The following is a 180237-nucleotide window of genomic DNA, read 5'->3' as shown; positions in this document are numbered from 1 at the left end:
ACCTCGCCCGTGCAGGGATCAAAGACATCGCTGAACCGGCCCGACGTGCCGTCGATCCTTTGGCCGTCTACGTAGTGTGAAAGCTCGCGCACCATTTGAATTACTCCTTGTGAATGGCTGATGTCGTGAAGTGTGGCTTGGTTGGGTTGCCTCTTCATGTCGTCAGCTGTCACTGCCGACGACATATTTGTCCGCAATGGCAAGTGCTGCATCGATCATGTCCAGTCCCTTGCGCGCATCTGCATCCGAGATGTTGCAAGGGGGCACCACGTGAATTCGATTGAAGTTGACGAACGGCAACATTCCCTTAGCCTTCAAAAACGCAGAAACCTCGTTCATGGCAGGGCTTGAACCGCCATAGGGTGCCATCGGCGCACGGGTAGCTGGGTCGCTAACCAGGTCGAGGGCCCACATGACGCCTTTACCGCGCACATCGCCGAGGCTGGGATGGGAGCGAGCCATTTCATGCAGTCGTGGTCCGATGACCTCTTGTCCCAGGCGGCGCGCATTGTCTATGAGGCCCTCGTCCTCCATGACGTTGATCGCAGCAACTGCGGAGGCGGCAGCGAGGGGGTGGCCCGAGTAGGTCAGGCCACCTGGATAGGTGCGCGAGCCGAAGTGGGATGCGATTTCGTCGCTGATGGCAACGCCACCTAGGGGAACATATCCGGAGTTAACGCCCTTGGCAAAAGTCAGCAGGTCGGGCGTGACTCCCATGTCGCCAATGGCAAACCAGGATCCAGCCCTGCCGAAACCGGTCATGACTTCGTCGGCAATCATCTTGATCCCAAACTTTGTGCAGATTTCACGCACGCCTTGCATGTAACCCGCGGGCGGCACCATGACGCCAGCCGTCCCCGGAATTGATTCCAGAACAACGGCCGCGATTGTCGTGGGTCCCTCAAAGGCGATTGTGCGTTCAAGGTGTTCAAGTGCGCGCTGGCATTCCTGCTCTTCTGTCTCTGAGTGGAACGCTGACCGGTACAGGAAGGGTCCCCAGAAGTGGACTGTCCCGGTATTTCCGTAGTCGTTGGCCCAACGGCGGGGGTCGCCGGTCATGTTGACCGCAGTGGTGGTTCCCCCGTGGTACGACCGATAGGTGGTTAGGACCTTGTAACGACCTGTGACGAGGCGTGCCATCCGCACTGCATGCTCGTTGGCATCCGCGCCGCCATTAGTAAAGAAGACCTTGTTGAGGTCGCCGGGTGTCCGTTCCGAGATGAGGCGGGCTGCTTCGCTTCGCACATCGACTGCGTACTGTGGCGCCACCGTGCAAAGCTTCCCTGCCTGCTCCTGAATGGCCCTGACGACACGGGGGTGCTGATGGCCGACGTTCATATTGACGAGTTGACTGGAAAAATCCAAGTACCTGTTGCCGTCACCATCCCAGACATAGCTTCCCTCAGCCCTTGCAATAACCATTGGGCGCAACGCATCCTGCGCCGACCAAGAATGAAAGACATGCTCTCGGTCTAGACGATAGGCGCGGTCCGACGCTGTTTCGGTCCTCGCACTGGTGTCGATCATGCTCATTTGTTCCCGTCTCTTCACGCTAGTCCTCGCTCGGCGTCCTCCGCTTGCTGGCTAGTCCAGAATCGCCGAGCTGAGAAACAGAACGAAGCGACAAGTTGTCTGTTTCAGGCGCATTTCCCGACACTATGTCTCGATACCGTGACCGACCGTTCCAAGGTGTACTTGTCCATGGGGCGGCTATCGCCATACCATCGGCACGATAGCGGCCACGTCCCAGGTTCCTGCGCTCTGTAGCCTGCGTTCCACTATGTTTGGCTGCCGAAACGTTGCACTATGCCTACATCCGTCGAGGAGCAATATGTTGCCCACTGTGAGGCAAGTGCTAGCCACTCAGGTCCTGGCCTCCGCCGAACCGGAGATTCTCGCTGCTGCACACCAACTCGACCGGCCAGTTCGTTGGATACACCCAGCAGAAGTGTCCGATATCGCCCACCTGTTACGTGGAGACGAACTAGTGATGACAACAGGCTCATTTCTTCCCGTGGACGATCAGGGCCTTGGCGCCTACGCGGAATCATTGGCTGCCGCCGGAGCCGCGGGACTTCTCCTTGAACTTGGAAGAAAATGGCAAGAAGTTCCTGAGGCCCTCACTAACGCTTGCGCCAGGGTCGAGCTACTCCTCGTGGCGCTTCACCGGGAAATACGTTTCGCCGAAGTCACTGAGCAGATCGGGGGCCTCATCCTTGAAGCACAGATTGAAGACCTGCGGGCCATTGACCACGTCCACGAGACTTTTACCCGGCTGGATTTAGAGGCATCGGGACCGGATGACATTCTCGCCGCTGTTGCATTGTCAGCCGGTTTCCCAGTGGTTTTGGAAACAACGCGGCACCAGGTTATCGGGTTCGACAGCGCTGGGCGGAACACCTCAGACATCCTCAAGGACTGGACACGGCGGTCAAGGACGGCAGTGTTATTTGGACGTACGGGATACGACCGTCGCAAGGGGTGGCTGATGACTGTTGTTGGGTCACGCGGCGACGACTGGGGTCGGCTTGTGCTCATGACCGACGCATTGCCCAGCCGCCGTGACTACGTTCTCCTGGAACGTGCAGCAGGAGCCTTGGTTCTTCACCAGATGCGGACGCGGGCCCGAGACAGTATCGAACGCAATACGCATACGAACCTGCTCGCTGATCTTCGCTCCGGTCGCCTGTCACCGGAGCTCGCACTGCGGTGTGAAGCAGCTCAATTTCCCGTTCAGTCTCGGCAGTTCTTTGCAATAGGGATCAGGGGACGAATCCCCTTCGACGGGTCCAGGCAGTGGCATCCCTCGGACGTCGCGATGCTCCTGACATCATCAGCGCGAGCACTAGGACTCTCAATGATTGTCGGGCTCGATACGGATCATGTTCTCGGCCTGGTCAGTACACAGGGGGACACCTCGGTAGACGGAGTGTTAAGAAGGCTCACACAGGAGTTGGGAAAGTCCGGCGGATTCGTTGTGGCCTGCGGCGAAGTGGTGGAAAGCTTTGAACAAATATTCCGAACGTTGATCGATGCGAGGAACATTCTGGCCGCCACCACAGACGAGGATCCGAGACCCTGGGTGACCCTTGCGGACGTACATCTACGTGGTCTCATCCATCTACTACGCGACGACGAACGGCTAAACCTGTTCGTCCGGCGCGAACTGGGGCCGCTCGTTTCTTACGATGCCAAGCACGGCACCGAGTTACTCGAACTCCTCGCTGTTGTGCTCCAGACACCAGGCGGGAAGACGGCTGCCGCCAAGCGGCTCCTTCTATCGCGAACGGTTTTGTACGATCGCCTGGCTAAAATCGAAACAGTTTTGGGAGTGAATCTCGATGACCCCCATATCCACGCTTCCCTTCACGTAGCCGTTATGGCCTACAGCCTCTTTGATGACGAGGCCTCGGGTAGGACACTCGGGACCTGAACCAGGCCCGCGGAACTGCTGGAATCCGGCGGCTTCGGACCCAAACTGGGGTAGACCGCTCTCTTACTCGCGGGTTGTGCGATTTGACAATACTCAAGCCAATATCGCTGCACCACGCACTGTACTTGATCTGCGTCACGCTGGAAGACTGAATTTGTGAAGAGCGCAATATCCACGGATAAGAGGATTGGCCTGCCTCTACGCAGGCGGGAAGAGCTAGGCCTCGCTAGTTTCCAGCCCAGTTTTTCCCCCTTCGGGAACGATAATTTTCAGGAGTACTAATGTCCGTAACAATTCCTTCAGATCTGCTGACCACGCCGGAGTGGCAGGAACGGCTTGATTCTCTGGCCAAGAAGCATTCCGTGCCGGGGGTGCAGGTTGGTTTGATTGCGCTCGATTCAGCGGGTGATGTGGATCTGCGTGTTTTGACGACCGGGGTGACCAGTCTTGCCACTGGTGTTGAGGTCACGCCGGAGACGATTTTCCAGTACGGATCGATCACGAAGATCTGGACCACGACTCTGATCATGCAGTTGGTTGACGAGGGGAAACTGACTCTCGATACCTTGGTGGTTGATGTTCTTCCTGACTTCAATATTGCCAACTCTGAGTATTCGGGCCTGATTACTGTGCGCCACTTGTTGACGCACACCAGTGGGATCGATGGTGATCTCTTCACTGACACGGGGTATGGCGATGACTGCATTGAGAAGTACGTTGCGTCGTTGTCCACGGCCACCAGCATCACCGAGCCTGGCGGGCAACTGAGTTATTGCAACTCCGGGTTCACCGTTGCCGGAAGGATTATTGAGGTTCTTCGCGGGCAGGCCTGGGATGATGTGCTGGTTGATTATCTCTATGAACCGTTGGGACTGAGCCACGTCATCACCAGGACCAAGGATGCTCCGTTGTTCCGTGCCGCGGTTGGGCATCTGGCAAGTGCTGATCCGGCGTCCGGGGAAGAGGTGGTCCCGACCAAGGAATGGGTTCTGGTGAGGTCCATGGGCCCGGCAGGGGTCATTACGGGCACGGTGGAGGATCTGCTCATGTTTGCGTCGGCGCATATGCGTGATGGTCTCGGACTGAATGGGAAGCGAATCCTGTCCGAGGAGTCAGCGCGACTCATGCGGACGCCGCAGTTCGACCTATCGACCGTCTCCACTGTGGATAAGGCTTGGGGATTGGGCTGGGTTTTGTCGGACTGGGGGACTGCGATGGCTGTTCGCCATGGCGGGGCTACTATCGGTCAGATTGCCAGTCTTCACACTTTTCCCGAAGTAAATGTTGCGATGAGTGTTCTGACCAACTCCCGCGGCGGGTACCTTCTGGCCAAGGAGTTGGAGACTGCCATTGGTGCTGAGCTGGGACTGACCTATCCCAAGCCCCTCGATGAGGGTGTTAGCGATGACTTCGATAGCAGTGGGTTGCTCGGTACCTATGAAACCACGACGACACGCTTCGAGTTGACCCGCCGGGAGGACGGGCAGCTACTGCTGGCTGCCTCGGCAAAGGTCGAAGTAGATGGGGAACCTGACCAGCCGCCGCTCCAGGCTCATCTGCTGTCGAATTCCAGATTCGTGGCTGATCCCGAAGGATCGGCGACCGAATTCCAGCACCTAGTCATCGATGGCGTTGAATTTCTTTATGGCGGACGGCTTTATAGAAAAGTATCTGGCTAAATTCTTGCCGTAATGACACCAGTCCGCGTCAGCCTGCCCAAGGCTGGCGCGGACGCCAATCCGTTTCTCACCGACTGTCGCCAAATCCCGGTAAGAAGCCCGTAGTAACATCCAGGAGCAGCAAGCATGACAGAGTTCTCGTATCTTGACGCCGCCCGCGACGTTTCCGAGGAAATGATTGAAGCGTCGTTGGGACTGGTTGAGCAGGAGTCGCCTTCGGGTGACAATCTTGCCCTTGAATCGTCTGCAGCCTACGTGGCCGAGCTTGGACAGCGTCTGCTCGGGCAGCCTCCTGAAATAGTTCGCACCGAGAATGTGCCTCATCTGCTGTGGAAGATCGGGTCGGGTGACCGCCGGGCCCTCCTGCTTGGACACCACGACACCGTTTGGCCCATCGGTTCCTTGGCCGAACTCCCCGCATTGGTAGTCGATGGCATCATGCGGGGGCCTGGATGTTTTGACATGAAGGTCGGCATTGTCCAAGGGCTCTTCGCTTGCAGCCTCATTATCGAGCATGAGGGCCTCGATGCTCTTGATGGCGTCACGATTCTTATCACCGGCGATGAGGAAACCGGATCCCAAACATCCCGCTCACTCATTGAATCGGAGGCCGCGCAGGTCGAGGCGGTGCTTGTGCTCGAAGCTGCGGCTCCTGGCGGCGCATTGAAGATCGCCCGCAAAGGCGTTTCATTGTACGAAATTGAAGTGAGAGGTAGAGCGGCTCATGCCGGCCTGGAGCCGGAGCTCGGGATAAACGCCGGTCTTGAAATGGCAACTCAAATACAAAGAATTGCAGGACTTGGTGATCTGAACGCCGGCACGTCTGTAGTACCGACCAGTGGAACTATCGGGACCACCTCCAACACAGTCCCTGCCTCGGCCCTGCTGACGGTAGATGTGCGAGCCGAAACGTCGGTGGAGCAAAATCGCGTCGATTCGAGGATTCGTGGACTAACAACCTTGAACCCGGAGGCGTCTGTGCATGTTTCAGGAGGCCCAAATCGCCCACCCATGGAATCAGATATGTCCAGTGTCCTCTTCGACCATGCCAGGCGGGCCGCACGAGTGCTGGGCCTCCCCGAGCTTGAAGGAGTTGCTGTTGGTGGAGCATCTGACGGAAATTTCACCTCCGCCCTCGGAATACCTACCCTTGACGGCTTGGGTGCGGTGGGCGGTGGAGCGCACTCTGCTGATGAACATGTGGTGGTGGCATCCATTCCAGAGCAGACGGCGCGCCTGGCGCAACTGCTATCCGGGCTGATGTCCACTCGATCGATCCCTTACTAACCTGTATCGACCCTTACGAGTCGATACTGAATCCTCCGCTAAGACCGGGTGCAGAGACGCCCCCCAAGAGAATCAGGTAGACCTGGAAATGACTTCAACGAAGTCCACACAACCCTCCCTTACCCACCCTGCTGCAGTGGAAGCGTTTAGTCGTGTCCCGCTCATTGATGGACACAACGATCTTCCTTGGGCCTCTAGGGAAACTGCGAATTACTCAGTCGAAGGCCTGGAACTCGATTCCCGCTTCAATACTGATATCGACAAACTGCGGCGCGGAGGAGTCGGAGGCCAGTTCTGGTCTGTGTTTGCACCCGCGGCCCCCACTGAGTCCGAATCTGTGCAGTTCACTCTCGAACAGATCGATTTTGTTTACAGGATGCTCAAGAGGTATCCGGAGGTTTTTGAACTTGCCCGCACTGGTGACGATGTACGGAGAATTTGGCGGGACGGACGAATTGCGTCTTTGCTTGGTGCCGAAGGCGGGCACAGCATTGGCAGCTCCCACGCCACGTTGCGCATGCTGGCCCGGCTAGGCCTCAGGTACATGACGCTGACACACAATTCGAATAACCCCTGGGCGGACTCAGCCACTGACGAGCCAGTCAATGGAGGTCTCAGCAGCTTTGGACGCGAGACCGTGAAGGTGATGAACGAGCTTGGTGTCCTTGTTGACCTATCGCATGTTTCCCCGGACACAATGAAAGATGCGATCGAGACATCCACATCCCCGGTCATCTTTAGCCATTCCGCATGCCAAGCCCTATGCCGGCACCCCAGGAACGTCCCTGACTCGATCCTGAAAACACTTCCAGCGAATGGAGGCGTCATCATGATCGCGTTCGTTCCAGCGTTCCTTGATGAGGCCTACTACGAGTGGGATGTGAATGGTCGAGCCGGATTGCGACCCTCCACGTCGATCAATCACTTGATTGAGCACATTGAGCATGCACGAGATATTGCAGGCATCGATCACATCGGCTTGGGCAGCGACTACGACGGTTGTGACGACTTTCCCGATGAAATGACCGATGTCTCGGGCTTCTCTGTGCTCATTGACAGACTCGCTGAACGAGGCTGGTCATCTGAGGACCTCGCCAAGTTGATGGGCGAAAATCTGCTGCGCGTTCTCGACCAGACAAGTGCCCAGGCTCTCTCTGCACTGGACTAGAAGACCACGTGAATAACCATCCATCACCAACTGGCGAAACAAGGCTCGGGATCATTGCGGGGTCTGGTCCCGAAGCCGGCATCGACTTGTGGACGAAAGTCCTTCACCACAACAGGGCCATGCTGGGCACCATTTATGACGGCGATGTCCATGCCCCGCACGTGATCATTGCTTCTGTTCCAGAACTCGGATACTCGATGGAATTGGAAAAGCGTGAAGAACAGGTTTGGTGCGCACTGGAGCACACGGCCCGACAAATTTCTCCCCAAGTGGACTACTACGTGATTGCCTGCAACACACTGAACTACTTTGCTGATCGGCTTGATGCCCTGGAACTCGATGCACAGTTGATCACGCCTTCGCAGGTAGTCATCGAGGAGTTACGTCGCCTCAACCACCCCGCCGATCAAGGCGTGGCATTGCTCGGCAGCAGGCAGACCATGGACTTGGGCCATTGGTCGTCCTATACGGCTCTCGCGGAACACTTTAGTGTTGAGTTGCCTGTCGAATCTGAGTCTTTGCACCATCTCATCTACGACGTCAAGGTTGCAGGCGGCTCAACACCTGAAATTGAACGAGAATTTCTCACCCTATGCGCCTCACTTCACAGCGACGTGGTACTTCAAGCCTGCACGGAACTGCCGCTTATCGACGTCGATAGTACGCGCGCAGGAAAGAACTTGATTGATGTTTCAGACCTCCTGGCGCGAGCTCTCGCGACCAAGACTGCCTGAAGACAAGCCCCCGAACAAGCGCAAAAGAGCGGTCCGCGACAACCCAGCCGCGGACCGCTCAGCTATGTCCCATTGACAACAAACCCTCAAATATCAGCTTGCGTCGGATGGGAGGTGGATCAAGTTCTAGTCACGGCCTGATCCACGGTAATTGTTGATCACTTCCAGGAGCCGTTCACCATCCAACGCATGGGCAGTGATTCCATCACGTCCAGTCATGTCCTCCGCGGCGAGCATCGCGTTGAGGATGGCCTCTTCCGTAGCATCGGATACAGCTTCGAAAACAGGAGTCAGTAGTTGGTGTGGGACTGCCCTCAGCTCGTGGGTCATGGTGAGGGCAGGGCTCCCGTAGTATTCGCCGGGGATGCTGTCATTGCCCGTTGAAAACGCAAGCATAATGTCGCCGCTCGAGTCTGATGCGGCACCGCCCACGCGAGACAGGCCGACGGCGGCACGCATCGCAAGACGACGGCATTGACCCGGGAGCAGCGGCGCATCCGTCGCCACGATCACGATGATGGACCCGGCACCCGCGGGAAGGCGGTGATACGCAGCAGAAGAACGGGAGGATGTCGGAAGGGGTACCTCCGAGGCGGGAATCAGGGATCCGACAGGTACGCCGTCCACGCGGAGGGCCTCACGCGTGCCATAGTTCGCCTGCACGAGAACACCGACCGTCCATCCGCCGTCCTTCTCGGACAAAACCCGGGAAGAACTGCCGATTCCTCCTTTGAACTCATGGCAAAGCATCCCGGTTCCACCACCGACGTTTCCCTCGGCCACCGGACCGGATTGCGCCGCGTCGAGAGCATCGAAGACGTGTTGGGCGGTGACGTGTTGGCCGTGAATATCGTTCAGTACGCCGTCGTAAGTTTCGCCAACGACCGGCATCGACCAGTACGTGTCCGTTCCGGAGGTTCGCGTGTCGTATTCGGCGATCGCATCGCGGACCACCCCGACGCTGAAGGTGTTCGTCAACCCGATTGGCGTTGTCAGCAACCCGCTCTCACGGACCCATTCGAGACCGGTCAACTCACCGTTGCCGTTCAAACTCACGGCTCCGGCAAAGACGGGCTGGTCGCGTACGCTGCCGGCACGAGGCTGGACGATGGTGACGCCGGTGCGCACCGGGCCGTCATCTGACGGACTTGTGCCGGAGATGAGGGTCGTATGGCCGACGCGGACGCCGGCGACGTCCGTAATGGCATTGTGTTGCCCGATGGCAAAAGGACCGATTCCGAGTCCAAGATCCCGAAGGCGTGTCATAGGTGCAGTCCATTCTTCGTGTGGTGACAGGTGGGTGCAAAAGCAGCTGCAGAGGCACGGTTGGCATCTTGTGTTGCCTGCTACTAACACAAGAAAAATCTTGTATTGTTTCGTTGACTTTAGCTGCTCTGGCCTGGACATGCAAGGAGTTTCACGGGGTTGGCGGGAAGCTCGGGGCCGGCTTGGTTGGTACAAGATTGATATTGTTCGCCCATCGATTCAGACGTACGCCTCGCCTTTTCGGTGCCCACAGCGGCCAACTCGAAGAACCAGGCGACACTGGTGTACCGGCGTATTTTGGAGGAAACGACTGACCGTCCTCGCTTCACGGACCCGCCGCTACTTCCCCATCCCCATCAGCCGCTGCATCTGCGCACCCGCGTCGCTGCCCGGCGCCGGGGTGTAGACAACGATGTGCAGGTCCGGCCGGTCTGATGGCGATACTTGGTGGTGCTCCAGTTGCAGCACCCCCACGGCGGGGTGGTGGAAGAGCCGCTCGCGGGATTCGAAGCCCAGGATGTCGTAGCGGTCCCAGCCTTCCTGGAACTCCGGGCTGGCTTCCTTGAGCCGCTCCACTTGGTATTCGACGTCGGGATCGCCCAGCCGCTGTCCGGTTTCGGCCCTGAACTCGGCCAGGAACCTCTTGCTGGTGACGTCCCAGTCGGGCAGCAGATCGCGGATGTAGGGATCGGTGAAGACGAGCCACAGGAGGTTCCGGTCCGAGGCGTCGAAGGTGCCGATGTTGGGGTACAGGGCCTCATACGCGCGATTCCAGCCGGCGATGCCCCAGTCCGGGGACAGGGCGTAAGAGGGGTTGGGGTCCAGGGCGTCCAGCAGGCGTTGTACATGCGCGGGAGCATCGGCGGCCACTGGGCCCTTGGGTGGGGCGGACGAGTAACCGCCCAAAGACAGTACATAGCTCAGCCCGGTGTCAGAGAGATGCAGGGCCCGCGCTATGGATTCCAGGACCTGCCGCGAAGGGCTGATGTCTCGGCCCTGCTCAAGCCAGGTGTACCAAGTGACGCTGACTCCGGAGAGGAAGGCGATCTCTTCCCGGCGGAGCCCGCGCTCGCGGGACCGGCCCACCGGTGGCAGGCCGTAGTCCGAACGCAGGGCCTGGGTACGGCGGGTCCGGAGGTAGAGCCCCAGTTCCTTGCGTCTCTCATCTTTCACGTTTCCAACACTATTACTCTGGTACTTTCACTACTAGTAGCAACACCGTCTTCCACCCAACGTAGAACAACAGCAGGATGGTATTCATGCCTGCACTACGCTCAAGAACAGTTACCCATGGCCGCAACATGGCCGGCGCCCGCGCACTGCTGCGCGCCTCCGGCGTCGCCAACACGGACATCGGCAAGCCGATCATCGCCGTCGCCAACTCCTTCACCGAATTCGTCCCCGGCCACACCCACCTCGCCCCGGTGGGCCGGATCGTCTCCGACGCGATCCTCGCCGCCGGCGCTGTGCCGCGCGAATTCAACACCATCGCCGTGGACGACGGCATCGCCATGGGCCACTCCGGCATGCTCTACTCCCTCCCGTCCCGCGACCTGATCGCCGACTCGGTTGAGTACATGGTCAACGCACACTGTGCCGACGCCCTGGTCTGTATCTCCAACTGCGACAAGATCACCCCGGGCATGCTCATGGCCGCGCTGCGCCTGAACATCCCCGTTGTTTTCGTCTCCGGCGGTCCCATGGAGGCCGGCCGCGTGACCCTGACCGACGGTTCCGTGCGCTCCCTGGACCTGGTGAACGCGATTTCCGACGCAGTGGATGAATCCATCTCCGATGAGGACATCAACCTCATCGAAGAGAACGCCTGCCCCACCTGCGGTTCGTGCTCGGGCATGTTCACCGCCAACTCCATGAACTGCCTGGCCGAGGCCATCGGCCTGGCCCTGCCCGGCAACGGTTCCGTGCTCGCGACCCACACCGCCCGCAAGGCGCTGTACGAGAAGGCCGGCGCCACCGTCGTCGAGCTCGTGAAGCGTTATTACGACGGCGACGACGACTCCGTGCTGCCGCGCTCCATCGCCACCGCCAAGGCCTTTGACAACGCCATGGCGCTGGACATCTCCATGGGCGGCTCCACCAACACCATCCTGCATCTGCTGGCCGCGGCCCAGGAGGCGGGCGTTGAGTACGGCCTGGCCGAGATGGACGCCAAGTCCCGCCAGGTTCCCTGCCTGGCCAAGGTGGCCCCGAACGTCGCCAAGGACAAGACCTATTACATGGAGGACGTGCACCGCGCCGGCGGCATCCCCGCGCTGCTGGGTGAGCTGAACCGCGGCGGCCTCCTGCACAAGGACGTCCACTCCGTGCACTCCGCCGACCTGGACGGCTGGTTGGATGACTGGGACGTCCGCGGCGGCAAGGCCACCGAGGAAGCGCAGGCGTTGTGGCACGCGGCCCCGGGTGGCGTCCGTTCCTCCACGGCGTTCTCGCAGTCGAACGAGTGGACCTCTTTGGACACCGACGCGGAGGGCGGCTGCATCCGTTCCGTGGAGCACGCCTACTCCAAGGACGGCGGCCTGGCCGTGCTGCGCGGCAACGTCGCAGTGGACGGCGCCGTGGTGAAGACCGCAGGCGTGGACGAGTCCATCTGGATCTTCGAAGGCCCGGCGGTCGTGTGCGAGTCACAGGACGAAGCCGTGGAAATGATCCTGAACAAGACCGTCAAGGAAGGCGACGTGGTGGTCATCCGCTACGAGGGCCCCAGGGGTGGTCCGGGAATGCAGGAAATGCTGTACCCCACGAGCTTCCTCAAGGGCCGCGGCCTCGGCAAGAAGTGCGCCCTCATCACGGATGGACGCTTCTCCGGCGGCACCTCGGGCTTGTCGATCGGGCACATCTCCCCGGAGGCTGCCTCCGGCGGTGCCATCGCCCTGGTGGAGAACGGCGACATCATCAGCATCGACATCACGCAGCGCTCCCTTCAGTTGCAGGTCTCCGACGAAATCCTTGCCGAACGCCGCGAAAAGCTTGAAGTCAACGGTGGCTACAAGCCCAAGAACCGCGACCGCCACGTGTCTGCCGCGCTGCGGGCCTACGCGGCCATGGCACTGTCCGCGGACAAGGGCGCCGTCCGCGACGTCTCGCTGGTAGAGAACCTCTAAGGCACCGTTCCGCGCCTAAGCCGCCTGCCGGCGTCGTGCTTCAAGTGAACGCACGACGCCGGCAGGCGGCTTCTGCTTTAAGGCGCGGGAGCGGTGTGGAGCCAAGAGTTCGCATCGTTTCGCGTCATGATTGCGGACGTCCGGGCACTTCCTGCATGGGCCGTTTTGGCTCCATACCTACAACAGAAAGGGGTGACTCGTGGGAGTTTTTGATGATCTGGCGGGCAAAGCCCAGGAACTTATTCAGGGCAATGGCGAAGCTATCCAGGCGGGCATCGAAAAGGCCGGGGATCTCGTCGACGAAAAGACCGGTGGCAAGTTTGCCGGGCAAGTCGACGCGGTGCAGGGCGCGGCGTCCGACTATGTGGCCAAGGTAGATGCGCAGGAGGCGCCTGGGGACGCGGACTAGTTTGGTCCCTTTCGCGGGAGCCAGGACGGTACATGTTTGCGTGAATACATCCATCGCTGTACTTTAACCTCATGGAAACCCTCACGCATGCGCCCGTCCTGGCCCGCTTCGGCTACGCGGTTTCGGATCCCACCAGGGCGCGGATTCTGCTGGCCCTTGCTGAGGCGCCGTCCTACCCCTCTGATTTGGCGGATGCCCTGGGAGTATCACGCCAAAGCATGTCCAACCATCTCACCTGCCTGCGCGGTTGCGGCCTGGTGGTGGCCGTTCCCGATGGCCGCCGGAGCCGATACGAACTCGCCGACGCCCGGCTGGGGCACGCGGTCAAAGACCTCATAGGCGTGGTGCTGGCGGTCGACCCCAACTGCTGCGCACCGGACGGGACGTGCCTGGCGTGAGCGCCCTGCTTCAGATACCCGCACCGGGGCGCCGGGCTGTCCTGATGCGCCGGATCAGGTTGTTCGCAGCTGCGACCATCACCTACAACGTCATCGAAGGCGTCGTCGCACTGTGGGCCGGAGGCGTCGCCGACTCTTCGGCGCTGATCGGCTTTGGACTGGATTCGATCGTGGAAGTTGCTTCCGCAGCGGCCCTGTCCTGGCAGTTCTCCGTGAAGGACCCGGAGAAACGTGAGCGGGTGACGCTTCGGATCATCGCAGTGTCCTTCTTCGCGCTGGCTGCCTTCGTGGCCGTTGACGCTGTCAGGTCCCTTGCCGGCGGGGGAGAGGCCCAGCATTCAACTCCCGGAATCATCATCGCTGCGCTGAGCCTGGCGATCATGCCGGTCCTCTCCTGGGCGCAGCGCCGTGCCGGCCGGGAGCTGGGTTCAAGAACGGCTGTTGCCGACTCCAAACAAACGCTTCTTTGCACGTACCTCTCGGCCGTCCTGCTGATCGGGCTTGTCCTGAACAGTGCGCTGGGCTGGTGGTGGGCGGACGCCGGGGCGGCGTTGATCATCGCCGGGATCGCCGTGCGGGAAGGCGTCAATGCCTGGCGCGGCGACGCCTGCTGCGCCAATGATTCCTGTTCGCCTCACGGGACGAATCTGTAGCCCATTCCGGGTTCGGTGATGAGGTGGCGCGGGTTGCTTGGTTCAACTTCCAGCTTGCGCCGTAGTTGCGCCATGTACACGCGGAGATAGTTCGCTTCTTTGACGTACGCCGGACCCCACACCTCGGTGAGGAGCTGCTGCTGGGTGATCAGCTTGTCCGGATTCCGGACCATGATGTCCAGGATGCTCCATTCGGTCGGCGTCATTCTGACGTCTTGGCCGGATTTGGTGATTCGCCTTTTTGCCAGGTCCACGGTGAACGAGCTGGTGTGCACTGGCGCGGGTTCATCGCCGGATTCGGTGTTTCGACGCAGGAGGACCCGGAGGCGTGCCAGCAGTTCGTCCAGCCCGAACGGCTTGGTGATGTAGTCGTCCGCTCCGGCGTCGAGCGCTTCCACTTTGTCCTCGGAACCGTGCCTGGCAGAGAGGACCAGGATGGGCACGGTGCTCCACTCGCGGAGCCTGGTGATGACTGTTTTGCCGTCGAGGTCGGGCAGGCCCAAGTCAAGGATCACCACGTTCACGGGTCGCTGGGCCGCAGCATGAAGGGCCGACTCCCCATCCGTTGCCGTCGCCACGGTGTATCCGTGCCCCCTGAGCGTGATGGCAAGTGCCCGGACAATGTGGGGATCGTCGTCCACTACCAGGACGCTATGCATGCAGGATGCGATTCACTGGTGGCCTTTCGGGGAGGGCAGCGGGTGATGGGTGCGGTTGAGCAGGACCGACTGGGCTTGGATAGGGGCCTCCCCGGTGGGGTGTTCAAAGAACGTACCGGTGGACAGTGGAAGCCGGATGACCATGGTCAGACCGCCACCGGGGGTTTCTTCGGCAGTCAGCGTACCTCCCATTGCTTCGGTGAAGCCTTTGGCCACAGCGAGTCCCAAACCCACGCCGGTTGAGGCAGGCACATCGCCAAGCCGTTGGAAGGGTTGGAACATCTGGAGCACGCTGGCGGCGGGGACCCCTTGGCCGTGGTCGATGATGCGGAGTTCTCCGGCCGGCCGCCCGGCCAGTGTGGCGTTGCTGAGTCCACCGACGGCACCGACAATGACGATGTCCGAGTTCGGTGCGTATTTGACGGCATTTTCAACGATGTTGGCAACGACGCGTTCCAGCATCCCGGCGTCGGCGTCCACCTCCGGCATGTTGGGCAAAAGGTCCAGGCGGATTCTTCCAGCAGGAGTGCCGTGCAGGGCGGCGGGAATCACTTCATACCAGCGGGTTGGCTTGATCAAGGCGTTGACGGAATCCGAAGTGATGCGGGACATGTCCAGCAAGTTGCCCACCAGCACGTCCAGCCGGTCGGAGCATTCTTCGATGGTGGCCAGAAGCTCCTGTTCCTCTTCTTCCGTGTAGCGGACCCCGGGCTGCCTCAAGCCTCCGACGGCGAGTTTGATACCGGCCAACGGGGTTCGGAGATCGTGGGACACCGCCCGAAGGATGGAGGTACGCATGGTGTTGCTTTCGGCCAGCCGCATGACTTCGCGGCGACTGGCTGCCAGCTGCCTGCGTTCGAGCTGGGCTGAGAGATGCGAACCGAAGGCCCCGAGCAGGCGGCGGTCGCTCGCCGGCAGGACCCGGCCGGTAAGAACCAGCCGCGTGGTGGAGTCGATCTGTTCAATGTTCTCGTTGTCGCCGGTGGCAAGCGGAGAGTCCTCCCCGGCCGTGGCCAAAAGCCTCCAGCCGGGGTGGTCCGGCGCTGAATCGTAGAGAGCGGCCTTGCGGACCTGGAAGACATCCACCGCCTGTTCCAGCAAGCCGATCACCGGGTCCTCGGCAGTGGACGCTCCGCGCGTGAGGTCGCCCAGCGTGGCTGCTTCCGAACGGGCGCGCGCGGCCTCCTTCGAGCGTCTGGCCGAAAGGTCCACCACCACTGCCACGGCCGAGGAAACGCTCGCGAAGACCAAGAGGGCCAGCAGGTTTTGGGGATCGCTGATGGTGAGTGTGCCAAGGGGCGGAACTGAGAAGTAATTCACCAATGCACTGCTCCACAGCGCACCCAGCAAAGCCGGCCACAGGCCGCCCACCAGTGCCACGGCGACAGAGCCGCTGAGCTGGACCAGGACCGCCGTCGCGATGTTGTGCGACGGGCTTGCTGCCAGCAGGAGTTGCAGCAGCACGGGCAGCACCACTGCCATGCCAAAACCAACGAACACGCGCACCCGGCCGAGGTCGCGCTGCCGCGAATGCTCCACGCCGCGGCCACCCAAAGGGTGGGAAACCATGTGGACATCGATGTCGCCGGAGTCCCGGACCACCCTGTTTCCCACGCCGCCGATCAGCCGGCCCGCCAGTGCCTTCCGGCGTGAAACCCCGACGACGATCTGGGTCGCGTTCACGCTCCGGGCAAAATCCAACAAGGCTTGGGCAGGGTCTTCTCCGGCCACCGTGTGGTAACTCCCGCCGAGGTCCCTAATGAGGGTGCGCTGGGCCTCCAACGCTTGCGGCGATTCTGAGGCCACGCCGTCCGCGGCGCGCACATGGACGGCCAGCAGGTCACCACCATTGACGCGCTTGAGGATCCTTGCGGCCCTCCGGATCAGGACTTCGCCTTCCGGGCCGCCGGTCAGGCCGATGACAATCCTTTCCCTGGCAGGCCAGCTTTCCTCGATCTGGTTCTCGGCCCGGTACCGGTCCAGGCCTTCGTCCACCCGGTCTGCGAGCCACAGCAGCGCCAGCTCGCGCAGCGCCGTCAGGTTGCCCGTTCGGAAGTAGTTGGACAGGGCAGCATCGATCTTGTCTGCGCTGTAGATCTTGCCGTCGCCGAGCCGCTGCCTGAGCAATTCCGGCGAGATGTCCACCAAGTGGATCTGGTCGGCGCGACGCACCACATCGTCCGGGACTGTCTCGGCCTGGCGCACGTCGGTGATGGCGGTGACAACGTCGCCCAAGGACGCAAGGTGCTGCACATTGACGGTGGAGAGGACATTGATGCCGGCTTCCAGCAGTTCCTCAATGTCCTCCCAGCGTTTGTGGTTGCGGCTGCCGGGGATGTTGGTGTGCGCGTATTCGTCGACGACTGCCGTGTGCGGCCGCCGCGCCAGGACGGCGTCGAGGTCCATTTCCTCGAACGTGCTTTCCCTGTACTCGACGCTCCGGGTCGGAATGACCTCCAGTCCCTCGGTCAGGGCGCGGGTATCGGCGCGGCCGTGGTGCATGGCGAAGGCCACCACCACGTCCTCGCCCCGGCCAAGCAGCCTGTGGGCTTCTTCGAGCATGGCGTAGGTTTTGCCGACGCCCGGGGCAGCCCCCAGGAAGATTCTCAGTGTTGCCCGCGCCATAACGTCATTCTTCCACTCGGATGGAGCCCTTGATCATGGCTGACTGGCCGCCGCTACGTCCAGGTTCAGGAGCATCACGTTTACGGACGGCTGGCCCAGGAACGCTTCCAGTCCGTTGCTGGTGCTCTTGTCCACCAGGCCCTGCACAACGTCCGGGCTCAGCCCGTGGGCCGCAGCCACGCGGGCCACCTGAAGGTCCGCATAGGCAGGTGAGATGTGCGGATCCAAACCGGAGCCACTGGCGGTGACGGCATCGGCGGGTACGTCGGCTTCACTGACGCCTTCTGCCTCCGCGACGGCCGCGCGGTTGGCGGCAACGGCGTCGAGCAGTTTCGCATCGTTGGGTCCCAGGTTGCTGGCAGAAGAGGACGCCGGATCCCATCCGACGGCCGAGGGCCGGGCGTGGAACCAGGATGGGTCCTGCGTGCCGGCGTCATCTGCGGACACTTGGGAGATCAGGGCGGAGGCAGCCGGCCGGCCGGAGGGGTCCTTGACCACAGAGCCGTTGGCCTGGAATGGCGCCACCACTTGTCCCACCCCAAAGACCGTGAGCGGGTAGAGGAGGCCGAGGACCACCGTGGCGAGCAGCAGGAACCGCACGGCGGTGCCTGCCTGACGAAGATAACCGAGCAGCAAATTCATGGTGTTTCCTAGCCGATGCCGGGGATGAGGGAGATGAGGACGTCGATGAGTTTGATGCCGATGAACGGGGCGACGAGTCCGCCCAGGCCGTAGAGGAGCAGGTTCCGGGCCAGGGCCTGATTGGCGGACACTGCCCGGTATTTCACCCCGCGCAGCGCCAAGGGCACCAGCACCAGGATGATGACGGCGTTGAAGATCACCGCGGACAGGATGGCTGAGGACGGACTCGCCAAGCCCATGATGTTCAGCATTTCGAGTCCCGGGAACGCTGCCGTGAAGAGCGCCGGGACGATCGCGAAGTACTTCGCCACGTCGTTGGCCACCGAGAAGGTGGTCAGGGCGCCGCGCGTAATGAGCAATTGCTTGCCGATTCCCACGATGTTGATCAGCTTGGTGGGATCCGAATCCAGGTCCACCATGTTGGCCGCTTCCTTGGCGGCAGGCGTTCCGGAATTCATCGCCACGCCAACATCGGCTGCGGCCAGGGCAGGGGCGTCGTTGGTGCCGTCGCCTGTCATGGCAACCAGCCGCCCTTCGCCCTGCTCGCGCCGGATCACGTCCAGCTTGTCCTCGGGCGTGGCTTCCGCAACGAAGTCGTCGACGCCGGCCTCCGCGGCGATAGCTTTGGCTGTGACGGGGTTGTCGCCGGTGATCATCACCGTGCGGATCCCCATTTTGCGCAGCTCCGCGAACCGCGCGTGCATGCCCGGCTTGACCACATCGGCCAGGTGCACGGTTCCCAGGACACGGGCGCCGCCGTCGTTCGCGTGTTCGGCGACCAGCAGCGGGGTGCCGCCCTGGGCCGCAATCTCCTGAACTCGCCGGTGGACTTCTGCAGGCATCGGCCCGCCGTTCTCGATGACGAAATGTTCGACGGCGGCCGCGGCGCCTTTGCGGATCCGGCGCCCATCGACGTCCAGGCCGCTCATCCGCGTGCTGGCCGTGAACTCGACAATCACGATCTCCTTGGCGGTGTTGCGGAGCTCAGCGAGTTCCGGGCCATCCACGCCCTTGTCATTGGCAAGCTCCACGATCGAGCGCCCTTCAGGCGTTTCGTCCGCGAGGCTGGATAGCCGGGCGGCGGTGATCAGCTCCTGACGCTCAACGCCGTTGGCCGGGAAGAAGTTGACGGCCCGCCGGTTGCCGTAGGTGATAGTGCCCGTCTTATCGAGCAGCAACGTGGTGATGTCGCCGGCTGTCTCGACTGCCCGGCCGGACGTTGCCAGGACGTTGTGCTGGACCAGCCGGTCCATGCCCGCGATGCCGATGGCCGGGACCAGTGCGCCGATGGTGGTGGGGATCAGGCAGACCAGAAGGGCCACCAAGACAATGGGCGACGGCGTTGCTCCCGCCAACGAGGCGAAAGGCGCCAAGGTCATGGTGACCACCAGGAAAACGATGGTCAGCGACACCAGGAGAACATGCAGTGCGATCTCATTGGGGGTCTTTTGGCGGACGGCGCCCTCAACGAGTTTGATCATCCGGTCAATGAAGGTCGCGCCCGGTTCCGCTGTGATCCGTACCAGGATCCGGTCTGAGAGGACCTTGGTGCCACCAGTCACCGAGGAGCGGTCACCACCGGATTCGCGGATGACGGGTGCCGATTCGCCCGTAATGGTGGACTCATCCACGCTTGCGAGGCCTTCGATGATTTCGCCGTCAGAGGGGATGACGTCGCCCGCCTCGCAGACAACGACGTCGTGCAGCCGCAGGTCCGTACCTGGCACGTCCTTGGTGCTTCCGTCTTCCAACCGCAGCCTGGCGAGAACCCCTTTGCGGCTGGCGCGGAGGCTATCCGCCTGCGCTTTTCCGCGTCCCTCTGCGATGGCCTCGGACAGCGTTCCGAAGATCACGGTCAGCCAGAGCCAGGCAGTGACCGCGATGCCAAAGACCGCCGGCTTGAACACACAAATCACGGTGCAGATCGCAGCCCCTGCCAGCACCACGAACATGACCGGTGAATGGACCATCTGCCGCGGATCCAGCTTCTTCAATGCCAAGGGAAGGGCCGCGCGGATGGTGGCGGCGTTGAGTTTCGCGGGCGCTTTGTTGTGGTGCTTGTGCTCCCCGGGAGTTCCGAGCGGGTTGCCGTCAGCGTAGGTGAGTGCCGAAGTGTCCGCGGGCGTAGCCGTGCTGGACCGGGTCATTTGATTAGTCCTTCTGCGAGGGGGCCCAAGGCGAGGGCGGGGAAATAGCTGAGAGCTGTCATGATCACGGTCACGCTGAGCAGGAGTGATCCGAACAGCGGGCCGTGGGTGGGAACTGTGCCGGCCGACTCCGGGATCTTCCGCTGCCGGGCGAGGGAGCCGGCGAGGGCCAGGACCAGCGCGATGGGGAGGAAACGCCCCAGCAGCATGGCGATCCCGAGCATCACGGACAGATACGGTCCCGAGCTTGTGATGCCGCCAAAAGCTGATCCGTTGTTGTTGGCGCCGGAAGTGAAGGCATACAGCAGCTCACTGAATTGGTGCGGTCCGGCGGCCGGTGCGTTGGCCATGATGTCCGGGAGCAATGCTGTGATGCCCGCCAGGACGAGTACCAGGGTTGGCGTCACCAGGATGTAGAGGGCTGCGAGCTTCATTTCCCGCGGGCCGATCTTCTTGCCCAGGAACTCCGGCGTCCGGCCAACCATCAGACCTGCGATGAAGACCGCGATGATGGCCAGGACCAGCATGCCGTACAGCCCCGAACCGGTGCCCCCGGGAGCCACCTCACCAAGCATCATGTTCAGCATGGCGACCCCACCGGCCAGTGGCGGCAGGGAATCGTGCGCCACGTTCACTGCTCCGGTGGAGGTGAGGGTGGTGGAAGCGGCGAAGATCGAGCTCGCGGCAGGACCAAGGCGCTGTTCGAAACCTTCCCCCAAGCCGCCCGCCGCCGTCGATGCCGTGCCTTGGCCGGATGCGACAGCCCATCCCATCAACACCGTGGAAGCCAGCCACAGGGCGGCCATCACGCCGGCAACGGTATAGCCTTGGCGCCGGTCTCCGACCATCCTTCCGTAGGCATAGGGCAGCGCGGAGGGAATGAGCAGGATCAGGAACACCTGGAACAGGCTGGTGAATGCGCTCGGGTTCTCGAAGGGGTGCGCCGAGTTGGCATTGAAGTATCCGCCGCCGTTGGTTCCCAGAACCTTGATGGCTTCCTGCGAGGCTACCGGGCCGCCCGGAATCACCTGAGTGATGCCGGTGGCTTGGTTGACCACCTCGGTAGACCAGAAGTTTTGCACCACACCGCCGATCACCAAGGCGATGGCACCCACCGTGGCGATGGGCAACAGGACGCGGAAGGACGCGCGGGCAACGTCAACCCAGAAGTTGCCCAGGCGGTCCGTCTTTGTCCGTGCGATGCCACGGATCAGGGCAATGGCCACAACGATCCCGACAGCAGCTGACAGGAAATTCTGCACCGCCAAGAGGCACATCTGGACGAAGATGCCCACGGTGGCCTCTGGTACATACGTTTGCCAGTTGGTGTTGGTGACAAAGGAAATTGCGGTGTTCATGGCGATCCACGGGTCTACGCCGGGCAGCCCATTGTTGCCGGGCAGCACGCCTTGGAGCCGCTGCAGGGCAAAGATTGCCAGGATCGAAACCGCTGAAAAGACCAGAACGCTGCGAAGGTAGGCAGACCAGCTCTGTTCCGTTCCGGCGTCGATGCCTGCCAAACGGTAGAACAACCGCTCAGGCGCCGATGAGGTGGTTCCGGAGAAAACGCGCTCCAAATACACGCCGAGAGGCTTGTGTACGAGAACGAGTGCCAGAAGCAGAACAGCTATCTGGGTGATGAACGAGGCCGTACTGAAATCCACCTGCCGTCACCACTTTTCCGGGTGGAGCAGGACAGCCAGCAAGTATCCGACCATTGCCAGGCCGGCAATGAACAAGCCGACCCACATTACGGCGTCAAGGTTCATAGCCCGCTCACCGGGCCGTCGCTGTCCACCATTTTGCCCAAAAGGCGGGCCACCCACATCACGATTCCCATGCTCACCACGAGAATCGCCACAACAGCCACGTCGGCCATTGGAACGTCCTTTCATCCACGCCCCGTTCGCGGGGCTGATGTCAGTCAACTCCCGTGAAAGTGGCGAAAATGCGTTCCTTACGGTTCCTTAACGCGGACGCCGCAAATCTTGACGCGCTCTTAACGCTGCCGCCCGGCACGTGGCGTCTTAAAACAGCGGGGTGGCCCCTCGGCCGGTGCGGTTCTTGCGGGCTCCGGGCAATTTATCGGCTGAAGGACCACAAAATTGCGCCATTGTGGGCTATCTTGAGTTTTGTTGATCCAAGTTCCGCACGTTGCAATTGTTCTGTATCGATGAAAGGAAATGCCTTGGCTGTTTCTGTTGAATTGGGCAAAGCACTCGACAAATCCTACGAAAATGCGACCCTGGACGAAGTCCTTGCCGCACCGCCGTCTGCACTTGCCGGACTGACGGAAAAACACGATGAATTACTGGCAGGGCTGGGCATCAAGACGGTGCGCGACCTCGGCAGCAACAAGTTCTTCGCCACGGCCGGCGTGTTGGTGGCACTGGCCGGAAAAGCCGACTAAAGGATTCACGCGAAGCGGACGACGACGGGAGGTTCCCGTTGTCGTCCGCTTTTCAGCGCAGGATCTCCACCAGCGCCACCCACGAAAACACCACTGCGCCGATCAGCGCCACGATGGTTCCGAGCGCCACCACCACCAAACCCGCCGGAAGCGACATAACAATCAGCACCCCGCCCACTGCATAAACCACCAGCGGGAAGACGAACGACACGATGTGCTGGGCATCCCAGCGGTGCGGATGCCCTGGGGTGTTGTCCTGCAGGATGGCGCGGGCCGCAAGGAATGCGATCACTCCACCGGCCAGCGTCCCCACCAGGACCTCGACGCCGAAAGCCCACAACTCCTGTTCCGGGATGAGCGCCGCGCACGCCAGGACCACGCCCAGGATCAGGGCGGAGATCGCGGCACCGGCCCGCGCCGCGAGGCCCCGGGACTCCGCGATCTGCTTGATGTTCACGGACAAAGCCACAATAAGCAGCCCGCCGAGCGCCGCACCCGCCCCCGCGATGGCCACGTTGAACTCGCTCCAGGAGGCCAGCGCCGATTCCATGTGCCCAAGAGTAGCCACATCGCACTGTGCGGCGGAAGGTCCCGAGCGGCGCTACCGGTACAGTGCCGCGAGCAGCTCCACGATCTTCTCCCGCTCCTGCGGCGGATCCTTCCTCGACCACGCAGCATAAACCGGTACCGGCGGAGCGTCGCGGACCGGACGGTAGACGACTCCCCGGCGTCGATACTGGCGCGACGTCGACTCCGCAGTGATACCGCGCGCCGCGCCGCTGCTGATCACCGTCAACCAATCGTCCACGTCGTGAATCGGGACAACCTCCGGCGGCCTCCCGTTCTCGGGCCAAAGGGCCAAAGTGGTGCTCCCGGTCCGCAGGTCCATGGCCACCGGTCGCTGGGCGATCTGGGCGAGCGTCACAGACCTCCTCGGCGCCAGCGGATCATCCGAGGACATGGCGCAGTATCGCTTTTCCTCGCCAATGCGGACATGCTCGACGGCGGCAGCTTCCGGCAGGCGGCGAAGGATGGCAAGGTCGGTGGTCCCGTCCGACAGGCCCCCGGTGGGGGAGTTGGAACGGATGAGCTCCAACTCCGTGGTGGTGAAGGTCGCAGCCCATCGGCGCTGGAAGTCGGTGGTGTGCTCGCCCAATGCTGACCAGGCGTAACCGATCCTGATCTTTCCGGTGCCGGCGCGGGCATCGCGTTCAAGGTCTGCCAGGAGCGAAAGGATCCGCTGTGCTTTGGCAAGCACGCGCTCGCCGCTGGGGGTGAGTCCGACGCTCCGGGTGGTCCGTTCCACGAGCCTGACGCCAAGCGTTTGCTCCAGTGCGGCGATGTTGCGGGATACCGCAGCCTGGGACATGCGCAGTTCAATGGCGGCGTCCGTGAAAGTGCCCTCGTCCACCACCGCCACCAAGCAGCGCAGTTGCCTCAATTCGACGTCCATGCCGCCCATCTTATTCATGCGCTGGGCGTATAAATAGCGGCGCCCATGCATTTAGCGGGCGCGCGATGGGAGCGCACTATTTCACCATGATCAACACCATCGCATCGGAGCCCCGGCCATCCCGCCGGGCGGGCGGGGCCGCCACCCTTATTGCAAGCGCCCTCTCCAACCAGCTGGGCGCCGCCAGCGGATCACTCGCGTTTCCCGTGATGGGACCTGTTGGCGTGGTGGCCGTCCGCCAACTCGTTGCGGCCGCAGTGTTATTGCCGATCGTCCGGCCCCGGCTGCGTGAACTGAGCTGGCAGCAATGGTGGCCCGTCCTCCTCCTGGCGATGTCTTTCGGGACCATGAATCTTGGCCTCTACGCTTCCATCCAGAGGATCGGGCTGGGACTCGCTGTCACCTTGGAGTTCCTGGGGCCCTTGGCTGTGGCCCTGATCAGCTCCCGACGGAAAAGCAGCGTGCTCTGTGCGGTAGCCGCGGCCGCGGGCGTTGTGGCCATCACCCAGCCTGAAGCGTCCATGGACTTCGCTGGAATCGGCCTTGGCCTGATGGCCGCCTGCAGTTGGGCTGCCTACATCCTCCTCAACCGGACGGTGGGCCAAAGGATCCAGGGGATTCAAGGGACAGCAGCCGCAACCGGAGTGTCGGCCACGCTGTTCCTGCCTGTCGCCGTCGTGATTTTCCTGAGCCGGCCAGTGGATGGTTTCGCCGTTCTCTGTGCTGTGGGTGCGGGGCTCCTGGCGTCCGTCCTGCCATACGTGGCAGACCTGCTGGCCCTGCGCCGCGTGCCCGCGAACCTGTTTGGGGTGTTGATGAGCATCAACCCCGTGTTCGCGGCGATCATCGGCGCGGTGGCCCTGCACGAAGACCTCAACGCTGCGCAGTGGGCGGGGATTGGATTGATTGTGGCAGCCAACGCCGGGGTGCTTTTGCTGCGAGGCAAGGAGCCCGACAGCGACAAACGGGAAGGTGCTTAGGATCCTTTGGGCGGATGTCCGGTGGAGCCGCGAACCTGGAGTTGCGTGGCCACTTGATGCAGCCGCTGCGGAAGGTCCGGGGTGGCCAGGCGCTCCAGGATGAACTTGCCTGCCTCGACCCCCACGGCAAGGTTCCCGTTGTCCACGGAGGTCAGCGACAGGTGCCGGATCTTGGCAAGGTAGGTGTTGTCGTAGCCCACCAGTGACAGGTCATCTGGCACCGAGAGGCCAAGATCGTCCGCCGCGGAGAGTGCGCCAATGCAGGCGATGTCGTTGTAGGCGAAGATCGCGGTCGGCCTTTCCTGGCCGGCCAAGAGCCGGCTTGCGGCGCTGTATCCGCTTTCCTCGCTCATGCCTCCGGCCACCACCACCGGTTCCAGCCCGGCGCGATGCATGGTCCGTTCAAAGGACAACCGCCGGAGGTTCCCTACCTCGCCGGGGCCCTGAAGGTGGGCGATGCGCTGGTGCCCCAACGCAAGGAGGTGTTCGGTGGCCTGGCGCGCTCCGGCGTCGTCGTCATTGACCACAATGTCGACGCCCGGCAGGGCAGGTTCCCGCGTTCCGGCGAGGACCACGGGGATGCTGCGGGCGGCGTTTTCGATGGCATCGGCCTCGTTAGTGGTGCCGACCACCACCAGGGCGTCGATCCGCTGCTCCAACAGGGTTTCCACGGAACTGCGCCCCACCCGCTGGTCCGTGTAAGAGTCGGCGAGCACCGGAGAAACGCCTGCCGAATGCAGGGACGCCGTGAGGCCTTCGAGGAGTTCCACGAACCAAGGATTCCGGAGGTCGTTGAGGAGGACGCCGATGGTCCCGCTGCGGGGGCCGGAGAGCCGCTGGGCCAGGCGGTTGGGCCGGTAACCGAGCTGCTCCATGGCATCGAGGACGGCGCGACGACGGCTCTCGCTGACGTTGGCAGAGCCCTGTAAGACGAGGGAGACCAAGGATTTGGAGACGCCGGCGGCACTGGCGACATCGCGGATGGTGGGCTTGGTCCCCGCGGCGGTGTGTGCGTCGGGCACGGCGTTGCCTCCTCTCGGTCCTTCCGGTTCCATCCAAGCTTAGAGGGGTTGACGCACTGTCCCTCTTCCAGCAATTATGGACCGGTCCAAGTAAATTCCAAAAGAGAGTCAATGAGGATTTCCATGAGTGCACCCAATAGCCGGCGGCTGATCGCCGGGATGGTCGGCGGTGGGACCGGCGCCGACGTTGGCAAGTCGCACCGCTACGCCATGCGGCTGGATGACCAGTACGAACTCCAGGCTGGAGTCTTTGGCCGTGATGCGCTTGCGTCCCGCGACATCGCGGCCGGACTCGGCGTGCCGCAAGAACGCTGCTACGCGGATTACCGTGAGATGGCCGCAGCTGAAGCCGCCCGTCAAGATGGCGTGGACCTCGTGACAGTGGCAACGCCGAACGACAGCCACTTCGACATCGCCCGTACCTTCCTGGAAGCCGGCATCTCCGTGGTGTGCGAGAAGCCGCTGACGCAAGACTCGGAAACCGCCGCGGAACTGGTGCGTATCGCCGCTGCCAACAACGCCATCCTCGCCGTGCCGCATTGCTACCCGTCCTACGCGATGGTTCGCCAGGCTGCGCGGATGGTCCGCAACGGTGAGCTGGGCGCTATCCGGTTTGTCGACGTCGAGCATGCCTCCGGCTGGGCGGCGACGCCGCTGGAAGAACTGGGACATAAGCAAGCCAAATGGCGCACGAATCCGGACATCGCCGGGTTCCCGAGCGTTGTTGGTGACCTTGGCACCCACGCCTTCCACCTGCTCCGCGCCATCACCGGCCTCGAAGCCGAGCGTCTTTCCGGCCGCCTGCAGACCCTGGTGCCGGGGCGACGTGTCTTTGACCATGCCACGGTGGAACTGGAACTTACCGGCTCGGTGCCCGCGCGCGTCTGGGCCAGCATGGCCGCCACCGGCCACAACCACGGGCTCCGCATCCGCGTCTACGGGGAGAAGGCGAGCCTCGAATGGCAGCATGAGGACCCGCATCATCTCAAGGTCCAGGACCTCGACGGCGCCACCACCGTCCTGACGCAAGGCCTCAGCCACCTTCACGAGGATGCATCCCGGCTTACCCGCGTGGGCCTCGGACATCCGGAAGGTTTCCTCGAAGCCTTCGCCAACTTCTACTCCGACCTCGCCGAGGTCCTCCGCGCACGCCGCGACGGCACCGCGTTGCCGCAGCGGGAGTTGTCCTTCCCCACGGGAATCGACGGCCTGATCGGCGTCCAATTCGTCGAAGCCGTCGCCGCGTCCCACTTCGACGACTCCGCCTGGGTAGTCCCCGCATCCTTTGCCCCGTCCCTCATCGAGAAAGCAGCAGTCTGACCATGCCCCGTTTCGCACTCATTGGAGCCGGCTTCATCGGCTCCGTCCACGCCGCCAACCTCGCGGCCCACCCTGGCATCGATTTCCGTCTCATTTTCGACGTCGACCAGCAGCGTGCACAGACGCTGGCTGCCGCTCATGGCGCAGCTGTGGCCAGCACTCTGGAGGAGGTGTTTGACGCCTCGGCGATTGACGCAGTCTTTATCGCCTCTTCCACGGATACCCATGCAGAGCATCTGCGTCGGGCGGCCGCAGCCGGGATCGCTGTGCTCTGCGAGAAGCCCATCGACCTTGACCTTGACCGGGCCCGCGACGTTGCCTCGTTCACGCAGGACAGCGGGGTGCCCGTGATGGTTGATTTCAACCGCCGCTTCGATCGCGACTACGCCGAACTCAAACGCGTGGTGGACTCCGGCGAAATCGGCAAGGTAGAGCTGATCCAGCTGACCTCACGTGGCCCGTCCATGCCTCCGCTGTCCTACGTCGCGACATCCGGCGGACAGATGCGCGACCAGACCGTCCACTTCTTCGACCTCGTACGCTGGCTTTCAGGGTTGGACCCGGTGGAGGTTTTCGCCACCGGCTCGGCTTTGGCGGAGCCCGGCATAGTGAAGTACGACGACGTCGATACCTCCGCGGTCACGCTGCGGCTCCCCGATGGGGCCTTGGTCCAGATCGATTCCGTTCGCCGGACCGGATACGGGTACGACGAACGCATCGAGATCATGGGATCCGAGGGCATGGTGGAGGCCCGGAGACACCGGAACGGGGCGGTTTCGCTCTACCGGGGTGGGTCCGTGGTGGACGACGGGTTGCACCCGGGCTGGTTCGAACGCGTGCAACCGACGTACGCCGCGGCTCTGGCGGCGTTTGTGGCTGCCCTTGAGTCCGGATCGGCGCCTTCCCCTTCGCTGGAGGACGGCTTGAAGGCGCAGGCCATTGCCGAAGCTGCCACGCTGTCCCTACGTTCCGGCCGCCTCGAACCCATCAAGTACTGACCCAAGTAGCTCGCAATAGTGCGCGTTATGGGCGGTCAAACGCGCACTACTGCGACTCAGTTGGTAGAGAAGGCTGCGCCTAGGAGAAAGCGGCGCGGAAAGCCGCCAGGGCAGTATCGCCGGCTTCGACGCCTTGGCCGCCGATTGCGCCGGCTTCCAAGCCGATCACGCCGGTGTACCCGGCGTCCCGAAGGGCCTTGGCGATGCCTGGATAGTTGATCTCACCGGTGCCCGGCTCGAATCGTCCCGGAACGTCCGCCACTTGGATCTCGCCTATGAACGGTTGCGCTGTCCGGACAAGCTCGATCAGGTTCCCTTCGCCGATTTGAGCGTGATAGAGGTCCAGCATCATTTTCACGTTGGGATGGTTGACGGCCTGCACCAGGGCGAGGGTGTCCTTGGCCCGCGCCAAGGGAATGCCGGGGTGATCCAGGATAGTGTTCAGGTTTTCCAGCGCGAACGTGATGCCGTGCTTTTCGCCCAGCTTGGCCAGGCCCTCCAGCGTGCGAAGTCCGGTCAGCCACATGTCGCCGGAAGAACGCTGGACCGGGCGCACTGCATGACCGCCCTCACCCAGTTCTGCCGGATGAACCACCATTCTTTCAACGCCGAGCTCCAAAGCGGTGGGGATCAGCTTTTCCGCGGAGGCGATAACCTCGTGGGCGTTGGCGGAGTCGGTCAGGCTGCCGCCGAAATAGCCGCTCATCGACGAAAACCGGGCGCCCGTTGCGGCGAGGGCCGGGATATTCCGGCCCCGCGTGTCCCAGAGTTCAACCTCGAAACCGTGATCATGGATCCGCCGGACACGATCGATCAACGGCAGTTCGCCGTAGACCATCTCGGCGCAAACGGCCAGGCGGAAGCTCATGCCCTGTTCCCTGCGGTTTGCAACTGCGCTCCGCGCGAAAGAGCCGGCTCAGCCGCATTCAGCGCGGCAATCCCGGAAACGTCCACGGGCAGTCCGGTTTCGGCGGACTCAAACGCCGCAAGGGCAACGGCCAGCGCGTTTCGGGCATCGACTCCGCCGGGAGCGGCAGGTGCGCTGCCCGTCGTCGTGGGTTCACTTGCCAAGCCGCGGCGTGCTGCGACGTCCACGGCGAAGTGGGCGATCTCGTCCGTGTAGGCATCGTGGAAGAGATCGATGTTGAGCCGGGTGGTTTCCGTGCCGATGCCGGCTGCGGTGTAGCTGGTGGCGCTGGTGCTCTGAGGGCCTCCCGCGCTGACCATTCCGGCCGATCCGAACACTTCGCCCCGGACGTCGTAGCCGTACAACGCGTTGAAGTTTGCCTCTGCCACGGCGATTGCCCCGTTGCTGTAGGTGACCGTTACCACGGCGGTGTCCAGGAGTCCGCCGGCCTTGGCTTCGGGTGCCACCAGGGCGTCCGCCACGGCATGGACCTTGACGGGTACGGCCCCGGGGTTGAGCCAGTTCAGGGTGTCGAAGTCGTGGATGAGTGTTTCCAGGAAGATGGTGCCGGGGGCGATGCGCTCGGGGTTGCTGATGCCGGCCTCGGTTCCGGGATCGCGGGTGAGGGAGCGGAGAAGTTGCGGTGTCCCCACCGCGCCGTCGTCGATCAGCTTGCGGGCCGCTGCGAAATCGCTGGAGTAGCGGCGGTTGAAACCGAAACGGAGTACGACGCCGGCCTGGTCCGCCGCCGCGATGGCACGGTCCAGTTCCTCGATGGTCCGGCCGCCGGGCTTTTCGCAGAACACGTCCTTGCCGGCTTCCGCGGCTGCCGCGATCAGTTCGGAATGGAAGCGCAGGGGAGCCGCGATGAGCACGGCGTCCACGTCCGGATCGGCCAGGACATCGGCAACATCGGTGGTGATCTTGGCGACGCCGAGCCGGGTGGCCAAGGCTTCGAGAGCCGGACGTACGGGATCCGCGATGGCCTCCAAGTGCGCATTGGGGATGCGGCGGGCGATGGATTCGGCGTGGAAATTGCCGATCCATCCGGCGCCGATCACTGCGATGCGGACGGGCCGGTCCTCGTTGACCGGGTGCTGGATGTACGTCATGGGGCTCCTCGATTCAGGCGTCTAGATCGTTCTAGTAGGACCATGGTGACACGTGGGCGGCCACGTCGTCTAGATCGTTCTAGTTACGCGGGGGAGTGTTGCGCCCGAATGCCAGCCGCAGAAGTGGAGCCAAGAGCAGAAGCAGGATGATGTTGCCCAAAGCGGCGACTCCGGTTAGGAGGACCAATCCGACCATCATCAAGAGATGGATATCCGCCGAATCGGTCAACGAAATGGCAGCCGGCATCGCCAGCATTCCATGGAGGGAGTTCATACCTTGCTCCTGCAGCACTTCCGGGGCCCATTGCCACCGCCTATTGAGTGTCCCGAGGCAACGGAACGTGTCGCGGTTTGCTGCAGGGCTCCGGTGTCAGGGCTGGCGCAGCGGTGAGTCCTTGGCGAGTTTGACCACGATCATGGAGTCGTTGCCCGGATCCAGGGGGTCGTACCAAAGAGTGGTTTCCTGGCCGTCAACCACAGGCTCCGCTGCGTTGATCAACACGGGCCGCTGTACCCAGCGTTGGGTCCCGCTGCCGTCATGGAAGGTGAAGGTCACTGTGGTGAAGATTTTCGCGCTGTCACCGAAGACTACGTACCCCTTGTCCGTGACCGTTGCCGTGGTCGCCCTGCCCGTACTCATCACAGCCTGCTCCCGCGCGGCCAATACCCGCCGCTTCCGGGCTGCCCAGATTCCCACCCCGGCAAGGAAAAGGAACATGGCAAGGCAGCCGGCGGCCACCCAGCCGAGAAGCGGCGGATAGCCGAGTTCGACGGCGGCCAGCGCCGCGCCGGTTGCCGCGCCAAGCCAGGCGATGGCTCCACCCAAGGCCAGGCCGAGTTTGCTGTGCCGCATCGCGATGCCCATCCAGGCAATGGAACTGATCACAAGCAGCGGGATGCTGGCGATGATGGCGGCCAGCGGCAAAGCGGGCGGCTCCACGGCCTCGAACTCAGCCAGCTGAGGCCATCCGTAGCCGGCCGCCAGTCCGCCGATGAACTGGAAAGCCAGCGCCAGCACAATGCTGACCGGGCCGGGACGTTTGCTCTTGCGGAGTTTCCTGAGGGCGACGGGGTCAACGGTGCTCATGGGCACATTAAACCGTGCACCTGCGCTCAGGCTTGGACGCGTTGCCGGAACTGCCGGGGTGTCTCGCCAACCTCCTTGAGGAACTGCCGGTTGAAGTTGGAGAGGTTGCTGAAGCCGGTCTCGTAGCAAATGTCCGAGACCGGCTTGTGGGTGCGTTCCAGGAGGCGCCGTGCGTGGGCCAAACGAAGCTTCCTGACCAGATGGGTGAAGTTCTGGCCCGTAGATCGCTTGAAGTATTTGGAGAATGTGGGCTCGGCCATTCCAACCAGGGCCGCAGCTTCTGCCATGGTGACCGTTCCGGCGTGATGGGCGAAAACGTATTCCAGGACGATGTCCACCACGGCCTCCGCCTCGCGGTCCAACTGGGGGAAGAACCACACATCAGCCAGGTAGCGGCGGTCCTCCGCGGGCGCGCGCGTCAGCACTGCCAAGAGGTGGAAGAGGTGTTGAAGACGCTCCAGGCCCGTTGTTCTTCCCATGGCTTCGACGCAGGCGGCCGCTGTTGCCGCTGTTTGCCCCAGGAACTCGATTCCCCGCGCGGACTGGTCCAGCAAGGGCATGACCTCCGCCAGTTCGGGTACGAACGAGGAGGCCTGTTCTGCCCACTTTCTGTCGAACTGGATCACTGCGTCCCTGTTGTGGAGGACTTCGCCCGGCTCGATGTCGCTGACCCAGTCGTGGGGGAGGCCTGAACCGATGAGCGTGAGTTGGCCGGCTTCGAAAGTGCCCACATGGTCGCCCACGATGAACTTGCCCGGGCCCTTGCGGGTCAGGTGTATCTCGTATTCAGGGTGGTAGTTCCAGCGGGCCAAAGGGCTGGGATAGTCATGTTCGTGCCAGCGCACGGAGTGGTTCGGATCTGCCGGAATGACCTCCCGGATGGCACGCCTTCCCAGCAGCCGCTCGGCCAGTCGCGTAGCTGGTCCATCCCCCGGATCGGTGGAACCCATGATCGTCCCCTCCCGCTGTGCTCTGGAACCTGCCCCTTGGAAAAACCTGCACTACGGAAAATAAGTATCAGTAATCGTCTTTCCTGACGCTAGTTGTGTCCGGTCCGCAGACCTAATGTTGACCAAAACCCGATCCCGAAGGATGCCACTGTGACCACGTCGACCTCCCAAAAGGCCCCGTTGCCGGAAAATATGCGTGCTGCCGTCCTGCAGCGCCAAGGCGAGATGACCCTTGAAACCTTGCCCGTCCCGCACCTCCAAGCCGATCAGGTACTGGTACAGGTTTCCGCTGTTGGTGTTTGTGGTAGCGATGTCCACTATTTCGAGCACGGCCGGATCTGCGATTTCGTGGTGGACCATCCGCTCATCCTTGGCCACGAGCTCGCCGGGCGGATTGCCGCCGTCGGAAGTGCCGTGGACCCGGCCCGCGTCGGGGCGAGGGTCGCCGTCGAACCCCAACGCCCGTGCCGGACCTGCAGGCAGTGCAAAGCCGGACGCTACAACCTGTGCCCTCGGATGGAGTTCTACGCCACCCCGCCGGTGGACGGTGCATTCTCCGAATACGTCACCATCCAAAGCGACTTCGCATACGACATCCCTGACAACGTCAGTGACGAAGCCGCCGCGCTGATCGAGCCGCTCTCCGTAGGGCTCTGGGCCTGCCAACGTGCAGGGATCGGACCGGGCAGCAGGGTCTTGATCGCAGGGGCCGGGCCCATCGGCGTCATTGCCGCGCAAGCCGCCCGGGCATTCGGCGCGAGCGAAATCCACATCACGGACATCGATGAAGCCCGTCTCGCCTTCGCTGTGGAACACGGGGCCACGCACGCGCTGAACGCCAGGACGGACAGTACGGAAGGGCTCGACGTCGATGCCTTCATTGACGCTTCCGGCGCACCCGAAGCGGTACGTTCCGGGATTAAGGCCGTGGGACCCGCGGGCCGCGTGATCCTGGTGGGGCTCGGCGCGGACGACGTCGAACTGCCTGTCTCCTACCTCCAGAACCGGGAGATCTGGCTCTCCGGGGTGTTCCGCTACACCAACACCTGGCCACTGGCCATCCAATTGCTGGCCGACGGCAAAGTGGACCTGGACATCCTGGTCACCGGGAAGTTCTCGCTCGCGGAATCGGAAGCTGCCCTCAAGGCAGGAAAACAGCCGGGCCAGCTCAAGGCAGTGGTGTACCCGGGCCGTTGATCGGGGAGCCGCGGACAAAAAAATAGTCTTCGAACCCCGCGTCACGTTTCCGCAGGTCAAGGCACATATCCAGTGCCCATGTCGTTTGTATCGCGCATTGCACCGTTGCCCTTTTCGGCCGCATCGCTGTACATCGACCTTGTTGGCAGCGGCGGGTGTGGCGGGTTCTGGGGCCCGCCCGGGGCGCCGTCGCTGTGTAAAACCGGGCTAGTGCGGTCGGTCGTCTGAGTCGCGACCGGCCGCACGATCGGCGTCCCGTAGGCCTCCAGGCGTTAGTAAAGAGTTATTCCAGAGTCTGGTGAAAAAAGCGGAGGTAAACCTAGACTGACCGCATGGCGCAGACTCAGCTCCGTATTTTCCGCACCGTCTCCCTGGCATTCCTGGCTGCCGCCCTCCTGGCCGGATGCGGAGGGACAGGGGCCAGCCCGTTCGTTGGTGTCTGGGGTGAACCAAACGACACCAAAAAACCGTCCCTGGACCTCAAATCAGACGGCAACGCAACAGGCACCGATGGTTGCAACAGGCTCATCGGGTCATGGAAAGAAGACGGCAAGACCATAACGTTCGGAGGATTTGCGTCCTCAAGGATGGCCTGCGAGGGCGTGGACACGTGGCTGTCGAACGCCGTCACGGCGAAAATCCAGGAGGACGGCAAACTAGCCGTTTTCGGCCAGGGCGACACCCAGATCGGCACCTTGGCCGCAAGCCGCTAGCTCGAGGCCTGCTGAACCATCGACGTTGGGGGCAATAGTGCTGGATTCGAATGTTGAGGGTGTGGAACAGTCTGTCTCCACGGGGACATTGCCCGGTTGGGATCAGGTGGACTCGCTGGTAGTTGCCGCCCACGAACGGAACCGTGGCTGCACGGACGGTGCCGTGGCGGACTACATTCCCGTCCTTGCCCAGGCGGACCCTGAGCTGTTTGGACTCTGCGTGGTGGAGGTCAATGGCGGCGTGCATGTGACTGGCGATGCTGACGTGGAGTTCTCCATCCAGTCCATTTCCAAAGCGTTCGTGTACGCCCTGGTGTGCCAGGAGTTCGGCCATGGTGCAGTAGCGGACCTGGTGGGGGTCAACAACACCGGGCTGGCCTTTAATTCGGTGATCGCGATCGAGCTCAACGACGGCCACCCGATGAATCCCATGGTCAACGCCGGCGCGTTGGCCACCACGGCGCTCATGCGCGGAAAGACGCCCGCCCAGCAGTGGCAAGCCATTCATGCAGGTCTGTCCGCGTTCGCAGGCCGTGAACTGGTGCTGGACGAGGATGTCTACCAGTCCGAGGCGGCCACCAACACCCGTAACCGCGCCATCGCCCGCCTGCTGGAAAGCTACGGACGGATCGGACGGGACCCCCTCGAAGTGGTGGACGTTTACACCAAGCAATGCTCGCTCCGCGTCAGCGCCCGGGACCTCGCAGTCATGGGTGCCACACTGGCTGACGGCGGCGTCAATCCCGTGACCGGCGAGCGGGTGGTCTCAGCGGAAGTCTGCCGGGATACCTTGGCGGTCCTCGCTGCGAACGGTCTCTATGAAAGGTCGGGGGAGTGGCTGTTCGAGATCGGGCTCCCGGGGAAGTCCGGGGTTTCCGGAGGCCTGCTCACTGTTTCGCCGGGCAAGGCCGGAATCGGGGCCTTTTCGCCGCGGCTCGATGCGGCCGGCAACAGCGTCCGGGGACAGCAGGCAACGGCGTATCTTTCCCGGGTCCTGGGCCTGAACATCTTCGCCTCCCAAGCCTACGCACCGAGCGAAAGGACCTCGAATGTCCGCTAGAACAGCGCCCTCGTCAACAGTGGAACAGCGAGCCTCGTGGATTCCGATGATCGGGCTGTTCCTCGCCCAGGTCCTAATGTCATTCAATGTGGCAGCGCTCCCCGTCTCCCTGGGCGGAATGGTCCAGGACTTCGGTGTTCCGCCCACAACGGTCAGCACAGTCATCGTGACCTACGGACTGGTAGTGGCAGCACTGGTCATGGTGGGCGCTAAACTCGGCCAACGCATCGGTTGGGTTGTCATCTTCAGGGTGGTGGTGGCACTCTTCGCGGCGTCGGCCCTGATGATGATCTTCGCACCAACCGTCGGATGGGCCATCGCCGCCCAGGCGTTCGCCGGCGCATCTGCAGCCATCATCGTCCCGTCACTCGTGGCGCTGATCGCCGAGAACTACCACGGAGCCCAGCAAGCCACAGCCATCGGCTCACTTGGTTCGGCGCGCGCACTGTCCGGGGTGAGTGCCTTCCTCATCGGCGGAACGTTGGGCACGTTGGTGGGGTGGCGGCCGGTCTTCGCAATCGTTTTGGCGCTCGCCGTGGCCGTGTTTGGCTTCAGCTTCAAGCTCCGCTCTGATCGCGGGAACCCGGAGGTGAAGATCGACGTCGTTGCTGCCGCGATGATCGGTGGAGGCATCGTCTCGCTCACGCTCGGCTTCAACAATCTCAATGCGTGGGGCCCGCTCGCTGCGACCGAAGGAGCGCCCTTCGACGTGCTCGGAGTTTCGCCCGCGCCACTGCTGATCCTGATAGGCGTGGTCCTGGGCCAGGCATTCTTCATGTGGACCCGGAAAAGGACCAAGGACGGCAAAGTACCCTTGGTGAGCCTGGCCGTCCTGGGGTCCTCACGCGAACGGGCTGCCGTGTACGCCATGTTCATCGTGGTCTCCCTCGAAGCCGCCTTGAACTTCACCGTGCCGCTGTACATCCAGATCGTGCAAGGCCGCACCCCGTTCGACACTTCACTGGCCATGATGCCGTTCAACCTCACGGTGTTCATCACCGCTACCCTGGTTGTCCGCTTCTACAACCGCTTCAGCCCCCGGACCATCGCTGTTTTCTCGTTCATCCTCACCACGGTCGCGCTTGCCTGGCTCGCCTTGGTGGTGAACAACAACTGGGAGACCCTGCCCACCATCCTGGGCCTCTTTGTCTTCGGCGTAGGACAGGGAGCCTTGGTCACCCTGGTCTTCAACGTCCTGGTCACCGCTGCCCCCAAGGAACTCGCCGGCGACGTCGGATCAATCCGTGGCACCACCCAAAACCTTGCTTCCGCAGTGGGCACCGCACTCGCCGGGGCCCTGCTCGTCACCATCCTCAGCCTCAACGTAGGCCAAGCGGTCATGAACAACGTGAACCTCCCGGATTCACTCAAACAGCAAGTGAACCTGGACAACGTCAACTTCGTCAGCAACGACAACCTCCGCGAGGTCCTCAACAACACCGACGCCACGGAGGCGCAGGTCGAAACCGCCGTCGCCATCAATACCGATGCCAGGCTGAGGGCCCTGAAAACCGGCCTGCTGATCCTCGCCGCCGTGTCCGCCGTCGCGATCCTCCCGGCCAGCCGGCTGCCCAACTACCGGCCGCATGAGATCCCCGACCCCTCGGACAGATAGATCGTTCTATAGACTGGCTCCCGAGCAGAGGAGAGCCATGACCGGGAAACGGCCCACGCTGATGGATGTGGCGGAAGCCGCGGGTGTCTCCCGTGCCCTCGTCTCCATCGTCATGCGGGATGCTCCGGGCGCGTCTGATGCCACGCGCCTCAAGGTGCAGGAAGCCGCCCGAGCGCTTGGTTACAGGCCCGACAGCCGTGCCCGACTCCTCCGAAGCAGCCGCACGCGCCTGCTTGGCCTCAGCTTTTCTTCAGCCCATGCCTTCCACGCCGAAATCGTCGATGCCGCGTATGCCGGCGCCGCCCTGCGCGGCTATGACATCGCCCTCAGCGCAGTGGCCAACGGAAGGCCCGAAGCCAAGGCTGTGGAGTCCCTCCTGGACATGGGATGCGAGGCACTGATCATGATCTCGCCAACCCTGGGCGAGGAGGAGCTGGCCGGATACGCCGCACGTCTTCCGGTGGTCAGCCTGCTCCGTTACGACGTCGGAGACTCCTTGGACTCCGTGAGCAGTGACGATTACGCCGGTATCCGGATCGCGTTGGAACACCTCACGTCGCTGGGGCATCGGCGCATAGCCCACGTGGACGGCGGCGACACCGTCTCCGGCCCGCAACGCAGGGCAGCCTTTCTCCGGGAGATGACCGACCGCGGACTCGAGGCACGGATCATCCCCGGCGGCCCCACCGAAGAAGACGGCTTGCGTGCGGGACGTGAGCTGCAAGCCGACCTGCCCACCGCCGTCGTCGCTTTCAACGACCGCTGCGCGCTGGGCGTCTGGGAGAGCTTTCGGGCCGCCGGCCTTCGTGTACCGGAGGATGTATCCGTCCTGGGCTATGACGACAGCCAGTTCGCGCGCCTCAGCTACGTCCAGTTGTCGTCCATCAGCCAGGACGCACCGCTTCTTGCGCGCGCCGCAGTGGACCGCGCCGTCGACCGTTTGGAGGGCTCGACGTCGGCCGCGCACCTGGTGCGGACACCGCACCTGGTGGCTCGCCGCACCACGGGCCCTGCGCCCGCGTAACGTCGGGCTACTGCGGGATTGCCCGCATGCTGTTGTTCCGCTTCTCGTGCGTGAGCTCGGCCATGCCCAGGGCCTCCAACAGCGGCGGCATGTACATCCCGAAGCGGCCACGGTAGCCCTTGCGGAGTCCGTACCAACCACCGACGGGGTTCTCTTCGCTGCGGCCCCAGGCTTCGACCGTTCCCTCTGCGGCATCTTTGCCTTCGTCCGCGGCGCCGAGCGGGATCCAATCACCCTGCTCCAGGAGCCACGCGTGCAGGTCCTCGATGGCGCGCAACTGGTAGAGCAGCTTGGTGGATCCCACCTGGCAGACAATGGCGGGAGGGTCCGCGGCTTCGTCCTTATACATGGTGTAGTCCGAAGTTCCCGGGGGCGTGGTGAGTTGCCAGGGCTCGTCTTTGGTTCCAGCGGCCATGGGTGTGTCCTTCCTGCTGAACGCTACACAGCGTCGGGCTGCGTGTCTGCAGATTCAGAGTCCGACATGTCCGAGCTCAGCGGGTTCTCGATCTCATCCGTCATCATGCGTGCGGCGAAGAGAGCCACGAAGGCCATGATGGGGCACACCAGGCCGGCAATGAAGAAGATCAGCCAGATGGGAACCACCTCGGCAATAGGTCCCGCCAATGCCATGGAGACGGGCATGAGGGCAAGGGAGACGAAGAAATCCAGGCTCGAAATCCTGCCGAGCAAATGCCGTGGCACTCGCCGCTGCAGCAGTGTCCCCCAAATGACCATGCCAACTCCCTCGGTGGCACCGAAGATCAGCATGGCAGCGCCGAGCACCCAGACGTTGTCCATGAATCCGATGGCAGCTACCGGCAAGCTCCCCAACCCCCACGTCACCACCATCACCGTCAGGTATCGCCGGGGGAGGCGGGCCGTTGCCGTGGCCAGCGCGGCGGCGGCACTCCCCACACCCATGACTGCCAGCAGGAAGCCGAACGTCCTTGAGTCGCCGCCCAGCTGATCGCGGACGACGAACGGCAGCAGGACCTCGATGGGGCCAATCAGGAACAGCACGGACAAGCACGCCCAGATCAAGGTCCACAGAAGCCACGGTGTGCGGACGGTGTAGCTGAATCCTTCGCGTAGGTCCCGGACAAAGGATCTCGTGGCTGGCACATCAGTAGCCACCTCGTCCGAAGCGCCGGTATCCATGCCCGGTGTTTGGCGGCTCAGGAAGTTCAGGATCCCGAATGCCAGGAAATGGCACACGGCCACCCCGGCAACGGCGTGGGCCGGCGACAGTGTCGCCACCAGGATGCCCGCGATGGCCGGGCCGGCGGCCTGTTGCAGGATGGGCCGCACGGTGCCCTCCATGCCGTTCGCGGCAAGGAGGTCTTCAGCCGGCAGGATGCGCGGAAGGATTGCTGAGTACGCCGGGAAGAAGAAGGCCTGGCCAACACCCAGGACGAACGCGCCGAGGGCCAGGTGCCAGAGCTGAAGAATGTTCAGCATCGCCAGCAGCGTCACGGTGGCGATCACGGCCAGGTTGGCGCCCTCCACGGCGATGATCAGGAGGCGCTGCGGAAACCGGTCGGCGGCGATGCCACCCACCAGGACGAACCCCACCAGACCGATGCTGGCCGCAGTGGCCACCAACGACAATTCCAACGGGCCTCCGCCAAGGTGGATCACCTCGTAGACCATGGCCACGGCCCACATGCCCGAGCCGAAAATGGAGATGGCAAGCGCGGAAATGAGCACACGGAATTCCCGGTGTGCAAAGGGACGGAGCGCTCTCAACGCAGCCATCACACTAGCCTAAGCCTGCCTGTGGAGTCTGTGGAAGGCGTGGCTGTGGAGGGAAAGCCGCGGAAGGAAGCTAAGTCATGAAGCGCCCGACACCGGGGCGTCGTCGTCGTCGATATCCGGACCCTCGGCAGGGTCTTGGCTGTGAAGGCCGGTATCGTGCGCAACCCAACCTTCCGTTTCACCCTCCGCCGGAGCATCTGTGTGGTGGCGGATGACGTGTTCGGTCTTGTCTGCTGCGGTCATGACGGATACTTCCTGTCCTTGCTGGACTGCTTCCGTGAGTGCCCTTAGTCTACGCCGCGCGGGGTCTCTTGTGAGGTCCGCTCTGCGCGGAATCCTGTCCACATAGGGCGTAGAACGGGCCTCGCACCACAGGGGTGTGGCATAGGCTGAACCAAGCAGTTCCCCGTTCCAACGACTAACTGCCAAGGAGAGGTGAAGATGCCCAAGCGCCCCAACCCGGCGGTGAAGATCGCCCAGGAAACAGCCCATAACGCCGTATTCGACGCCCAAGGCAACACCAAGCCCGGAGTGCATAATGTGCTGCTGAAGGCCGTCGAAGTCCAACGCCCGTTGGTCCTGGCCAACCTGCGCAGGCTGCAACGCAGGCACCCCCATGACACGCCGGCCCAGCTTGCCGCGAAGCTTGAGCGACACTACCTGATCGCCATCTCCGGCGGAGGTGCAGCGGTAGGTGCTACCGCCGTCGTGCCTGGTATTGGAACCGCGGCGTCGCTGGGACTTTCCGCACTCGCAACCATCGGGTTCTTGGAGACCACCGCGCTGTATGCGTCGTCCCTTGCGGAGCTCCACGGCATCCGGCTCACCGACCCCGAACGTGCGCGGACCATGGTCATGGCCATCATGCTGGGCGAGGAAGGCGCGTCCTTGTTGGGTGCGCTGAGCGGGCAATCGCTGGGCCGGGGCAAGGGCGTGACCAATGCCTGGGGCAGGACACTCACCAAGAAGATTCCAGGCAGCGGCTTCGGGGTCATCCGCGACACCATCCAACGCGCGTTCCTCAAGAGCCTCGTGAAGCGGCAAGGATCAGCATTCCTGGGCCGCGCCCTGCCCTTCGGCGTAGGCGCCGTGGTGGGCGGTGCCGGCAACCTGGTGATGGGCAGGGCCGTCGTGGCAACAGCCAAGGAAGCGTTCGGCCCGCTGCCGGACGCGGTCCCGGGCGAACTGCTCCCCAACGCACCAAAAAACGTTGTCACTGCCGAAGTGGCACCTGAAAACCTGACGCTGGAAGGCGGTAACAGTGGACCTGAACGCTGATTTGGGGGAGTCCTTCGGCTCCTGGACCATGGGAGACGACGCCTCGATGTTCCGCATCGTGAGCAGCGCCAACGTGGCGTGCGGCTTCCACGCCGGAGATCCCCTCACCATGCTGGACAGCTGCCGCGCTGCGTTCGAGCTCGACGTCCGCGTCGGCGCCCACGTGGGGTACCGCGACCTGGCAGGCTTTGGCCGGCGCTCATTGGACATGACGTTCGACGAACTCTTCGGAGACGTGCTGTATCAATTGGGCGCACTCGACGGCATGGCCCACGCGGTGGGAGCATCCGTGGACTACGTGAAACCGCACGGTGCGCTCTATAACAGGATCGTCCACGACGCCGAACAGGCCGAAGCCGTGGTGGCCGCCGTTCACGCCTACGATCCCGGACTGCCCGTGCTCGGCCTCCCGGGCTCAGCATGGCTGACCTTGGCCGAGGAAGCCGGACATCCCGTGTTCCGTGAAGCGTTCGTGGACCGGGCCTACCTTCCGGACGGCACGCTGGTGCCCCGCACCCAGGAGGGTGCCGTCCTGCACGACCCCGCCGCCGTGGTGGCCCAGGCCGTACGCCTGGCAACGCTCAAGGAAGTAGTTGCGATCGACGGGACAATTGTTCCGGTTCAGGCCGATTCCCTGTGCATCCATGGCGATACGCCCGGGGCCGTTGATATGGCTGCTGCTGTTCGTCAGGGCCTTGAACAGGCCGGCGTGCAGGTTGAAGCGTTCGCGTAGTTCAAGGATTTCGCGTAGTTCCAAGCGTTAGGAGACCCTGATGGGTGCAGTAGTGGTGGAACCCGGGCCCTTGAGCCTCGTCCTGGGCCCGGACCAGGTTCTGGACCGGGCGTCCATGCTCCTTGCCAACGCGCTGCTGGGCAACCCGGACACTGCCGCCGGGTTCGAAGTACTGGTGGGTGGACTGCGGATCCGCTTCGTGACAGCCTCCGCTGTGGCAGTGACCGGCGCCGAAGGCATGGTCACGCTGAACGGTTCCGAACTGGCCATGAACACGCCGGTCCGCGTAGCACCCGGGGCAGTGCTGGAGCTGGGACCCGCGCTGTTCGGGATCCGATACTACGTGGCGGTACAGGGCGGCATAGAGACCCAAGCCGAGCCGTTGCGCGCTGGTGGGACGCTCACTTTCGGTCATCCCCACGGCCACGGCTTTGCTTCGGAGCACGCCCCTGCGCGGCGGGCTTTGGATCCGGAACGGCCGGTGGTCGCCAGGGTTTCGCGTGGCCCGCAGGCGCACCCCGACGACGCCGGCACCTGGCTTAGGTTGACCACGGACCCGTGGATTCTCTCGCCGGAGTCGGACCGCGTTGGCGCGCGGTTGGTGGGCAGGCCGCTGGAGCCTGCCCGGGCTCAAACACGCCAAGCGCAACCGTTGCTGGCAGGCTCGGTCTTGCTGCCGCCGTCGGGCCTTCCTGTCATTGCGCTGGCCGGCCACCCGGCTACCGCGGAGTCGCCGGTCATCGCGGTAGTGCGGGACGACGACCTGGACCTGATCGGCCAAGCGAGGCCGGGGCAGATGGTGCATCTGCTGGGGTGAGAATCCCGGGCGGTGATTTTCTCACCAGGCGCTCACTATGAGAATGTTGCATCCCTGTGTCTTCAGGACTCCTGACCAATACCCGCCTGTACTTCGATGCTTTGGGGGCATTCCGCGAAGGCGACATCCTGCCCATCGTGGAGCGGTTCGCTCAATCGGCGATGCTGGCGGTGGACAACGGCCGGGCGCTCGCAGCGGACATCACTGCTGCGCAGCGCGATTTCCGGGTCAAGGTCGGAGCGGCGCAGGAGTCGGTTTCCAAGCTTCTTGACCTGCTGCCCCGGGAGCCGGCCATCACAGCGGAGATGGCTGCCGAATACACGGGCGTGTCCCAGGCAACGGCGTACCGTGCGGTGCAGCGACTGCAAGACGCGGGCATCCTGAGCCCGGCAGGGAAGGTGCGCGGCGTCAGCGTGTGGATTGCCGGTGACATCATTGCTGCCCTGGACGACCTCGCTGCGCGCGCCGGACGTCGTATCCGGCACTGAGACGACCCCCAGGGAGGGGCGTCAACAGGCGGTTCTGAGGGGCCCGACTGCCATCCGGGCCCCTCAGTTTTGCGGGTGCTATGCGTGGATCAGGTCTGTTTGCTGCGCTTCGAATTCCCCACGCTCCGGGCGGGAAAGCCCTAGATGGTCACGGAACGTCGTGCCGGAGTACTCGCTGCGGAACAGTCCTCGCTCCCGCAGCAAGGGCAGAACATGGTCGCGGAAGTCATCGAAGCCGTCAGGCAGGTACGGCGGGGAGAGAATGTAGCCATCAACTGCACCTGCTTCGAACCACTCTGAGAGTTCGTCGGCCACTGTCTGAGCGGTACCAATCACTACGCGGTGACCGTAGGCCCCAACCACCCGCAGATAGAGTTCGCGGACGGTCAGGTTCTCTCGTCGGGCCGTCTCCACGATCAGTTGCTGGCGGCTCTTGTAGGCTTCGGTTTCGGGGATAACGTCGGGGAGGGGCTCATCGAGCGGGTACTCGGTCAGGTCGAATCCCAGCAACTGCGACAGGCGGGCCAGTCCCACCTCCGGATGGATGAGTTCCTGCATTTGGCGGTACTTGGCCTGGGCTTCCTCGAGGGTTGCGCCAATGATCGTCTGTACACCGGCGATGACCTTGAGGCTGTCGCGGGAACGGCCCGCCTTTTCAGCGCGATCCTTCAGGTCCTGGCTGAAGGCCAGAGCCGCCTGGAGGCTGTTCTGCGCGGTGAAGGCAACTTCGGCATACTGGGCGGCCAAGTTCTTTCCGGCCTCGGAGGAGCCGGCTTGGACCTGGACAGGCCGGCCCTGCGGCGAACGCCGCACATTGAGGGGTCCACGAACCGAGAAGTGCTCTCCTTGGTGGTTCAGCACGTGCATCTTGTCGGGATCGAAGTAGCGGCCGGATTCCTTGTCCAGAACGAACGCGTCGTCGTCCCAGCTGTCCCACAGTCCGGCGGCGACGCGGAAGAATTCCTCGGCGCGTTCGTACCGGTCCGCGTTCTTGAGATGCTCGGATCTGCTGAAGTTGCGGGCCTCGGCTTCGACGTAGGACGTGACGAGGTTCCAGCCTGTCCTTCCTTTGCTGAGATGGTCCAGGGAAGCGAACTTGCGGGCGATATGGTACGGCTCGTTGTACGTGGTGGTTTGAGTGGCCACCAGGCCGATTCGCTCAGTCGAAACGGCCAATGCTGCAAGGAGCGTCAGCGGCTCGAACCGGTAGATCACGGGGTCCCGGCTGAGCGTTTCCGCGTCGCCTTCGGGCGCGCAGAGTTCGTCCGCAAGGAACACGAAGTCGAGTTTGGCGTCTTCGGCGGATTTGGCCACGCTAAGGATGTCCTGAAAGTCCCACCCGGCGTTGGAGAGGGCGTCGGGGTGGCGCCAGCCTGCGATGTGCGAGCTGGCGGGGGAGAGCAGCAGACCCAGGGCCATATGCCGCTTGGCGGGCGTTGTCATGAGAGTTCCGTTCTGTTGTGGAAGCAGAGTCCTGAATCAGTGGTTTTGCAGTGCAGTGCTTGCGATGTGTCGGGTTACGGCCAGCAGTTCCTCGGTGCACCTCCGGACTGCCTCGGCATCCAGCCCGGATGGCAGCCCGTACAAGGAGAGGACCAGCACAGCGGTTCCGTCCGGTGACAAGACAGGCGCTGCGATGGATTTGACCTTCTGGCCGAGGAAGGATCCGATGACCTCATCCCCCGGGTCAATGAATTCGCGGGCATCCGCATCCGGTGCTGAAGGGCCGAACTCACCGTCTCCTACGGTGATGGAATAGCCCCTTGCCCGGATGCCGTCCAGCATCGAGTGGGCTTCGAAACGGCTCATGGTCTGCGATGCGTCGATCCAGCGCTCAATGTCGGCATCATCGGCCCATGCCATCGCGGTGCGACCGAACGGTGCAGCTGCCGGAACGCGCTGGCCGACGATGGAGGAGAGCCAGTCGGTTTTTCCCGGGCCGGCGCTGGCCAGCAGGACGAACTCCTCGCGCACTTTGCCGCCGATCAGGCAATCGCATCCAAGTTTGGCTGCCAAGGCCTCCATGTGCGGCCTGGCTTGGTCGACGATGGTGAGTTCGCGGGCAAGATCGGGTCCGGCGACGGCCATGGAGTGCGGGGTGAAGCCGCCGTATCCACCTTGGAGGAACAGCAACGGCAGATCCATGGAGGCAACATCCATGGTGTTAACCCGGCCCAGGACGATCTCATGGTCCCCGGCGTCCATCACGTTCTCGATCGTGCAGTCCAACCGGGCAACGGCCTTCTCCAGGAATGGCGTGCCGGACTCGGAGGGGTGCCAGGTGACACTTTCATATTTGCTGCCGGTCTTGCTGCTGAAGGCCCTGCAAATGTCCTCCTGGCTGGCGCCCAGCACGTTGACGGCGAACCGGCCCGTGGCTTGGATGCGGGGCCAGGATGTTGAGGTTTTGGCGGGGAGGAAGGCCACCAAGGGTGGGTCCAGGGAGACCGAGGTGAACGTTCCGACCACCATGCCCACTGGTGTGCCGTCTTCTTCCACGGAGGAAATCAGCGCTACTCCGGTGGGATAGCGGCCAAGGACCTGGCGGAACCACTGGGGGTTGGTGGGGGTGGTGGCTGCGGCTGTGGCGGTGCTGTTGGATGTCATTTCAGGTTCTGCTTTCCGACCCATTCCGAGGCGACGTCAGCGGCGTCCCGATGATCGATCGCGTAAGAGGCGTTCATGGACGTGAGGTCTTCGGTGGTCAAGGACTTGCTGACCGCGTTGAGGACAGACTGGGCCTTGTCCGGGACAGCGTCCTTGCAGACCAGTGGGGTCACGTTGTTGACACCCACGGTGTTCTTCGGGTCTTCCAGGACGGTGTATCCGTTGGACTTGATCTGCGGAACTGTTGAGAAGAGGAGTGCAGCGTCCACGTCGCCCTTCTCCAACGCGGAGATGGTGATGGGGCCGGAGTAGTCAAGGAGCTTGTACTCCTTGAACTGGATTCCGTAGGCCTTTTCCAAGCCGGCGAATCCGTCTGCACGGGTCTTCCATTCGGTAGGTCCTCCGAATGTCATCCCGGAGGATGCCTTGGCAAGGTCCTCGATCGTCTTGAGGTTGAGCCGCTGCGCCATTGCGTTGGTGACTGCAACGGCGTTGTTGTCCTGGGCGGGCGATGATTCAAGGATTCCAAGATTTGTTGGCAGTGCCTTGCCGAGTTCTGCGTCCACAGCCCCGGTTCCTGATGCTTGTGCGGTGGGCGCCACGAACGCCAACAGGGCTTGGTTGTATTCGGGGATGACGTTGATGGAGCAGTTCTGGATCTGCCCGTAGAGGACCTCACGGGCACCGATGTTGAGCTTGCGCTCTACGGTGTATCCGGCGTTTTCCAGGGCCTTGGAGTAGATCTCGCCGAGGATGACGTTTTCGGAGAAGTTTGCGGAGCCGACCACGATCTTGTCGCCGCCCGAGGTTCCCGTCCCTGCGCTGCCGCTGGTGCTGAGCGGGTCGGCCGCGCAGCCGGTGGCAAGCGCGAGGGTGGCTGCGGCTACCGCAGCTCCGAGAGTTAGGTGTGGTTTCATGCTGCGCTCTTCTTTCGTGATGGAACGGGTGATGGGCTGGGGACTGCCCGCAGGGGGAAACGGGGCTTGCGGGAGACCCCGGGGGAGGTGATGGCCGAGGCCAGGACAATGAAAAGGATCTCGATGGCGATGGCAAGGATTGCGGCGACGATGGATCCTCCGGCAACTTGGCCGAAGTCCCGGCGGCCAAGTCCGTCGAAGATGAACCTTCCGAGACCGCCCAGGCCTACGTAGGCAGCGATGGTGGCTGCGGAGATGACTTGGATTGCTGCCAGCCGAATGCCCAGGAGGATGGTGGGCAAGGCAACGGGTATTTCCACCCGCATCAGGGTGGAGAAGCCCCGCAGTCCTACGCCGCGTGCGGCGTCCACCACTGTGGGATCCACGTTGCGTACGCCCTCGTAGGCGTTCACAAGCATCGGTGGGATGGCCAGGACAACAAGAGCGATCAGAGGTGGGAGGAAGCCGATTCCGGAAAGGATCACCAGGAGTGTCAGCAGGCCCAGCGTTGGCAAGGCGCGGATGGTGTTGGCGATTGTCAGGACCACGGCCTGGCCACGGTGCACATGTCCGAGGACAGTCCCCAAGGGCAAGGCGATCGCTGCAGCTATGAGCATGGCCAAACCGCTGTACAGCAAGTGTTCTGCAACCCGGACCGGGATGGAATCAGGTCCGGACCACGTGGTGGGCTGGGCAAACCAGGTATTGACGAGTTCGAAGACGTTCATTGTGCTTTCCTTCCCCGCGACCACGGTGTGAGGCCTCGCTGGATGCCCACCAGAATGAGGTCAGTTGCTGCGGCCAAACCTGCTGTGAGCACGATGCCCACCAGGATGGGTGTGGCAAAGAATCTCTGGGTTCCGTCGATGAACAGGTCTCCCAGGGAAGAGAGGCCGATGACCGAGACGACGGACACCATGCTGATGTTCGCAACTGCGGCGACGCGCAGCCCGCCCAGGATCAGGGGAGTCGCGACAGGCAGTTCTACCGCGATGAGTCGTTGCATCCTCCCGTATCCCATGGCAGTGGCCGCTTGCCGGACCGATTCGTCGGTCGAGCGGATGCCGTCGACGACATTTCGGAGCAAAAGGGCCACGGTGTAGAGCGTCAGGGGAAGGACCGCCGTCACGGGGCTCAGCCCGGTGAGCGGAAGGACGAAGACAAACAGTGCCAGCGATGGGATCGCGAAGAACGCCGAACTTGACGCCAGGGCAACCGGATACAGCCAACTCCAGCGCACACACAACAAACCGATGGGTACGGCCAACGCCAGGCCCACAATGACCGGCAGGAACGAGAGGAGCATGTGCTGTTGCAACAATTCCCACAAGTGGGGGGTATTGCGAACAATCCAATTGAGATCAAGCATGGGCCTGGCTCCGGTGGTGGTTGATGGCCGGCTCCAGAGACGGAAAGTCCACCAGTCCAAGAACCCGTTGGCTGCTGTCCGTTGCCACAGCCTGGCCTACCGGAGAAAGCAATGCGGAGTCGAGGGCACACCGCATGACATCGCCGCCAAGAACGAACGTCCGCCGGCATGGTACGAGTTCGTCGCCGGCCACGGCTCCGGGCCGCAACCAGCCGAGCGCTCTTTCCTCCGCATCGACCAGGAGCCGCCACTGATCGAGTCCGCTGAACGAATCAGACTCATGCACCACTCGGTCCGCTCGTGGTTCGATGCCGGACGTGCCCATCAGGGAGAGCCACTTGATCCCGCTGTCGCCGGTGAAGTCCCGCACAAACGCGTTGACGGGTTCTGTCAGCAGTTTCTCGGGGGTGTCCGTTTGGGCAATGGTCCCGCCTCGCTGGAACACGACGATTCGATCGGCCAGACGGACGGCCTCGTCCATGTCATGGGTGACGAAGACGATGGTTTTTCCGATATCACGCTGTAGGCGAAGCAGTTCGTTCTGAAGGTCCAGTCGTACCACTGGATCCACGGCAGAGAACGGTTCGTCCATGAGCAGGACAGGAGGATCGGCGGCGAGGGCGCGGGCAACACCCACGCGTTGCTGCTGGCCTCCGGAGAGCTGGTAGGGGTACTTCCGCCCGAGGGCAGGGTCCAGGCCCACCCTCTCCATGAGTTCGATGGCCAGGACGCGGGCGGCCCGCCGCTTGGCGCCCAGCAAAACCGGCACGGTGGCGATGTTGTCCGCGATCGTCCTGTGGGGGAAGAGACCCGCATTCTGGATCACGTAGCCGATGCCCCGGCGGAGTGCGCCTTCATCGAGATCCGCGGCATCCCGCCGTCCGATCAGGATGCGGCCGCTGGTGGGGCTGATCATCCGGTTGATCATGCGCAGGGAAGTTGTCTTGCCGCAGCCGGATGGACCCACAAAGACGGTGATCTTGCCCGCTTCGCATTCAAGATCGATGCTGTCCACCCCGAGTGTGCCGTCGGGGTAGCGCTTACTGACGGACTCGAAGACAACGCTTGCCGGGCCGTCCCCCGTGAGTTGGCGTGATTCTGATGCCATCGGAACTCCTCGTCGAATCGAACAGCCGCCGACGGTTTGCGAGTTACCTCACCGAGCCCCGTCGCCCGCTGTGATGAAAGTCATGCTGAGAATCACTATGACCGTTATGTGGTTATTAAGCAACCACTATCCGGTCATTCAGTTTTGGGACTATGCTCGGGACAGTCCAAAATGACCTTGTACAGGAGGGAGGCCCTATGACGCTCGACAGTGAAGCGTTGCTGTCGAACCCATTGCTGCCTGGCACTGGGCGCAATGAATCGCTCCGCCGGGCATTTGATGTCCTGGAGCTCCTGGCCAGGCACCCGAATGGGGCGTCGGTGGCCGAACTATGCCAGGACTCAGACCTGCCGCGTTCCACGGTGTCGCGGCTGCTGGCCTCCCTTTTCGACGCTGGTGCCGTCTCGCGACCCGGGCAGGACCGGAAATGGGTCCTCGGACCGACCATCATGCGGCTGACCAACGCCGTCGCCCCACTCTCAGGTCTTCAGGAGCGCAGTGGCGTGATTCTGGAGAGGATCACCTCGGAAACGGGTGAAACGTCCATGCTTGCCGTCCCAACGGGGCCGGCGACTGCACGCGTCATTGAGGAAGTCAGGGGGCCCAAACTCGTTGGTGTACTGGCCCCTTGGGCGGGTGAAACCATAAGTTCGGCAGCTTCAGGATTCGTCCGGCTCCTTTTGGCGGAACTGCCCACCTCGGAATCAGACCGACTCATCGGCAGGATGGAACTCACGGCCCACACGCCCAAGACCATTGCGGATCGCGGCCAATTGGCGGCGGTCATCGATGACGTCCGCAAAAGCCGGCATTCGGTGGTGGTTGATGAACTGGAAGAAGGTCTCGCGGGGATCGGTGTGCCGGCCTACAAGGACGGACAGCTGATGGCGATGCTGGCCGTCTACCTCCCGACGCACCGCTTCACACCGCAGCTTCAGGCGCAGGCCCTTGAGTCACTTCAGCGCGGTGCAGCCGGCCTGTTCTAGTTTCCGGGCGCCCAGCCGTCCCGGCCCTACCCAAACAACAAATGCGCCACCGTGAAGATCGCCAGTCCGGCCAGCGCACCCACCACGGTGCCGTTGATGCGGATGTACTGCAGGTCCTTGCCCACCTGGAGCTCGATCTTCTGCGATGTTTCCTCGGCGTCCCAGCGGGCAACGGTGTCCGAAATGACGCCCGCAATGTCCGAGCGGTAGGTGTTCACCAGATAACCGGCGGCGTCTCCAATCCAGGTGTTGACCTTGCCGGCCAGTTCATCGTCGTTGACCAGCCGCGAACCGAAGTCGCGGACCGCGCTCTTGAAGCGCTGGCTGAGTTCGCTCTCGGGATCGTCGACGGCGTTGAGCAGCGCGTTCTTGACCGTTCCCCACGTTCGGGACGCCAGTTCACGGACTTCGGGGTCGCCAAGGATCTGGGACTTGATGGCTTCGGCGCGCTCGATCATGGCGGGATCGTGCTGGAGGTCCTGCGCCAGGTCAGTGAGGTAGGCGTCGATCGACTGGCGCACCTGGTGGTTCTGGTCGTGCTGCACGGCCCGCACGAACTTGGAAAGCTCAACGTAAACGCGGTCACCCACCAGTCCGTCCACGAACGTGGGCACCCACAGTGGCGAACGGTCCGAAACAAGCCGGTTCACGGTGGCATGGTTGGCGTCCACCCAGTCGGCCGCGCGGTCAACCAGGAGGTCCACGAGTTTGTGGTGGTGCCCGTCGGCGAAGATCCGTTCGGCCATCCGGCCCACAGGCGGTCCCCATGGCGGGGTGAGCAGATGCTTGCGGACCAAGCCCTCGATGACAGCCTGGACGTCGTCATCGTTCAAGACAGTGAACGCGCCACGAATCACGGCGCCGCCTTCCTTGGCCACGCGCTCGGCGCCGCCCGGACCAGACAACCAGCGGCCGGCCTTCCGGGCGATATCTATGCTGGCCAGTTTCTCCTGCACAACCTCCTGGGACAGGAAGTTGCTCTCAACGAACTCGCTGAGGGATTCGCCGATCTGGTCCTTGCGGCGCGGAATGATCGCGGTGTGCGGAATTTTCAGGCCCATGGGGTACTTGAACAGTGCGGTCACGGCGAACCAGTCCGCCAGCGCACCCACCATGCCGCCTTCCGCCGCTGCCCGGACATACTCGAGCCACGGGTACTGCTTTTGGAAGGCGAACGCGAGCGTGAAGACCACTGCCATGCCGATCAGCAGGGCCAGCGCCAGCCGTTTCATGCGGCGCAGCGCTGCCGCTTTTTCCAGGTCTCCCGCGGAAGGGCCGACGACGGCGGAACCGCCGCGTGCGGGCGCGGCGCCTTGCGGGGTGGGCAATGGACCTGCCTCGGTGGGGTTGGTGACGTCTTCGGCCGGGATTCGTTCAGAGTTCACCTGCATTAGCCCAGCGTAGCCCCGCGCGTGCAGCCCGGTGGGCTACCGTGTCTGCATGACTAGCGACGACTTCGCCCCTGGCCGGCCCCAGGTCTACGCCCACCGCGGTGCCAGTGCCGCCTTCGCCGAGCACACAAGGGCCGCCTACCTCAAGGCGATCGCGGACGGTGCGGACGGCGTCGAATGCGATGTCCACCTGACCCGGGACCAGCATGTTGTCTTGCTCCACGACGCCAACCTTGACCGGACATCCACCGGCACCGGTCCTGTGGCCGAGAAGACGCTGGAGGAGCTCCGAGCCCTGGATTACTCGTCGTGGAAGGGCGTCCGAATCCCGGATGCCTACGGGGGAGTGGCCGACCAGTTCCTCACATTGCCTGAGCTGCTGGACATCCTTCGGGACGCAGGGCGTGACATTGGACTGGCTATTGAACTCAAGCACCCCAGCCCCTACGGCCTCAAACTTGAGGAACGCGTGTTGGCCCTGCTGGAAGTGGAGGGCTGGCAGCCGGAAGAATCCCGGCTGGAGAATATTCAGGTCTCCTTCATGAGTTTTGATTCCGACTCTGTTCAACGCCTGCTGGAGAGTGTCCCGGGGAAGCACATCTGCCAGTTGGTGGACGACCTCACAGTTCAGGAAATCCGGCAGGAACTTGGCCTTGGGTTTATCACGGGCGGGGCGGTAGCCAATGTCATGCGGGCAACCCAACTGGACGCGGAGCGTGTGCTGGATGAGGGCCAGGTGGATATTGCCGGCCCGGGAATCGATTACGTGCGCGAGCACGCCCTCAACGTTCAGCGGTGGCTCGAAGCCGGCCGGATCTTCCGTGTCTGGACTGTTGACTCCGAGAAGGACGTGGCGTTGTGCCAAGGCCTCGGTATCCACCAGATCACCACCAACAAACCGGCGCAGGTACTCGCCCAGCTCATGGTGTCCAACTAGCGACCATCGCGGGGCCCCGGACTTTGGGGGTCACCGCGCTTGTGATTGAGTGGTCACATGTCTTTTCGCTGGTCAGCCCAAGCAACCCGAACCGTTTCTACCGTCGGATTGAGCGCACTCCTCCTGGCCAGTGCCATGAAGCACTTCCGCACACCCAAGTTCTACTACCCGGTGGTGCCCGACTACCTCTGCCGCAGGGATGAGCCGGGAAACCGTCCGAACGGTTCTCTGGCTGTTATGTCCCGTGAGGAATGGGTTGCGGCTTCGGGGCTGATCGAGGCGACTGCCGCCGTCGGACTTTTGATCCCCGCCACGCGTAAGGCCACCGCAGAGGGCGTCACCGCGATGTTTGCTGTATTCCTGGCCGGGCATATAGACGCCCTTCGCCGTGCCTATGGACCGAACGGCACAACAACCGAAAAGCGGGTTCACACAGTCCGCCTGCCGTTGCAGATTCCGCTGATCCTGTGGTCGTGGAGCCTGCGGAAATGAACCAGGGCTCCGCGCCGCTGAAGCTCAGGGACTCGCCGGCGTTCAAGATCGCCCTTTCCTTGAGCATCGCCACCGGGCTCTACGGTGTCTCCTTCGGCGCACTCTCCGTTGCTTCCGGATTCGACTTTTGGCAAACCATGGTCTTGAGCCTGCTGCTGTTCAGCGGAGGATCACAGTTCGCTTTTATCGGTGTGGTGGCCGGTGGCGGCTCCGGTGTCGCGGCGATGACTGCCAGCGCCTTGCTGGGGCTGCGCAACGGAATCTACGGGATGCAGATCAACGCGATGCTGCGTCCTGGTGGCTGGAAACGCTACGTTTCGGCCCACATCACCATTGACGAATCCACCGCGACGGCGTCTGGCCAGACTGACCGCGACGAGCAGCGTAGAGGCTTCTGGACCGCCGGAATCGGAATATTCATTCTCTGGAATATCTTCACGGCCATTGGAGCGCTGGCCGGCGATGCCATGGGCGACCCCAAGCAGTGGGGCCTCGACGGCGCTGCCGTGGCCGCCTTCCTGGCCCTCCTCTGGCCGCGCCTGAAGGGCCGCGAACCGTGGGCTATCGCTGCGGCGTGTGCCTTGGCGACGGTCCTCGCCGTGCCGTTCGTGCCCTCGGGAGTACCTATTCTGGTGGCAGCCTTGGTTGCCGGCGTGATCGGCTGGTTCAGCCACGCACGCATGGATGAGGGCCTGGAACCGGATGTGGACCCCTACAAGGGCAGGGCGAGCGACTCCAAGGGCAGGGGCACGGAATGAATCTCTGGATCTGGATCCTCATCGCCTGCGCTTTGGCCTACCTGACAAAGCTTGTGGGCTACTTCGTCCCCGCCAAGCTGCTGCAGAACCCCCGGATCATGCACGTTGCCGGCACCATGACCATTGGCCTGCTGGCATCCCTGACTATCGTGAATGCCGTCGCCTCGGGCCAGGGTCTGGTACTCGACGCACGGATTGGAGCCTTGGTGGCGGCCGCCGTCGCGTTGTGGATGCGCGCACCGTTCCTGGTGGTGGTTATCTCCGGTGCGGCAGCCGCGGCCCTGTTGAGGCTGGTGGGCTGGGGCTAAGAGCTAAGCAGCTCCGGTAAACGTCACTCCCGGGATACCGGACTGTTCCGGCAGCGGCCGAGTAGGGCGTTCGGTCCGGATGGCGTCTTCGATCAGTGCCACCGGACGCTTCCACGCTTCTGAACCCGGCTCCATGGTGTCCACGGAGCCGATGAGCATGGCCACCAGCCGGACCATGTCCTCGATGGTGATGTCGCGGCGCAACGAGCCCTGGCCCTGGCCGCGCTCGAGCAGTGTGGCCATGGAGTCGATGAGGCCGCCGGTGATGCCCATGAGGAGTCCGCGCCGGCCCGCGACGGCGTCAAGGAGGTTCGCGTCTTCGCTCGCCACCTGCATGACGGCGTCGATGACATGGATCAAGCCTTCGGCGGCGTCCATGCCGTCGAGGGCTGCTGCGGCTACCGGATCTACGTGCTGGCGAAGCTGGCGGGACAAGGCCGCCAATACCAGTTGCTCTTTGTCCGAGAAGTTGCGGAACAGCGTGGCGGGGCCAACTCCAGCGGTGGCCGCAATGGTCTGCAGCGGAACTTCGGGTCCGTGTTCCCGGAAACACTGCCGGGCAGCGGTGATGATCTTGTCCACATTGCGTGCGGCATCTGCCCTGAGGGGCTTGCGTTCGGAGGGCTGTTCCATGCATGCCAGAGTAGCAACGGAGCGGTGCTGGCCTGTTGTTACGCGGGAGTAGGGCGTTATATGACAAACCGGCACGTGAAACACTGGATTTATGTTGCTTGCATTCTCAGTCGCCCCTTCGGGCCAGCCCGCATCCGCTGCCAACGGCGGACCCGCCCCTGATGCCTCGGTGCACGATGCCGTGGCCGCCGCAGTCAAGATTGTCCGTGAATCCGGACTGCCCAACCAGACGGACTCGATGTTCACCACCATCGAGGGCGAATGGGACGAGGTCTTCGACGTCGTCAAGCGCGCCACCGAGGCAGTGGGCCGCTACGGCAGCCGGGTTTCCCTCGTGATCAAGGCCGACATCCGCCCCGGATACAGCGGCGAGCTGACCGGCAAGGTGGAGCGCCTGGAAGAGGCCATTTCCACTACCGAATAGGTCCTGACGTGCTTGGCGACCAGGATTGAGAGGCGCAGATCACGATCCCATGATGGGGAGCTATTAATTCGAAATTGACGTCATCGTCGAACCGAATGAGATCGGCTGATTGGGCTGGTCCTCGACGACACCGACCCGCGGCCCACCGATCATGAATGGTGCACCAACTGCGTTCTTTCGGCTACACTGGAACCAATCGACCCCCTCCCAAGCCTCTCTGCGATGCTCAAATGGGAGGGGCCTCTTTTATTTCTGGAGGAGTCCATGAAACCAAGCCTGACCAGGGATGAGCAGGCGGCGCTCCTCGTCCAGCGCGGGCTCTCCGTCGATGACCAGAACGCGTGCACGACTTTCCTTGCTGCGAATAACTATTATCGGTTCTCCGGGTATGCGCGGTACTTCCAGCAGGCACCTCACCTCGGCGACGACTCGTTTGCGCTCGGCACTGACTTCGACCAGATCCGCATGATCTACGAGGCGGACGAAGCGCTACGCGTCGCGCTCGTTCAGCCACTAGCGCGAGTTGAGCTCCTGCTGCGCGCCCATACCGCATATGTTGTCGCCGATGTCCACGGGCCGCGTGGGAGGTATCTCGAGGAGGACTTCTACACCGACGTCGGCAATGGCGAGCGGACTGTCGAGTCATGCCTGCGCGATATCGAGCGAAGTAAGGAGCGTCATATCCTGCGCTTCAAAACCACGAACGGCGGTTCACCGGACTTCAGCGGCCTGCCCATCTGGTCGGCGGTCGAGGCGTGGTCCTTCGGGACGCTGTCGAAGTGCATCGAGCGCGGCGCGCAGGGCACGCTTGATGATGCCGTCGCAGCAAGTCTCGGGGTCGCCAAGGCCGGCTTCGCCTACCGCGTGAGGTCGCTGGTCTACCTGCGTAACCGATGCGCTCACCACAGTCGACTGTGGCACCACTCTGTCATCGACGCAGGGCCTACGCCGAACAACGTGCGTGCCAAGGCCAAGAAGTTGGCAGGACAATTCGAGCCGCGCTCGGTGTTGGATGTCATCGCCTCGCTCGACGACATGCTGGTTCGTAGCGGGACGGCTGATCCGATCCTCCCGAAGCTCGTGGAGCAGCACCCCCGTGATTCTGCGTTCTGGGAGGGGCTGGTGCGACCGCAGAGCCCACGAGATCATCAGGTGTGAAAACAAAAATTGGCAACTCTCCTCCGAGACCAGGTGGGTTCGGTACGCCCGTGCCCACTTGTCTGGCATGTTTCCCGGGATTCCGCTCCAGTCCGGTTACAGCAAACGCCTTCGGGCCCGCCTGAACATTGATCTCCGCGACAATTACGGCCCTGGTCAAGGACACCCGTCCTGGCACGAGGTGCTCCGGCTGGTCGATTCAACCCCGGTCCCGTGCGGGATGTCACGGGAACCATCAGCCGCAGCGATCTGGCCGAGCATGCCGGCTACGGTTCATGCGATTCCCATTCCGCTACTTTTGGGGTTTCTGGCTGTATCTGATCAGCACCCTCGACGTCAGGCCTCTCATTTGGGGTCTTGCGAATCCATAAATCGGGAGCGTGAAGCCATCAGGGCCCTCCTTGAACACGAGCACCACCTCATCCGGGAAGGACAGGCCATCCTTGGTGACAAGGGCTTCGCCGGGCAGGAATTCGAAACCTTCATCACCGAGGATTTGGGTGCGACGCTGACCGCCCGGACCCCAAGGAAGAGCAGCCCCGCTACGGCAGGCTCGGCCGAATCCGGCAACCAACAGGACCTCATGGTCTGGTGGTGACAATTTAGAGCTGGCTTCTCATTCTTGGCAGGATCTGGCTCAACGGCGATATCAGCTACATCGTTGTCTAACCATGCTGCCTGATAGTCGTTGGCTAGCGGCGATAGTGGTTGCCTGCGGCTTGAGACCCGTCTGAGGCCGGTCGATTGCTTGACCTTCGACTCATGAACGGCATCGATTTGTTTTCGTTGCTTCCTCTCTGCGGTGGCGTTCTACGCTAAAGATAGCGCTCATAAGGCAAAGCTCACCGCACAATTGGGATCGGTCACTTGTCGGTGTTGCACAGGCAGAATCCTCAGGAAGCATGCGATGCTCATGGCAATGGAAACTGCGTCTCTGCCTTGGTGGCTCATGATCTTAGTCGCTGTCATTCCGACAACAATCGCACTAGTTGGAACGATACTCGCTACCCGATCGCAGCGTCGCAGCAGTAGGGAGGCGAACCAGATCGGTGAACGAAACGCAGCTGCCGCGCAAAAATCGTCGATCGCGGCCACAGAATCGGTAAGGGTCGCTGAACACGCCGCCAAACAAGCCGCAGAGGCGGCCGCCCAGCTCAACTCATTCCGTCTTCATGACGACACGATAAAGACGCTCTACTGGGCTGCGGACCACGCGATCCTTCCGGACAGTGCGCACGCGCTGCTCGGCCTCGAAGTCCTTGGTGCGCTGATGGTGCAGGTCGAAGACGACTCCGACTATCGCGGCGGTCGCTTGGTCAAGGCAACCAGGGAGGCTGTGACGGTGGTCGCCATGCCGACATTTATCTCTGTTCTCACGAATGCCGCTCGAGACGATGATAGCGGTGGAGGGACGATGAGAGTGGCTGCTGTCGAGCTCAATGCCGCCAAGCTCCTTCTTGCACATTACGTGAACCTCGAGCCCGAATTGCGTGAGGAGCTTGAGATGATTGCGAGCGCAAGCCTGGGTTCAATGGTGAATGTAAAGGTGTTGCATGCCGCTCGTCATTTGGATCAGCAGATTGAACGTGTACGTGCACAGGAGATGAGCCGCAGGATGGGTCACGATCATGGACTTGGAATCTCACTATGAGCAGCTAGCACGCTGCCGCCGGGGGAGACGATCGTGACGGGCTCATGAGTGAACCCCAGCAGGTGCCCTTCGGCGACACCATCCGCGAAGCCCGAAAGCAGCACGGCGGGTCGCCGGCCCAAACTTGGCGGTCCTCACGTAGCGGGACGTCGGATCCGCGTAAAGTTTTCTCTGTTGGGAATTCACGGGCCCAAAGCGTCCTTCCGACGGTGGTTCCGTCACTGTTACCGAGTGCGTTGGACATCGATATCTCGATGTTGCTATGCCAAAGACTGAGCCGCAAGCGGCCTTCAATGGTCGTCGTCTGGCTACTTCGGGCTCAGGCGGCAATAAGCATTGCTGCTTGCTGACGCCGTGGTCCGTTCCGGGACATTCGTGGCATCGGTCGAACCTGCGCAATTTTCACCCATGTCCTGGATCAGCGATGTTCACCACCATCGAGGGCGAATGGGACGAGGTCTTCGACGTCGTCAAGCGCGCCACCGAGGCAGTGGGCCGCTACGGCAGCCGGGTTTCCCTCGTGATCAAGGCCGACATCCGCCCCGGATACAGCGGCGAGCTGACCGGCAAGGTGGAGCGCCTGGAAGAGGCCATTTCCACTACCACCTAGCCCTTTCCCGGCGACACCCCGGGTGCCAGACTGGGGGCCATGATTGAACACGTGACCGAGCCCGGGTGGGTTGACGTCGAGCATTACCTGACTGACGTCGTCGTGCGTCCTGACCCTGCCCACAAGCGCGCCCTGACATCCGCCGTGGAGGCGGGCATGCCGCCTATCGAAGTGGCGCCCAACGCGGGCAAGCTGCTGCGCATGCTTGTGCAGCTGTCGGGCGCCCGGCGGGTCTTGGAGATCGGTACGCTGGCCGGGTTCAGCAGCATCTGGATGGCCCAGGGACTTCCCGACGACGGCAAGCTGGTCACGTGTGAATACCTCCAGAAACATGCGGACGTGGCCCGGGCCAACGTGGACGCTGCCGGTGTGGGACACAAAGTGGACATCCGGGTAGGTCCTGCCTTGGACACGCTTCCCACGCTGGCGGGCCAGGAATCCTTCGACTTCGTTTTCATCGACGCGGACAAGGAAAACGATTCCAACTACCTCGACTGGGCCATCAGGCTCGGCCACCCCGGCACGGTGATTGTGGTGGACAACGTCATTTGGGACGGTGCCATCCTGGAGCCCGAGCGGGATGAGGTCAACGCGCCGGGCATCGTGCAGGTGCTGGAGATGATGGGACAGGACCCGCGCCTGGATTCCACTGCCATCCAAACGGTTGGCAGCAAGGGCTGGGACGGCTTCGCCATGGCACGGGTGCGGTAGCGGATGGACTTCACGCTGCGCCCGGCAACGGTGGACGACGCCGAGGCCATGGCCATCATGCACGTCCAGTCGTGGCGGGAAAGCTATGGGCGGCTCCTGCCCCCGGAGTTCTTCGCCGATCAGGAATCCGCCTTGCCCGACCGGATCGAGCGCTACCGGGCATCCATCGCAGCCGGCCATTCCCGGATGCTCGCACACGACCCCGACGGCGAACTGGTGGGCATCGCCGCGGCAGGCCCCGGCAAGGACGAGGACGGCCCCTGCGAACTGGAGCTGTTCATGCTCTACACCCTGGAACGAATCCATGGACGTGGCGTCGGCCAGGCCTTGGTGGACGCACTGATCGGCGACTCGCCGGCGTACTTGTGGGTACTGGACGACAATCCCCGCGCCCAGGCCTTCTACCGGCGCAACGGCTTTGTCCCTGATGGCAAGCGGCAGCTCTGCGACCCCTCGTGGTACTTGCTGCCGGAGCATCGGATGGTGCGTCCCGGAGTGCGCGAAAGCTGTTCCCACAGCTGACTCATGTGGATATGGTGATCACGGGCGGTGCCAATGGAGATCGCCCGGTTTGGAATCAGGAGCCGATCATCGGAGCCTGAGTACGCCATTCGATTCTCGGGAGGAAGCATGACTATTCCAGAGCAGGATCCAGCCCAGGAGGAAGGTCCCGCGGACGGCGGCGCGGCCGGCACCCCAGGCGTCCACGACGGCGGTGCTGACGGTGGCGCCGATGGTGGCGCGGACGGTGGTGCTGAAGGCCCGGCAGACGGCGGCGCGGCCGGCGTCCCCGGCACCCACGACGGCGGCGCTGACGGTGGTGCGGATGGCGGCGCTGACGGTGGTGCGGATGGCGGCGCTGACGGTGGTGCGGATGGCGGCGCTGACGGTGGTGCGGACGGCGGCGCCGCGGGCCAAGGCAGCTAAGTTTGAGCTCTACCAGCACTGACTTCCAGGACCCCGGCGCGGTGAAGGACGCCGGGGTTTTGGAAACACGCCTGGTTGACATCGGCTATGAGAGATTCGCCAGCGAGGTCTGGGGACGGACCGCGCTGCTCACGCGTGGCATCAGCGACTTTTCCGATGTGTTCTCAGCCAACGCCGTTGACGAACTGATCTCGCGCCGCGGACTGAGGACACCTTTCCTGCGCGTCGCCAAGGGCGGCTCCACCCTCCCTGAGTCCTCGTTCACCTCCCCGGCAGGCGTTGGCGCCACCATCCCTGACCAGCTGGACGACACCCAGCTTTGGCGCAAATTCGCCGACGGAGCCACCCTGGTCCTGCAGGCGCTGCATCGCACCTGGGAGCCCGTGTCCAGCCTCAGCACTCAACTGAGCACCGAACTCGGACATCCTGTGCAGGCCAACGCCTACATCACGCCGCCCCAGAACCGTGGTTTCGACGATCACTACGACGTCCACGATGTCTTCGTCCTGCAGATCGAGGGCACGAAGCGCTGGATCATCCATGAGCCGGTCCACGTGGACCCGCTGCGTAGCCAGCCGTGGACCGATCGCCGCTCCGCCGTCGCAGAGGCCGCCCACGGCACGGCTTACATCGACACGGTGCTCGAGCCCGGCGATGTCCTCTACCTGCCCCGTGGTTGGCTGCATGCTGCCCAGGCACAGGGCGAAGTTTCAATCCATCTCACGTTGGGAGTCCACAGCTGGACCCGCCATGCCCTGGCCGAGCACCTCGCGCAGGCCGCGCTTGCGGCGTTATGCGACGATCCCGAGATGCGCCGTTCCCTGCCATTGGGCGTGGATGGACCCGATGGGGAGATCGCCGCCATCCGTGAACGTCTGGCCGCCGCCGTGTTGGAGGCTGATACCACGTCGCTTTTCCACCGCACCCGGAGGGGACAGGGACGCCCGGCCCCGCTTGGTCCCGTGGCCCAGCTCGCGGCGATCCAAGGCCTCGGCCCCGGCTCGCTGGTGCGGCTTCGTGATGCGCTGGAAGCGCGGCTCGAGGGCTCACGCTTGACTACCCGCGTGGGCTGGCTCGACTTCCCCGAGGCAGATCTGCCGTCCGTTCGGCTCCTGCTGGACGGCGAGGATCACCCCGCAGCTGAGCTTGGCGTTGAACTCGTTGAAAGGCTGTTGCGCGCAGGAGTCCTCGTCCCCGTTGAAGAGTGACGACTTGAACAGTGACGACTTGAACCATGACGACTTGTTGAACCATGACGACTTGGCCAGTGACATCCCAGCTGCCGCAACAGGGCGTTTCTTCTGCGCTGAGAGTGCTCGGCTGCGCGGCGACCCGATGGCAGGCACGGCGTCACCCGGCACGGTTTGGGTCCTCATAGAGTACCGGGGCGGGTGGCCGCCCAACGGCTTCGATGGCCTTGACCTGGAAGCCGGTACCAAAGCCCTCGTATCCTCCGCGGCGCGGGCGGCGCGGGCACGGGTTCTCTTGGTGCGGCGGCCCGGCCCCCGCCGACGCCACGGTCCCAGCCAGTGGGCCGTTCTGCGCCGTCAAAGCTCAGGGGCCCAGGAGCAGCTATGGGGAACGTGGGACCGGGATGAGGACCTTGCGGAAATAGTCCCAGCCCTGTCGTCTTCTGGAAAGCCCGGTTTTCCTCCGGTCATCCTGATCTGCGCCCATGGTCAGCACGACACCTGCTGCGCAGTGCGGGGCCGGCCCGTGGGACATGCACTCAGCGGGCGCTGGCCGGAGCTGGTGTGGGAATGCTCCCACGTTGGTGGTGACAGGTTCGCAGCCACTGCGGTGATAGCTCCCGACGGCGTGTACTACGGCGGACTCGATGCCGAGTCCGCCGTCGCCACGATTGAGGATCATCTCGCCGACCGCATCCGCGCGGAGTACCTCCGCGGATATACGGATCTCCTCCCACCACAACAAGCCGCCGTCGTGGCCGTGCTGGGACATTTCGGCCCTGCTGGCCGCAACGACTATCTGGTCACCGAGACCTTGAACGAAGGCGACCACTGGCGAATCCACATCACCGGCCGCCCGCCCCAACCGGAGCACATCGAGGTGGAACTGCAGTCCCGCCGCTCACCTCCGTGCCAACTGACCTGCCGGGGACCGACGATGGGCTCGGTTGTTGTCTACGAACCCACGTCCATCCGGAGAGCCTGAGAGCTCCACTAGGCTGGTTGCATGACTCAGGCAGGGCGGAAGTAGTGGCGAAACGCGGCAAGTTAAGCAAGTCCCAGCGGTCGACGGCGGGAGTCGTCGATGTTCCGGCCGGCACCCGTCCTGACGGTCCGGTTGCCGGCGTCTACTACATCGATACCGGCGACTGCGAGCTGGTTCCGGATCCCGATAGCTCCAATGGCTGGTTGCTGAAGATCAACGGCGTGATGAGTTCGCACATCGACATCGCCGATCCGCTGTTCCTGGATTTCGAGTACATGCGTTGGATCGCTGCCTTGGTGGAATCGCGGTGGCCCCGGGAGGCCAAACCCAAGCTGCGCGCACTGCACCTTGGCGGGGGAGCGTGCTCCATGGCGCGGTACTTCCACGCGGCCTACCCCGAGGCGCGGCAGGTAGTGGTGGAGCTGGACGGCAAGCTCGCCGACTACGTCCGCGGCTGGTTCGAGCTACCCAAAGCACCCCTCCTGCGGATCCGGGTGGGAGAAGCCCGCCAGGTCACAGAGTCCCTCACCCCTGACACCCGCGACCTCATCATCCGCGATGTCTTCGCCGGAGCTTTCACGCCGCGGGCCCTGACCACCCGGGAATTCACCGCGCATGCAGACGCCGTGCTGGCACCGGACGGCCTGTACGTGGTCAACTCCGGCGACGCTCCGGACCTGAAGAACGCCCGGGCCGACGCCGCCACCATCGCGGACACGTTCCAGCACACCATGATCATCGCCGATCCCGCCATGCTCAAGGGCCGCCGCTACGGCAACATGATCATGGCCGGCAGCCATGCTCCGTTCGGTGACGATCCCGGCCTGGCCCGCAAGCTCCTGGGCGGCGGCGTCCCCGCGCACATCTGGGACGACGCGCAGGTGCGGGCCTTCGCCGCCGGAACTCCGGTGCGTCATGACCCTGTGGCGGAGCCGCTAGCTGCGGCTGAGTGAACTGTTCCACGCCTCCCATAACGTGGCGTAGCGGCCTTCGCCGGCCAGGAGTTCCTGGTGTGAACCCGATTCAACAATCCGGCCTTGCTCCATCACCACCACGGTGTCCGCCGAAGCAGCTTGCGACAAGCGGTGCGCGATCACCAGCGAGGTCCTGCCTGCGAGGGCGGCCTCGGCAGCCTGGTCCAGCATGGTGGCCGAACCCGTGCCGGCCTCGGCCGTGGCTTCGTCGAGGACCGCGATGGGCGGGTCCTTGAGCATCAGGCGTGCCAGGGCAAGCTGCTGCGCCTGTTCCGGCGTGAGCTGGTGGCCACCGGCCCCCACGGAAGTCTCCAGTCCGGCGTCGAGCGTTCCAACCCAGGTAGCTCCAACAGCCTGAAGGACACGCGAGATTTCCTCGGGGGTAGCGTCCGGCCTGGCGAGCCGGAGGTCTTCCGCGAGCGTGCCGGAGAAGACATGTACCTCCTGGCTGACCATGGCGATCCGCCCGTGAAGTTCGGCCGGGGCGGCAGCGGCCGAGTCCAGCCCACCCACCCAGGCGGTCCCGCCATGCGGATGCTCCAGGCCCATGATGACCTTGGCCAGAGTGGTCTTGCCTGCGCCGGAGGTACCGACGATCGCCACGCGCTCGCCGGGCTTCACCCTGAGGGAGACGCCGCGGAGGGCGGGGCGTTGGCCGGGGTAGGCGAACGAGACGTCGTCCAGGACGATGCCCGCATCGCTTGCCGGCGAAACAGGCGAAACAGGGGAAGCGGCAGGGGTTGCAGCCGGGGAAACGGACTGTGTCAGCCCGAACATGCGGCCCAATCCGGCGGCGGCCTTTTGGAGTTCGTCGAACTGTCCCAGCACCAGGCCGATGGGGTCGAAGAGCCGGTAGAAGTAGAGCGCCGCGGCCGTGGCTGCGCCGATGGTCACGGCACCCTCGGCGTGGAGCCAGAACCCCACCACCAGCACCGCGGAAAGGCCGATGAGTTCTGCCAGGTTGAGGCGGTTGTAGAAGCGCGTCAGGTAGCCGACGCCGCGGAGTGAATGGCCGATTGTCTCGTTCGAGGCTGCTGCCACCAGGTCGGCGTGCCGGTTGCCGAGCCCCAGGGCCAGGACCGATGGAGAGCCGTGGACCGTCTCGATGATCTGCTCGGTACGGTTGGCTTCGGTGATCCGCACGGTCCGGTAGATGGGGGCGGTCCGCCGCAGGAACCAGCGCAGCGTGAAGACCTGCAGAGGTGCGGCGATCAGCACGGCCACGGCGAAGCGCCAGTCGATCACACCCAGGGCCAGCAGGGTCACCCCAATGGTGAAGGCGGCGCTGGTAAAGGCCGGCAATACCCCGGAGATCGCCTCGCTGACAGCCTCCACGTCTCCGGATACGCGGGCCACGACATCGCCGATGCCCGCCTTCTCCAGTTGGGCCAGCGGTTTCCTGACGGCGGCGGCGAACACTTCCTCGCGCAGCCCGGCAAGGGCCTCCTCGCAGATCCGTGCCAGCAGGTTCTGGCCCAGGATGCCGAGCAAGGCCCCCAGGCCGCCTGCTACCAACAGCCCGATCGCCAGCCAGAGCAAGGACATGACGTCTCCGCCGGTGGCTGCGATGTTCACCATCATGCCCAGGATGGCCGGTGCCGCCAGTCCGCAGCACGACGCCCCGAGCAGTACCAGCACCGTCAGCGTGAGCCGGCCCGGCCGTTGCGCCAGCAACCGCCACATGGCCTTCCGGGTCTCACGGGGCGTGGCAATCGGAAGGATTTCGGTGCTCATGAGCCCACCACCTCGCGGTAGCCGGCCGAGGCAGCGAGCAGTTCGCGGTGCGTGCCGGTTTCGGGCACTTCTCCGTCTCCGCCCATCACCACACGATGGCAAGCGGCCAGCAGGGTGGGACTTGTGGTGACCAATACCAATGCCTTGTCCGGGAAGTTGCGCAGTCCGTCCGCGATCACGGCTTCCGTGGCGGTATCGACGGCGGTGGTGGGGTCATGCAGGACCAGCACCGGCTGTTGCTGGTGCAGCGAGCGGCCAAGCACCAACCGCTGGCGCTGACCACCGGAGAGGCTCTGGCCGTGGCCGGTAAGTACCGTTTCGGCGCCTTCGGGCAGTTGCGAGACAAAATCCCCGACGGCGGCAGCGGCCATGGCGCGTTCCTCCAGTTGGGCATTGGCTACGGAGACGTTCTCACGGACGCTGCCGCGGAACAGGACGCCGTCGTGGCTGTCTGCGAAGACCCTGGCACGGACATGGACCGGGTCCAGGTCGGCAGCGTCAAAGCCGTCGATGGCCACGAGTCCGCGGGGTGCTGGAGTGCGGAAGCCCAGGGTGTCTACAAGCAGCCTCGCCTGCGTACCGTTCGGAAGCACGACGCCCACGATTTCTCCGGCCGAGGCAGTGAAGGGCGGGAACGTGGTATTTCCAGGGCCGGCGCGGAGTTCGAGCAGCGGGGCGCCGTTTGCCGCTGAGCCGGGTGCCGGCGTCGTGCGTTCTACGGGCCCGGGCCGGACGTCCACTGCAGGCACGGCGTCCGGTTCCGCGAGGAGGGTTGCGATGCGAACCGCGGAGGCGCGTTTGCGCGCGATTTCCACGCTGAGGTAGCCGAGGGCGGCCATGGGGCCCTGGACGAACTGCGCCACACCCACAACTGTCACCAATTGGCCCACGGAGATGCTGCCTTGGACAGCGAACCACGCGGCGAAGAAAGCGATGCCGGCCAGGAAGGCGGCGGACAGTGCGGTGCTGGCACCGTTGTAAGCCGATCTGGAACGGACTGCCCGCAACCCTGCCAGCAGGGATGCCCGGCTCGCAGTCCGGTAGCGGGTCACGGCTGCATCCTCGGCACCCAGGCCTTTGAGGGGGCGGGATCCGGTGATGAAGTCCGTTGCCAGGGCGCCGGCGCGGGCTGCTGTTGACTGCTCCACGTCGCTTCGGTCCTCCAGCGGTTTGGTGAGCCGGCGCATGGTCAACAGCATCACGGGGGTTGCCACGAGCACTGCGAGTCCCAACGGAACCGAAATCAGCAGCAGGGTCACAGCCGAGGTCACCACGCCCGCGGTCGCAGCCAGGCCGCCGGCAATGAGCCAGGACAGGCCGGCAACCCTGTCCGCGTCGGAGGAAGCGATGGCAACGATCTCTCCAGGGGCGCGGCGGGCTGCCATGCCGCGGGGGTGCAGGGTCCGCTGGACCACCAACTGCCGGAGGTCGTGCGAGCCGTAGTTGAAGGATCGCTCGGTGGCGAGGGTGCCAAACCGCCACGACAATGCCAGCACGATGAAGACGGCGGCGAGTGCGGCGAGCCACCAGAGGAGGGCGCCGGCGTCGTGCGGGGAAATCGCGTTGTCCACGGCGGCGCCGATGGTTACGGGCACCAGGGCTTCGCTGATCTGGTGCACTGTGAGTCCGGCGCAGCCCACCACCAGCAGCTTCCAGCGGCCGTTGCCAAAGAGTGAGTATTTGAAGAGCCGGGAGGCCGTCCAAGGTGCTGGCTTGTTACGCCCGGGTGGGCAGGACGGAATGGCAGTACGGGAGGGCATGCTTACCATGGTAAGGCTGACCTAACTTCGAGAAGGCCCAATGACCCGCCAAGCTATATCGCATTCCGGACAGCCGCTGGTGCGCGGCGTCTACACGGCATACTTCGACTGCGCCACCCCGGCAACGTGGACTGAACACGTCCACGATACCCATGAGCTGCTCTGGGGTGCCCGCGGCGTCCTCACCGTAGAAGCCGACGGAGGCTTCTTTGCCGTGCCGGCCACACTGGGGCTCTGGATTCCGGCGGGCGTGGTTCATGCAGTGAAGTCCACGGAGGGAACCGGCTTCTGTTGCTCGCACATCGACGCCGATGTGCCTCCTCCACTTGGTGACCGCACTGTTGCGGTCACCGTGCCGGCCGCGGTCCAGGAGCTGCTGCGGCACATGAGCAACTTCGACATGGAACCGGTGATGCGCGAGCGTTCGGAACAGTTGGTGGTGGGACTGCTCGACGTTGTTGACGCGCGGCCCATGTTGTTGCCGATGCCCTCGGATCCCCGCTTGGAACGCATTGCCCGCGAATTGTTGGACAACCCGGCACTGGATCGATCGCTGGAAGAGTGGAGCGTGGAAGTTGCCATCAGTGTCCGCAACCTTTCCCGCCTGTTCCACAAGGAAACCGGCATGACGTTCGCTCAGTGGCGCATCCATGCCCGCGTCCGGGTGGCCTTGGGTTTGCTGGCGGCCGGTTATCCGGTTTCGTCGGTCAGCAGGAGGGTGGGTTACAACAACCCGAGCGCCTTCGTCCAGGTGTTCCGCAAGGTGATGGGCCACACGCCCGGGTGGTACGTGTCCTCGCTTAAGGCCGGAAACCACCACTCTTTGGCCGGTTCCGAATAGAATCCGCCGATTTTCGGCCCTCTTCGTTGTTAGGGTAGGTATACCTAACTTCGGTAGCCGCCATGAGCCCCTCAACGGGTCGCGGCGCCAACGGGAGCTTCCCCAACTCCCCTGAGAATCAAGAGGACCGCAGTGATTTCACGCACTAAAACCATGTCCGCCGCCGTCGCGGCCCTGGCATCCGCAGCTCTCCTTCTGAGCGGCTGCGCCACCACCGATGCCAGCGCCACCGCCAAATCGGAGACCCGCACCGTCACCAGCGAGGTCAAAGAGCTGAGCATCCCCGCGGAGCCCAAGAAGGCCCTTGGCATGTACACCACGGACCTGGACATGCTCATCACCCTTGGCATTCCGCTGGCAAGCCAGCAACCCATCCGTGACAGCGGCTACTCGGGCTTCCCGTACTTCTTCGACCAGAAGGCGCTGGAAGGAATCACGCCGTTCACCAACTATCCGGAGTTCAACTTCGAGGCCATCCTCAAAGCGCAGCCGGACGTCATCCTGAACGGCCTGGGTTACGAAAAGGAGCTTGACGGCAAGCTCTCCGACATCGCTCCGACCTACACCTTCAACGGATTCGACGGCAGCGATTGGCGCACCAAGTTCAAGACCGTGGCCGAGGCCTTCGGCAAGACCGAGCAGTACCAGGCCTGGATGGACAAGTACCAGGCCAAGGTTGAAGACGTGAAGAAGCGCCTGGCCGAGGCCGGCAAGAGCAACATGGTGATTGGCCCCGTGGACTACTACGAGGACCAGGTAACTGTCAGCTGCTACGGGACGCCGTGCCTGGTCATCAAGGACCTGGGCCTGAAGGTTTCCCCGCTTGCCGACGGTGAAGGCGCCAAGCTCAGCGCCGAGCAGCTCGAGCAGCTCAGCGGAATCGACGCCATCATCACCACCGAGGTCCCCGAGAAGGACGGCGCCAACCCCGATGCCTTCGCTCCGCTGGCCAACAACAAGCTGTGGACCTCGCTGCCCTTCGTGGCCAACAAGCAGATCCACACCTACGACCTCGAAATGATCTACGGTTCGCCGAGCGGCCAGTACGCCCTGCTGGAGAAGTTCGAAAAGGCGCTCCTGTCATGATGAGCATCTACCGCGCCGAGGTTATTTCCACGCGCCTGCTGACTCCCGGAATGATCCGGATCACCTTCGGCGGTCCCGGGCTTGCAGGCTTTGAAACCACGGGTGTCGGCGACGAATACCTTCGCGTGTTCCTGCCGGACCCGGGCCAGCATGAAGCACGGCTGCCCATTTCCACGGGAGACTCCTGGGACTGGGTGGAGGGCGTCGAGCCGTCCGCCATGCGGACCTACACTGTTCGCTCTGTGGATCCCGTTGCCGGCACGGTAGACATCGACTTCGTCGTTCACGACGGCGGACTGGCAGCTTCCTGGGCGCAACGCGCCCAGGCGGGTGACGTCGTCGGGCTTAACTCGCCCACCGGACTGTACGAACCGCCGGCCGAACTGCAGTGGCAGATCCTGCTGGCCGACGCCACCGGCCTTCCCGCCGTTGCGCGACTCGTGGAGCAGACGCCGCCGGGTGTCCGTACCCGGGTCCTGATCGAAGTCGAGGATCCCTCGCACCAGCAGGAGCTGAACCTCGGCGCCGGAACCGAAGTGGCCTGGATCTACGGCGGGAACGGCCACAGCCAGTCCCGCTTGGACGAGGTCTTGCGGTCAATGGAGTTCCCTGGCGGCACCGGCTACATCTGGGTGGCCGGCGAGACCAAGGTACTGCGCGGTATCCGCAAATACCTGCGCCACGACAAGAAGCTCAGCCTTGGCTCGTACAAACTCATCGGCTACTGGACGGACAAGAGCGAAGCCTGGGAAGAGCGTTGGGAAAACCTCGACGCCGAAACCCGCCTGTGGTTCGACGAACTGTGGTCCGACGAAAAGCGGGATCGCGAGGAGATCGTGGACCTGCAGGACGCCAAGTTCGAATTGCTGGGCCTCTAAATGGCATCCGAAACCATGGCGCCGCGTTCTGCTGCACCTCAAGTGCAGGACGCGGCGCCGGTTTCTGCCACGGACGCACGCCCGGCAGGCCTGGTGGCAGTGAACCGCTACCGGCTGCTGGGACTGCTCTCAGCGGTAGCGGTCCTGGTCCTGGTCTTGTGGCTGAGCCTCGTTGTCGGATCCAAAGACGTTGCCCTGGGCAGCCTTTGGCCCGCCATCACTGCCTACGACGGTTCGCCTGAGCACGTGATCATCCACGATCTCCGCCTGCCCCGAACGGTAACGGGCTTGGTTGTGGGCATCGCGCTGGGCCTGTCCGGGGCCCTCATCCAGGCCCTGACACGCAACCCGTTGGCGGACCCCGGCATCCTGGGCGTCAACGCGGGCGCAGGCTTCTTCGTAGTCCTGGGCGTGGCACTGTTCGGAGTCACCAGGATCCAGGAGTACATCTGGTTCTCATTTGCCGGTGCCGTGGTGGCAACCGTGGCCGTGTACTTCATCGGATCACGGGGGAGGGGCGGAGCAACTCCGCTCCGGCTTACCTTGGCCGGCGTTGCCCTCGGGGCAGTCCTGGGCGGCATTTCGTCCGGCATCACGCTCCTTCGTCCTTCCGTCTTCGACAGCATGCGCAGCTGGAGCGCCGGCACCCTGAGCAACCGGACTTGGGAGATCTTCTCCACCGTGGCTCCGTTCATCGTCGTTGGAACGGTCATCGCCCTCTGCCTGGCCCGGCCACTCAATGCCGTTGCCATGGGCGATGACACAGCCCGCTCGCTGGGCGCCAACATTGGCCGGACCCGCACCTGGACCATCATCGCCGTGACACTCCTCTGCGGAGCCGCAACAGCGGCAGCCGGCCCCATTGGTTTCGTGGGACTCATGATTCCGCACGTCGCCCGCTGGATCGTGGGGCCGGACCAACGCTGGATCCTGGCCTACACCCTGGTGCTCTCGCCCGTGCTCCTCCTTGTGTCCGACATCGTGGGGCGCATCGTTCTCCGCCCCGGCGAAATGCAGGTAGGAATCATCACCGCATTCGTTGGCGCACCCGTCCTCATCTGGCTCATTCGACGCCGGAAAGTGAGCACCCTGTGACTTCTGTTGACCAGGCGCCATCCATCGACTTCGGCCGGCGGACCCTCGCCGTCCGTCGGTTCGGCGGGCGAATCTCACTTCGCATCGACGTCCGCACCCTGGTTGTCACCGCCGTCCTCGTAGCCGCCGCCCTGGCGCTCGCCGTCGTCGCCCTTGGCCTTGGCGAGTTCAGCATCGCGGTACCGGACGTTGTTTCGGCGCTGCTGGGCCAGTCCAGCGGTGCCGTGCACATGGTGGTGGTGGAGTGGAGGTTGCCCCGCGTCCTCCTGGCCCTGTTATTGGGGGCGGCCATGGGGGTCAGCGGGGCAATCTTCCAATCATTGACCCGCAATGCCTTGGGCAGCCCGGACGTGATCGGCTTCAACACGGGCGCCTACACTGGCGCACTGGTGGTCATCCTCCTGATGGGCGGCGGCTACTACGCGGTCTCCGCAGGTGCGCTGGTGGGCGGCTTGGCCACCGCCGCGCTGGTCTACCTGTTCGCCTACAAGAAGGGCATCCAAGGGTTCCGGCTCATTATTGCCGGCATCGCCGTGAGTGCCATGCTCGCGTCGGTGAACACCTTCATGATCCTCAAGGCGTCCTTGGAACAGGCCATGTCCGCAGCCGTGTGGGGTGCGGGGTCCCTGAACAAGGTTTCGTGGGAACAGATACCGCCCGTTGTGGCGATCTTTGCCGTGTTGCTGGCTGTGCTCTCCTTGTACGGCAGGCGGCTGGGACTGCTCGAAATGGGCGACGACGCCGCCCGCGCCTTGGGCGTTCGGCTGGAAGGTTCGCGGCTGGTCCTCGCGGTTGTGGGGGTGGCTTTGACGGCCATGGTCACCGCCGCGGCGGGGCCGATCGCGTTTGTTTCCTTGGCTGCGCCGCAACTGGCACGCCGTCTGACCCGGTCCGCTTCCGTGGGAATGGTTCCGTCGGCCGCCATGGGGGCTTTCCTTTTGGTGGCCAGCGACATCGTGGCGCAGAACCTTTTCGCGCCCATCCAACTGCCCGTGGGAGTGGTGACCGTCAGCATCGGCGGCTGCTACCTCGTGTGGCTCCTTGCCCGTGAGGTGAAGCGGCAATGAGTGAAGAATTGAAGGAGATTGCAATGACTGATGTGTTGGTTGAACCGGTTTCTGTTCCTGGTTCGGCGCCGGGTGCCCGTCTCTCTGGTTCGCGCCTCAGCGCCGAGGGTGTGAGCCTTGGCTACGCTGGCCGCACGGTGTCCCAGGCACTTGACGTGCGCATTCCTGATGGCGAATTCACGGTCATCGTGGGCCCGAACGCGTGCGGCAAATCGACGTTGTTGCGGGCGCTGTCCCGGCTGCTGGAGCCGACGTCGGGGTCCGTCCTCCTGGATGGCAAAAGCATCTCGTCCTATGGGGCCAAGGAAGTCGCCCGCAGGCTCGGGTTGTTGCCGCAGACTTCCATCGCGCCGGACGGGATCACCGTGGCCGACCTTGTTGCCCGTGGCCGGTACCCGCACCAGAAGTTGTTGCGCCAGTGGTCCGAGGCTGACGAAGCAGCGGTTGTGGCAGCCTTGGAAGCCACCAACGTTGCCGGGCTGTCCGGGCGCCTGGTGGACGAACTCTCCGGCGGGCAGCGGCAACGGGTGTGGGTGGCCATGGTCCTTGCCCAGCAAACCCCGCTGCTCCTGTTGGATGAGCCCACCACGTTCCTGGACATCGCGCACCAGATCGAGCTCCTCGAGTTGTTCCGGCGCCTCAATGGCGAAGGCAACACCCTCGTCGCCGTGCTCCACGACCTCAACCACGCCTGCCGCTATGCCACGCACCTTATTGCCATGAAGGACGGCGCGGTGGTGGCCGAGGGCCGGCCTGCAGATGTGGTCACCGCCGAGTTGGTGGAGCACGTGTTCGGCCTGCCGTGCATCGTAATCGACGACCCCGTGAGCCACACACCGCTGGTGATCCCGCTGGGGTCCTGATTCCCTCGCGAGTTGGCAGTTGATGACAATGTTCCCGAGCAACATTGTCATTAACTGCCAACTCGGCGCCGGGCTCCGGGGACGGACAGCTGGGCCGACGCCCCCGGAGGTGGTCGCTACAGACCCGTCGTGCTCACGCCATACTCAGCTTGTTCCGGGGTATAGCCCTCGTAAAGTAGCTGCTCCACCAAACCGGAACGCGAGAAGGATGTGTACTTCAGGTAGCTCTCGGCAGACTTGGCTGCCTGTTCGTTCCAGTCGACTTTCACGCGATCCACTGCCCACGTCGCATCCTCGGTTGAGTACTTCTCGTACTCCAGTTGCTCGATCAGGCCACTTCTCGAGAAGGCGCTGAACTTAAGGTAGCTCCCGGCTTCCCGTAGAGCATTCTGCTGGCTGACGGTTCCGGCCGCTGCCTTGGCAGCAGCGTCGGCTGCGGCTTTTGCGGCAGCGTCCGCGTCTGCCTTGGCCTTTGCGGCGGCGTCGGCGTCGGCCTTTGCTTTGGCAGCCACTTCAGCGTCGGCAGCAGTTTTGGCGGCGGCGTCGGCGTCGGCCTTTGCCTTCGCGGCCACCTCGGCCGCAGAGGTTGTAGAGGCCTGCGTTGAGGGCTCAGCTGCTGAAGCCGTTGCGGATTCCTTGGACGTGGACACCACGGGAGCAGACGAGGTGGCAGATCCAACGCGGGTGGCATTGAAGATAATGCTCAGGAGGACGAAAACGCCCGTGACAATCAACGCCACTTTCTTGTGCTGTTGGTAGCCCTCAAGCGGCAGGCCCTGCTTATCCCGGGTTTGGTTCGCGAGTACCAGGATGAGGTCGATGAGAGCCCATATGCCCAGGCCGCCGATGGTAAAAAGCTTGAGCAGTCCGGTTCCCACCTTGCCAAGGTAGAACCGATCGACGCCCAGCACGCCGAGGAGTAGGGACAGTAACCATGTAACGAGAAACGACTTGCTGCTCTGCGGTGGCGGCCCATAGCCCGGGGCCGGGGGATAGGGCGCGTAATTGGGGACTTGGCTCATGAGAGTCCTTTCAGAGGACACCTGACCGACGTGCGATGCGAAGCGTGCGGGGAGGGTGCGATAACTGGACGCCTGTTGAGGAAAAGGCGTCGATCGCAAGTGCGGCAAACCGCGCACGGTACGTTGCGAACAACATGATCACTTCCCCCCAAAAAGCGCGCGGGCGGCAATGCCCGTAGGGGGATGCTACACGGTGGCTAAGGGAATGGAGCTAAAGCCCAGCAGAGGCGTCTAAAGGTTTCTGGAATGTGTCAGTTGCCAGCACTGCACCCGATAGTCTGCTTCGCATGGCTCTTGAACTGTGCGTGCTGCTGTGGGCGTCAGAAGGCAATGAAGAAGCACTGTCGCGATACGAGGACACTGTGCTGGCGCTCGTTCCGAAGCATGGCGGCAAGGTGGTGAGTCGGGTACGGAGCCGGAGCCAAGGCGACGGGCCGCTGGAAGTCCAGGTGATTCACATGCCTGACGAGTCCACGTTGCAGGCCTACATGCAGGATCCGGAGCGTCTGGCGTTGACGGACGTGCATAGCGAAGCAGTTGCGCGAACGGAACTCTTGACGGTCGAAACCATCGTTTAGACAGGCGCAGCTCAATCCGCCCCAAGCAGCTCCTCCCGCCGGTTCTCCGTCTCCTCGCGCAAAGCCTGCACGACGGCGGCTACCGCAGGGCGGCGCATGGAGTCGGGGCGGAGGACCATCCAGTAGGGGAGCAGCTCGGCGAAGTCCGATGGCAGCAGCCGCACCAGATCCGCATGCCGATCGGCCATGAAGCAGGGCAGGAATCCGATGCCGGCCCCGGCCCGGGTGGCCTCGACGTGAACGAACACATTGGTTGAGCTCAAACCGTCACGCATGGACGGGACCAGCCTGCGGGGTGCGTCGAGGTCGTCCACTTGAAGCATTGAGTCCACGAAGTAGACCAGTTGATGTTGCGTAAGTTCCTCGATGCTGGAAGGCGTCCCGTTGTCTTTCAAATAGGCACGGGACGCGTACATTCCCAACCGGTACTCGCCGAGTCTTATGGCTTCAGCCCGGTGTACTTGCGGTGTTCCCACCACCACTTCTATGTCCAAACCGGACCGTTGCTGCAGCGCCCGCCGGGTCACGGTGACGATCTCCACGCTGAGCCCGGGGTGCCGGCGTCGCAGCTTGGCCACGGCGGGTGCCGCAACATAGGCGCTGAAACCGTCAGTTGCAGTCATGCGCACGACGCCGGCAATGGGGTCGGGTGCGTGGTCGCTCGGTCCCAGCGCGCCCACCGCCGCTTCGATTCGTTCCGCGACCAGTACGGCGTCCGCGCCGAGTTCCGTCACTTCCCAACCGCCCGCCGCGCGTGCCAGGACCCGCCCGCCGAGTGCCTTCTCCAGCGCCGCTATCCTGCGCGAGACCGTGGTGTGGTTCAGGCCCAAGGCCTGTGCCGCCGTCGTGAATTTTCCTGAACGTGAGACGGCGAGGAGGATGAGCAGGTCGTCGGGGTTAGGCTTCATATCTGCAATTCTGCACATACTCGGTGCCTCTTTGGTCATTGAGGTGTGGAGAATCTGCAGCAATACTCAGTGGAGCATTCCGTGGTGTGGATCACATCACGTATCACAAGGGTCAAAGAGGACACTGAGGAGATGGACATGAGCGTAGAGCAACGCTCTGCAGCAAAGCCCGGAAGCGAATCCGGCAAAGGTTCCGGCCTGAAGAAGATCGTCGCCGCCTCGATGGTGGGCACGGTGGTGGAATGGTACGAGTTCTTCCTGTACGCCACCGCCGCCACCCTGGTGTTCGGCAAGTACTTCTTCCCGAGCACCGGCAACGAGCTGGACGGCATTATCCAGGCGTTCCTGACGTATGCCGTGGGCTTCGTTGCCCGGCCGCTGGGCGGAATCGTGTTCGGCCAGATCGGCGACAAACTCGGCCGCAAGCCCACCCTGCAGTTGACCATCGTGATCGTGGGCGTCTCCACGTTCCTCATGGGCTGCCTCCCCGGCTTCATGGACGTCGGCTACTGGGCGCCGGCCATGCTGGTGGCACTGCGCTTCATCCAGGGCTTCGCGCTGGGTGGCGAATGGGGCGGCGCTGTTTTGCTGGTCGCCGAGCACAGCCCCAACAAGTCCCGCGGCTTCTGGTCATCATGGCCGCAAGCAGCAGTACCGGTGGGCAACCTCCTGGCCACCTTGGTCCTGTTCGTCATGTCCACCGTCCTCAGCAGCGAAGCCTTCCTCGGCTGGGGCTGGCGGGTCGCGTTCTGGCTGTCCGCCGTGATCGTCTTCGTCGGCTACTACATCCGCACCCACGTCACCGAAGCCCCCATCTTCCTGGAAGCCAAAGCGCAGGTGGAGGAATCCAAAGCCATCAGCTACGGCGTGGGCGAAGTGATCCGCAAGTACCCCAAGGGCATCCTCCAGGCAATGGGCCTGCGCTTCGCCGAGAACATCATGTACTACCTCGTGGTGAGCTTCGCGATCGTCTACCTCAAGAGCGTCCACAAGTACGACACGTCTTCGCTCCTGCTGGCACTCCTGATCGCCCACGTCATCCACTTCCTGGTCATCCCGCAGGTCGGCAGGCTCGTGGACTCCTGGGGACGCAAACCCGTGTACCTGGTAGGTGCCATCACCGGTGCAACCTGGCCGTTCTTCGCCTTCCCCATGTTCGACACCCGGAACGCAGTGGTGATCGTGCTCGCCGTCACCATCGGCCTCTGCCTGCACGCCTTCATGTACGCCGGGCAGCCTGCCATTATGTCCGAGCTCTTCCCCACCCGCATGCGTTACTCGGGCGTTTCGCTCGGCTCGCAGGTCACGTCCATCTTCGCGGGCTCACTCGCACCGCTGCTGGCAACCCAGTGGCTCAAGGACACCGGATCCTGGGTTCCCACGGCGATCTACCTTGTAGTGGCCTGCGCCATCACCACCGTCGCCGTCGTTTCGCTGAAGGAAACCAAGGGCATCGCGCTCCAAGAGGTGGACGAAGCCGACGCCATCAAGCACGGACTGGCTACTTCTTCGGCTGCGAAAGGCTAGATCCATGGACAACTCCTTGAACGGACGCAAGGCTCTCGTGACCGGCGGTGCGAGCGGAATCGGGGCAGCCTGTGCCCGGGCGCTCGCCGCCCGCGGGGCGAAAGTAGTAGTGGCCGACGTCGATGCCTCCGGAGCTGCGGCGCTCGCCGACGAGCTGGGCGGCACAGCCTGGGCGGTTGACCTGTTGGACGTCGACGCCCTGGCAACTCTGAGCCTCGACTGCGACATCCTGGTCAACAACGCCGGGATCCAGAAAGTTGCGCCGATCGAGGAGTTCGAACCCGCGGAGTTCCGTAGGATCCTGGCCCTGATGCTGGAGGCCCCGTTCCTCCTCATCAGGGCCGCCCTCCCGCACATGTACGCCAACGGGTTCGGCCGGATCATCAATATCTCCTCGGTCCACGGACTCCGGGCCTCGGCGTACAAGAGCGCGTACGTCTCCGCCAAGCATGGTCTCGAGGGGCTGAGCAAGGTCACTGCCTTGGAGGGTGGCGAGCACGGGGTTACCTCCAACTGCATCAACCCCGGGTACGTCCGCACGCCGTTGGTGGAGAAACAGATCGCCGACCAAGCCCGGCTCCACGGCATCCCCGAGGCCGAGGTCCTGGCCAAAGTGATGCTGACGGAGTCCGCTGTGAAGCGCCTGGTGGAGGTGGAGGAAGTCGCGTCGTTGGCAGCGTGGATGGCCTCCGACGACGCCGGCATGGTCACCGGCGCGAGCTACACCATGGACGGCGGCTGGTCGGCCCGGTAACCCCCCCGCGAGTTGGCAGTTAATGGCAATGTTCCGCGCGAACATTGCCATTAACTGCAGTCTCGGCGCGAGAAAATCAGACCGTCTCGTCCACCAGCTCCGCCCGGCGCAGGCCACCTCCACGCACCCACAGCTTGTACGCCACGAACAGCAGCACCAGCCAGGTTCCGCCTACGTACAAAGCAACGCGCGTGTCCTCGAAGACGCCCAGGATCACGATGACCATCGCCATGAAGGCCATGGTCAGGACGGACGCAGCGGGCCAGAGCGGCGAACCGAATTCCGACGCCGGCAGGCCCTTGCGCTTGATTTCCCGCTTCATCGCGACATGCGAGGCCAGGATCATCACCCAGACCCACACGGTGGCAAACGTGGCGATCGATGCGATGAGCACGAACACGTCCTCGGGAATGACAGCATTCAACACGACGCCCACCAGCAGGATCCCGCCCATCATCACCACGGTCATCCACGGAACCCCATGCCGTGAGATCTTGCCGAAGCTCCTGGGCGCGTGCCCCTGCTGGGCCAAGCCAAACAGGATGCGGCCGGCACCGAAGATGTCGCTGTTGATCGCGGAGAGCGCGGCCGTGATGACCACGGCATTAAGGATGTGGGGTGCGGCAGGGATGCCCAGCCCGTCAAAAATCTGCACGAACGGACTGCCGCTGCTGCCGATTTCGTTCCACGGGAAGATGCTCATCAACACGCCCAGGGTCAGTACGTAGAACAGCAGGACGCGGACCGGCACAGTGTTCACGGCTTGCGGGATGACCTTCTTGGGGTCGGCCGCTTCGCCAGCAGTGATACCAATCGTTTCGATCCCGCCGAAAGCAAACATCACGACGGCGAACGCGGCCAGGAGCCCCTCGAAACCGTTCGGGAACAAACCGCCGTGGTTGACCAGGTTCCCCAGTCCCGGTGCCACGCCACCGCCGTCGCCCGTTTGGAAGCCGAACACGACGATAGCCGCGCCGCCGACGATCATGGCAATAATCGCCACCACCTTGATCAGCGAGAACCAGAACTCCAGTTCGCCGAAGACCTTCACGCTCAACAGGTTCATGGCCCCCAGGAACAGGATGATCGCCAGTACCCAGATCCATCTGTCCACCTGCGGGAACCAGAAGCCCATATAGATACTGAAGGCCGTGACGTCGGCGATGGCTACGATCGCCATCTCGAACACGTAGGTCCACCCGGTGACGAAACCGGCGAACGGGCCAAGGTAACGGCTGGCGTACTGCCCGAAGGAGCCGGACACGGGGTGTCGGACGGCCATTTCGCCAAGCGCCCGCATCACCATGAACACGGCCGCGCCGCCGATGATGTAGGCCAACAGGACCGCCGGGCCGGCCTTCTGGATGGCAGAGGCGGAACCGTAGAACAGTCCCGTACCGATCGCGGATCCAAGGGCCATGAAGCGGATATGACGGACGTTGAGGCCTCGGCTAAGCGCCGTACCGGCGGCCTGGAGGACAGTGTCCGTCGCGGCCAGCTTGGTTTGTTGCATGGTAAAACCTTCTCGTCTTTGGGAGGGGATCGCTATCCAGCAGATCACTTTTGAACGTCTTGTGATCGGTCTCACGGGGGTTTGGTGTCTTTGATCGCAGACAGTGCCGCGACGGGTCATCCCGAGAAGTCAAAGTAAGGGTTTCCTGTCGGATATGATGACCGCGGAAAGCACATCAAACCGGTCAGGCATCCCTCGCTTCCAGCGCCGCCCCCATTGAATTCTGTGCTGCCGCCACATCCTGACTTGGGGGACTCTTGATCCGTTCGTTCCGTCGTTCGCGACGCCGTTTGACCGCTGTTCTGGTTGCTGTTGTGGCCGGGGCTTCTTTGCTTTTCGCGGCTCCCGCGCAGGCACATGAGATCCCGGGTTTCGAAATCCCGGATGCTTCGCAGGCTCCGGTGCCGTTCGTGGAGCGCGCAGTCGATGAAGCCGGGGTGTTCGAGTTGTGGAGGAATGGTGGTCCGGCAACCCGCGCCGCGGCCGGGACTGCAGTTGTGGGTGGGCCGGAAGCAATTCAGGCATTCCTCGACGGCGGACAGGACCTCCCGCTGGCCACGGACCGGAAGCAACTGGTCACCGACCTGACGACGCGGGGGAGTGCGCATGTGCGGTCGTCGGCGCAGACGGCTCTTGCCTCCGATGCTGCCACTGTCGCCTTCTTGTCTGAAGGGTGGGCCGGCACCTGGAAGGGTGATCTCCGCACGGCCGCTACGTTTTTCACTGAAATGGAGGATCCAGAGATCAGAGCTGCCGCGTCCAACAGCGTGGACGCTGGCGAGGAAGCCATTGAAGAGTTCGTGCTGACGGGTTGGCGTGAGATCGCCGAGCGTCAGGACCGTCAGTCTGCGTTCCAATTGTTCGGCTCCCCTGTCCCTGGCGTTGCGGCAGGCGCAAAGACCGCAGTCGCGAGCGACGACGCGGAAACCGTCGCCGCTTTCCTTCGCTACGGGCAGGTTGTCGCCGCAGCACGCGATGCTGAAGGCAAGGCCATCGCTCAGCTGCTACAGCAGGTCAAGGACGACATCAACGCCAATCCGGGCGACCCCGCAGACGTCGCGCAGCGGGCGAGCACCGCCGTCGAGCAGGCCCGAAGCACGGCGGCGGCCGCCAGGACGACGGACTCGGAGCGACTCGCTGCTGAGAGGAACTTCAGGGCAGCACAGGCTTCGCCAAGGCAGGTAATCGACGGCGTTGAACTGGCTGCAGCGAAGATCGCGGCCAAGGCCTATTGGAAAGCCGCCGAGGAGCTCCCCGCCCTGTTGTCCACGCTCACCACGCCTGGAGCCGATCTCGATGCGTCGATCAGGGACGCCCGCCAGGCCACGCTTGATCTGGCGCTGACTGGTACGCCCGAGGTTCGGAAGGCAGCCGAGGCCGCCCTCATTAGCGGCGACGCTGGAGTGAAGTCCTTCATCGCCAACGGCTATGCCGATGCCGTCGAACGGGACGACACCAAACCTTCCGCGTTCGCAGGGGACAACCAACGCGTTTACCAGGCCAAGGCACAGGGCGGAAAGTACGTAGTGCAAGCCGCCGAAGCCGCCCTCCGATCCAATAACCACGCCGAAGTACGGTATTTCCTGGAGTACGGTTTGGACGCCGCGCAGCATCTGGACAACTCCATTTTGGCGTACAGCCTCCTGGACCCGGCGGGACCGGAGCAGCAGGTGGCAGCAAGTGTCGCCCTGGACGGCAGCCGTGCCGACCTCCAAGCATTCGCCACGTCCGGGCAGTTTGCCGCTTCAGGGCGGGACGCGGCAACGGCCAAGCACGTCGTCGGGATTGACGCCATGATCGGCGAACTGGCCGGCTTGGCGGACAAAGCAGCTCTCGACGCCGGCAAGGCCGCTGACGCTGCAAAGGCCGCTGACGCTGCAAAGGCGGCGGAAGCTGCCCGCGCCGCGGAGGCCGCCCGCCAGGCCAATGCCGGCCGTGTTGACTCGTCCCTGCAGTCTTCACAGCAGTCTTCACACCAGTCCGGAACCGGAGTAGCCCCGATCATCATTCCGTGGCCGCGTGAGTCTGTTCCCGCCGTCGAGCTGTCCGAGACCGAAACCGGAACGGAAACCGAAGCCGCCACGGGGACTCCAACCATCACGGTCCCGCAGGCAGGATCGGCACCCCTGGTTACGCCCTCAGTGGATCAACAGTCGCAAGAGGCGGCCGCTCCGCTGACCGCTTCCTCGGCTGGCCCGAACGGCTGGACGATCGGCCTGATCGTGGCCCTGGTCCTGGCTGCGGCCGGAGCGATCACGGTTGTCCTCCGCCGGAAGGGTGCTGCGCCTGCCGAGAAGGCCAAGGCCTAACCGAGCACTTAAAACCCACGACCGCGGACGCCACCACTCAGGCGTCCGCGGTCATGAAGGGGCTATTTCACGTCGGTAGTACCGCACCATTCTGCGATGAACAGTGCCATGGTCTTGGTGACTTTGCGCAGGGACTCGATGCTGACACGTTCGTCGTAGCCGTGGATTTCCTCGGTCCGCGGGCCGTAGACCAGGGTTGGCAGCCCGGAGTAGAGGACGAAGAGCCGCGAATCGATGTAGCCCGGGGTGGTGAACGATTCCAGCGATGATCCGAAGACCGTCTGGTGGTGTTCGCCCAGGACGCGCTCGGCGTCTGTTCCTTCTTCGTAGACGGCACCTTCGGCGTAGAAGCCCGTCCGTTCGGCTTTGACGTAGGCGTCCTCGGAGGACAGGGCTGCCTCCGCGATCTTGAGATGGTGCTGGATCTGCTCCCAGGCTTCGTCCGCCGTCACGCCCGGATAGAGGGCGGCCCGCAGGTCGAATTCGCACCACGCCGGGACGCTGGAAGGCCAGTCGCCACCAGTGATCTGGCCGATGTTGAAGTTGATCGGGTGGTCCAGATGCTCAAAGTAGCGGTGGTTCCCGCGTTCGGCGTTCCATTCCGCTTCGAGGACCCGGAGCTGCTTGACGACGTCGATCGCGGCATCGATGGCATTGAAGCCGGTGGTCATCTGGCGGACGTGGGTGGGCTTGCCGCCCACGCGGATCTTGGCCCAAATGACGCCGACGTTCGCCCGGACCAGCATGTCCTCTTCCGGCTCGGGGATGAGTACGGCCTCTGCCGTGTAGCCACGCTGGATGGCCGACAGCGTTCCGTTGCCGGTGCTTTCCTCCTCCACCACGGACTGGAAGTAAAGGGGCGCCGCCAACTCCAGGCCGGCGTCGCGGATGGCATCGATGGCGTAGAGACCGGCCACCAGGCCCGCCTTCATGTCGCCGCATCCACGGCCGTAGAGCCAACCGTCCTCCATATGCGGTTCCCACGGTGAACGCGACCATTGCTCTTGGGGCCCCACTGGGACGACGTCGATGTGGCCGTTGAGGATGAGGGACCGGCCTGTTGTTTCCGCAGGTTGATACGTGCCCACCACGTTGGTCATGCCTTGGTAGGGGACGTTGATGAACCCGGCTCCGGGGTGCTGGCTGATGGTTTCGGGGTCGAGCTCCCAGCGGTCGATGGCGAAGCCGCGGGTGCTCAGGGCGTCTTCCATGAGGTCCTGGGCTGATTCTTCCTGCGTCCGCAATGAAGGGTGGCGGATGAGGTCTCCGGTGAAGCTGAGTTGCTTGTCGAAGTTTTCGTCGACGGCTTTGACGATCGAATCGATCTGTGGCTGGGAGAGCATGGTTGTCCTTTGGTGATGGGGTTAGTCGATAGGGGCGAGCCGGCGGGCCAGGAGGCCTCCGGCCGCGGTGATGGCTGCGATGGTGAACAGGACCAGCGACGGTGCCCATGACTGGCCGCCGGCAGCTTCCAACGCTGCGAGGGAGAGGAACGGCATGAACCCGGACAAGGCGCCCGCGATGTTGTAGCCGAGGGAGACACCGGAGTAGCGCAGGCTTGCCGGGAACAGATCGGCCAAAGCGGACCCTGTGCCGGCATAGCCCACGGTCATCATGACGATTCCGAGCACCACGGCAAGGACGACGGCGGCAGGCGCTTTGGTGTCCAAGAGCCAGAACACGGGGAACGCGGCAATGGCGGTTGCCGCCCCGCCCAGGAAGACCATGTACGCCGCACCCTTTTTCACGGCCATCTTTCCGGCGATGACGGTGACGACGATCTGGAGGGCGGAAGCGATCAGCGTGGCGTTGACCATCAGTCCGCGGTCCAGCTTGAGGGTTCCCACGCCGTAGCTGATGGCAAAGGTGGTGATCATGTAGAAGCCGCCCACAGCCAGGAACGCGCACATCACGGCAATGACCAGGCGTCCGCCGGTCCGCTTGAAGACCTCGAACGTGGGGACCTTGGCGCGGTCTTCGTGGGCTACAAGTTCGGCGAAGACAGGCGACTCTTCCAATTTCACGCGGAGATACAGGGCTACCAGCAGGAGCGGGAACGCCGCCAGGAACGGCAGTCTCCAACCCCAGGCGTCGAATTGGTCGGCCGGAAGCAGCAGCACCAGGGCAAAAGCACCCGAGGACAACAGCGTTCCCACGGGTGAACCGATCTGAATGAGGGCGGCGTACCAAGCGCGGGTCTTTTTCGGCGCGTGTTCGATCGCGATGGTCATGGCACCTCCCCATTCGCCTCCAACGGCCAGTCCTTGGACGAGGCGAAGGACTGCCAGGGCGATGGGTGCGGCGAGGCCGACTTCGCTGAAGGTCGGCAAGACGCCGATGAGGCCGGTGGCCACACCGATGGCCACGATGGTTGTCAGCAGCGCCGGGCGGCGTCCGTAGCGGTCGCCGACGTAACCAAATACTGCAGCGCCCAGGGGACGCGCCAGGAATCCGACGCCGAAGGTTGCGAAAGCCGCCAGCGTCGCCGCTTGCGGGTCCAGACTCGTGAAGAAGAGCCTGTTGAAGACCAAAGCGGCCGCCGTGCCGAAGAGGAAGTAGTCGTACCATTCCAGGGCGGTGCCCACGAAGGCAGCGAGGGTGACGCGCCGCGCCTCCCGTGGGCTCAGGTGATGGTTCTCGACGTCCGGGGCCCGTTGGGCATTCTCAGTCATGTCAGATCCTCCGTTGATGTGCAGATGCTTATGGGGAGTTGGATGCCGGTCCGCGTTTGCTGCGTCATTGGGCTCGCGTCCCGGGCTTTCCTGTCCTTCAAGTAGATACGAGAAGCGGGGTGGTGCACTAGGTACGGAGGCTCCCAGTTGGGCGTGCGTAGGATGTGCATATGCACACTGCCAATACCTTTGAGGAGCCTGTGCTTCCGGAACTGGCCGAGCTGGTGTCATGGTGCCTGGAACACCTCGACAGCTTGGCCGAAGGCTATCTGGTCCAATTGCGCTCCATCGACGGCTACGCCGATCTGGACATACCGCCGGCGGACCTCCAAGCGACCACCGCCGACGCTTTGGAACTGATCCTGCGCAAAGCCGCGGGCATGCCGGTCACCAGCCATCTTCTGGGCGTTTCGGAGGCGATCGGCCGACGTCGGGCCACCCAGGGAGTTCCCTTGGAGCTGCTCCTGCAAGCGGTTCGCATGGTGTTCCGGCTCTTGTGGACCACACTCCAGTCGCAGGCCACGCCCCCGCAACGGGAGGCCCTGGACCGCTCGGCCGTTCAACTGTGGGAAGCGATTGAGTTCCACACGGTGCGCGTGCACGCGGGCTATTTGGCCGAGGTGTCGAGGATCCACCGCGAAAGGGAAACTGAGATATCGGTGATCCTGAGCGGCTTCCTGGAAAAGGACCGGCCGGAACCTGCCAGGGTGATGCATGTGGCCCGGACCCTGGGCCTTCCGCACGATCGTCCTTTCCTGGTGATGGCTGTGGCGCTGAACCAACTGGCGGACGTGAGGACCCGGGTGTCGAAGGCCGGCGGGCGTGCGCAAATCCATGCACGGGCGGACTCGACACTGGTCCTGCTGCCTGCTTCGGGCGCGTCTTCCGTTCTGCCGTCCTGGACCGAAGGACTGCGTCTGGCCACCGCTCCGCTTGCTGCCTCTTTGGCGGACGTACCGCGGGCCTGGGGAATCGCCCACGACCTCCTGGTTTCCGCCGCGGACGACGCTCCGATGCCCAGGACCTTGCTGGACGGATGGCCGGACCTCTTTGTCACGGCCCAGCCGGAAATCGCCTCCTCGGTAGCCGCGGGCGTCGTGGAAGGCCTCCGGGCCATGACCGACGAGGGCCGGCGGGATGTGCAGGAAACTGTGCACACGTATCTGCGGACGGGTTCGCCGTCGGCCACTGCGGCTGCGCTCTTTTGCCACCGGAACACGGTGTTGAAGAGGCTGGCGCGATTCAAGGAACTGACCGGGCTGGATCCGGCCATCCCTTGGGACGCGGCAACCATACGTGTCGCCTTCGCCTCCGGTGAGTACGGGAAGGCTCCGGGCGCGTCCTAGCGAAGGCATCCAGGGCAGCCACGCGGAGGAAGAGTCTGGTATTTCAGACATACCTCGGGTGTGGTGGTCTGGCATCCGCTGCGTCCAGGGTGCACGCTTGAGTACGGGATACCGGACAGTTGCGCACCTTGGCGTCGGCTTCGATCCGGAAGAACACCGAGCAGTGAGGAACCATGACAACCACGTCAGTCGCACCGGGCAAGGCCACTTCCAAGGTCCCTGCCGCCGAAAACACGTTGCGTATCCTGAAACTGTTGGCGTCCCGCCGTGGTCCCATGGCGGCATCGAACATCGCCACAGCGCTCGGCTTGCCGCGCTCCAGCGTGTACCACCTGCTCGGCGTCATGGAGGCCAACGGCTTCGTCCTGCACCTGCACGAGGAACAGCGCTACGGGCTGGGAATCAGTGCCTTCGAGCTCAGTTCTGCCTACTCGCGGCAGGAACCGTTGTCCCGGTTGGGGCGCCCCATGCTTGCCTCGCTGGTTGACGTCATCGGCGAGAGCGCGCACCTTGCCGTGCTGCATGGTCGCGACGTCCTCTACATCGTGGAGGAACGTGCCAAGAACCGCCCAAGCCTGGTGACCGACGTCGGGGTCCGCCTTCCCAGCCACCTCACCGCCTCGGGCCGCGCCATCCTGGCCGCCCTGCCCAAGTCGCAAGTCCGCGCCCTCTACCCGAACGCCGCCGCGTTCACCTCACGGCACGAGGTGGAATTCCCCATCATGAAGTACTCGGCGTTATCGTCCCACCTGGATCAGGTGCGGCAGCGTGGCTACGCCACGGAAAACGGCGAAATCACCCCGGGATTCGGCTCCATCGCCGCCGCCGTGACGGACCATGTGGGATGGCCGACGGCGGCAGTCGCCGTGACGTTCCTGGAGGACAAAGTGCCTGCTGAGCAATGGCCGGTGCTCGCTGCCCGCATCCGGAAAGCGGCGGACGAACTGTCCGTCCGGATCCACGGACGGCCCGCGGTCTAGCCCGATCGGGCGGCTACTGCCCGCCTGGGCCCGAGCCTTCGCCCTCGACGAGTTTGCGGAAGGTCTCCAGTTCACCGCGGAAGCTGCCCCGGTAGGATCCCATGGCGAAAAGCCGCCCGAAGATCCCTGCGATGAATCCCCGGGTCATGAACTCCTGCTGGATGCGCGTGCCCGCGCCTTCGGCAGTAAACGTCACCTCTGATTCGCCCTTCAGGATTGCATTGCCGAACCGCGTGCGGATGTGCCAGGGGCGCTCCACGGCGAGGATTTCCGTCGGGCTGGACATCCGGCCGAACCACACCGTGTACCGGCTGCCGGCTTGGTCGATTGAGCCCACAAGGTCGCTCACGCGGGTGACTCCGCCGATCCATTCCGGGAACCGGTCCAGGTCGGTCCAAGCTGCGAAGACACGCTCGGGGGGCGCCGCGACGAGCGTGGTGACACGGAACGTTGCCATGGGTCCAGCATGCGCTCTTTGTCCCGCGAATGCGAGGGGTGGCGCGGGTCTGTAATCCCGGACAGCACCGCTCGAAAAGCCGTTCCGGCCGCTTGATAAAGGGGCTTTAGTAGAAGCAGAAGATCTTTCCACCACATACTTCCCACAGACGAAGGAGTCACCATGGCACCCGCCGATTTCACTACTGGTGCCCGTCCGGTCAAGGCCGCGCGGGGTACTGAACTTACTGCCAAGTCGTGGCAGACCGAGGCGCCGTTGCGCATGTTGATGAACAACTTGGATCCCGAGGTCGCCGAGCGCCCGGATGACTTGGTGGTCTACGGCGGAACCGGCCGCGCAGCGCGTTCCTGGGCCGCGTTCGATGCGATCACCCGGACCCTGGAAACCATGGAGAAAGACGAAACCCTCTTGGTGCAGTCCGGTAAGCCGGTGGGTGTCTTCCGCACGAATGAGTGGGCCCCGCGCGTGCTGCTGGCCAACTCGAATCTGGTGGGGGATTGGGCGACGTGGCCCGAGTTCCGTCGGCTCGAGGCTGAGGGTTTGATGATGTACGGCCAGATGACGGCTGGGTCATGGATCTACATCGGCACTCAGGGCATCCTGCAGGGCACGTATGAGACCTTCGCCGCGGTGGGGAATAAGCTCGCTGCGGAGGGACGCCACCCGGCTGTGTCTCTGGAAACCAGTGCCGTGGAAGGCTCAACGGAGGGACCGCTGGCAGGGACCCTGACGTTGACCGGTGGGTGTGGTGGCATGGGCGGCGCGCAGCCGTTGGCCGTGACCTTGAATGATGGCGCGTGCCTGATTGTTGATGTGGACGAGTCCCGCCTGCGTCGGCGTGTGGGTAAGCGGTACCTGGACGAGGTGGAAACCGATCTGGACACCGCGATCGCGAAGGTCCAGGCCGCCAAGGATGAGCGCCGGGGCTGGTCCGTCGGGTACGTAGGTAACGCAGCCGAGGTGTTCCCTGAATTGCTGCGCCGCCACAAAGCCGGGGAAGTCACGTTTGATGTGGTCACCGACCAGACGTCCGCGCATGACCCGTTGTCCTACTTGCCGGAGGGTATCACCGTGGCCGAGTGGCACACCGAGGCCGAGGCGGATCCTGAAGGGTTCACCAAGAAGGCGCAGGCGTCCATGGCCCGCCACGTGCAGGCGATGGTGGAGTTCCAGGACGCCGGGGCCGAGGTCTTTGACTACGGTAACTCGATCCGGGATGAGGCCCGGAAGGGCGGCTACGAGCGGGCGTTCGAGTTCCCCGGTTTCGTCCCTGCGTATATTCGTCCGTTGTTCTGCGAGGGCCTGGGCCCGTTCCGCTGGGTCGCGCTCTCCGGTGATCCGGAGGACATCCGTGTCACCGATGAAGCGATCAAGGAGTTGTTCCCGGAGAACAAGCACCTGCACAAGTGGATCGACGCTGCGGCCGAACGTGTTGAATTCGAGGGCCTGCCGGCACGTATTTGCTGGCTCGGGTACGGCGAACGCGCCAAGGCCGGGCTGCTGTTCAATCAGCTCGTCGCCGAGGGCAAGGTCAAGGCTCCGATCGTGATCGGCCGTGACCACCTGGATTCGGGTTCCGTGGCGTCCCCGTACCGGGAGACCGAGTCGATGAAGGACGGCTCGGACGCGGTTGCTGACTGGCCGCTGCTGAACGCGCTGACCGCTGCTTCTTCGGGTGCTACCTGGGTGTCCATCCACCACGGTGGTGGTGTTGGTATTGGCCGGTCCATCCACACTGGCCAGGTTTCCGTTGCTGACGGCACCGAACTGGCGGCCCGGAAACTGGAACGGCTCCTGACCAACGACCCCGGCATGGGCGTCATCCGCCACGTCGACGCCGGCTACGACCGCGCCCTTGAAGTCGCCAATGAACGCGGCGTCCGCATCCCCATGAACGAGAAGTAGGCAACAAAAGTGACTATGACTACCCACGAACAACTCACCGTCACCCTCGGCTCCAGCGGCGTGACCCCGGAAGACGTCGTCGCCGTCGCCCGCCACGACGCCAAGGTGACCATCTCCCAGGAAGCCCTGGACAACGTTGCCAAGGTCCGGGCGCACATTGACGACCTCGCCACGAGCGATGTCCCCGCCTACGGCATCTCCACGGGCTTCGGCGCGCTGGCCAACCGCCACATCCCCAACGACCTCCGCACCCAGCTGCAGAAGTCGCTGATCCGCAGCCACGCTGCCGGCATGGGCCCGGCCGTTGAACGCGAAGTGGTCCGCGGCATCATGTTCCTCCGCGCCAAGACCCTGGCATCGGGCCGCACAGGCGTCCGCCCCGTGGTCCTGCAGACCATGGTGGATGTCCTCAACGCGGGCATCACCCCGCTGGTCCGGGAGTTCGGTTCGCTGGGTTGCTCCGGCGACCTCGCACCCCTGTCCCACTGCGCCCTGGTCCTCATGGGTGAAGGCGAAGCAACGGGTCCCGACGGCGAGCTCTACGGTACCGCGGGCAAGCCACCGGTTGCTGAGCTGCTCGCCCAGCACGGCATCGAGCCGGTTACGCTGGCGGAGAAGGAGGGCCTGGCCCTCGTCAACGGCACCGAAGGCATGCTCGGCATGCTGCTGATGGCCATCGCCGACATCCGTCTGTTGCTCGCGACGGCGGATGTCACCGCCGCGCTCAGCGTCGAGGCCCTGTTGGGCACCGACCAAGTGTTCCTGCCTGAGCTCCACGCCGCACTGCGTCCGCACCCGGGCCAGGCCGCCAGCGCCGACAACATGCTGCGCGTACTGTCCAACTCGCCGATCGTCGCATCCCACCGGATCAACGACACCAAGGTGCAGGACGCGTACTCGCTGCGTTGTGCCCCGCAGGTTGCCGGCGCCGTCCGCGACACAGTGGACCACGCCGCCCTGGTGGCGTCCCGCGAACTCGCAGCAGCGATCGACAACCCGGTGGTTCTGCCCGACGGCCGCGTCACGTCCAACGGCAACTTCCACGGCGCCCCCGTGGCCTACGTCCTGGACTTCCTGGCCATCGCCGTCGCGGATCTCAGCTCCATCGCCGAGCGCCGTACGGACCGCATGCTGGATCCTGCCCGTTCGCACGGCCTTCCGGCCTTCCTTGCTGGTGACCCCGGCGTCGACTCCGGCCTGATGATCGCCCAGTACACGCAGGCCGGCCTGGTCTCGGACAACAAGCGCCTGGCCGTTCCGGCATCGGTGGACTCTATCCCGAGCTCCGCCATGCAGGAAGACCACGTGTCCATGGGCTGGCACGCAGCCCGGAAGCTGCGCAAGGCCGTGGAGAACCTTCGCCGCGTGCTCGCCGTCGAACTCGTCACCAGCGCCCGCGCCATTGACATGCGTACGCAGATGTCCGACGGCGAACTCACCCCAGGCCCGGCCGGCACGGCTGTGCTCGAGGTGCTTCGCCAAGTGGTTCAGGGGCCGGGCACCGACAGGTTCCTTTCACCGGAACTGGAAGCAGCTGACCGTTTGGTCGGTTCGGGTGCGGTCCGCGCGGCCGCCGAATCCGCCGTCGGGATTTTGGCCTGACGTCGAATAAAACGCTCATTTGTTGAGCAGATTTGTCATGCCCCGGAAATTGTTCGCAACGCAATCTCCGGGGCGTGACAAATGTAGTAGAACTTATGGTGTACGTCACGTCCACGCCAACGATGTCGTGGGCTTGACGGTCAACCGTTCAACAACTCAATACACAACAGAGAACATCCACAAAGGGGTAGAAGTTCAATGAAGGCACGCGGAGCAGTCCTTTCCAGGCGCAGCGCTCACTCGGCTACGGTTTCCGATTGGAAGACACTCAAGGTTGGCGAGCGGGTGGAAGTGGTCAAGTATGCCCACGTCATCGCCGCCGGTCTGGTCGAGGAAATTTCCAGCAGCGGAAACGTGGTGTGGCTTGAGCACTCGGGGCCGGGCGTCACCGAAGAGGGCAAGGAACTGTTCATGAAGTCCGACGGCGTGACTCTCCGCCGGGCGTAGCTTAAACAAAAACCGGGGCCCGTTCCCATTCCGCAGGTAGTAGAAGCGGAAAGGGGGCGGGCCCCGGTTTTGTTTCGCTGTCAGGCAGCGAGTGCTTCGTGGGTCTGACCGAAGGGAACGGATTCGTCCAGGGCCACGGTATAGGTGCCGGGCTCGTGCCGGGTCACCAGGATGCCGCAGTTGGCGTCAGCTGCTGCGGTGTTAATCAAAGCATCCACGGCGCGCTCGAGTCCGTCGTGGACTTCGCCAGCCGTGGAAAAGGACAAGCGAATTTCGCGTTCTGCAGTCATTGCAGGGGTCATTGGGGGCCTCCTAATACTTGTCGCATGCGAGGGCGACCCATCAATCATAGGACGTTTCGGTCGAAAATTTGTAAGATGACTGGCAGCCTCGTGACCTGGGTCTCATCGCCGGACCATGGCGCGGAGCAGTTTGACCGCCACTGAGAGGGCCGCAATGTCCACCGGACCTGGCTTGATGGCCTCCTGGATTGTCTCCTGGACGCGCGCCAATTGATCGATGTTTCCGTGCTCCCAATCCACGATCCGCTCCACGGGATCAGCCGTCGCAGACGGGTGGGAGGTATGCCGGACCACGGCCTTCGTCATGTCGGCCAGGACCAAGTACATGTCATCCCTGAGGGCGGCCCGTGCCAACGATTCCCAGTGCGTGTCCCGGGGAAGCATGGTGATGTGTTCCAGCAGCGGAATAGCCGAGATCCTTTCGAAGACGGCGAAATACACCTCGGCCACAGCCTGTGCGGGCTCCTGCAGTTCCTCGGCGATCGCCGAAATATCCAGGAGGCCGTAGCTGACCAGGAGCTCCGAGGCACGGATACCCAGCGCGTGGGGAAGTCCCACGGAGTCCGTGTGGGCCAGCCGCTTCAACGAGTGGGCCAGGTTGATGCCGTGCAGCAAGCCAGTGAAATCGGACCGCATGAGGGACAGCGGCCGTTCAAGGCGGGCAACGGCGTCGTCTATGGGTTTGTCGCGGAAATCATGGGTGACGTACCAGCGCACGGACCTGTCCAGGAGGCGCCGCATATCCAAGGCAACAGCGGCCCCGTGCTCGCTGGGCGTGCTTGCAGGGAGCTCGGCGATCCCCTCCATGACGGAGTCCAGGCCCCAGACCTGGCGCATCACTACGAATCCGCGGGCAACCGCTGCAGCCGAAACCGTGGTCTCTTCCATCGCCCTGAACGCGAAGGCGATGCCCCCCATGTTGATCATGTCGTTGGCCACCACCGTGGCCACGATCTCCCGGCGCAGAGGGTGCGTGGAGAGATGCTCGCCAAACCGTTCGGAGAGTTGGCCGGGGAAGTAGGCATGAAGGGTCCGGGAAAACCATGGGTCATCGGCGAGCCCTTCTTCAGTCAGTTCCCGCGCGAGTTCGATCTTGGCGTAAGCCGCCAAAACAGCAAGTTCTGGTGTCGTCAGCCCTTTTCCGCCCAGGACACGGGTCCGGAGTTCCTGATTCGACGGAAGGCATTCGATGCTTCGATCCAGGTCCGTGGTCATTTCCAGCCAGTCCATGGTTCTTTCAAAACTGGGGCTCCATTCGATCACCAGTTGCTTGTCGTTGAGCAGGAGGACGTTCTGGTCGTTGTTGTTCTTCAGGACCAGCCGCCCTACGTCAGCCTGCAGCGAGTGAAGGAACGCCGTTCGCTCTTTCGCGGGCATCCTCCCGGCGGAGATCATGCGGTCCAGGAAGATCTTGATGTTGACCTCGTGGTCCGAACAATCAACACCGGCTGAATTGTCGATCGCATCGGAGTTCACCAGGATGCCTGCCATGGCCGCCTCGATCCGCCCGCGCTGCGTGATGCCCAGATTGCCGCCTTCGGCGATGATGTGTGTGCGTAGTTGCTCGGCATTGACGCGGATAGAGTCGTTGGATTTGTCCCCGACGTCGGCATGGGACTCTGCGGATCCCTTGACGTATGTGCCGATCCCGCCGTTGTACAGGAGGTCCACCGGGGCCATGAGGATGGCCCTGAGCAGCTCGGGCGGGCTCATCGCCAACTGGCCCTCCGGATCGGCGCCTTCCTCCAATCCCAAGGCGAGCCGGACCTGTTCGGTGAGCGTTATGGACTTTTCCGTGCGGGAGAAGATCCCGCCGCCCTCGCTGAGCTTCGCGGGATCGTAGTCGGCCCAGGAGGAGCGGGGCAGTTTGAACAGCCGTTCCCGCTCGGCATAGGAGGCCAGGGGGTCCGGCGTCGGGTCCAGGAAGATGTGCCGGTGGTCGAAGGCTGCCACCAGTTTGATGTGGTTGGAGAGCAGCATCCCGTTGCCGAACACGTCCCCGCTCATGTCGCCGATGCCCACCACCGTGAAGTCCTCGGTGCGGGAATCGATCATCAGTTCGCTGAAATGGTGCCGCACGGACTCCCAGGCGCCCCGGGCGGTGATGCCCATCTGTTTGTGGTCGTAACCCACGGAGCCGCCTGAAGCGAAGGCATCCCCGAGCCAGAAACCGTACTCGGCGGCCAGGGCGTTGGCGATGTCCGAGAACGCGGCCGTTCCCTTATCCGCAGCGACCACGAGGTAGTAGTCGTCGCCGTCGTGCCGCACCACGCGAGGGGGCGCCGCGCCGCGACCGTTGCCACCGCCGTCGGGATCCGGCACCAGGTTGTCCGTGATGTCCAGCAAGCCGCGGATGAAAGTCCGGTAGCATTCCTGCCCCTCCGCCAACCACGCCGCCCGGTCCTCCGCCGCGTCCGGGAGGAGCTTGGGGAAAAAGCCGCCCTTGGCCCCGGTAGGAACAATCACGGCGTTCTTGACGGTCTGCGCTTTCACCAGGCCCAGGATTTCCGTGCGGAAGTCCTCACGGCGGTCTGACCAACGCAAGCCGCCGCGGGCAAGCGGCCCGAACCGGAGATGGACACCCTCTACGCGGGGCGAGTAGACCCAGATTTCGAACGTCGGACGCGGTGCCGGCGCCGCAGGGATGGCGGCCGGGTTGAGCTTGAAGCTGACGTAGGACTTCTCCAGGTAGAAATTGGTGCGGAGCGTGGCCTCCACCAAGGTGGCGACGGAGCGCAGCAGCCGGTCGGCGTCCAGGACCGGAACGGCATCAATGGCCTCGTACAGTTTTGCCCTGGCAGTGTGGATGGCGTGTGCGCGGGAGTTGAAGTCGCTGGCCTCATCAAAGACGTCCCCTTCAACCGGGTGGGGGTTGAAGAGTTCAGGATCGAACAAGTCAGGCGCGTACCTGTCAGGATCGAATTTCGCCTCAAAAAGCTCCAGCAGCGCACGGGTGGCTGTCGCGTTGCCACGGAGCGTGTCCGCGATGAAACCGTACGAGTTGGTACTGCCGAGCTGCCGCAGGTACTTGGCGTAGGCGCGCAGGACGGCGGTTCGCCGCCAGTCGATGCCCTCCCTGATGACCAGCGCGTCGAAGGCATCCGATTCGGCGTCGCCACGCATCGCAGCGCAAAACGCGCCGGTCAGGAGCTCGCCGGTAGCCAGGGGATCAACTCCCCGCGGGTAGGTAAGGCCGAGGTCGTAGAGGAAGAACTGCCGCCCGTCAGCACGCTGTACGTCGAACGGCCGCTGGTCCAGGACCTTGAGACCAAGATTGTGGAAGAACGGGAGAATCTGGGTGAGGCTCTGCGGGCGGGTCAGATACAGCCGTATCCGTGCGTCCTCGGTCAGGACCGCTGTTCCGGGGCGCTTGTAGACAGTCAGCAGCGGATCCACGAAGTCGCCCGGGCCGGCGGGGAAACTCTCGAATCTTGAGATGTCCTCAACAGCATCTTCAACCTCGTAGACGGCCTTGTAACTGGCAGGAAATGCTGCAGCCCATAGCCGTGAAAGTCGCGCGGCCTCCGCCGACGGATACCTTGTCTGCAACGCCTCGTCCAAGCCCTGCGCCCAGGACCTTGTGGCGGCAATGATCCTCTGCTCCAGTACCGCAGCATCGACGACGGCGGGAGCTCCCGGGTGCGCTCCGGAGGAGCCGGGCAGCAGGATACGGAAGAACACGCGGGCCATGGCCGATTCGCCCAGGCGAAGCTCGAATTCGATGGCATCGGAGCCGAAGGCCTCACGGAGTTCCCGCTCGATGTTGAGCCTGACGGCCGTGCTGTAACGGCGGCGTGGCAGGAAGACTAGGGCGGTCATGAACCGGTTGTGCGAGTCGGGGCGGAGGAACAGCCGCGTGCTGTGGCGTTCCTGGAGCCGCAGGATTTCGCGGGCGTGTGCGCCCAGTTGCCCGGCGTCCATGTGGAACAACTCGTCGCGCGGATAGGCTTCGATCACTGTCATCAGTTCCTTGCCCTGATGCGAGGTGGGCGGGTAGGCGAAGGCCTGCAACACCTCCTCCACAGTCTCGCGGATGACCGGAGTCTCCAGGGCGGACCTCGCCGTCGACCCGGGCGAGAACAGCCCCACAAAGGTGCACCCGGCCGGACTTGCACCGTCCGGCTGGCCCGTGACCAGGCTGATTTCGTCCAGGTAGGCGCGGCGCAGGACGGTGGAGCGTCGGGCGGATTTGGTGAGGGTGAGGAGCGGCTGGCCGGCTTCCGGCTGGCCGGCCCGGGGGAGATCCTCGTTGCGCAGCAGCCCCAGCCCGCGCCGCCCGCGATACCCCAGGAATACAAAATTCCCGTCATCCAGCCAGTCCAGCAGCTCCTGCGCTTCCCGGGCACCCCGGTCCCACTGTGCCCGCTCGCTGAGGCTGCGGACCTCCCGTTGCAGTTCTTCGTGAATCGCCGCAGCATCCTCCGCCGCCGCCCGGACGTCTTCCAAGACCGCCTGCAGCCTGGCCACCAACGACTCCGTGCTGGTTTCGTCGGCGAGACGGGGGATCTCGATTGCCATCCACGCTTCGGTGAGCCGTCCGCAGTCGTCATGGTCCGGCCCGGTCACCGGCTCCACGGGCGGGGGCCCACCCGAAGGTTCGACGCCGGTGGGCAGCCCCGTACGGTGAGGCCCGCGGTGGATGCTGGTCAGGCGGTGGGTGGCGGGGTCGCGCGCAACGCTGAAGGTGGGGTGCACGAGCAGCCGGATGGAAGCAGTATCCCGAGCGATCTCGGCGGTGACAGAGGGGAGGAGGTACGGCAAGTCATCGGCCACGATGGCCACCAAACTGGCTTCCGTCTCGTTCAGGACCCCTACCAAGGCCTGTCCAGGTTCCCGCCGCTCGGCGAGGGAGCGGTGGTAGCGGGCCCGTTCCAGCAGCGTTTCCGGGGTGTAATTGCGAACGTCGTCGTCAGCGACGTGCTCGTAGTAGTCGGTCAGAAACCCGTCCGCCGGCTCAATCCTGGGGGACATGCTTTCATCATCGCTTAAACCCCGCGAGATGCCACTTAATGACAGTGTTTGAGCCAAACATTGCCATCAAATGCCATCTCGCGAGGCTCGCAAACCAAGTGAGACGTGGTGGCGGGATTCGAACCCGCGTGCGCTGCTTTGCAGGCAGCTCCCTGGCCTCTCGGGTACACCACGCTTTAACGACAGTAGGGGGCCAGGCACGCGGGCTTCAATGTTCATTGCCCCGGCTTTCCCAGCGCTAAGGAACGTTGCCCAAGGTTGCTGCCCGTGAAGTGGAATGCGCCCTATTGCGACTCAATGCGAAGCAGGGTGGTGCGCTCGTTCGGAGTGTCATTGGGTGCATGGAAGACCAGGTAGTCGTTTCCGTTGGAGGCGTTGAGGATCATGCCGTGGCCTCCGTTGCGTGCCCAGAGCGGTTCGCTGCTTTGAGCCCATGGACCAAGGATGTTGCCGGTCTCGGAGCTCGCCAGTCCCATGGCGTAGCCTTCGTCGCCGAAGCTGGACCACAGCATGTGAAGACTCCCCGTCGACGTCCGGCGCACGAATGGTCCGTCCGTGAACAGGGGGTCTTTGGCAAGCCTAAGCTCGGCGGGTGGTTCGACGCCGTCCGGAAACCGCAGGGGCTTGCTCCACGGGGCGGAGGAGGCATGGAAGAGGAGCTGCGGCTCGCCAGTGGCTACTTTGAGGTCGTCTGAGAGCCGCAGGGCATGCATCTCACCATCGGCGAGGGGTGGTTCGCCGCCGGCCGTGCCCTCCGCCCCTCGACTGTAGACCAGCCACGGGCGCGCGTCATCGTCCAAGAAGAAGGTGCCGTCCAGGCAAGGAGTGCCCGGAGGCGTCACGGGGCCGTCGCTCCATGGCCGGAACGGTCCGGTGGGCGTCTCCGCCATGAGGATTGCGACCCCCCGCACCTGCGTGTGGTCCGAAAGGAAGGTGGCGAACATGTAGAAACGCCCCGCGTAGGCGTGCACTTCGGGCGCCCAGTACTGTGATCCGGACCAGAAGCCCTCCGGTGGCCGGAAAGCGGCGATCGGGCCGTGCCAGCTCTCCAGATCGTCACTGGTGTAGCAGTCGAATCCGGTGGCAGGGCCGCCCCACACATTGTGGTCCGTGGTGCCGAACAGGACATAGCTGCCCGGTGCCGGCTCAAGGATGAACGGGTCCCGGATCCGGATCTCTGAGAGTCTCTTCAACGGGCCCATGTTCATGTGAGTGTCCTTCGTCGGCATCGGCGGGCGCTGAGCGGTCTCGGAATACCGGCCACGCGCTAAGCCCAAACACTACAAACGGCACGCCCGGCAGTGGAGGCAGCATGCCATTGAGTGAAAACGTTCCTGGGTGCCGGGCCTAGCCCTGGCGGGACGACGCACTGCGGGACACCCTCCATGATCGTCGGGCCACCTTGGCCACTCCCGCGCCAACCAGCAGGGTGAGAATGGCGGCTGCGACGTGCGTGTACAGCATGAGGTCGCTGGCGTGGGCTGTGCCAGGGGACGGGGCGGCCTCGCCTGCCACCTCCGGGACTTGCCCTGCACCATGGAGATGTTCCAGGAATCCGGTGCCCGGGAAGTATCCCCCGAACGAGTCGAAGCCGAGGTGGAGCAACTGCTGCGCCACTCCGGATACCAAAAGCAACAGCAATGGCCCGTGAATCCACCGGGCCAGGAGTTGCGCGGCCAGTCCGCAGAGCGCGGCGAAAGCCAGCAAGACGGGAACGGCTGGAGCACTGCCTCCGGCGATCACATGCGCAGCCAGTCCCAAGGCGGCAGCCGCTACTCCGGCCACCCACGCCCACTTGTCCTGCACAGGAGTTGCGCTCATCGCCATCCTTCCCTCCACACAGGCTAAGCGGAGGAAGGCGCTTGGAACAGGGCCGGGGAGCCTAGGCCAGCAGCGTGTTCACCAACCGGGCAGCCACTTTCGCGGTTCGCGCGTCAATATCGAAGTCGGGATTCAACTCAGCGACGTCCAGGTGGAGGAGTTTCCCGCTCGCAGCCACCTGCCGGCAGATCGCGCTGATCACCGGCAAGGGCACGCCATACGCGGCAGGCGCACTCACCCCGGGAGCCACGGAAGCAGGCATCACGTCAAGGTCGATTGTCAGGTACAGCACGTCCACGCCAGCCAGGAAATCCGCCACGAAGACCTCCGCGGCTTCCGGCGAGCACAGTTCATCCAGAAGGTACTTCACGCCAAGACGGTCCGCGGTATCGAAGAGCGTCCGTGTGTTGTTCGGCTTCGAGATTCCGACGACGGCGTACTGCAGTTCGCGTCCCGCGGCGGCTTCCGCGTGGGCCATCTGCAGGAACGGCGTGCCCGAACTTGGCGTCGGCTCATCACGGAGGTCGAAGTGCGCATCGAGGTTGAGCACCCCGAGCCGCTTGCCACGGACGGCTTCGGAACCGGCAACTCCCAAGTAGCTGGCAAACGCGGTCTCGTGTCCGCCGCCGAGAACAACGGTGAGGTTTCCGGCGTCGAGCAGGTCCGAAATGGCGCGGCCGGCGCGCTCTTGACCCGCTTCCAGCAAGTCGTCCTCCACAACCACGTCACCGGCATCGAACACGTCACGGTCAAGGTGGTAGGCCAGCGGACCCAACGCCGAGCGGATGGCGGCCGGCGCTTTGGCGGCCCCCACGCGGCCCTGGTTGCGGAGCACTCCGGCATCACTGCAGAAACCGAGCACGACGGCGGGACGCGAGGCTGCGTCGGCCGCTGCCGAAGTGTGGGGCGCCATGGCCTGCCACCAGCGGCGGTGCTCAGCGCCGTCGCCGTCAAAGCGGCCGGTCCAAGGCCTCGGGCTGACATCTACGGTGAGGGCGCTGGTTTCCATGCTTTAAGCACACCCGAAGACGCACACAGAAACCAGCGATCCAACCACGCGGGTGTCTGAAACTCCGGACTTGCTTATTTGATGCCCAACAATTCCTCCACAGTTCCGATCCCGAAGAACAGCAGGAACGCGGCAGCTACGGCCCACATGAGCGGGTGTACCTCGCGGGCGCGGCCCTGGAAGGTGCGGATCAGGACGTAGGAGATGAAGCCCGCGCCGAGGCCGTTGGCGATCGAGTAGGTGAAGGGCATGAGGGCGATGGTCAGGAACGCCGGGATGCCGACACCCCAGTCCTGCCAGTCGATCTTGCCCACCTGGGAGACCATCATGAAGCCCACAACCACCAGTGCCGGGGCAACGGCTTCGAACGGAACCAGGTTGATCAGCGGCGTGAAGAACATGGCAATGAGGAAGAGCACGCCAGTGACGATCGAGGCGAGGCCCGTCCGTGCGCCTTCGCCGATGCCGGCGCCGGACTCAACGAAGATCTGATTGGAGGAAACCGAGGCTCCACCGCCGACGATCGCGCCGAGGGCGTCCACTTGGAGGACGCGGTCCACGTTGGGGATGTTGCCGTCCTTGTCCACTGTGCCGGCCTCGTTGGCCAGGCCCACCATGGTGCCCATGGCATCGAAGAAGATGCTCAGGAGGATCACGAAGGCCAGCAGTGCTGCTGCGATGAAGCCGAGGTGTTCGAACGCGCCGAAAGGGTTGGCTTTGCCGATCAAGGACAGGTCCGGCGCGCCCCATTCGGAGAGCGTGGGCGCTACCAGCGACCAGCCGCGCGGGTTGACGTTCTTGCCGTCAAAGCTGGGGCCGATGTGGAGCGTGAATTCGAGGATCGCGGCCAATGCTGTTGAGACCACGATGCCGATCAGGATGGCGCCGCGGACCTTGCGGACCACCAGTGCGATGGTCAGGATCAGGCCCACTGCGAACACCAGTGTGGGCCAGCCCATCAGCTTGCCGTCCACGCCGAGGCCCAGGGGAACCGTGGTGCCTGCGGCGTCCGGGATACGGCGCACAAATCCGGCGTTGACCAGGCCGATCAGTGCGATGAACAGGCCAATGCCCACCACGATCGCGGTCTTGAGGGCCTCCGGCACGGCCTTGAACACAGCAGTGCGGAAACCGGTGAGCACCAGGATGAGCATGGTGACGCCGGAGAGCACCACCAGTCCCATCATGTCCGGCCAGGTCAGTCCCGGGTGTGAGGCCACCGTGACAGCCACGAAGGCGTTGACACCCAGTCCCGTCGCCACGGCGAACGGGTGCTTGGCCCACGCCCCCATGAGGATGGTCAGGATACCGGCCACGAACGCCGTGGTGGCGGCGACGGCTGTGAAGCCCAGTGACGCACCGCTTGAATCGGCCCCTGAGAGGATCAGCGGGTTCAACACCACGATGTAGCTCATGGCGAAGAAGGTCGCGAAGCCGCCTCGGATTTCCCGCGAATACGTGGATCCACGTTCGGAGATCTTGAAGTAGCGGTCGACTGCAGAACCTTGTTTAAGCATGAAGGACTCCGGGGATCGAGGGGAGTGTGCTCTCAAATCCTATGCCTGCCCGTGCGGGCCTGCCCGACGATTCGCCTAGTCTGTAAGGAAGCCAACACTAGGAGAAACCGCCCCATGCGCACCATCCGCCCGCTTCTGGCCGCCGTCGTCGCTGCTCTTGCTTTCGCGTCCGCCCTGCTGTTTTCCGCGGCTCCAGCGTCGGCGCACGACGTCGCCGAGTCCACAGCACCGGCGAACGGTTCCAGTGTCGCTGTTGTTCCGGCGTCGGTTTCCATTACGTTCAACAACAGACCGCTCGCCATCGGTTCGGGTGTCACGGTCACCTCGGGCGGGGAAAACTGGGCGGACGGCGCCGTCGAGATCATCGATAACCAGGCGGTCCAGAAGCTGCGCGAGGGAGCGCCCGCAGGCGAATACACCGTAGTCTGGCGCGTTGTCAGCTCTGATTCGCACCCCATTGAGGGCACCTTTAAGTTCACAGCCGCCGCTGGAAGCACGACGGCGTCCGGCGGCTCCGCGGGCGCCTCACCATCGGCGTCGGCCGCGGTGCCGACGGCCGGAACCGCTGCCCCGGGTACGGGCAACGGACAACCTGCTGCCGATGCTTCCCAGCCGTTCCCCTGGAGCATCGTTGGCCTGGCTGTGGTGGCTGTCGGTCTCGTTATTTTCCTGGCTGTTACGGCCCGCAGGAAATTGGCTGCCTCCAGCGACGCGGATAGCGGAGAATCCGCGGAATAGCGGGGTTTTCTACGTAGCTGCGAAGATCTCGGAATGGTTACCGCGACACGCCAAAACCGGACTTCTCGTTACTCAAATGTGACTTCGACGTGATCATCGCGTACGGTTGTACCTGTGCCTGTTCCACGTAACGGGCACTTCCGGCCTGATTGCCTAGCTCTGCCGCAGTCCGGAATCCGTTCGCAGACAAACCTACGGCAGAGACGGGGAACCCATTTTAGGTCGCTTTCGAGCGTGCCTTGGGGTGAAGTCACGAAGCTTCCGCTGAACAGCGGGGGATAGTGGCCGGGTGACTCCCATCCGAATCCGACAGCTAACCTCGCAGGCATCGGGAGAGGCTCTTTCATGTCTTCACGCATTCTTCGCGGCCGTCGTAAGGCGGACAGCGTACGTCCTAATCCGTTTATTTCCATCTCCAAGGCAGTTGCCAGCAACGCTTCCGGCGCTGGCCGCCAGGCAGCTGTTATCGCAGCCGCATCGGGCCTCGTACTGACCGGTTCCATTGCCGCCCACGCAGCTGAAACTCCGATTCAGCGGGATTCCAGCCCCGCCACGGTCGCTGAGACCGTATCCGAAGCCCCCACCAAGGTTGTTACCGCTGCAGCTACGGCTACCGTCAACTTCGAGCGCCCCGCTGTTGCTTCCGTAGCAGCTCCGGTCATCGAAAAGCCGGCACCCGTTGCTCCGGCACCTGTAGCCAAGAAGGCAGCAGTCACCACTGCCGCCGCAACGGCTCCTGCCGCCCAGGCTGCAGCTGCGGCTCCCGCCGCGGTTGCCGCTGCTCCCGCAGCCGCAGCACCTGCAGGCAGCATCAACGCAGCCATGGTTGCCTCGGCTTACGCCCAGATCGGCATCTTCCAGGACTGCACCGCCATGGTCGAAAAGGCCCTCGGCTCTGCAGGCATTCCGGTTGGCGACCTCGGTCCCATGCAGTTCCTGAACTACGGCAAGGTCGTCAGCGATCCCCAGCCGGGTGACATGATCGTCCAGTCCGGCCACGTCGCCATCTTCATCGGCAACGGCCAGGCCATCAGCGGTGGCATCAACGGCAACCAGACGGGCATCCACCCCATCAGCTGGCTGACCGCAACCGGTCCCATCACGTACGTGCGCGCTGGCGCATAAGCCTCACGCTTCACCTCAAAGGCCGGTGCCTTCGAAGATTCAGGTCTTCGCAGGCACCGGCCTTTGGCGTTAAGTTCTGTTCGTTTGTGTACGCCTCGTTTGTGTACGCCGAATTCATGCACGACGGCGGACTGGCGCACCTATGGTGGGTGGTGCCCGGCCGGGTGGTTCGCCGGGTTGGTTTGCGGAACCGTCAGGCGATGGCTATGCCGGGTCCCGCCGGCAGGGCCACCTTGGAGGAAATTGCTTGTCCTACCGCTTTGGCCTGACGGAGCACTTCCTTTGGCGTGGGCGTGATGAGTTCGCCAACTCCCACAAGGTGCATCCCCACGGCCCTCATGGCCGTCGCGAGGTTCTGGCCGATGGCGATTCCGAGGTCGGCCAGCATGCGCCGCAACTGGCTCTGGGCGCAGCGCGTCACCACAATGTGGTCAGCCAGGAGGACACCGTTGGCCGTGTGCACGGCCCATTGACGTGGTGTGGATTCCAGGGGGCCCGAAAGGTGGAGGCCGGGCAGCGGGGCAGCTTTCGTCAGGCCGGCCGCGAGCCCGTATCCCAACTGCAGCGAGGGATCAGCGCCCAGGAAGTCCAGCCGGACGGCCCGGGTGGTGTTCCGGACGTCCAAATGATGGCTGGCGGCGTAGTTGCGCAGGTGGCGGAGAATCTCGGTGCGTTCCTGCATGGCTGCAGGATCGGCGACGTCGCAGCGTTGCAGCATGCCGGTGTGGACGGAAGGTCCTGAGGCGGATAGCGCACCAAGCCCGTCCACCACGATGGAGCCCACGCCGTGGCGGCTGAGCTCGCTGGCAACGGCCAGCCCGGAAAGGCCGGCTCCTATGACCACGGTAGTGGTGCGTTCCGTGCCGGAATCAGGCGTGAGTGACACTGCTTGGTTCCTCCTTGACATGTGTGCCCGCAGGCACCGCGTGGGATCGCGTCCGAGTTCCCCAAGCGGCCGCAAATAAATGGCCGGTGTGTGTCCTGGAACACGTTTGCCGGCCATTCGGTGACTCGAACACTACCGAACTTTTTCGGCCATGGATAGCCTGCCGCGGCAGCGTGTTTTTCGTGTTCACAGGCAGCTCAATCCGGACGTCCAGGAACCGAGCCCGGACCGTTATGCACATACCCCGAAGTCGCCTTGATTCGGCACTGCCGACCGAGAATAGTGGGCATTGGCAGGAGAAAATTGCAGGTCTCTCCTGCTCCGGCCATTGACAAAGGGCCAGTGAGGGAATCCGGACCGGAGAACCTCTGGCAGAATAGCCGGAACATCAAGCAGTAGGTGGAGAGGCGGGCCCCAAATGGACCAGCACGGCAGACGCATTGAAGACCCACAGGACGGCGAAGACCAGGCGGTTGCGCCCGGCGGCATCGTTGTCGGAGTGGACGGTTCCGAGCATGGTCAGTGTGCCTTGGTATGGGCTGCCCGTGAGGCGGAACGCCGGCAGCTTCCCTTGCATATCGTCACGGCCTATTCGGTGCCGATTTTCGCCGCGTCCGGGCTCGACGGCGGCTACGCAACGGTGGACGATTCAGTGATTCGCGAGGGCGCGGACGCTATCGTCAAGCAGGCTATGGACAAGGTTTCCGGTTACGCCATCGATGTTGATGCGTCGGTGGAGAACGGCGATGCCGCGGGTGTCCTGCTGGACCTCTCGGCGGATGCTGCCCTTCTCGTTTTCGGAAGCCGGGGCCGGGGCGGCTTCGTCGGTCGACTCCTGGGTTCGGTGAGCAGCGCATTGCCGGCCCACGCCAAGTGCCCCACCGTGACGGTCCCGCTGTATTGTGCTGACCGCCTGGGCGAAAGCACCGAGGACAAACACATCAAAGCGGAGCATGCCAAGGCCGGCCCCCGCACCGTGGAGAACGTGGTGGTTGTGGGCGTCGACGGCTCGGAGCAAGCTCGGATCGCTGTCCTGGAGGCTGCTGAGCAAGCCCAGCGGATGGGCGCCAAGGTCCGGGTGATCTGCGCTGTTCCCCAATACAGTGGCTCGTTGGCATGGGTGCCGGCTCCCCTGGACCGCGAGGCCCTCTTCGCGGACATCAAGGTCCAATTGGATGCGGGTGTGGCGTGGCTCCGGAGCCACTTCCCAACATTGACAGTGGAGACAGAACTTCGTGATGGCTCACCCGTGGATGTTCTGGTGGAAGCCAGCCGTGGCGTTGAGCTGGTAGTGCTCGGTACCCGCGGGCGCGGCGGCTTCGCCGGGATGCTCCTGGGCTCCACCTCCGACGGCGTTTTGCATCATGCGAAGGGCCCGGTGCTTGTGGTTCCGGACCGGGAGGATCCCCGGCTGGCTGATCGGCCCAAGTTCGGTCCGATGCTCGGCGCTGCATAGGCCGCGGAACCACAACGCCCATGGACAGCCAGCAGCCCGGAGAGCAGCCGCAGGACCACCCGGCGGGTCTGGGCGGGGATGGTTCGGGGTTGATTCTGGACATCGCCGGGATCCGTGCGTCCATGCTTCCGGAAGTCGGCGGCAAGGCAGCCAACCTCGGTGAACTCGCTGGCGCTGGACTGCCCGTGCCGCCGGGCTTCTGCCTGACCACGGACGCCTACCGGCACGCCCTTTTGGCAGCAGGCCTGGAGGACGTTTTCTCGGCGTTGGAGCAGGCCACGGCGCTTCAGGACATCAAGGATGCCAAGGGCGTTGCCGCAGCGAATCTCGAGGACCTGAACAAGCTCGCTGCCCGTGCCCGGTCCTTGGTGCTGGCTGCTGGTGTCCCTGCCGACGTCTCTGAGGCCGTGCGAGGCGCCTACCAGCGGTTGGGGAACAACGTCCCCGTCGCCGTGCGGTCCTCAGCCACAGCCGAAGACTTGCCCTTTGCGAGCTTCGCCGGGCAACAGGACACTTTTCTGAATATGGTCGGCGTGGACTCGGTCCTGGATGCCGTTGGCCGATGCTGGGCTTCGCTCTGGACCGACCGCGCGGTGAGCTACCGGACCACCAATGGAATCGACCACTCCGCGGTTGCTTTGGCAGTGGTGGTGCAGGAGATGGTTGACTCGGCTACCGCGGGTGTCATGTTTACCGCCAACCCTGTGACCGGTAAGCGGCATGAAACCGTCATTGATGCCAGCCCGGGCTTGGGCGAGGCCGTGGTGTCAGGGGCTGTGAACCCGGACCAGTACGTCGTGGACACCAGCAGTGGCGCCATCCTGAAACGGACAACCGGCGACCATCAAGTGGAGATCCGTTCGCTGGCCGGCGGCGGCACGGAGCGTATTGAGAGGTTCAGCCACCATCCGGATGGCAATGACCGCGGCATTGACGGCGGCCCGCAGCCCTGTCTCAGGGATGACCAGGTCCGGGCGCTGGCGGCACTTGGCAGTCGTGTGGAGGAGCACTACGGGGCGCCGCAGGACACTGAGTGGGCCATAGATGACGCCGGGAAGTTGTGGCTCACCCAAGCCCGGCCCATCACCACGCTGTACCCGCAAACAACCCGCAGGCCCCGTTCCCCCGGCGAACACGCTTTCCTGAACTTCAGCCTGGCCCAGGGCCTCACCAGGCCTCTGACACCCATGGGCTTGGCCGGTATCCGCCTCATCGCCTCTTGCGTCGCCAGGACTGCCGCCTTTGACGTCCCTGATCCCCGGTCCGGACCTTCGCCCTACTATGAGGCAGGCCAGCGGATCTTTTTCGACTTCACGGCGGTGCTGCGCAGCCGGGTGGGCAGGGCGATTGTGCCGCGGGTTTTCGATGTCATGGAGGCGCGCTCCGCCATGTTGATGCGTGGCCTCTTTGATGACCCCCGGTTCACGGTGACCATCAAGACTCCGTTGAAGCTGATCCGCCATGTGGGGGCCGTTGCGGTCAAGTACCGCGTTCCGGAGACGGTCTTCGTGGCGTTGTTCCGCCCGGATGCTGCACTCAAACGCGTGGAGCGGCTCAGTGCGGAGCTTCGCGAGGCATTGACCGTTCCCATGGCCGCCACGGCGCACCAGCGGATCTACCACGTGCAGAGGATCTTGGGAGAGGAAGTCTTCGCCACCTTGCCGCGCGTGTTTCCCTTTCCCGCCCTCGGCTTCGGGATGCTGGCGTTGGTGGGGCGATTGCTCGGAGACCAGGCCCCGTCGGATGAACTCCAAACAGTGATCCGCGGCCTGCCCAACAACGTCACCACCGAGATGGACCTGGCGCTCTGGGCGCTCGCCTCAGACATTCGAAAAGTCCCCGACGCCGTTGCCGCCTTGGCGGGCCAAACGGCAGCCGAACTGGCAAACCAGTATCGTGACGGGCAGCTTCCGCCCGTTGCCCAGTCCGGCGTGGATTCGTTCCTCAGCGTCTACGGACAACGGGCGGTGGCCGAGATTGACCTTGGCATGCCGCGGTGGTCGGACGATCCCACTCACATCCTCGGAGTAGTGGCCAACTATTTGCGGCTTGAGCAGGGTGCTGACGCCCCGGATCAACAGTTTGAGAAGGCTGCCCGGGAAGCCGATGAACAGGTGGCGCGCCTAGTGGCGCGTGCACGTGCCAAGAGCCCGTTGCACGCGGCGATTGTGCGTACCGCCCTGGACCGTACCAGGAGGTTCGCCGGGATGCGCGAGTTGCCCAAGTACAACCTCGTCCTGGGGTTGGCTGCGGCGAGGGAGCAGTTGTTGCTGGTTGGCGATGAACTTGCCGCATCGCAGCGGATAGAACTTGCCGAGGATATTTTCTTCCTGGACCTCAATGAGGCAGAGACCGCCCTGGCAGGCGCCGACCTCCACGCGCTTGTTGCGGAACGTCGTGAGTCCTACGCACAAGAGCTGCGGCGCAGGCACATTCCGCGGGTCCTGTTGTCCGACGGCACCGAGCCCGAGGCCACGGCCGTCACCGCCGGTAAACCGGCCCGTCCAGGCACACTGTCCGGAAGTCCGGCGTCGGCCGGCCTGGTGACGGCACCGGCCCGCGTCATCATGGACCCTGTAGGCGCTCACTTGGAGCCAGGAGAGATCCTTGTGGCTCCCTCAACGGATCCCGGCTGGACGCCGCTGTTTCTCACGGCCGGGGGACTGGTCATGGAGATGGGCGGCCCCAACTCGCACGGCGCTGTTGTTGCGCGTGAGTACGGCATACCGGCCGTGGTGGGTGTTCCGGACGCCACCATCCGCATCAGCACAGGCCAGCACATCACGGTTGACGGGGCAGCCGGGACAGTGATGACTGAGAGCGCGGGTGACGCTGCCCCTTAGGCGTGCTGGTGGGACTCGTGTTCGGAGTGGCTGACGGGTTCCAACTGGAAAGTGCAGTGCTCGGTGTCGAAGTGGCGTCCCAGGCAGGACCCCAACTGGTCCAGGATGCTGTCCGCCCCGCTGGCGTTGAGGACCTCGTCCTCCACCACCACGTGAGCGGAGAACACCGGTACGCCGGAGGTGATGGTCCAGATGTGGATATCGTGGGCCTCCACGACGCCGTCAACTGCAATGATGTGTTCGCGGATCATGTTCACATCCACGCCCTTGGGGGTGGCTTCCAGGAGCACATCCACAACGTCGCGGAGCAGGTGCCATGCGCGGGGGATGATCATCAAGGCGATCAGCACCGAGGCAATGGGGTCGGCGGCGTCAAAGCCTGTGGTCATGATGACCACGGCCGCCACTATGACCGCGATGGAGCCGAGGAGGTCGCCCAGGACCTCAAGGTAGGCGCCGCGGACGTTGAGGCTTTCCTTCTGGGCTCCCTGCAGGATCAAGAGGGAAACGAGGTTGGCCACGGCGCCCAGGATGGCGGCCCACAACATGACGTCTGTTTGGATGTCCGCAGTTTCCCCAAAGCGGCGGATGGCCTCGATCATGATCACCACGGCGATGACAATGAGGATCAGGGCGTTGGCCAGCGCCGCCAGGACCTCTGCCCTCTGATAGCCGTAGGTCCTTTGATCGCTCGGTGGGCGGGTAGCGATCCAGGCAGCCATGAGTGCAATGAAAACGCCCGCTGCGTCAGACAGCATGTGGCCGGCGTCGGCCAGCAGCGCAAGGGACCCGGATACGACGGCGCCAACCACCTGGATGCCCACAACGCCCAAAGTGATGGACAGGACAGCTATGAGCCGCTTCCGGTGCTTGCCGGTTGCGGTGACTCCGTGAGAATGATTGTGATCGTGCCCCATGGTTATAAGGCTATCCCCAGCCGAGCTCATGCAGGCGGTCGTCGTCGATCCCGAAGTGGTGTGCGATCTCGTGTACCACGGTGATGGCCACTTCGTCGATGACTTGTTCGCGGGTGCTGCAAATGTCCAGGATCGGCTGTCGGAAGATCGTAATCCGGTCAGGCAGGGATCCTGCGTCCCACCATGAATCCCGTTCTGTCAGCGGGACACCTTCATACAGGCCGAGCAGTACGGTGTTCGGGTCCTCCCCGGGTTGTGGTGTGTAGTCGTCTTCGATGAAGATCGCCACGTTATCCATGGCGCTGGCTGCTTTGGCCGGGATCAGCTGCAAGGCGTCGCTGACTGCTTCTTCAAAATCCTCGGGGGACATCTCGAAAGGGGCGCCCTCCGCCATCGAGGCGGCACCGGCGGACCCGGCAGCGCCGGTGATTTCAGCGGGGCTGTGCACGGCATTCCGCTCCGGCAACGGCGAGGATGGCCGCTCGCCGTCGGGAACGATGGGAAGGCCTGGAGGGAGATTCGCGGGCATGATTCGACTTTAGTCCGCGGATGGCAGATTGACGCTGGATGTGATGGGAGATACAGTTTTCTGGGCCTTGGTTATGCGTATAACCAAGGCTCCTTAATTCTCCCGACAGACAGGCGCTGCATGCCCCGCCCCCGCTTCCGGACCGGCCCCACGATGCACGACGTCGCCGCCGCAGCCGGAGTGTCCCAAGCGACGGTCTCGTTGGTCCTCAACGACGCCGGGGGAGCCAGATTCTCGGAGGAAACGCGACGGCGGGTTCATGAGGCCGCACAACATCTCGGCTACCGGACCAATGCCCACGCCAAGGTGCTCCGCGATGGCGTGGCTGGAATGATCGGCTTCGTGGGGGACCACGTGGCCACCGCGCCTTTTGCCGGCAAGATCATCGAGGGCGCGCAAGCGCGCGCCTGGGAGGCCGGCATGCTGTTGCTCACGGTCAACACTGGCGGAGACCCCGAGCTTGAAGCGGCCTCCTTGGAAGCCATGCTCTCCCACAAGGTTGCAGGAGTGGTCTATGCATCCATGTATCACCGGGTGGTGGACGTCCCGGCAGTCCTCGGTGAGGTACCCGCTGTCGTACTTAATGCCCAAGACCGGAAGCGCGCCTTCCCCAGCATCGCGCCGTCGGAAGAGCTCGGCGGCTATGCCGCGACCAAGAGGCTGACCGACGCCGGCCATCGCCGGATAGGCTTCATCAACATTGGCGCCGTCGACGACGCCCTGCCGGCTGTCGTGGGCCGACTTGCCGGTTACAGGAAGGCGCTCGCGGAGGCCGGTATTCCGGCCGACGACGACCTCCACCGGCCCGGCGACGGTCAGGAGGAGGGTGGATACCGCAAGACGCTCGAACTCATGTCCCTGGTCCATCCGCCCACAGCAATCTTCTGTGGCAATGACCGCAGCGCGTGGGGCGCCTATCAGGCGCTCGGATCCTTGGGGCTCTCTGTCCCCGGAGACGTGTCCGTGGTTGGCTTTGACAACCAGGAATCGCTCGCGCCGTGTCTCCGGCCGGGCCTGACCACCCTTGAACTTCCCTTCCTTGACATGGGTAGGCGTGCCGTGGAGCTGATCCTCGCCGGTTCGCCGTCCCCGGGCCACACTGAATTATTCGAATGCCCCCTCATCGAACGGCATTCAGTGGCCCAGCCATCGCACCTCCCCAACCGACGAACAGGAACCGCATGACCGCCACCCCCAACCTCGCGCCTGAACCCCTCGACGTCGTCGTGGTCGGTGAGGCGCTCATCGACATCGTGCAGTCACCCGATGGACAGACGGAATACCCCGGTGGTTCACCGGCCAACGTGGCCTACGGTCTGGGTCGCCTGGACGTCAAAGCCGGCCTGCTCACAGCGATCGGCCGCGACGCCCGAGGCGACGCCATCGCCGCGCATCTTCAGAGCGCAGGTGTGGTGCTGCTGCCCGGTTCGCAGTCATTGCCGAAGACGGCGACAGCGACTGCCGAGATCGCTGCCGACGGTTCCGCGGAATACACGTTCGAGATTGACTGGGACCTGCCGCCGGTCGCGCTGCCGTACGCCCCCAAAATCCTGCACACAGGCTCCATTGCCGCTTTCCTGGAACCGGGCGCCGGCGTTGTTCGCAGCCTGCTGGAACAGGCCCAGGGCGGCTGCATGATCACTTATGACCCCAACATCCGCACCGACCTCCTGGGCAGCCACCATGAAGCTCTCTCACTCTTCGAAGGACTGGTGCCGCTGACGAACGTCGTGAAAATGAGCGACGACGACGCCCGCTGGCTCTACCCGGGCAAGGCCCTCGAGGACACCGCGAGCCACCTCATTGCCCTCGGCGCGAGCCTGGCTGTAGTGACCCAGGGCGCCAAGGGTTCGCTCATGGCCACCCGGCTTATGCAGCTCAACGTGCCGGCCATCCCGTCCAATGTCGCGGACACCATCGGTGCCGGCGACTCCTACATGTCGGCACTGATCATGGGGCTCCTTCTGCGCGGGAGCGACGGCCTGGCGCCCACTGTGCTCGAACGCATTGGCACCACGGCATCCATGGCGGCGTCCATCACCGTCGGCAGGCCCGGCGCCAACCCGCCGACGCACCGCGAGCTTCTGGCCGGAATGGCCCGCTAGGTATCAGTGGCTAGCCCTTCTCGGCGGCGTGCGTTCCTGCTGTGGACGCGCGCCGCCCTTCTTTTGCCTTCTGCCGGTTGTGCTTTGGCGTGCGCCGCGTCAGCCCGACGCCCACCAAGCACACCACGCCGCCGATCAATCCCCAGATGGTGGGAACCTCCTGAAGGACTGCCCAGGAGATCAGGATGGTGGTGCCCGGGACCAGATAGGTCGTGGCGGCGAGCTTCCCGGCCGAGATCAGGGACAGTGCGTACGCCCACGTCGTGAAAGCGATGGCAGTGGGGAAGATCCCCAGATACACAAGCCCCAGTGTCGCAGGCAGCGGTGCGGCCTGGACCTCGGAGATCAGCTGGCCGGTCCACGGCAAGCAACAGATGGTGCCCACCATGATCCCGAACCAGGTTGCCTGGCCTGCCGTGAACTTCCGGAGCACGGGCTTTTGCAGGATCGCGCTCACCGAGGCGAGCACGGCGGCAAGCAAGCACAGCAGCACTCCGGCGACATCCGCCGTCGAGCGTTGTCCGGAACCCAAGGCGATCATCGCCACTCCGCAGAACGCCACACCGCTACCGATCAACAGCCACCGGGGGAAGCCTTCCTTGAGGACGATGCCGGCGAGAATGGCAATCAGAATTGGCGAGACATTGATCAACATGGCGCTGGTGCCGGCGTCGAGCATGTGCTCCGCGGCGTTCAGGGCAACGTTGTAGCCGCCGAACCACATCACGCCGTAGGCCACGATCGGCAACCATTCCCGGCCCTTTGGCCAGACCTTCAGTGTCGGCAGCACTACGATTCCCAGCACGACGGCGGCAACCGCCAACCGTCCAAGGGTCAAGGAACCGGGGGAGAAGCTTGGGCCGACGGCGCGGATGCCCACAAAGGCCGAGGCCCAAAGGACCACGGTGACGATGACGGCGGCGATGCCCAGTTTGCTCATGGGTGCTCCAGGCGCGGGAGTGTTGCGCGGCGGCGTGCCCGGGGAAGGCTGGCCGGGTTCGGCCGGGGTAGTGGTTGTCATAGAGCCAATCTAGCCGTGGATGGCTGGGACGGGCTGGCGGTTTTCGGACGCGTCACAGCAAGAAACTGCCAATGTTTGACCCTCGCATTGACCAGGCCGCCGAGGGGTGAGATCTCGGCACATAAACCCTCTGAAAACGGCGAGACCTCACTCCTCGGCAGGCCGCGCAGACCTCGATTTGGGAATATCGCCATCTATGCTCTAAAGTTTTAGAGTCCAGTTCGGACGAGCGAGGAGCGGAAAGAACGCATAAAGCGTTGTTTCTTCTTGCAAAATCCGAATTGAGTTCAGGCCCCCATCGTCTAGCGGCCTAGGACACCGCCCTTTCACGGCGGCGGCACGGGTTCGAATCCCGTTGGGGGTACGCAAGGCAAGTGGTAAATCGGATGAAAAAAGTCTGGTAAGCTAGAAGCCTTGAAAAAAACGCGGTAGAGATACTGCAACGCAAGGCCCTGTAGCGCAGTTGGTTAGCGCGCCGCCCTGTCACGGCGGAGGTCGCGGGTTCAAGTCCCGTCAGGGTCGCTCTGAGAACCGAAGGAATTCGGTTCTCAAGGTGACATGTCACCTAGGCTCTGTAGCTCAGTTGGTAGAGCGTTCGACTGAAAATCGAAAGGTCACCGGATCGACGCCGGTCGGAGCCACCACTGGGAAGCATCAGTTCTTCGGAACTGGTGCTTTTCTTCTTTTAACGGGTTTCTAACTGCTTCAGCTCAACGGGACGGCGCAGTTGCTGTGAAACGTACGATTGCCACTTCGTTCATGTCCAAGAGCCTGCGTTCGCCCAGCTGCTCTTCCACGATCCAGAACAGGCCCAAGCGAGGCATGGTCTCCGTGACCGTCCCCCTGTGGCGCCGATTGCCCGACACCCAGCCCTCGATGACGTCTCCCCGCTTCAGATCTCCGCAGCGGAGGACCAAGGACTCTTTGACGTTTTCCATGCTCAATTTGCACCTTTCTGCGGCACGCGGCTTTTCGGTCCGAATAGGGGTTCCGGTTGGGTGAAGGTGGCCGGCCAATGTGTCCCGACCCGGCCGGCCACCGCCTGCCAGTGACTTAGGTTGGCAGGCACGCACCATGGGGCAGGAGTGGTGCCCATGGATGCGCTGCGTGACAGGTTGCCTTGGGCTGCTCCCCAACAGGGCTGCCTGTCACGTAAAGATAGTGACCCTTTGGGTGCCAACGTGACGCGAAATTTGGACCATTAACCCTGCAATTGAGGATCATCCGGGGCCTGGTTCGACGTCGGCACCCGGGCCGGGTGCCGACGCTCGCCAGTTGCTTCGTCCTTGCTTGGCCTCGGTGGCGCGCCTACGCCTTGAGCTTCGGCTTCACATCCTTGGTATAGATGCCTTCCAAGGCTCCCTTGAGGTCGGTCAAGGTTGCCTTGACGTCCGCTTTTTCGTTCATGATCTTGGTGGCGGCTTTTGCGAGTTCCTGATCCCCGCCGGGAAGGAAAGTGCGGGCGAAGTCCTGGGTTCGGGTGACTTTGAGCTGATCCACCACCGTGGCGAATTCAGGAGTCTGGGCGACGATTGCGGAGATGTCCGCGTCTTTGGCCACCGGCATGTACCCCGTAGCCGCGGACAGGGTGGCCGTGCTTTGCGCGTTGGTGACAAAGGTGATGAATTTGGCGGCCGCCAGCTGCCGCTCCGGCGTCGTCTTGCTGGCGATTACCAGCCCGGAACCGCCCGTGGGGCACACTGGCGAGGCTGAGACGGATCCTCCGGGAAGGAACCCGACGCCGATCCTCATGTTTGCTTCCTTCGCCGCCTTCAGGGTGGCGGTGAGATCGGCCGACGAGCTGATGGTGGCGCTGACGGCACCGGCCTGTAAATCCGTAATGGCATTCTTGGACGACACCCCCGCCCACGCGTTCTTCACAATGGAGTCCTGGACCCATTGCATCGCGGCAACCGACGCTTCGGAGTTGGCGGTGATGTCCCACTCCTTTGACCAGCCTCCGCCTTGGCCCCACAGCACGTTCTGGAGTGTCCAACCGGCATAGCCAGCGATGGCAGGATACTGGTACGCGTTTTGGTAGCCGGGAGCCGAGGCATTTGCCGATTTGATCCTGGGCGCCCATTCAGCGAACTCTGACCAGGTGGCGGGCGCCTGTTCGGGAACGCCGGCGGCTTTGAAATGGTCCTTGTTGAAATAGAACAGCGGCGTTGAGCGGGCGTAGGGAACTGCCCACTGCTTGTTGTCGTGCTTGTAGTCGCTGATCAGGCCGGCTGCGTAGTCCGAGGTGCTGACCTTGACCGCTTTGAGGAGTTCGTCAATGGAGAGGATCGCACCGGACACGGCATAGCGGAACCACCAAACGTCGGAGGCAACTACGACGTCCGGGACCTCGCTGCCGGCCTGGGCCGTCTGGAATTTCTGCGCCACTTCCTCGTAGTTGGAACCACCGGTGATGAGGTTGACCGTGATGTCCGGGTTGGCTGCATGGAACGCCTCGATCAGCTTCAGCTCCGTTTCCCGGGATTTTCCGGGGTGGCTGGACATGAAACTGATGCTCGACGCGGGCTTTACGGTGGACCAATCGCTCGCAGCAAGCTCCTTGGCGGCAGTCCCGCTGCCGTCAGTGGATGGTCCTGCGCAGGCTGCGAGGGCTGCGGCGCCAACGCTTGCGCCGGCCAGAGAGAGGAATTGCTTCCTGGAAAGTGGTGTGGACATTGGGGAGGTGCCTTCCTGTTGGTTGGTGGCGCGCTGCGCGGACCCGGGAGTTTGGTTGTTCAACCTGTCACCGAGCCCTGCGTGAGCCCGGAGACGATGTACCGCTGCAAGGCAGCGAAGATGAGCAGAATGGGGACGAGGACAATCACGGCGCCGGCCATGAGCATTCCCCAGTTCTGTGTTCCGCCGTCGCTGTTGACCAGTTGGGTCAGTCCCACCGGGAGCGTCATCATGTCGGGGCGATCGGTGACGATCAGCGGCCAGATGTACTCGTTCCATTCCGAAACGATGGTTACCAAGGCCACTGTTGCGATGCTGGGCACGGAAACGGGAACCACGATCTTCCACAGCTTGCGCCAGTGGCCTGCCCCGTCAATCTCAGCTGACTCCAAGATGGCCTGCGGCAGGGTGAGGAAGTGCTGGCGCAGCAGGAAGGTCCCGAAAGCCGTTCCCAGGCCGGGGAGGATAATCCCCCAATACGTGTTCAGGCCTCCCATGCCGGCAATCAGTACGTAGTTCGGGAGCACGGACACCTGGGGCGGGACCATGAGCGCTACCAGGATCAGCAGGAAGATCACTTTCTTGAACGGAAAGCGGACAAAGACCAATGCGTAAGCCGTGAAGATGGCCAGGATGCATTTGATCGTGGAACCGATCACGGTGACGATGACGCTGTTCAGGAAGAACCTTGCGAACGGAACTGTGGATGCCGCGTCCGCGTAGTTCTGGAAGCTCGGGTTCTTGGGAAGCAACGTCAGGTTGGTTGTGACAATCTCCCCGGGCGCTTTGAGGGACGAGAGCATCATCCATAGCAGCGGAACAAAGACGACGAGTGTTGCCAGGATGAGGGGGAGGTAGCCTCCGGCGATCGTCCGGCCCAGGTTCTGCCGGGAGAAAGGGCGATCGCGGTGTGGCACAGTTTCAGCGGTAGCGCTGCTCATGAGTAGTGAACCTTTCGTTCCACGAATCGCAGCTGGACGGCAGTCATGATGAGCAGTGCGATGAACAGCACAACCGAAATCGCTGCGGAGTATCCCGCCCGGTTATAGGAACCGAACGCTTGAAGGTAGGAGTCAAAAATCAAGGTGCTGGTTCCGTTGCCGGACGGGGTCATGATGCGGATGATGTCGAAGGCCTGCAGGGAGCTGAGCAAAGTGGTGATCAGCAAGAAGAATGTTGTGGGGGACAAGAGCGGAACCACAATCGACCTGAACCGCCGCACGCTGCCGGCTCCGTCCAGCGCGGCCGCCTCCATGAGCTGGGGAGGAATGGACTGCAGCCCTGCCAGGTAGACAACGGCGCAGTAGCCGAGGTTTTTCCAGACGTAAACGATGATGACCATCGTCAAGGCCAGGTTTGGATCGTTGACCCACTGGGGGCTGGCTTGCCCGATTCCCCGGAGAAGCCAGCTAAGAACGCCGTAGGTCGGGTCGAAAATAAAGAGCCAGACCAGACCGACGCCAACCCCGGACAGGACGTAAGGGGCAAAGACCACCGCTCGGGCAAACGTTCGGCCCTTGAGTCTCTGGTTCAGGGCCAGGGCAACCACGAGGCCCAAAGCCATAGCGCCACCGACCGTTGTGACGGTAAAGACGGCGGTTACTCCCAGGACGTTGGACGCATCAGGGGAGCTGAAGAACTCCACATAGTTCCCCAATCCCACGGCGGTAGCACTGGCGGCCCCCAACGTCCAATCCAAGGTCGAATAGTAGATATTCGTGAGGAGCGGACGGTAGGTAAACAACAGGATGAGTAGAACGTTTGGTGCCGCGAAAGCGATAAAGACCAGCGCGTCCCTTCGGGCGCGCCGGTTCCACCGCCGGTTTCTGGCGGGGCTTGCCGGTCCATCCTGGTCCGGGGGGTCAAACCCTTCTTTTGCACTGCCCGGAGATTTGGGCGCGACCTTACTTAAAACTTTTGCGTCGACAGCACTCACCGCAGACCTCTGACTTCATCGTCACTGCTGTCCGGGCGCAGCTGAATCTTTTGTAGGTTCGTTCAGGTTTTTGGGCGTATGACCTGACAATCTAACCTCATGTCATTCGACAACCTACACGGTAGTCAGCCAAGTGCACAAGGGCCGTTTTCGGTGGGCCCCATACGCAGATTTCCATGGAATCCGGCCTCTGGGGGGCCTTCTCAATATCATGTAAGAACGTCCTGACAAGCGGGTTTTCCAAATTTTGCACAAACGTGCAAAGTTGTTGACCATATGTTTCCTGACTCTCAAGAATTGAGCCACCGGCGTATGGCCGGTACTTGAAGCTGCACTGAAACGTTCCTGGAACATCCCCTGCCCACCGGATTTCCCGAACAGACTCCGCATGGCAGTTGAGGGAAAGCGACGAAAGTTGAACAGGAGCATGACGTGATCTTCAGCGCAGAAACGCAATGGTGGCAGATGTGCCTCGCCCTGGCGGTGGCATTGCTACTGTCCACGGCCATAGGTTTCGAACGGCAGAGCAAGAACAAATCCGCCGGCATGCGCACGCATGCCATGGTCGGCCTCGGCGCTGCCCTGTTTATGGTTGTCAGCAAGTACGGTTTCAGCGATGTGCTGATGGTGGACCTGGTGCGCCTGGACCCCTCCCGGTTGGCGGCCCAAGTAGTTTCCGGTATCGGCTTCATCGGAGCCGGGCTGGTGTTCGTGCGGCGCAATCAAGTCCGTGGCCTCACCACGGCAGCGTCCATTTGGGTAACTGCAGCGGTTGGTACCTCCGCTGGAGCGGGGCTGGTGCTGCCTGCCGTCTTTGTCACTTTTGCGCACTTCATCATCGTCTACGTCTATCCGGTGTTGAGTGGAAAGCTTCGTTTCGGTTTGCCCGACCAATGGCTGCTCAGGGTGACCTACTTGGACGGTGTAGGGGCGTTGAGGGATATTCTGCGCACGTGTACCGAGCAAGGATTCAGGATCCAAGGGTTTGCCAACGCACAAGGTTCGGCAGACGCGAAGGGAATCATGAATCGGCTGATGCAAGGCTCTTCGGACTCCGCTGTCGTCGCGGATTTCATCGAAATTGAGTTGGAAATCGTAGGTACCGCGCCCGGCTCGGATATTGTCGGCAGGCTTTCCCAGCTCGGCTCCGTCACCGAAGTTTCCGTCGTTGACGAGGCCGAATAGCCCCCTGGAGGTGGAATTCACGGCGACTTCCGCATCCAATCCATCACCAATTCATGACCACTAAGGAAGAACCGATGATCGAGATTCAAGGCCACCGCGGAGTGTTGGCTACACGGCATGGAAACACTCTGGCGAGCTTTGTGGAAGCCCTTAGGCTTGGGGTGGATGCCATCGAGGTCGATATTTGGCTCACGGCAGATGGGCAGCTGGTTCTGCGCCACGATGCCATCATTCGGGATGAGGACATCCGCCGGCGGACTCTACGTGAAGCGGCCGTTGAGAAGCATCCTGCAACGATCACCGACGTAGACGTAGAAACCCGCTCGCCCACGCTGGCGGAAACACTTGCCCTCCTGCGATTCGCCAATGCCACCGGCGTCGTCCTGGATATCGAAATCAAGACCGAAAGCACACCGTGGGATGAGTACGGCCAAGCAATCGTGTCGGCGCTCTCAAAGGTCCTGAAAGCCCACCAGCACGAACAGGCCTTGCGCGTCCGCAGCTTCGATCCGCAAATCGTTCGAGCCTTGTCTGCCATGCTGCCGGATGTACCCGCGATTGCCCTCAGCCGAGCCAATCCCGGCCAGTCACTGGGGCTGTACCCTTCTGAGCCGGAAGCCTTGGTGCATGCTGCCCTGTCCACCGGGGCCGCCGCCGTGGCGCCGGAGTTCAGTATCCTCAACCGCGAACTGGTGACGGCGGCGCAGGCGGCCGGGCTGAAAGTTTATCCATGGACCCTCGTTTCCGAGGAGCAAATAAGCTCAGCGGTTCAACTCGGGGTTGACGGAATTTGCGTCAATGACGTTGCTCTGGCGCAGCGAGCGTTGAGAGCCCATGCGGTGAAGCTTCCAACGGCCCGACCCATATCGCTGCCTCTCTTGGATTCCGTAGCCGTCTTTTGAACCGGTGTTCCCTCATCAGCCCGGGATCAGCGTGGCGAGCCCCCTGTATCCATCAGCGGTGTGTGCCGGGGCAGCCCCAGGAGTTGGGGTTTTGTTGGCAGGTGTCGGCGACGAGGGCTTTTTCTGTTGTCCAGACTCGGATGGTTTTGGGTGGGGTGGTGAGGTCCAGGGTTCCGTTGATGGGTAGGGGTGGGCCGTTGTTGACGGAGTAGGTGCCGGTGAAGGTGGTGGTGAGGGTGGCTTGGTAGTTGCCGGTTTGGGTGTAGTTGTGGCTGGTGCGGGTGTTGGTGGTGAGCCATTGGGTTTGGGGGATGGAGTACCCGGCGGCTGGTGTTGGTCCGAGGGTGGTGCTGTCTCCGAAGGTGTAGGTGTAGTTGGTGGGGGTGGCGGTGAGGTGGACTGCTTGGCCGAGGATGGTGATCTGGAAGGTTTGTTCGGTGGTGGTGGTGTAGAAGTTGGTGGGTCCGCCTTTGAGGGTGTGGGGGAAGGGTTGGGCTTGGAGGGTTCCTGGGTTGATGGGTTGTTGGCGGAAGTCGTTGAGGATCCGGGCGGCGATGGCGGGTAGGACGTTCTGGGGTTGGGGCGCATAGAGGCAGGTAGGCCCGCTGACCGGGATCCAGTTGGTCCAGCCGGGGTTGGTGATGAATTTTGGTGCTTGTTTCCAGATGACCGGGGTGCCGGCTTGGCCGCTTGCCGTGGTGGCTGGGCATTGGAGTGACAGGCAGCCTGGATCCACGGTGTCGGGCCCGTCCGCACGGCAGTGGGTGTCGGCCATGTACTGGTTCGGGTCCTCGTTCTCGGGAGGTGTCCCGGGCTGTGGTTCCGATTTGCCCGTTTCCGGGTTGAAGACGAATGTGCCGCGGACACGAATAGAGGTTTCACCTCGACCAACACTGATTGGCCCGCCATCTTCACTTGAGGCGTGTGCCGACATTGCCACGCCCCATTGAGTCGCCACGATCAGAATGAGGACAGCAACACGAAATGTCTTCACGCCTAGCCAACGATCATTCCGTTGTCAGTAACCTGCCATGATCCATCTGCGAATTTGGCAAAGACTGCCTCGGCTATGTTGGATGCCGCTGTGGGTGCCTTGCCCACGGTCCCATCGGCATTGTGATAGCTGGTCTCACTCTGTATGACTTGGACCTTGGCTTCTTGGATGCCTGTTCCGTCTACCCATAGAACATCGATTACTGGGGTCGAGATTTGTCCGCCGACCATCCATCGTCCCTGGGCATAGTTGCGTTCCAGAGCTTCCTTGTAGGCGGCGGCCACAACGTTGGAAGTATCGGTGATCTCAATCCAAGGATCCAGATCACCGCTTTCCGTTGCGTACGAGAAAGTTGCGTACCAATACCCAATAAACGCCTCCAGCCCCGCCTTCGAGTTCTCCTTGGCCAACACGGGCATCACCGGCACCGGCACGTTCTGGGCCTTGCCCTTCGCGTCGGCCGGTTTGTACGCGGCTGGTGCGCTGGCCGAAGCAACAGGTGACGAAGAGCTCGCGGTGGGTGACGCCGTCGTCGGGCTTGTTTCGGAAGGCGTGGTGCCCGGAGAAGCGCCGCCCTGACAACTGCTCAGAAGCAAAGCTGCGGCTACAAAAATGCCGACATATCGGGCGCGGGCGGACGGAAAAAGGGCAAACGAAGGGCGTGGCATGACAGGCTCCCCAGCGGCTGTTTTGGCGATGTGTCGGCCAGTCTAGGTTGGCGCGTGGACCACAACCCAGTCAGCGGAAGAGCGTTGTGGATAACTTTCCTCTGTTCACCGTTGGCATGCCGGGCGTATTCTTGCCTCGCCGGTTCGTCATCGCACGCATCCTACGGGGGACATCATGGTCACGATCACACGCCCAAGCACGTCCAGGCCCAGCGGCCTCCTATCAGCAGCGCTCCTGGTCCTAACCTTGACCCTCAGCGCCTGTTCCTTTCCGCTGCCGGTAGCGACGCCTATCGCGTCGTCGTCGGAGGCGCCGGCAGCCCAAACGCCCAGCAGCAACCCATCTGCCGACATCAGCGCAAGTCCCGAACCGACGTCGGGATCTTCCTCGGGAACCGGCGGTGTCTATGGCGAGTTCACCTCGTTGTCGGAAGCGTGTATTTCCGTGAGTGCCACCATGCTGAGCGTGACCATCCTGCCTTTGGCCGCACTGGTGGGCGGTAAATCCGAGGACATTGAGAAAGCCAAACAGGAACTGTCCCAAATGCAGGGGAAAGTTCCCGAAGAACTGAAGCCCAGCTTTGAGAAGTTGCGGGCCTTTACGGAAGCGGCAGGAACGGACTTCAGCAAGTACGGAGAACCGGAGTTTGAAGAATTGATGAAGCCCATTCAGGACTGGATGGATAAGAACTGCAAGTAGGCGGCGCCGCGCGCACTCCCTCGTCTCCCAAAGCGTCAGAGCTAGACGCTAGGGTGGTACTCAAGAGAAGGGGAGTGCTCCATGGAAGACCAGAACGTGCGGCTTGATCCCGTGCCTGGGGACGAGATCCTCGGTACCGGGCGCACCATCATCTCCGAGGCGGCCGTGGCCAAAGTAGCGGGCATCGCTGCCCGTTCAGTGCCAGGCGTCTACTCCTTGGGCTCAGGTCCTTCGCGTGCACTCGGCGCGATTCGCGATGCCGTGGGCAGCTCGGATCACGCAGCCGGTGTCCGCGCCGAGGTCGGCGAGACCCAAGTAGCGGTAGACATCAACCTCGTGGCCCTCTACGGCCATCCCCTCCATGGTGTTGCCAACCAGGTCCGTGCCGCGGTGTACCAGGCGGTGGAGGAACTTGTGGGGTTGCAGGTCATTGAGGTGAACATCGAAATCAACGATGTCTACGTGGCACCACCGGCCAAGCCTGTTGGTGCCAAGACCGTCCTGGCCGAAAGGGAGCCGCTCCAGTGAGTATGACCGTGGTGGGTATCGCTATTGGCGCCTTCGTGGCGTTCATGTCCTTCTCTTTCGGGCTGTGGGGCTTCCTGATTTCCCTGCTGTTCATGGGAATCGGTGCTTTGCTGGGCCGCGCGGCTGAGGGCAAGCTGGACCTCCGGAGCGTGCTGGACGCCATTACGGGCCGGCGCTCCTCGTCATGAGCGTGGCTGAGGCTGTGGAATCCACCACCAGCCTGGCCGGCCATAACCGGATCAGTACCCAGGCTTTGACATCCTTGGCCAAGGCCGCGGCCGCCGAGGCCCTCGGAGTTGCGCCCAGCGACATCCGCGCCGATTGGTCGGACGACGACGGCCTGCTGGCTTTGTCGATCGTCGCACCCATCAGCATCCCCGCGTTGAGCGAAGTGCTGCGCAATCCACAGCGCGTCCAAGGCTTCGGCGGCTCCATTTGGGACCGCGCAGTGACGGCAAAGGCTGTTGTCCTCGAAACCGTCACCCGCCTCAGCGGCTCGCAGCTCAGCAGGGTGGATATCAGGATCAGCGGGGCCCAGGTGACGGAGGGAGGACGCGTTCAGTGACACAGGATCAACAAACAGAGCCTTTGGCCGGGGGCCACGAAACAGGAGCCAGCCCGATTGCCGGGGAGGACCCGGCCATGAGCCGCATCTTGCGCCGTGAGACGCATTCCTCCCGTGCCGGCGCGGCTGTGATCGCCGCTGTCCTGGTGATAGTTCTCTGCGTGTACGTCTTGTTGGAATCCGGTGTGCGTGCTTTGGGACAGCCGCCATGGCTTATCGATCCCGGGACTGCGGCGGAGCGGATCATCGCCCTTCCGGAGGGGATTTCGCCGCTCTTGCTCGGTGCTGGCGGTGCTGTCGTTGCGATGGTGGGACTCTTCTTCCTTCTTCAGGCTGTCCTTCCGGGCAGGCGTGCCAGGCATTTGCTGCGGGACCCGCGGATCGCCGTCGTGGTTGACGACGAAGTCCTCGCCTCGGCGCTGGCTCGTCGCGCACGTACTGCCGCGGGCGTGAGCCAAGAGCAGGTCATGGTGGTGGTCTCACGGCAAGTGGTCGTGGTGAACGTCCGGCCGACGTCCGGCAGCAGGGTCAGTCAAGAGGCGGTGCTCACGGCTGTGCAGTCTGAACTGGAAGAAATGTCGTTGCTTCCCATGCCCGCCGTCCGCGTTAACCTGGCGTCGTCGGGGGTGGTCGGAGCGTGAACGGAACACCGCGCGCACTCAACCGGGTGCTGCTGTTCATCATCGGCGCCAAGCTCCTGGCAGTGGGACTGCTCCTGGTGCTTCTAGCCACCGTGCCTGCTGTGGCCACGTGGTGGCACGGCTGGTCCGCTGCCGTGTGGGCCGCGATTGAGGACACTTTCCGGCAGACGCGTTTCCCGGGTCGTGAGGAAAGCTGGCTCTGGATCGTAGCGGGTTTGATCGTAGTAGCCATCATCATTGCGATGGTGGCCTGGCTTTCACAGCAAGGCAAAGGCCGGGCAAACCTGTTGGTGGCCAGCGACGACGACAGCGACATCGACGGCGACGTCAGGATCGGCGGTGGCGTCGCGGAGCAGGCACTGAGGGCAGCACTGGCTGAGCGACAGGATCTGGCCGGGGCCTCCGTGGCCACGTACGAGTTCAAGGGTCAACCAGGGCTGAGGGTGCGCATCCAACCCAGGCAGGGTGTGGCGCCGCACCTCCTCGCAGCGGAAGTGTCACGACTGGTTGAGGCATTGGATCTGGTGATCGGCAAGAAGACGCCCGTGCTCGTGCACATAGTGTCGGGTACGCGCGCCAAATTCACCAAGGCCGAAAGAGTTCGTTGACCGCGCGGCGCCTCCGGGCGTCAATTTTTCCAATTGTTGCGGGCAAAGCGTTTTGCGTTGCCAAACGCTGGCTCTGGCAATAGCTTGAAAGCAAAGGGGGATACCCTCCCTTGGCACGCATCGATTGCTTCGCGATGATCAGTACTTCCGGAGCAGCCGACGTCCAACCGTCACAGAGGAGAGCAGCATGAGTGAAGAAACCACGGGCGCCGAAGCGGTAAATGGCGCGGCAGAAAACGCCAAGGATGCAGCAGGCGAGGCCCTCGAAAACGCGAAGGAATTCGCCGGAGACGCAGTGGAAAACGTCAAGGAATTTGCTGGCGATGCTGCGGAAAACGTCAAAGAGTTTGCTGGTGACGCTGCAGAAAACGTCAAGGAATTCTTTTCCGGGGACGTAGCGGAAAATGCTAAGGAATTGGCAGGCGACGTCGCGGAGAAGTCCAAGGAATTCGCCGGAGAAGCCGCCGAAAACGTCAAGGGCCTCGGCGCCAAGATCGCCGGATTCTTCAAGGGCGACAAGTAAACCCTGCCTCATTTCGCACACGGATGGCAGCTCGCAGCAGTCGCGGACAACCGCGCGGATGTGGGCTGCCATTCCGCTGTCCTCAACCAGTAGCCTGAATCCCATACACGAAGGACAGGAGGCAGCCGGTGGCTGGAACAACGGTGCTTGACACGACCCTGACGGGGCTGATGGCCGAGCTGGCCGCCCTTGAGGAACCCCGGGCCCGCGAAGTCAACGAGAAACACGGCGACGACCATGGGGTGAACCTCGGCAAGCTTCGCGCTGTCGCAAAGAGGCTGAAGACCCAGCACGACCTCTCGCAGGAACTGTGGGACACGGGCGACTCTGCTGCGCGGTTGCTGTCACTCCTGATTTGCCGCCCCAAGGCCTTCGGGCGGGATGAACTCGATGCCATGCTGCGGGAAGCCCGCACACCCAAGGTTCAGGACTGGTTGGTGAACTACGTGGTGAAGAAGAGCCCGCACTCCGAATCATTGCGTGGGGAGTGGTTTGCCGATTCCGATCCCGTGGTGGCGAGTGCAGGCTGGGCGCTGACGTCCGAACGGGTGGTCAAGAAGCCCGAGGGCCTGGAATTGGCCGCGTTGCTGGACATCATTGAGTCCGACATGAAGGATGCGCCCGAGCGGCTGCAGTGGGCGATGAACCACTGCCTTGCGCAGATCGGGATCGAACACCCCGAGTACCGCGAGCGGGCGCTGGACATTGGTGAGCGACTGGAGGTCCTCAAGGACTATCCGACGCCGCCAAACTGCACGTCTCCGTTTGCGCCCGATTGGATCAACGAGATGGTGCGGCGCCGGGACAACCCGTAGGGAGCGGTCAGTTCCTGTTGCGGTGCATCATCCGGTAGGTAATCTCTGCGAGAAGTTCCTCATCCGAGAGGTGGGATGCCCTGGCGATGGGCGCTGCCGGAACAGCCACTCGCGGGGACCCTTGGCGTGAATCATCGCCCGTGCGCATGTCGTCCGGGGTGATCATGTCCGGGGCGAAGTTGGACTTCCCTTTGAGGACTTCCGAGACGGATCCGGCCCGCCAACCAAGGGCGTGCTCAAGCTTGCGTTGGTTGATTTCCTGGGTCCGGCGTGTTCCGGACTCCAGCGTCCGCACGGTCTTGATGGCGGTTCCCGCCTGCTTGGCCAACTGCACCTGGCTCAGACCTTGCGCCAGGCGCTCTTCTTTGATCAGACGGCCAATGGTTTGCAGTGCTTCAAGTTCATCCACGCTTCCCACTGTTCCATAGGCAACACTGGGTAAACAAATCGCGCGCCTTCTTCGACTCAAACGTGACCCGCCCGAAAATCCGGCATTCGAGGCTGAGTGCGAGTCGGAAATGTCAATGCTCAGGCTGCTTGGTATCGTTGTGGTCACTTTGCGTGTAAGCGCTTGCATTTTTAGTGCGACCATGGCTAGTGTGAGCCTCACCACATCAACCGCATCGCGGAAATACCTGGTCCACTCACTGAGGAGTTCCCAGCATGAAATCCAAGAAGTTCCTGCTTCCGGCAGCGATCGCCGGAGTCCTGGCTATGTCCCTGACCGCCTGCGGCGGCGGCGGAGGAGGCGGCGGCACCAGCTCAGGCGGTGCCAGCGGCGACGCAGCCAACAACCTCGACGGCCGCGGGCCGATCACGTATGTCCAGGGCAAAGACAACAGCAACGTTGTCCGCCCGCTCATCGAAAAGTGGAACGCTGCACACCCCGATGAGAAGGTGACCTTCAAGGAGCAGTCCGACCAGGCCGACCAACAGCACGATGACCTCGTTCAGAACTTCCAGGCCAAGAACACCAACTACGACGTCATGAGCGTCGACCTCATCTGGGTAGCGGAATTCGCCGCCAAGGGATGGCTTCAGCCGCTCAAGGACAAGACCGCAATTTCCACGGACGGCATGCTCGAGTCCACCGTGAAGAGCGCCACCTACAACAACACGTTGTACGCGGCCCCGCAGAGCTCCGACGGCGGCATCCTGTACTACCGTGGCGACCTCGTCCCCACCCCGCCCAAGACCTGGGACGAGATGATGGGCATGTGCGACATCGCCAAGCAGAACAACATCGGATGCTACGCAGGCCAGTTCCAGAAGTATGAGGGCCTGACGGTCAACGCGGCCGAGGCCATCAACTCGGCCGGTGGCAAGATCGTTGACGATTCCGGCAAGGCAGCCGTCAACTCCGACGAAGCCAAGGCGGGCCTGAACAACCTGGTCGCAGCATACAAGGACGGCAACATCCCCACGGAGGCCATCACCTTCCAGGAAGAGCAGGGACGCCAGGCGTTCGAATCCGGCAAGCTCCTGTTCCTCCGCAACTGGCCGTACGTCTACAACCTGGCCAAGACGGACGGTTCGTCCACTGTGAAGGACACGTTCAAGATGGCTCCGCTTCCCGGTAAGGACGGCCCCGGCGCCTCCTCCCTGGGCGGGCACAACATCGCCATGAGCGTCTACTCCAAGAACAAGGCAACGGTCACGGACTTCATCAAGTACATCGCCAGTGAAGAGACCCAGCGGTTCTACGCAACCCAGGGTTCCTTGGCCCCCGTGCTGACCAAGCTGTATGACGATCAGGAACTCGTAGCCAAGCTGCCGTACCTGCCTGTCCTGAAGACATCCATCGAGAACGCGGTTCCGCGTCCCGTGACGCCGTTCTACCCCGCAGTCACCAAGGCTGTTCAGGACAACGCATACGCAGCACTCAAGGGAGAAAAGACCGTAGACACGGCAATCTCCGACATGCAGAAGGCAATTGAGTCGGCCGGAGCAAAGTAACCACCCGGGCCGCAGTCCGGCCGCCCGTTCCTGACGGACGGGCGGCCGGACTGACGGCGACGGCCTTCTCCCTGACAGGAGTCTTGACATGTCAACAGAACTACAAAAACCGCAGACGACGGCGGCTGCCGACCATAAGCTGCCGGGTCGCGAAAGCGCCGACAGGAAACAAGCCACGCAGGGTCGCTGGGCGTACACGCTCCTCGCACCGTCGCTGATCCTGCTGGCGATCGTGATCATCTATCCGGTGATCAACGCGATCGTCATGTCCTTCCAAAAGGATTCCGGCCTTGACCCGGCCACGGGCTTCTTCTCCGAAGGCGGCCCGGCAGGCTTCGACAACTACATTCACTGGCTTTTGCAGCAATGCTCGGCGCCTGGCGGCGGCACAGTAGCTTGTCCTCCAGGTACCCTGGGAGCCCAGTTCTGGGACTCCATGGGAACGACCTTCTTCTTCACCATTGTCACGGTGGCCTTTGAGACCGTCCTTGGCTTCTGGATGGCAATCATCATGGCGCGTGCTTTCCGGGGCCGGAGCCTCATCCGCGCAGCCGTCCTGGTGCCATGGGCCATCCCCACGGCCGTTACCGCCAAGCTCTGGTTCTTCATCTTCGCGTTCGAAGGCATCGCCAACAAGCTCTTCGGCACACAGATCCTGTGGACGGGTTCCGAGTGGCCTGCCAAATGGGCCATCATCATTGCCGACGTCTGGAAGACAACGCCGTTCATGGCGTTGCTGATCCTTGCCGGCCTGCAGCTGATTCCGGATGAGGTCTATGAAGCTGCCAAGGTGGACGGCGCTTCCACCTGGCAGCGCTTCCGCCTGATCACGCTCCCGCTGGTGAAGCCGGCCCTCATGGTCGCCATCCTGTTCCGCGTGCTGGATGCCCTGCGCATGTACGACCTCCCGGCCATCATGACCCAGGGAGCCAACGGCACCACCACGCTCTCTATTTTGGTGGTGCAGCAGATCCGGCAAGGATTCAATACCGCAGCGGCGCTATCGACCATTACCTTCATAGTGATCTTCCTCGTGGCCTTCATCTTTGTCCGCTTCCTCGGGGCCAACGCGGTAGATGCCGCCACTACGTCCGGAAAGGCCAAGTGAGATGACCACCGCCACAGCTTCAAGGACTTCCACCACCCCCACCGACCGGCCCAGGCGCCCGTTCAACTGGGGATCGTTCCGCACGTACGTCAGTGCGGTCATCATCCTTATCTGGTGCCTTGCACCGTTCTATTGGATGGTTGTCACAGCGTTCCGGGACGTCGGATACACGTTCGACACCACCCCATTCTTCACCCACGTAACCTGGGACAACTTCACCACGGTGTTCGACGAGAGCCTGGGCAACCACTTCGGTAAGAACCTGTTGAACAGCCTCATCGTGGGCGCCGTGACAACCGTTGTTGCGCTGGTTGTGGGCGTGTTCGCGGCCTACGCATTGGCACGCCTGAACTTCCGGTTCAAGTTCGTAGTCCTCGGCTTCATCCTGGGAGCTTCCATGTTCCCCGGTGTTGCCTTGGTTACCCCGCTTTTCCAGTTGTTCACGAACATCGGCTGGTTCGGTACCTACCAAGCACTGATCATTCCGAACATTTCCTTCGTGCTTCCACTGACCGTGTACACGCTGACATCGTTCTTCCGCGAAATGCCGTGGGAACTCGAGGAAGCGGCACGCATCGATGGCTGCACCCAGGGCCAGGCATTCCGCAAGGTGATTCTCCCGCTGGCAGCTCCTGCCACTTTCACCACGGCTATCCTCGCGTTCATCGCATCGTGGAACGAGTTCCTGATCGCCAGCCAGCTGTCCAATGACGCGACCAAGACGGTCACCGTGGCCATCGCGTACTTCGCCGGTTCACAACCGCACCAGGAGCCGTACACGGCAGTCATGGCAGCGGGAACAGTAGTCACTATTCCCTTGGTGATCCTGGTTCTCGTGTTCCAGCGGAAGATTGTTGCCGGCCTGACAGCGGGTGCTGTCAAGTGATCAGTTCGGCGGACAAACGGCGGCAGGCTCCCGCCCGGAAAGCGGATCCGGACACCAAGCGTGTCCGGTCCGCCGAGGACTTCGACATCATCATCGGATTCCTGGGTTTCTGGGCGCTGGTCCTCCTGGTCACAACGATCGTCATGGAAGTCACCGGCCAGTCCGCCTTGGGCTGGGCGCTGGGTCTGCTGGCCGTCGTCCTCGCCCTGTGGGGAATTCTGCGCTTGCGCAAGAAGCTTCCCAGCAGGACCACCAGGCGCCTTAGCTGAGAAGTGCCTCAGCCAGGGAACGGCGAAACAACCTGCGCGAAATCGGCGAAGGGCATGCAGGCGGAATAGGCTGGAACGTGCCGTCTGGGAAGGAGCCCTCGGCTTTCGGCATGCACCAATGAGGGGGCTTAAGTGGCAAAAACGAACGAACGGTCCCAGCGGGGCGGCCACGCGGGCGTCAGTATCGAGGACGTCGCCGCCGCCGCCGGAGTTTCCACAGCAACCGTCTCCAGAGCGGTCAGGGGATTGCCCCGGGTTTCTCCGGCCACCCGGGAGAAGATTCTTGAAGTAGCAAGTTCCTTGGGGTACGTGGCGTCGTCGTCAGCTTCAGGGCTGGCGACGGGCCGCACCCGGACCATCGGAGTCCTTGCCCCGTTCGTCAGCCGGTGGTTCTTCTCCAAGGCCATCGAAGGCGCGGACAGGGAGCTGCACTCACGCAAGTACAACCTGTCACTGTTCAATCTGGGCGGCCACGGGAGCAACCGTGAGCGGCTCTTCAGCTCCACCATGGTCTATAAGCAAATTGATGCCCTTTTGGTGCTGTGCATGTCCCTGAGCGAGGACGAACTCGAACACCTCCACAAGATCGATATCCCCCTGGTAGTGGTGGGCGGCCACGTCGAGGATTGCGCGTACATCGGCATCAACGACTACGACGCCGCGTCAACCGCCGTGCGGCATCTCCTGGATTTGGGCCATACGGACATAGCGCTGCTCCATGGCGACGACGAAACGGACCTCAACTTCGACGTTCCCCGCGTCCGGATCCGCGCCTTCCAAGAGGTGATGGCAGACGCCGGGCTGGAAGTCCGCCCCGAATGGGACCAGTGGGGAGACTTCACGGTTGCCAGCGGGCAACAGGCCTTCAACCGGCTCTGGAGCATGCCCGGTCTCAAACCAACGGCGATCTTCTGCTCCTCCGACGAAATGGCCATGGGCGTGATCTTCGAAGCCGGACGTCACGGCATCAGGGTTCCGCAGGACCTGTCCGTCATTGGCATCGACGATCACGATTTCTCGTCGTCGTTGGGCCTGACCACCGTGGGGCAACGGCCTGACAACCAGGCTGAGCTGGGAACCAAGATGCTGCTGGACGAGCTGGACGGCATCTCCGGGGCAGTTCACTCGCAAGTTGCGCCCCACGAGCTGATAGTGCGAGAAACCACGGCCCCGCCGTCCCGCTAAGCAATTGTTAGCGCTCAGCTGGCCCGGGCCAGTTGACGGATGGGGATCCAGCGGGAGGCAAGCCTCCGGTAGGCGGCGGCAGCTCCGGTCATGTCGCCCTCGGCGAGGCACTCGATGCCGAGCCTGACGTCCATAGGTGATTCGTCCGGGTACACCTTGTCCGCCACCGCGCCGTAGTCCAGTTCCACCATCGACTGCACATGGAACAATTCCAGCCACTCGGTGAGCTGCGTCAAGTCATCGAGCATGTCCAGATCGGGCGCAGCCAGTGCCAGGTGGGCAACGGCGAAACGCGCCCGGTCCAAAGCCTCCGTCAGTGGCGTCCATACCCGGACAGTGAGGATGCGCCCCTCGGATTCCACCACGTCCTTCCGGTCTGACTCTGCAAACAGCGAGAACCAACTGAACGGGATGCCCCACGTGGACGCGCGGGTATGCACGCGCTTGGCGTCTTCTCCGGCGTTGATGCGGTCTATGCGGACTTGGTGCTTGTCCCGTTGCGAGACCGGGATCAGGAGGTCGGCAAGGGGGCTGTGCACACCATCCATGAGCGCGTTCGCCGCCAACCCGGCCCGAATCACCAGCTGGCTGGGGCAGTAAAGCAGCCGTCCGGCGTCGTGATCTTCTTTGTCCTGGGCGGCATGCCCCGGCGCGGCGTGCCGGCCGCTCGGGACGCGGGTCATGCGCACCAGATCCGTGCGTCCCGTGGGGAAGGGGTCGCCGCCGGATCGGGTAATGCGGCCCAGGGAGGCTTGCAGCTCGGCATTTTCGAGGGCGGCCCGGGAACCGATCTTGCCGCTCTCGGCCACGAGTTGGCGCTGCTGCTCGGCCGGGAACGCTTCGAGTGGCTCGTAAATGCGCAGCGACGAAGAGAACGGCAGTCCGGCCTGGCCCCGGTACAGGTTTCCAGTCATGTCCAGCCGGCCCCTTTCGTCGGTGAGTGGTTGTTAGTTTGCCAGCTCCACGATCACGGGAGCATGGTCCGAAGCACCCTTGCCCTTGCGTTCCTCGCGGTCGATCGAAGCGCCGGTAACGCGTTCAGCCAGCGCGGGGGATGCCAGACAGAAATCGATGCGCATGCCTTCCTTCTTGGGGAAGCGCAACTGCGTGTAATCCCAGTACGTGTAGACACCCGGCCCCGGAGTGTAGGGCCGGACGACGTCCGTGAAACCGGCAGATTCGAACGCGTGGAAAGCGGCGCGCTCCGGTTCGCTGACATGGGTGAAGGCGTTGTCGCGGAACAAGTCGATGTCCCAGACGTCGTCGTCGAACGGAGCGATGTTCCAGTCGCCCATGAGCGCGATCTGGGCTTTCGGATCGGACTGGAGCCATTCCGCGGCGTGGCCCTGCAGGACGTCCAGCCATTTGATCTTGTAAGGCATGTGTTCATCGTCCAGCGAGCGGCCGTTCGGCACGTAAAGGCTCCAGATGCGGACGCCGCCGCAGGTGGCAGCAATGGCGCGGGCTTCCTGGGCAGGGTCCTTGCCGGCCTTGCCGAACATCGGCTGGTCCACGAAGGTGCGCTCCACATCTTCCAAGCCCACGCGCGAAGCGATGGCAACGCCGTTCCACTGGCTCAACCCGAAGTGGGCAACCTCGTAACCCATGCGCTCAAAGAGCTCCCACGGGAAGTTTTCGTCCTTGCACTTGGTTTCCTGGATAGCCAGGACGTCGCAGTCGCTGCGCTCCAACCAGGCTTCGACGCGGTCGGCACGGGCACGGAGGGAGTTCACATTCCAAGTAGCAATCTTCACAGCCACTAACTTACCGAACTTGGCGCTGAGCGCATCCCCCGGCTGCTTATTGACCGGTCTGTTGCCGGGTAGGTCAGTGCGCGTACATCGGGGGCGAAGCGGCCAGCTTGCGGAGCCCGATGCCGGAAGCGATCAGCAAAATACCCGACAGAATGGCGAATACCGCCAGCATTCCCACGAGGGCCAGGAAGCCGACCCCCGGGTTGACCAGCACGACTATTCCGAACACCGTGGTGATGACTCCAGTCAGGAACCAGATACCCCAACTTCTGACGTAGCTCCTTGCGGCCAAGGACAGGACAAGCTGCGAGAGCCCCAGGACCAAAGCCCACAAACCGATGAGGACACCCACCGCTGATGCAGTGAAGCCAGGCCAGGCAACGGCCACAATGCCGGCGGCGATGGAGATGAAGCCACCCACCATGCTCCAGCGTGAACGCCCTGCGGGGTCGTAGAAGTAATGGGCCACGTTGGTGATGCCGTCAACGATCGCGAAGACGCCGAACATGATGACAACCACGAACGCCGTGGCGCTCGGCAAGGCGATGATCAGCAGGCCAAAGACAATGGCGAGGACTCCCCGGACCATCAGTGCCGTTCCCGAGTGCTTGTACATTCTGCGCGCTGATACGTCCGACATAAGGTCAGCGTAGCCATCACGGCCCGCTAACGCATCCCCTCGCGCCGTATGGCCGTGGCAATGGCCGCCGCACGCGTTTCCACGCCAAGTTTTGCGTAGATATGGGCCAGATGCGTCTTGACAGTTGCCTCGGAAATGAACAGCCGCTTGCCAAGGTCACGATTGCTGAGGCCCTCAGTCAACAGGCTGAGCAGCTCGGCTTCGCGCGGGGTGAGGATTTCGTCCGGGTTCCGGAGCTGCTGGAAGAGCCGCGATGCCACCGGAGCACTCATCACGCTCTTTCCCTGGACCGCACCCCGAACGGCGGCGAAGATCTCCTCCGGTGCGGCGTCCTTAAGCAGATAGCCCATGGCGCCGGCGTCCACTGCCCGGACGATGTCGGCGTCGGAATCATAGGTGGTGAAGACGATGATGGCTTGCTTCGGGTTTCGCTGCCGCAGCTGCTTGGTGGCCTCGATGCCGTCCATGCCCGCGCCCATCGCCAAGTCCATCAGGATCACCTCAGGGGCATGCTGTTCGGCGGCTTCCAGCGCTTCCTCGCCTGATGCTGCTTCACCGACGACGGCGAAATCCGCTTGGGTGCCGAGCAGCGCCTTAAGCCCGCTCCGGACGACGGTGTGGTCATCCACCAGGAGCACGGAGATGGCGGTCATGGGGCCTCCTTGGTTTCGGATCCGGTCACAGGCAACGGCAGCTGCGCCGCGATGATGGTGCCTTCACCGGGGGTGCTCTCCACATGCAATTCTCCGCCCAGCTGCTCGACGCGCTGCCGCATGGCCCTCAACCCGTAGCCTCCGGTTTCCGACGGCGGTGGCACCGCTCCGGGATCAAAGCCGCGGCCGTCGTCGAACACGTCCAAGGTGACGGAGCCTGGCAGGTAGCCAAGCGTCACGCTGGCGTGGGCGGCGCGGGCGTGCAGTTCGATGTTGGCCGCCGCACTCTGCGTGACGCGCAGCAGTGCGTGCCGAACCTCGGCCGGGACGTGGCGCGGGTCTCCGGTGACCTGTACGTGAATGTTCTCCACGTACTGACGGGCGGCGTGCTCCAGGGCATCCGGAAGCGGCCCGGTTTCGAGGCCTGGGGCAGAGAGTTCGTGGACCAGGCTCCGGGTATCGGCGAGGTTCCGGCGCAGGAGGCGGGTCGCTTTGCTGACTTCACCGTGAGCTGCGGGATCAGGCCAGGATCGCTGGGCGGCTTCGAGCAGAAGCAGGCTGCTCGCTAGCCCCTGGGTAACGGTGTCGTGGATTTCACGTGAAACACGCTCGCGTTCGGCGGTGATTCCTGCCTCCCGCTCGCTGGCTGCAAGTTGCTCCTGGGCTTGGGTGACGCGGTCTAGAAGTCTCCGTTGGAGGGCGGCGTCGCGCTCGATCTTGTCGTAGATCAGTGTGAGCAGGGCACCAGCGGCGAGCGGGCCGAGCAGCATCGCGATATCTGTCCAGTCGCTCATCCGGAAGAGCGCGACGGCGGTAGCAGCCGCCGTCGCGCCGCCCGCCACGTACGCGGGCCAGCCGCGGAAAGCAGTGCGGGTGAGGAAGAAGATGGCGAAGGAACACCACGCGAAGCTCGGGGCCACGATCACCAGCGCCGCCCACGCTGCCACCAAGGCAACCATCCACGGTATCCACGGCTGCCCGTTGCGCCCGGGGTGCCGTTGCCGGGCCAGTACTGCCGTCACGGTGTACAGGGCACATACTCCGGCTGCCAACGCCACGGTCCAGAGGTTATCGGCGGGGGAGTGGCGCATGACGTAGCGGACCGCGGAGGCGACCATCAACACGGCAAAGCCCACGTGGACCACGGCGTCGATCCGGCCATCGATCCGGCTGTCCGGCTCGGGCCGTGGAGGGGCTGATGACATGGGGTTCCGTTTCCGTTGGAGGCGTCCTTTCCATGCTAGGTCCCGCGCAGTTGTTGGTCTCTCCACCTTTTGGCTGATGCCGATGACGGAAGATGATTGTGGAGACAGCCGACACGGCATCACTTCCCGACCACCCCGGCACGGCTGCACCCGCCCATTGATAACCTCAATACACCGCCCGTGCGGCACACCATGCTATCCATCAAGGAGAGGACACCGCCGTCGATGAACTCGGCTGACCAGATCAACGACGTGTCGATGCCATGGGATGGCATCACCGTCGGAGTATTGCTCGATAGCCTGGGCCCGGACATTGTGCGCCCCTTGGCGTTGCCACACGGCCCCTCGGTGGCCGCTGGTTCGCCGTCCATCCATGACACCGACCAAGCTCACGTTGAGCTGACCGATGCTGTGTTGCTGGTGCCGGGCCGCCCGAGCGTTGATCTGCTGGACTGGGCTGCGGAGGCGAAGGTCGCTGCAGTCGTGGTGCGCGCCGGAGCCGTGGACGCTGAAACTCTCACTGCGGCGGCCAACCGCGCCGGTGTGACGCTGTTGGAGTGCAGCGAAGAACTCTCCTGGGGTCAGCTGTATACCCTGATCGACGCTCTGAGGGCGGTCACCGGTCCGGTGCTCGAAGAGGATGATCGGGCGGCAGACCTTTTCTCCCTGGCCAATGACATAGCTTTGCGGGCGGGCGGTGCGGTGGCTATCGAGGACCTTTCCATGCGGGTCCTGGCGTACTCCACGATTCCGGGCCAGGAAGTGGACGATCTGCGGCGGGACGGGATCCTTGGACGACGGGTGCCGGATCACCCAACCAACGCTGAGGACTATTCTGCTGTTTTGCGCGCTGAAACGGCCATCTGGATCCGTGACCAGCTCGATTTCCGGCCCCGACTGGCCATCGCGGTTCGCGACGGTGGCGAACCACTGGGCAGCATCTGGGTGATAGAGGGCGGGAAGCCTGTGACCCCCAAAGCACAAGAGGTGCTGGCCGAAGGCGCCCGCCTGGCTGCTCCGCACTTGGCCAAACTCAACGTCGCCGCGGACGCCGATCGTCGGCAGCGCGCGGAGCGGTTGGGGCAGTTGTTCCGCGGAACCGGACCCCGACGGCGGATTGCGGAGTCATTCGGGCTGCGCTTTGACGCAACTTCCACAGTGGTGGTCATCGGACGAGATGAGAACCCGACCCATTCGCGGGGAATGTCGGCGGCATCGGCCGCGGTACATGTCAGCGTTCTGCTGCGGATGGCGCTGTCCTCCTACCGGCTTCCGGCCGCAGTCGGATCCCTCGACGGTCAGATGGTCGCTGTCATCGGAACAGCAGCTGACTCTCCGGTGCTGCAATCAATTGCCGCCACCGTGCTGGCCAGGTCTGAGGAGAGCATTGGAGGTGGTTGGCGGGCAGGTATCAGCCGCACGCTGGAAAGTGTGGCGGACGTGCCGGTCGGATTCGCCCAGGCGAAACAGGCCCTCGACGTGGTGTCCGGCCCGTTCGGCCATGGGGAGATCGGCAAGCACCATGAGTTGGGGGCGTCGTTGTTCCTGCTGGAGGTGTTTGACGCACTTCAGTCCCAGTCCGCCTTGGACGCCGAACCGCTGTCCGTGGTGGCGGATCACGACAGCCGGCAGGGCACCGACTACGTCCGGACGCTGCGCAGTTGGATCGCGGCGCACTACGACGTCGCCCGCGCGGCGGAGGCGCTGGTGTTGCACCCCAACACCTTGCGGCACCGGCTACGCCGAATGGCTGAAGTGGTTGATATTGAGAACCCGGACGTGCGGCTTGCCCTGGCCTTGCAGTTGCGTCTGCAGGACATCAACACGGAGTTGGCCGGCTAGGTCCCGCGCTGTTCTTGGTCTCTCCGCCTTTTGGCTGATACGGCTGGCGGAAGGGATGAGCCCGGGGTCTGCTTCGGGCCGATGTGGCAAAGGTGCCGTCACGGAAGCATGGAGTTGTACCCAGTGCTTACTACGAGGAGAACTCCGTGAAGAAGTCCAACAAGATGATTGCCGCCGCTGCTGCCGGAGCACTGTTGCTCACCGGCGGAATCACGGCTGTTGCCAACGCTGTGGCGCCTGCGGCTCCCGTTGCCGCCCCTGCCAAGGCTGCTGCGGACGTTCAGCCCGCGCCGGAAAACGTGGTTGCCCAGAATCGCATCACCGTGGGCGCCTCGAGCAAAGCCGTGAACGCGGCGCTGGCCAAGTGCCAGACTGACAAACTGCCGTTCGTCACTGTTGCCCTGGTGGACCGTTTCGGCACCGTCCAGGCCCTCCTTCGCGGTGACAATGCAGCCGAGCACACCATTGAAGCCGCCAAGCAGAAGGCCTACACCGCCGCTGCCTTCGGTGCGCCCACCAGCGAGCTCGCCAAGCGCATCAACGGCAACGGCCCGTCCATTGCCGACCTCCCCGGCACCTTGTTCCTGCCCGGTGGCGTCCCGCTGAAGGTCAACGGCGTTTCCGTGGCCGGTATCGGCGTCGGCGGTGCTCCCGACGGCGCCCTCGACGAGGCCTGCGCTACCGCTGGCGCTGACGCCCTGGCCGCGAAGTAGCCTCGAAGGTATGAGTTTCTTGAAGACGCGCGGCCGTGCGGCGGGTTCGGTGATCGGTGCGGGTTTGCTGGTCGTCGGGCTCGCGGCCGGCTGCGCGCCGTCGTCACCGTCCGGGCCTGCCGGTTCAAGCCCGACGGCGGCCGCCCCACCTTCCAGCGCCTCTCCTTCCGGTCAAGTGCCGACTCAAGCAGCCCCCACCCCAGCGGCGTCGTCGAGCGCGGGTCCTGGCCCGGCGTCGTCGGCTGCTCTGCCGCCCACACTGTCACCGGAGGCCCAAATCGAAACCGACCGACTCCTGATCCTGGCCGCGAAAGCCAACGACGTTGCCAAGGTCCGTGACCTGATCGCGGCCGGCGGCAACGTCAACGCCAAGGACGACATCCAGGACTCCGCGTTCCTGTACTCCGGCGCGGAGGGCTTCAACGAGGTGCTGCAGCTGACCTTGTCGGCGGGGGCGGACGTGCGCAGCATCAACCGATACGGCGGCACGGCCCTGATCCCGGCAAGCGAACACGGGCACACCGAGACCGTTCGTATCCTCATCGCAGCAGGCGTGCCCGTTGACCACGTCAACAACCTGGGCTGGACCGCCATGCAGGAAGCCATCCTGCTCAACAACGGCGGACCCAAGCAGCAGGACGTGGTCCGGCAACTCCTGGCAGCGGGAGCCAACCCGGATATCCGCGATCCGCAAGGCCGAACCGCCCTGCAGAATGCAGAGCGGCTCGGATTTACGGAGATCGCGGCGCTGATCCGGGGCTAGACGGCCTCCAGCACGCTCACGTAATTGGCGATGCCCACGCCGCCCATATTTTGCACGGCTCCGCGACGGGCATGGGGCAGCTGCATGTCGCCCGCTGTGCCACTGAGCTGCATGGCGGCGATGACGTGCTGGGACACTCCGGTGGCGCCCACAGGATGGCCCTTGGCCTTCAGCCCGCCGGAGACGTTGACGGGGAGCTTGCCGTCCTTGTAGACCCAGCCTTCCGTGATGGCACGCGCCCCTTCGCCGCGGGGAGCCAGGCCCATGGCCTCGTACATGATGAGTTCGGCGATGGTGAAGCAGTCGTGGACCTCGGCGAAGTCCAGCCCCTCAATGCCGACACCCGCCATGGTGAATGCGCGCTGCCAGGACGCCCTGGTGGCGGCGAACTCGGTGGGGTCGCGCTTCTCCGCCGGGAAGAAGTCGTTCGCGTGGCCGAAACCAGCCAGGCGGACAGGTGCGGTTGCGCCGCCGGTTGCCGACGTTGACAGCACGACGGCGGCAGCACCGTCCGAGACCGGCGAACAGTCAGTGCGGCGCAAGGGTTCGGCCACCATGGGGTTCTTGTCGGAAATGGTCCGGCAGAACTCCTCGCCGAAGTCGCGGTGCATCTGGGCGTAGGGGTTGTCCATGCCGTTGCGGTGGTTCTTGGCGGCGATGGAACCGAGGACGTCGCCGAGGCCTTGGATGCCAGGACCGGTGATGCTTGCTCCGTAGCGCTTCTCGTAGTGCTTGGCGACCTCCGCGAACAGGCCCGTGAATCCGGTGGAGGATGCCTTTCCAGCCATCTCGTAGGAAGCCCCAAGCAAGGCGGCTCCCACAACGTCCGCGCCGGCGTCGGTCATCTTCTCCGCACCGATCACCAGCACATTGCGGGCAGTGCCGGCGAGCACGGCTTTGACGCCCTGCTGGAATGCGGCGGACCCGGAGGCGCAGGCATTCTCGGTGCGGGTTGCGGGGACGTTGGCCAGGTCTGCGGAGAGCTGGAGCGCCAAGGAAGACGTGAAGCCCAGCGGTTGCATGCCCGAATTGAACTGGCCCAAATAGATCTCGTCGATGTCCTTGGGGTCCAGCCCCGAGTTGCTGATGGCCTCGCCAGCCACCTGGACGATCAGCGACTCCAGCGTGTCATCGGTCAGTTTGCCGAACTTGCTGTGCCCCCATCCCGTGAGCAGGATGTCTTTTCCGAACTGGTCTTTCAAGCTCATGCGTTGGCTCCTTCGAGGGTGTTTTCTTCAGAGGCGAGCGCTACCGCGAACCCGGCCCCGGTCTTGCTGCGGATCTCATCCACGGTGACGCCAGGGGCGAGGCGCGTCAGCAGCAGGCGAGTGTCGCCGTCGTGCGCTTCTGCGTCCGGCGAGATGTCGAAAACCGCGAGGTCCGTGATGATCCGGTCCACGCAGTTGAGCCCCGTAAGCGGGAGGGTGCATTCAGCGACGATCTTGGCCGAACCGTCCTTGGCGTTGTGCTCGGTGAGGACCACCACGCGCGGTGTGCCGGCCACCAAGTCCATGGCGCCGCCCATGCCCTTCACCATCTTGCCGGGGATGGTCCAATTGGCGAGGTCGCCGCTGCCGGACACCTGCATGGCACCAAGGATGGCTACCTTTACGTGCCCGCCACGGATCATGCCGAAGGAGGTTGCGGAGTCGAAGATGCTGCCACCGGGGGTGATGGTGACGGTCTGCTTGCCCGCGTTAATAAGGTCCGCGTCTTCCTCGCCCTCATAGGGAAACGGGCCCATGCCCAGCAGCCCGTTCTCGCTCTGGAGGACCACCCGCACGCCGTCAGGCAGGTTGTTGGCCACCAGCGTGGGGATGCCAATGCCCAGGTTGACGTAGTCGCCGTCGTTCAGTTCTTCTGCCGCAATCGCGGCCATTTCGTCCCGTGTCCATGCCATGGTGACGTGCTCCTTTTCTTTAGACCGCGAGGGTTTCAGGCTGCGGCCGGACCGTGCGCTGCTCGATGTCCTTGACCCGTGCACTCGCCTGCACCAGCCGCTGGACATAAACACCCGGGGTGACGATGTGATTGGGGTCCAGCTCGCCCGGCTGCACGATGACCTCGGCCTCTGCGATGGTGACGGCACCTGCCGTGGCAACCACGGGGTTGAAGTTCCGCGCGGTGTAGCGGTAAATCAGGTTGCCGTCCGTGTCCGAGGTGTGGGCGTGGACCAGCGCGACGTCGGCGGTGATGGCGCGCTCGCGGACGTACGTGACGCCGTCGAACTCTTCCAACGGCTTGCCTTCGGCAACCAAGGTGCCCACACCAGTCCGCGTGTAGAAAGCGGGGATTCCCGCACCGCCGGCGCGAAGGCGTTCGGCCAGGGTGCCTTGCGGGGTGAACTCGACCTCCAGCTGGCCGGCCAAATACTGCTCGGCGAAGAGCTTGTTCTCGCCGACGTAGGACGCAATGACCTTCCGGACCTGGCCCGCCTCGATCAGCACGCCCAGCCCTTTGCCGTCCACACCCATGTTGTTGGAGACGATGGTGAGATCCTTGGCGCCTGACTCGCGGACGGCATCGATCAGGTCAGCGGGTATGCCGCTGAGGCCAAAACCCCCGACGGCGATGGTCAAGCCGTCTGCCATCAGGTCATGGAGCGCTTGGGTTGCGCTCGCGTGGATGGTGGACATTCTGACTCCTCTTTGAGTGTGCTTGGTATCCACTTTGTGGACTTCATGCCTTTGTCTTGGAGCCTAGGTTTCATCTGGGAAGTGGTCAACGGCAAGGAACGTTTGCGGCTCATGGTGTGGACGGTACGCTGGAAGCTGTCCATATTGTGGATGAAATCTTTAGGAGGGCGTCGTGGCAGTACAGGGAGCGCAAGTGGTGGGCCGCGTTGCGCTGCTGTTGCGTCTGGTGGGTCGGAAGCCTGAAGGGACCTCGCTGGCAGGCCTGGTGCGTGAATCAGGACTGACCAGGCCTACCGTGCACCGGCTGCTGACATCGCTGGCTGCCGAAGGGTTGCTCGAACACGATTCGAGCTCCGGAAAATGGGTGCTCGGGCCCGAGATCTTCCTCCTCGGATCGGTGGCGGCAGCCCGTTTCCCCATGGAAGACATTGCCCGGCCGTCCCTGCGCAGGCTCGCTGCGGAGACGGGCGAGAGCGCGTTCTTCTCAATTCGGCGGGGCAACGAAACCGTGTGCGTGCTGCGTGAAGAGGGCTCGTTCCCGGTGCGCTCATTTGTGCTGCACGAGGGCGTGCGTTTCCCGTTGGGGGTGGCCTCCGCGGGGACGGCCATCATGGCGTTCCTGCTTCCCGACGAGCAGGAGTCGCTGCTGGCGGATTGGGCGGCGCATGCAGGCGGCTTTGCTGACGGGCATCCTGCGGACGTGGTGCGGGACAACCTGGAGCAGACCCGTCTGGCCGGCTACTCCGTGAATCCCGGGCTGATCCTGGAAGGCAGCTGGGGCATGGCGGCTGCAGTGTTTGACCAACAGGGGAGGCCTGCATGGGCTTTGTCATTGACCGGGATTGAGCCCCGATTCCGGCCGGACCGACAGGATTTCCTCGGCAAGCTCTTGCTCGAGGAAGCGCACCGGATGACGGCGAGGCTGCAGGGTTAGCTGAGGTCCAGGCGCATGAGAACCCTTGGAAATCCGTCGAGGACGGACGTTGTCTCAGCGACCTTCTTGAATCCGGCCTTCTCAAAGAGCCCGCGGGTTCCCACGTACGCCATGGTCAGATCTACCTTGCTGCCCTTGTTGTCTACGGGATAGCCCTCGATGGCGGGGGCGCCGTGGTTCTTGGCGAAGTCGATGGCCCCGCGCAGGAGCTCGCGCGAGATGCCCTTTCCGCGGTGCCCGGGCCTGACCCGGATGCACCACACGGACCACACTTCGGCCTCGTCAACGTGGGGGATCTTCCGGTTCTTCGCGAAACTGGTGTCCGCGCGCGGGTGCACCGCTGCCCACCCGACTACCTTGCCGCCGTCGTACGCCAAGACGCCAGGCGGCGGGTCCTCCGCCACCAGAGTCTTGACGAACTTGCCACGCTCTTCATGTTGGAGCTCAAGGTTCTTCTTGGACGGGACGCGGTAGCTCAGGCACCAGCACACGTTGGCATCGGGGCGCTTGGGGCCCACCATCGTCTTGACGTCATCGAACACCGTTGCGGGGCGAACTTCGATTGTCATGCCGCCCATCCTGTCATCGGTGCCGTGGGCGGGCAACGGGGCACCGGCGTGTACGGGCCGCCCTGGCGTGGAAGTTCTTGCAGCACCGTGTCCAGCAATTCGGTGAACGTACCCCCTCAAATAGGCACCGTGCTCAACGGCAAACGGTGATGTTGTGCCGCTTGATTGGGCGTGAGTACGGTCACACGAAAAGGGCGCCCACGCCCATCTGCGCGGTTCATGGGGGACCAGCCCCAACCGTCGCCTGAGACGACATTACAAAGGTGTGTGAACTTTGCTTGTAGATGAGCTGAGCCCTTCAACAGGTCACGACGTCCTTCCTGATTCCGAGGGAGACGACTTCATCCAGTTGATCGCTCCTGACGGTCGGCGCAGGGAGAACCCGGAATTCGACCCATGGGTGTTGGACGTTTCGGATGAGCAGCTTGCCTCGCTGTATGAAGACATGGTGGTCATCAGGAGGATTGACACTGAGGCCACGTACCTCCAGCGCCAAGGCGAGCTCGCCCTCTGGCCGCCACTCCTGGGGCAGGAAGCCGCTCAGATCGGATCCGGCCGCGCACTTCGTGAGGACGACTTCGTGTTCCCCAGCTACCGGGAGAACGGCGTGGCGTATTGCCGAGGGGTGAACCTCGGGGACATCGTTCGTGTTTGGCGTGGCAATGCGCATTCAGGGTGGGACCCCTATGAGCTGAACATGGCCACGCCACAGGTCATCATCGGCGCACAGTCACTCCACGCGACCGGCTACGCCATGGGCATCAAGAACGACGACAGCGACGCTGTTGCACTGACCTATTTCGGCGATGGTGCAACAAGCCAGGGCGACGTCAACGAGGCCATGGTTTTTGCGGCCAGTTTTCAAGTGCCCGTCATCTTCTTCTGCCAGAACAACCAGTGGGCAATCTCGGAGCCCGTGGGCTTGCAGGCCCGCGTTCACATTTCTTCGCGCGCTCCAGGCTTTGGCATCCCCTCGATTCGCGTGGACGGCAATGACGTTCTCGCCGTCTTGGCAGCCACTCGGGTGGCCATGCACCGAGCCAGGACAGGCGGGGGACCAACGTTCATTGAAGCAGTGACCTACCGTATGGGACCGCATACAACGGCGGACGATCCCACCCGGTACCGGGACAAGGCAGAGATGGATCAGTGGGTTGCCAAAGACCCGATCTCAAGGCTTGAGGCCCTGTTGAAGAGCAGGGGAGTCCTCACTCCGGAACTCGAATTATCCGTCACAGCAAAAGCAGACGCTGTAGCCAAGGAGATGCGCGAAGCCTGCATCAACATGCCGGCCCCCGCACCCATGGATGTCTTCAGCCACGTATACAGCGAGCCGAATTCAGCGCTGGACACCCAAAAGGAAAACTACGCCCGCTACCTCCAATCTTTCGCAGCTGAGCGCGTTGAAGGGACAAACCAATGAGCACGATGACCTTTGGCCGGGCGATCAACGCCGGCTTGCGTAAGGCATTGGAGGATGATCCGAAAGTCATCCTCCTGGGAGAAGACATCGGCAAGCTGGGTGGAGTCTTTCGCGTAACTGACGGGCTCCAGAAAGACTTCGGAAGCCATCGCGTGGTCGATACGCCCCTTGCCGAAGCCGGAATCATGGGATGCGCCGTTGGATTGGCGTATCGCGGTTACCGCCCAGTGGTAGAGATCCAGTTCGACGGGTTCATCTACCCCGCATTCGACCAGATCGTGTGCCAGGTGGCGAAGCTGCACTACCGGACCCAGGGCAAGGTCACCATGCCCATCACCATTCGGGTGCCGTTCGGTGGTGGGATCGGTTCGCCCGAGCACCACTCTGAGTCCCCGGAGGCCTACTTCACCCACACTTCCGGTCTGCGGGTAGTAGCCGTGTCCAATCCCCAGGACGCGTATTCCATGCTCCTGCAAGCCATTGCTTCGAATGATCCCGTGCTCTACTTCGAGCCAAAGCGCCGGTACCACATCAAAGGCGAAGTGACCGAACACCCCGAACCGGGCAACGGTCTTGCCATGGGGAGTGCGCAGGTGGTGACTCGCGGCGGCGACATCACCTTGGTCACCTACGGTCCGCTGGTGCGAACGGCATTGGACGCAGCAACGGCCGCGGCTGACGACGGCGTGTCCGTGGAAGTGATTGACCTCCGGTCCCTGTCTCCGATTGACTTCGACACGGTTGAAACCTCCGTCCGGAAGACCGGCCGCCTGGTGATCGCGCACGAAGCTTCCCAGTCGGGCGGCTTGGGTGCCGAAATCGCCACCACCATCACAGAGCGCTGCTTCAACTACCTGGAAGCACCCCCGGTGCGGATCACTGGCTTCGACATCCCTTATCCGCCCTCGAAGCTGGAATCACACCACCTGCCGGATTTGGACAGGATTCTTGACGGAGTGGACCGGGCGCTGGGCCGCCAAAACTCCCTTTCGGGCCTGGGAAGGTGAATGCGATGACTATCAAGGAATTCAGACTGCCGGACCTGGGCGAAGGCCTGACCGAATCCGAAATTCTTCACTGGAAAGTGTCGGTCGGAGACATCGTCACGTTGAATCAGGTGATCGCAGAGGTTGAAACAGCCAAGGCCGTGGTGGAGCTCCCGTCTCCGTATGCGGGCACCATAGCGATCCTCCATGAAGAACCGGGCACCGTAGTGGAGGTGGGTACTCCCATCGTCTCGTTTAAGCTTCCCGGCGGTTCCGACGGCGATTCAGGTGACGGTTCCGCCGTCGAAACGCCCCAGGACGACGCAGCCAAACGCGTTCCCACCCTGGTTGGATACGGGGCTGAGGTAGAAAGAAGCGGACGGCCCTCGCGGAGAGCGCGTAAGGCCAATGGTTCTGCGCCTCCAACAACCGGCGACGGCCCCGCCTACGCTGCAGTTTCATCTGCTGGCAGTCTGGAGCGACCCAGATCTACCCCGCCTGTCCGCAAGCTGGCACGCGACCTGGGCGTGGATTTGGGCGCCATTCCAGGTACAGGTCCTGGAGGTCTGGTCACCCGTGACGACGTTCACGCGGCCACAGGGAAGTCTGCCGGCAACCAGGATTTGGGGCGGCAACCAGAGTTTGCTGCCCAGCCGGAGTCTGCTGCTCCGCGGGAGACCAGGACGCCCATCAAGGGCGTACGGAAGCACACAGCTTCTGCCATGGTTTCGAGTGCCTTTACGGCTCCCCACGTGACGGAGTTCTTGACGGTGGATGTCACCAACGGGATGGACTTGTTGGCCAGGCTCAAGGGGAGCCGGGAGTATGCCGGCTACAAGCTGACGCCCCTCACACTGGTGGCGAAAGCAGTCCTCCTCGCCCTGCGCCGCAATCCCTCGCTGAACTCGCGGTGGGATGAAGCCCGGCAGGAGATCGTTCAGTTCAACTACGTCAACCTCGGAATCGCGGCCGCCACACCCCGCGGCCTCACCGTCCCGAACATCAAGGACGCAGACGGGATGTCCCTTACACAGCTTTCTACTGCCTTGAGTGAATTGACCGACGTGGCCCGCGCTGGAAAGACGAGCCCGGCTCAGCTTTCCGGCGGCACTATTTCGATCACCAACATTGGTGTTTTTGGCATAGACGCCGGTACGCCCATCCTCAACCCCGGGGAAGCAGCGATTCTGGCTGTTGGATCGGTCAGGCGGAGGCCGTGGGAATACCAAGGGGAAGTCGCGCTGCGCAGTGTGATGACGCTGAGCCTCTCCTTCGACCACCGCTTGGTGGATGGTGAACAGGGCTCCAAGTTCCTTGCTGACGTGGGTTCCATCATCGCGGACCCCAGCATAGTGATTGCCATGATCTAATTCAGGGCCGTTGCTGAGGCAACGTGGCCTAACAGAAAGCGGATCGCTCCAGTCATGTGGAGCGATCCGCTTTTCGTCGTGAGTGCGATCAGTCCTCGACCAGCAGTTGGCTGATCCGATACGGGACGAGCTCCTTCAGCAAGAGGGACGTGGTGGTCCGCCGGATTCCAGTGCAGTCCGTGATCTGCTGGCCTAGCCGGAACAGGTCTTCGGTGTCCCGCGCAACTACGCGGATGGCGAGGTCAGCTTCTCCTGCCATCCCGTAGACCTCGATGATTTCCGGGATGCTGCTCAGGGCCTCAACGGCAGCGGCAAGCGAAGATTGCTCGACTTCTGCAGTGACGAGTGCCGAGATGGGTAGCCCCAGCGAGTCAGGCGTGATTCGGGTGCTGTTGGGACGAAGGCAGTCGGCAGCCATCTTCCGTTCGAGCCTTGTCTGGACGGTTCCCCGCGCCAGGCCCAGCCTCTTTGCCAGGAAGAGGATGGGGATCCGGGGGTCGTCGTCGAGGGCCCTGAAGACGGCCTTGTCCGTTACATCGAAGGTCGGCACTGCGCGGTGGTCCAGAGTGGGCATGACGGCAAACGTATCAGTCCTATGACGATCGTCAAGTCTTCAAGGCCAAAGTGTGGCGCTCTGCTACGGGCGAACCGGAGCTCTTTGTCCAAAAGGCCGAAGGAAGGCCTGCTACCTCTTCCTTTGGCACCATGGGGTCGGGCTAAGTGCAGCGTAACCTTCCATAAAGACATTGAGGAGCTGCACCTATGGCGACAAACACCCAACACGCGCCGGAGGTCACCGTCCTCAATGACCAACAACACCTCTGCCTCGTGTTTTCGGGCGAGGACAAAACAGCTGTCGGCGACCTTGTCTGCTTGGGGACCCCCCATTCATGTTCCGTCAGCAACGCGGCTGCGGCCGATCAAAAGGAGACTCACTATGAGGGTTTATATTTCGGTCGACATGGAGGGCATCTCCGGAATTGCGACCTACGACCAGGTCATTCGTGGAGGAAGCGGCTATCCCCGCGCCCAGCTGCTCATGACGGCCGAAACCAACGCTGCCATTGAAGGCGCCTTCGACGGCGGTGCCACGGAGGTCCTGGTCAACGACAGCCACGGGACCATGGACAACCTCCTCCATGAGCAACTGGATCCACGGGCGCGCGTGATCTTCGGTTCTCCCAAAGCATTTTGCATGGCTGAAGGACTAACTTCGGACTTCGACGTGGCACTGTACGTTGGCTACCACGCGCCAGCCGGCTCCGAAGGTGTACTGGCGCACTCCTTTTCCGGTTACTTCGCCAGCTTCCACGTCAACGGTGACGTCGCATCCGAGGCATCAGTAAACGCCATGTTTGCCGCAACCCGGGGTGTGCCTGTTGGCCTGGTTACCGGTGACGACGTGATCTGTGGCATTGCTCAAAGCACGTTCCCCGGTGTCCGGACGGTCCAGGTGAAGGAAGCCAGGGGAGTCATGGCTGCCAACAGTCTTTCCCCGCAAGAGGCGCGAAAGCGGATCCGTGAAAGTTCCGCTGCTGCTGTGCGGGGGGTCGGAGGAACGCGTCTTCTGCCAGTCCCGGATCGTATTCATCTCGAAATTGGTTTCCAGACACCCTTGGCGGCTGAACTCGTGGAAGCGGTACCCGGTGTGATCCGCACCAGCAACCTGTCGATTTCGCGGGAGCTGGATTCAACAGAGGACCTCCTCGGGATGATTGCCACCAGTTACAATCTGGCCGGCGTTGCGGCCAGGACGGTGTACTCGCTCGTCAACAGGACCTGACCTCCCTGAGCTCCCGAGGAACAAATGCAGTACTTCACCATTGGGCCAAAAGCCCGTTATAGAGGAAAATCAATGATTCCAAACAAGTGGCTGCCAGCGTTGGTCGCCTCGACTGTCATTTCGTCACTGCTTCTGGTCGGGTGTTCCCCGGATCAGTCCTCAACTTCGGCTGAGGCGGGTACGCCGCAGGCTGGTGGACACCTCGTCATGGCCCGGGAAGCGGACGTCGCGACCCTGATGCCGACCGATGCTACGGACAATGAATCCATCTGGGCAGTCGAAGAAATGTATGACACACTTCTTGTCCCCTCGGTGGATGGAGGAAGCGTCAAGCCGTCCCTGGCCACGGACTGGGTCCAGTCCGAGGACAAGCTGACGTGGACCTTCACGCTGAAGACAGGCGTGACCTTTTCCGATGGCACCCCTCTCACATCAGCGGATGTGAAGTTCTCCCTGGATACCGCCTCGAATCCGGATCTGCCTTCTGCGTTCATGAATGAGCAGATCGCTGCCGTCGAAACTCCCTCCCCGGAGACCGTGGTGGTCAGGACGAAGACCGCATGGTCACCTCTCCCGTCGGCGCTGGCACTCTATGCAAATTCCATCGTCCCCAACAATTACGGTGGGCTGTCCAGGGATGAGTTCGCCAAGGCTCCCGTTGGATCGGGGCCTTTCAAGCTGAAGAACTGGACCAAGGGACAGCAGCTGGAACTCGTCAAGAATACGGCCTACTGGGGTGCGGAGCGGCCATACCTCGATGCCGTGACCTTCGTTGCCGTGGCGGATGCGAACACGCGTGCAACCCAGCTGCAGGGTGACCAGATCAGCATCAACGAGACGCCGGCGGCGAGCAGCTTCGCGGCGCTGTCATCAACGCCTGGTCTTAAGGCTTCAGCATTTGAGAGCAGCCTGACCAGTTTCCTCACGCTCAACAACAACAGGGCTCCTTTCACGGATGTCCATGTGCGGCGGGCAATCGCCAGCGCCATTGATCGTGAGTCGATACTCAAGGCCGCGTACTTCGGCCAGGGTTCTCCCGCCGGTTCGTTCCTCAGCCCCGCCTACTGGGCTTATGACGCAAACGTGAAGGGCAGGCAGTTCAACCTCGAAGAAGCAAAGAAAGAGATGGGGCTGTCCTCGAAGCCGCAGGGTTTCGATGCGAGCATCCTGGTGAGCAGCGGCAACGCAACCCAGCTGACCATTGCCCAGATCCTGCAGGGTGAGCTTGCCGAAATCGGCATCACGCTGACCATCAACCAGATGGAGCCGGCAGCACAGCGGGCCACCAGGAAGTCGATGGACTACGACATGTCCATCAGCGTCGCCACTACCGACATTACGGACCCGGACGAGCTGGTGCGCTTCATCGCATCGAAGTCCGGTGGCTCCAACGCCCTGTACACGGGATATGAGAACCCGGAAGTCGAAGAGCTGATCACAAAGGCGGCTGGTCTCAGTGACCAGGCTGAGAGGGTCAAGATCTACTCCACCATCCAGGAGAAGGTGAACGAAGACCAGCCGATGGTGCCGATGTTCTACCTGCCCACCCTCTATAGCTACAGCGACAGGGTCCACGGCTTCCAGCCGTCCATCACCGGCAACTACAACCTGGTCAACACATGGTTGTCGAAATAGCCCCGCGTCACCAGCCCGCTGCAGTGATCCATGCCGGGTCGGGTGAGGAAAAGTGACCGGGTTCCTGGTTCGCCGGTTAGGCCTCCTTGCCCTCGTGGTCTGGGGAGTCGTCACTGCCACGTTCGTCCTTGTCCATGCCACGCCGGGAGATCCGGCCCGCACCACCCTGGGAGACAAGGCCTCCGAGTCGGCAGTTCAGGCCCTACGGGCCGAGTGGGGTTTGGATCAGCCGCTTGGCGTGCAGTATTGGCATTTCCTGACTGATCTTGTCAGCGGCAATTTGGGAACATCGTTCCAATACCGGTCGCCCATCGTCGCGCTGCTTGCCGAACGGCTGCCCACAACGCTCCTGCTCATGCTCATGGCGGTGACGTTCGCGGTCGTTATCTCGCTTCCGCTCGCAACCTGGGTTGCAGTCCGGGGCCGGGGTGGCGCGGACATCGGAGTACGTATTTTCGGTGCCGTGGCACAAGGAACCCCTGCGTTCCTGACCGGAACCCTGTTGGTGATCGTCTTTGGCCTCAAGCTCCACTGGTTCCCAGTGGGAGGCTACGGAAGGACGACGGCGGAACACCTGCATTCTCTCGTCTTGCCTGCCATGACAATTGCCTTGGGAATCGTGCCCATGCTGGTCAATAGCCTGAGAGCATCGTTGACGGACGCACTGCAAAGCGACTTCGTCGCCTTCGGCCACTCCAAGGGGCTGAAGCCAGCTACCGTGCTGGCAGCCTACGCCATCCGCAACGGCAGCATTTCAGGTGTCACCATCCTGGGCATCCAAGCCGGAGTCCTGGCCGGTGGGGCCCTGGTGGTGGAAAAGGTCTTTGCCATTCCGGGAATGGGCAGCCTCATGTTGGCCGGCATCCTCGGGAGGGACTTCCCCGTGGTCCAGGCCACCACCCTTGTCTTCGCGGGAATCGTGGTTGTGGTCTACCTCGTCACGGACCTGTCCTATGCCCTACTTGACCCGAGAGCGAGACTGGCATGACGCAGACGCTTCTTCCCCAAACTGCAAGCAAAACCGGACTCGGCGGCAGCAAACCTCCGTGGCGCTCCCGGATACGGCCATGGGGCCGCGGATCAAACATCGAACTCCTCATCGGAGGCGTGATCTTCGGTGCAATGGTCTTGGCGGCAGTGTTTGCCCCGCTCCTGACTCCCCACGACCCGATGGCCCAGGACTTGGCTAATGCCTTGTCGGAGCCCACTGCAGCGCACCCGCTCGGAACAGACAATCTGGGCCGGGACACCTGGAGCCGTCTCCTCTTTGGCGCCCGCAGCGACTTGGGAATTGCGGTCATGGCTGTCCTCTTTCCCTTTGTACTGGGGACGGTTGTGGGCGCGCTGTGCGGGTACTTCGGTGGCTGGTTCGACACACTGATAATGCGCATTGCCGACGTCGTTTCTGCTTTCCCGTTCTTTGTTCTGGTGATTACCCTGGTCTTCGTCTTCGGCAATGGGCCCATGAGTATTTTCCTGGCGATCAGCATTGTGAGCTGGGTTTCCTACGCGAGGATAGTGCGTGCCGAAACGCTTGTGGTCAGGGGCAGGGACTTCATTCAATCCTGCGAGACCGGCGGACTTGGCAACGCCCGGATCGTGGTCCGGCACGTCTTGCCCAACACAATGACGCAAGCAATCGTTTTCGCCATGAGCGACGTCGTATCCAACATCGGCGTGATCGTAACGCTGAGCTACTTCGGGTTGGGCATCGTCCCGCCGACTCCTGATTGGGGACAAATGATCAGCGACGGCCAGCAGTTCCTGGCTTCCGGAAACTACTCGCTTGTGTTGATTCCGGGTGCAGCAGTTATTCTCGCCAGCCTCTCGCTCACCTTCCTGGGCGACGGAATCGCCAATGCCCTGCGAGCAAAGCGATGAGCGGGGCATCAGAGGGGCAGCCCCTCCTGAAGGTGGAGGGACTCTGCGTTGACGTGTCCATCCAAGGCCGTGAGTATGCAGCACTGAAGGACGTCTCCTTTACGGTCCAGCGGGCCGAAGCCCATGGACTTGTAGGGGAATCGGGTTCTGGAAAGAGCCTGGCCCTCCGTTCGCTCATGGGTTTGCTGCCCTCCAACGCCCGCGTCAGCGGAGGCAGCGCGTACTTCAATGGCACGGACTTGTTTGCGAACAACGGCCGGAACTTCAGGAAGATCCGTGGCACGGGCATATCAATGGTGTTCCAGGAACCCGCCGTGGCACTGAATCCAATTGCCCGCGTTGGCACCCAGATAACGGACGGCATCGCCCAACGGAAGGGCTGGAGCCGAAAGCAGGCCCGGGAGTACGCCGTCCACATGATGGGGTTGGTGGGGATACCCAGCCCGGAGTTGCGGGTGGACGCCTATCCATTCCAACTGTCCGGAGGGATGAGGCAGCGTGTGATGATCGCCGCGAGTGTGGCCTGCGAACCCGAGCTGATCCTCTGTGACGAACCAACAACCGCACTGGATGTGACCGTGCAGGCACAAGTCCTGGCCCTGTTTGACGGACTACGGACTGAACTCAACGCCGGCATTCTGTACGTCACTCATGACTTGGCTGTTGTCTCCGAACTCTGCAGCTCGATCAGCGTCCTGTACGCGGGCCGACTGGTGGAATCCGGCAGCGCGGCCGAGGTCTTGGGAAATCCGCGGGAAGACTACACGCGCGCCCTCCTGGCCGCTACGCCGCGTATTGACGAACCCGGTCAACGGCTTCGATCGATACCCGGGACCACACCGGCGCTTCGAGACAGGCCGGCCGACTATTCATTCGCGATGCGGATAGCGGACCATGCGCCGGACTCCCATTCGATCCTTGAGGAGCACTAGCCCATGCCCACAACCCAGCTGACTCAGCCGGCTTCCGAAAACATCCTCGAGATGCGGGACATACGGGTCGAATTCTCCACAGGCAGGGGCCGCAACCGACGCAAAATCGTTGCCCTGAACGACGTCAACCTCAGCGTCCCCAGAGGCACGATCCATGGGCTGGTAGGCGAATCAGGCTCCGGCAAATCCACTCTGGCCCGCGTTCTGACGGCTTTGGAGCGTTCTTTCACCGGAACAGTGGTTTTCAACGGTGAAGAGTTGCCTGTCCGGCGAACCAAAGAGCAGAGACGCCACATCCAGATGGTGTTTCAGGATCCGTACTCGTCGTTGGATCCAAGGATGACTATTCGTCAAACCTTGGCCGAGCTGCTGCGGGTTCACAGGATCGTGGAATCACGGGACGTCGGTAAGAGATGCCTTGAACTGATGGGCCAAGTCCAACTGCCGGCCAGGGCACTGGACGGCTACCCGATTTCCATGTCTGGAGGGCAGCGGCAAAGAGTGGCTATCGCGAAAGCCCTGGCACTGGAGCCTTCGTTGTTGGTTGCTGACGAGGCCGTATCTGCCTTGGATGTGTCCGTGCAGGCCGGCATCGTCAATCTCTTGGCAGACCTGCGGGACGAGCTCGGGTTGTCTGTTTTGTTCATTGCCCATGATTTGGCAGTGGTCCGGAATCTTTGTGAGAACGTCGCCGTGATGTACCACGGCAACATCGTCGAAGACGGGGACACCGAAAGTCTCTTTACCGAACCCCGGGATCAGTACACCCGGACACTTCTTAACTCGATTCCGCGGATCCGGTACTAAATCCTTAGCGGTATCAACCGGGACAACAAAAGACCTCTGCAGGAGCCGGATCCGGCTCCTGCAGAGGTCTTTAACGAACAGGTGGTCCCTATTTGAGAGATTCGCGCAGGAACATAGTCTTCGCGGCAACTGCTGCCAGCTCATACGTGGTCCCAATCATCCCCAAAAGGTCCTCGGCAGATTCGACTTCCCTGGCGATCACCAGGTTGCTGACACGCGACACACCCGGAACGGCTTCCAGCAACTCGGCTGCCAAGGGGTTCTGGAAACCGATCTCGAGCCGGAGCCGGTCCGGTACAGGCAGGAGCCGGGTCTTCTCGACGCCTTGGACTGCAGCACGCGCACTCTTGCGGATGGCCGCGCGGGCGTAGGTGGGGGAGAGACTGTTGGCGGCCTGGAACCCGTGGGCAATCTTGACCGGAACGGTCAGCACACCCGGGAACTCGCGTTCGGCGATATCGCAGATGACGTCGTCGCCCGTTACCAAACCGACAGGGACGCCGCGGGTAGCTGCGAAGAGGCCATTGATGGACGCCTCTGAGGCGATCTCACCATTGAGCTTGAAACTGGTAAAGAGGCCGGAAAAACTATGGGCCAGCAGGCCTTCCACGCCCGCGGGGGCGTGATAACCGATGTAGAAAGCAACATCGAAGTCGGACGTCAGCCCTTCAGCCATGCAGAAGGCCGTGGGATTTCCGAAAATAACGCGGGCGCGGGGATCGAGGTCCTCGTGCAGGAGGTTGTTCATAGTCCCGTGGCTGTCATTGACCAAGACCTCGGTTGCGCCGCCCTCGAAGGCTCCTTCCACGGCCGCGTTGGTCTCGGCCGTCATCAGGGCCTGCGCGCGGGGGTAGCCGCTACCACCACGAATAATTTGGTCGTAGGTGGCCACCCCCGAGATGCCCTCCATGTCAACAGAAATGTATACCTTCATGCGGTCTCCTTCATGGCCGCTGCACAGTGCAGCGGGGGTCAGCCGGTGCGCGTCATGGTAGCGCGACCGTGCTGAATTCGGTTACTGGGTGGTTGTTGCGGCGGGTGTGAGCTTGTACCAGCCAGTGCGGGTGACTCCCGAAGCGATGTAGCCGGATGCGAAAGCAGTTTCCAGGATTTCGCGGAGCTGCAAGCGCCACATCGCTGCTTCCTGGGCGTCCGATCCCCTCAGCGCGACGATGTCCTGCGGCGCCCGGCACCAGAGGTTGCCGTCCGATTGCACAAGCGCAGGCTGGGAGTCAGGCCCATACTCCAGAGCATTGTTCAGTGCACCCTGGGGCAGGTTCACGTCCTCCACCAGGCCTTCGCTGCATTTGGTGCTCCGGGCGGAGGACAGTGGCCAGACCACTACGAGCCTGTCCGATTCGTCGTTGGCGTTGATATCGTCCTGCATTGCGCCGTAGAAGTTTCTCTCGTACTCGGACGTGACAGCACCAAGTTTGGACAGATTAAAGCGGGCGTTCCGGCTGACCAGGGGATCGAAGGTCCATGTCATGGTTTCGATTCCGCGTGCCAGCGACCACGCCCTTTGGTGTTGCTTGAGGGCGAAGCCCACACCCTTGTCCGCAATGCCGGGAAGCACCCCTGCGATTAGTGAATACGTGGAACCCTCGGGCGAGACAATGGCCACCGCGGCCCCACAGAGCACTCCTTCCGGGGTGTACGCCGCAGAAACATTGCACCCTGCGTGGGAAATGCTGCGAAGCAGGTCAAACGGAATGGGGGCGCCATGGGGGGACATCCCCCAGATGGACACCAACAGCCCTTCGATGTCCTGGAGCCTCTCACGGTGGTGCTCGTCGACGATTCGGACGTTGGCCTTGGCCGCTGCAGAGGCAGCATTGAACTGGGCGCGCTCAGCAGATGAGTGGGCGTCGAGATTGAGTGACATGATTCAATCTTGGTTCGATTGGGGGCTTATGGCTTTGTCCGTGAGGACTAACAGTTGCCGCTGTGCTTGTCCTGGAGGACCACAGTCGAAATAAGAATGCTCCGCCCTGCCATCGGCAGGACGGAGCATTCACGGCGTGAAGCTGTCAGCGCAGCATGCGAACGGAGAAGGGGGCCAGCTGCCCGTCTGACATTTCAAAGGTGGCGCCCACAGCGAAGGTCGGAGCAATCGAGTTGACGAACGGTACGACGTCGACTTTCTCGAAGATCTGCCGTTCCGCGGCTGCCCAATCCTCGCAACCTTCTGCGCCGAGTTTGGTAGCCGCCTTGTGGACGTTTTCCAGGTATCCGGCGTTGTTGAGGAAGGCAAAGTTGTTGCCGTTCGGTGGGGTGGGCCCGGACAAGAGCGGTACAAGCTCGTTGGGCATGACCATTCCGAGAGGAACGAAAGCTGCGTTCCAACCGCCTTGTCCACCGAGGATGAGTGAACTGCCCTCTGCCTCTGTGACCGGCCTGAGGAGAACATCAACGCCGATCCCGGACCACACTTCCTTGATCAGCTCGGCACCAGCGGCGAAGGTGGGCCCCAACGTACTGGGGTAGTAGAAATCCATCTTCAGCGGCGTACCGTCCTTGCTCCGAACTCCGTTGGCGCCAACCTTCCAGCCTGCAGCATCCAAACCGGACTTCGCGGCCTCAAGGTCGTGCTCGGGGAGACTGCCGCCGAGCGTGTCCTGCTTGCAGGGGCTGAGCGTGGGTATCAGCAGACCTGTGGCGGGTTGGCCGGCACCGCTGGTTACCACCTGCCCGAGTTCATCGAGTTTCAGTGCCTGCGTCAAGGCGCGGCGCACCTTTTCATCCGAGCCTGGCAACCCCGGTTTCTGGTTGAACCAGATCTGTCCCAACGGTGTCACCAGATCGCGGTGGAACGCCTTTTTCGCTTCCAACCGTTGCTTATCAGGGCCGATCAGTGTGGCGGCATTCACTTCTCCTGACAGGAGGAGGTTTGCTGCGGTGGTTTCGTTGGAGATGACCTTGAGGACAACTTTGTCCGGCAGGCCCTCCTGATCCGTTTTCCAATCTCCCGGACCCCAGGCATAGTCCTTGCGTCGGGTCAGGGTGTAGTGGTCACCGGCAGCTACCTCAGTCACCGTGTACATGCCAGTGCCGTCGGCACCTTGGGCAAGGACGCTTCGATCCTTGAGGCCGGCGGCGCACACGATCGGAAGGCCGCCCAAGTTCCGTGCCAGAAAGGGCTCCGGCGACGGCGAGGTCACCGTGACTGTTCCTGTTGCTGCGTCCGCTTTGGCTGTTCCCCCCGGAGGAACAAAAATGCCGGTCCGGGTTGAGTTGTTGCTGGGGTCACCGACGAAGTTGATATTCGCTGCCACAATTTCGGGCGTCAGCGCACTGCCGTCCGAACACGTGACGTTTTTGCGCAACGTGAAAGTGGCCTCGGTGGCGGTGCTCTGCCACTTCTCCGCCAAGCCGGTCACCATGTTCCCGTCGGGATCAAAGTTCACGAGCGAGTCGTAGAGGAATTTGGTGGTCTGTTGGGTCACGGAATTCGAAGCGAAGTGGGGATCCATGCCGCCCGGGTCCACGCCCAGCCTCATGGTGAATGTCTTGCCGTTTGCAAACCCGGTGTCGCCGGTTTTTGGCGCAGAACCGGAGCAGGCGGCCATCGTCAGTGACAGCGCGCCGACTGTGACGGCGCTAAGAGCGGCTTTGATTTTGCCTTGTGTCTTCATGGTTGTCATTCTTTCGGCATATGTGATCCACGCCTTTGGGGGAATCGACAAGTGCGGGGGATCAATGTTTGGCGGGTACGACTACGCTTCTCGAAGCAGATCGACGGCCAAGCGTGCTGCCTTGCCGATCGAGGCGTCGATTGCGGGTTGCGAATCGGCAAGAGTGGCCGCTTTGGTAAAGACCGCGACGGCGTATTGGCGGCCATCGGGGTACGTCACCACGCCGACCTCGTTGCGGATTGCAGGAAGAGTTCCGGTCTTGCCTGCCACCAGAACATCGCCATCGAAACCGCTCGTCATCCGATGCCACCAGATTTGCTGGGCCATCATGGAGCGCACACGCTCGCACGCCTCAGGAGTTCCGGCAGTGTCGGTCCAGATGGCTTCAAGCAAGGTGACGATGTCCCGTGGAGTGGACGAGGCTGTCCTCGCCGGATCCAGGATCCCCAGTGACCAAATCTGTTCGGGGCTTGCCGCGCCCAGCATGGCTTCCATGTCGGGCGCCGTGGTGCCAAGGTCAACGCCGAGGTCAGCCGCCATTTGAACGTCCATGTCCTCACCGCAGCCGATGATCCGCGTCTGCTTGAGGTTCAGGTCATCCAGCACGGCGTCGACGGCGAGCTGCCCTATTCGGTGGAAGATGACGTCGGTGGCAGCGTTATCGCTCATGGTCATCATGAACTTTGCGAGATCCCGCCAGCTCATGTCGACGTCGTCGGCGCAACCCGCAGTTCCCAAACCCCCGACCCTGTACCGGGAGGTCACGGTGGCACGCCCGGTTTCCTCCAGACGGCCTGCCGAAACCTCGCGTGAATAGGCGACGGCGAACGGCACCTTGAAGACGGAAGCCAGCACTACCGGCTCGTCCGGGGACAGCGAAACTTCGGGACCATCAACCACTCCGATCTCTCGTGCGTGGACGAAGCCCGTGGCCCCCGCAGACGCGAAGATTTCGGCAAGCTGTTCAGATCCCAGGCTCATGCGTTGACGCGACGTTCGGCCCGGCCAGTGTGGACGAACAGTGCACGGCCCTGGCCGTCGTCGCCGACGAACGCATGCGGCAAATGCAGGCCGAACTGCTTCTGGGCTGGCAAGAACATGTCTCCTTCGGCAGCCACCAGTTCAATCTTCTCGGGCCTGTCACCGACCTCCGCGTAGACCCCCTTGGGTGTCCGCTCCAACCAAATCCGCCCCTCAGCGTCCTGGCTCACCACCACACTGCCAACGCGTGTGGCGTACTCGCCCACGTACCGCGAAGCATCCACGTATGTTGGGGACTCGGCGGGGGTGGAAAGTTCCGGCAATCCGATGCCGGCAAACTTCCCGAGCGCACGGGCAGCGATTTCGGTAAAGACCGGAAGCGGATCTCCTCCGTTACAGAAGAGCGCAATCGAAACGTCCTGTTCCGGGCAAATCCGCAAAAAGGCCGTCTGGCCGATAGTGCCGCCGTCGTGACCGACGACCTTGCCGCCGTCGTAATCGAAGAGCGAGAAGCCGAGGCCCCAGGCTTCACCGATCCATCCCAAGTCGGGGAGCTTCACCTGCGGTTCCAGCATGGCCGCCGCCGAACCGGCGCTGAGAATCTGCTGGCCGGCCGGCCCGCGCCCGGCATCAATGTGCATTTGAGCGAACTTGAGGAGGTCGCGGGGCCGCATGTTCAGCATCGAACCAACGGGGGCGGTGGATCGGCTCAGCGCCCAGATGGGGCTGGGCTCCGGCTCGCCACCGTCTTCGTTCACGATGTGTCCCACAGCTGTGCGGAAGAGAATCGCCTCGTAAGGCCCATTGGCCGCGTGGGTCAACTGAAGCGGCGTGAACAAATACTCGCGCATGCAGTCGTCATAGGACTTCCCGCGCAGCACCTCCACCAACCTGCCCAGCACGACGTAGCCGGCGTTGTTGTAGGAGAACATCTCGCCGGGCGTGAACAGCTGGGGAACATCCGCCAGGAGATCCACCAGCTTGGCGATGGCGTCGTCGCCCTGCCCAGTGTCAGTGAAGATGTCTCCCTCGAAGCCACCGGTGTGGCTCAACAGCTGACGGGCGGTGATAACAGCCGCGGCCGACTCGTCTTCGAGCCGGAACTCCGGCAGATACGTTTTCACGGGCACGTCCAGGTCCAACGTGCCTTCATCGACCAACTGCATGATCAAAGTGGCAGTCCACAGCTTGGTGATTGACCCGACTTGGAACAGGGAGTCGACGGTTGCCTCGACGCCGGTGTTCTTGCTCAGTACGCCGGCTGCGGCGTCGATCACTTCGCCTCTAACGGAAACCGCCACTGCGGCGCCGGGGACCTGATGCTCGGCCAATAGTGAGGGGAGGCGGCCTTCCAGCCACGTGCGGAGTTCGTTTAAGTTCGTCATGCGGCAATGGTACGGCGCAGGCAGGCGGGGGATTTTGTCCAATTAGACCATGTTCGGCTCAATGAGTGATGGGAAAGGACAAAGCGTTAGCGCACATGTGAGCCAGATAATAGATGACGCCGGTCTCGTGGAGGTCCAGTGAGATCTCTCAAGAAGCAGGAGTAAAGAACTTTGAGCATTGCAACACGTTTCGTCGCGGATGCAACAGACAGTCCATGGACGGGCTTTGCGGCCCGGAGGATCGGGCGCCTGGTTGTTTCCCTTTGGGTGCTGGTCACAGCGTCATTCCTCATGATCCACCTGATTCCCGGCGATCCGGTCAGGGCAGCGCTGGGCACGTCAGCTTCAGGCGCCCTCGTTGAGGCACGCCGCGAGGCCCTGGGCCTGAACGATCCCCTGTGGCTTCAATACATCCACTACCTTCAAGGCCTGTTCGGCGGGAATCTCGGCACCTCCGTGACATCGGACCTGCCGGTAGCGCAAATAATCGGCGACCGCCTCCCCGCCACCTTTGAATTGGCCGGCCTCGCTTTCCTGCTCGCTGTCCTGATCTCAGTGCCAGTAGGAGCACTAATGGGCGTCCTGACCCGAGGCGGACGCCGTCGTCGAACCGAACTGGCCTTCACTTCCACCTCCATTGTTGTGGCGGCCATACCGGAGTTCCTGCTCGCCGTCGGCCTCGTGTATTTCTTCGCCGTCCAGCTTGGCTGGTTCCCCGTGGCCGGTCGCTCCGATGCGAACTCGTACGTCCTTCCCGTGGTGTCCATGGCCATTGGCTCAGCCGCCATACTGTCCCGGATCGTGAGAGTGGAAATGCTCTCAGTGCTCGGGGCTGACTACGTGCGGACCGCGCGGGCCAAGCGACTGCCGGACTGGATGATCTATTTCCGGCACGCATTGCCAAACGCACTGACTGCCACCCTGACAATCGGTGGCCTGATGCTGAGCGCCATGGTGGCAGGCACAGTCCTCGTGGAAAACGTCTTCGCCTGGCCTGGCCTGGGCAGCACCATCGTCGCCTCCATTCTCGCCAAGGACTACCCGGTGGTTCAGGGTGTGGTGCTGGTGTACGGAGTTGGCGTGCTGCTGGTGAACCTTTTGGTGGACGTAGCACTGGGAATGCTCGATCCACGTTCAACAATTAAAGAGAGCTGATTCATGCGTACTTCAAAGACGGTAGCCACATCAGGAACGGCGGCCCGATGGTTGGCGGCTCTGAAGACGCCCGTTGGCGCTGTGTCCGCTGCCATGCTCGTCCTGGTCCTCACCATGGCCGTGATTGCACCAATTCTGTGGTCCTCTCAAGCGGAGGAAATCAACACCAAGGCGATCCTCCAAGGACCATCGCCCGAACACCTCATCGGCACTGACAGCCTGGGCCGCGACTTGTTCTACCGGCTGCTGGTGGCCACAGGGCTCTCAGTAAAGCTCGCCCTGGCGGCAACGGGAATCGGCGTTGCGGCCGGCCTGGTGCTCGGTACGGTCCCGTCGCTGCTGAGCCGGCGAACTGGCAGGCTGGTCACGGCCTTTGTCAACATCGCTGTCGCGTTCCCGGGGTTGCTGCTGGCCATGTTCTTCGCGGTGATCTTCGGTGTCGGCCAGACCGGTGCCGTGCTGGCCATTGGCCTGGCTACAGCTCCTTCCTTTGCCCGGTTGACCCAGACCTTGGTGGCTACACAGTCAGAGCGGGACTACATCGCGGCGGCGAAGCTGGCCGGGGTGGGCAGGGTGCAGCGACTGCTTCGCCACATCCTCCCCAACATCGCCGAACCGCTGGTGGTCACAGCGACGATCGGGGCGGGCAGCTCGCTGTTGGCTTTCGCCGGCCTGTCTTTCCTGGGGCTGGGTGTGCAACCTCCGGCCTACGACTGGGGACGGCTCCTGAATGAGGGGCTGAATGACATCTACCTGCACCCCATGGCGGCGCTGGCCCCTGGGCTGGCAGTGGTCATCGCAGGGCTGGCATTCAACCTCTTCGGCGAAGCCGTAGCCAAGACGCTCGGCACACCGACTCCGATTTCCGGCAAAGGCGCAGCACCTCAGCGCCTGCCGCGGCCGAACGTCGTCGAGTCTTCCACCGCCGTCGAACCTTCCACGGCCGGCGCGGACAGCAACACCGTGCTGACCGTCAGCGACCTCTTCGTGAGCTTCCCGGGACCCGCCGGGCCCATCACTCCCGTTCGCGGCGTCAGCTTCAGCCTGGCGCGGGGCGAAGCAGTAGGTGTGGTGGGGGAATCCGGTTCCGGCAAGACGCAGACCGCCCTGGCACTCGCGCAACTGGTGGAATATCCGGGAAACGTCAGTGCATCACGCCTTGAGTTTCTAGGCCAAGACCAACTGTCCAGCCCGTCCAGGGCCCGGCGTCAGCTACTCGGCACTTCCTTCGCGATGGTGTTCCAGGACCCCATGAAGTCGTTCAACCCCACCATGCGGATTGGTGCTCAGCTGGCAGAGGTGGCGCGGCGGCACCTGGGAATGAACCGCCGGCAAGCGCTGGCCCGCGCGGCGGACCGCCTGCGGGCAGTCAGAGTACCGGCCGCGGAACGTCGCCTGAGGCAATACCCCCATGAATTCTCCGGTGGCATGCGGCAACGGGCCATGATCGGGATGGGGATCATGGGAAACCCTGCCCTGATTGTGGCCGATGAGCCCACCACCGCATTGGACGTGACAGTCCAGCAACAGGTGCTGCGGCTGCTCTCGGCCATCAAAGAGCAGGACAACGTTGCGATCCTCCTGATCAGCCATGACCTCACCCTGGTGGGCCAGGTGTGCGAGCGCGTCCTGGTCATGTACGCCGGACGCATCGTAGAGGATCTTCCGGCGTCAGATCTGGCTGAAAGGGCAATGCACCCCTATACACAGGCCCTGCTGGCAGCAGTCCCGGACATGGAAACGGATCGGGACCGTCCACTGGCGGTCGTCCCTGGACGCCCTGCCGACCCGTCCCAAGTCCCGGCAGGCTGCGCCTTCGCCTCCCGCTGCCCGAAGGCCGATGAGCACTGCACGCGCGAGGATCCGCAACTGGTCCAGCGGGAGGACGGGCATCGGGTGGCCTGTTGGCACCCTTCCCGCGGAACGGGCTCTGAACGGGTTTCGGTCGAACTCAAACTACATGCTGCGGCACTGCAAGGAGAGGCATCATGAGCGAACTTCGCTTCGAGCAGGTATCGGTACGGTTCGGTGGTCGCCGCGGGATGACTGCCGTGGACGGCGTTGACCTCATCGTGCCAAAGGGACAAGTGGTTGGCCTGGTGGGTGAATCCGGCTCCGGGAAATCCACGCTGGCCCGGGCTGCGGCAGGCCTTACGCCCCTGTCCGGCGGGCAAATCCTGTTCAATGGCCAGGCCCTGCGGCCAAAACGGGGCGAGCACCGGCCCCTGCAGATGGTTTTCCAGGACCCGCACTCTTCACTGAACCCGCGTATGAGCGTTGGTGACTCCATAGCGGAAGGCATCCCGCGTGCCGGCAGGGGAGACGCCGCAAGCCGGCGCTCCGAGGTGCAACGGTTGTTGGGTTTGGTGGGCCTGGATCCTCAGCGCGCCGTCAGCTACCCCGGGCAGATGTCAGGAGGCCAGCTTCAACGTGTCGCCTTGGCCCGGGCTTTGGCCGGACAGCCGGAGGTCATCATCGCTGATGAGATTACCTCCGCCCTGGACGTGTCTGTCCAAGGGACAGTGCTGAACCTGGTGAGGGATCTGCAACGGGAACTCAACCTGTCCATGTTGTTCATTTCGCACAACCTGGCGGTGGTCCGGTACGTCGCCGACGCCATCGCTGTGATGTATCTGGGCAGGATCGTTGAACAAGGTCCGGCAGAACAGATCCTTTCTGACCCGCAGCACCCTTACACCAAGGATTTGCTGGCAGCTGTGCCCAGCCAGGGCAGCCCCAGCCTCACCCCGGCTGGCATCGACCCGGCTGTGCAGGCTGTCAACGATGCCGAGCCAGCGGACCCGCACCACCCACCCAGCGGATGCCGATACCATCTTCGCTGCCCCCTAGGGCCACTCGTGCTTCCAGGCCGCGACGTTTGCCGTGAAGTTGATCCTGAGCCCGAAGGGCACCGACAGGCCGCAGCATGTCACTTCGTCGATGAATTGCTGGGTTCCGGTAAGGCGGGACTGCTGTGACCCGCAGGCTCCGGATCGACGATTTGCTGGACCTTGCAGTCCCTGAACAGCCTGCGCTCTCTCCCGACGGTCACCGCGTTGCCTACGTGCTGCGGACTCTCGACGCCGTCACTGACAGCACCGAACGCAACATCTGGTTGGTGGAAAATGCGGTCAGTTCTGCCCGGCAACTCACGTTCAGCAACGCCGATTCGTCACCAGCATGGTCGCCCGATGGAGCGCGGCTTTCGTTTCTGCATGAGTCGGAGGGACGTACCCACCTCTGCATCATGACCCTGGGGGATGAACAGGTGGAGCGCCTCGGCAGCCTGCCGACGGGAGCCGGTAAGCCGACGTGGAGTCCTGACGGGAGCAAGCTCGCCTTCGCTGCCTTCGTCCCTGGCCCTGCCACCGGAGACGAGGCCGCATCCGCCCGCGTGCACCGCGCCGATGCTCCGGTGGTGACAGACGGCAGGGACTACCAGTCTGACGGTCTTGGCTTGCTGGGAACCATGAAGCGGCAGCTCCACGTCTTTGAACTGGCCACCGGTAAATGCATCCAGCTCACTCATGGCGATTGGCATGCCCGCGACCCGGAGTGGTCGCCCGATGGAAGCTATCTGGCCTTTGCTGCCGGCCCTGCAGCCGACAATGATGCCAGCTTGGCTGCCCCGGCACACATCATTGCTGTTGACGTTCCAGAAGCGATGCCGACTCTGGTGGGACCCGCAGACCAGGTGGTAAGCGCTATCGGGTGGAGCGCAGATGGGGACGCCCTCTTCGTGGTGACCAGCCGCCCGGTTGGCCACGCACACTTGGTCCGGCTTCCCTTGGATGGGAGTCCCGCCAGGAATCTCGCTGGTTCGCTGGACCGCAACGTCATGGCTGGGGCTCCGGCTTATCCGGGCGCGCCGCCGCAGCTGAGCCGCGACGGTAAAGCGCTGCTGTTCTGCATCCGAGACCGCGGATGCACGCACCTTTATGAGGTAGACATCGACGGCGGCGAGCCCCGCCCGGTCCTGCAGGGTGATGGACTGGTTGTCTCGGAGTTGTCCGTTGCAGGAAACACGGCAGTCACCGTCCTGAAGACAGCTACGTCCTTTGGCGAGATCGTGAGCGTGGATGTTGCCGACGGCACTACCCGGGTTTGGACCCACCATGGATCCAACGTCGCGGATACGGAGTCCTTCCCGCGGATGGAACGCGGGTTCACGATCTCGGATGGCACGGTTGTGCAGGGGTGGCTGATCCGCGACCCGGACAGTGCAGGTCCCCAGCCCCTCTTGCTGGACATTCACGGCGGCCCACACAACGCATGGAACAGTGCAGCCGACGAAGTAAACCTCTATCACCAGGAACTGGCTGCGCGCGGGTGGACCGTGCTGTTGCTCAATGTCCGGGGCAGCGATGGTTACGGCGAGCAGTTCTACAAGGCTGCCTTGGGCCGATGGGGCATCGCGGACGCCCCGGATTTCCTTGAGCCACTGGACCAGCTCGTGGCCGAGGGAGTGGCAGACCCGGACCGACTTGCCGTGACTGGATACAGCTACGGCGGATACATGGCCTGCTATCTGACCAGCCGCGACCAAAGATTCGCAGCTGCAGTGGCCGGCGGCGTGGTCAGTGATCTCCGCAGCCTTGCCGGAACCTCGGACAGTGGACAGTTCCTCAGCGACCGTGAGCTCGGTGCCCCGGCGTGGGCGGATCCCCGGGGGTATGAGGCTATGTCTCCGCTTTCCATGGTGGAACACGTGACAACACCGACTCTCATTCTCCACGGTGCCGATGATCTGCGCTGTCCTGTTGGCCAGGCAACGCAGTGGCATGGGGCCCTGTGCGAACTGGGTGTAGTGAGCCGCCTGGTTCTTTATCCCGGCGGATCACACCTCTTCACGGATGTAGGGCAGCCTTCACACAGGATCGACTTCAATCGCCGCATCGTGGAATGGGTGGAGGAACACGCCAATGGTGTGGATTCCGAACTGCTGCGGCTGCCGTCCCGCCAAGCCGTTGGGGTGGGTTTGAATGAATGACAAGCGTCCCCGCGCCAGCCTTGGCCGCGTTCTGGACGACTTGGGTGCCACGCTCCTTGAGCTGGTGGAGGGTGATCTTGGAAATGCCGAGGAAATTGGGGGCATAGCCATCCATGACCCCATGGATGAGCCTCTTCTGCCGCCTCATGCAATGGTTCTCGGCATCGGTCTTCACGACGCCGAATATGTGGCCTCGTTGTTGCTGCGGCTCGGCAAGCAAGGGGCGGTAGGGCTGGTGGTCCGGGCCCCCTTCACTTCTGACGCTCGGGTGGCTGACGCCGTCAATGAATCCGGCGTGGCCTTGTTGGGGTTGACGCCCGGTGCTGGATGGGCGCAGCTCGCGGCGATGTTGCGTTCAGTCCTTGCCGCTGGTGACGTAGGCGGTGTGGGGCCGGAAACCGTGGGCGGCCTGCCTTCCGGTGATTTGTTCTCGTTGGCGAACGCCATCGCCGCACTGCTTGACGCCCCCGTGACCATCGAGGACCGCAGCTCCCGCGTACTCGCATTCTCCGGCCGGCAGGACGAAGCCGATGCCACCAGGGTGGAGACGATCCTTGGACGCCAAGTCCCGGAAGCGATTTCGCGGGTGTTCGTTGAGCGGGGTGTCTTCCGTGAGCTGTATCGCTCCAAGGAACCCGTCTACGTCGGCGCGTTGCCCACCTCCCTGGATGCGGCATCCCTTCCCCGGGTGGCCGTGGCCGTGCGTGCCGGCGATGAGGTGTTGGGCTCCATCTGGGTAGCAGTGCGCAACCCGCTCAGTGAGGAACGGAAGCAGTCTCTGTGTGACGCCGCCAAGTTGGTGGCGCTGCATTTGCTGCGGCTCCACGCCGGAGCCGATGTTGAACGGCGAATGACGGCTGACCTGCTGAGCAATGCCTTGGACGGCGGAATTGGCGCTGCCGAGGCTCTCGATAGGCTGGGGTTGTCGGAGCAGCCTATCGTGGTGCTTGCGTTGGCCATGCTGCTGCCTCCGGACCGGGTGCAGCCAAGGGAAGGTGACGCCGGCCTTGCCATGGAGCGGCAGAGAATCAGCGACAGTTTCGCCATGCATCTTGGCGCGGTTCAGCCGCGCTGCGCTGTTGCCCTCCTCGGAGACACGGCCTACGCCCTGCTTCCTGTTTCCAACGCGGATGCCCAGGGCGAGGAACGCGCCGCCACAATTGGAGCCGATTTCCTTCGGCGCCTGGGCGATCGTGTCAGCGCTGTCATCGGTGTTGGGTCCGTTGCGAACGGTGCTGCGGAATTGGTCGCTGCCCGGACAAGCGCTGACCGTGTCCTGCGCGTGTTGCGAACCGGGAATGCCAACGGGCAACGGGTGGCACGACTGACTGACGTCCATGTGGAAGCACTGATCCTGGAGCTCTGTGACCTCGCCGCCTCACGCGGAGAGCAGCCCACAGGCCAGATCGCGCGTCTCTACGCCTACGACCAGAAACACAATGCCAACCTGGTGGACACGCTTCGGGCGTGGCTGGATGCCTTCGGCGATGTCGCCTCCGCTTCCGCCGCGGTCTATATCCACCCGAATACTTTCCGGTATCGCCTTCGTCGCCTTGCCTTTGTGGGCGGGCTTGACCTCAATGATCCGAAGACACGTTTTGCGGCCATGCTCCAGCTCTGCATCCTGGCTACCCGGTCCGCATGACCTCGCCAGACGGAAGCTTTTGGCCGTGCATTCAGCCCTCAGCCCTTTACTAGTGGATAGGAAGCCACCCATGAAAATCTCTCGCGCCACCATTACCCTGATCGACCTTCCGTTGTTGGAACCCTTCGTGGTCTCCTACGCGTCTTACCCGTCCATGCCCAGCGTCATCCTTACCTTGGAGACCGACGATGGCCTGGTCGGGTATGGCGAAAGCGTGCCTGACGGGCACATCACCGGCGAGACGCCGACAGGCGCCGTCGAAGCCCTCAAAACGGAACTGCTGCCCGCTGTTCTGGGTATGGACCCGCGGGATATTACCGCCATTCACCAGCGCCTCAATGCGGCCCTCAAGGGCTGTGGCGCAGCCAAAGCAGCAGTCGACATCGCCTGTTGGGACCTTGCCGGCAAAGCCGCGGGGCGTCCTGTCTACTCGTTGCTGGGTGGGCGTCGTCCCGAACAGCCAACCATCGCACGGGTCATGAGCATCTTGGCTCCTGAAGTTCTCGCAGAGCAGGCAGTACAAGCCAGACAGGAGGGCTACCGCCACCTCAAGATGAAGCTCGGTGGTGGCGATGGGCAGGACATCGAGCGGGTGCGGGCCGTGCGGGCTGCCATCGGGAACGATCTGGGCATCCGTGTGGATGCCAACCAAGGCTGGGTGGACCCAGCCACGGCACGCACCATGATCAGGGCCTTGGAACCCTTTGATGTGGACTGGGTGGAGCAGCCGATCCTCGCCGATGACATCGATGGCTTCCGATTGGTGCGGCAGAACACCGGGATGAGGCTGATGGCAGACGAAGCTGTGGTGGATACCCAGGATCTTGCCCGCTTCGTCCAGGACCGTTCCGTGGACATGGTCAATCTCAAGCTCATGAAGAGCGGTGGAATCACCCCGTGCCATCGCTTGGCAACGCAAGCGGAACTTGGGGGACTGAAGGTTCAGATCGGTTCGATGCTGGAGACCAGCATCGCGTCCTCCGCGGGCTTCCATCTGGCGCTGAGCCACCCTAATATCGTTTCCACCGAGTTGTCGGGCCCGATGCGTTTCGCCAAAGAGCCGGGCGATTTGAAGTACGTGATTCCGGACGTCCACATCACGGAAAAACCAGGTCTGGGCGTCGACGTGGACGTGGATGTGCTGGCAGAACTCACGGTGAGCGAGTGTGAGGTTTCAAGGTGAATGGAGAGGACGGGCAACTTCCCGGCGGGTCAACTGTCCGGCGGGAAGCGATCTTGAGGGCTGCTGTCTCCCAGGGGCTGCTGCATCCGGAAGAGGCACTCGTTGCTGCCTTCATCGACATGGACGGAGTCGCGGAGAACGTGGCCGCACTGCACCGTGAATTCTCCGCCATCCCACAGGTTCTGCACGCCTTTGCGGCGAAAGCCAATTGCCTGGTTCCTGTGCTGGCTGCGCTGAAGGACCTGGACATGGGTTGTGAGGTGGCCAGCGAAGGCGAACTTGCCCAAGCCCTCGCTGCCGGGTTTGCTCCTGCACGGATCGTTTTCGATTCGCCCGCCAAAACGGTACGGGAACTTCGTCAGGCCCTGTCCCTCGGCGTGGCGATCAATGCCGACAACTTCCAGGAATTGGATCGGATAGCCGGACTTCTGGAGCACTCTCCCTCCACGTCGACCATTGGCTTGCGCCTTAATCCGCAAGTGGGCGTTGGCGGCATTGAAGCCATGAGCACAGCGGGCGCCACGTCCAAGTTCGGAATTGCCTTGAATGATGAGGGCAACCGTTCCCGCCTGCTCGACGCCTACCGGCGGTACCCGTGGCTCACCAGCATCCATGCCCATGTCGGGTCCCAAGGATGCCCGTTGTTGCTGATGACGGAGGGCATTGCACGGGTGGTTGAGTTCGCTGACGAAGTCAACACCGTTTTGGGCCGGGACCGGATCACCACCATCGACATCGGCGGCGGACTGCCGGTGGACTTTGAAACCGATCATCCGATTTCCGCGTTCGGCTCCTACGCCCAAGCGCTGAGGCTCGAAGTGCCGGCGTTGTTCAGCGGCCGGTACGGCGTGATGACGGAGTTTGGCCGGACCATTATGGCCAAGTTTGGGTTCATCGCCGCGCATGTGGAATACACCAAGGAGGCTGGCGGCCGACGGATCGCCATCACCCATGCCGGGGCGCAGGTGGCCATGCGCACCGTCTTCCTGCCCGAGGTATGGCCGCTCCGCGTCGTTGCACATGATGGTTCCGGGCGGATCAAGGGCGGTGACCTGGTCCCGCAGGATGTTGCCGGGCCTTGTTGTTTCGCGGGTGATCTCCTGGCGAAGAACAGGCTCCTGCCCGTTCTTGAGCCAGGGGACATGGTGGTGTTGCTGGACACGGGCGCCTACTACTTCTCCACACCGTTCAGCTACAACTCCCTGCTTGAGCCGGGCGTCTATGGGGCGACGGTTGAAGCTGACGGAACGGTCCGCTTCACCACACTTCGCCTGCCCCAGAGCATCCCGGAATTGCTGGAGCGCTCGGGGGCTGGCCAGCTTCCGGTCCCTGCCGTCCTTCCATGAATCCACGACGGCGGGTGGCTGGGTTCCGGGGGTTACGCGCGTAGATACGCGAGGACTGCCAGGACCCGGCGGTGCCCCCGGTCCATGGTGGACAGCTGAAGCTTCTGGAAGATATTGCCGATGTGCTTGCTGACAGCTGTCTCGGTGACCACCAGCCGCGCCCCTATTGAAAGGTTGTCCAGGCCTTCGGCCATCAGGCCCAGGACTTCACGTTCCCTTGGAGTGAGGGTACTGATGGGGTCGCTGGCTCCGCGGCGGCTCATGAGCTGGGAGATCACTTCGGGGTCCATGACCGTAGCGCCGCCGGCCACCCGCCGGAGGGTGTCCGTAAACTCGGCTACTTTGCCCACCCGCTCCTTCAGCAGGTAACCAAGGCCGGCAGCGCCCTCGGACAAGAGGTCGCCGGCGTATCGGTCCTCCACATAAGCGGACAGGACCAGAACCGGGAAGCCAGGCCGCCGCCGTCGAGCTTCACGGGCAGCCTGCAGGCCTTCATTGGTGAACGTGGGCGGCATCCGTACGTCCAGGACTGCAGCATCGGCGTCGTCAAGCACAGCGAGGAAGTCGTCGGCATTGTCCACGGCCGCGATGACGTCGAATCCCTCGCTCTTCAGAAGAAGTGAGAGTCCTTCTCGGAGAAGGGCGTCATCCTCGGCTATTACCACCCGCACGGCAGCTCCACTCTGACAGTTGTAGGTCCACCGGCCGGGCTTTCGAGCTCCACGACACCCTCGAAAGCGGCTGTCCTGCGGCGAATTCCGGAAAGGCCGCCGCCGGGACGTTCAAAAGCTCCGCCGCGGCCGTTGTCTTCGACAGAGATGAGTAGTTTATCCGTGGATCCCAGGCGACCCTCGCCGCGGCTCACCGCGACGGTCACCTCCGTGGCAGCGCTGTACTTGTTCGCATTTGTCAGAGCCTCGGCAACGATGAAATAGCTGGCCGATTCCAGGGCTGCGGGGACCCGGTGCAGTTCGGTCAGCATCAGCATGCAGGGGATGGCCGACCTTCCCGTGAGCGCGGAGAGCGCCCCTTCAAGTCCTAGTTCGTCCAGGATTGGTGGGTGGATGTCGTGCACGGCCGTGCGTAGTCCGGCCAAGGCTTCGGTGGCTGCCTGCTGGGCTCGGCGAACGTGGGGGAGGGCATCTTCGGGGTTCTTTTCAAGGGTCCGTTCGGCCAACCCGAGCATCATGACTACGCCCACCAAGCGGTTCTGCGCTCCGTCGTGAAGGTCGCGCTCGATTCTCCTGAGCTCCGCGGCATGGGCGTCCAAGGCCGCGGCGCGGCTGGCTGTCAGCGCCGTCACTCTCTCAACCAGGGATGACTTGGACGGCAGCACCAGGATCCGCGACTGAACCCACGTGAGACCCATGGCCGTTGCTGGAATCAACCACCAGGAGATGGCAGCGTATCCCAGGCCAACGAGCAGCATCCAGGACGCGCCCTCCCAGGACGTCACGGGATAGAGGCTGGTCACGGGCTGGTCCGGGGGAAGGAGGTACCAATAGGTAGGGATGAGGATTGAGTTCAGGGCAGATAAGGGAAGCCCAATGCACAGCAGCGTGATCATCGGCATAAGAAGCCCGTGCGCTACCAGCCATAAGGAGTCGCGCCCCGTGGTTCGGGAAAAGACCAGGCGCATGCGCTCTTCGAAGGAGGGGTTCTCTGGGATGGGGGCGTAGGTCGCGGCCAGTGGCTTTCCCGAAAATCGGGCAGCCCGGTGCCGCGCCTTCGTGGCCCACCATCGCAGCGCGGCCACAGCGCGAGGCGCAACAAGCCAACCTCCGCTGAACAGAAGGAGCGGCGTGAGTACCGCCGCCACCATGAAGAGGCCCATGGAGACGATACTGGCCACCAGCTCACCAAGCAGATAGGCAAAGGCGCGCCACCATCGCCAGAGTCGTGTTTTGATCATTGGTTCAGTCTGCCGTAGCGGTACTGCTCCTGGCGGTGTAGCCAGCTCCACCATTTAGGGGGTGGCCCGCACCATCAAGAAGACGGTGGCCCGCACCATCGTGCTTGTTTTCGGCAATCCGTAGCGTCGAAGGTATGAACAGCGACGCAACAACAACATCCATCCGGCCGGTGAAAACAGCCCAGCGGACGGCACCGCTTTTCGCCAAGCAACCCCCGCCCGGACTGCGGAAGCCCAGCCCACGCGATGCGAGCATTGACGTGGTCCGCAGCATTTGCCTTCTGGTGGTGGTTGCGCTTCACGCCTTGATGGTTGGCGTCAGCGTGGGACCTCATGGCCCGGTTCTTGAAAATGCTCTCGACGGCGAGGCCTGGTTTGCATCCGTCACATGGTTCGCGCAAATCATGCCGCTGTTCTTCATCGCGGGAGGCTTCAGCTCAATCTCGCAGTGGCGGGCAATGTCTGCCCGGGGCGACACTCCCGGCGACTACATCCGGGCCCGGCTGGTACGGCTCCTTGTTCCGTCTGTGGTCCTCGTGGGGTTGGTAGGTGCCGGTCTGGTTCTGATGACATTGGCTGGCGTTCCCGCCGATATTGTCTCGACCGCCGGGTACAGGATCAGTCAGCCCCTGTGGTTCCTGGCCGTCTACCTCGGAAGCTCGGCCCTTGTTCCGTTGCTGGCCCACGCGCACCACATAGCCAGAGTCCGCACTATCGTGGGGCTCCTTCTCGCGATAGCCGCAGTCGACGCCCTGCGGATCGTGACGGGACAGACGGCCTTTGGCTACGCCAACCTCATCTTTGTATGGCTTTTCATCCAGCAGCTCGGCTTCTGGCTGGCGGATGGGTCCATTGGGCGGATGTCGCAGGCCGCCAGAAAATGGACCGCCGTATCCACCCTGGCTGTGTTGATGGCGCTGACTATCTCTGGTTTGTACTCGGGGGACATGTACATCAACCTCAATCCGCCCACCGGGGCCCTGGCGCTGCTGGCCGTAGCACAGCTGATGATCTTCTCCCTTGGGCAGCCGCATATCCGGCGGTGGGCAGAAACTCCTTCCGTCACCTACCTCGTCAGGGTGGTCGGTTCCAGGGCGATGACTATCTATCTGTGGCACATGCCCGTGCTCGTCGCTTTGGCGGGATTGTTGCTCATTTCGCCGTTGCCCCTGCCGGTTCCTGGCGGTGCGGAATGGTGGATGACCAGGCCTTACTGGCTGCTGGCATGCCTCTGTGTGCTGGTCCCCATTGTGCGGGTGTTCGGGCGGTTCGAGCACGTCAGGAACCCGCCCAGTCTCTTCCCGGCCACCAGCCGATGGGCCGCCTTCAGCACCCTCTTAGGAGTAGCGGGAGTCATTGTCCTGCTCATCGATGGAATCACTCCGGGTACTGCCGCAATCAGCGTCTTGCTCTTCAGTTGCGCCCTGATCGGTCACGCAGACCTGCCAGGTCTGACGACTCTCCGTAAGTAACCGCCCACTTTGGGTCCAAGACATCAAAAGAAAAGGAAAGAATATGAACAAGCTTCGCGCTTCGGCGGTAGCTGCAATACTGCTCACCGTGCCCCTGGTGGCAGGGTGCGCGCCAACAACCGCACCGGCAGATTCGGGTGGGGTTCTCTCACGATTCCACGATCAGCAGCTTGAGTGGGCCGCCTGTGAGGACGAAACGCTTGCAAGCTCCGGGACCGAGTGTGCAATGGTGACCGTTCCGCTTGACTATGCCGACCCCGCCGGACGAACCATGTCTGTTGCGATCTCTCGCATTGTCTCCACGGATCCGTCGCAGCGGCGCGGAATTCTGCAATCCAACCCAGGCGGTCCCGGGGGCAGGGGCCTGGGATTGCCTGCAATACTCCGCTCCGGTATGACCGCCGAGGTGGCCAAAGCGTACGACGTCATTGGCATGGATACACGCGGGTTGGGGAAAAGCACTCCGGTGGATTGCGGCGTCCCCCAAATGTCGTGGATGCGATCTGCTGGGACGGACCGCAGCGGCTTCGATGAGAACGTCACCCGTGCCAAGGAAGCTGCTGATCGCTGTTGGGAAAAGTACCCCGATATCCTTCCGCACATTAACACCCAAAATATTGCCCGTGATGTAGACGTCATCCGGGCTGTACTGGGGGAATCGAGGACCTCATTCCTGGGCTGGTCCTACGGCACCTTCCTTGGCGCGACGTACAGCCAGATGTTCCCGGACAAGATCGATCGCCTGGTCCTCGACAGTGCTCCTGATCCGGCGAAGTACGGGATCACCATGTTCAAGGACATGGCCGCCGCGAATGAGAAAGCGATCGATGATTTCTCCGGGTGGGCCGCCACCCGGAATGGTGAGTACGCGCTGGGATCCTCGGCGGGGGAGGTTCGACAAGGCATCGAGAAGCTGATTAGCGATGCGGCGATTAAACCGATCCGTGTGGGTGACTACACGCTTGATGACCATGTCCTGCCTTTCCTGATGTACGCCAATGGGGTCAGCGACCTTGACGCGGACAACCAGACATTCGCGCAGGTACTTGTTCAGTTGCGCGACCTTGCTGCCGGCAAAAGCGTCGATCTCCACCCCATGCTGGTTGGCCTGACCCAGGCGTGGTTTGAGACTGAGCTGGGCACGGGCCCGGACTATTCGGCGACTCTGGCCATACTTTGCGGTGACGCCACCATGCCGGCCGACCCTGAATGGTACTGGGGCGAGATTCAACGGCACCGTGTGGACCAGCCAATCTTTGCGGCCGTGCACAACACCATCACGCCGTGTTCCTTCTGGCGGGATGCTCCCCCCACGCCCATCACCATCGACAACAGCACACCGGCATTGCAGATCCAGGCGGTGGGCGACACCCGGACTACGTATAACCAGGGTCTAGGTATGCACCAGGCCATGCAGGGCTCACGCCTGGTGACTATCCCCGGCCGCATCCACGCCGTGTTCCCGAGCTACGGCAACGAATGCGCCAACGCAGCTGTCAACGACTACCTGCTCGATGGGAGCTTGCCGGAGAGGGACGTGATCTGCAGCGAGTAGGTCCTTGGGCCGGTGCCTGTCCGCTCTGCCGGCTCGGCTAGACTGGCCGACGTGATGACCGGATCGGGCTTTAGCCCTGCACGGATTGGCTACCCGGCCGACCTCTGACGCGCGCGCGTGCTCCTCCTCGTTGATCGATGACCCTGCAATCCATCGAAATGAACCCACCTTCAAGGAGTTATGCATGCCCGCACTTTTCAACCACACCATCATCGGGTCCCTCGACCGCACGGTTTCGGCCGAGTTCTACCGCTCCATCCTCGAAGCCGACGAGGCTCCCGGTTGGGGGCCGTTCACCAACCTCTCACTGGCCGGCGGGGTAATGCTCCAGTTTGCTGAGCCGCCGGTGGAGATCCAGATGCAGCACTACGCATTCCTGGTTGACGACGCGCACTTCGACCGCGCCCATGTGCGATTGGTGAGCGCCGGCGTCGAGCACTGGGCCGATCCCCAGATGACCCGGCCGGGTGAAATCAATTTCAACCATGGCGGCCGAGGGGTGTACTTCAAAGACCCCTCGGGCCACGCGCTGGAGCTGATCACCACGCCGTACTTCTAATCGCGCGCGAGTGTTTCCTTGGGCATTTGGGGTTCGTCGGCCGGGGAAATAATGTTCGACGGATTGATAAATTCACCGTCGCACCAACAGTTGGAGAAAATGATGACCACAACGCGCCAATATGTCGTTGGCCCTGAGGAAGACCTCATCCTGGGGAGGCAATTCCGCAAGAACTCGATCGTTTTCGGCATCATCGGCCTCTTCATTTTCGGCGTGGTCTTTGGTGCCATGGCATTCTTGACGGCTCGGAAGGCCGAGGCATACGGCGTCCAGGCAACTGCCGGAAAGGTTCTGGGGATCGTGGGCTTCGTTCTCGGAGCTATTCTCTCCATTGCCTACTTCGTCATCCGCTGAATCCGCGCGTCCGCAAAGGGCCCGCTCTTGTTCGTCCCACTACCCGTACAACGCCGAGCGGGACGAACAAGGGCGCCCGCGTAGTTGACCTTCTTGGTGTTGCCCAGGTACGTCTCGGGAGTGGTGGCGGAGCTGCGGCCCGAGTGGCTTGGTTCAAAAACTTTTTCAATCCGCACCCATCCATCCCGCGCCACCCTCCGAATAGCTGGTGAGGCACAAACCGCTGGTGAAGCAAAAGCAACACCGGGCAGCCCGTGCCCACACCCAATGGATCCAACGCCCTGGTTCCAAAAACAAGGAGAATGACATGTTGTCCACAAAGCGCCCCGCCCTCGCCTTCGTTGGCCTCACTGCAGCCGCCCTTCTCGGACTCACCGGCTGTGGTGGCTCAAGCACACCTTCCTCGTCCTCGGCTGCCCCGTCCTCCGCGGCACCGTCGTCTGCGGCACCGTCGCCGTCAGCTTCCGCCATGACCAGTGCAGCCATGGATCCGGCCCGCGACCTTGTTGGCCCGGGCTGCGCCGGCTACGCCGCCCAGGTTCCTGACGGCTCAGGCTCGGTAGTGGGCATGGCCCAGGACCCGGTAGCTGTCGCCGCCTCCAACAACCCCCTGTTGAAGACCCTGACCGCCGCTGTTTCGGGCAAGCTCAACCCCAAGGTGGACCTGGTTTCCACCCTGAACGGCAGCGAATTCACGGTCTTCGCACCGGTTGATGACGCCTTCGCCAAGATCGACCCCGCCACGATCGAGACGCTCAAGACGGATGATGCCCTGCTGAGCAAGATCCTCACCTACCACGTAGTCCCCGGCCAGCTGACCCCGGACCAGATCGTCGGCACCCACAAGACGGTTCAGGGCGGCGAAGTGACCGTTGCCGGCTCCAAGGATGCCCTCACGGTTGACGGCGCCAACGTGATCTGCGGTGGCGTCCACACCGCCAACGCAACTGTCTACCTGATCGACTCCGTGCTGATGCCCAAGTAGATCCACCCAGTAGCAACAAGAAGGCAGGCGCCGGGATTCAACCCGGCGCCTGCTTTGTTCTGTGCTGTTCAGCAGTCACTGATCCGGCTTCCGCAAATGGCGCTCCACGAGTTCGGACATCCATGGCCGTTGTCCGTGATAGACAGTGAGGCCTTCCGGTATGCCGTGGACGGTGGATTCGGTCCCTGAAGCGTCAATGGTGATCCGGGCGTTTCCCATGGGGGCGTTGCTGATGTGCAGATCTCCGAAGGAGGCCGGCAGTACGGGATCCAACCAGATTCCTCCGAGGGACACATGCGTGTCGTATCGCATCAGGCTGGTGACCACATGGATGGGAGTGGTGGCTGCCCAGGCTTGCGGCGAACAGGCGGTGGGGTACGGCACGGGTTCGGTGAACTGCTGGCGATCGAAGCCGCAGAAGAGTTCCGGGAGCCGGCCGCCGGAGTATTCCGCAGCTTCCAGCAACGCCGTGCCGATGCGCTGTGCTTCTTCGATGAAACCGTAGCGCAGGAGTCCGGACATGATCAGGGCATTGTCATGGGGCCACACCGAGCCGTTGTGGTAACTGGCGGGATTGTAGGCGCCCATGTTGCTGCCCAACGTGCGTACGCCCCAGCCGCTGAACATCTCCGGAGACATCAAGTGCTCCACCACTGACGGAGCCTTGTCCTCGTCAATCAAGCCAAACCACAGGCAGTGACCCATGTTGGAAGCGCACGCATCAACAGGCCGCTTGTCGCGGTCCAAGGCCACTGCGTAGTAGCCCTTGTCCGGAAGCCAGAAGTCTTCGTTGAATTTTTGCTTCAGGCGATCCGCGCGTTCCCGGAGTTCGGACGCAAGGGCGAGGTCGCCGTCGTCGTAAGCCATCCAGGCCCGCGACACATAGGCGCCGTGCACGTAGGCCTGGACTTCGCACAGCGCCAGCGGCGGTTCCGCGATGGTGCCGTCGGCGAAATTGATACCGTCCCAGGAATCCTTCCATCCCTGGTTGATGAGGCCGTGCTCGTTGGGCCGGCCATATTCCACGAAGCCATCGCCGTCGCGGTCACCATAGTCGCGGATCCAGTCGAGCGCTCGGTCGGCGTGGGGGAGGAGGGCAGAGATGGTGTCCTTGCCGAAACCCCAGCGACTCACCGAACCCAGGACCACTACAAAGAGGGGTGTGGCATCCACGCTCCCGTAGTAGGCCGACTTTCCGCCCAACGCCTGGCCAGTGGTGACATCGAGCCTGACCTCGTGCAGGATCTTTCCCGGCTCTTCCTCGGTGTCCGTGTTGACCACGCTCCCCTGAAGGTCGGCCAAGGTGCGGAGCGTCCCCAAGGCAAGGGACGGATCGACCGGCAGGGCCATCTCCGAAGCCCAGAGGGAATCGCGGCCGAACAACGTCATGAACCAGGGTGCGCCGGCGGCTACCACCACCCTGTCCGGGTGGTCCGGGTCTTGGATTCTGAGAGCGCCCAAGTCCTCATAGCTCCGGCGCAGGGTCCGTTCAATGGAGCGGTTGCCGATCTGCAGCACCGGGATTTTGGCCACCCACTCTTCGCGCCGCCTGTCACTGGGCGACATCCCGCCGCGGCTTGGATGGGCAAAAGGAACGGTAGTGCCGTCAACGGTGGGTGCCACGCTGACCCGCGTGCTCCACTGCCCAAAGGGCGCGATGGTGGTCCTGAAGCCCAGCGCCTTGGCTCCCACTCCTGCGCCTTCGGCCCGGATCATCACGGACTTCCGGATGCCCTCCCATTGCCCGCGAATTTCGAGCGAATCGCCCTCCAGGCGCCGGGTTTCCTTCCACTCCCGGGTGATGCGCGCTTCCTTCACTTCAAAGAGGTCCGCGAAGTCCGCCTCGACCACCAGGACAATGCTGCATTCGGCCGGTTGCCTCGAGTAGTTCCGGACAGTGATCTCTTCGAGGATTCCGGCTCCCACTTCACGCAGCCGTTCAACCAGCAGGGGGCTGTCAGCGTATCCGTCCGAGCGGGGTACCCGTCCTGCGAACAACGCCCGGTAGGGTTCCTTGGTTTCTGCAGCGAGTTGTTCGATGGGCTGGCCGTTGATGGTCAGCTCCCATCGGGACAGAATCCTGGTGTCCTGATGGAACACCCCTTGCGGAAGCCCGGGATGAATGTCCCCGTTGGCGGAGGAAATACAAAACGAGGAGCCTTCAACCAGCGTGATCGTGTCAGAGCCGAGTGGCCCGGCGGCGGTATCGGCATTCCATCCAGCCACGTCCGTGCCTCCAATCACCACGCCCGGCCCGGCGGCGTTGGCGGGCCGCTCGTGGGCGCCGCCGCCCTGTGGACCCGGGGTGTGGATGTATCCGAAACTACGCCGAAGTGGGGGCTGGCACCAGAGCCTGGGACTATAGTGAGGGAACAGGACACTCGCTGATGCAGCCCGGCGGACCGTTTTTTCTTCCGCCCCGGAGGCCCCCGTAATGACCGACACCCAAATCACTGAATTTATCCGCGATTGCGTGGTGTTCGAGGACGATACCGAGAAGGGCCTGGACTTCGACACTGTCTACGGTCTCTATATCAGTTGGTGCGTTCTCGGGCACAAAGTACCCATCCCCGACGCCGCCCTCAAGACCGCGTTGGAACGTGAAGGCTTGAAGCCAAGCAAGGTACAGGGCCGGCGTATCTACGCCGGCATGAGCATGGTGGGACCAGCCGCCAGGGACTACGTAGTCAACAGCCTTCCCGTGTGGACCGGTAAAGAGACCACCATCCCTGTGCTGGGCGACATGGAGCAGGAAGCCCTTCCGTCCATCGCCTGACCCGTCGGCCAGCAACCGTACAGCCCATGCCCCTAGGATTCGATAGGGGCATGGGCTGTCCCCATTTCCCGGGCCCGCCGAAAGGAAACACGTGAAGCCGTCCATCGTATGGTTCCGAGACGACCTGCGGGTCGCCGATAACCCGGCCTTGCGGGCCGCCGTCGACGACGGAGCGGCTGTTGCGCTGTACGTCCTCGACGAAGAATCGCCTGGCTTCCGCCCCCATGGTGGTGCGGCCCGCTGGTGGCTGCACCACTCGTTGACGGCGCTCCGTGAGGACCTGGCGGCACTTGGCGTGCCCTTGCTGCTCCGCCGCGGCCCGGCCGCAACGATAGTGCAGAAGACCACGACGGCGATCGGTGCCGGCGCCCTGTACTGGAACCGCCGCTACGGTACGGCCGAGCGAACGGTCGACGCCGGTATCAAGGCTTGGGCGGGCGAGGACGGCCTGCACGTCTCCAGTTTCCAGGCGTCCCTGCTGCACGAGCCGTGGAACGTCACCACCAAAACCGGTGGCCAGTACAAGGTTTTCACGCCGTTTTGGCGGACCGTTTCTGCACAGGATTTCCGCGAGCCGTTGGCCGCTCCTGAAAAGGGTCAGGGATTCACCGGCGAGTTGCCCGCCTATGACCAGTTGGACTCGTGGCACCTGCTGCCCACCAAACCGGACTGGTCGGAGGGACTGGCGGAAGCTTGGACACCTGGCTCAGCTGCGGGCCATGAACGTCTTGCCGAGTTCGTTCGCAACGGGCTCGGGGAGTACAGCGAAGGCCGCAACCGTCCGGATACCGACGGAAGCAGCAGGCTCTCTCCCTACCTGCGATGGGGTGAGCTCAGCCCCTTCCAGGTGTGGCACGCACAGGCCGCCAAGCGCTCCGGAGGTCCGGAGAGCGCCGCCATTTTTGCTTCGGAGCTCGGCTGGCGCGAATTCTGCTGGCACCAGTATTTCCACAACCCGCAGCTGGCCACCGCCAATCTCCGGTCCGAGTTCGACCGGTTCCCGTGGGCCTGGCCGGGGGCTGCTGGTGCCGGTGTTGACGCAGCAGGCAAGCACCCCGGCCACGAGACCGCACCCGAGGAGCTGCGCGCCTGGCAACAAGGCCGCACCGGTTTCCCCATGGTGGACGCCGGGCAGAGGCAGCTGTGGCGCACCGGATGGATGCACAACCGCGTGCGCATGGTGGCCGCCAGCTTCCTGGTGAAGAACCTTGGCATCCATTGGCAGCTTGGTGAGCAGTGGTTCTGGGACACCCTGGTGGACGCCGATCCAGCATCGAACCCGGCCAACTGGCAGTGGGTGGCAGGCTCCGGTGCCGACGCATCCCCGTTCTTCAGGATCTTCAATCCGGAGGCCCAGCGCACCAAGTTCGACCCTCAGGGGAAGTACATCGCCCGCTGGATTCCTGAGTTCGGCACGCCCGACTACGCGGAGGAGATCGTGGACCTCAAAACCACCCGGGCGGAGGCTCTGGAAGCGTACAAGGGGATGAAGGAAGTGCACTAGCCACTCCACATGCCGGGCCGCGCCCCCGAAAACCTTCCTCTGGAAATTAGTAGGAAGTCCGAGTATATTCGGGTTCAGAGATGACCTGGATCACAGTTGGTCACGTGTTCCCCGCAGCGGTCCCAGCACCCGGCGGCACGGCAGTCATTCACGATGCAAAGGAGCATTCCACCATGGTGCGCGAGCTTTCACACTACGTAGACGGCCAAAGGATCGACGGCACGTCGGGCCGGTTCAGCGATGTCTTTGATCCCTGCACGGGCGAGGT

172 protein-coding genes, 4 tRNA genes, 3 pseudogenes and 1 riboswitch are annotated in these 180237 nt (G+C 63.1%); of the genes and pseudogenes, 106 read left to right on the top strand and 73 right to left on the bottom strand.

Going from position 1 to position 180237, the window contains the following annotated elements; genetic code table 11:
- Nucleotides 1–162 precede the first annotated feature (162 nt).
- Complete coding sequence (locus tag ACFRJ9_RS13940; RefSeq protein WP_377668881.1) at nt 163–1533, bottom strand: aspartate aminotransferase family protein; 1371 nt, start codon at nt 1531–1533, stop codon at nt 163–165.
- A gap of 247 nt (nt 1534–1780) precedes the next feature.
- Between ACFRJ9_RS13940 and ACFRJ9_RS13935 the strand changes: the two genes are divergently transcribed.
- From ACFRJ9_RS13935 to ACFRJ9_RS13915, 5 genes are all read left to right on the top strand, one after another.
- Complete coding sequence (locus tag ACFRJ9_RS13935; RefSeq protein ID WP_377668879.1) at nt 1781–3433, top strand: PucR family transcriptional regulator; 1653 nt, start codon at nt 1781–1783, stop codon at nt 3431–3433.
- Between the two features lie 281 nt (nt 3434–3714).
- Entirely contained in the window at nt 3715–5112 is a 1398-nt protein-coding gene (locus tag ACFRJ9_RS13930; protein ID WP_377668877.1) for a serine hydrolase domain-containing protein, read from the top strand.
- 126 nt (nt 5113–5238) lie between these two features.
- Nucleotides 5239–6399 carry a M20 family metallopeptidase gene (locus ACFRJ9_RS13925; protein ID WP_377668874.1) on the top strand — a complete coding sequence of 387 codons (1161 nt, stop codon included), beginning with the start codon at nt 5239–5241 and terminating at the stop codon, nt 6397–6399.
- A gap of 136 nt (nt 6400–6535) precedes the next feature.
- Nucleotides 6536–7567, top strand: a complete 1032-nt coding sequence (locus tag ACFRJ9_RS13920) for a dipeptidase (protein WP_377668898.1) — start codon at nt 6536–6538, stop codon at nt 7565–7567.
- A gap of 8 nt (nt 7568–7575) precedes the next feature.
- A complete protein-coding gene (locus ACFRJ9_RS13915; RefSeq protein WP_377668872.1) occupies nt 7576–8301 on the top strand; it encodes an aspartate/glutamate racemase family protein in 726 nt (241 codons plus the stop codon).
- Nucleotides 8302–8427: 126 nt separating this feature from the next.
- Here ACFRJ9_RS13915 and ACFRJ9_RS13910 read toward each other — a convergent pair whose 3' ends face one another.
- Both ACFRJ9_RS13910 and ACFRJ9_RS13905 read right to left on the bottom strand, forming a co-directional pair.
- Nucleotides 8428–9567 carry a P1 family peptidase gene (locus ACFRJ9_RS13910; RefSeq protein WP_377668870.1) on the bottom strand — a complete coding sequence of 380 codons (1140 nt, stop codon included), beginning with the start codon at nt 9565–9567 and terminating at the stop codon, nt 8428–8430.
- 339 nt (nt 9568–9906) lie between these two features.
- Nucleotides 9907–10740: a helix-turn-helix transcriptional regulator gene (locus ACFRJ9_RS13905; RefSeq protein WP_377668867.1), complete on the bottom strand. Its 834-nt coding sequence runs from the start codon at nt 10738–10740 to the stop codon at nt 9907–9909.
- A gap of 86 nt (nt 10741–10826) precedes the next feature.
- On the opposite strand from ACFRJ9_RS13905, the gene ilvD reads away from it, so the two are divergent.
- The 4 genes from ilvD to ACFRJ9_RS13885 all read left to right on the top strand — a co-directional run bounded on the left by ilvD (nt 10827) and on the right by ACFRJ9_RS13885 (nt 14149).
- Nucleotides 10827–12689, top strand: coding sequence for a dihydroxy-acid dehydratase (gene ilvD / locus ACFRJ9_RS13900; RefSeq protein WP_377668864.1), 1863 nt, complete (start codon nt 10827–10829; stop codon nt 12687–12689).
- A 199-nt stretch (nt 12690–12888) separates the two neighbouring features.
- On the top strand, nt 12889–13098 hold the full coding sequence (locus ACFRJ9_RS13895; protein ID WP_377668861.1) for an antitoxin: 210 nt from the start codon (nt 12889–12891) through the stop codon (nt 13096–13098).
- A gap of 71 nt (nt 13099–13169) precedes the next feature.
- On the top strand, nt 13170–13496 hold the full coding sequence (locus tag ACFRJ9_RS13890) for an ArsR/SmtB family transcription factor (RefSeq protein WP_377668859.1): 327 nt from the start codon (nt 13170–13172) through the stop codon (nt 13494–13496).
- A gap of 44 nt (nt 13497–13540) precedes the next feature.
- Nucleotides 13541–14149, top strand: coding sequence for a cation diffusion facilitator family transporter (locus ACFRJ9_RS13885; protein ID WP_377668896.1), 609 nt, complete (start codon nt 13541–13543; stop codon nt 14147–14149).
- Here ACFRJ9_RS13885 and ACFRJ9_RS13880 read toward each other — a convergent pair.
- The 6 genes from ACFRJ9_RS13880 to ACFRJ9_RS13855 are packed head-to-tail and all read right to left on the bottom strand — an operon-like array spanning nt 14131 to nt 21991.
- A complete protein-coding gene (locus tag ACFRJ9_RS13880) occupies nt 14131–14808 on the bottom strand; it encodes a response regulator (protein WP_377668856.1) in 678 nt (225 codons plus the stop codon). The genes ACFRJ9_RS13885 and ACFRJ9_RS13880 overlap by 19 nt on opposite strands.
- A gap of 12 nt (nt 14809–14820) precedes the next feature.
- Nucleotides 14821–17433 (bottom strand): ATP-binding protein, encoded by a 2613-nt coding sequence (locus ACFRJ9_RS13875; protein ID WP_377668853.1) that lies wholly within the window; start codon nt 17431–17433, stop codon nt 14821–14823.
- A 33-nt stretch (nt 17434–17466) separates the two neighbouring features.
- Entirely contained in the window at nt 17467–18075 is a 609-nt protein-coding gene (gene kdpC / locus ACFRJ9_RS13870; RefSeq protein WP_377668851.1) for a K(+)-transporting ATPase subunit C, read from the bottom strand.
- An 8-nt stretch (nt 18076–18083) separates the two neighbouring features.
- Complete coding sequence (kdpB, locus tag ACFRJ9_RS13865) at nt 18084–20222, bottom strand: potassium-transporting ATPase subunit KdpB (protein WP_377668849.1); 2139 nt, start codon at nt 20220–20222, stop codon at nt 18084–18086.
- Nucleotides 20219–21886: a potassium-transporting ATPase subunit KdpA gene (gene kdpA, locus ACFRJ9_RS13860; protein WP_377668847.1), complete on the bottom strand. Its 1668-nt coding sequence runs from the start codon at nt 21884–21886 to the stop codon at nt 20219–20221. Before kdpA ends, kdpB begins: the two co-directional genes overlap by 4 nt.
- A gap of 6 nt (nt 21887–21892) precedes the next feature.
- On the bottom strand, nt 21893–21991 hold the full coding sequence (locus tag ACFRJ9_RS13855; RefSeq protein WP_377668845.1) for a potassium-transporting ATPase subunit F: 99 nt from the start codon (nt 21989–21991) through the stop codon (nt 21893–21895).
- Nucleotides 21992–22410: 419 nt separating this feature from the next.
- Between ACFRJ9_RS13855 and ACFRJ9_RS13850 the strand changes: the two genes are divergently transcribed.
- Nucleotides 22411–22632 carry a hypothetical protein gene (locus ACFRJ9_RS13850; protein WP_159708522.1) on the top strand — a complete coding sequence of 74 codons (222 nt, stop codon included), beginning with the start codon at nt 22411–22413 and terminating at the stop codon, nt 22630–22632.
- A gap of 52 nt (nt 22633–22684) precedes the next feature.
- On the opposite strand, the gene ACFRJ9_RS13845 is transcribed toward ACFRJ9_RS13850, so the two are convergent.
- Entirely contained in the window at nt 22685–23182 is a 498-nt protein-coding gene (locus tag ACFRJ9_RS13845) for a hypothetical protein (RefSeq protein WP_377668842.1), read from the bottom strand.
- 51 nt (nt 23183–23233) lie between these two features.
- Complete coding sequence (locus ACFRJ9_RS13840; protein ID WP_377668839.1) at nt 23234–24103, bottom strand: LysR family transcriptional regulator; 870 nt, start codon at nt 24101–24103, stop codon at nt 23234–23236.
- 68 nt (nt 24104–24171) lie between these two features.
- Here ACFRJ9_RS13840 and ACFRJ9_RS13835 point away from each other — a divergent pair, with 68 nt between their 5' ends.
- Nucleotides 24172–25065, top strand: a complete 894-nt coding sequence (locus ACFRJ9_RS13835; protein WP_377668837.1) for a DMT family transporter — start codon at nt 24172–24174, stop codon at nt 25063–25065.
- Here the strand turns inward: ACFRJ9_RS13835 and ACFRJ9_RS13830 are convergent.
- Nucleotides 25062–26087 (bottom strand): LacI family DNA-binding transcriptional regulator, encoded by a 1026-nt coding sequence (locus ACFRJ9_RS13830; RefSeq protein ID WP_377668834.1) that lies wholly within the window; start codon nt 26085–26087, stop codon nt 25062–25064. The two genes, ACFRJ9_RS13835 and ACFRJ9_RS13830, sit on opposite strands and share 4 nt — an antisense overlap.
- 123 nt (nt 26088–26210) lie before the next feature.
- On the opposite strand from ACFRJ9_RS13830, the gene ACFRJ9_RS13825 reads away from it, so the two are divergent.
- Both ACFRJ9_RS13825 and ACFRJ9_RS13820 read left to right on the top strand, forming a co-directional pair.
- Nucleotides 26211–27407, top strand: a complete 1197-nt coding sequence (locus ACFRJ9_RS13825; protein ID WP_377668831.1) for a Gfo/Idh/MocA family protein — start codon at nt 26211–26213, stop codon at nt 27405–27407.
- A 2-nt stretch (nt 27408–27409) separates the two neighbouring features.
- Nucleotides 27410–28405 (top strand): Gfo/Idh/MocA family oxidoreductase, encoded by a 996-nt coding sequence (locus ACFRJ9_RS13820; RefSeq protein ID WP_377668828.1) that lies wholly within the window; start codon nt 27410–27412, stop codon nt 28403–28405.
- A gap of 79 nt (nt 28406–28484) precedes the next feature.
- Here the strand turns inward: ACFRJ9_RS13820 and ACFRJ9_RS13815 are convergent, their stop codons facing one another.
- The 5 genes from ACFRJ9_RS13815 to ACFRJ9_RS13795 all read right to left on the bottom strand — a co-directional run bounded on the left by ACFRJ9_RS13815 (nt 28485) and on the right by ACFRJ9_RS13795 (nt 32461).
- Nucleotides 28485–29273 carry a TIM barrel protein gene (locus ACFRJ9_RS13815; RefSeq protein ID WP_377668825.1) on the bottom strand — a complete coding sequence of 263 codons (789 nt, stop codon included), beginning with the start codon at nt 29271–29273 and terminating at the stop codon, nt 28485–28487.
- Complete coding sequence (locus ACFRJ9_RS13810; RefSeq protein WP_377668823.1) at nt 29270–30424, bottom strand: Gfo/Idh/MocA family oxidoreductase; 1155 nt, start codon at nt 30422–30424, stop codon at nt 29270–29272. Before ACFRJ9_RS13810 ends, ACFRJ9_RS13815 begins: the two co-directional genes overlap by 4 nt.
- A 79-nt stretch (nt 30425–30503) precedes the next feature.
- Nucleotides 30504–30698 (bottom strand): hypothetical protein, encoded by a 195-nt coding sequence (locus ACFRJ9_RS13805; RefSeq protein WP_377668820.1) that lies wholly within the window; start codon nt 30696–30698, stop codon nt 30504–30506.
- Nucleotides 30699–30794: 96 nt separating this feature from the next.
- A complete protein-coding gene (locus ACFRJ9_RS13800; protein WP_377668818.1) occupies nt 30795–31511 on the bottom strand; it encodes a hypothetical protein in 717 nt (238 codons plus the stop codon).
- A gap of 26 nt (nt 31512–31537) precedes the next feature.
- Entirely contained in the window at nt 31538–32461 is a 924-nt protein-coding gene (locus ACFRJ9_RS13795; RefSeq protein ID WP_377668816.1) for an AraC family transcriptional regulator, read from the bottom strand.
- Between the two features lie 192 nt (nt 32462–32653).
- On the opposite strand from ACFRJ9_RS13795, the gene ACFRJ9_RS13790 reads away from it, so the two are divergent.
- The 5 genes from ACFRJ9_RS13790 (at nt 32654) to ACFRJ9_RS13770 (ending at nt 38070) form a co-directional block, all read left to right on the top strand.
- Entirely contained in the window at nt 32654–33658 is a 1005-nt protein-coding gene (locus ACFRJ9_RS13790) for an NAD(P)-dependent alcohol dehydrogenase (protein ID WP_377668893.1), read from the top strand.
- Nucleotides 33659–33990: 332 nt separating this feature from the next.
- The gene (locus ACFRJ9_RS13785) at nt 33991–34371 is read left to right on the top strand and encodes an META domain-containing protein (RefSeq protein WP_377668813.1); all 381 of its coding nucleotides are present in this window, start codon (nt 33991–33993) and stop codon (nt 34369–34371) included.
- 37 nt (nt 34372–34408) lie between these two features.
- Nucleotides 34409–35431: a glutaminase A gene (gene glsA / locus ACFRJ9_RS13780; protein ID WP_377668811.1), complete on the top strand. Its 1023-nt coding sequence runs from the start codon at nt 34409–34411 to the stop codon at nt 35429–35431.
- The gene (locus ACFRJ9_RS13775; protein ID WP_377668809.1) at nt 35421–37046 is read left to right on the top strand and encodes an MFS transporter; all 1626 of its coding nucleotides are present in this window, start codon (nt 35421–35423) and stop codon (nt 37044–37046) included. The genes glsA and ACFRJ9_RS13775 overlap by 11 nt, the downstream gene beginning before the upstream one ends.
- A gap of 37 nt (nt 37047–37083) precedes the next feature.
- Complete coding sequence (locus ACFRJ9_RS13770) at nt 37084–38070, top strand: LacI family DNA-binding transcriptional regulator (protein WP_377668806.1); 987 nt, start codon at nt 37084–37086, stop codon at nt 38068–38070.
- Nucleotides 38071–38077: 7 nt separating this feature from the next.
- On the opposite strand, the gene ACFRJ9_RS13765 is transcribed toward ACFRJ9_RS13770, so the two are convergent.
- The 3 genes from ACFRJ9_RS13765 to ACFRJ9_RS13755 all read right to left on the bottom strand — a co-directional run bounded on the left by ACFRJ9_RS13765 (nt 38078) and on the right by ACFRJ9_RS13755 (nt 40068).
- A complete protein-coding gene (locus ACFRJ9_RS13765) occupies nt 38078–38485 on the bottom strand; it encodes a DUF6855 family protein (RefSeq protein ID WP_377668804.1) in 408 nt (135 codons plus the stop codon).
- 23 nt (nt 38486–38508) lie between these two features.
- The gene (locus ACFRJ9_RS13760; protein ID WP_377668802.1) at nt 38509–39825 is read right to left on the bottom strand and encodes an MFS transporter; all 1317 of its coding nucleotides are present in this window, start codon (nt 39823–39825) and stop codon (nt 38509–38511) included.
- A 75-nt stretch (nt 39826–39900) separates the two neighbouring features.
- On the bottom strand, nt 39901–40068 hold the full coding sequence (locus tag ACFRJ9_RS13755) for a hypothetical protein (RefSeq protein WP_377668799.1): 168 nt from the start codon (nt 40066–40068) through the stop codon (nt 39901–39903).
- 198 nt (nt 40069–40266) lie between these two features.
- Between ACFRJ9_RS13755 and ACFRJ9_RS13750 the strand changes: the two genes are divergently transcribed.
- From ACFRJ9_RS13750 to ACFRJ9_RS13735, 4 genes are read left to right on the top strand one after another with little or no spacing between them, the layout of a single operon-like run.
- Nucleotides 40267–41103: a hypothetical protein gene (locus tag ACFRJ9_RS13750; protein WP_377668796.1), complete on the top strand. Its 837-nt coding sequence runs from the start codon at nt 40267–40269 to the stop codon at nt 41101–41103.
- On the top strand, nt 41087–41836 hold the full coding sequence (locus ACFRJ9_RS13745) for a LamB/YcsF family protein (protein ID WP_377668793.1): 750 nt from the start codon (nt 41087–41089) through the stop codon (nt 41834–41836). The genes ACFRJ9_RS13750 and ACFRJ9_RS13745 overlap by 17 nt, the downstream gene beginning before the upstream one ends.
- A gap of 40 nt (nt 41837–41876) precedes the next feature.
- Complete coding sequence (locus ACFRJ9_RS13740; RefSeq protein WP_377668791.1) at nt 41877–42653, top strand: allophanate hydrolase; 777 nt, start codon at nt 41877–41879, stop codon at nt 42651–42653.
- Between the two features lie 56 nt (nt 42654–42709).
- On the top strand, nt 42710–43141 hold the full coding sequence (locus ACFRJ9_RS13735) for a hypothetical protein (RefSeq protein WP_377668789.1): 432 nt from the start codon (nt 42710–42712) through the stop codon (nt 43139–43141).
- Nucleotides 43142–43219: 78 nt separating this feature from the next.
- Here the strand turns inward: ACFRJ9_RS13735 and ACFRJ9_RS13730 are convergent, their stop codons facing one another.
- The 6 genes from ACFRJ9_RS13730 to ACFRJ9_RS13705 are packed head-to-tail and all read right to left on the bottom strand — an operon-like array spanning nt 43220 to nt 49142.
- Nucleotides 43220–44584 (bottom strand): LLM class flavin-dependent oxidoreductase, encoded by a 1365-nt coding sequence (locus ACFRJ9_RS13730; RefSeq protein WP_377668786.1) that lies wholly within the window; start codon nt 44582–44584, stop codon nt 43220–43222.
- A gap of 36 nt (nt 44585–44620) precedes the next feature.
- A complete protein-coding gene (locus ACFRJ9_RS13725) occupies nt 44621–45748 on the bottom strand; it encodes a flavin reductase (RefSeq protein WP_377668783.1) in 1128 nt (375 codons plus the stop codon).
- Complete coding sequence (locus ACFRJ9_RS13720) at nt 45745–46665, bottom strand: ABC transporter substrate-binding protein (RefSeq protein ID WP_377668781.1); 921 nt, start codon at nt 46663–46665, stop codon at nt 45745–45747. Before ACFRJ9_RS13720 ends, ACFRJ9_RS13725 begins: the two co-directional genes overlap by 4 nt.
- Entirely contained in the window at nt 46662–47393 is a 732-nt protein-coding gene (locus ACFRJ9_RS13715; RefSeq protein WP_377668778.1) for an ABC transporter permease, read from the bottom strand. Before ACFRJ9_RS13715 ends, ACFRJ9_RS13720 begins: the two co-directional genes overlap by 4 nt.
- On the bottom strand, nt 47390–47971 hold the full coding sequence (locus ACFRJ9_RS13710; RefSeq protein WP_377668775.1) for an ABC transporter permease: 582 nt from the start codon (nt 47969–47971) through the stop codon (nt 47390–47392). Before ACFRJ9_RS13710 ends, ACFRJ9_RS13715 begins: the two co-directional genes overlap by 4 nt.
- A 55-nt stretch (nt 47972–48026) precedes the next feature.
- Nucleotides 48027–49142, bottom strand: a complete 1116-nt coding sequence (locus tag ACFRJ9_RS13705) for an ABC transporter ATP-binding protein (protein WP_377668772.1) — start codon at nt 49140–49142, stop codon at nt 48027–48029.
- 197 nt (nt 49143–49339) lie between these two features.
- On the opposite strand from ACFRJ9_RS13705, the gene ACFRJ9_RS13700 reads away from it, so the two are divergent.
- Nucleotides 49340–50128, top strand: coding sequence for an IclR family transcriptional regulator (locus tag ACFRJ9_RS13700; RefSeq protein WP_377668769.1), 789 nt, complete (start codon nt 49340–49342; stop codon nt 50126–50128).
- A gap of 26 nt (nt 50129–50154) precedes the next feature.
- Here ACFRJ9_RS13700 and ACFRJ9_RS13695 read toward each other — a convergent pair whose 3' ends face one another.
- A complete protein-coding gene (locus ACFRJ9_RS13695) occupies nt 50155–51519 on the bottom strand; it encodes a DUF445 domain-containing protein (protein ID WP_377668767.1) in 1365 nt (454 codons plus the stop codon).
- Between the two features lie 49 nt (nt 51520–51568).
- Between ACFRJ9_RS13695 and ACFRJ9_RS13690 the strand changes: the two genes are divergently transcribed.
- From ACFRJ9_RS13690 to ACFRJ9_RS13675, 4 genes are read left to right on the top strand one after another with little or no spacing between them, the layout of a single operon-like run.
- A complete protein-coding gene (locus ACFRJ9_RS13690; protein ID WP_377668765.1) occupies nt 51569–52456 on the top strand; it encodes a glycerophosphodiester phosphodiesterase in 888 nt (295 codons plus the stop codon).
- A gap of 57 nt (nt 52457–52513) precedes the next feature.
- Nucleotides 52514–52948 carry a hypothetical protein gene (locus ACFRJ9_RS13685; RefSeq protein WP_377668763.1) on the top strand — a complete coding sequence of 145 codons (435 nt, stop codon included), beginning with the start codon at nt 52514–52516 and terminating at the stop codon, nt 52946–52948.
- The gene (locus tag ACFRJ9_RS13680; RefSeq protein WP_377668761.1) at nt 52945–53706 is read left to right on the top strand and encodes an AzlC family ABC transporter permease; all 762 of its coding nucleotides are present in this window, start codon (nt 52945–52947) and stop codon (nt 53704–53706) included. Before ACFRJ9_RS13685 ends, ACFRJ9_RS13680 begins: the two co-directional genes overlap by 4 nt.
- Nucleotides 53703–54014, top strand: coding sequence for an AzlD domain-containing protein (locus ACFRJ9_RS13675; protein WP_377668758.1), 312 nt, complete (start codon nt 53703–53705; stop codon nt 54012–54014). The genes ACFRJ9_RS13680 and ACFRJ9_RS13675 overlap by 4 nt, the downstream gene beginning before the upstream one ends.
- A 3-nt stretch (nt 54015–54017) precedes the next feature.
- On the opposite strand, the gene ACFRJ9_RS13670 is transcribed toward ACFRJ9_RS13675, so the two are convergent.
- Nucleotides 54018–54647 (bottom strand): TetR/AcrR family transcriptional regulator, encoded by a 630-nt coding sequence (locus tag ACFRJ9_RS13670; RefSeq protein WP_377668755.1) that lies wholly within the window; start codon nt 54645–54647, stop codon nt 54018–54020.
- Nucleotides 54648–54738: 91 nt separating this feature from the next.
- Here ACFRJ9_RS13670 and ACFRJ9_RS13665 point away from each other — a divergent pair, with 91 nt between their 5' ends.
- The 7 genes and pseudogenes from ACFRJ9_RS13665 (at nt 54739) to ACFRJ9_RS13635 (ending at nt 59723) form a co-directional block, all read left to right on the top strand.
- On the top strand, nt 54739–55071 hold the full coding sequence (locus tag ACFRJ9_RS13665; RefSeq protein WP_377668753.1) for an MTH1187 family thiamine-binding protein: 333 nt from the start codon (nt 54739–54741) through the stop codon (nt 55069–55071).
- A 222-nt stretch (nt 55072–55293) separates the two neighbouring features.
- Nucleotides 55294–56229: an Abi family protein gene (locus ACFRJ9_RS13660; protein ID WP_377668750.1), complete on the top strand. Its 936-nt coding sequence runs from the start codon at nt 55294–55296 to the stop codon at nt 56227–56229.
- 19 nt (nt 56230–56248) lie between these two features.
- Nucleotides 56249–56799, top strand: a pseudogene (locus ACFRJ9_RS13655) (IS982 family transposase); the annotation flags it as partial.
- Between the two features lie 337 nt (nt 56800–57136).
- Nucleotides 57137–57880, top strand: coding sequence for a hypothetical protein (locus ACFRJ9_RS13650; protein WP_377668747.1), 744 nt, complete (start codon nt 57137–57139; stop codon nt 57878–57880).
- 421 nt (nt 57881–58301) lie between these two features.
- Nucleotides 58302–58490, top strand: a pseudogene (locus tag ACFRJ9_RS13645) (MTH1187 family thiamine-binding protein); the annotation flags it as partial.
- A gap of 39 nt (nt 58491–58529) precedes the next feature.
- Nucleotides 58530–59201, top strand: coding sequence for an O-methyltransferase (locus tag ACFRJ9_RS13640; RefSeq protein ID WP_377668744.1), 672 nt, complete (start codon nt 58530–58532; stop codon nt 59199–59201).
- Nucleotides 59202–59204: 3 nt separating this feature from the next.
- A complete protein-coding gene (locus ACFRJ9_RS13635) occupies nt 59205–59723 on the top strand; it encodes a GNAT family N-acetyltransferase (protein WP_377668742.1) in 519 nt (172 codons plus the stop codon).
- Between the two features lie 66 nt (nt 59724–59789).
- Here the strand turns inward: ACFRJ9_RS13635 and ACFRJ9_RS13630 are convergent, their stop codons facing one another.
- Entirely contained in the window at nt 59790–60119 is a 330-nt protein-coding gene (locus ACFRJ9_RS13630) for a hypothetical protein (RefSeq protein WP_377668739.1), read from the bottom strand.
- An 11-nt stretch (nt 60120–60130) separates the two neighbouring features.
- Here ACFRJ9_RS13630 and ACFRJ9_RS13625 point away from each other — a divergent pair, with 11 nt between their 5' ends.
- From ACFRJ9_RS13625 to ACFRJ9_RS13615, 3 genes are read left to right on the top strand one after another with little or no spacing between them, the layout of a single operon-like run.
- Entirely contained in the window at nt 60131–61336 is a 1206-nt protein-coding gene (locus ACFRJ9_RS13625) for a cupin domain-containing protein (RefSeq protein WP_377668736.1), read from the top strand.
- Between the two features lie 4 nt (nt 61337–61340).
- Entirely contained in the window at nt 61341–62303 is a 963-nt protein-coding gene (locus ACFRJ9_RS13620; protein ID WP_377668733.1) for a sucrase ferredoxin, read from the top strand.
- 44 nt (nt 62304–62347) lie between these two features.
- Entirely contained in the window at nt 62348–63256 is a 909-nt protein-coding gene (locus tag ACFRJ9_RS13615) for a spermidine synthase (RefSeq protein ID WP_377668891.1), read from the top strand.
- On the opposite strand, the gene ACFRJ9_RS13610 is transcribed toward ACFRJ9_RS13615, so the two are convergent.
- Both ACFRJ9_RS13610 and ACFRJ9_RS13605 read right to left on the bottom strand, forming a co-directional pair.
- A complete protein-coding gene (locus tag ACFRJ9_RS13610) occupies nt 63239–65011 on the bottom strand; it encodes an ABC transporter ATP-binding protein (protein WP_377668731.1) in 1773 nt (590 codons plus the stop codon). The two genes, ACFRJ9_RS13615 and ACFRJ9_RS13610, sit on opposite strands and share 18 nt — an antisense overlap.
- Nucleotides 65008–66771, bottom strand: coding sequence for an ABC transporter ATP-binding protein (locus tag ACFRJ9_RS13605; protein ID WP_377668728.1), 1764 nt, complete (start codon nt 66769–66771; stop codon nt 65008–65010). The genes ACFRJ9_RS13610 and ACFRJ9_RS13605 overlap by 4 nt, the downstream gene beginning before the upstream one ends.
- 40 nt (nt 66772–66811) lie before the next feature.
- Between ACFRJ9_RS13605 and ACFRJ9_RS13600 the strand changes: the two genes are divergently transcribed.
- From ACFRJ9_RS13600 to ACFRJ9_RS13575, 6 genes are all read left to right on the top strand, one after another.
- The gene (locus tag ACFRJ9_RS13600) at nt 66812–67612 is read left to right on the top strand and encodes a helix-turn-helix domain-containing protein (RefSeq protein ID WP_377668725.1); all 801 of its coding nucleotides are present in this window, start codon (nt 66812–66814) and stop codon (nt 67610–67612) included.
- A 132-nt stretch (nt 67613–67744) separates the two neighbouring features.
- Nucleotides 67745–68698 carry an ABC transporter substrate-binding protein gene (locus ACFRJ9_RS13595; RefSeq protein WP_377668723.1) on the top strand — a complete coding sequence of 318 codons (954 nt, stop codon included), beginning with the start codon at nt 67745–67747 and terminating at the stop codon, nt 68696–68698.
- Nucleotides 68695–69576, top strand: coding sequence for a siderophore-interacting protein (locus ACFRJ9_RS13590; protein WP_377668720.1), 882 nt, complete (start codon nt 68695–68697; stop codon nt 69574–69576). The genes ACFRJ9_RS13595 and ACFRJ9_RS13590 overlap by 4 nt, the downstream gene beginning before the upstream one ends.
- A complete protein-coding gene (locus ACFRJ9_RS13585) occupies nt 69577–70671 on the top strand; it encodes a Fe(3+)-siderophore ABC transporter permease (RefSeq protein ID WP_377668718.1) in 1095 nt (364 codons plus the stop codon).
- Nucleotides 70668–71738 carry a FecCD family ABC transporter permease gene (locus ACFRJ9_RS13580; RefSeq protein ID WP_377668715.1) on the top strand — a complete coding sequence of 357 codons (1071 nt, stop codon included), beginning with the start codon at nt 70668–70670 and terminating at the stop codon, nt 71736–71738. Before ACFRJ9_RS13585 ends, ACFRJ9_RS13580 begins: the two co-directional genes overlap by 4 nt.
- A 23-nt stretch (nt 71739–71761) precedes the next feature.
- The gene (locus ACFRJ9_RS13575) at nt 71762–72601 is read left to right on the top strand and encodes an ABC transporter ATP-binding protein (RefSeq protein WP_377668713.1); all 840 of its coding nucleotides are present in this window, start codon (nt 71762–71764) and stop codon (nt 72599–72601) included.
- Nucleotides 72602–72717: 116 nt separating this feature from the next.
- Here ACFRJ9_RS13575 and ACFRJ9_RS13570 read toward each other — a convergent pair whose 3' ends face one another.
- Entirely contained in the window at nt 72718–73623 is a 906-nt protein-coding gene (locus ACFRJ9_RS13570) for an Ltp family lipoprotein (protein ID WP_377668710.1), read from the bottom strand.
- A 287-nt stretch (nt 73624–73910) separates the two neighbouring features.
- Between ACFRJ9_RS13570 and ACFRJ9_RS13565 the strand changes: the two genes are divergently transcribed.
- Entirely contained in the window at nt 73911–74201 is a 291-nt protein-coding gene (locus tag ACFRJ9_RS13565) for a hypothetical protein (RefSeq protein WP_377668707.1), read from the top strand.
- A gap of 11 nt (nt 74202–74212) precedes the next feature.
- On the opposite strand, the gene ACFRJ9_RS13560 is transcribed toward ACFRJ9_RS13565, so the two are convergent.
- Nucleotides 74213–75109: a LysR family transcriptional regulator gene (locus ACFRJ9_RS13560; protein WP_377668704.1), complete on the bottom strand. Its 897-nt coding sequence runs from the start codon at nt 75107–75109 to the stop codon at nt 74213–74215.
- 138 nt (nt 75110–75247) lie between these two features.
- Between ACFRJ9_RS13560 and ACFRJ9_RS13555 the strand changes: the two genes are divergently transcribed.
- Nucleotides 75248–76636, top strand: a complete 1389-nt coding sequence (locus ACFRJ9_RS13555; protein WP_377668701.1) for an MFS transporter — start codon at nt 75248–75250, stop codon at nt 76634–76636.
- Nucleotides 76637–76640: 4 nt separating this feature from the next.
- Entirely contained in the window at nt 76641–77390 is a 750-nt protein-coding gene (locus tag ACFRJ9_RS13550; protein ID WP_377668699.1) for a 3-hydroxybutyrate dehydrogenase, read from the top strand.
- Between the two features lie 76 nt (nt 77391–77466).
- Here the strand turns inward: ACFRJ9_RS13550 and ACFRJ9_RS13545 are convergent, their stop codons facing one another.
- A complete protein-coding gene (locus ACFRJ9_RS13545; RefSeq protein ID WP_377668696.1) occupies nt 77467–78903 on the bottom strand; it encodes an amino acid permease in 1437 nt (478 codons plus the stop codon).
- 290 nt (nt 78904–79193) lie between these two features.
- Between ACFRJ9_RS13545 and ACFRJ9_RS13540 the strand changes: the two genes are divergently transcribed.
- Nucleotides 79194–81212, top strand: a complete 2019-nt coding sequence (locus tag ACFRJ9_RS13540) for an ALF repeat-containing protein (RefSeq protein WP_377668694.1) — start codon at nt 79194–79196, stop codon at nt 81210–81212.
- A 62-nt stretch (nt 81213–81274) separates the two neighbouring features.
- On the opposite strand, the gene ACFRJ9_RS13535 is transcribed toward ACFRJ9_RS13540, so the two are convergent.
- Nucleotides 81275–82555, bottom strand: coding sequence for an ArgE/DapE family deacylase (locus tag ACFRJ9_RS13535; protein WP_377668692.1), 1281 nt, complete (start codon nt 82553–82555; stop codon nt 81275–81277).
- A gap of 21 nt (nt 82556–82576) precedes the next feature.
- A complete protein-coding gene (locus tag ACFRJ9_RS13530; protein ID WP_377668689.1) occupies nt 82577–83884 on the bottom strand; it encodes an MFS transporter in 1308 nt (435 codons plus the stop codon).
- A 170-nt stretch (nt 83885–84054) separates the two neighbouring features.
- Between ACFRJ9_RS13530 and ACFRJ9_RS13525 the strand changes: the two genes are divergently transcribed.
- Together ACFRJ9_RS13525 and ACFRJ9_RS13520 are read left to right on the top strand one after the other, a co-directional pair.
- Entirely contained in the window at nt 84055–85230 is a 1176-nt protein-coding gene (locus ACFRJ9_RS13525; protein WP_377668687.1) for a PucR family transcriptional regulator, read from the top strand.
- 173 nt (nt 85231–85403) lie between these two features.
- Complete coding sequence (locus ACFRJ9_RS13520) at nt 85404–86210, top strand: IclR family transcriptional regulator (protein ID WP_377668685.1); 807 nt, start codon at nt 85404–85406, stop codon at nt 86208–86210.
- A gap of 13 nt (nt 86211–86223) precedes the next feature.
- Here ACFRJ9_RS13520 and ACFRJ9_RS13515 read toward each other — a convergent pair whose 3' ends face one another.
- On the bottom strand, nt 86224–86667 hold the full coding sequence (locus ACFRJ9_RS13515; protein ID WP_377668682.1) for an SRPBCC family protein: 444 nt from the start codon (nt 86665–86667) through the stop codon (nt 86224–86226).
- Nucleotides 86668–86829: 162 nt separating this feature from the next.
- On the opposite strand from ACFRJ9_RS13515, the gene ACFRJ9_RS13510 reads away from it, so the two are divergent.
- The 3 genes from ACFRJ9_RS13510 (at nt 86830) to ACFRJ9_RS13500 (ending at nt 90621) form a co-directional block, all read left to right on the top strand.
- Complete coding sequence (locus ACFRJ9_RS13510; protein ID WP_377668680.1) at nt 86830–88572, top strand: urocanate hydratase; 1743 nt, start codon at nt 86830–86832, stop codon at nt 88570–88572.
- Between the two features lie 9 nt (nt 88573–88581).
- Complete coding sequence (gene hutH, locus ACFRJ9_RS13505; protein WP_377668678.1) at nt 88582–90174, top strand: histidine ammonia-lyase; 1593 nt, start codon at nt 88582–88584, stop codon at nt 90172–90174.
- A 198-nt stretch (nt 90175–90372) separates the two neighbouring features.
- The gene (locus tag ACFRJ9_RS13500) at nt 90373–90621 is read left to right on the top strand and encodes a hypothetical protein (RefSeq protein ID WP_377668676.1); all 249 of its coding nucleotides are present in this window, start codon (nt 90373–90375) and stop codon (nt 90619–90621) included.
- 80 nt (nt 90622–90701) lie between these two features.
- Here ACFRJ9_RS13500 and ACFRJ9_RS13495 read toward each other — a convergent pair whose 3' ends face one another.
- From ACFRJ9_RS13495 to ACFRJ9_RS13465, 7 genes are all read right to left on the bottom strand, one after another.
- Complete coding sequence (locus ACFRJ9_RS13495; RefSeq protein WP_377668674.1) at nt 90702–90923, bottom strand: hypothetical protein; 222 nt, start codon at nt 90921–90923, stop codon at nt 90702–90704.
- A gap of 102 nt (nt 90924–91025) precedes the next feature.
- Nucleotides 91026–95894: an NAD-glutamate dehydrogenase gene (locus ACFRJ9_RS13490; RefSeq protein ID WP_377668671.1), complete on the bottom strand. Its 4869-nt coding sequence runs from the start codon at nt 95892–95894 to the stop codon at nt 91026–91028.
- A gap of 103 nt (nt 95895–95997) precedes the next feature.
- Nucleotides 95998–96068: transfer RNA gene (locus tag ACFRJ9_RS13485), tRNA-Cys, on the bottom strand.
- Between the two features lie 110 nt (nt 96069–96178).
- Nucleotides 96179–97102, bottom strand: a complete 924-nt coding sequence (locus ACFRJ9_RS13480; RefSeq protein WP_377668669.1) for a glycoside hydrolase family 43 protein — start codon at nt 97100–97102, stop codon at nt 96179–96181.
- A gap of 139 nt (nt 97103–97241) precedes the next feature.
- On the bottom strand, nt 97242–97715 hold the full coding sequence (locus ACFRJ9_RS13475) for a hypothetical protein (RefSeq protein ID WP_377668667.1): 474 nt from the start codon (nt 97713–97715) through the stop codon (nt 97242–97244).
- Nucleotides 97716–97776: 61 nt separating this feature from the next.
- Nucleotides 97777–98724 (bottom strand): formimidoylglutamase, encoded by a 948-nt coding sequence (gene hutG, locus ACFRJ9_RS13470; protein ID WP_377668665.1) that lies wholly within the window; start codon nt 98722–98724, stop codon nt 97777–97779.
- Between the two features lie 74 nt (nt 98725–98798).
- Entirely contained in the window at nt 98799–100241 is a 1443-nt protein-coding gene (locus ACFRJ9_RS13465) for an NCS2 family permease (RefSeq protein ID WP_377668664.1), read from the bottom strand.
- Between the two features lie 114 nt (nt 100242–100355).
- On the opposite strand from ACFRJ9_RS13465, the gene ACFRJ9_RS13460 reads away from it, so the two are divergent.
- Both ACFRJ9_RS13460 and ACFRJ9_RS13455 read left to right on the top strand, forming a co-directional pair.
- Nucleotides 100356–100979 (top strand): copper resistance protein CopC, encoded by a 624-nt coding sequence (locus ACFRJ9_RS13460; protein ID WP_377668662.1) that lies wholly within the window; start codon nt 100356–100358, stop codon nt 100977–100979.
- A 150-nt stretch (nt 100980–101129) separates the two neighbouring features.
- A riboswitch (cyclic di-AMP (ydaO/yuaA leader) is annotated at nt 101130–101321 on the top strand.
- Between the two features lie 3 nt (nt 101322–101324).
- Nucleotides 101325–102104, top strand: coding sequence for a hypothetical protein (locus ACFRJ9_RS13455; RefSeq protein ID WP_377668660.1), 780 nt, complete (start codon nt 101325–101327; stop codon nt 102102–102104).
- A 193-nt stretch (nt 102105–102297) separates the two neighbouring features.
- On the opposite strand, the gene ACFRJ9_RS13450 is transcribed toward ACFRJ9_RS13455, so the two are convergent.
- A complete protein-coding gene (locus ACFRJ9_RS13450) occupies nt 102298–103011 on the bottom strand; it encodes an FAD-binding protein (protein WP_377668658.1) in 714 nt (237 codons plus the stop codon).
- Between the two features lie 397 nt (nt 103012–103408).
- On the opposite strand from ACFRJ9_RS13450, the gene ACFRJ9_RS13445 reads away from it, so the two are divergent.
- On the top strand, nt 103409–104446 hold the full coding sequence (locus ACFRJ9_RS13445) for a universal stress protein (protein WP_377668656.1): 1038 nt from the start codon (nt 103409–103411) through the stop codon (nt 104444–104446).
- 20 nt (nt 104447–104466) lie between these two features.
- The gene (locus tag ACFRJ9_RS13440; RefSeq protein WP_377668654.1) at nt 104467–107289 is read left to right on the top strand and encodes a PEP/pyruvate-binding domain-containing protein; all 2823 of its coding nucleotides are present in this window, start codon (nt 104467–104469) and stop codon (nt 107287–107289) included.
- On the opposite strand, the gene ACFRJ9_RS13435 is transcribed toward ACFRJ9_RS13440, so the two are convergent.
- Together ACFRJ9_RS13435 and ACFRJ9_RS13430 are read right to left on the bottom strand one after the other, a co-directional pair.
- Nucleotides 107286–108206, bottom strand: coding sequence for a cation diffusion facilitator family transporter (locus ACFRJ9_RS13435; protein WP_377668652.1), 921 nt, complete (start codon nt 108204–108206; stop codon nt 107286–107288). The two genes, ACFRJ9_RS13440 and ACFRJ9_RS13435, sit on opposite strands and share 4 nt — an antisense overlap.
- A 10-nt stretch (nt 108207–108216) precedes the next feature.
- Complete coding sequence (locus ACFRJ9_RS13430; RefSeq protein ID WP_377668650.1) at nt 108217–108735, bottom strand: metallopeptidase family protein; 519 nt, start codon at nt 108733–108735, stop codon at nt 108217–108219.
- A gap of 120 nt (nt 108736–108855) precedes the next feature.
- Here ACFRJ9_RS13430 and ACFRJ9_RS13425 point away from each other — a divergent pair, with 120 nt between their 5' ends.
- Entirely contained in the window at nt 108856–109920 is a 1065-nt protein-coding gene (locus ACFRJ9_RS13425; RefSeq protein ID WP_377668648.1) for a LacI family DNA-binding transcriptional regulator, read from the top strand.
- Nucleotides 109917–110840 carry a carbohydrate kinase gene (locus tag ACFRJ9_RS13420; protein WP_377668646.1) on the top strand — a complete coding sequence of 308 codons (924 nt, stop codon included), beginning with the start codon at nt 109917–109919 and terminating at the stop codon, nt 110838–110840. Before ACFRJ9_RS13425 ends, ACFRJ9_RS13420 begins: the two co-directional genes overlap by 4 nt.
- 10 nt (nt 110841–110850) lie before the next feature.
- Here ACFRJ9_RS13420 and ACFRJ9_RS13415 read toward each other — a convergent pair whose 3' ends face one another.
- Nucleotides 110851–111861 (bottom strand): DMT family transporter, encoded by a 1011-nt coding sequence (locus ACFRJ9_RS13415; RefSeq protein WP_377668644.1) that lies wholly within the window; start codon nt 111859–111861, stop codon nt 110851–110853.
- A 291-nt stretch (nt 111862–112152) separates the two neighbouring features.
- Between ACFRJ9_RS13415 and ACFRJ9_RS13410 the strand changes: the two genes are divergently transcribed.
- The 3 genes from ACFRJ9_RS13410 (at nt 112153) to ACFRJ9_RS13400 (ending at nt 112505) form a co-directional block, all read left to right on the top strand.
- Nucleotides 112153–112225 (top strand) — tRNA-Glu (locus tag ACFRJ9_RS13410).
- A gap of 84 nt (nt 112226–112309) precedes the next feature.
- Nucleotides 112310–112383: transfer RNA gene (locus ACFRJ9_RS13405), tRNA-Asp, on the top strand.
- A 46-nt stretch (nt 112384–112429) separates the two neighbouring features.
- Nucleotides 112430–112505 (top strand) — tRNA-Phe (locus ACFRJ9_RS13400).
- Between the two features lie 66 nt (nt 112506–112571).
- Here ACFRJ9_RS13400 and ACFRJ9_RS13395 read toward each other — a convergent pair.
- The 4 genes from ACFRJ9_RS13395 to ACFRJ9_RS13380 form a co-directional block, all read right to left on the bottom strand.
- Nucleotides 112572–112799 carry a hypothetical protein gene (locus ACFRJ9_RS13395; protein ID WP_377668642.1) on the bottom strand — a complete coding sequence of 76 codons (228 nt, stop codon included), beginning with the start codon at nt 112797–112799 and terminating at the stop codon, nt 112572–112574.
- 370 nt (nt 112800–113169) lie between these two features.
- The gene (locus tag ACFRJ9_RS13390) at nt 113170–114537 is read right to left on the bottom strand and encodes an ABC transporter substrate-binding protein (RefSeq protein ID WP_377668639.1); all 1368 of its coding nucleotides are present in this window, start codon (nt 114535–114537) and stop codon (nt 113170–113172) included.
- A 59-nt stretch (nt 114538–114596) separates the two neighbouring features.
- On the bottom strand, nt 114597–115478 hold the full coding sequence (locus ACFRJ9_RS13385) for a carbohydrate ABC transporter permease (RefSeq protein WP_377668636.1): 882 nt from the start codon (nt 115476–115478) through the stop codon (nt 114597–114599).
- A complete protein-coding gene (locus ACFRJ9_RS13380; protein ID WP_377668888.1) occupies nt 115475–116326 on the bottom strand; it encodes a carbohydrate ABC transporter permease in 852 nt (283 codons plus the stop codon). The genes ACFRJ9_RS13385 and ACFRJ9_RS13380 overlap by 4 nt, the downstream gene beginning before the upstream one ends.
- 579 nt (nt 116327–116905) lie before the next feature.
- Here ACFRJ9_RS13380 and ACFRJ9_RS13375 point away from each other — a divergent pair.
- Together ACFRJ9_RS13375 and ACFRJ9_RS13370 are read left to right on the top strand one after the other, a co-directional pair.
- Entirely contained in the window at nt 116906–117658 is a 753-nt protein-coding gene (locus ACFRJ9_RS13375) for an MgtC/SapB family protein (protein ID WP_377668634.1), read from the top strand.
- 74 nt (nt 117659–117732) lie between these two features.
- Nucleotides 117733–118560, top strand: coding sequence for a glycerophosphodiester phosphodiesterase (locus tag ACFRJ9_RS13370; protein ID WP_377668631.1), 828 nt, complete (start codon nt 117733–117735; stop codon nt 118558–118560).
- Nucleotides 118561–118612: 52 nt separating this feature from the next.
- Here the strand turns inward: ACFRJ9_RS13370 and ACFRJ9_RS13365 are convergent, their stop codons facing one another.
- On the bottom strand, nt 118613–119554 hold the full coding sequence (locus ACFRJ9_RS13365) for a hypothetical protein (RefSeq protein WP_377668628.1): 942 nt from the start codon (nt 119552–119554) through the stop codon (nt 118613–118615).
- A gap of 2 nt (nt 119555–119556) precedes the next feature.
- The gene (locus ACFRJ9_RS13360) at nt 119557–119967 is read right to left on the bottom strand and encodes a DUF6318 family protein (RefSeq protein ID WP_377668626.1); all 411 of its coding nucleotides are present in this window, start codon (nt 119965–119967) and stop codon (nt 119557–119559) included.
- Between ACFRJ9_RS13360 and ACFRJ9_RS13355 the strand changes: the two genes are divergently transcribed.
- The 9 genes from ACFRJ9_RS13355 to ACFRJ9_RS13315 all read left to right on the top strand — a co-directional run bounded on the left by ACFRJ9_RS13355 (nt 119957) and on the right by ACFRJ9_RS13315 (nt 124602).
- Entirely contained in the window at nt 119957–120133 is a 177-nt protein-coding gene (locus ACFRJ9_RS13355) for a hypothetical protein (protein WP_377668623.1), read from the top strand. The genes ACFRJ9_RS13360 and ACFRJ9_RS13355 overlap by 11 nt on opposite strands.
- A 264-nt stretch (nt 120134–120397) precedes the next feature.
- A complete protein-coding gene (locus ACFRJ9_RS13350) occupies nt 120398–120922 on the top strand; it encodes a hypothetical protein (protein WP_377668621.1) in 525 nt (174 codons plus the stop codon).
- Nucleotides 120923–121003: 81 nt separating this feature from the next.
- Nucleotides 121004–121450: an Asp23/Gls24 family envelope stress response protein gene (locus ACFRJ9_RS13345; RefSeq protein WP_377668618.1), complete on the top strand. Its 447-nt coding sequence runs from the start codon at nt 121004–121006 to the stop codon at nt 121448–121450.
- Entirely contained in the window at nt 121447–121638 is a 192-nt protein-coding gene (locus ACFRJ9_RS13340) for a DUF2273 domain-containing protein (protein ID WP_018779541.1), read from the top strand. The genes ACFRJ9_RS13345 and ACFRJ9_RS13340 overlap by 4 nt, the downstream gene beginning before the upstream one ends.
- The gene (locus tag ACFRJ9_RS13335) at nt 121635–122015 is read left to right on the top strand and encodes a hypothetical protein (RefSeq protein WP_377668614.1); all 381 of its coding nucleotides are present in this window, start codon (nt 121635–121637) and stop codon (nt 122013–122015) included. The genes ACFRJ9_RS13340 and ACFRJ9_RS13335 overlap by 4 nt, the downstream gene beginning before the upstream one ends.
- Entirely contained in the window at nt 122012–122656 is a 645-nt protein-coding gene (locus tag ACFRJ9_RS13330; protein WP_377668612.1) for a DUF6286 domain-containing protein, read from the top strand. The genes ACFRJ9_RS13335 and ACFRJ9_RS13330 overlap by 4 nt, the downstream gene beginning before the upstream one ends.
- The gene (locus ACFRJ9_RS13325; RefSeq protein WP_377668609.1) at nt 122653–123264 is read left to right on the top strand and encodes a hypothetical protein; all 612 of its coding nucleotides are present in this window, start codon (nt 122653–122655) and stop codon (nt 123262–123264) included. Before ACFRJ9_RS13330 ends, ACFRJ9_RS13325 begins: the two co-directional genes overlap by 4 nt.
- Before the next feature lie 187 nt (nt 123265–123451).
- A complete protein-coding gene (locus ACFRJ9_RS13320) occupies nt 123452–123787 on the top strand; it encodes a hypothetical protein (RefSeq protein WP_377668606.1) in 336 nt (111 codons plus the stop codon).
- 170 nt (nt 123788–123957) lie between these two features.
- A complete protein-coding gene (locus ACFRJ9_RS13315) occupies nt 123958–124602 on the top strand; it encodes a DNA alkylation repair protein (protein WP_377668886.1) in 645 nt (214 codons plus the stop codon).
- A gap of 7 nt (nt 124603–124609) precedes the next feature.
- On the opposite strand, the gene ACFRJ9_RS13310 is transcribed toward ACFRJ9_RS13315, so the two are convergent.
- Nucleotides 124610–125011, bottom strand: a complete 402-nt coding sequence (locus tag ACFRJ9_RS13310) for a multiprotein-bridging factor 1 family protein (RefSeq protein ID WP_377668604.1) — start codon at nt 125009–125011, stop codon at nt 124610–124612.
- Nucleotides 125012–125265: 254 nt separating this feature from the next.
- Here ACFRJ9_RS13310 and ACFRJ9_RS13305 point away from each other — a divergent pair, with 254 nt between their 5' ends.
- The 5 genes from ACFRJ9_RS13305 (at nt 125266) to ACFRJ9_RS13285 (ending at nt 130006) form a co-directional block, all read left to right on the top strand.
- Nucleotides 125266–126558: an ABC transporter substrate-binding protein gene (locus ACFRJ9_RS13305; RefSeq protein ID WP_377668601.1), complete on the top strand. Its 1293-nt coding sequence runs from the start codon at nt 125266–125268 to the stop codon at nt 126556–126558.
- Nucleotides 126559–126646: 88 nt separating this feature from the next.
- Nucleotides 126647–127666 (top strand): carbohydrate ABC transporter permease, encoded by a 1020-nt coding sequence (locus ACFRJ9_RS13300; protein WP_377668599.1) that lies wholly within the window; start codon nt 126647–126649, stop codon nt 127664–127666.
- A 1-nt stretch (nt 127667) separates the two neighbouring features.
- Nucleotides 127668–128552, top strand: a complete 885-nt coding sequence (locus ACFRJ9_RS13295) for a carbohydrate ABC transporter permease (RefSeq protein WP_377668596.1) — start codon at nt 127668–127670, stop codon at nt 128550–128552.
- On the top strand, nt 128549–128821 hold the full coding sequence (locus ACFRJ9_RS13290; protein ID WP_377668594.1) for a hypothetical protein: 273 nt from the start codon (nt 128549–128551) through the stop codon (nt 128819–128821). The genes ACFRJ9_RS13295 and ACFRJ9_RS13290 overlap by 4 nt, the downstream gene beginning before the upstream one ends.
- Nucleotides 128822–128953: 132 nt before the next feature.
- On the top strand, nt 128954–130006 hold the full coding sequence (locus ACFRJ9_RS13285) for a LacI family DNA-binding transcriptional regulator (RefSeq protein ID WP_377668592.1): 1053 nt from the start codon (nt 128954–128956) through the stop codon (nt 130004–130006).
- Nucleotides 130007–130020: 14 nt separating this feature from the next.
- Here the strand turns inward: ACFRJ9_RS13285 and ACFRJ9_RS13280 are convergent, their stop codons facing one another.
- The 5 genes from ACFRJ9_RS13280 to ACFRJ9_RS13260 all read right to left on the bottom strand — a co-directional run bounded on the left by ACFRJ9_RS13280 (nt 130021) and on the right by ACFRJ9_RS13260 (nt 134258).
- The gene (locus ACFRJ9_RS13280; protein WP_377668589.1) at nt 130021–130920 is read right to left on the bottom strand and encodes a hypothetical protein; all 900 of its coding nucleotides are present in this window, start codon (nt 130918–130920) and stop codon (nt 130021–130023) included.
- Between the two features lie 33 nt (nt 130921–130953).
- Nucleotides 130954–131760, bottom strand: coding sequence for an exodeoxyribonuclease III (locus ACFRJ9_RS13275; protein WP_377668587.1), 807 nt, complete (start codon nt 131758–131760; stop codon nt 130954–130956).
- 73 nt (nt 131761–131833) lie between these two features.
- A complete protein-coding gene (locus ACFRJ9_RS13270; protein ID WP_377668584.1) occupies nt 131834–132400 on the bottom strand; it encodes an HdeD family acid-resistance protein in 567 nt (188 codons plus the stop codon).
- 26 nt (nt 132401–132426) lie between these two features.
- Nucleotides 132427–133053, bottom strand: coding sequence for a response regulator (locus tag ACFRJ9_RS13265; RefSeq protein ID WP_377668581.1), 627 nt, complete (start codon nt 133051–133053; stop codon nt 132427–132429).
- Nucleotides 133050–134258: a sensor histidine kinase gene (locus ACFRJ9_RS13260; RefSeq protein ID WP_377668578.1), complete on the bottom strand. Its 1209-nt coding sequence runs from the start codon at nt 134256–134258 to the stop codon at nt 133050–133052. The genes ACFRJ9_RS13265 and ACFRJ9_RS13260 overlap by 4 nt, the downstream gene beginning before the upstream one ends.
- Nucleotides 134259–134438: 180 nt before the next feature.
- On the opposite strand from ACFRJ9_RS13260, the gene ACFRJ9_RS13255 reads away from it, so the two are divergent.
- The 3 genes from ACFRJ9_RS13255 to ACFRJ9_RS13245 all read left to right on the top strand — a co-directional run bounded on the left by ACFRJ9_RS13255 (nt 134439) and on the right by ACFRJ9_RS13245 (nt 137576).
- Entirely contained in the window at nt 134439–136100 is a 1662-nt protein-coding gene (locus ACFRJ9_RS13255; RefSeq protein ID WP_377668575.1) for a PucR family transcriptional regulator, read from the top strand.
- Nucleotides 136101–136246: 146 nt separating this feature from the next.
- Nucleotides 136247–136813, top strand: a complete 567-nt coding sequence (locus tag ACFRJ9_RS13250; RefSeq protein ID WP_377668573.1) for a heme-binding protein — start codon at nt 136247–136249, stop codon at nt 136811–136813.
- 10 nt (nt 136814–136823) lie between these two features.
- Nucleotides 136824–137576, top strand: coding sequence for an ankyrin repeat domain-containing protein (locus ACFRJ9_RS13245; RefSeq protein ID WP_377668571.1), 753 nt, complete (start codon nt 136824–136826; stop codon nt 137574–137576).
- Here the strand turns inward: ACFRJ9_RS13245 and ACFRJ9_RS13240 are convergent.
- Genes ACFRJ9_RS13240 through ACFRJ9_RS13230 form a run of 3 tightly spaced genes read right to left on the bottom strand, consistent with a single transcriptional unit; the run spans nt 137573 to nt 140212 of the window.
- A complete protein-coding gene (locus ACFRJ9_RS13240) occupies nt 137573–138784 on the bottom strand; it encodes an acetyl-CoA acetyltransferase (RefSeq protein ID WP_377668569.1) in 1212 nt (403 codons plus the stop codon). The genes ACFRJ9_RS13245 and ACFRJ9_RS13240 overlap by 4 nt on opposite strands.
- Complete coding sequence (locus ACFRJ9_RS13235) at nt 138781–139476, bottom strand: CoA transferase subunit B (protein ID WP_377668567.1); 696 nt, start codon at nt 139474–139476, stop codon at nt 138781–138783. The genes ACFRJ9_RS13240 and ACFRJ9_RS13235 overlap by 4 nt, the downstream gene beginning before the upstream one ends.
- Before the next feature lie 19 nt (nt 139477–139495).
- A complete protein-coding gene (locus ACFRJ9_RS13230; protein WP_377668565.1) occupies nt 139496–140212 on the bottom strand; it encodes a CoA transferase subunit A in 717 nt (238 codons plus the stop codon).
- Nucleotides 140213–140384: 172 nt separating this feature from the next.
- Between ACFRJ9_RS13230 and ACFRJ9_RS13225 the strand changes: the two genes are divergently transcribed.
- Nucleotides 140385–141146, top strand: a complete 762-nt coding sequence (locus ACFRJ9_RS13225) for an IclR family transcriptional regulator (RefSeq protein WP_377668563.1) — start codon at nt 140385–140387, stop codon at nt 141144–141146.
- On the opposite strand, the gene ACFRJ9_RS13220 is transcribed toward ACFRJ9_RS13225, so the two are convergent.
- On the bottom strand, nt 141143–141715 hold the full coding sequence (locus ACFRJ9_RS13220) for a GNAT family N-acetyltransferase (protein ID WP_377668560.1): 573 nt from the start codon (nt 141713–141715) through the stop codon (nt 141143–141145). The genes ACFRJ9_RS13225 and ACFRJ9_RS13220 overlap by 4 nt on opposite strands.
- A 274-nt stretch (nt 141716–141989) precedes the next feature.
- Here ACFRJ9_RS13220 and pdhA point away from each other — a divergent pair, with 274 nt between their 5' ends.
- The 3 genes from pdhA to ACFRJ9_RS13205 are packed head-to-tail and all read left to right on the top strand — an operon-like array spanning nt 141990 to nt 145494.
- Nucleotides 141990–143138 (top strand): pyruvate dehydrogenase (acetyl-transferring) E1 component subunit alpha, encoded by a 1149-nt coding sequence (gene pdhA, locus ACFRJ9_RS13215; protein WP_377668557.1) that lies wholly within the window; start codon nt 141990–141992, stop codon nt 143136–143138.
- Nucleotides 143135–144145: an alpha-ketoacid dehydrogenase subunit beta gene (locus ACFRJ9_RS13210; RefSeq protein ID WP_377668555.1), complete on the top strand. Its 1011-nt coding sequence runs from the start codon at nt 143135–143137 to the stop codon at nt 144143–144145. The genes pdhA and ACFRJ9_RS13210 overlap by 4 nt, the downstream gene beginning before the upstream one ends.
- On the top strand, nt 144142–145494 hold the full coding sequence (locus ACFRJ9_RS13205) for a dihydrolipoamide acetyltransferase family protein (RefSeq protein ID WP_377668552.1): 1353 nt from the start codon (nt 144142–144144) through the stop codon (nt 145492–145494). The genes ACFRJ9_RS13210 and ACFRJ9_RS13205 overlap by 4 nt, the downstream gene beginning before the upstream one ends.
- Before the next feature lie 88 nt (nt 145495–145582).
- Here the strand turns inward: ACFRJ9_RS13205 and ACFRJ9_RS13200 are convergent, their stop codons facing one another.
- Nucleotides 145583–146068: an Lrp/AsnC family transcriptional regulator gene (locus ACFRJ9_RS13200; RefSeq protein WP_377668550.1), complete on the bottom strand. Its 486-nt coding sequence runs from the start codon at nt 146066–146068 to the stop codon at nt 145583–145585.
- Nucleotides 146069–146431: 363 nt separating this feature from the next.
- Between ACFRJ9_RS13200 and ACFRJ9_RS13195 the strand changes: the two genes are divergently transcribed.
- The 6 genes from ACFRJ9_RS13195 (at nt 146432) to ACFRJ9_RS13170 (ending at nt 152532) form a co-directional block, all read left to right on the top strand.
- Entirely contained in the window at nt 146432–147277 is an 846-nt protein-coding gene (locus ACFRJ9_RS13195; protein WP_377668548.1) for a M55 family metallopeptidase, read from the top strand.
- Nucleotides 147278–147349: 72 nt separating this feature from the next.
- Complete coding sequence (locus tag ACFRJ9_RS13190; RefSeq protein WP_377668546.1) at nt 147350–148912, top strand: ABC transporter substrate-binding protein; 1563 nt, start codon at nt 147350–147352, stop codon at nt 148910–148912.
- A 52-nt stretch (nt 148913–148964) separates the two neighbouring features.
- Nucleotides 148965–149900 carry an ABC transporter permease gene (locus ACFRJ9_RS13185; RefSeq protein ID WP_377668543.1) on the top strand — a complete coding sequence of 312 codons (936 nt, stop codon included), beginning with the start codon at nt 148965–148967 and terminating at the stop codon, nt 149898–149900.
- Complete coding sequence (locus ACFRJ9_RS13180; RefSeq protein ID WP_377668540.1) at nt 149897–150793, top strand: ABC transporter permease; 897 nt, start codon at nt 149897–149899, stop codon at nt 150791–150793. The genes ACFRJ9_RS13185 and ACFRJ9_RS13180 overlap by 4 nt, the downstream gene beginning before the upstream one ends.
- Entirely contained in the window at nt 150790–151725 is a 936-nt protein-coding gene (locus ACFRJ9_RS13175; RefSeq protein ID WP_377668537.1) for an ABC transporter ATP-binding protein, read from the top strand. Before ACFRJ9_RS13180 ends, ACFRJ9_RS13175 begins: the two co-directional genes overlap by 4 nt.
- A 3-nt stretch (nt 151726–151728) precedes the next feature.
- Nucleotides 151729–152532 carry an ABC transporter ATP-binding protein gene (locus ACFRJ9_RS13170; RefSeq protein ID WP_377668534.1) on the top strand — a complete coding sequence of 268 codons (804 nt, stop codon included), beginning with the start codon at nt 151729–151731 and terminating at the stop codon, nt 152530–152532.
- Between the two features lie 88 nt (nt 152533–152620).
- On the opposite strand, the gene ACFRJ9_RS13165 is transcribed toward ACFRJ9_RS13170, so the two are convergent.
- The 5 genes from ACFRJ9_RS13165 to ACFRJ9_RS13145 form a co-directional block, all read right to left on the bottom strand.
- Nucleotides 152621–153466, bottom strand: a complete 846-nt coding sequence (locus ACFRJ9_RS13165; protein WP_377668532.1) for a M55 family metallopeptidase — start codon at nt 153464–153466, stop codon at nt 152621–152623.
- A gap of 81 nt (nt 153467–153547) precedes the next feature.
- Entirely contained in the window at nt 153548–154417 is an 870-nt protein-coding gene (locus ACFRJ9_RS13160; protein ID WP_377668530.1) for a hypothetical protein, read from the bottom strand.
- Nucleotides 154418–154562: 145 nt separating this feature from the next.
- Nucleotides 154563–156167 (bottom strand): ABC transporter substrate-binding protein, encoded by a 1605-nt coding sequence (locus ACFRJ9_RS13155; RefSeq protein WP_377668527.1) that lies wholly within the window; start codon nt 156165–156167, stop codon nt 154563–154565.
- 81 nt (nt 156168–156248) lie between these two features.
- A complete protein-coding gene (locus tag ACFRJ9_RS13150) occupies nt 156249–157148 on the bottom strand; it encodes a serine hydrolase (protein WP_377668524.1) in 900 nt (299 codons plus the stop codon).
- Nucleotides 157145–158533 (bottom strand): serine hydrolase domain-containing protein, encoded by a 1389-nt coding sequence (locus ACFRJ9_RS13145; RefSeq protein WP_377668521.1) that lies wholly within the window; start codon nt 158531–158533, stop codon nt 157145–157147. The genes ACFRJ9_RS13150 and ACFRJ9_RS13145 overlap by 4 nt, the downstream gene beginning before the upstream one ends.
- Before the next feature lie 171 nt (nt 158534–158704).
- On the opposite strand from ACFRJ9_RS13145, the gene ACFRJ9_RS13140 reads away from it, so the two are divergent.
- From ACFRJ9_RS13140 to ACFRJ9_RS13105, 8 genes and pseudogenes are all read left to right on the top strand, one after another.
- Nucleotides 158705–159688, top strand: coding sequence for an ABC transporter permease (locus ACFRJ9_RS13140; RefSeq protein WP_377668519.1), 984 nt, complete (start codon nt 158705–158707; stop codon nt 159686–159688).
- Nucleotides 159689–159691: 3 nt separating this feature from the next.
- Entirely contained in the window at nt 159692–161680 is a 1989-nt protein-coding gene (locus tag ACFRJ9_RS13135) for a dipeptide/oligopeptide/nickel ABC transporter permease/ATP-binding protein (RefSeq protein ID WP_377668517.1), read from the top strand.
- A complete protein-coding gene (locus ACFRJ9_RS13130) occupies nt 161677–162666 on the top strand; it encodes an ABC transporter ATP-binding protein (RefSeq protein WP_377668516.1) in 990 nt (329 codons plus the stop codon). The genes ACFRJ9_RS13135 and ACFRJ9_RS13130 overlap by 4 nt, the downstream gene beginning before the upstream one ends.
- Nucleotides 162663–164678, top strand: coding sequence for a S9 family peptidase (locus tag ACFRJ9_RS13125; protein WP_377668514.1), 2016 nt, complete (start codon nt 162663–162665; stop codon nt 164676–164678). Before ACFRJ9_RS13130 ends, ACFRJ9_RS13125 begins: the two co-directional genes overlap by 4 nt.
- Nucleotides 164671–165951 (top strand): annotated as a pseudogene (locus ACFRJ9_RS13120) (hypothetical protein); the annotation flags it as partial. The gene ACFRJ9_RS13125 and the pseudogene ACFRJ9_RS13120, both read left to right, overlap by 8 nt.
- Before the next feature lie 42 nt (nt 165952–165993).
- Entirely contained in the window at nt 165994–166323 is a 330-nt protein-coding gene (locus tag ACFRJ9_RS13115; protein ID WP_377668884.1) for a helix-turn-helix domain-containing protein, read from the top strand.
- A 70-nt stretch (nt 166324–166393) separates the two neighbouring features.
- Nucleotides 166394–167506 (top strand): mandelate racemase/muconate lactonizing enzyme family protein, encoded by a 1113-nt coding sequence (locus ACFRJ9_RS13110; RefSeq protein WP_377668511.1) that lies wholly within the window; start codon nt 166394–166396, stop codon nt 167504–167506.
- On the top strand, nt 167503–168852 hold the full coding sequence (locus tag ACFRJ9_RS13105) for a diaminopimelate decarboxylase (RefSeq protein ID WP_377668509.1): 1350 nt from the start codon (nt 167503–167505) through the stop codon (nt 168850–168852). The genes ACFRJ9_RS13110 and ACFRJ9_RS13105 overlap by 4 nt, the downstream gene beginning before the upstream one ends.
- Before the next feature lie 32 nt (nt 168853–168884).
- Here the strand turns inward: ACFRJ9_RS13105 and ACFRJ9_RS13100 are convergent, their stop codons facing one another.
- Both ACFRJ9_RS13100 and ACFRJ9_RS13095 read right to left on the bottom strand, forming a co-directional pair.
- Nucleotides 168885–169523: a response regulator gene (locus ACFRJ9_RS13100; RefSeq protein WP_377668508.1), complete on the bottom strand. Its 639-nt coding sequence runs from the start codon at nt 169521–169523 to the stop codon at nt 168885–168887.
- A complete protein-coding gene (locus ACFRJ9_RS13095) occupies nt 169511–170764 on the bottom strand; it encodes a sensor histidine kinase (RefSeq protein ID WP_377668505.1) in 1254 nt (417 codons plus the stop codon). The genes ACFRJ9_RS13100 and ACFRJ9_RS13095 overlap by 13 nt, the downstream gene beginning before the upstream one ends.
- Nucleotides 170765–170898: 134 nt before the next feature.
- Between ACFRJ9_RS13095 and ACFRJ9_RS13090 the strand changes: the two genes are divergently transcribed.
- From ACFRJ9_RS13090 to ACFRJ9_RS13070, 5 genes are all read left to right on the top strand, one after another.
- A complete protein-coding gene (locus ACFRJ9_RS13090) occupies nt 170899–172236 on the top strand; it encodes an acyltransferase (protein ID WP_377668503.1) in 1338 nt (445 codons plus the stop codon).
- A gap of 43 nt (nt 172237–172279) precedes the next feature.
- Complete coding sequence (locus ACFRJ9_RS13085; protein WP_377668501.1) at nt 172280–173791, top strand: alpha/beta fold hydrolase; 1512 nt, start codon at nt 172280–172282, stop codon at nt 173789–173791.
- A gap of 184 nt (nt 173792–173975) precedes the next feature.
- On the top strand, nt 173976–174350 hold the full coding sequence (locus tag ACFRJ9_RS13080; protein ID WP_377668498.1) for a VOC family protein: 375 nt from the start codon (nt 173976–173978) through the stop codon (nt 174348–174350).
- A 102-nt stretch (nt 174351–174452) separates the two neighbouring features.
- Complete coding sequence (locus tag ACFRJ9_RS13075) at nt 174453–174704, top strand: hypothetical protein (RefSeq protein ID WP_377668497.1); 252 nt, start codon at nt 174453–174455, stop codon at nt 174702–174704.
- Between the two features lie 307 nt (nt 174705–175011).
- Complete coding sequence (locus ACFRJ9_RS13070; RefSeq protein ID WP_377668494.1) at nt 175012–175689, top strand: fasciclin domain-containing protein; 678 nt, start codon at nt 175012–175014, stop codon at nt 175687–175689.
- Nucleotides 175690–175764: 75 nt separating this feature from the next.
- Here ACFRJ9_RS13070 and ACFRJ9_RS13065 read toward each other — a convergent pair whose 3' ends face one another.
- On the bottom strand, nt 175765–177915 hold the full coding sequence (locus ACFRJ9_RS13065) for a glycogen debranching N-terminal domain-containing protein (RefSeq protein ID WP_377668492.1): 2151 nt from the start codon (nt 177913–177915) through the stop codon (nt 175765–175767).
- A gap of 208 nt (nt 177916–178123) precedes the next feature.
- Here ACFRJ9_RS13065 and ACFRJ9_RS13060 point away from each other — a divergent pair, with 208 nt between their 5' ends.
- The 3 genes from ACFRJ9_RS13060 to ACFRJ9_RS13050 all read left to right on the top strand — a co-directional run.
- Nucleotides 178124–178465 (top strand): hypothetical protein, encoded by a 342-nt coding sequence (locus ACFRJ9_RS13060; protein WP_377668490.1) that lies wholly within the window; start codon nt 178124–178126, stop codon nt 178463–178465.
- Between the two features lie 91 nt (nt 178466–178556).
- Nucleotides 178557–179969, top strand: coding sequence for a cryptochrome/photolyase family protein (locus ACFRJ9_RS13055; RefSeq protein ID WP_377668488.1), 1413 nt, complete (start codon nt 178557–178559; stop codon nt 179967–179969).
- Between the two features lie 80 nt (nt 179970–180049).
- The coding region (locus ACFRJ9_RS13050) for a hypothetical protein (RefSeq protein WP_377668485.1) at nt 180050–180237 on the top strand (188 nt) is incomplete at its 3' end.

Origin of the sequence: Paenarthrobacter sp. NPDC056912, assembly GCF_042786555.1 — a bacterium.
In the GTDB taxonomy this organism is placed as follows: Bacteria; Actinomycetota; Actinomycetes; order Actinomycetales; family Micrococcaceae; genus Arthrobacter.
The sequence above is the reverse complement of the archived record's forward strand: the minus strand, read 5'-3'. Positions and strand labels throughout refer to the sequence as shown.

Bases quoted from the DNA above. Each gene is read 5' to 3' on its own strand.
- ACFRJ9_RS13805 (WP_377668820.1), bottom strand. From the start codon at position 30,698: ATGAACTCCCTCCATGGAATGCTGGCGATGCCGGCTGCCATTTCGTTG.
- ACFRJ9_RS13160 (WP_377668530.1), bottom strand. From the start codon at position 154,417: ATGTCACTCAATCTCGACGCCCACTCATCTGCTGAGCGCGCCCAGTTC.
- ACFRJ9_RS13460 (WP_377668662.1), top strand. From the start codon at position 100,356: ATGCGCACCATCCGCCCGCTTCTGGCCGCCGTCGTCGCTGCTCTTGCT.
- ACFRJ9_RS13680 (WP_377668761.1), top strand. From the start codon at position 52,945: ATGAACCAGGGCTCCGCGCCGCTGAAGCTCAGGGACTCGCCGGCGTTC.
- ACFRJ9_RS13155 (WP_377668527.1), bottom strand. From the start codon at position 156,167: ATGAAGACACAAGGCAAAATCAAAGCCGCTCTTAGCGCCGTCACAGTC.
- ACFRJ9_RS13190 (WP_377668546.1), top strand. From the start codon at position 147,350: ATGATTCCAAACAAGTGGCTGCCAGCGTTGGTCGCCTCGACTGTCATT.
- ACFRJ9_RS13725 (WP_377668783.1), bottom strand. From the start codon at position 45,748: ATGACATCCAACAGCACCGCCACAGCCGCAGCCACCACCCCCACCAAC.
- ACFRJ9_RS13370 (WP_377668631.1), top strand. From the start codon at position 117,733: ATGATCGAGATTCAAGGCCACCGCGGAGTGTTGGCTACACGGCATGGA.
- ACFRJ9_RS13270 (WP_377668584.1), bottom strand. From the start codon at position 132,400: ATGTCGGACGTATCAGCGCGCAGAATGTACAAGCACTCGGGAACGGCA.
- ACFRJ9_RS13495 (WP_377668674.1), bottom strand. From the start codon at position 90,923: ATGACCCCTGCAATGACTGCAGAACGCGAAATTCGCTTGTCCTTTTCC.
- ACFRJ9_RS13810 (WP_377668823.1), bottom strand. From the start codon at position 30,424: ATGACGTACATCCAGCACCCGGTCAACGAGGACCGGCCCGTCCGCATC.
- ACFRJ9_RS13220 (WP_377668560.1), bottom strand. From the start codon at position 141,715: ATGACAATCGAAGTTCGCCCCGCAACGGTGTTCGATGACGTCAAGACG.
- ACFRJ9_RS13640 (WP_377668744.1), top strand. From the start codon at position 58,530: ATGATTGAACACGTGACCGAGCCCGGGTGGGTTGACGTCGAGCATTAC.
- ACFRJ9_RS13385 (WP_377668636.1), bottom strand. From the start codon at position 115,478: ATGAGCAGCGCTACCGCTGAAACTGTGCCACACCGCGATCGCCCTTTC.
- ACFRJ9_RS13170 (WP_377668534.1), top strand. From the start codon at position 151,729: ATGCCCACAACCCAGCTGACTCAGCCGGCTTCCGAAAACATCCTCGAG.
- ACFRJ9_RS13345 (WP_377668618.1), top strand. From the start codon at position 121,004: ATGGAAGACCAGAACGTGCGGCTTGATCCCGTGCCTGGGGACGAGATC.
- ACFRJ9_RS13845 (WP_377668842.1), bottom strand. From the start codon at position 23,182: ATGGAATCGGCGCTGGCCTCCTGGAGCGAGTTCAACGTGGCCATCGCG.
- ACFRJ9_RS13795 (WP_377668816.1), bottom strand. From the start codon at position 32,461: ATGGGTTCCACCGATCCGGGGGATGGACCAGCTACGCGACTGGCCGAG.
- ACFRJ9_RS13885 (WP_377668896.1), top strand. From the start codon at position 13,541: ATGCGCCGGATCAGGTTGTTCGCAGCTGCGACCATCACCTACAACGTC.
- ACFRJ9_RS13930 (WP_377668877.1), top strand. From the start codon at position 3,715: ATGTCCGTAACAATTCCTTCAGATCTGCTGACCACGCCGGAGTGGCAG.
- ACFRJ9_RS13550 (WP_377668699.1), top strand. From the start codon at position 76,641: ATGGACAACTCCTTGAACGGACGCAAGGCTCTCGTGACCGGCGGTGCG.
- ACFRJ9_RS13060 (WP_377668490.1), top strand. From the start codon at position 178,124: ATGACCGACACCCAAATCACTGAATTTATCCGCGATTGCGTGGTGTTC.
- ACFRJ9_RS13665 (WP_377668753.1), top strand. From the start codon at position 54,739: ATGTTGCTTGCATTCTCAGTCGCCCCTTCGGGCCAGCCCGCATCCGCT.
- ACFRJ9_RS13395 (WP_377668642.1), bottom strand. From the start codon at position 112,799: ATGGAAAACGTCAAAGAGTCCTTGGTCCTCCGCTGCGGAGATCTGAAG.
- ACFRJ9_RS13480 (WP_377668669.1), bottom strand. From the start codon at position 97,102: ATGAACATGGGCCCGTTGAAGAGACTCTCAGAGATCCGGATCCGGGAC.
- ACFRJ9_RS13150 (WP_377668524.1), bottom strand. From the start codon at position 157,148: ATGAGCCTGGGATCTGAACAGCTTGCCGAAATCTTCGCGTCTGCGGGG.
- ACFRJ9_RS13315 (WP_377668886.1), top strand. From the start codon at position 123,958: ATGGCCGAGCTGGCCGCCCTTGAGGAACCCCGGGCCCGCGAAGTCAAC.
- ACFRJ9_RS13490 (WP_377668671.1), bottom strand. From the start codon at position 95,894: ATGTCCCCCAGGATTGAGCCGGCGGACGGGTTTCTGACCGACTACTAC.
- ACFRJ9_RS13090 (WP_377668503.1), top strand. From the start codon at position 170,899: ATGAACAGCGACGCAACAACAACATCCATCCGGCCGGTGAAAACAGCC.
- ACFRJ9_RS13085 (WP_377668501.1), top strand. From the start codon at position 172,280: ATGAACAAGCTTCGCGCTTCGGCGGTAGCTGCAATACTGCTCACCGTG.
- ACFRJ9_RS13575 (WP_377668713.1), top strand. From the start codon at position 71,762: ATGACTGATGTGTTGGTTGAACCGGTTTCTGTTCCTGGTTCGGCGCCG.
- ACFRJ9_RS13770 (WP_377668806.1), top strand. From the start codon at position 37,084: ATGACCGGGAAACGGCCCACGCTGATGGATGTGGCGGAAGCCGCGGGT.
- ACFRJ9_RS13165 (WP_377668532.1), bottom strand. From the start codon at position 153,466: ATGAAGGTATACATTTCTGTTGACATGGAGGGCATCTCGGGGGTGGCC.
- ACFRJ9_RS13200 (WP_377668550.1), bottom strand. From the start codon at position 146,068: ATGCCCACTCTGGACCACCGCGCAGTGCCGACCTTCGATGTAACGGAC.
- ACFRJ9_RS13685 (WP_377668763.1), top strand. From the start codon at position 52,514: ATGTCTTTTCGCTGGTCAGCCCAAGCAACCCGAACCGTTTCTACCGTC.
- ACFRJ9_RS13750 (WP_377668796.1), top strand. From the start codon at position 40,267: ATGCCCAAGCGCCCCAACCCGGCGGTGAAGATCGCCCAGGAAACAGCC.
- ACFRJ9_RS13430 (WP_377668650.1), bottom strand. From the start codon at position 108,735: ATGCCCGCGAATCTCCCTCCAGGCCTTCCCATCGTTCCCGACGGCGAG.
- ACFRJ9_RS13425 (WP_377668648.1), top strand. From the start codon at position 108,856: ATGCCCCGCCCCCGCTTCCGGACCGGCCCCACGATGCACGACGTCGCC.
- ACFRJ9_RS13710 (WP_377668775.1), bottom strand. From the start codon at position 47,971: ATGCTCCTCTCGTTCCTGCCGGTCATTGTGGGCCTGGCGTTGGCCGTA.
- ACFRJ9_RS13265 (WP_377668581.1), bottom strand. From the start codon at position 133,053: ATGACCGCCATCTCCGTGCTCCTGGTGGATGACCACACCGTCGTCCGG.
- ACFRJ9_RS13715 (WP_377668778.1), bottom strand. From the start codon at position 47,393: ATGAACGTCTTCGAACTCGTCAATACCTGGTTTGCCCAGCCCACCACG.
- ACFRJ9_RS13260 (WP_377668578.1), bottom strand. From the start codon at position 134,258: ATGTCATCAGCCCCTCCACGGCCCGAGCCGGACAGCCGGATCGATGGC.
- ACFRJ9_RS13230 (WP_377668565.1), bottom strand. From the start codon at position 140,212: ATGTCCACCATCCACGCGAGCGCAACCCAAGCGCTCCATGACCTGATG.
- ACFRJ9_RS13765 (WP_377668804.1), bottom strand. From the start codon at position 38,485: ATGGCCGCTGGAACCAAAGACGAGCCCTGGCAACTCACCACGCCCCCG.
- ACFRJ9_RS13235 (WP_377668567.1), bottom strand. From the start codon at position 139,476: ATGGCATGGACACGGGACGAAATGGCCGCGATTGCGGCAGAAGAACTG.
- ACFRJ9_RS13245 (WP_377668571.1), top strand. From the start codon at position 136,824: ATGAGTTTCTTGAAGACGCGCGGCCGTGCGGCGGGTTCGGTGATCGGT.
- ACFRJ9_RS13530 (WP_377668689.1), bottom strand. From the start codon at position 83,884: ATGACTGAGAATGCCCAACGGGCCCCGGACGTCGAGAACCATCACCTG.
- ACFRJ9_RS13670 (WP_377668755.1), bottom strand. From the start codon at position 54,647: ATGGAACAGCCCTCCGAACGCAAGCCCCTCAGGGCAGATGCCGCACGC.
- ACFRJ9_RS13295 (WP_377668596.1), top strand. From the start codon at position 127,668: ATGACCACCGCCACAGCTTCAAGGACTTCCACCACCCCCACCGACCGG.
- ACFRJ9_RS13145 (WP_377668521.1), bottom strand. From the start codon at position 158,533: ATGACGAACTTAAACGAACTCCGCACGTGGCTGGAAGGCCGCCTCCCC.
- ilvD (WP_377668864.1), top strand. From the start codon at position 10,827: ATGCCTGCACTACGCTCAAGAACAGTTACCCATGGCCGCAACATGGCC.
- ACFRJ9_RS13525 (WP_377668687.1), top strand. From the start codon at position 84,055: ATGCACACTGCCAATACCTTTGAGGAGCCTGTGCTTCCGGAACTGGCC.
- ACFRJ9_RS13590 (WP_377668720.1), top strand. From the start codon at position 68,695: ATGATGAGCATCTACCGCGCCGAGGTTATTTCCACGCGCCTGCTGACT.
- ACFRJ9_RS13565 (WP_377668707.1), top strand. From the start codon at position 73,911: ATGGCTCTTGAACTGTGCGTGCTGCTGTGGGCGTCAGAAGGCAATGAA.
- ACFRJ9_RS13320 (WP_377668606.1), top strand. From the start codon at position 123,452: ATGAGTGAAGAAACCACGGGCGCCGAAGCGGTAAATGGCGCGGCAGAA.
- ACFRJ9_RS13240 (WP_377668569.1), bottom strand. From the start codon at position 138,784: ATGAGCTTGAAAGACCAGTTCGGAAAAGACATCCTGCTCACGGGATGG.
- ACFRJ9_RS13650 (WP_377668747.1), top strand. From the start codon at position 57,137: ATGCTCATGGCAATGGAAACTGCGTCTCTGCCTTGGTGGCTCATGATC.
- ACFRJ9_RS13610 (WP_377668731.1), bottom strand. From the start codon at position 65,011: ATGAGCACCGAAATCCTTCCGATTGCCACGCCCCGTGAGACCCGGAAG.
- ACFRJ9_RS13175 (WP_377668537.1), top strand. From the start codon at position 150,790: ATGAGCGGGGCATCAGAGGGGCAGCCCCTCCTGAAGGTGGAGGGACTC.
- ACFRJ9_RS13800 (WP_377668818.1), bottom strand. From the start codon at position 31,511: ATGAGCACCGTTGACCCCGTCGCCCTCAGGAAACTCCGCAAGAGCAAA.
- ACFRJ9_RS13545 (WP_377668696.1), bottom strand. From the start codon at position 78,903: ATGCAACAAACCAAGCTGGCCGCGACGGACACTGTCCTCCAGGCCGCC.
- ACFRJ9_RS13705 (WP_377668772.1), bottom strand. From the start codon at position 49,142: ATGGCATCAGAATCACGCCAACTCACGGGGGACGGCCCGGCAAGCGTT.
- ACFRJ9_RS13080 (WP_377668498.1), top strand. From the start codon at position 173,976: ATGCCCGCACTTTTCAACCACACCATCATCGGGTCCCTCGACCGCACG.
- ACFRJ9_RS13875 (WP_377668853.1), bottom strand. From the start codon at position 17,433: ATGGCGCGGGCAACACTGAGAATCTTCCTGGGGGCTGCCCCGGGCGTC.
- ACFRJ9_RS13910 (WP_377668870.1), bottom strand. From the start codon at position 9,567: ATGACACGCCTTCGGGATCTTGGACTCGGAATCGGTCCTTTTGCCATC.
- ACFRJ9_RS13420 (WP_377668646.1), top strand. From the start codon at position 109,917: ATGACCGCCACCCCCAACCTCGCGCCTGAACCCCTCGACGTCGTCGTG.
- ACFRJ9_RS13660 (WP_377668750.1), top strand. From the start codon at position 55,294: ATGCTCAAATGGGAGGGGCCTCTTTTATTTCTGGAGGAGTCCATGAAA.
- ACFRJ9_RS13635 (WP_377668742.1), top strand. From the start codon at position 59,205: ATGGACTTCACGCTGCGCCCGGCAACGGTGGACGACGCCGAGGCCATG.
- ACFRJ9_RS13210 (WP_377668555.1), top strand. From the start codon at position 143,135: ATGAGCACGATGACCTTTGGCCGGGCGATCAACGCCGGCTTGCGTAAG.
- ACFRJ9_RS13280 (WP_377668589.1), bottom strand. From the start codon at position 130,920: ATGACTGGAAACCTGTACCGGGGCCAGGCCGGACTGCCGTTCTCTTCG.
- ACFRJ9_RS13535 (WP_377668692.1), bottom strand. From the start codon at position 82,555: ATGCTCTCCCAGCCACAGATCGATTCGATCGTCAAAGCCGTCGACGAA.
- ACFRJ9_RS13075 (WP_377668497.1), top strand. From the start codon at position 174,453: ATGACCACAACGCGCCAATATGTCGTTGGCCCTGAGGAAGACCTCATC.
- ACFRJ9_RS13110 (WP_377668511.1), top strand. From the start codon at position 166,394: ATGAAAATCTCTCGCGCCACCATTACCCTGATCGACCTTCCGTTGTTG.
- ACFRJ9_RS13835 (WP_377668837.1), top strand. From the start codon at position 24,172: ATGATCAACACCATCGCATCGGAGCCCCGGCCATCCCGCCGGGCGGGC.
- ACFRJ9_RS13935 (WP_377668879.1), top strand. From the start codon at position 1,781: ATGTTTGGCTGCCGAAACGTTGCACTATGCCTACATCCGTCGAGGAGC.
- ACFRJ9_RS13720 (WP_377668781.1), bottom strand. From the start codon at position 46,665: ATGAAACCACACCTAACTCTCGGAGCTGCGGTAGCCGCAGCCACCCTC.
- ACFRJ9_RS13500 (WP_377668676.1), top strand. From the start codon at position 90,373: ATGAAGGCACGCGGAGCAGTCCTTTCCAGGCGCAGCGCTCACTCGGCT.
- ACFRJ9_RS13815 (WP_377668825.1), bottom strand. From the start codon at position 29,273: ATGAGCTTCCGCCTGGCCGTTTGCGCCGAGATGGTCTACGGCGAACTG.
- ACFRJ9_RS13390 (WP_377668639.1), bottom strand. From the start codon at position 114,537: ATGTCCACACCACTTTCCAGGAAGCAATTCCTCTCTCTGGCCGGCGCA.
- ACFRJ9_RS13785 (WP_377668813.1), top strand. From the start codon at position 33,991: ATGGCGCAGACTCAGCTCCGTATTTTCCGCACCGTCTCCCTGGCATTC.
- ACFRJ9_RS13570 (WP_377668710.1), bottom strand. From the start codon at position 73,623: ATGAGCCAAGTCCCCAATTACGCGCCCTATCCCCCGGCCCCGGGCTAT.
- ACFRJ9_RS13435 (WP_377668652.1), bottom strand. From the start codon at position 108,206: ATGGGGCACGATCACAATCATTCTCACGGAGTCACCGCAACCGGCAAG.
- ACFRJ9_RS13180 (WP_377668540.1), top strand. From the start codon at position 149,897: ATGACGCAGACGCTTCTTCCCCAAACTGCAAGCAAAACCGGACTCGGC.
- ACFRJ9_RS13695 (WP_377668767.1), bottom strand. From the start codon at position 51,519: ATGCAGGTGAACTCTGAACGAATCCCGGCCGAAGACGTCACCAACCCC.
- ACFRJ9_RS13520 (WP_377668685.1), top strand. From the start codon at position 85,404: ATGACAACCACGTCAGTCGCACCGGGCAAGGCCACTTCCAAGGTCCCT.
- ACFRJ9_RS13790 (WP_377668893.1), top strand. From the start codon at position 32,654: ATGCGTGCTGCCGTCCTGCAGCGCCAAGGCGAGATGACCCTTGAAACC.
- ACFRJ9_RS13450 (WP_377668658.1), bottom strand. From the start codon at position 103,011: ATGTCAAGGAGGAACCAAGCAGTGTCACTCACGCCTGATTCCGGCACG.
- ACFRJ9_RS13740 (WP_377668791.1), top strand. From the start codon at position 41,877: ATGGGTGCAGTAGTGGTGGAACCCGGGCCCTTGAGCCTCGTCCTGGGC.
- ACFRJ9_RS13515 (WP_377668682.1), bottom strand. From the start codon at position 86,667: ATGGCAACGTTCCGTGTCACCACGCTCGTCGCGGCGCCCCCCGAGCGT.
- ACFRJ9_RS13555 (WP_377668701.1), top strand. From the start codon at position 75,248: ATGAGCGTAGAGCAACGCTCTGCAGCAAAGCCCGGAAGCGAATCCGGC.
- ACFRJ9_RS13730 (WP_377668786.1), bottom strand. From the start codon at position 44,584: ATGACAACGCCCGCCAAGCGGCATATGGCCCTGGGTCTGCTGCTCTCC.
- hutG (WP_377668665.1), bottom strand. From the start codon at position 98,724: ATGGAAACCAGCGCCCTCACCGTAGATGTCAGCCCGAGGCCTTGGACC.
- ACFRJ9_RS13475 (WP_377668667.1), bottom strand. From the start codon at position 97,715: ATGAGCGCAACTCCTGTGCAGGACAAGTGGGCGTGGGTGGCCGGAGTA.
- ACFRJ9_RS13560 (WP_377668704.1), bottom strand. From the start codon at position 75,109: ATGAAGCCTAACCCCGACGACCTGCTCATCCTCCTCGCCGTCTCACGT.
- ACFRJ9_RS13305 (WP_377668601.1), top strand. From the start codon at position 125,266: ATGAAATCCAAGAAGTTCCTGCTTCCGGCAGCGATCGCCGGAGTCCTG.
- ACFRJ9_RS13880 (WP_377668856.1), bottom strand. From the start codon at position 14,808: ATGCATAGCGTCCTGGTAGTGGACGACGATCCCCACATTGTCCGGGCA.
- ACFRJ9_RS13095 (WP_377668505.1), bottom strand. From the start codon at position 170,764: ATGATCAAAACACGACTCTGGCGATGGTGGCGCGCCTTTGCCTATCTG.
- ACFRJ9_RS13600 (WP_377668725.1), top strand. From the start codon at position 66,812: ATGACCCGCCAAGCTATATCGCATTCCGGACAGCCGCTGGTGCGCGGC.
- ACFRJ9_RS13755 (WP_377668799.1), bottom strand. From the start codon at position 40,068: ATGACCGCAGCAGACAAGACCGAACACGTCATCCGCCACCACACAGAT.
- ACFRJ9_RS13350 (WP_377668621.1), top strand. From the start codon at position 120,398: ATGGTCACGATCACACGCCCAAGCACGTCCAGGCCCAGCGGCCTCCTA.
- ACFRJ9_RS13840 (WP_377668839.1), bottom strand. From the start codon at position 24,103: ATGAATAAGATGGGCGGCATGGACGTCGAATTGAGGCAACTGCGCTGC.
- ACFRJ9_RS13820 (WP_377668828.1), top strand. From the start codon at position 27,410: ATGCCCCGTTTCGCACTCATTGGAGCCGGCTTCATCGGCTCCGTCCAC.
- kdpB (WP_377668849.1), bottom strand. From the start codon at position 20,222: ATGACCCGGTCCAGCACGGCTACGCCCGCGGACACTTCGGCACTCACC.
- ACFRJ9_RS13510 (WP_377668680.1), top strand. From the start codon at position 86,830: ATGGCACCCGCCGATTTCACTACTGGTGCCCGTCCGGTCAAGGCCGCG.
- ACFRJ9_RS13890 (WP_377668859.1), top strand. From the start codon at position 13,170: ATGGAAACCCTCACGCATGCGCCCGTCCTGGCCCGCTTCGGCTACGCG.
- ACFRJ9_RS13415 (WP_377668644.1), bottom strand. From the start codon at position 111,861: ATGACAACCACTACCCCGGCCGAACCCGGCCAGCCTTCCCCGGGCACG.
- ACFRJ9_RS13195 (WP_377668548.1), top strand. From the start codon at position 146,432: ATGAGGGTTTATATTTCGGTCGACATGGAGGGCATCTCCGGAATTGCG.
- ACFRJ9_RS13445 (WP_377668656.1), top strand. From the start codon at position 103,409: ATGGACCAGCACGGCAGACGCATTGAAGACCCACAGGACGGCGAAGAC.
- ACFRJ9_RS13775 (WP_377668809.1), top strand. From the start codon at position 35,421: ATGTCCGCTAGAACAGCGCCCTCGTCAACAGTGGAACAGCGAGCCTCG.
- ACFRJ9_RS13675 (WP_377668758.1), top strand. From the start codon at position 53,703: ATGAATCTCTGGATCTGGATCCTCATCGCCTGCGCTTTGGCCTACCTG.
- ACFRJ9_RS13855 (WP_377668845.1), bottom strand. From the start codon at position 21,991: ATGAACCTTGACGCCGTAATGTGGGTCGGCTTGTTCATTGCCGGCCTG.
- ACFRJ9_RS13940 (WP_377668881.1), bottom strand. From the start codon at position 1,533: ATGAGCATGATCGACACCAGTGCGAGGACCGAAACAGCGTCGGACCGC.
- ACFRJ9_RS13700 (WP_377668769.1), top strand. From the start codon at position 49,340: ATGACGCTCGACAGTGAAGCGTTGCTGTCGAACCCATTGCTGCCTGGC.
- ACFRJ9_RS13070 (WP_377668494.1), top strand. From the start codon at position 175,012: ATGTTGTCCACAAAGCGCCCCGCCCTCGCCTTCGTTGGCCTCACTGCA.
- ACFRJ9_RS13300 (WP_377668599.1), top strand. From the start codon at position 126,647: ATGTCAACAGAACTACAAAAACCGCAGACGACGGCGGCTGCCGACCAT.
- ACFRJ9_RS13135 (WP_377668517.1), top strand. From the start codon at position 159,692: ATGCGTACTTCAAAGACGGTAGCCACATCAGGAACGGCGGCCCGATGG.
- ACFRJ9_RS13335 (WP_377668614.1), top strand. From the start codon at position 121,635: ATGAGCGTGGCTGAGGCTGTGGAATCCACCACCAGCCTGGCCGGCCAT.
- ACFRJ9_RS13440 (WP_377668654.1), top strand. From the start codon at position 104,467: ATGGACAGCCAGCAGCCCGGAGAGCAGCCGCAGGACCACCCGGCGGGT.
- ACFRJ9_RS13690 (WP_377668765.1), top strand. From the start codon at position 51,569: ATGACTAGCGACGACTTCGCCCCTGGCCGGCCCCAGGTCTACGCCCAC.
- kdpC (WP_377668851.1), bottom strand. From the start codon at position 18,075: ATGAATTTGCTGCTCGGTTATCTTCGTCAGGCAGGCACCGCCGTGCGG.
- ACFRJ9_RS13605 (WP_377668728.1), bottom strand. From the start codon at position 66,771: ATGCCCTCCCGTACTGCCATTCCGTCCTGCCCACCCGGGCGTAACAAG.
- ACFRJ9_RS13925 (WP_377668874.1), top strand. From the start codon at position 5,239: ATGACAGAGTTCTCGTATCTTGACGCCGCCCGCGACGTTTCCGAGGAA.
- ACFRJ9_RS13585 (WP_377668718.1), top strand. From the start codon at position 69,577: ATGGCATCCGAAACCATGGCGCCGCGTTCTGCTGCACCTCAAGTGCAG.
- ACFRJ9_RS13760 (WP_377668802.1), bottom strand. From the start codon at position 39,825: ATGGCTGCGTTGAGAGCGCTCCGTCCCTTTGCACACCGGGAATTCCGT.
- ACFRJ9_RS13130 (WP_377668516.1), top strand. From the start codon at position 161,677: ATGAGCGAACTTCGCTTCGAGCAGGTATCGGTACGGTTCGGTGGTCGC.
- ACFRJ9_RS13455 (WP_377668660.1), top strand. From the start codon at position 101,325: ATGTCTTCACGCATTCTTCGCGGCCGTCGTAAGGCGGACAGCGTACGT.
- ACFRJ9_RS13465 (WP_377668664.1), bottom strand. From the start codon at position 100,241: ATGCTTAAACAAGGTTCTGCAGTCGACCGCTACTTCAAGATCTCCGAA.
- ACFRJ9_RS13825 (WP_377668831.1), top strand. From the start codon at position 26,211: ATGAGTGCACCCAATAGCCGGCGGCTGATCGCCGGGATGGTCGGCGGT.